Origin of the sequence: Pseudoalteromonas sp. Ld19, from assembly GCF_045064135.1 — a bacterium.
Lineage (GTDB): Bacteria > Pseudomonadota > Gammaproteobacteria > Enterobacterales > Alteromonadaceae > Pseudoalteromonas > Pseudoalteromonas aliena.
Window position 1 is genome coordinate 1 of sequence record NZ_JBISHA010000015.1, and the last position, 198,451, is coordinate 198,451.

167 protein-coding genes, 4 tRNA genes, 1 rRNA gene and 1 pseudogene are annotated in these 198,451 nt (G+C 39.2%); 97 read left to right on the top strand and 76 right to left on the bottom strand.

All coding sequences use genetic code 11. From position 1 onward, the window contains the following. Positions 1-422: 422 nt before the first annotated feature. Positions 423-959: a gamma carbonic anhydrase family protein gene (locus ACJJVZ_RS03470; protein ID WP_405598185.1), complete on the top strand. Its 537-nt coding sequence runs from the start codon at positions 423-425 to the stop codon at positions 957-959. Here the strand turns inward: ACJJVZ_RS03470 and ACJJVZ_RS03475 are convergent. Together ACJJVZ_RS03475 and aroE are read right to left on the bottom strand one after the other, a co-directional pair. Then, complete coding sequence (locus tag ACJJVZ_RS03475) at positions 942-1,202, bottom strand: DUF1488 domain-containing protein (protein ID WP_138586179.1); 261 nt, start codon at positions 1,200-1,202, stop codon at positions 942-944. The two genes, ACJJVZ_RS03470 and ACJJVZ_RS03475, sit on opposite strands and share 18 nt — an antisense overlap. Further along, the gene (gene aroE, locus ACJJVZ_RS03480) at positions 1,199-2,023 is read right to left on the bottom strand and encodes a shikimate dehydrogenase (RefSeq protein WP_405598188.1); all 825 of its coding nucleotides are present in this window, start codon (positions 2,021-2,023) and stop codon (positions 1,199-1,201) included. Before aroE ends, ACJJVZ_RS03475 begins: the two co-directional genes overlap by 4 nt. Positions 2,024-2,076: 53 nt before the next feature. Between aroE and ACJJVZ_RS03485 the strand changes: the two genes are divergently transcribed. Both ACJJVZ_RS03485 and ACJJVZ_RS03490 read left to right on the top strand, forming a co-directional pair. After that, entirely contained in the window at positions 2,077-2,514 is a 438-nt protein-coding gene (locus ACJJVZ_RS03485) for a group II truncated hemoglobin (RefSeq protein WP_405598191.1), read from the top strand. Between the two features lie 105 nt (positions 2,515-2,619). Beyond that, positions 2,620-4,221, top strand: coding sequence for a methyl-accepting chemotaxis protein (locus ACJJVZ_RS03490; RefSeq protein WP_405598194.1), 1,602 nt, complete (start codon positions 2,620-2,622; stop codon positions 4,219-4,221). A 116-nt stretch (positions 4,222-4,337) separates the two neighbouring features. On the opposite strand, the gene hemF is transcribed toward ACJJVZ_RS03490, so the two are convergent. The 6 genes from hemF to ACJJVZ_RS03520 all read right to left on the bottom strand — a co-directional run bounded on the left by hemF (position 4,338) and on the right by ACJJVZ_RS03520 (position 9,288). Then, a complete protein-coding gene (hemF, locus tag ACJJVZ_RS03495; RefSeq protein WP_405598197.1) occupies positions 4,338-5,288 on the bottom strand; it encodes an oxygen-dependent coproporphyrinogen oxidase in 951 nt (316 codons plus the stop codon). A gap of 1 nt (position 5,289) precedes the next feature. Further along, complete coding sequence (locus ACJJVZ_RS03500) at positions 5,290-5,853, bottom strand: L-threonylcarbamoyladenylate synthase (protein ID WP_138586669.1); 564 nt, start codon at positions 5,851-5,853, stop codon at positions 5,290-5,292. A 25-nt stretch (positions 5,854-5,878) separates the two neighbouring features. Beyond that, the gene (locus tag ACJJVZ_RS03505) at positions 5,879-6,454 is read right to left on the bottom strand and encodes a type I DNA topoisomerase (RefSeq protein ID WP_193154667.1); all 576 of its coding nucleotides are present in this window, start codon (positions 6,452-6,454) and stop codon (positions 5,879-5,881) included. 114 nt (positions 6,455-6,568) lie between these two features. Further along, positions 6,569-7,042 carry a DUF494 family protein gene (locus tag ACJJVZ_RS03510; RefSeq protein ID WP_405598202.1) on the bottom strand — a complete coding sequence of 158 codons (474 nt, stop codon included), beginning with the start codon at positions 7,040-7,042 and terminating at the stop codon, positions 6,569-6,571. A 1-nt stretch (position 7,043) separates the two neighbouring features. Further along, positions 7,044-8,135, bottom strand: coding sequence for a DNA-processing protein DprA (gene dprA, locus ACJJVZ_RS03515; RefSeq protein WP_405598205.1), 1,092 nt, complete (start codon positions 8,133-8,135; stop codon positions 7,044-7,046). 31 nt (positions 8,136-8,166) lie between these two features. Then, complete coding sequence (locus ACJJVZ_RS03520) at positions 8,167-9,288, bottom strand: LysM peptidoglycan-binding domain-containing protein (RefSeq protein WP_273048133.1); 1,122 nt, start codon at positions 9,286-9,288, stop codon at positions 8,167-8,169. Between the two features lie 118 nt (positions 9,289-9,406). Between ACJJVZ_RS03520 and def the strand changes: the two genes are divergently transcribed. The 5 genes from def (at position 9,407) to ACJJVZ_RS03545 (ending at position 16,429) form a co-directional block, all read left to right on the top strand. Next, positions 9,407-9,913: a peptide deformylase gene (gene def / locus ACJJVZ_RS03525; RefSeq protein WP_138586672.1), complete on the top strand. Its 507-nt coding sequence runs from the start codon at positions 9,407-9,409 to the stop codon at positions 9,911-9,913. Positions 9,914-9,934: 21 nt separating this feature from the next. Next, positions 9,935-10,888: a methionyl-tRNA formyltransferase gene (gene fmt, locus ACJJVZ_RS03530; protein WP_405598210.1), complete on the top strand. Its 954-nt coding sequence runs from the start codon at positions 9,935-9,937 to the stop codon at positions 10,886-10,888. Beyond that, positions 10,881-12,179, top strand: coding sequence for a 16S rRNA (cytosine(967)-C(5))-methyltransferase RsmB (gene rsmB / locus ACJJVZ_RS03535; protein WP_405598213.1), 1,299 nt, complete (start codon positions 10,881-10,883; stop codon positions 12,177-12,179). The genes fmt and rsmB overlap by 8 nt, the downstream gene beginning before the upstream one ends. 79 nt (positions 12,180-12,258) lie before the next feature. Further along, complete coding sequence (gene trkA, locus ACJJVZ_RS03540; protein ID WP_077536518.1) at positions 12,259-13,635, top strand: Trk system potassium transporter TrkA; 1,377 nt, start codon at positions 12,259-12,261, stop codon at positions 13,633-13,635. A 643-nt stretch (positions 13,636-14,278) separates the two neighbouring features. Further along, positions 14,279-16,429, top strand: coding sequence for a TonB-dependent siderophore receptor (locus ACJJVZ_RS03545; RefSeq protein WP_405598216.1), 2,151 nt, complete (start codon positions 14,279-14,281; stop codon positions 16,427-16,429). A gap of 354 nt (positions 16,430-16,783) precedes the next feature. Here ACJJVZ_RS03545 and ACJJVZ_RS03550 read toward each other — a convergent pair whose 3' ends face one another. From ACJJVZ_RS03550 to ACJJVZ_RS03590, 9 genes are all read right to left on the bottom strand, one after another. Then, complete coding sequence (locus ACJJVZ_RS03550) at positions 16,784-16,999, bottom strand: calmodulin (protein WP_138584846.1); 216 nt, start codon at positions 16,997-16,999, stop codon at positions 16,784-16,786. 77 nt (positions 17,000-17,076) lie between these two features. Next, positions 17,077-17,289 (bottom strand): calmodulin, encoded by a 213-nt coding sequence (locus ACJJVZ_RS03555; protein ID WP_182701894.1) that lies wholly within the window; start codon positions 17,287-17,289, stop codon positions 17,077-17,079. Positions 17,290-17,433: 144 nt separating this feature from the next. Continuing rightward, positions 17,434-17,646, bottom strand: coding sequence for an EF-hand domain-containing protein (locus tag ACJJVZ_RS03560; protein ID WP_138584847.1), 213 nt, complete (start codon positions 17,644-17,646; stop codon positions 17,434-17,436). A gap of 63 nt (positions 17,647-17,709) precedes the next feature. After that, complete coding sequence (locus tag ACJJVZ_RS03565; protein WP_182701895.1) at positions 17,710-17,922, bottom strand: EF-hand domain-containing protein; 213 nt, start codon at positions 17,920-17,922, stop codon at positions 17,710-17,712. A gap of 457 nt (positions 17,923-18,379) precedes the next feature. After that, a complete protein-coding gene (locus ACJJVZ_RS03570; protein ID WP_405598222.1) occupies positions 18,380-19,045 on the bottom strand; it encodes a flagellar brake protein in 666 nt (221 codons plus the stop codon). 33 nt (positions 19,046-19,078) lie between these two features. After that, entirely contained in the window at positions 19,079-20,530 is a 1,452-nt protein-coding gene (locus tag ACJJVZ_RS03575) for a TrkH family potassium uptake protein (protein WP_138584848.1), read from the bottom strand. A gap of 95 nt (positions 20,531-20,625) precedes the next feature. Then, positions 20,626-21,240, bottom strand: coding sequence for a YigZ family protein (locus ACJJVZ_RS03580; protein ID WP_273049405.1), 615 nt, complete (start codon positions 21,238-21,240; stop codon positions 20,626-20,628). A 73-nt stretch (positions 21,241-21,313) separates the two neighbouring features. Then, the gene (gene pepQ / locus ACJJVZ_RS03585; protein ID WP_182701898.1) at positions 21,314-22,636 is read right to left on the bottom strand and encodes a Xaa-Pro dipeptidase; all 1,323 of its coding nucleotides are present in this window, start codon (positions 22,634-22,636) and stop codon (positions 21,314-21,316) included. A 114-nt stretch (positions 22,637-22,750) separates the two neighbouring features. Beyond that, positions 22,751-24,637, bottom strand: coding sequence for a transglycosylase SLT domain-containing protein (locus ACJJVZ_RS03590; protein WP_405598227.1), 1,887 nt, complete (start codon positions 24,635-24,637; stop codon positions 22,751-22,753). Between the two features lie 192 nt (positions 24,638-24,829). On the opposite strand from ACJJVZ_RS03590, the gene fadB reads away from it, so the two are divergent. From fadB to tusA, 3 genes are all read left to right on the top strand, one after another. Continuing rightward, positions 24,830-26,989 carry a fatty acid oxidation complex subunit alpha FadB gene (gene fadB / locus ACJJVZ_RS03595; RefSeq protein WP_138584851.1) on the top strand — a complete coding sequence of 720 codons (2,160 nt, stop codon included), beginning with the start codon at positions 24,830-24,832 and terminating at the stop codon, positions 26,987-26,989. A gap of 4 nt (positions 26,990-26,993) precedes the next feature. Further along, positions 26,994-28,163, top strand: a complete 1,170-nt coding sequence (gene fadA / locus ACJJVZ_RS03600) for an acetyl-CoA C-acyltransferase FadA (protein ID WP_004335189.1) — start codon at positions 26,994-26,996, stop codon at positions 28,161-28,163. Between the two features lie 319 nt (positions 28,164-28,482). Next, entirely contained in the window at positions 28,483-28,722 is a 240-nt protein-coding gene (gene tusA, locus ACJJVZ_RS03605) for a sulfurtransferase TusA (protein ID WP_405598232.1), read from the top strand. Between the two features lie 80 nt (positions 28,723-28,802). Here tusA and ACJJVZ_RS03610 read toward each other — a convergent pair whose 3' ends face one another. The 8 genes from ACJJVZ_RS03610 to dnaA form a co-directional block, all read right to left on the bottom strand. Further along, positions 28,803-29,288 (bottom strand): REP-associated tyrosine transposase, encoded by a 486-nt coding sequence (locus ACJJVZ_RS03610; RefSeq protein WP_405598235.1) that lies wholly within the window; start codon positions 29,286-29,288, stop codon positions 28,803-28,805. Between the two features lie 328 nt (positions 29,289-29,616). Next, positions 29,617-30,066, bottom strand: coding sequence for a hypothetical protein (locus ACJJVZ_RS03615; RefSeq protein WP_405598238.1), 450 nt, complete (start codon positions 30,064-30,066; stop codon positions 29,617-29,619). Between the two features lie 74 nt (positions 30,067-30,140). Then, positions 30,141-32,210, bottom strand: coding sequence for a glycine--tRNA ligase subunit beta (gene glyS / locus ACJJVZ_RS03620; RefSeq protein WP_405598241.1), 2,070 nt, complete (start codon positions 32,208-32,210; stop codon positions 30,141-30,143). Positions 32,211-32,212: 2 nt separating this feature from the next. Beyond that, positions 32,213-33,115 carry a glycine--tRNA ligase subunit alpha gene (glyQ, locus tag ACJJVZ_RS03625; RefSeq protein WP_007377648.1) on the bottom strand — a complete coding sequence of 301 codons (903 nt, stop codon included), beginning with the start codon at positions 33,113-33,115 and terminating at the stop codon, positions 32,213-32,215. 142 nt (positions 33,116-33,257) lie between these two features. Next, complete coding sequence (gene gyrB, locus ACJJVZ_RS03630; protein WP_405598244.1) at positions 33,258-35,684, bottom strand: DNA topoisomerase (ATP-hydrolyzing) subunit B; 2,427 nt, start codon at positions 35,682-35,684, stop codon at positions 33,258-33,260. A gap of 12 nt (positions 35,685-35,696) precedes the next feature. After that, the gene (recF, locus tag ACJJVZ_RS03635; protein ID WP_405598247.1) at positions 35,697-36,791 is read right to left on the bottom strand and encodes a DNA replication/repair protein RecF; all 1,095 of its coding nucleotides are present in this window, start codon (positions 36,789-36,791) and stop codon (positions 35,697-35,699) included. 15 nt (positions 36,792-36,806) lie between these two features. After that, positions 36,807-37,910: a DNA polymerase III subunit beta gene (dnaN, locus tag ACJJVZ_RS03640; protein WP_077536534.1), complete on the bottom strand. Its 1,104-nt coding sequence runs from the start codon at positions 37,908-37,910 to the stop codon at positions 36,807-36,809. Between the two features lie 13 nt (positions 37,911-37,923). Beyond that, positions 37,924-39,312: a chromosomal replication initiator protein DnaA gene (dnaA, locus tag ACJJVZ_RS03645; protein WP_077536535.1), complete on the bottom strand. Its 1,389-nt coding sequence runs from the start codon at positions 39,310-39,312 to the stop codon at positions 37,924-37,926. A gap of 517 nt (positions 39,313-39,829) precedes the next feature. On the opposite strand from dnaA, the gene rpmH reads away from it, so the two are divergent. From rpmH to glmU, 20 genes are all read left to right on the top strand, one after another. Next, positions 39,830-39,964 (top strand): 50S ribosomal protein L34, encoded by a 135-nt coding sequence (gene rpmH / locus ACJJVZ_RS03650; RefSeq protein WP_004335215.1) that lies wholly within the window; start codon positions 39,830-39,832, stop codon positions 39,962-39,964. Between the two features lie 7 nt (positions 39,965-39,971). Then, positions 39,972-40,394 (top strand): ribonuclease P protein component, encoded by a 423-nt coding sequence (rnpA, locus tag ACJJVZ_RS03655; protein WP_405598253.1) that lies wholly within the window; start codon positions 39,972-39,974, stop codon positions 40,392-40,394. A gap of 129 nt (positions 40,395-40,523) precedes the next feature. Next, entirely contained in the window at positions 40,524-40,793 is a 270-nt protein-coding gene (gene yidD, locus ACJJVZ_RS03660) for a membrane protein insertion efficiency factor YidD (RefSeq protein WP_077536537.1), read from the top strand. An 8-nt stretch (positions 40,794-40,801) separates the two neighbouring features. After that, positions 40,802-42,436 (top strand): membrane protein insertase YidC, encoded by a 1,635-nt coding sequence (gene yidC / locus ACJJVZ_RS03665; RefSeq protein ID WP_193154691.1) that lies wholly within the window; start codon positions 40,802-40,804, stop codon positions 42,434-42,436. A 167-nt stretch (positions 42,437-42,603) separates the two neighbouring features. Then, entirely contained in the window at positions 42,604-43,968 is a 1,365-nt protein-coding gene (mnmE, locus tag ACJJVZ_RS03670) for a tRNA uridine-5-carboxymethylaminomethyl(34) synthesis GTPase MnmE (protein WP_077538909.1), read from the top strand. Between the two features lie 1,103 nt (positions 43,969-45,071). After that, positions 45,072-45,521 (top strand): FMN-binding protein MioC, encoded by a 450-nt coding sequence (gene mioC / locus ACJJVZ_RS03675; protein ID WP_077536539.1) that lies wholly within the window; start codon positions 45,072-45,074, stop codon positions 45,519-45,521. Between the two features lie 428 nt (positions 45,522-45,949). Then, the gene (gene mnmG / locus ACJJVZ_RS03680; RefSeq protein ID WP_077536540.1) at positions 45,950-47,839 is read left to right on the top strand and encodes a tRNA uridine-5-carboxymethylaminomethyl(34) synthesis enzyme MnmG; all 1,890 of its coding nucleotides are present in this window, start codon (positions 45,950-45,952) and stop codon (positions 47,837-47,839) included. A 15-nt stretch (positions 47,840-47,854) separates the two neighbouring features. After that, entirely contained in the window at positions 47,855-48,475 is a 621-nt protein-coding gene (gene rsmG / locus ACJJVZ_RS03685) for a 16S rRNA (guanine(527)-N(7))-methyltransferase RsmG (RefSeq protein ID WP_077536541.1), read from the top strand. A gap of 14 nt (positions 48,476-48,489) precedes the next feature. Continuing rightward, positions 48,490-49,275 (top strand): ParA family protein, encoded by a 786-nt coding sequence (locus ACJJVZ_RS03690; RefSeq protein ID WP_004335235.1) that lies wholly within the window; start codon positions 48,490-48,492, stop codon positions 49,273-49,275. Positions 49,276-49,294: 19 nt separating this feature from the next. Further along, entirely contained in the window at positions 49,295-50,221 is a 927-nt protein-coding gene (locus ACJJVZ_RS03695; RefSeq protein WP_405598261.1) for a ParB/RepB/Spo0J family partition protein, read from the top strand. Positions 50,222-50,363: 142 nt separating this feature from the next. Continuing rightward, the gene (locus ACJJVZ_RS03700; RefSeq protein ID WP_182701909.1) at positions 50,364-50,744 is read left to right on the top strand and encodes an ATP synthase subunit I; all 381 of its coding nucleotides are present in this window, start codon (positions 50,364-50,366) and stop codon (positions 50,742-50,744) included. A gap of 15 nt (positions 50,745-50,759) precedes the next feature. Further along, the gene (gene atpB, locus ACJJVZ_RS03705; protein WP_077536545.1) at positions 50,760-51,617 is read left to right on the top strand and encodes a F0F1 ATP synthase subunit A; all 858 of its coding nucleotides are present in this window, start codon (positions 50,760-50,762) and stop codon (positions 51,615-51,617) included. A gap of 61 nt (positions 51,618-51,678) precedes the next feature. Then, positions 51,679-51,921 (top strand): F0F1 ATP synthase subunit C, encoded by a 243-nt coding sequence (atpE, locus tag ACJJVZ_RS03710; protein ID WP_008112128.1) that lies wholly within the window; start codon positions 51,679-51,681, stop codon positions 51,919-51,921. 41 nt (positions 51,922-51,962) lie between these two features. Then, positions 51,963-52,433 (top strand): F0F1 ATP synthase subunit B, encoded by a 471-nt coding sequence (gene atpF, locus ACJJVZ_RS03715; RefSeq protein ID WP_077536546.1) that lies wholly within the window; start codon positions 51,963-51,965, stop codon positions 52,431-52,433. Between the two features lie 16 nt (positions 52,434-52,449). Next, a complete protein-coding gene (gene atpH, locus ACJJVZ_RS03720) occupies positions 52,450-52,983 on the top strand; it encodes a F0F1 ATP synthase subunit delta (RefSeq protein WP_077536547.1) in 534 nt (177 codons plus the stop codon). 14 nt (positions 52,984-52,997) lie between these two features. Beyond that, positions 52,998-54,539, top strand: coding sequence for a F0F1 ATP synthase subunit alpha (gene atpA, locus ACJJVZ_RS03725; RefSeq protein WP_138584863.1), 1,542 nt, complete (start codon positions 52,998-53,000; stop codon positions 54,537-54,539). A 60-nt stretch (positions 54,540-54,599) separates the two neighbouring features. Beyond that, complete coding sequence (gene atpG / locus ACJJVZ_RS03730) at positions 54,600-55,460, top strand: F0F1 ATP synthase subunit gamma (RefSeq protein ID WP_405598268.1); 861 nt, start codon at positions 54,600-54,602, stop codon at positions 55,458-55,460. Between the two features lie 33 nt (positions 55,461-55,493). Further along, positions 55,494-56,879, top strand: coding sequence for a F0F1 ATP synthase subunit beta (atpD, locus tag ACJJVZ_RS03735; protein ID WP_024611288.1), 1,386 nt, complete (start codon positions 55,494-55,496; stop codon positions 56,877-56,879). 13 nt (positions 56,880-56,892) lie between these two features. Then, positions 56,893-57,315, top strand: coding sequence for a F0F1 ATP synthase subunit epsilon (locus ACJJVZ_RS03740; protein WP_077536550.1), 423 nt, complete (start codon positions 56,893-56,895; stop codon positions 57,313-57,315). 315 nt (positions 57,316-57,630) lie between these two features. Then, positions 57,631-58,989, top strand: coding sequence for a bifunctional UDP-N-acetylglucosamine diphosphorylase/glucosamine-1-phosphate N-acetyltransferase GlmU (glmU, locus tag ACJJVZ_RS03745; RefSeq protein ID WP_405598273.1), 1,359 nt, complete (start codon positions 57,631-57,633; stop codon positions 58,987-58,989). Between the two features lie 27 nt (positions 58,990-59,016). On the opposite strand, the gene ACJJVZ_RS03750 is transcribed toward glmU, so the two are convergent. After that, on the bottom strand, positions 59,017-59,859 hold the full coding sequence (locus ACJJVZ_RS03750) for a LytTR family DNA-binding domain-containing protein (protein WP_182701917.1): 843 nt from the start codon (positions 59,857-59,859) through the stop codon (positions 59,017-59,019). A 144-nt stretch (positions 59,860-60,003) separates the two neighbouring features. On the opposite strand from ACJJVZ_RS03750, the gene ACJJVZ_RS03755 reads away from it, so the two are divergent. The 6 genes and pseudogenes from ACJJVZ_RS03755 to creD all read left to right on the top strand — a co-directional run bounded on the left by ACJJVZ_RS03755 (position 60,004) and on the right by creD (position 68,428). Next, the gene (locus tag ACJJVZ_RS03755) at positions 60,004-61,233 is read left to right on the top strand and encodes an acyltransferase family protein (protein WP_405598277.1); all 1,230 of its coding nucleotides are present in this window, start codon (positions 60,004-60,006) and stop codon (positions 61,231-61,233) included. An 83-nt stretch (positions 61,234-61,316) separates the two neighbouring features. Further along, positions 61,317-63,096 (top strand): annotated as a pseudogene (locus ACJJVZ_RS03760) (choice-of-anchor I family protein). Positions 63,097-64,066: 970 nt separating this feature from the next. Then, a 5S ribosomal RNA gene (rrf, locus tag ACJJVZ_RS03765) occupies positions 64,067-64,181 on the top strand. Between the two features lie 713 nt (positions 64,182-64,894). Next, the gene (locus ACJJVZ_RS03770) at positions 64,895-65,575 is read left to right on the top strand and encodes a response regulator (RefSeq protein ID WP_405598280.1); all 681 of its coding nucleotides are present in this window, start codon (positions 64,895-64,897) and stop codon (positions 65,573-65,575) included. Beyond that, positions 65,562-67,043, top strand: coding sequence for a two-component system sensor histidine kinase CreC (gene creC / locus ACJJVZ_RS03775; protein ID WP_405598283.1), 1,482 nt, complete (start codon positions 65,562-65,564; stop codon positions 67,041-67,043). Before ACJJVZ_RS03770 ends, creC begins: the two co-directional genes overlap by 14 nt. Positions 67,044-67,120: 77 nt before the next feature. After that, positions 67,121-68,428 carry a cell envelope integrity protein CreD gene (gene creD, locus ACJJVZ_RS03780; protein WP_405598286.1) on the top strand — a complete coding sequence of 436 codons (1,308 nt, stop codon included), beginning with the start codon at positions 67,121-67,123 and terminating at the stop codon, positions 68,426-68,428. Positions 68,429-68,482: 54 nt separating this feature from the next. Here the strand turns inward: creD and ACJJVZ_RS03785 are convergent, their stop codons facing one another. After that, positions 68,483-69,748 (bottom strand): LysM peptidoglycan-binding domain-containing protein, encoded by a 1,266-nt coding sequence (locus tag ACJJVZ_RS03785; protein ID WP_405598289.1) that lies wholly within the window; start codon positions 69,746-69,748, stop codon positions 68,483-68,485. 214 nt (positions 69,749-69,962) lie between these two features. Between ACJJVZ_RS03785 and ACJJVZ_RS03790 the strand changes: the two genes are divergently transcribed. Further along, on the top strand, positions 69,963-71,543 hold the full coding sequence (locus tag ACJJVZ_RS03790; protein WP_405598292.1) for a hypothetical protein: 1,581 nt from the start codon (positions 69,963-69,965) through the stop codon (positions 71,541-71,543). Positions 71,544-71,603: 60 nt separating this feature from the next. On the opposite strand, the gene ACJJVZ_RS03795 is transcribed toward ACJJVZ_RS03790, so the two are convergent. Next, the gene (locus tag ACJJVZ_RS03795; protein ID WP_405598295.1) at positions 71,604-71,735 is read right to left on the bottom strand and encodes a hypothetical protein; all 132 of its coding nucleotides are present in this window, start codon (positions 71,733-71,735) and stop codon (positions 71,604-71,606) included. 240 nt (positions 71,736-71,975) lie between these two features. Between ACJJVZ_RS03795 and ACJJVZ_RS03800 the strand changes: the two genes are divergently transcribed. Continuing rightward, positions 71,976-72,422, top strand: a complete 447-nt coding sequence (locus tag ACJJVZ_RS03800) for an REP-associated tyrosine transposase (RefSeq protein WP_077536502.1) — start codon at positions 71,976-71,978, stop codon at positions 72,420-72,422. Between the two features lie 272 nt (positions 72,423-72,694). On the opposite strand, the gene ACJJVZ_RS03805 is transcribed toward ACJJVZ_RS03800, so the two are convergent. Together ACJJVZ_RS03805 and ACJJVZ_RS03810 are read right to left on the bottom strand one after the other, a co-directional pair. After that, a complete protein-coding gene (locus ACJJVZ_RS03805; protein WP_405598298.1) occupies positions 72,695-74,014 on the bottom strand; it encodes a sensor histidine kinase in 1,320 nt (439 codons plus the stop codon). Between the two features lie 2 nt (positions 74,015-74,016). Continuing rightward, complete coding sequence (locus ACJJVZ_RS03810; RefSeq protein ID WP_096794025.1) at positions 74,017-75,423, bottom strand: sigma-54 dependent transcriptional regulator; 1,407 nt, start codon at positions 75,421-75,423, stop codon at positions 74,017-74,019. A gap of 225 nt (positions 75,424-75,648) precedes the next feature. On the opposite strand from ACJJVZ_RS03810, the gene ACJJVZ_RS03815 reads away from it, so the two are divergent. From ACJJVZ_RS03815 to ACJJVZ_RS03825, 3 genes are read left to right on the top strand one after another with little or no spacing between them, the layout of a single operon-like run. Next, on the top strand, positions 75,649-76,902 hold the full coding sequence (locus ACJJVZ_RS03815; RefSeq protein ID WP_405598302.1) for an efflux RND transporter periplasmic adaptor subunit: 1,254 nt from the start codon (positions 75,649-75,651) through the stop codon (positions 76,900-76,902). A gap of 11 nt (positions 76,903-76,913) precedes the next feature. Further along, on the top strand, positions 76,914-77,615 hold the full coding sequence (locus ACJJVZ_RS03820; protein ID WP_138585638.1) for an ABC transporter ATP-binding protein: 702 nt from the start codon (positions 76,914-76,916) through the stop codon (positions 77,613-77,615). Position 77,616: 1 nt separating this feature from the next. Next, a complete protein-coding gene (locus ACJJVZ_RS03825; protein ID WP_405598305.1) occupies positions 77,617-80,013 on the top strand; it encodes an FtsX-like permease family protein in 2,397 nt (798 codons plus the stop codon). A 63-nt stretch (positions 80,014-80,076) separates the two neighbouring features. Here ACJJVZ_RS03825 and ACJJVZ_RS03830 read toward each other — a convergent pair whose 3' ends face one another. Both ACJJVZ_RS03830 and ACJJVZ_RS03835 read right to left on the bottom strand, forming a co-directional pair. Then, positions 80,077-82,062, bottom strand: a complete 1,986-nt coding sequence (locus tag ACJJVZ_RS03830; RefSeq protein ID WP_405598308.1) for a hypothetical protein — start codon at positions 82,060-82,062, stop codon at positions 80,077-80,079. A gap of 72 nt (positions 82,063-82,134) precedes the next feature. Beyond that, complete coding sequence (locus ACJJVZ_RS03835) at positions 82,135-83,775, bottom strand: hypothetical protein (protein ID WP_405598311.1); 1,641 nt, start codon at positions 83,773-83,775, stop codon at positions 82,135-82,137. 352 nt (positions 83,776-84,127) lie between these two features. Here ACJJVZ_RS03835 and ACJJVZ_RS03840 point away from each other — a divergent pair, with 352 nt between their 5' ends. Beyond that, positions 84,128-84,592, top strand: coding sequence for a hypothetical protein (locus tag ACJJVZ_RS03840; RefSeq protein ID WP_405598314.1), 465 nt, complete (start codon positions 84,128-84,130; stop codon positions 84,590-84,592). Positions 84,593-84,851: 259 nt separating this feature from the next. Here ACJJVZ_RS03840 and ACJJVZ_RS03845 read toward each other — a convergent pair whose 3' ends face one another. Together ACJJVZ_RS03845 and ACJJVZ_RS03850 are read right to left on the bottom strand one after the other, a co-directional pair. Further along, entirely contained in the window at positions 84,852-86,477 is a 1,626-nt protein-coding gene (locus ACJJVZ_RS03845) for a tetratricopeptide repeat protein (RefSeq protein WP_405599071.1), read from the bottom strand. 77 nt (positions 86,478-86,554) lie between these two features. Then, the gene (locus ACJJVZ_RS03850; protein ID WP_405598317.1) at positions 86,555-87,082 is read right to left on the bottom strand and encodes a sugar O-acetyltransferase; all 528 of its coding nucleotides are present in this window, start codon (positions 87,080-87,082) and stop codon (positions 86,555-86,557) included. A gap of 138 nt (positions 87,083-87,220) precedes the next feature. Here ACJJVZ_RS03850 and ACJJVZ_RS03855 point away from each other — a divergent pair, with 138 nt between their 5' ends. From ACJJVZ_RS03855 to ACJJVZ_RS03870, 4 genes are all read left to right on the top strand, one after another. Beyond that, the gene (locus ACJJVZ_RS03855; RefSeq protein ID WP_096794005.1) at positions 87,221-87,985 is read left to right on the top strand and encodes a DeoR/GlpR family DNA-binding transcription regulator; all 765 of its coding nucleotides are present in this window, start codon (positions 87,221-87,223) and stop codon (positions 87,983-87,985) included. Positions 87,986-88,024: 39 nt separating this feature from the next. Then, positions 88,025-89,845 (top strand): glutamine--fructose-6-phosphate transaminase (isomerizing), encoded by a 1,821-nt coding sequence (glmS, locus tag ACJJVZ_RS03860; RefSeq protein WP_405598320.1) that lies wholly within the window; start codon positions 88,025-88,027, stop codon positions 89,843-89,845. 199 nt (positions 89,846-90,044) lie between these two features. Then, positions 90,045-91,421 carry a P-loop NTPase fold protein gene (locus tag ACJJVZ_RS03865; protein ID WP_405598323.1) on the top strand — a complete coding sequence of 459 codons (1,377 nt, stop codon included), beginning with the start codon at positions 90,045-90,047 and terminating at the stop codon, positions 91,419-91,421. A gap of 189 nt (positions 91,422-91,610) precedes the next feature. Then, on the top strand, positions 91,611-92,912 hold the full coding sequence (locus ACJJVZ_RS03870) for a DEAD/DEAH box helicase (protein WP_405598325.1): 1,302 nt from the start codon (positions 91,611-91,613) through the stop codon (positions 92,910-92,912). Positions 92,913-92,993: 81 nt separating this feature from the next. Here the strand turns inward: ACJJVZ_RS03870 and ACJJVZ_RS03875 are convergent, their stop codons facing one another. From ACJJVZ_RS03875 to ACJJVZ_RS03890, 4 genes are all read right to left on the bottom strand, one after another. After that, on the bottom strand, positions 92,994-95,591 hold the full coding sequence (locus ACJJVZ_RS03875; protein ID WP_405598328.1) for a tetratricopeptide repeat protein: 2,598 nt from the start codon (positions 95,589-95,591) through the stop codon (positions 92,994-92,996). Beyond that, positions 95,578-96,738 carry an ATP-binding protein gene (locus tag ACJJVZ_RS03880; RefSeq protein WP_405598331.1) on the bottom strand — a complete coding sequence of 387 codons (1,161 nt, stop codon included), beginning with the start codon at positions 96,736-96,738 and terminating at the stop codon, positions 95,578-95,580. Before ACJJVZ_RS03880 ends, ACJJVZ_RS03875 begins: the two co-directional genes overlap by 14 nt. Positions 96,739-96,957: 219 nt before the next feature. Beyond that, positions 96,958-98,355 (bottom strand): 5-methyltetrahydrofolate--homocysteine methyltransferase, encoded by a 1,398-nt coding sequence (locus ACJJVZ_RS03885; protein WP_405598334.1) that lies wholly within the window; start codon positions 98,353-98,355, stop codon positions 96,958-96,960. Positions 98,356-98,387: 32 nt separating this feature from the next. Then, entirely contained in the window at positions 98,388-100,802 is a 2,415-nt protein-coding gene (locus ACJJVZ_RS03890) for a TonB-dependent receptor (protein ID WP_405598337.1), read from the bottom strand. 137 nt (positions 100,803-100,939) lie between these two features. Between ACJJVZ_RS03890 and ACJJVZ_RS03895 the strand changes: the two genes are divergently transcribed. The 4 genes from ACJJVZ_RS03895 (at position 100,940) to ACJJVZ_RS03910 (ending at position 104,275) form a co-directional block, all read left to right on the top strand. Then, the gene (locus ACJJVZ_RS03895; protein ID WP_405598340.1) at positions 100,940-101,356 is read left to right on the top strand and encodes a MerC domain-containing protein; all 417 of its coding nucleotides are present in this window, start codon (positions 100,940-100,942) and stop codon (positions 101,354-101,356) included. Between the two features lie 196 nt (positions 101,357-101,552). Next, positions 101,553-102,512 (top strand): hypothetical protein, encoded by a 960-nt coding sequence (locus tag ACJJVZ_RS03900; RefSeq protein ID WP_259399034.1) that lies wholly within the window; start codon positions 101,553-101,555, stop codon positions 102,510-102,512. A gap of 7 nt (positions 102,513-102,519) precedes the next feature. After that, a complete protein-coding gene (locus ACJJVZ_RS03905) occupies positions 102,520-103,416 on the top strand; it encodes an acyl-CoA desaturase (RefSeq protein ID WP_405598343.1) in 897 nt (298 codons plus the stop codon). 7 nt (positions 103,417-103,423) lie between these two features. Then, positions 103,424-104,275 (top strand): alpha/beta hydrolase, encoded by an 852-nt coding sequence (locus ACJJVZ_RS03910; RefSeq protein WP_405599073.1) that lies wholly within the window; start codon positions 103,424-103,426, stop codon positions 104,273-104,275. Positions 104,276-104,541: 266 nt separating this feature from the next. Here ACJJVZ_RS03910 and ACJJVZ_RS03915 read toward each other — a convergent pair whose 3' ends face one another. The 4 genes from ACJJVZ_RS03915 to ACJJVZ_RS03930 all read right to left on the bottom strand — a co-directional run bounded on the left by ACJJVZ_RS03915 (position 104,542) and on the right by ACJJVZ_RS03930 (position 106,025). Beyond that, positions 104,542-104,790 (bottom strand): DUF3297 family protein, encoded by a 249-nt coding sequence (locus ACJJVZ_RS03915; RefSeq protein WP_007377376.1) that lies wholly within the window; start codon positions 104,788-104,790, stop codon positions 104,542-104,544. 231 nt (positions 104,791-105,021) lie between these two features. Then, positions 105,022-105,231: a cold-shock protein gene (locus ACJJVZ_RS03920; protein ID WP_007580429.1), complete on the bottom strand. Its 210-nt coding sequence runs from the start codon at positions 105,229-105,231 to the stop codon at positions 105,022-105,024. 187 nt (positions 105,232-105,418) lie between these two features. Beyond that, entirely contained in the window at positions 105,419-105,628 is a 210-nt protein-coding gene (locus ACJJVZ_RS03925) for a cold-shock protein (RefSeq protein WP_007580429.1), read from the bottom strand. A gap of 187 nt (positions 105,629-105,815) precedes the next feature. Continuing rightward, positions 105,816-106,025, bottom strand: coding sequence for a cold-shock protein (locus tag ACJJVZ_RS03930; RefSeq protein WP_006792548.1), 210 nt, complete (start codon positions 106,023-106,025; stop codon positions 105,816-105,818). Positions 106,026-106,681: 656 nt separating this feature from the next. On the opposite strand from ACJJVZ_RS03930, the gene ACJJVZ_RS03935 reads away from it, so the two are divergent. The 5 genes from ACJJVZ_RS03935 (at position 106,682) to ACJJVZ_RS03955 (ending at position 112,470) form a co-directional block, all read left to right on the top strand. Beyond that, entirely contained in the window at positions 106,682-107,044 is a 363-nt protein-coding gene (locus ACJJVZ_RS03935) for a hypothetical protein (RefSeq protein WP_138586166.1), read from the top strand. Between the two features lie 206 nt (positions 107,045-107,250). Then, on the top strand, positions 107,251-108,840 hold the full coding sequence (locus tag ACJJVZ_RS03940; protein WP_182701174.1) for an alkaline phosphatase: 1,590 nt from the start codon (positions 107,251-107,253) through the stop codon (positions 108,838-108,840). A gap of 11 nt (positions 108,841-108,851) precedes the next feature. Continuing rightward, positions 108,852-110,642, top strand: a complete 1,791-nt coding sequence (locus ACJJVZ_RS03945) for an alkaline phosphatase (RefSeq protein ID WP_405598350.1) — start codon at positions 108,852-108,854, stop codon at positions 110,640-110,642. A gap of 139 nt (positions 110,643-110,781) precedes the next feature. After that, positions 110,782-111,525 carry a hypothetical protein gene (locus tag ACJJVZ_RS03950; RefSeq protein WP_405598353.1) on the top strand — a complete coding sequence of 248 codons (744 nt, stop codon included), beginning with the start codon at positions 110,782-110,784 and terminating at the stop codon, positions 111,523-111,525. Between the two features lie 246 nt (positions 111,526-111,771). Further along, positions 111,772-112,470 carry a hypothetical protein gene (locus ACJJVZ_RS03955; RefSeq protein ID WP_405598356.1) on the top strand — a complete coding sequence of 233 codons (699 nt, stop codon included), beginning with the start codon at positions 111,772-111,774 and terminating at the stop codon, positions 112,468-112,470. 123 nt (positions 112,471-112,593) lie between these two features. Here ACJJVZ_RS03955 and ACJJVZ_RS03960 read toward each other — a convergent pair whose 3' ends face one another. The 7 genes from ACJJVZ_RS03960 to ACJJVZ_RS03990 form a co-directional block, all read right to left on the bottom strand. Next, positions 112,594-114,483, bottom strand: a complete 1,890-nt coding sequence (locus ACJJVZ_RS03960; protein WP_405598359.1) for a monovalent cation:proton antiporter-2 (CPA2) family protein — start codon at positions 114,481-114,483, stop codon at positions 112,594-112,596. Between the two features lie 139 nt (positions 114,484-114,622). Next, complete coding sequence (locus tag ACJJVZ_RS03965; RefSeq protein ID WP_405598362.1) at positions 114,623-115,516, bottom strand: hypothetical protein; 894 nt, start codon at positions 115,514-115,516, stop codon at positions 114,623-114,625. A 200-nt stretch (positions 115,517-115,716) separates the two neighbouring features. Then, entirely contained in the window at positions 115,717-118,248 is a 2,532-nt protein-coding gene (locus ACJJVZ_RS03970; RefSeq protein WP_405598365.1) for a TonB-dependent receptor plug domain-containing protein, read from the bottom strand. Between the two features lie 289 nt (positions 118,249-118,537). Next, on the bottom strand, positions 118,538-119,383 hold the full coding sequence (locus ACJJVZ_RS03975; RefSeq protein ID WP_405598368.1) for a DUF4198 domain-containing protein: 846 nt from the start codon (positions 119,381-119,383) through the stop codon (positions 118,538-118,540). 69 nt (positions 119,384-119,452) lie between these two features. Beyond that, complete coding sequence (locus tag ACJJVZ_RS03980) at positions 119,453-119,962, bottom strand: DUF2271 domain-containing protein (RefSeq protein ID WP_405598370.1); 510 nt, start codon at positions 119,960-119,962, stop codon at positions 119,453-119,455. Next, positions 119,962-120,594 (bottom strand): PepSY-associated TM helix domain-containing protein, encoded by a 633-nt coding sequence (locus ACJJVZ_RS03985; RefSeq protein ID WP_405598373.1) that lies wholly within the window; start codon positions 120,592-120,594, stop codon positions 119,962-119,964. Before ACJJVZ_RS03985 ends, ACJJVZ_RS03980 begins: the two co-directional genes overlap by 1 nt. Positions 120,595-120,710: 116 nt before the next feature. Beyond that, a complete protein-coding gene (locus tag ACJJVZ_RS03990; protein ID WP_405598376.1) occupies positions 120,711-121,106 on the bottom strand; it encodes a YbaN family protein in 396 nt (131 codons plus the stop codon). Between the two features lie 236 nt (positions 121,107-121,342). Here ACJJVZ_RS03990 and ACJJVZ_RS03995 point away from each other — a divergent pair, with 236 nt between their 5' ends. Genes ACJJVZ_RS03995 through ACJJVZ_RS04005 form a run of 3 tightly spaced genes read left to right on the top strand, consistent with a single transcriptional unit; the run spans position 121,343 to position 122,587 of the window. Next, the gene (locus ACJJVZ_RS03995) at positions 121,343-121,906 is read left to right on the top strand and encodes a hypothetical protein (protein ID WP_405598379.1); all 564 of its coding nucleotides are present in this window, start codon (positions 121,343-121,345) and stop codon (positions 121,904-121,906) included. Position 121,907: 1 nt separating this feature from the next. Continuing rightward, the gene (locus ACJJVZ_RS04000) at positions 121,908-122,177 is read left to right on the top strand and encodes a hypothetical protein (protein WP_405598382.1); all 270 of its coding nucleotides are present in this window, start codon (positions 121,908-121,910) and stop codon (positions 122,175-122,177) included. Next, a complete protein-coding gene (locus ACJJVZ_RS04005; protein WP_405598385.1) occupies positions 122,174-122,587 on the top strand; it encodes a hypothetical protein in 414 nt (137 codons plus the stop codon). Before ACJJVZ_RS04000 ends, ACJJVZ_RS04005 begins: the two co-directional genes overlap by 4 nt. Positions 122,588-122,633: 46 nt before the next feature. Here ACJJVZ_RS04005 and ACJJVZ_RS04010 read toward each other — a convergent pair whose 3' ends face one another. Further along, the gene (locus ACJJVZ_RS04010) at positions 122,634-123,950 is read right to left on the bottom strand and encodes a porin (protein ID WP_182701184.1); all 1,317 of its coding nucleotides are present in this window, start codon (positions 123,948-123,950) and stop codon (positions 122,634-122,636) included. Positions 123,951-124,126: 176 nt separating this feature from the next. After that, positions 124,127-124,609 (bottom strand): MarR family winged helix-turn-helix transcriptional regulator, encoded by a 483-nt coding sequence (locus tag ACJJVZ_RS04015; protein ID WP_077536458.1) that lies wholly within the window; start codon positions 124,607-124,609, stop codon positions 124,127-124,129. A gap of 414 nt (positions 124,610-125,023) precedes the next feature. On the opposite strand from ACJJVZ_RS04015, the gene ACJJVZ_RS04020 reads away from it, so the two are divergent. The 4 genes from ACJJVZ_RS04020 (at position 125,024) to ACJJVZ_RS04035 (ending at position 130,917) form a co-directional block, all read left to right on the top strand. Further along, entirely contained in the window at positions 125,024-125,878 is an 855-nt protein-coding gene (locus ACJJVZ_RS04020) for a D-hexose-6-phosphate mutarotase (protein WP_405598389.1), read from the top strand. A 20-nt stretch (positions 125,879-125,898) separates the two neighbouring features. Continuing rightward, entirely contained in the window at positions 125,899-126,432 is a 534-nt protein-coding gene (locus ACJJVZ_RS04025) for a PH domain-containing protein (protein WP_405598392.1), read from the top strand. Then, on the top strand, positions 126,425-127,978 hold the full coding sequence (locus tag ACJJVZ_RS04030; protein ID WP_405598395.1) for a PH domain-containing protein: 1,554 nt from the start codon (positions 126,425-126,427) through the stop codon (positions 127,976-127,978). The genes ACJJVZ_RS04025 and ACJJVZ_RS04030 overlap by 8 nt, the downstream gene beginning before the upstream one ends. A gap of 122 nt (positions 127,979-128,100) precedes the next feature. Further along, positions 128,101-130,917, top strand: a complete 2,817-nt coding sequence (locus ACJJVZ_RS04035; RefSeq protein ID WP_405598398.1) for a TolB family protein — start codon at positions 128,101-128,103, stop codon at positions 130,915-130,917. A gap of 225 nt (positions 130,918-131,142) precedes the next feature. On the opposite strand, the gene ACJJVZ_RS04040 is transcribed toward ACJJVZ_RS04035, so the two are convergent. Further along, on the bottom strand, positions 131,143-132,276 hold the full coding sequence (locus ACJJVZ_RS04040) for a PepSY-associated TM helix domain-containing protein (RefSeq protein WP_405598401.1): 1,134 nt from the start codon (positions 132,274-132,276) through the stop codon (positions 131,143-131,145). A gap of 289 nt (positions 132,277-132,565) precedes the next feature. Between ACJJVZ_RS04040 and ACJJVZ_RS04045 the strand changes: the two genes are divergently transcribed. Both ACJJVZ_RS04045 and ACJJVZ_RS04050 read left to right on the top strand, forming a co-directional pair. Further along, on the top strand, positions 132,566-133,180 hold the full coding sequence (locus ACJJVZ_RS04045; protein ID WP_405599076.1) for a SemiSWEET family transporter: 615 nt from the start codon (positions 132,566-132,568) through the stop codon (positions 133,178-133,180). Positions 133,181-133,453: 273 nt separating this feature from the next. Further along, on the top strand, positions 133,454-134,242 hold the full coding sequence (locus ACJJVZ_RS04050; RefSeq protein WP_405598404.1) for a PhzF family phenazine biosynthesis protein: 789 nt from the start codon (positions 133,454-133,456) through the stop codon (positions 134,240-134,242). A 69-nt stretch (positions 134,243-134,311) separates the two neighbouring features. Here ACJJVZ_RS04050 and ACJJVZ_RS04055 read toward each other — a convergent pair whose 3' ends face one another. Continuing rightward, complete coding sequence (locus ACJJVZ_RS04055) at positions 134,312-136,819, bottom strand: zinc-dependent metalloprotease (RefSeq protein WP_405598407.1); 2,508 nt, start codon at positions 136,817-136,819, stop codon at positions 134,312-134,314. Positions 136,820-137,109: 290 nt separating this feature from the next. Here ACJJVZ_RS04055 and ACJJVZ_RS04060 point away from each other — a divergent pair, with 290 nt between their 5' ends. From ACJJVZ_RS04060 to ACJJVZ_RS04075, 4 genes are all read left to right on the top strand, one after another. Then, entirely contained in the window at positions 137,110-138,288 is a 1,179-nt protein-coding gene (locus ACJJVZ_RS04060; RefSeq protein ID WP_405598410.1) for an efflux RND transporter periplasmic adaptor subunit, read from the top strand. Positions 138,289-138,302: 14 nt separating this feature from the next. After that, positions 138,303-141,458 carry an efflux RND transporter permease subunit gene (locus ACJJVZ_RS04065; RefSeq protein ID WP_405598413.1) on the top strand — a complete coding sequence of 1,052 codons (3,156 nt, stop codon included), beginning with the start codon at positions 138,303-138,305 and terminating at the stop codon, positions 141,456-141,458. A 220-nt stretch (positions 141,459-141,678) separates the two neighbouring features. Then, positions 141,679-142,248 (top strand): chitin-binding protein, encoded by a 570-nt coding sequence (locus tag ACJJVZ_RS04070; protein WP_405598416.1) that lies wholly within the window; start codon positions 141,679-141,681, stop codon positions 142,246-142,248. Between the two features lie 271 nt (positions 142,249-142,519). Beyond that, positions 142,520-144,601, top strand: a complete 2,082-nt coding sequence (locus ACJJVZ_RS04075; protein WP_405598418.1) for a S9 family peptidase — start codon at positions 142,520-142,522, stop codon at positions 144,599-144,601. Between the two features lie 29 nt (positions 144,602-144,630). Here the strand turns inward: ACJJVZ_RS04075 and ACJJVZ_RS04080 are convergent, their stop codons facing one another. Next, complete coding sequence (locus tag ACJJVZ_RS04080) at positions 144,631-145,386, bottom strand: LytR/AlgR family response regulator transcription factor (protein WP_405598421.1); 756 nt, start codon at positions 145,384-145,386, stop codon at positions 144,631-144,633. 238 nt (positions 145,387-145,624) lie between these two features. Here ACJJVZ_RS04080 and ACJJVZ_RS04085 point away from each other — a divergent pair, with 238 nt between their 5' ends. Further along, positions 145,625-148,567: a TonB-dependent receptor domain-containing protein gene (locus tag ACJJVZ_RS04085; protein WP_405598423.1), complete on the top strand. Its 2,943-nt coding sequence runs from the start codon at positions 145,625-145,627 to the stop codon at positions 148,565-148,567. A 233-nt stretch (positions 148,568-148,800) separates the two neighbouring features. On the opposite strand, the gene ACJJVZ_RS04090 is transcribed toward ACJJVZ_RS04085, so the two are convergent. Continuing rightward, complete coding sequence (locus tag ACJJVZ_RS04090) at positions 148,801-149,274, bottom strand: Dps family protein (RefSeq protein ID WP_077536443.1); 474 nt, start codon at positions 149,272-149,274, stop codon at positions 148,801-148,803. A gap of 333 nt (positions 149,275-149,607) precedes the next feature. On the opposite strand from ACJJVZ_RS04090, the gene ACJJVZ_RS04095 reads away from it, so the two are divergent. After that, on the top strand, positions 149,608-149,817 hold the full coding sequence (locus tag ACJJVZ_RS04095; protein ID WP_138585813.1) for a hypothetical protein: 210 nt from the start codon (positions 149,608-149,610) through the stop codon (positions 149,815-149,817). Here ACJJVZ_RS04095 and ACJJVZ_RS04100 read toward each other — a convergent pair. The 3 genes from ACJJVZ_RS04100 to dcm all read right to left on the bottom strand — a co-directional run bounded on the left by ACJJVZ_RS04100 (position 149,814) and on the right by dcm (position 152,440). Further along, the gene (locus ACJJVZ_RS04100; protein ID WP_182701204.1) at positions 149,814-150,416 is read right to left on the bottom strand and encodes an alpha/beta hydrolase; all 603 of its coding nucleotides are present in this window, start codon (positions 150,414-150,416) and stop codon (positions 149,814-149,816) included. The genes ACJJVZ_RS04095 and ACJJVZ_RS04100 overlap by 4 nt on opposite strands. Positions 150,417-150,437: 21 nt before the next feature. Then, entirely contained in the window at positions 150,438-150,974 is a 537-nt protein-coding gene (locus ACJJVZ_RS04105; RefSeq protein WP_077538891.1) for a YaeQ family protein, read from the bottom strand. A 170-nt stretch (positions 150,975-151,144) separates the two neighbouring features. Next, the gene (gene dcm / locus ACJJVZ_RS04110; protein ID WP_138585809.1) at positions 151,145-152,440 is read right to left on the bottom strand and encodes a DNA (cytosine-5-)-methyltransferase; all 1,296 of its coding nucleotides are present in this window, start codon (positions 152,438-152,440) and stop codon (positions 151,145-151,147) included. A 502-nt stretch (positions 152,441-152,942) separates the two neighbouring features. Between dcm and ACJJVZ_RS04115 the strand changes: the two genes are divergently transcribed. The 12 genes from ACJJVZ_RS04115 (at position 152,943) to fusA (ending at position 164,562) form a co-directional block, all read left to right on the top strand. Further along, on the top strand, positions 152,943-154,880 hold the full coding sequence (locus ACJJVZ_RS04115; protein WP_405598427.1) for an ATP-binding protein: 1,938 nt from the start codon (positions 152,943-152,945) through the stop codon (positions 154,878-154,880). 9 nt (positions 154,881-154,889) lie between these two features. Beyond that, positions 154,890-155,498 (top strand): DUF4433 domain-containing protein, encoded by a 609-nt coding sequence (locus ACJJVZ_RS04120; RefSeq protein ID WP_405598429.1) that lies wholly within the window; start codon positions 154,890-154,892, stop codon positions 155,496-155,498. A gap of 7 nt (positions 155,499-155,505) precedes the next feature. Beyond that, positions 155,506-156,573, top strand: coding sequence for a macro domain-containing protein (locus ACJJVZ_RS04125; protein ID WP_405598431.1), 1,068 nt, complete (start codon positions 155,506-155,508; stop codon positions 156,571-156,573). A gap of 289 nt (positions 156,574-156,862) precedes the next feature. Beyond that, positions 156,863-157,393 carry a hypothetical protein gene (locus ACJJVZ_RS04130; RefSeq protein ID WP_405598433.1) on the top strand — a complete coding sequence of 177 codons (531 nt, stop codon included), beginning with the start codon at positions 156,863-156,865 and terminating at the stop codon, positions 157,391-157,393. A 26-nt stretch (positions 157,394-157,419) separates the two neighbouring features. Continuing rightward, complete coding sequence (locus tag ACJJVZ_RS04135) at positions 157,420-157,812, top strand: hypothetical protein (protein WP_405598435.1); 393 nt, start codon at positions 157,420-157,422, stop codon at positions 157,810-157,812. Positions 157,813-157,816: 4 nt separating this feature from the next. Continuing rightward, entirely contained in the window at positions 157,817-158,470 is a 654-nt protein-coding gene (locus ACJJVZ_RS04140) for a hypothetical protein (RefSeq protein WP_405598436.1), read from the top strand. A gap of 73 nt (positions 158,471-158,543) precedes the next feature. Then, positions 158,544-159,473: a viperin family antiviral radical SAM protein gene (locus ACJJVZ_RS04145; protein WP_405598438.1), complete on the top strand. Its 930-nt coding sequence runs from the start codon at positions 158,544-158,546 to the stop codon at positions 159,471-159,473. After that, entirely contained in the window at positions 159,473-159,673 is a 201-nt protein-coding gene (locus tag ACJJVZ_RS04150) for a hypothetical protein (RefSeq protein WP_182678416.1), read from the top strand. Before ACJJVZ_RS04145 ends, ACJJVZ_RS04150 begins: the two co-directional genes overlap by 1 nt. A 54-nt stretch (positions 159,674-159,727) precedes the next feature. After that, entirely contained in the window at positions 159,728-159,871 is a 144-nt protein-coding gene (locus ACJJVZ_RS04155; protein WP_024595148.1) for a hypothetical protein, read from the top strand. 89 nt (positions 159,872-159,960) lie between these two features. Beyond that, positions 159,961-160,539 carry a hypothetical protein gene (locus ACJJVZ_RS04160; RefSeq protein WP_405598441.1) on the top strand — a complete coding sequence of 193 codons (579 nt, stop codon included), beginning with the start codon at positions 159,961-159,963 and terminating at the stop codon, positions 160,537-160,539. A gap of 265 nt (positions 160,540-160,804) precedes the next feature. Beyond that, positions 160,805-161,758, top strand: coding sequence for a ribosome biogenesis GTPase YlqF (ylqF, locus tag ACJJVZ_RS04165; RefSeq protein ID WP_077536439.1), 954 nt, complete (start codon positions 160,805-160,807; stop codon positions 161,756-161,758). Between the two features lie 719 nt (positions 161,759-162,477). Then, on the top strand, positions 162,478-164,562 hold the full coding sequence (gene fusA, locus ACJJVZ_RS04170) for an elongation factor G (RefSeq protein ID WP_182701211.1): 2,085 nt from the start codon (positions 162,478-162,480) through the stop codon (positions 164,560-164,562). Between the two features lie 468 nt (positions 164,563-165,030). Here fusA and mdoH read toward each other — a convergent pair whose 3' ends face one another. The 14 genes from mdoH to ACJJVZ_RS04240 all read right to left on the bottom strand — a co-directional run bounded on the left by mdoH (position 165,031) and on the right by ACJJVZ_RS04240 (position 181,640). Next, positions 165,031-166,992 carry a glucans biosynthesis glucosyltransferase MdoH gene (mdoH, locus tag ACJJVZ_RS04175; protein ID WP_077536438.1) on the bottom strand — a complete coding sequence of 654 codons (1,962 nt, stop codon included), beginning with the start codon at positions 166,990-166,992 and terminating at the stop codon, positions 165,031-165,033. After that, positions 166,964-168,583, bottom strand: a complete 1,620-nt coding sequence (locus ACJJVZ_RS04180; protein WP_405598444.1) for a glucan biosynthesis protein G — start codon at positions 168,581-168,583, stop codon at positions 166,964-166,966. Before ACJJVZ_RS04180 ends, mdoH begins: the two co-directional genes overlap by 29 nt. Before the next feature lie 544 nt (positions 168,584-169,127). After that, positions 169,128-171,779: an ExeM/NucH family extracellular endonuclease gene (locus ACJJVZ_RS04185; protein ID WP_405598446.1), complete on the bottom strand. Its 2,652-nt coding sequence runs from the start codon at positions 171,777-171,779 to the stop codon at positions 169,128-169,130. Between the two features lie 120 nt (positions 171,780-171,899). Continuing rightward, positions 171,900-172,910, bottom strand: coding sequence for a porphobilinogen synthase (gene hemB / locus ACJJVZ_RS04190; RefSeq protein ID WP_182701215.1), 1,011 nt, complete (start codon positions 172,908-172,910; stop codon positions 171,900-171,902). Between the two features lie 12 nt (positions 172,911-172,922). Further along, the gene (locus ACJJVZ_RS04195; protein ID WP_405598449.1) at positions 172,923-174,776 is read right to left on the bottom strand and encodes a diguanylate cyclase; all 1,854 of its coding nucleotides are present in this window, start codon (positions 174,774-174,776) and stop codon (positions 172,923-172,925) included. After that, a complete protein-coding gene (locus ACJJVZ_RS04200; protein ID WP_405598451.1) occupies positions 174,776-175,561 on the bottom strand; it encodes a TatD family hydrolase in 786 nt (261 codons plus the stop codon). The genes ACJJVZ_RS04195 and ACJJVZ_RS04200 overlap by 1 nt, the downstream gene beginning before the upstream one ends. Continuing rightward, positions 175,561-176,064: a hypothetical protein gene (locus tag ACJJVZ_RS04205; protein ID WP_138584378.1), complete on the bottom strand. Its 504-nt coding sequence runs from the start codon at positions 176,062-176,064 to the stop codon at positions 175,561-175,563. Before ACJJVZ_RS04205 ends, ACJJVZ_RS04200 begins: the two co-directional genes overlap by 1 nt. A gap of 1 nt (position 176,065) precedes the next feature. Beyond that, positions 176,066-176,806, bottom strand: coding sequence for a twin-arginine translocase subunit TatC (tatC, locus tag ACJJVZ_RS04210; RefSeq protein WP_077536431.1), 741 nt, complete (start codon positions 176,804-176,806; stop codon positions 176,066-176,068). A gap of 49 nt (positions 176,807-176,855) precedes the next feature. Further along, a complete protein-coding gene (gene tatB / locus ACJJVZ_RS04215) occupies positions 176,856-177,188 on the bottom strand; it encodes a Sec-independent protein translocase protein TatB (protein WP_182701219.1) in 333 nt (110 codons plus the stop codon). Between the two features lie 5 nt (positions 177,189-177,193). Continuing rightward, positions 177,194-177,436 carry a twin-arginine translocase TatA/TatE family subunit gene (gene tatA, locus ACJJVZ_RS04220; protein WP_182701220.1) on the bottom strand — a complete coding sequence of 81 codons (243 nt, stop codon included), beginning with the start codon at positions 177,434-177,436 and terminating at the stop codon, positions 177,194-177,196. Between the two features lie 80 nt (positions 177,437-177,516). Further along, on the bottom strand, positions 177,517-179,118 hold the full coding sequence (gene ubiB / locus ACJJVZ_RS04225; protein WP_077536428.1) for a ubiquinone biosynthesis regulatory protein kinase UbiB: 1,602 nt from the start codon (positions 179,116-179,118) through the stop codon (positions 177,517-177,519). Positions 179,119-179,127: 9 nt separating this feature from the next. Beyond that, positions 179,128-179,802 carry an SCP2 domain-containing protein gene (locus ACJJVZ_RS04230; RefSeq protein ID WP_193156431.1) on the bottom strand — a complete coding sequence of 225 codons (675 nt, stop codon included), beginning with the start codon at positions 179,800-179,802 and terminating at the stop codon, positions 179,128-179,130. A gap of 13 nt (positions 179,803-179,815) precedes the next feature. After that, positions 179,816-180,571 (bottom strand): bifunctional demethylmenaquinone methyltransferase/2-methoxy-6-polyprenyl-1,4-benzoquinol methylase UbiE, encoded by a 756-nt coding sequence (gene ubiE / locus ACJJVZ_RS04235; protein WP_193156432.1) that lies wholly within the window; start codon positions 180,569-180,571, stop codon positions 179,816-179,818. Positions 180,572-180,653: 82 nt separating this feature from the next. Then, a complete protein-coding gene (locus tag ACJJVZ_RS04240) occupies positions 180,654-181,640 on the bottom strand; it encodes a GGDEF domain-containing protein (RefSeq protein WP_405599079.1) in 987 nt (328 codons plus the stop codon). 357 nt (positions 181,641-181,997) lie between these two features. Here ACJJVZ_RS04240 and ACJJVZ_RS04245 point away from each other — a divergent pair, with 357 nt between their 5' ends. From ACJJVZ_RS04245 to ACJJVZ_RS04265, 5 genes are all read left to right on the top strand, one after another. Next, the gene (locus ACJJVZ_RS04245) at positions 181,998-183,776 is read left to right on the top strand and encodes a DUF885 domain-containing protein (RefSeq protein WP_405598456.1); all 1,779 of its coding nucleotides are present in this window, start codon (positions 181,998-182,000) and stop codon (positions 183,774-183,776) included. A gap of 98 nt (positions 183,777-183,874) precedes the next feature. Continuing rightward, positions 183,875-185,356 (top strand): FMN-binding glutamate synthase family protein, encoded by a 1,482-nt coding sequence (locus ACJJVZ_RS04250; protein WP_405598458.1) that lies wholly within the window; start codon positions 183,875-183,877, stop codon positions 185,354-185,356. Between the two features lie 193 nt (positions 185,357-185,549). After that, positions 185,550-186,323, top strand: coding sequence for an amidohydrolase (locus ACJJVZ_RS04255; RefSeq protein WP_193156435.1), 774 nt, complete (start codon positions 185,550-185,552; stop codon positions 186,321-186,323). Between the two features lie 76 nt (positions 186,324-186,399). Next, positions 186,400-187,815 (top strand): mannose-1-phosphate guanylyltransferase/mannose-6-phosphate isomerase, encoded by a 1,416-nt coding sequence (locus tag ACJJVZ_RS04260; RefSeq protein WP_405598460.1) that lies wholly within the window; start codon positions 186,400-186,402, stop codon positions 187,813-187,815. Positions 187,816-187,853: 38 nt separating this feature from the next. Continuing rightward, positions 187,854-188,429 carry a hypothetical protein gene (locus ACJJVZ_RS04265; RefSeq protein ID WP_273050777.1) on the top strand — a complete coding sequence of 192 codons (576 nt, stop codon included), beginning with the start codon at positions 187,854-187,856 and terminating at the stop codon, positions 188,427-188,429. 40 nt (positions 188,430-188,469) lie between these two features. Here ACJJVZ_RS04265 and ACJJVZ_RS04270 read toward each other — a convergent pair whose 3' ends face one another. The 3 genes from ACJJVZ_RS04270 to ACJJVZ_RS04280 form a co-directional block, all read right to left on the bottom strand. Next, positions 188,470-190,626, bottom strand: coding sequence for a response regulator (locus tag ACJJVZ_RS04270; RefSeq protein ID WP_405598462.1), 2,157 nt, complete (start codon positions 190,624-190,626; stop codon positions 188,470-188,472). Positions 190,627-190,719: 93 nt separating this feature from the next. Further along, positions 190,720-191,376, bottom strand: coding sequence for a response regulator transcription factor (locus ACJJVZ_RS04275; RefSeq protein WP_077536419.1), 657 nt, complete (start codon positions 191,374-191,376; stop codon positions 190,720-190,722). A 215-nt stretch (positions 191,377-191,591) separates the two neighbouring features. Beyond that, the gene (locus tag ACJJVZ_RS04280; protein ID WP_182701231.1) at positions 191,592-191,963 is read right to left on the bottom strand and encodes a histidine triad nucleotide-binding protein; all 372 of its coding nucleotides are present in this window, start codon (positions 191,961-191,963) and stop codon (positions 191,592-191,594) included. 91 nt (positions 191,964-192,054) lie between these two features. Here ACJJVZ_RS04280 and ACJJVZ_RS04285 point away from each other — a divergent pair, with 91 nt between their 5' ends. Beyond that, complete coding sequence (locus tag ACJJVZ_RS04285) at positions 192,055-192,654, top strand: DUF2057 domain-containing protein (protein WP_182701232.1); 600 nt, start codon at positions 192,055-192,057, stop codon at positions 192,652-192,654. 217 nt (positions 192,655-192,871) lie between these two features. Here ACJJVZ_RS04285 and ACJJVZ_RS04290 read toward each other — a convergent pair whose 3' ends face one another. Then, positions 192,872-194,713: a M1 family metallopeptidase gene (locus tag ACJJVZ_RS04290; RefSeq protein ID WP_405598465.1), complete on the bottom strand. Its 1,842-nt coding sequence runs from the start codon at positions 194,711-194,713 to the stop codon at positions 192,872-192,874. A 142-nt stretch (positions 194,714-194,855) separates the two neighbouring features. Between ACJJVZ_RS04290 and murB the strand changes: the two genes are divergently transcribed. The 8 genes from murB to ACJJVZ_RS04330 form a co-directional block, all read left to right on the top strand. Continuing rightward, positions 194,856-195,863 carry a UDP-N-acetylmuramate dehydrogenase gene (murB, locus tag ACJJVZ_RS04295; RefSeq protein WP_405598467.1) on the top strand — a complete coding sequence of 336 codons (1,008 nt, stop codon included), beginning with the start codon at positions 194,856-194,858 and terminating at the stop codon, positions 195,861-195,863. Further along, positions 195,863-196,855, top strand: a complete 993-nt coding sequence (gene birA / locus ACJJVZ_RS04300; RefSeq protein ID WP_193156513.1) for a bifunctional biotin--[acetyl-CoA-carboxylase] ligase/biotin operon repressor BirA — start codon at positions 195,863-195,865, stop codon at positions 196,853-196,855. Before murB ends, birA begins: the two co-directional genes overlap by 1 nt. Beyond that, the gene (locus ACJJVZ_RS04305; protein WP_405598470.1) at positions 196,852-197,562 is read left to right on the top strand and encodes a type III pantothenate kinase; all 711 of its coding nucleotides are present in this window, start codon (positions 196,852-196,854) and stop codon (positions 197,560-197,562) included. Before birA ends, ACJJVZ_RS04305 begins: the two co-directional genes overlap by 4 nt. 126 nt (positions 197,563-197,688) lie before the next feature. Beyond that, a tRNA-Thr gene (locus tag ACJJVZ_RS04310) sits at positions 197,689-197,764 on the top strand. A 40-nt stretch (positions 197,765-197,804) separates the two neighbouring features. Next, positions 197,805-197,889: transfer RNA gene (locus ACJJVZ_RS04315), tRNA-Tyr, on the top strand. 44 nt (positions 197,890-197,933) lie between these two features. Further along, positions 197,934-198,008 (top strand) — tRNA-Gly (locus ACJJVZ_RS04320). An 11-nt stretch (positions 198,009-198,019) separates the two neighbouring features. Continuing rightward, positions 198,020-198,095: transfer RNA gene (locus ACJJVZ_RS04325), tRNA-Thr, on the top strand. A gap of 129 nt (positions 198,096-198,224) precedes the next feature. After that, positions 198,225-198,451: GTP-binding protein (locus tag ACJJVZ_RS04330; RefSeq protein WP_405621600.1), on the top strand; the 227-nt coding region annotated here is incomplete at its 3' end.

Sequence of the window (198,451 nt, forward strand, 5' to 3'; positions counted from 1 at the left end):
TGTTAGAACTCAATCTGTACGAGTGCCCACACAGATGATTGCTTTATATTGTTAAAGAACGTTTTGAGTCGCTTTAGCGTCTCAAGGGATGCGAATAATACACCCTTTATTTTTCGAGTCAACACTTAGTTTTAAACTTTCTTTTGGAAGATTTAAAACCTAAGTTTTATTTAACTCTCTGAGTCGTTGCTGCTTTGCTATGCTTCGGCGTTTCCCGTCTCAGTGGGGTCGCATTATAGGGAGAACAGATTTTTACGCAAGCACTTTTTTAAGAAAGCTGTAAATAAAGTGCTGTTCGGTCAGTTACTAACCTAAAGCACCCGAAACTGATAGTTTTATAATCAAATTATGCTTTAGCGGTACTTAAATTAGCGCTACTGTTACACTCATTAATACAAAAACTATTATTTAAAGGTGCAAATATGGCAATCCGTTCTTATAAAGGTGTAACACCTTCGTTTAATGCGTCTGTTTATGTTGATGAGTCATCAGTACTAGTCGGTGATATTACATTAGGCAGTGACTGTAGTGTGTGGCCATTGGTCGCAGCACGAGGTGATGTTAACTATATACGCATTGGTGATCGTACCAATATACAAGATGGCAGTGTATTACATTTATCCCGTGCAACTAAAAGCAACCCTGATGGCTACCCTTTGATTATTGGTGATGATGTGACTGTGGGTCACAAAGTGATGTTGCATGGCTGTCAATTAGGAAACCGCATTTTAGTCGGTATGGGCGCTATTATTATGGATAACGTGGTTGTTGAAGACGATGTTATTATTGGTGGCGGCTCGTTAGTGCCACCAAATAAACGTTTAGAGTCGGGATACTTATATGTAGGAAGTCCAGCTAAACAAGCTCGCCCTCTTACAGAACAAGAACTTGCCTTTTTAAAAGTATCCGCCAATAACTACGTTTTACTTAAAGATGAGTATTTAGCTGAAGCTCAATAAACTGACATCTATTTGACCTGCCGAGTTATAGCTCTCTTCTTCGATGAGTTGCTCGGCACGTTCTTCGTAATCAAAACGGTATTGTTCAAAATACTCTGTTGCATGGCTTTCGTCTGTTAATTTAAGTGTATTTACTGCTATTACACACTCCACCAGCATGCCACTGACTTGTGCAAAAAAGACTAACTGATGATCGGGCTCTCTAAACTCTAGCCTATCTATAAATTGTATTGCCTGATTCATTTAAGCGTTCCTTGTTTAAGCGCATCAACTACGGGGAGTATTTTTGGCATTTTATTACGCCACACATAATATGCTTGAGCAGCCTGACCCACTAACATACCGCTGCCATCTAAAAGCTTAGCGTTAATGTTGTGCTGCGCAACCCAATTCATAAAAATGGTATTTTGTAGTGAATAAAACATGTCATAAGCGACTTCACAATTAGTTATGTGTTTTTTATCGAGTGCTGGCAACTCATCATTCATACTGCTAGACGTAGAGTTTATGATTAGTGAGTAATTGCTTACTGGCAAATCATTAAAACCGAAGCCTGATACAGATCCGTATTGAGCAAACAGCTCTGCGAGTTCTTTTGCTTTTTGTGCGGTGCGATTAACGATTATTATTTCCTGAGGGTTATGCTCTAGTAAAGGTAAAATAACACCTCGGGCAGCCCCACCCGCACCAATAATTAAAATTCGCTTATTAGTAATGGCTACTTTATTAGCGAGTAAATCATTTACAAAACCAACACCATCGGTGTTATCACCTAATAATGTGCCATCATCTCGTTTTTTTAGCGTATTAACGGCCCCGACTATTTTAGCTAATGGCGTAAGCTCACTTGCTATTGCATAGGCTTGCTCTTTAAACGGCATGGTCACATTTGCCCCTTTGCCACCTTGATCAAAAAAAGACAATACTGTTTTTTCAAAACTATCGATAGGTGCTAAAATTGCGCGGTAGTCGATTTGTTCACCCAATGAGGCTGCAAATTGTTTATGTATCGCGGGGGATTTTGAATGTTTAATTGGATTTCCAAAAACCGCATATTTGTCCATTTTAAAGCAACCTCTTTGCAGCTATATACTGCCTATTAACGATGATAAATAATATGATTAAACGACTTTTTTCAAAATCTAAATCGGTATCAGTAACACAAGCACCTACGCCAGAAAAAACACCTTACGAAATAATAGGTGGAGAGACAGGAGCTCGTGCTATTTCTAATAGATTCTACGACATAATGGAGTCAGATGAATACGCTAAACCGTTATATGATATGCATCCTCTGCCATTAGATCGAATTCGCCAAGTATTTTTTGAATTTTTATCAGGTTGGTTAGGTGGACCAGACTTATTTGTTGAAAAACATGGCCATCCAATGCTTCGTAAACGGCACATGCCATTCCCTGTTGATCAAGACCTGCGTGATCAATGGATGCATTGCATGAATAAAGCACTTGATATTGAAATAGATAACCCTTTATTACGAGAAGGCTTGAAGCAATCGTTTGGCCAATTAGCAAGTCATATGATTAATCAACATTAAAACTGAACAACAGTTACTTTAATCTTTTAAGTTTGCGCTATATCAATGCCTCATTCTTCCAAATACAGATAATAACGCTATCTTGTTTGGGAGAGCATTACGCACGTGAAATTAATTCAACATAAAATTTATGCACTGCTAGCACTGACGGGTGTGCTGGTACTTTGTGCAAGCCTGATCAGCAGTTCTAATCAACAGCACACACTTGCTCAGGAAACAATCGCTAGCAATATTAAGTTACTTGCTGATAACTACTTTGATTCCATCAACACCATGATGTTGACTGGCACAATGGCGAATCGTGAAATACTAAGCAGTAAATTACGTAGTCATCCCAACATAGAAGACGCGCACATAATCCGCAGCCCTATTGTAAACAAGCTCTATGGATTAGGCGCTGCTAACCAAACCCCGAGTAATGATGCAGAAATTGCAGCGCTTGAAGGCAAAGAAGATCTTTTTATCGAACAGCAACAAGGTACTCGCTATATGACATACTTAAAGCCGATGCTTGCAAGTAGTGATCATAAAGGGACTAACTGTCTTGGCTGCCATCAAGCACAAGAAGGTGATGTATTAGGTGTAGTAAAAATCAGTTATTCCCTCGCAGATATTGAAACAGCTGTAACTCGTAATACACTTATTAATACAGCCCTGCTATCAACACTCTTTATCACTGCTTTTTTGTTGCTGGGTTTACTTTTTAGAAGAATATTTATTAAACGTCTTAATAATATTGATCGCATGATGCATCTCGCCACCAGCAATAATGATTTAAGTCTCAGAATTGAGGATAACAATAACGATGAGTTAAGCTCTTTAGCAAATAGCTTTAACCAGATGATATCCACTTTTAAAGAAAATATTGCGCAAGTTTCACACTCTTCAAAAGTGCTCATTCATTCTGCCGAAGCCATCTATGCATCAGCCGATGCGACTGAACAAGCAATTTTGAGTCAAAAGCAAGGGACAGACTCTGTTGCCGCTGCAATTAATGAGCTTGAAAGCTCTTCTAACGAAGTTAAAAATACCACTCACTTTGCTTCCGAAAAGTCAGAAAGTAGTAATCTGCTAGCACAACAAAGTTTGCGTGTTGCTGAGCATACTGAGATAAGCATAAATCAACTTGCAGATGATGTTCGCAGCGCAGCCCAACAAGTAAGCCAGCTGCAGGCACAAACTTTAGAAGTAGGAAAAATACTTGAAGTGATCAGTAGCATTGCCGAACAAACAAATCTACTTGCACTTAATGCCGCAATAGAAGCGGCTCGAGCGGGAGAAACAGGTCGAGGTTTTGCCGTTGTCGCCGATGAAGTACGCACTTTAGCAACACGTACCCATGATTCTACTGACGAAATTAAACGCACAATTGACAAACTACAATCAGAAGCGTCGCACACAGTAACAATGATGAGTAACTCATGTGAAGAAGCAGACGATAGAGCGCAACAAGTAAAAAAAGTCGCACAAGCTTTAAAAGATATTTCCTCTCAAATGAGTGAAATCAATCAGCTTAATGTGCAAATAGCGGATGCAACAGAACAACAAAGCTTAGCTGCGGAAGAAATAAACCAAAGTGTGGTAGCCATTAGCGATAATGCGGAGCGATCATTAGTGGATGCCAACGATAATCAAAAAGTAAGTGAAGAACTATTATCACTTGCCCGTTCGCTGGATGAGCAAGTCAGGCGTTTTAAATTAACTTAAAAAACAAGGCGCTAAATAACCTGAACTCTGGATAATAAATCTATCTCGAGCAGCTATTTGCAGCGCTAACTGCGTTGAATTTACTTGCAATAGGCCAGTAGATTAGCGCCTTGTTATTACAATTGCCAGTCTCGAGCAATCAATTGTACAGGCTCACTGCTTAGCCACTCTTGTGGTCGTAAGTAGTACTGATATAAATTAGCTTCTGGACTACCTTGCTCTGGTTTGAAATTATATTCCCAGCGTGCCAGTGGTGGCATAGACATTAATATAGATTCTGTACGTCCACCACTTTGTAAGCCAAATAACGTGCCTCGGTCCCATACTAGGTTAAATTCTACATAGCGTCCGCGACGGTAAAGTTGAAAATCACGTTGTTGCGCTGTGTACTCATCATTTTTACGACGCTCAATAATAGGTAAATAGGCATCTAAAAAGCCATTACCCACAGATTGCATAAACGCAAAACTCTTTTCAAAACCTAGTTCGTTTAAATCGTCAAAAAACAAACCACCTACGCCTCGTGTTTCATCTCTGTGTTTTAAATAAAAATACTCGTCGCACCATGTTTTGTATTTTGGATAAACTTCATCGCCAAATGGCGCACACAGATCGTGAGCAACTTGATGCCAATGTTGTACGTCTTCTAATACGGGGTAAAAAGGAGTGAGGTCAAACCCACCACCAAACCACCATATTGGCTCTTCGCCTTCTTTTTCGGCTATAAAAAAACGTACGTTGGCATGACTGGTTGGCACATGTGGGTTTTTTGGATGAATAACTAACGACACACCGCATGCATGAAAGCTGCGCCCTGCAAGCTCAGGTCTATGCGCTGTTGCAGAGCCTGGCATTGAAGCACCAAATACGTGTGAGTAGTTAACTCCACCTTGCTCTATTACTGTGCCATTTGTGGTTACACGTGTACGGCCACCACCGCCTTCTGCTCGTTGCCAATTATCTTCTATAAATTTAGCACTGCCATCTGCTGCTTCTAAACCTTGGCAAATAGTGTCTTGCAAAGCCATAAAGTATACTTTTACTTGATTTAATAATTCGCTGTGCATATTAACCTCTAAATATTTTTCCAGTCATGGCATCTTTAATTGTGCTTGGTTGAGTATTACCACCTAACGGCTCGTCAACATAAAAACCAACTTGCTCTGCAAATTGCGTTTTAGCTTGCTCAATACTAGTGACCGTTTCTTGACCTGTTAAGTTTGCACTGGTTGATACCAGCGGTTTGCCAAACTCTTGGCACAAACGTTTTACTGTTGGATGGTTTGTTACTCTTACTGCGATAGTATCAAACTGCCCTGTTAACCATTTTGGTGTGTTTTTAGAAGCAGGCATAACCCACGTAATTGCAGCAGGCCAACTCGAAAAAATATCAGCGCGTTTATCCATCGGTATTTTTGCGTCATCTACGTATTTTAATAATTGCCCATAGTTATCAGCAATTAAAATAAGGCCTTTTTCGACTGGTCGCTGCTTAATTGCTAATAGTGCTTCAACGGCTTGTTGATTATCTGGATCGCAACCTAAACCATATACAGCTTCGGTTGGGTATAAAATAACTTCGCCTTGCGTTAAGCATGTTATTGCAGTGGGCGTATTTGAAACGTCTGACAAAATAGTCTCCAGAAATAATTAAACGTTATTCAGTTGAGGCAAGCTTATGCATGCAACTTTTTTGTGGGCATTGCAATAGTGTACCATTTGCCATATTTCTTTCTATGACGATTGGCCAGTTGCATTCAGGACACGAGTGTTCAACCGGTTTATTATTAAGCGTGTATTTACAGCTTGGGTAGCAATCACAAGAATAAAACACTTTACCAAACTTATTACTACGCGCGACTAAGTGACCTTTTTTGCATTTAGGGCAACTTGGTAACACTTCTTCATTTTGTTTTTCTTCGTTTTCGTTAGCAATGTAGTGGCACTGCGGATACCCAGTGCATCCAATAAACATCCCGTAACGACCATTTTTAACCACCAGCGGTTTACTGCATTCAGGGCATGCTGAATCTTCAAGAATTTTTATTTCGTTACTGTCGTGATGTGCCAGCGGTCTAATAAAGTCGCATTTAGGGTAACTTGCGCAACCTAAGAATGGGCCAGACTTACTATTGCGGATCACTAATTCTGAACCACACTGCGGGCATATCTCGTATTCTTTTTCGAGGGCGTGTTTGTTCGCCGAGAAAAGCGAATGGTCGATTTTACTCATGGTGATCCTAAAGGGTTAGTGAATTTTCGCCTAATATACCCAAACCACTTAAAGATACAAGTAATGGTGTGCTTATCCGTTTAAGTAACCTGAGTAATTTACTAAAGGTAATTATTAATGAAGAAGCTCGCTGGGTTCATCAAAAATTAAATCCTCCATTTGTTCATATGCCTTTTCTGAACCGGGGACATTAAATAAAACCATAAGCACAATCCATTTTAAGTCCTCTAAACTTATGTTTAATTTATCAAGTGCGGCTAAGCGATCCATTACCATTTCGCGAGTCACACTATTAATAACCCCTATTTGCTCAATGAACATTAAAAAACTGCGGCATTCAACACTCAGCCTTTGGCATTCGCTTTCAGTAAATATACGCATTGCGTGTTGAGGATTCGTTATAAGATAGGGAGATTCATCGTTGTGTTGTAAATCGGCTAATTGCTCTAGCCAGTCGAGCGCTTTAAATATTTCTGGCTTATTAAAGCCCGCACGTAATAACTCATCGGTTAGCTCATTTTGCTCTGCAAAAATATCCGCTTCACTATGAATGTAATTTTCAAAAAGATACATAAGAATATCAAACATATTACTTCCCTGCGCTTAACTTAATATAACCGTCTAACACTCGCTCTATCTGATCGTCTAACTCTAAGTCGAGCAACCTAGCGAGTACTTTATCTATTGGCCACTGCGCACGACGCACAATATCGTCTACGCTAGTTACTTCAAACCCTATACTATTTAAAACTTCGCATTGAGAATAAACTTGAATAGGCTGATCTTTAGTATATATATCTTCTTGATAAGTGAAACTCACTTCATCAAGAATATCGGTTACATTTTCTACCAATTTAGCACCTTGCTTTATTAAAAAGTGGCTAGCCTGCGCTAACGGATTCTTAATTGATCCAGGTACAGCAAACACCTCCTTATTTTGCTCTAACGCATAACGAACTGTTATTAGTGAACCGCTTTTAATTTCAGCCTCAACAATAAGCACACCTAACGCGAGCCCAGATATAATACGATTACGACGTGGAAAATTATGTGCATGAGCTGCAGTGCCTGGTAAAAATTCACTCACCAACAGGCCGCTTTCTAAAACTTGGTCTGTTAATAGTTTATGACGCTTTGGATAGTAAATATCAACTCCAGTACCGAGCACTGCGATGGTTTTACCAGTACCTGCAAGCGAGCCTTTATGTGCAGCGCCATCTATACCTCTGGCCATACCTGAAGTAACCGTAATACCCGCTAAAGTTAACTCGTATGCAAACTCTGATGCTATTTCAAGCCCAGTAGGTGTGGCATTACGACTCCCTACAATTGCAATTTGTGGAGTAGATAATAACGAGACATCCCCCCTACAAAAGAGTAATAAAGGAGCACTTGCTATCTGCCGGAGATCTTCAGGATAAAGCGCGTCAAAAATACACACTGCAATGATATGATGCTGTGCAATTAATTGCTCATAATGACTTACTTGCTGCCAATTAGTATTAAGTAAGTTACTAGCTTGATTATTAGTTAATCCAAGCTGCAAAAGCTGATCATGAGATAAGTCGAATAACGACTCAAGGGAATGATTTTTAGATAATGCTAAAAGAGTTTTTATACCTAACCCTTTACACATATAAAAGGCAAGCCAGTGGGCTAGCTTGCCAGATGACTGATCCATGCTCTCTCCTAGAGCACCGACTCGCTACTTCTTAATGAATAACTGCAAAATCTCCAACGCGAATTGGGTGCTGGTTTTTAGTAATTAATGCATAGCTAACTTTGTCATACACTTTAAATACTATTAACTCGCCAACTTTTTCTTTTGGCATAGACCACACAGTGCTATTTTCGTCTGGCTCTAACCCTAAAAGCTCACTCGTACTTGATATAAGCCTTTCTAACTTACTTGAATCCTCTGGGTAACGAGGGCCTCGTTGCCCATCAATTACACCAGGCGATTGGCGCTCAATATCTAACACATGACCTGGTTCAATTTGCTGTTCTGCCCCTAAGTTTAGCACTACAATATCCATTGTGCTGAATTCTCTAACATGATTTGCAGAGGCTATCACTTTGCCCTCTAAAGGCTGTTTAGGTCTATGCATATTAAAATATGCGGGTAACGTTTGTCCCTGCATAGCAGGCAATAAAAAATCACCTTGTTTAATTTCTCGCTTAACCGATTCAACCCTCACTGATGAAGGGATTCCATTACTAATATCGCCCCGTCTAAATACACGAGCCATGCCGGCATAACTTGCTCGGTTAGCTAAAATTTCATTTGTATCTGGATCGGTGTAAGCCTCACCTTTGTGGTAAATAGCATAAGCCTGATTAAGCTTTAAATCGCCATTAACATATAAAATGTGATCGAGAGTTTGAGTCTTCGTGTTTTGGTTGGCACCTAATACATAGGGTTTCCCATCTATTTCTTCGTTATTAAGCGCCTGCTCATAAGTTAGATAAGGTTTAATTAATTCTAACGGCAAAGTCGTCACTGCATCTTTACCTTTAGCAGTAATATAACCTTTTGGCGAAAGCTTTTTGTAAGCTTTATTTAACACTAAGCGAGGTGTTCCACCTGCATCATAAACTAAAGTAAGTGCATCCCCAGGATAAATTAGGTGAGGGTTACTAATATGAGTATTCATTTCCCATAACTTTGGCCATAGCCATGAATCGCTCAAATAAATATCAGAAATTCCCCAAAGCGTGTCTCCTTTTTTTACAACATACTGTTTTGGTGCATCTTTTTTTATTTCGAGCACATCAGCAATTGCAGGAAAAGCAGCACTTAATGCAAACATGGCTGCGACTAACGGAGATTTCATTGAGCTTCCTCATATTGTTTTTTCATTATTATTGACCAAAACCTGTTAAAGGTGAACGTGAATGGCTAAAATAAGAGCATACAATACCCTAAATTAAGCACAAGTGAAAAAGGTAACTATGGCTAGGTTAGAAGTTTTAAGATTTCCGGATGAGCGTTTACGTACAATAGCAACAGAAGTTGTGCAAGTTGACGACCAAGTACGCCAAATTGTTAAAGACATGCTGGAAACTATGTATGATGAAAATGGCATCGGACTAGCTGCTACGCAAGTAGACATTCATCAAAGAATTGTTGTGATTGATGTATCAGAAGAGCGAAATGAGCCTCTGGTATTAATTAACCCACAAATCATCAAAAAAGATGGCTCAACCATTAGCGAAGAAGGCTGTTTATCAGTGCCTAATTCGTATGCAAAAGTTGACCGCGCAGAAACAGTAACAGTCTCTGCACTTAACGAAAACGGTGAAGAGTTTGTACTAGATGCAGACGAATTACTGGCTATTTGTATTCAACATGAACTAGATCACCTGCAAGGTAAATTGTTCATTGATTACTTATCACCATTAAAGCGCCAACGTATTCGTAAAAAGCTTGAAAAAGAAGCTAAATTTGCAGAACAGTAATAAGCACCTTAGGAAAACTCAGTGACTCAACCATTACGCATTATATTTGCCGGTACGCCGGACTTTGCCGCACGTCATTTACAAGCGCTGATACAAAGCGAACATAAAATTGTTGGTGTATACAGCCAACCCGACCGCCCTGCTGGTCGAGGTAAAAAACTAAAAGCCAGTGAAGTAAAAGAGCTAGCGCTTGAGCACAACCTCCCTGTTTTTCAGCCACAATCATTAAAAAATGATGAAGCATTAGCAGAACTAACAAGCTTAAATGCCGACATTATGATTGTTGTAGCATATGGCTTAATTTTACCTAAAGCGATATTAGAAGCCCCACGCTTAGGTTGTTTAAATGTGCATGGCTCTATATTACCGCGCTGGCGCGGTGCGGCACCTATTCAACGCGCTATTTGGGCGGGTGACGAGCAAACCGGCGTAACAATAATGCAAATGGATGAAGGCTTAGATACCGGCGATATGTTGCATATTAGTCGCTGCCCTATTAGCACGACAGAAACTAGTGCTAGTTTATATACAAAGCTTGCTGAGCTAGGCCCAGACGCGTTAATTGAAACCATTAACAAACTAGCGAATGGCGAGATCACACCAGAACCTCAAAATGATGAACTTGCTAACTATGCTAAAAAGCTTTCTAAAGAGGAAGCAAATATAGACTGGTCTATGAGTGCGCTGCAAATTGAGCGAAACATTCGCTCTTTTAACCCATGGCCGGTGTGCTTTACTCAAATGGGCGAGCAAACTGTAAAGGTTTACCAAGCGCAGGTTGTGCTGCAATCGGGTAATCCAGGACAAATTTTATCAAGCGATAAAAATGGCGTCGTAGTAGCGTGTGGTGAACATGCTTTGTGTATTACGCAATTACAACCGCAAGGTAAAAAACCAATGGCAATTAACGACTTCTTAAATGGTCGTGGTGACTGGGTTACCCCTGGCACAGTATTAGGCGAAAATAATGAGTAATGCCCAAAACGTACGAGCGCTTGCCGCTGAAACTTTATATAACGTAGTTGATAAAGGCGCTTCGCTTAATCAAGAACTGCCATTTGCTAGCCAAGGCTTGCCACCAAAAGACAAAGCGCTACTGCAACAAATTTGTTATGGCGTTTTACGCTACTTACCTAGCCTTGAAAACTACTGCCAACATTTAGTGGAAGATCCACTAAAAGGTAAGCGCAGAATATTTCAATTTTTATTGTATGTAGGTATTTATCAGCTACAACATATGCGTGTACCGCCACATGCAGCAATTTCAGAAACAGTGAATGCACTGGCTCAATTACGTGCTTTAGGTTTAAAAGGGCTTATTAACGCTATTTTACGTAGTTTTCAACGCCAACAAGTTGAGCTTGAAGAAAAAGCGAAGCTTATTCCGGTATGTTTATACAACCACCCAAATTGGTTTATTAAACAAGTAAAAGAAGCCTACCCTGATAGCTGGGAAGACTTACTTGCAGAAAACCAACAACAAGCACCTATGTGGTTACGTGTAAATCAAGCACAATATAGCACGCAAGAATACAGCGATATGCTAACGGCTAACGATATAGAACACACCTTAAACCCTGACTTTATAGATGGGATTAAACTTGCTAAACCGCGTGATGTATTTTCATTGCCTGAGTTTGATACAGGTGCATGTTCAGTACAAGATGCTGCAGCACAACTTGCAGCACGCTTTTTAGAGCCAAAAGATGGCGACACTATTTTAGATGCCTGTGCAGCACCTGGCGGTAAAACATGTCACATATTAGAGCTTGCTGATGCAGACGTACTTGCTCTCGATAGCGATTCAACTCGCCTTGAACGTGTTAAGCAAAACTTAACGCGTATTGGCTTAGGTGCAGACCTACAATGTGGCGATGCCTCGCAACCGCACACATGGTGGGATGATCAACAGTTTGATCGTATTTTATTAGACGTACCTTGTTCTGCAACTGGCGTTATTCGTCGCCATCCAGATATAAAATGGCTTCGTCGCGCATCAGACATTGTAGATTTAGCTGCACTTCAAGGCGATATATTCAATAGCATTTGGCCACTTTTAAAACCAGGTGGTACATTGGTATATGCTACGTGTTCGGTTCTTCCACAGGAAAACCAACAACAAGTTGCTAAGTTTTTGGCTAATAACGACGACGTAGAGCATATTCCTCTTCATGATAAAGACACTATTACAACACCAGGGCTGCAATTACTGCCTGGCGAAAGTGATGGCTTTTATTATGCGAAATTAGTGAAAAAGTCTAAATAGTTTAGCTTAAATACTTTCGATAATTAGCCATTTTTTAATTAAAATGGCTTTGAATAGCTACTTATAACACTGGTAAATAATGAAAATAATCATACTCGGTGCTGGGCAAGTTGGTGCCACACTAGCTGAAAACTTAGTCGGTGAGCAAAACGAAATAACCGTTGTTGATATAGATGGTAACCGTTTACGTGAACTCCAAGATAAGTACGACTTACAAGGGGTGATGGGACACAGCGCTCATCCTGACGTATTACGTCGTGCTGGTGCAGAAGATGCTGATATGATTATAGCGGTAACCAGTTCAGACGAAGTAAACATGGTTGCATGCCAAGTCGCTTACAGTATTTTTAAAACCCCTACAAAAATTGCCCGAATTCGTTCTGAGCAATATTTAAAATACCGTGAAAAGCTATTTCAAAACGACGATTTACCAATCGATCACTATATTGCACCCGAAGCACTGGTGACCAAATATATTCGCCGCTTAATTGACTATCCTGGTGCATTGCAAGTCTTGCAGTTTGCCGATGGTATGCTCTCATTAGTCGCCGTAAAAGCTTACTATGGTGGTTTGCTAGTAGGCTATGCGTTATCTGCACTTAAAGAGCACATTCCTAATGTAGAAACTCGCGTTGCCGCTATTTATCGCCAAGGTAAAGCAATTAAACCATTGGGTACAACGGTCATTGAAGCCGATGATGAAGTGTTTTTCATTGCCGCGACAAAACATATACGCGCTGTAATGAACGAGCTGCAAAAACTGGAACGCTCTTACAAAAAAATTATGATAGCGGGTGGTGGTAATATTGGCGCAGGCCTTGCTCGCTCACTTGAAAAAAATCACACCGTTAAACTCATTGAACGCAGTAAAGAGCGAGCTGAGCAACTATCTGAAATGCTCGACAACACCGTGGTGTTTTGTGGTGATGCATCTGATCAAGAACTACTCTCAGAAGAGCATATTGAACAAGTTGATGTATTTATTGCCGTAACCAACGACGATGAAGCAAATATTATGTCGGCCATGCTTGCAAAACGTATGGGCGCACAAAAAACCATGGTGCTTATTCAGCGTGGCGCTTACGTTGACTTAGTACAGGGCGGCGAAATAGACATTGCCATCTCTCCACAACAAGCAACGATATCAGCGTTATTAACACACGTACGCCGTGGTGATATCGTTAACGTGTATTCACTACGTAAAGGTGCCGCCGAAGCGATTGAAGCCGTTGCCCATGGTGATGAAAATACATCAAAGGTCGTTGGCCGGGCCATCGCTGATATAAAACTCCCTGCGGGTACCACCATAGGTGCAATAGTGCGTAATGACGATGTGCTTATTGCTCACGACGACACCATTATTTTATCGGGCGATCACGTTATTATGTTTTTAATCGATAAAAAGCACATTAACGTAGTAGAAAAACTGTTTCAGGTTAGCGCAATCTTTTTATAAAAAACCTCCTTTGTTTTCTATACATAGTTTATGTATAGAAAACCACAAAAACAAATACGAATCAATCTCAAAAGCATTTACTTGCAAGCTTAAATCTATTACCCTCACGTTGTTTGATAATCAAACATCAACGATACAAATTGCACTAAGCTTTTTGATGGCCAACAAATAATGCCAATCGGTATAAGTGCGGGAGCTATTTAACAATAAGATAATCGCAATCTAACTAGCTAAATAAAATTTTCACGATGTTAGTATTTGCTTTGATCCGTTAAATTATTTACGGTTTTTATACTGATTGATATGAATTCGAGAAAATTAGAACTTATACCAATCTGCTTAATTAAGCGTTCTATTTTGAGGCAAGAAAATCGTGTCGATAACAAGGGAAAAATTCGTTATTCAGTTGTTCTATATCAGAATTTTTAACGCTGTTAGTGTCAGATTTAATCCCTAAAATTGATTAAGTAATATTGCACATTGGTATTAATGCTGTATTAGTTATTCTGTATAGAAGCACCATTACAGCACTTTTTATCGTTATTGTTAGTCCACTTAAATATTTAAGGTTTAGTTCAATACGTATTTCATTATGTGAAAAGTTAATTTCACATTATTCTTAATACAAATGGATTTTTTCAAAATGATACGCCCTGTTTTAAATAAACCTCTTTCTCTTATCTATTGTAGTGTTATTAGTATTCTTCTTGCTGGAATTTCACCAAACGCAAACGCCGAAACTAAAAAAGACATTGAAAAGCTCACTGTTGTTGGTGAAAAAAATAGTGGCTATAAAACGAACTCAATGAGCTCTGCAACAGGCCTTGACCTATCTCATCTGCAAACCCCACAATCTGTTATTGCCATCACGAGTCAATTAATGGCTGATCAACAGCTCAATAGCGCTATCGAAGCAATTACCAGTGTTACTGGCATCAATGCAAGAGAAGCGGATAACGGTAAGTTTTCGATTTCTGCTCGAGGAATTAGTGTTACCAGTATTTTATACGATGGTATTGCTACAACTTATGACACCCGTTTTAACTATGGTGACAATTTAACTGATACCGCTATTTACGAACGAATTGAAGTCGTCCGTGGTGCAACGGGTTTAATGCTGGGTGCGGGCAACCCATCTGCCGCAATTAACCTAATTCGTAAACGCCCTACTGTTAACAACCAATTAAAAGTAAGCGCCTCTATTGGTTCTTGGCAACAATATAGAGGAGTTGTTGATATCTCCGGTAGCATAAATAACACTGAGAGTGTTCGTGCTCGTGCAGTTGTTGCGTATCAAGAGCAAGAGTCATATCAAGATCGATTTAGTCAAAGTCGTAATACTGTGTACGGTATTGTAGAAGCAGACTTCACCGATAGCACCTTATTTACGATTGCAATTGATCATCAAACAACGGATCCACAAGGAACAATGTCAGGTGGTTTGCCGATTTTTTATAGTGACGGTAGTCGTACATATTACGATCGAGAAACATCTACAGCAGCAAGCTGGGCATCGTCACAAACCGAGGCATTAAATAGCTTTATTAGCTTAGAACACCATTTCAATAATGATTGGCAGCTAAGCGCTAGTTACGTTTATGGTAATAATGACTTACATTATGATGTTATGTGGGCGAAGGGTCACCCTGATCCAAAAACAAATATAGGCATGACGCCCGGTTCGCTTAACTATATTGATGCAAAGCGTATTCAGCGAACTTATGAACTAGAGCTTACGGGTCACTTTGATTGGCTTAATCAAGCACATCAATTAGTCTTTGGCTGGAATAGTCAAAAGCAAACGTTCTCTACACCGTATTTCCCAGCACAACAAAGCGCCGGTGTTATTGGAGATTTTACAGCCCCAAATTACGACTACCCTAAACCAATTTGGCAGCAAAATCCGGCTTATGGTTCATATGGCACAACCAAACAAGATGCGCTCTACTTTGCTTCCCAGCTTAATATAACGAATCAGCTTGCATTCATTTTAGGGAGCCGCTTAAATCGCTGGCAAACCAATCAAGATAATTTTGGTAGTGAGCACGACTTTAAATTAAATAACGAACTCACAAATTATTTAGGTGCCACTTACTCGCTAACTGATAGCTGGGCACTTTATGCCAACTATACCGATATATTCACTCCACAAAGTCGAGTAGATGACAACGGTGATTACCTTGAACCAATTAAAGGCAAAAACTATGAAATAGGTATTAAAGCGTCATTAATTGCTGATCGCGTTGATATCTCTTTGTCAGCATTTGAAATCCAGCAAGATAACTTAGGTGTATACACAGGTGAGAGTATTCCTGAGACCATGCAGGCTATCTATCGACCTATAGATGGCACAGTAACAGAAGGTTATGAATTTGAACTCAACGGGAGCTTAACTGATAATTGGGATCTTTATGTTGGCTACACTCATAGTAAAGGCGAAACCCACGATACAAAACCGCTCAATACCACTAACCCTAAAGATCAATACAAGCTTTTCACTAGCTATAGACTAAGTAGTTATTTAAAAGGTGTTAAAATCGGTGGTGGCTACCGCTGGCAGAGCCGCAGTTATGATGACGTTAAAAACCCAGTACTTGGTAATGTTGAAGTGGAGCAGTCAGCTTATGGAGTAGCCAGTTTAATGGCCAGTTATCAGCTCAATGATCAAATAGCCATTAGCGCTAATATAGATAACCTGTTTGATAAAACTTACTACAATCAAATTGGTTTTTATAACCAGTACCGGTACGGCAGCCCACGTAAATTCTCACTGCGTTTCGATTACAACTTTTAATAGAATGTGGTCAACGGCCCTAGGGGCTGTTGATCTTTCGAGGTTAAATTTGCAGCAGTGTGTTTGGTATTTAAGCAAGGCAGAGCCTATGTAGTGTGGTTATTCCCCATAAATAGGCGATAACGCAGCATAAATGCCAAACATGCGCTGCCCTTGGGTTCTGCCTAGGGGCAATTTACTCTTTGTTGCTCGGTTTTTACTTAGCCCACTAGGTTACAAACCTTACGTCGCGATTAAATCGCCCCTAGATTGAACACATTTTAACCTACAAAGGTCAACAGGCCCTATTATCATCGAAGAAAAAGCAGCTGGTTAGCTGCTTTTATATATCAATTAAGAGTTTTCAGTGGCTCTTTATTGTACTTTAGAAAACTCTTCTTTAGAAATCTCACCATTTCCGTCAGCATCTAAATCATCAAAGATTTTCACAAGTTGAGGATTTACTTTTGCTTCTTCCATACTAATTACGCCATCGCCATTACCATCAAAAGAGGCAAAATCTACTGCCGCATATGCCACTGACGAAGATGCTAGAACCAAAACTGCAAGTGCTGTGTTTAATGTTTTCATAATAATATTCCTAATAAGATGGGAAGTCCTTTTCAAAGATCCCTAATTGTGAAAAATGTTTAATTTAAAAAGGTGAGTTAGTAATTAGCGAACTCTTCTTTGGAAAGCTCACCACTACCATCGGTATCTAGCTCAACAAATTCAGCCATTAAATCAGTATCAACTGCCGCTTCGCTTGGGCTAATCGTGCCGCTACCATCTATATCAAGGCTATTAAAGTCTGATGCTGCAAATGCAACTGAAGAAGACGCTATAGCCATAAGTGCCAACGCTTTATTTAAATGTTTCATAACTTAATCCTTCATATTAAATGTTCTATCAAAAAAATGAGATCTCGAACTTAAACCGTAATTTTTCACTTCCTTGTTATCCTCTTTCGTAAGCTCCCTTGCCTACTTAGGTTGTCTTTGGCAACTCAGGATCAATGCCTTTAATTAAGCTTTAGAAAATTCTTCTTTTGATAACTCACCATTTTGGTCAGTATCAAGCTCTGAGAACATGCTCATTAGCTTTGCATCTACCGATGCCTCAGATTGACTAATTGTGCCACTGCCATCCACATCTAATGTATTAAAGTCGGTTGCTGCAAACGCGGCTGAAGAAGAGGCTATTGCCATAAGTGCTAGTGCTTTATTTAATGTTTTCATAACGTGTATCCTTAAAATTTTTGAGTAATGTCAGGGCGCTTATGCCACCCCGTAGCGTTAAGCTTATGCTTTTGAAAATTCTTCTTTTGATAACTCACCATTTTGGTCTGTATCAAGTTCAGAGAACATGCTCATTAATTTTGCATCTACTGATGCCTCAGCTTGGCTAATGGCCCCACTACCATCAGCATCTAACGTATCGAAATCAGTTGCTGCAAATGCAGCTGAAGAAGATGCTAATGCGATAAGTGCTAAAGTTTTATTAATGCGTTTCATAATATGTATCCTTCAAAGTTATGTTTATGCGATTAAGTAGTTCACTTTAAATCACGTTTTGTTTAGTACACCCAGACTATTACAACTTAGATGCCAACTTTTAAAAGTTATTTATTTTCAATTAGTTGACTAACTTTAGGAGTGAGAAAAGCAAATTGTTCAAGATTTTTTGTTGCTTTTTGGCAACAGAGTTTCAAGCTAAAACAAAAAAATCTTTAAAAACATGAGGTTAAAAAGATTCAAAATACTACAGTTTATAAATTTAGATACTTAAAAGATGATTTAACATTGAAATTTAGCTAAACCTTAGCTGAACTTTTTTTTATAAATACAATTGGAAGGATTTTTTGAAATTTAAATTATTGTTTTATATGGTTTATTATTTTATTTGGTGATGGTTAAATAATTTTTCTGCAAAAAAATAATAAATCACTAGTTTGTTGCATAATAGCGAAACTTAGCTTTCATCAAGTTCAGAGTTAAGTATTGAGGGATCAATAAAGTGCTCTCTCATGAAAGTTCTCATTTCGTCTTCGCTGGCTAATAACTTAATACCGCACTTAGCGCCCGCCGAATAGCCTTTAACGCTGCACACTTCACCTGCAAAGTTTTTACCACTGCTATCGAGCATAACAGTGCATTGCATATCTTTTATATTTTCAAGCGCTTGATCGCTTTTGATATCAAACATAACGCCAGTTAATGAAACGTCTTTGATCACTCCATCAAGCACTCTTTCGTCACTTAACTTAAGTTTAGCTGGCAAGAAAGTAGGGATACGTGCTTGTGAACGCAGATCAAATAACTGCACGTGTTTAGGAAAATTAATAAAAACCAGCCGAGCAGGATGAGAAGTAACCGACATAACTTGTTGACGAAATGCTATAACTTGCCCACCACTACCTTCTATCAACGCTCTTACTACCACCATCACACCGTCACGCAAATAATCACTGGCTGCAAGCAATCGTTTAGAATTGGGGTAATTTAAAATAATAAACTTATCATCAAGCAAACCAACTAATTCAGTTTTAACACGCTTACTACTTGTAGGTGTTAATATTTCTAGGTCGACTAAGCTGCCTACACCTATATGCTTTAGCTTTTCTAAATTTGCTGGCATATCCCTTTCCCAATGATGTATTTACTGACTTTTTTACCCACGCCAAAACGTTGGTGTAAATAGTACCAGTAGAGTAAATATTTCGAGGCGACCAAACACCATTGCAATAGTAAGCAACCATTTAGCGCCATCGGTTATAGCACCATAGTGTGATGCAACGTCACCCAAACCAGGGCCTAAGTTATTTAAACATGCGGCAGTAGCTGAGAACGCCGTTATGTTATCCATACCAGTCCCCATAAGCGCTAACATAATAATAATAAACACTAATGCATAAGCAGAAAAAAATCCCCATACCGCTTCGACGACTTTATCTGGAAGCGCCTTTCGGCCTAACTTTATAGAATATATAGCACGAGGGTGTACTAAACGATTGAGCTCACGCACACCTTGTAAATAGAGTAAAAACACACGAACTACTTTCATACCGCCACCGGTAGAACCCGCACAACCACCAATAAAGCTCGAAAATATAAGTAATATTGGTAAAAACAATGGCCATGTTGAAAAGTTATCGGTAGCAAAGCCCGCTGTAGTACTCATTGATACAGCTTGAAATAAAGCCTGATCTAGCGTTTCATCACCATTAGCGTATATCTCATTTGATGACAGTACCGTAAAACAAATAACCACCAGCGCTAATTGAATACACAAAAATACTTTAAACTCAGGGTCGCGCAAATATACCTGTACATTTCGACTGGCTACCGCTGCGTAGTGCAATGAAAAATTAATGGCTGCAATAATTAAAAAGAACACACAAATAAAGTTAATAACTGGGCTGTTAAAGTGGCCTATCGAGGCATCATAAGTAGAAAACCCACCAATGGCTACGGTTGAAAACGCATGGCAAATAGCATCAAACCAATCCATACCAGCCGCCCAATAAGCAAGCATACACGCAGTAGTAAGTGACACATAAATATACCAAAGATGTTTTGCTGTATCAGCAATACGCGGGGTCATTTTAGAATCTTTTACAGGCCCTGGTATTTCAGCGCGATATAACTGCATTCCACCAACACCAAGCATAGGTAGTATCGCTACAGCGAGTACAATGATCCCCATACCGCCAAACCATTGTAACTGTTGGCGATAAAACAATACGGATTTGGGGAGGTATTCAATCCCCGTCAGTACGGTTGCACCTGTAGTTGTTAAGCCTGAAAATGCCTCAAACACCGCATCTGCAAATGATAGGTTGGGTTCTTGTAAAAATATGAGCGGTAAAGATGCGAATGCACCTAATACCAACCAAAACAGAACTACGATTAAAAATCCTTCGCGGGCTTTTAAATCTCCGTTTTCGTGGCGGTTCGGGTAATAAGCCATTAGGCCAATAACAATACTAAATATAAATGCTAAAACAAATGGAACACCACCACCGTCTTTATAAATTAAAGACACCAGTGCCGGTGGCACCATGGTAATACTAAACAGCGCAACAAGTTGGCCAAGAATTTTTATGATGGTACGAAATTGCATTTAGCTTATCGCTTTTATTATTAGTAAATTCAGGCTAAGTAGTGTCAGCCTGTTCAAATTAAGTGGTATGCATTAAATGCAACTTGTGTAGGTTATTACTCTTTAATAGTTAACTCAACTGCGCCGTGGCTTAAATCAAAAATATCTTTAATTGCTTGTTGTGCTTGGCGGCTATCAATCGTGATCACCCATTCAATATTAGCAGTAAATTGCTTATCAATATTAAGTACTTGGTAGTTGCTCTTTAGCCGCTGCTCAATCGCGCCTTGCATGCTGTATTCACTACTTCCTGTAATTTCAATACTGGGAACTTTAAGCACCGTTTGCAATTTTACTAATGCATTATTTAATGAGCCACCATAAGCACGTACTAATCCACCAGTACCTAGCTTTATACCGCCAAAGTAACGTGTCACTACAGCTGTTATTTCGCCAAGGCCCGAACCCACCAACACATTAAGCATAGGCTTACCCGCAGTGCCATTTGGCTCACCATCGTCCGAAAAACCATAAACATGGCTACCACCTGGATTACCCGCTACGTGCGCCCAGCAATTATGACGAGCGTCTGAATATTTTTCTTCAATACTTTTAATAAATGCTTTTGCGCAGGCTAAATCTGGCGTGTGTGCAATATGCACAATAAAGGTGCTTTTTTTAATTTCTTCTTGATGAAACACATCCGCTGCAGGGTATTTATATTCTGACATACTTTACTTAACCAATATTCAACCAAAAAAATGGGGCCTTATGGCCCCAATTATTCAAACGTAGATAGTATCGTTAAGCTAAGTCTAAATCACGCGTCATATTTTCTAGGCTGTCTTCATGAACGATAATATTATCTTCAATGCGGATACCACCAAACGGTTTAAACGACTCAACCTTTTCCCAGTTAATGAACTGCTTATTATCGGTTTGTGCTAAATCACCAAGCAATGAGTCAATAAAGTATAAACCTGGCTCAATAGTAAACACTTGGTTTTTTTCAATCAGGCGCGTACAACGTAAGAATGGATGTCCTTCTGGCGAAGGTTGGTGAGTACCCTTTTCGTCACTCATAAAGCCACCCATGTCGTGCACTTGTAAGCCTAAGTGATGACCTAAACCATGCGGGAAAAAAGTAGAGGTAATTTTACGCTCAACAATTTCTGCCGCAGGTAGGTTAACAATTTTAAAGTCACTTAATATTTGTGCAATACGGTTATGACACTCAACGTGCAAATCGCCATAAAGCATACCAGGCTTCAAACCTTGACCTAATTCAATTTGCTGTACTGTCATCGCATCCACAAGCTCAGAAAACTCACCCTGCTTTTTAAAATCATAAGTACGGGTAATATCAGCTGCGTAACCATTAAAGTTTGCCCCAGCATCGATTAAAAATGAGTTATGGGTATGTGGTGCTTTTGGATCAAAGTGCGTGTAATGCAAAATAGCGCAGTTTTCGTTAAGTGCAACAATGTTGCCATACGGCATTTCATTTTCACTCTGACGTGTAGCCATTAAGTATGCTTGCTGAATATCAAACTCGCTACCACCATTAAAAAAGGTATCGCGTGCAGCTTTGTGCCCGTCTACTGCAATGCGGTTAGCGTTGCGTAAACATTCAAGCTCGTACTGCGTTTTATAAGCGCGGTGGTAATGAAAATAGTTAAGTACAGGCTCTGGGTTCATAATACTAAAACCAAGTGCTTGCGCTACTTCTATATATTCGCCCATATAAGCGTATTTAGCTTTATCGTATGGCAGTAGCTTTTCAACTTGATCAGGTTGTAGCAGTAGTTCTATATCAAAATACTCAGCCCAAAAATCACGAGGTTCGTCCGGCACTTTATGCCAAAAATCAACAGGACGATAAAATATTAGTTTTGGCTTGTCGTTACCATTTACCACAATCCAGCAATGCGGATTATCAATAACTGGCAGCCATGCTTTAAACTGAGGATTAACTTTAAACGGGTAATACATATCATCTAAAAACTGACGTTTAGCTTGGCCCGAGTGAATAACTAATCCCTCTAACCCTTCGCTTTCACAAATTGTACGAGTACGCTGTTGCAGTGTTGCAATATGTTCGGCGTATAAAACGGCTAATTTATTCATTGTTAATCCATCTGTTAAATTTAACTTGCTCTGAGTCTACCACTTATACCAATTGCATTAAATAAGGGGGCATCTAATCACATTAGATATCCCCCTACTTTAAACATATGTTTACTAACCGCCCATTTTCATTTCTAGTAGCGGCGCTAGTACATTCCCTTCTCGGCCCATTCGAGTATGATAAACCTGTCTATATGCAAATACATTTTTTACATAATCACGAGTTTCACGATATGGAATAAGCTCCACCCATAACTCAGCAGGAATAGCTTCATCAGGTAACCAACGTTTAATACGATGATACCCAGCGTTATAAGAAGCTGTAGCGAGTATTTCGTTGCCATGATTTTTCTTTTTTAAATACTGCAAATAGCTACTGCCTAACCTAATATTTATTTTCGGTTGATATAACCGATTACTCGATACACTACTTTTATTGACGTATTTAGCCGTGCTTGGTAGCAATTGCATCAAGCCACGTGCGTTAGCATGCGAGCGTGCATCAGGTGCAAATGAACTTTCGCGCCTTGCAATCGCAATGCTCCACGCTACGTCAATTTTGCTGCGCTTACTGTAACGTTCAAACACGTCTTGAAATGCAAACGGAAAACGCAGTTCAACATAATCCCATGCTTTTATTTTTGCGAGAGTAAAAATAGCACTATCGTACCAATCTAGCTCTGCCGCCAGCTTTGAAGCGGCGAGCTTTTCGTCATCACTAGAGGTATTGGTTAAATAATTCCACTCTCTTCGGGCTGCAGTAAAACGTTTTAATTCATAAAGCGCTTTTGCTCGCTTAAAACCGGGCGCATTACTCACCTTGTCCAGCAGTTTTTGATCAACCACCAGCGCTTGATTATTTAGCTCTATTGGTAACCCTAAGCGTGCCGCAGCTAAAAACCCGTAATAGTCACGATTAGCGGCCACATTTACAAAAATACTATCAGCCTTTTTTTGCTCACCACGTTGTTCATAGCTATAAGCTAACCAATATTGCTGACCCAAACTTAAATTATCTTTGCCTGTAAAAAATGCCGCTATACCTTCCCAATCTTGGGTTTTAAGCATATTGCCCAGCTGCCATTGAATAAGCTTGCTGTCTAGGCGCTCTTTTGGCACTTTATTTAGCCAAAAGCTGGCTTGGTTATGCCCGCTTGAAGCAAGCGATAATGCAAAGGTGTAATACACATCGGCTTTTGCTTCATCACTGTATTTAAAAATTTTCTCTAGCTTTTCCCACGCTTTTAAAGCGAGTTCTTTATCGCGCCACACTAAACGCTTAACACCATAAAGTGCTATTTGCCCTTCTTTTACTGACTTTTTTTTGTATCGATACAAACCTGCTGAAGCACTCGGGTCACGACGCACCTTTAAATATAAATCAGCTAAGTAACGCTCGCCTTTAGGTAACAGTGTTTTTAAGTAAGGTAATAAACTTTGCTTCCCCCCTTGGGCCGCAAGTGTAATTCGCTGCCAAACTATTTCCTTACTCATATAGCCTTTTTTTCGCCATAACGAGAAAAGGCTATCGCACTCTTCGGGTTGCGATTTTCCAACAGTCCATAAATCGGTTACTTGATTTAATATCGCCTTTTCAGGCGCGCCTAAATCTCGCTGAAAATCTAAGTAAGTACACGTAAGCGCTGTATTAGATGTTTCACGATAATTATTAATGTATGCCGCTTTTTTGTTTTTCCTTTTTAAATACTTTAACCATGCCTCACGCACAGGCCATTCAAGAGGCGTATGCTGATAAATAGTCAAATAGCTTTCTATTTCGGCTTGATACTTAATATTGGGGTGACGCTGCCAATAGGTTTTTTCAACATAAGGTTTTAAAGGGTGATCTAAATTATTAACCGCCGTTTTAAAATTTTGATAGCTGCCATGACGTACTTTTTTTTCGGCATCTACAAATGCGCCATTATCTAGACTCACTTCGGCAGAATGAAGAGGGAAAATAAATGCAGCTGCCGCAAAGTTTAATAAATATTTTTTCATAATGTCCTTTAATAAAAATTAAAGTAGTGAATAAAAACTTTTCAACCACCTTAGCACCAAACCAGCTATATTTTAACCAACCGATTGTAACCGAGTTAAATTTTTCGTTGCATTTTTAATTTAAAGCAAGCACACTGATTGAAATGCAAACTCATCGTACCAGTCTTAGTTCGTCAACTAGGGAGAATAATAATGTTATATAAAAGCGATTCCTTTGAAGTTAGCTTCCTAAAGGAAAACATCGCCGAGTTTAAGTTTTGTGCTACAGGTTCTGTAAACACATTATCTCAAAAAACTCTTTCAGATTGCGCAGCAGCATTAAAAGAACTAGCAGCCAATTCTGATATCAAAGGCATGATTTTTACCAGTGATAAAGAGCACTTTATTATTGGTGCCGACATCTTCGAATTTTTACCTACATTTACTAGACCTGAAGAAGAATTAGTAGTGTGGATCAAAAATGCGACCGATATTTTCGACGCAATCGAAGATTTACCATTCCCAACCCTAAGCGCCATAAACGGCTTGGCACTTGGCGGTGGTTGTGAGTGGGCACTTGCTACCGATTATCGCGTAGCAAGCGAAACAGCTAAAATGGGCCTACCAGAAGTTAAACTAGGCATAATGCCAGGGTTTGGTGGCACAGTGCGCTTACCACGCATCATTGGCGCAGATAACGCAATGATGTGGATTACTTCTGGCGCAGAAAATCGCGCAGCAGATGCCCTGAAAGTAGGCGCATTTGATGCAGTAGTTAGTACTGACAAACTTTTAGAGTCAAGTGTATCAACACTTGAGTTAGCTATTGCTGGCAAGCTAGATTGGCAAGCAAAACGCAACGTAAAACTACAGCCACTTAAATTAAACCGTGTTGAGCAAGGCATGAGCTTTGCAATGGCAGAAGGTATGGTAATGGGTAAAACCAAAGGCCACTATCCTGCACCGGTTATGGCTGTGCGTACTATTAAAGCAGCAGCAAACTGTACTCGCGATGAAGCAATGGCAATCGAAAACGCTAACTTTGCTAAATTAGCACGTACACCAGAGGCTGCGGCACAAACAGGTATATTCCTAGCTGATCAATACATTAAAGGTAAAGCACGTAAATTTGCTAAGCACAGTGATGTAGAAATTAAACAAGCCGCTGTATTAGGTGCAGGTATTATGGGTGGCGGTATTGCATACCAGTCTGCTTATAAAGGCACGCCTATTATAATGAAAGACATCCAGCAAGATGCGCTTGATTTAGGTATGGGTGAAGCGTCTAAACTGTTAGGTGCAAAAGTTAAGCGTGGCCACATGCCAATGGAAAAAATGTTGGCAACACTTAGCAAAATTAAACCAACACTTAACGATTCAGACTTACAAAGCGCCAACATTATTGTTGAAGCCGTTGTAGAAAACCCTAAAGTTAAGCAAGCAGTACTCGCTGATCTTGAAAAGAACATGCCAGAAGGCACTGTACTTACTTCAAACACATCGACTATTTGCATTGATTTACTAGCGCAAGCGCTAGATAAGCCAGAAAACTTCTGTGGCATGCACTTTTTCAATCCAGTGCCAAAAATGCCATTAGTAGAAATTATCCGTGGTGCAAAAACCTCAGATAAAACAATTAATGCAGTAGTTGATTACGCGCTTAAATTAGGTAAATCACCAATTGTTGTTAACGATTGCCCAGGCTTTTTTGTAAACCGTGTTTTATTCCCTTACTTTGCTGGTTTTAGCAAATTAGTGGTTGAAGGCGCTAACTTTGCGAAAGTAGATAAAGTAATGGAGAACGTATTTGGCTGGCCTATGGGTCCAGCTTACCTACTTGATGTTGTAGGTATTGATACAGCGTTCCATTGTACTGGTGTAATGGCTGACGGTTTCCCTGAGCGCATGGCGCGTGCAGATAAAGACCCTGTTACTATTTTTGCTAACGAAAAACGTTTTGGTCAAAAGAACAAAGCAGGTTTTTACAAATACGAAACAGATCGTCGCGGTCGTCTTAAAAAGTCTCATGACGAGACAGCAATTGAGCTATTAAGCCCAATTACAGACGCACCAAAAGAATTTGATAAACAAGAAATCATCGACCGTTGTATGATTCCAATGATCAACGAAGTGCTACTGTGTTTGCAAGAAGGCATTGTTGCCTCGCCGCAAGAAGCAGATATGGCACTCGTTTACGGTGTTGGTTTCCCTCCATTTAGAGGCGGCGCGTTCCGTTACTTAGATCAAACTGGTTTAGCTAACTTTGTTGCAGCAGCAGACAAATACGCTCACCTAGGTGCGATTTACCAAGTATCTGAACAAACTCGCAAGTGGGCCGAAGAAGGTCGTGTTTTCTATAAGGTGGAAGGTTAATATCATGAATAATCCAGTAATTGTAGATTGTATCCGCACACCAATGGGTCGCTCTAAAAGTGGTGTATTCAAACATAAACGTGCTGAAGACTTAAGCGCACATTTAATGAAAGGCTTACTTGATCGCAACCCAGCAGTTGATCCAGCATCAATTGACGATATTTATTGGGGTTGTGTACAGCAAACATTAGAGCAAGGCTTTAACGTAGCACGTAACGCATCATTGCTTGCCGGTATTCCGCACAGCGTTCCTGCTGTTACGGTTAACCGTTTATGTGGCTCTTCAATGCAAGCATTGCATGACGCAGCACGCGCAATAATGACCGGCGCTGGCGACACTTACCTAATTGGTGGTGTTGAGCACATGGGCCACGTACCTATGACTCACGGCAACGACTTTCACCCAGGCTTAGCAACATCAATTGCACAAGCGTCTGGCTCTATGGGCTTAACAGCAGAATACCTTGCAACGCTTCATGGCATTAGCCGTGAGCAGCAAGATGAATTTGCTTACCGTTCACATCAACGTGCACAAGCTGCCACAGTTGAAGGCCGTTTCCGTCGCGAAATTTTAGCAATGGAAGGTCACGCAGCAGATGGTTCGCTTATCTTAGTTGAAGACGACGAAGTAATTCGCCCAGAAACAACAGTAGAAGGTCTATCAAAGCTTCGCCCTGTATTTAATCCTGCATCGGGTACGGTAACAGCCGGTACGTCTTCTGCACTTTCTGACGGCGCATCTGCAATGTTAGTAATGAGCGAAGAAAAAGCTAAAGAACTTGGCTTACCGATTCGTGCACGCATTAAAGCAATGGCAGTCGCTGGTTGCGATCCATCAATTATGGGTTACGGCCCAGTACCAGCAAGTAAAAAAGCACTTGCACAAGCCGGTATTACAATTGATGACCTAGGCGTAGTAGAACTTAACGAAGCCTTTGCAGCACAATCATTACCTGTAATGAAAGATTTAGGGTTAATGGATGTTGTTGACGAAAAAGTGAATTTAAATGGCGGCGCAATCGCATTGGGTCACCCTCTGGGTTGTTCGGGTTCGCGTATTAGCACATCGCTTATTCACTTAATGGAAGACAAAAATGTACGATACGGTTTAGCAACTATGTGTATTGGTTTAGGCCAAGGCATTGCGACTGTATTTGAACGTGTTCAAGACTAAGTATTAGCTTGAACATGTAAAACCATCTTGGTGATTAAAAAGGCGGACTGATTTTATTCAGTTCGCCTTTTTTATTAGCTTCAATTTATGAAAACGACTCTTTATCAAACAAGCATGTAACAGCGTAATTATGTGATCGGGCGTATTATTAAATAAAGCATTTTGAAACGGCTAAAAGCATTAAACAAAATGCTGATCTAGATCTAAGTAAAATAGTTAAATTACACATAAAATTGCGTTAAACTGCCAAACTTATTAATTGCTATACTTAAGCACTCGCGTAAACAGCAACCACTTTATTTAAACAGGCCAATTTATTATGATCTTTGATAACCCCGATCACCAATTAGATGCTATCGGCCTTCGCTGTCCAGAGCCTGTAATGATGGTACGTGCTGCTATTCGAAAAATGAGTGATGGTGAAACACTGTTAATAACCGCTGATGACCCATCAACCACTCGCGATATCCCGAGTTTTTGTACGTTTATGGACCACACGCTGGTAGCTAAAGATGCAGCAGAAGCACCGTATAGGTATGTGGTGAAGAAAGGGTTATAAACTGACGTAGGTTGAGTTGAGTTTTACGAAACCCAACGTATTTTGTAATAATCGAAATAATTTCACTTATTATCACTTCCCTAGTTACTCGGTAATTTTGAATCTTTGACATATCGATGAAAACTCGAAAAAGGCCAATTACTGACTTCAGAAACATATTTATGCTTCACAGGGTTGTAGTGGATATAATTAATATGGTTATTTAAGTCTTCTCCATCTCTAATTTTATGCTCCCAATAACGACGCTGCCAAATCCCACGCTCTCCCTTCGCTATTCGACTTTTATTACAAAATTCTGTTGCTGGAAGCTCTCGAGAAAAGCCTGATTTTATAAGCCGCCAACGCATTGCGTAATTATTATCGCCTTTTGGTAATTGCCAAATAACATGAAGGTGATCGGGCATGATAACGATTGCAATCGTCTTTATTGGATGCTTTTTTGCCACCTTTGAATATACACGACGTAATAACTCTATATTTTCCACAAGCAAAGGCTGAGATCTATCTTCCAAATTTACCGTAAAAAAATAACATGCGCCCGCCTCTAACATACGTTTATAACGCATATTTTTATCCATAAAATAAACAGATAAATAAGAGTATAGATTAGTTTTGTTAATTATAATCAAGGCAAGTTTAAGTCAAACTTATCCACGATGTTGTTGCACGCTTATAGCAACCCCATAAACTTGTGTCTGCCGTAGGTTGGGTTGAGTTTTACGAAACCCAACGTATTTAATAACCACCAAAATAGTTTGGTTCGCCACACATGTTGGGTTTCGCTTCACTCTACCCAACCTACGAAATCCCCTTGGTGTTAATGCTGAATAAACACTACAACGTCCTTGTCACAAATCCATTAATTCACTCGGGCAGCTTTAAAAAATACAGCTATCACTTCTTCGTTATCGTCACTTGTGGCTTGTCGTAGTCACTGTAATCAATGCTTACTATGTACGTGCCTTTTATTGCTGGCGTATAACTAAAGTAGTTATAAATAGTATTACAGTCTGCGATAGCTGGCTGGCCGAGTGTTAGGCTTTGCCCTGCCGGTTGTGCGTCGCTGTAACCACAGTTATAACCTTCACTAAAATCGGCATCGGCTATTTTAAATTCGTACACTTTACCAGGGCTAGAAAATTTAACTTGTGCTTGATAAAGCGCGGGGCCAACTGGCGCAAACTGATACTGGGGTTCTGCATCCCACAATGTAAAGTCGCCTCTTAGATAAATTGTTTTATCTAGCTCTTGCTGTGGCAATACATCGTTAATCGAAATTTGGCTCGTACAGGCAGTAAGTAAACCAGCAAGCGCTAAGATTAAAATTTGTTTCATGGAGATCATCAATGAGTATCCTTTGCATACAGTGAAAACTAAAAAGCCAGCAAAACGCTGGCTTTTTAAATTGCTAATCGGTGTTATTTTTGTAAAACAGAAATATCTGCAATACCTAAAAACAATCCGCTTAACTGGCTTAGCAGCGCAAGACGATTTTGCTTAACAGCTTCATCGTCGGCCATAACCATTACGTTGTCAAAAAAGTTATCAACACTTTGTCGAATACCTGCCAATTGGCTTAATGCTTCTTGGTAGTTTCCATCGGCGTAAAGTGGTGCAAGGTCAGTGGCAAATTTTGCTACTTGTGATGCCAATACTTTTTCAGCGTCGTCGCTTAATAAGCTCTCATCAACACTACCTTGGCTGGTAATGTCATTTTTAGCCAGAATATTACCTACACGCTTATTAGCGGCTGCAAGCGCTTCTGCTGCGTCTAATGTACGGAAATGGCTTACGGCTTTAACACGGCGGTCAAAATCAACAGGCTTAGTCGGACGACGTGCAAGCACGGCTTGAATTACGTCGACTTCAATCCCTTCGTCTTGGTACCAAGCACGGAAGCGCCCTAGCATAAATTCAAATACGTCAGTTGATACATTTAAGTTAGTTAACTTGTCGCCAAACAATGTTTGCGATTTAGCGACTAGGTCTAAAATATCAAGTGGTAGTTCTTTTTCTACCATGATGCGAAGTGCACCAATAGCAGCACGACGAAGCGCAAATGGGTCTTTGTCACCTTTAGGTGCTTGGCCTATACCAAAAATACCCACCAGCGTGTCAAACTTATCAGCAATCGCTACTGCGCAGCTAATTAAATTTGTAGGTAAGTTGTCGCCTGCAAAGCGTGGCATGTACTGCTCGTTTTGCGCTACGGCTACATCTTCGGCTTCACCGTCGTGGCGAGCGTAATGCATTCCCATTACACCTTGTACGTCGGTAAATTCCATGACCATTTCTGTCATTAAGTCAGTTTTACTTAATAAGCCTGCACGCTGTGCTAGGTCTTTATCTGCACCTAATTGCTCAGCAATATAACCTGCAAGCTCACTAATACGCTGAGACTTATCTTTAAGCGTACCAAGTTGCTTTTGGAACAATACGCTATCAAGCGACTCTAGTCGGCTTTCTAGGGTTTTCTTTTTATCTGTTTCAAAGAAGAACTGTGCATCGGCTAAACGCGGGCGCACTACTTTTTCGTTACCAGAAATAACCACACTTGGATCTTTACTTTCGATGTTAGATACAAACAAAAACTTATTTAAAAGTTTGCCGTTTTGATCCAATAACGGAAAGTATTTTTGATCGTCTTTCATGGTATAGATTAACGCTTCGGCTGGCACATCTAAAAATGCTTCTTCAAATGTTGCCGTTAAAGTCACTGGCCACTCTACAAGTGATGTTACTTCTTCTAGTAAATCTTCATCCATAGCAACAATAGCGTTAACTGCTTTTGCAGCGTCTTCTATTTGTGTACGAATTTGCGCTTTACGTTGTTCGTAATCAGCAATAACGTAAGCAGATTTAAGTACGTCAAAAACGTCGTCCGCATGGTTAATGCTAATTTTCTCTGGGTGATGAAAACGATGGCCCTGAAGCTGGTTAGTTATTTGCTTACCAAGAATTTCACCTTCAAGTAACTCATCACCAAACAAAATAGTTACCGTATGCACAGGACGAATAAATTGTGTTTTATTCGCGCCCCAACGCATAGGTTTAGGAATTGGTAATTTAGCCAACGCTTTAGTAATTGCACCTGTCATTAGCGTTTTAGTTTCTTGCCCTGCTACTTTAGCAATGTGTAATAACCATGCGCCTTTGTCTGTTTCGAGTGTTTGTGCGTCTTTTACTTCAATACCACAACCACGTGCCCAACCCATTGCTGCTTTTGTTGGGTTACCGTCACCATCAAATGCGGCTTTAGTTGCTGGACCACGCTTTTCAACTTCTTTGTCTTGTTGCTTAGCTTCAAGCGCTTTTACTTGTAAACCTAAACGACGAGGCGATGCATACCAGCTTACGCCTTGGTGTGCTAATTCTAGTGTTTCTAGCTCTGCAGTTAGGTTTGCAGCAAAGGCTTCTGCTAATTTACGCAGTGCTTTTGGTGGCAACTCTTCTGTGCCAATTTCTACTAATAAATTTTGTGCTGACATACTTACTTATCCTTACACAGCGGGAAACCAAGCGCTTCGCGTTTGTCATAGTAACTTTGTGCACACGCTTTTGATAACGCACGAACGCGTAAAATATAACGTTGGCGTTCGGTTACCGAAATGGCGTGACGTGCGTCTAGTAAGTTAAATGCGTGCGATGCTTTCATTACTTGCTCGTAAGCCGGTAGTGGTAAGTTTGCTTCAATTAACTTTTGGCTTTCTGCTTCACATTTATCAAACTGAGCAAATAAGTCTTCTACGTTTGCGTGTTCAAAATTGTAAGTAGACTGCTCTACTTCATTTTGATGGAACACGTCGCCGTAGGTTACGCGCCCTAGTGGACCGTCTGCCCATACTAAGTCGTAAATACTATCTACGCCTTGAATGTACATAGCTAAACGCTCTAGGCCGTAAGTAATTTCACCTGTTACTGGTGAACACTCAATACCGCCAACTTGCTGAAAGTAGGTAAACTGCGTTACTTCCATGCCGTTTAACCAAATTTCCCATCCTAGGCCCCACGCACCTAACGTAGGTGATTCCCAGTTATCTTCTACAAAGCGAACTTCGTGAGTTAATGTATCGATACCCATAGCCGCTAAAGAGCCTAAGTAAAGCTCTTGGATGTTATCTGGTGATGGCTTTAAAACTACTTGGAATTGGTAGTAGTGCTGTAAGCGATTTGGGTTCTCGCCGTAGCGACCGTCTGTAGGGCGGCGACACGGTTGAACGTATGCGCTAGACATTGGTTCTGGACCAATAGACTTTAAAAATGTTTGCGGGTGAAATGTCCCTGCGCCCACTTCCATATCAAGTGGTTGAATAATGACACAGCCTTGCTGCGCCCAATAATCCTGTAAAGCCAGGATCAAACCTTGAAAGGTTTTTACGTCATATTTTTGCATATTTGGCTTTTTACTATCTAAGAAGTAGCGTGAAAATTACCCTTAGTATACCGTGTGTACACTCAGGTTTTAAGCAGTTTGTGTAATTGAAGAAAATAAAAAAGGAGCCATCAGGCTCCTCTTTTGAAGTAAGTATTATTTTTTACACGTCTAAGTTAACTACACGCAGTGCGTTAGTTTCAATAAACTCACGGCGTGGCTCTACTTGGTCACCCATTAATGTAGCAAATAACTGATCGGCGCCTACGGCATCTTCAATTGTTACTTGTAACATACGGCGTGCATCAGGGTCCATTGTCGTTTCCCAAAGCTGGCTTGGGTTCATTTCACCTAGTCCTTTATAGCGTTGAATATATAAACCACGCTTAGACTCAGCAATCAACCATTCTAAAGCATCCACAAAGTTATCAACAGGAAGTGTTTTCTCTCCGCGTTGAATATATGCGCCTTCAGTAATGATGTTTGCGATGTTAACACCAGTTGCAGCAATACGTTGATAGTCACGTGATGCAATAAAGTCATGACTAAGTACATGTGACTTATCTACACCGTGCTGGCGAATATTCACAACTGGATAGTATAAGTTACGTTCAGTATCATGCTGTGTTGCAGCATTAAAAATAGTTGCATCTTCATCACGAGTAACTAAATCGTCAATTAACTCTTTAGTCCATGCAATTACTTTAGTTTCGTCTGAAAGGTCTTCTTTTTTCAGCTCGGTTTGGTAGATTAAACGCTCCATAACCGTACTTGGGTATTTACGTTTTAAGCGCTCGATTACTTTAACTGTGTTTTGGTAATCGTGAACGATTGTTTCTAGTGCTTCACCTTCGAGTGCCGATGCATCAGTACCTGTATATAAAGCAGCATTGTTAAGCGCAAGTGATGTTAGGTATTCTACTAATGCAGGATCATCTTTAATATAACGCTCTTGCTTGCCTTTTTTCACTTTATAAAGTGGTGGTTGAGCAATGTAAATATAACCGCGCTCAACGATTTCTGGCATTTGACGATAGAAGAATGTTAGTAGTAACGTACGAATGTGAGAACCATCCACGTCCGCATCGGTCATGATAATAATACGATGATAACGTAGTTTTTCAGGATTATATTCGTCACGACCAATACCACAACCTAATGCAGTAATTAGCGTTGCTACTTCTTGCGAAGATAACATTTTGTCAAAACGTGCTTTTTCTACGTTTAAGATTTTACCCTTAAGAGGAAGAATAGCTTGGTTTTTACGGTTACGTCCCTGCTTGGCTGATCCGCCAGCAGAGTCCCCTTCCACTATATATAGTTCAGATTGGGCAGGATCTTTTTCTTGGCAATCAGCCAGCTTACCTGGTAAACCAGCTAAGTCCATTGCACCTTTACGACGTGTCATTTCGCGAGCTTTACGCGCCGCTTCACGCGCACGAGATGCATCAATGATTTTACCAACAACAATTTTGGCATCTACTGGGTTTTCTAATAAAAACTCAGTGAACTTTTCAGCCATTGCTTGCTCAACCGCAGATTTAACTTCGCTTGAAACAAGCTTATCTTTAGTTTGTGATGAGAACTTAGGATCAGGAACTTTAACGCTAACAACAGCAGTTAGACCTTCACGGGCATCATCGCCAGTCGCATTACTGGTTGTTTTGGCCTTTTTATTAAAGCCTTCTTTTTCCATGTAGTTATTAAGTGTACGTGTTAGCGCAGATCTAAAACCGGCTAAGTGAGTACCACCATCACGTTGTGGAATATTATTTGTGAAGCAATAAATATTTTCTTGGTATGCATCATTCCACTGCATTGATACTTCAACGCTAATACCATCTTCTTCACGTTCGTGAGTAAAATGGAATACACCTTTATGGATAGGTGTTTTATTACGGTTTAAGTATTCTACGAATGCTTGAATACCGCCTTCGTATTTAAAGTGATCAGATTTATTTTCTTCACGTTCATCACTTAAAATGATGCTCACACCTGAATTTAGGAATGAAAGCTCGCGTAAACGCTTAGCTAAAATTTCGTAATGAAAATCTAGGTTTGTGAATGTTTCACCACTTGGCCAAAAACGTAATTCTGTACCAGTCGTTTCTGAATCACCAATAACCGCTAAAGGTGCATCTGGAACACCCATAGTGTAAAACTGCTCATGAAGTTTCCCTTCACGACGAACAGTAAGCTTTAACTTTTCAGAAAGTGCATTTACAACAGAAACACCAACACCGTGTAAACCACCTGATACTTTATAAGAGTTATCATCAAACTTACCACCAGCATGAAGTACCGTCATGATAACTTCTGCTGCTGATACGCCTTCTTCTTCATGAATAGAAGTTGGGATACCGCGACCGTTATCTCTTACTGAGACAGAACCGTCTAAGTGAATCGTTACATAAATATCATCACAATGACCAGCTAAGGCTTCATCGATAGAGTTATCGACTACTTCAAACACCATGTGGTGTAAGCCTGTGCCATCATCGGTGTCCCCTATATACATTCCAGGACGCTTTCTTACTGCATCTAATCCTTTAAGTACTTTAATACTCGACGCGCCATAATTATCAGACATGGTTAATCCCACTTATCTTGTTATTAGGTTGCCATGTTTCACGTGGAACATTTGTAGTTCTCGTTGCATGGGTTCCACCACAGCAGAAATACTTTCAGACAAAATTGAAGAGATAAAAATTTGAGAACTGCAGTGAGACAATAACTGTCCGACTTTCTCTTTTGTATCTTCGCCTAACTCTGAAGGTAGATCATCTATTAGCAATATAGATTGCTTATCTGTCTCTGACTCAATTAAGCTATTTTGCGTTACTTTTAACGCATACAGTAATAGCTTCAATTGACCGCGTGAGAACGTATTCTCTACGCTATTGCCAGCGACACTAAAACTAAAATCGGCCTTGTGCGGCCCTTTACTTGTAAACCCTTGGCGAGCATCTCGCTCAAAGTTTTGCTCTAATGCATCTGCAAGAGATTCATTCTCTTTCCAGCCTGCATTAAAGGTCATTTCTAAATCACGTACAAGCGTTAATTCTGCACACATTTTATCAAAAAATTGCTGCTTAAACCTACTTATATACGCCATTCTTAATTTATTTATTTGTTCAGCCAGTCTAACAAATTCTTTGTCCCAAAACTTAATTTGGTCAAAATAATTCTTAGGCTTAGTCTTTAGTAATGCATTACGCTGTTTCAATACTTTATTAAACGATTGCCACAAGTAAAAAAACTCATGTTCCACGTGGAACAAACCCAAATCTAGAAACTTTCTACGCTCTTTAGGTCCACCAAAAAATAAAGAATAACTCTCTGGTGTAATTATTTGAACTGGCATAAGCTGAGCGAGCTCTGACATTTTACGACTTGCCTTACCCTGAATTTTTAAATTCGTTTCGCCTGTTTGGGTTTTACTTATACCAATAGGAATGGATAAATCATGTATTGCTTTACGACCATGAATAACAAACTTTTCTTGCTGGTGCGCAATAATACTTTTGTGTTTTGGAGTACGAAAAGACTTGCCGTGAGAAAGGTAATAAATAGCTTCTAAAAGGCTAGTTTTACCACTGCCATTTTCACCATATATTATGTTAACGCCATTTACTGGTTCTAGCGTCAGTGCCTCAATATTACGAAAATATTTGAGGCTCAAATGACTTAAACTCATTATATATTAATAGTCTTATAAGCGCATAGGCATAACAACGTACATCGCTTCTTCATCGCCTGCACCTTCAATTAGTGCGCTGCTGTTTGAATCGGCTAATGTAAATAATACATCTTCTGTTTTTAATGTATTTAAAACGTCTAATACATAAGAGACGTTAAAACCTATCTCTAAATCGTCGCCTTGGTAACTTACCTCAACAACTTCTTCAGCTTGCTCTTGTTCTGGGTTGTTAGCCGTAATTTTTAATAAACCATTTGATAAGTTTAAACGAACCCCCCTAAACTTTTCGTTCGATAGAATAGATACGCGCTGAAAAGCATTTCGCAGCCATTCACGATTAGCCGTAATTACTTTGTCGCCACCACGCGGTAATACACGACGATAGTCAGGAAAACGTCCATCAACTAATTTACTCGTAAATATAAATTCAAGGTCAATAATGCGAATATGATTAGCGCCAAACTGAATTGTTACTAACTCGTCATCAGCAACCATTAGGCGCATAATTTCTTGCACCCCTTTACGAGGGATAATGAGTTGTCGCTGAGTGTTAAGCGATTGCGTTAATTGTTTTTGCGCTATAGCCAAACGGTGCCCGTCAGTGGCCACTGTTTTTATATCAGTATTATCTACTTCAAACGACATACCATTTAAGTAATAACGTACATCTTGATTCGCCATCGAAAAATGCGTGCTTTCAAGTAACTTTCGAAGCTCTAAACGAGTTAGTTGAAATTCAACTTCTCCGTCCCACTGCTCTAAATTTGGAAAATCATCAGCCGATAAAGTCGTTAATGAAAAGCGACTTTTACCACTAGTCAAAAGTAATTGATGCTCTTGCAAGCTTAAAGTAATGTCTGAACCATCAGGTAGACTTTTACAAATATCGAGTAACTTTTTAGCGGGTAACGTTAGTTTTGTATCAGCAATGTCATCACCTACAAATACGCCCGAAACGAGTTCAATTTCAAGGTCAGTCCCTGTCATTGAAAGCTGTCCGTTTTCTACTACTAACAAAACGTTAGATAAAATTGGTAGCGTGTGTTTACGCTCTATGGCGCCAGACACTTGTACCAATGGCTTTAAAAATTGTTGTCTTGATATTGTTATTTGCATAATAAAGTCAGCCCTAAGATGACAATGTTCTTATTAAATTTTGGTAATCTTCTTTAATTTCGTGGCTTTCGTCACGTAGCGATTTGATCTTACGACAAGCGTGCAATACGGTCGTATGATCGCGTCCACCAAATGCATCACCAATCTCCGGTAAACTGTGATTAGTTAATTCTTTAGACAGTGCCATAGCAACTTGTCGCGGTCTCGCTATAGAGCGACTGCGACGCTTAGACAACAGGTCTGATATACGAATTCGATAGTATTCAGCAACCGTACGTTGAATGTTATCTATGGTAACCAGTTTATCTTGCAAGGCAAGCAAATCACGCAGCGCTTCTTTTACAAAATCGATAGAAATTGGACGACCTGTAAAGTTAGCGTTAGCAATTACACGGTTAAGCGCGCCTTCTAATTCGCGTACATTTGAACGTAATTTTTTAGCGATAAAAAAAGCAACTTCGTGAGGTAAGTTTATTTTACTCTGCTGGGCTTTTTTCATCAAAATAGCAACTCGCGTTTCGAGCTCTGGTGGCTCAATCGCGATAGTTAACCCCCAACCAAAACGTGATTTAAGACGATCTTCAACGCCTTCAATCTCTTTAGGATAACGGTCAGAGGTCAAGATAATTTGCTGGTTGCCTTCAAGTAAGGCATTAAAGGTATGAAAGAACTCTTCTTGAGAGCGTTCTTTGTTAGCAAAAAATTGAATATCGTCAATCATTAATGCATCAACACTTCGGTAATAGCGCTTAAACTCTTCAATCGCATTATTTTGTAGCGCTTTTACCATGTCTTGAACAAAGCGCTCTGAATGCATATAAACAATTTTAGCATCCGGCTTATTAGCCATTATGCCATTACCTACAGCATGCAATAAGTGAGTTTTACCTAAACCAGTACCACCGTATATAAATACAGGGTTAAAAGCAGAACCAGGATTATCTGCAACTTGTGTGGCCGCAGCTTTTGCTAATTGGTTTGATTTACCTTCAACAAAGCTATCAAATGTGTAGTTTTCTTTAATATTCGATTTATAACCTGACTTAGGTGCAGGCTCAACCACCGGCTTTTGCTCTCGAGGCTGTTGCTTTGTTGAAGCCTGCGCACTTGGCGCTAGTTGAGTTTCTACAACAGGTGCAGCCTGTGCATTCAATAAAGGTTTACTTCCCACATCAAAACGTAGCTCTGGTGCTTCAACGCCACAGATCTCAACCAATAATTCGTTAATTCTATTTAGGTACTTTTCTCTCACCCAATCAAGCACAAAGCGATTAGGTGCATAAATCGTCAAGGTATCTTCGGTACTTTCTGCTTGAAGTGGTCTTACCCACATACTGAACTGCTGCGAAGGCAATTCATCTTGCAATACATATAAACAACTTTGCCAAACCGACAGATACACAGTTAAACTCCCAGAGATATAATTTTTATTCCCGCACATCATTAATGATTAAAAATCATGCATTTATTGCGTAAAAATAGCCAAACAAGTGGCCTAAGGCCGCGTATTATGAAGGCACTTTATCCACAAGTAAAAGATTGATTTTTATAAAATTGTTGATATCGCTGTATAAAAACATTAACAGACTGATTTTAATGAGCTTTTATTTAAAAGCCTGAAGATAGATCATAACAAAATAACACGAAGATCGCGAACCAATTTTACGATCCATTTTACTTTTCCCCCGCTTTTATTCACTTTCTATACAGGGGCTGTGGAAAACTTCTTATTTATGATGATCCTAGTTGATCATAATTTTCGATCACCATTAATAGAGTAACTAACACTTAGTGTAGGGTGTAATTATGATTGACTTTAAGTCACTTCATCTATAATATCTCGCGCTCGCAATGGCACCTATGCCAGGATCGCGACCTGTATAGGATGTTTTAACTTTAACCGATCGGATGAGATTGTTATGAAAAGAACTTTTCAACCTAGCGTTTTAAAACGCAAACGTGCACACGGCTTCCGTGCTCGCATGGCAACTGTAAATGGCCGTAAAGTATTAGCACGTCGCCGCGCTAAAGGCCGCAAAGTTCTTTCTGCTTAATTTATAAGTGGAAGACTTTAGCTTTGGCAGGGAGTTACGTCTGTTAACTCCCTCGCATTACTCTCGCATATTTAATGAACCCGCTCGGGCTGCAACTCCTTTCTTTACTCTATTAGCTAAAACGAATGACCAAGATAAACCTAGGTTAGGTCTTACTGTTGCTAAAAAACGTGTAAAAAAGGCATGCCAACGAAACCGTATTAAACGTCTCGCTCGCGAAAGTTTTCGTTTAAATCAACACAGCATCGATAATATTGATATTGTGCTTATGGTCAAAAATGGTATTGACGATCAGTCTAATGAAGAATTAACCAAGCAACTTACTAAATTATGGCGAAAAATTAACGAACGCTGTAAACCAGGTGCACCTAAACCGCCACCTTTTAAGAAACGCCCTAACAAATCAGCTAAATCTAATAAACAAGCCTAATTGCAATAGAATTGCAGGGTTAATTAATGTATCTTTAGCTCACCTTTTAATCATGCATTTAAAATTTCTAATTGAGTCTTTAAATACATGATATCTATCTCACTAAACTTAAGTAGGGGCATAAACATCATGAGGTTACTTAAACCACTTGTTGCTTTACCAACTTTTTGTTTAGTGTTATTTATCCGCGGTTATCAAAAGTGGATTAGCCCGCTGTTAGGTCCGCATTGTCGTTTTAATCCAACCTGTTCTAGTTACGCTATTCAAGCAATTAAATTGCATGGATCGGTAAAAGGGAGTTGGTTAGCTTTGAAGCGCATATTAAAATGCCATCCTTTACATTCAGGCGGAGATGACCCCGTCCCTGAAAAATATATTAACCACCAACACGAGAAATAAGAGCTGTTATGGAATCGCAACGCACGTTTTTATTAATTGGCCTAATGCTAGTGTCGTTTTTATTGTTCCAAGAATGGGACAATGATTACAACAAGCCTAAAGTCGATCCAAGTGCCACAACACAAACACTAAAAGCAAATTCACCAGAGTCAGATGATTATATTCCTTCATCATCAGATTCAGAATTACCTACTTCAGCAACTTTAGCTAAACGTTCAGTTATTGAAATTACAACTGACGTTTTTAAAGTTAAAATTGACACCAAAGGCGGTGACATTGTTGAAACAGACCTTCTTCAATACGAAGATACCAAAGGAAGTAACACGCCTTATATGTTGCTTGGTGAGTTTGATGGTAATCAATACTTTTCACAAAGTGGCTTAATTGGCTTAAATGGCCCTGACGCATCAGCGAATGGTCGCCCTACTTACAGTACCGAACAAAAATCATATACCTTAACAGGTGATGAGCTCCGTGTTCCACTTCAGTTTACTGATAGTAATGGTGTTAACTTTACTAAAACCTATGTATTCAAAAAAGGTCAATACGATGTTGGTCTAGAATATAAAATTAACAACACCACCAGCGCACCGCTTCAAGTGCAGCTATACACTCAAATTAAGCGCACAGTACAAGAAAAAGGCAGCATGGTTGATCAAAACTATTTAGGCGCTGCATACGGTACTGATGAAGAAAAATACGAAAAGTATAGCTTTTCAGATATGGCTGATAAAAACCTAAACAAAAACACCCAAGGTGGTTATGTTGCGTTTATCCAGCATTACTTTGTAAGTGCTTGGGTGCCAATGCAGGATCAATCAAATACACTTTATAGTTTAATTACAAAAAGTAATGCCGCTATTATTGGTGCTAAAGATGAAGCTGTTAATATTCAAGCAGGTAGTGAGCAAACACTAACTGCTATTTATTATATGGGTCCGAAAGAATCAGATATTCTTGAAGCGATTCACCCAGACCTAGATTTAACTGTAGATTACGGTTGGTTATTTTTTATCTCGCAGCCTTTATTTGTATTGCTAAAATGGTTACACAGCATTTTGGGTAACTGGGGTGTAGCTATTATTGCCATCACTATTATCGTTAAATCGTTAATGTATCCACTTACCAAAGCGCAATATACTTCGATGGCAAAAATGCGTGCCCTACAGCCTAAAATGGCAGCCCTTAAAGAAAAGTTTGGTGATGACCGTCAAAAGTTCGGCCAAGCAACTATGGAAATGTACAAAAAAGAAAAAGTGAACCCTATGGGTGGCTGTTTCCCTATTTTGCTACAAATGCCAATTTTCTTAGCCTTGTTCTACGTATTCTTAGAGTCTACTGAACTTCGCCATGCTGAATTTATTTTTTGGTTAACAGATCTTTCTGCGAAAGACCCATACTACGTACTACCCATCTTATTTGGTTTGAGTATGTTTGTGACGCAAAAACTACAACCTATGACGGTGACAGATCCAATGCAGCAAAAAATGATGACCTTTATGCCGGTTATCTTCTCTGTATTTTTCTTATGGTTCCCATCGGGTTTGGTTCTTTACTGGTTAGTGTCTAACCTTATTTCTATCGTCCAGATGTTAATTATCTATCGTGGCATGGAAAAGAAAGGAATTAAAGTAAGAGGCTAATTGCCTATACCCAAACCACATCAAGATGGTTTGGGTATATTACTTATTATAAAGGCGACTTCGGTCGCCTTTTTTATTGCCTGTTTTTCAGCGCTGCTATTCGCTACAAATAAATCGATAGGTTACAATACGGTCATAAAATTACTCATCGTTGGCAAATTAATAGCATGATCAATCAAGATACAATTGCAGCACAAGCAACTGCCCCCGGACGTGGTGGTGTTGGTATTATTCGCGTTTCAGGTAGCCTTGCTAAAAGTGTTGCCGAAAAAGTGGTAGGTAAAATACCTAAAGTTCGCTACGCCGATTATGTGCCATTTAAAAGCCTTACTGGCGAACAGCTTGATCAAGGTATTGCCATTTACTTTGCAGGCCCTAACTCATTTACTGGCGAAGACGTACTTGAATTACAAGGCCACGGCGGTCCTGTAGTACTGGATATGTTACTTAAAGAAATTAGTAAAATAGACGGCGTTCGTTTAGCAAAGCCAGGTGAGTTTTCTGAGCGTGCATTTATGAACGACAAGCTTGATTTAACACAAGCAGAAGCCATCGCCGACTTAATTAATGCCACGAGCGAACAAGCCGCTAAAAGCGCCCTACAGTCGCTGCAAGGTGAATTTTCTAAGCATATAGAAACACTCGTTGAAAAAGTAATTCACTTACGTATGTACGTAGAAGCGGCAATTGATTTTCCTGATGAAGAAATTGATTTTTTATCTGACGGTAAAGTATCTGGTGATTTAGATGCCATTATAAATCAGCTCAATACCGTAACCAATCAAGCTAAACAAGGCAGCATCATGCGCGAAGGTATGCGTGTTGTAATTGCAGGTCGCCCTAATGCGGGTAAATCAAGCCTACTCAATGCCCTAGCTGGTCGTGAAGCCGCAATCGTAACAGAAATAGCCGGTACCACTCGCGACGTACTACGAGAGCATATACATATAGATGGTATGCCACTGCATATTATAGATACCGCAGGCCTACGCGAAAGCCCCGATCGCGTAGAGCAAATAGGTATTGAACGTGCTTGGGATGAAATAAACCAAGCCGATCGGGTTTTATTTATGCTTGATGGCACAGATACGATAGATACTGACCCACACAAAATTTGGCCTGAATTTATGGCAAAATTACCAGAAGGTATGGGCGTTACGGTCATCAGAAATAAAGCTGATTTGTCGGGCGACATAGTCGGTATGGAGCAAGAGCAGCAATACCCAGTCATCAGCTTAAGTGCCAAAAATGCTGACGGTATTGAACTCGTTCGCGAGCATTTAAAGGCCTGTATAGGTTTTCAGGGCGCAACTGAAGGTGGCTTTATGGCGCGCCGCCGTCATCTAGATGCACTAGAAAGTGCTGCGTATCATTTAGATACAGGTAAAACGCAATTAGAAATGCACATTGCCGGTGAAATACTGGCTGAAGAACTGCGTTTAACACAGCAGTATTTAAATGAAATTACAGGTGAATTTACCTCAGACGACCTACTTGGCAAAATATTTAGCTCGTTTTGTATTGGTAAATAAACACCTTATTACAAACATATTCTTATTATAAAGAGCACTCAGGTGCTCTTTTTTATATAAAAAATACTGCTCTAAAATATGCTATTTATAGGTCTAATAACTGAGAATTACTGCCAATAAAATCATATTCAAAGTCACCTTTATTACATGCTAAGAGAGGTCAGATTACGTAGGTTAAACAACAAGGAGTACACTTTGGAGGCATTATTAGCGCAACTTACATCTATTATTAATACATAACTGATACACTTTTCAAATCAGAACACGCTTTAAAAGCGTTATGCTTCATGCAAAAGATAGTTATAAATTGCCTTTTTATACTGACTTTAGTTAGCCAAAACACTCTGTAACATACCTCACACACATAAAAATGATGTTTTTTACTCAATTAAAAAGCTAAAAAACACAGGTTAATAGTGTAAAAAGCTTACTTTTTAAACTATATAATTTGATGATCACTATCATTATTTAAATAAAACAACTCAACAGTTAAGTCCACTAAACCTTTGATCTACTAATTCATCAACTAAATATTTTAAAATAACGGCTCTAAACCTACATTAAATTAAAAATATCCAGATCACTTATCCACAAAGCCAGCTTTTTTGCTCAAATAAATACCAAAACGAGGTAAATCAGCCGTAAAAACCTCGCGATCAATTAAAACTTTCCTGTTTATAAGCTTATTTTTTATTAATTTCATTAGATCTGCTCTATTAGATCATTTTTTAAAATTATTTTTGATCTGTATTTGAGGTTATCAACAGGCTTTATATCCACATTATGATCAACATGTATTTTCGATCGAAAAATTTGCAATTCAGTTTTTGACTAATAAGTAATATCAATAGCTTAGCGAATATAAAACAACCTAAAAATCACTTTAAACATAGCTTCCCCCAACCTTATCAACAACTTGATAAGAAGATTACATTTAAAGATAATTTGTTAATCTATTAATTATCAATAAGTTAAAGGCTCCCTAAAAAAGCAGTGTAAAATTACTACAAAAATAGTTATACAAAGTAACACTCTTAACTTTACTGTTATACTCACTCGGTTATCATAGGCAACAATTAAAACTAATGTGATCACTAATATTCATGAGTTCAGTAAATCTTATTGTTGGCAGCCAAATGGGATCAGCCGAGTATGTTGCAGAGCAATTAAACGATGAACTTAATAATCGAGGTATTACGAGTCAACTGCATGATCAACCTGAGTTTAATAATATTGATCAGCAAAATACTATTTGGCTAATCTGTACATCAACGTATGGTGCGGGTGATTACCCTGAAAACCTTATTAGTTTTGTGGAAGATCTGACACAAGCAAATGATTTATCTCATTTAAAATATTCAGTAATCGCTTTGGGCGACACCAGTTATGACACTTATAACCTTGCTGGACGTAATATAGATGCATTATTAACTCAAAAAGGGGCTATGAAAGTAGCAGAGCGTTTAGAGCTTAATATTCTTGATGAACCACTACCAGAAGATACTGCATTAGCATGGATAGACTCTTGGATAGCTCAAACAGGCTTAAAATAGATAGATCAAGTGAAAAGTTATATATAAAGTTACCCACAATTTACTAATGATTTAATAGATTTTGTGGATAAAGATTGAATAAACTGCTTTTTAAAGCATGCTTATCCATTGGATAAGATCTAACTGATTCAGCCCTGTGCATAAAGTGCCTTTTTGATCAGAGCTTATTTGCTGGATGATCCGATCATATTAACACCTTTAGATCCGATCTAATTTCATGTTTTAAATGAAGATCTAAACCTTATCAACAGAAAAGCCGATCAGTAGTAGTAATAGTAATTAAAGATCTCTTTAAAAGATCCTTTATATTATTAGAGATCACATACTTAGATCTTGCCCACTGTTTAATCATTTATCTTCTGCTAATTTCTAGGTAGAATACGCTCCCTTTTGAAGTTTACCGGTTTGATTTAAGTAGGATCCCATTAATGATTTTTCACGAAAATTTTGACGTTATCGTAGTAGGTGGTGGACATGCTGGCACTGAAGCCGCATTAGCAGCTGCCCGAATGGGGATGAATACCCTGCTACTGACTCACAATATGGATACCCTTGGTCAAATGTCTTGTAATCCAGCAATTGGTGGGATAGGCAAAGGTCATTTGGTAAAAGAAATTGACGCGCTTGGTGGTGCAATGGCACAAGCTATTGACAAAGGCGGGATCCAATTTCGTACACTGAATTCTTCAAAAGGACCTGCTGTTCGTGCAACTCGAGCACAAGCAGATCGCGCTTTGTACAAAGCGGCAATTCAAACAACATTACAAAACCAAGATAACCTTAAAATTTTTCAACAATCATGTGATGATCTTATTGTTGAAAACGATCGTGTCACTGGCGTAGTAACTCAAATGGGTTTACGTTTTAGTGCACCGAGTGTGGTGCTAACCGTAGGTACTTTTTTAGGTGGCCAAATACACATAGGTTTAGAAAATTACAAAGGTGGCCGTGCTGGCGATCCTCCATCAATTGCATTGGCTGAACGTTTACGCGAGCATCCTTTTAGAGTGGATCGTTTAAAAACAGGTACGCCGCCGCGTATTGATGCCCGTACTGTTGATTTTACAAAAATGGAAGCACAGCCTGGTGATACACCAACACCTGTATTTTCATTTATGGGTAAACAATCAGATCACCCACAACAAATACCGTGTTACATCACTTACACAAACGAAAAAACACATGATGTAATTCGTAAAAATTTACATCGTTCACCAATGTACTCAGGTGTTATTGAAGGGATTGGCCCACGCTACTGCCCATCAATTGAAGATAAAATTGTTCGTTTTGCAGATAAAGACAAACATCAAATTTTTGTTGAGCCAGAAGGCTTAACCTCTTATGAGCTATACCCTAACGGTATTTCAACAAGTTTACCGTTTGACGTGCAATTAGAAATAGTGCAATCAATTACAGGTTTTGAAAACGCACATATTTGTCGTCCTGGTTACGCTATTGAATACGATTACTTTGATCCACGCGATTTAAAACAGTCTTTAGAAACTAAATTTATTGAAGGCTTATTTTTTGCGGGTCAAATTAACGGTACTACCGGTTATGAAGAAGCCGGTGCACAAGGTTTAATTGCAGGTATGAATGCGGCGCTAAAAGTGCAAGGTAAAGATTCTTGGACTCCACGCCGTGATGAAGCTTACGTAGGTGTTTTAATCGATGATTTGGCAACGCTGGGTACGAAAGAACCGTACCGTATGTTTACAAGCCGTGCCGAATATCGTTTATTACTTCGTGAAGATAATGCTGATATTCGTTTAACTGAAAAAGGCCGTGAGCTAGGCTTGGTTAATGATGAACGCTGGCAAGCATTTAACGAAAAAATAGAAGTGATCGAAAAAGAGAAACAGCGTATTAAAGATACATGGATCCACAAAGATCATAATGTTATTGATCAAGTTAATGCATTACTAAAAACACCGCTTACTCGTGAAGCTAGTTTAGAAGAATTACTTCGCCGTCCTGAGATCCGCTATAACGATCTTATGGCTATTGATGGATTAGGATCTGAATTTACAAACAAAGCCGCACTTGAACAAGTTGAGATCCACACTAAGTACGCCGGTTACATTGCGCGTCAACAAGATGAGATCAATAAACAACTTCGTCATGAGCAAACAATTTTACCAAAAGAGTTTGATTATAAAACCGTATCTGGTTTATCAAATGAGGTAGTTGCAAAGCTTGTTGAGTCGCGTCCTGACACTATTGGTCAAGCATCGCGTATTTCTGGTATCACCCCAGCGGCGATTTCGCTATTATTAGTGTATCTGAAGAAGCAAGGCTTATTACGCAAATCTGCGTAACAGTAAGGGTACATAGTGTTACAGCAACAATTAACTACATTGTTAGCGCAAACTGATATTGCGCTAACAGAAAAACAACAGCAACAGCTAGTTCGTTACGTCGAGTTACTGAATAAGTGGAACAAAGCTTATAATTTAACCTCAGTACGCTTACCAGAAGAAATGATGATTAAGCATATTATGGATAGCTTAGTTGTTGCGCCTCATTTACCCGGTCATCATTATATTGATGTTGGAACAGGACCTGGTTTACCGGGTATCGTATTAGCGATTGCATTACCGGATACACATTTTGTGTTATTAGATAGCTTGGGCAAACGTGTACGATTTTTAATGCATGTTAAACATGAACTTGGACTCGATAACGTCACCCCTGTGCAGTCAAGAGTTGAAGAATATCAACCAAGTGTTAAATTAGATGGCGTACTCAGTCGTGCATTTGCTTCATTACAAGATATGGTTGACTGGTGTTCGCACTTAATTGATCATTCGGGTAAATTTATAGCCCTTAAGGGTGTATTCCCTAGCGAAGAGCTAGAGTCATTACCCGCTGGCGTTAAGTTTGAGCAAAAAATTGCATTAGAAGTACCTAAGTTAGATGCACAACGACATTTAATTATTCTTTCTAAAGACTAGGGATCAGAGACACCGTGGCAAAAGTCATCGCATTAGCAAATCAAAAAGGTGGAGTGGGTAAAACTACAACCGCTGTTAATCTCGCTGCGTCTATGGCTGCAACGAAACGTAAAGTGCTGTTAATTGATCTCGATCCGCAAGGTAATGCGACTATGGGTAGTGGCGTGGATAAGTATGGCGATGTGCCAACTATTTACGATTTGCTAATTGAAGATAAACCTATAGAAGACGTAATCATCAAAGAAACGTCGGGCGAATATCATATGATTGCTGCAAATGGTGACGTAACCGCTGCAGAAGTTAAGCTTATGGAATTATTTGCTCGTGAAGTGCGTTTGCGTAACGCGCTTGAAAAAATTCAGGATCAGTACGAATTTATTTTTATCGACTGTCCCCCTTCTCTAAATATGCTAACGGTTAACGCCATGGCAGCAGCCGATTCTATTTTAGTACCTATGCAGTGTGAGTATTATGCGCTCGAAGGACTAACAGCATTAATGGATACGATTACGCAACTTGCTAAGTTAGTGAATCCTAGCTTACAAATTGAAGGCATACTTCGTACTATGTATGATCCACGCAATCGTTTAGCAAATGATGTATCAGAACAATTAAAACAACATTTTGGCGATAAAGTATATCGCACGGTGATCCCACGTAATGTTCGCTTAGCGGAAGCCCCAAGTTTTGGTACTCCTGCTATGTATTATGACCGGGCATCAAGTGGCGCTAAAGCCTATTTAGCACTTGCTGGTGAAATGCTGCGCAGAAAAGAAAAAACAGCGTCCGTTGTCGCCTAACATTGAGGTAAAAAATAACATGTCTGCTAAAAAACGAGGTTTAGGCCGAGGACTCGACGCACTTTTAAGTTCGTCAAAGCCTGCACCAATCGAAAGCAAGGAACAAGACACATCAAATGTGACCGAAGCTGTGCAAAATGCAGCTGGACCTAATAACAGTGAATTACAAAAACTCCCTATTGAGTTTTTACACTCAGGTAAATATCAACCTCGTAAAGACATGTCTGAAGAAGCGTTAGAAGAGCTTGCTAGTTCTATTCGCTCACAAGGGATAATTCAACCAATAGTTGTACGCCCTGTTGCCCACAATAGTTTTGAAATCATAGCGGGTGAGCGTCGTTGGCGCGCAGCGCAAATAGCAAAGCTTGAAACGGTACCTTGTATTATTAAAGATGTACCAGATGAAGCAGCCGTTGCTATTGCACTGATAGAAAATATTCAGCGTGAAGACCTAAATGCAATGGAGGAAGCCGTTGCGTTAAATCGCTTACTTAATGAATTTGAATTAACACATCAGCAAGTAGCTGATGCCGTTGGTAAATCACGCACCACAGTCACTAATTTATTACGCTTAAATAATTTAAACGGTGATGTGAAAATTTTGTTAGAGCATGGTGATATTGAAATGGGTCATGCGCGTTGCTTATTAGCCCTTGAGGGTGAAGCACAATCGGATGCTGCTCGTTTAGCCGTAGCTAAAGCGCTCACTGTTCGTGAAACAGAAAAGCTAGTACGCTCAATTTTAGAGCCGATACCAGCTAAAGAAGTCATTGAAAAAGATCTAGATGTTAAGCAGTTAGAGCAACAACTCGCTGAAAACCTTGGTGCCAAAGTAGAAATTAACTACAACAAAAAAGGCAAAGGTAAACTGGTTATTTCATATACAAATTTAGATGAGTTAGACGGCATTTTAAACCGTATCAATCACGACAATACCCACCATTAATTTATTACATGTCTGAAAAGAGACATTTGTAGCTATTTTGTGTTACAAACCGTCTACTCAAGTTGCAAAACTGGCAGGATTAAGTATAATTTCGCCAGTTTTAACACCCTAACAATTAGAACGCCATAAAGGTTAACTAACAGTGACTAATAAGTTAGCAAGTCCATATCGACTTGCCGCATTAAAGTTAATTTGTCTTCAGGGGGTTGTAGCATTAATTGCTGCTGTAATTATTTTTTTTAGTTCGGGAGTCAATGCCGCACTTTCATCACTCGCTGGTGGCGCTGTAGCAGTACTTCCACATTTTGTATTTGCGCTCTATGCATTCAGATATATGGGAGCAAGTAGAGCAGATCAAGCGTATGCTTCGTTAAAACGCGGCAACGGATTAAAATTTATGCTAACAATCGTATTGTTTGCGCTAGTACTAAAGCATTTTCCGGTGATTTTATTACCTTTTTTTAGTAGTTATGTACTGGCGTTATTTACTGGATTGTTTGCACCCGTTTTTTTTAAACATTAACTTTTGGGATATAACATGGCAGCAGAAGAAGTTACTCTATCTGGCCATATCCAGCACCATTTGACCAATGCTAAGATGTGCTCGACCGATACAGGTCTCGCCTTCAATAAAGCATGTACGGACAGTGGATTCTGGACATGGCATATAGATACCCTCGCGTGGTCAATCGGTTTAGGTCTTATATTTTTATGGATCTTCCGTAGTGCCGCTAAAAAATCAACACTAGGTGTACCTGGAAAATTTCAATGTTTTATTGAAATGGTCGTAGAGTTTGTTGGCGACAACGTACGCGATACTTTCCATGGTAAAAGCAAGCTTATTGCACCATTGGCATTAACGATATTCGTTTGGATATTTTTAATGAACTTGATGGATTTAATCCCAGTTGATTTCTTACCTGCACTTGCTGGCTTTGTTGGTGAGACTGCATTTGGTATGGATTCACACGACGTGTACATGAAAGTTGTACCTACTACAGATATCAATCTGACTGCAGCGCTAGCGCTAGGTGTATTTATTTTAATGATTGGTTACTCTATTAAAATAAAAGGCATTGGCGGTTTTATTAAAGAGTTAACGCTTCACCCGTTTAGCTCAAATAATATGGCACTACAAATCCTTTTAATCCCATTTAACTTATTACTTGAACTGATTGCGCTGGTTTCTAAACCGTTTTCATTAGCGCTACGTTTGTTTGGTAACTTATATGCGGGTGAATTGATTTTCATATTGATCGGCGCTATTGGATTTATGCAATTACCATTGCATTTTGTTTGGGCTGTATTCCATATTTTAGTTATTGTATTGCAAGCATTCGTATTTATGATGCTAACAATCGTATACCTAAGCATGGCAAGTTCAGATAACCACTAATTACTAGATTTACAATTTTACTTTTACTTTTAACTTTACAATTGAAACTTTGGAGAAATAAATGGAAGCTTTAGAATTATTAAACGGCTTAAAATACATCGCAGTAGCTTTACTAATCGGTTTTGGTGCAATCGGCACAGCAATCGGTTTTGGTAACATGGGCGGTAAATTCCTTGAAGCATGTGCACGTCAACCTGAGCTTGCACCTTCGCTACAAGTTAAGATGTTTATTCTTGCTGGTCTAATCGATGCTGTAGCAATGATTGGTGTTGGTATCGCTATGGTATTGTTGTTCGTACTTTAATTTTATTTTTTGAACAGCTTACTATTTAAGGAGGAGCGGTTGTGAATTTAAACGCCACTCTTATCGGTGAATTGATTGCGTTTACGGTGTTCGTATTATTTTGTATGAAATACGTATGGCCACCACTAAACGGTGCAATTGAAGCTCGCCAGAAAAAAATCGAAGATGGTTTAGCTGCCTCTGATAGAGCCGAAAAAGACTTAGAACTTGCGCAAAAGAAAGCTGCTGAACAGCTTAAAGATGCAAAAGCTCAAGCGGCTGATATCATTGATCAAGCTAAAAAGCGTGCAGTGCTAATTGTTGACGAAGAAACAGTTCGTGGACAGCAAGAGCGTGAAAATATCATTGCTCAAGGGCACTCTGAAGTTGAGTCTGAGCGTAATCGTGTAACAGAAGAGCTACGTAAGCAAGTAGCAACTCTTGCAGTGATTGGCGCAGAACGTATTTTAGAGCGTGAAATTAATCAAGCCGCACATAGTGACATCGTTGAAAAACTTGTCGCTGAGCTGTAATTAGGAGGGTATGAGCATGTCTGAATTGACTACTATCGCTCGCCCATACGCTAAAGCGGCTTTTGAACTTGCCGTTGAAAAAGGCACTATAGAAAGTTGGAATGACATGTTGTTCTTTGCTGGCCACGTTGCCGGTGATGAACAAGCATCAGCCATTCTATCTGGATTGCCTACTGCTCATGCACAAGCTGAATTATTTATCAGCATTTGTGCAGAGCAGCTCAACGAACAAGGTCAAAACCTAGTTAAGGTGATGGCTGAAAATGGACGTTTGATAGCACTACCTGCAGTTGCACAGTTATTTGCTGAATTTAAAGCAGAATACGACAAAGAAATCGAAGTAGACGTGATTTCGGCAACACCTCTTGCTGCAACGCAGCAGGAGTCATTGGTAGCGGCACTTGAAAAACGTTTCGCACGCAAAGTTAAGCTGAATTGTAGTGAAGACGCTACAGTTGTTGGCGGCCTTATTATTAAGGCGGGTGACACTGTAATCGACGGCTCTTTACGCGGTAAATTAAATCGCTTAGCCACAACACTACAATCGTAATTGGGAAAAAGAGCATGCAACTTAATTCCACTGAAATTTCAGAACTAATCAAACAACGTATTGAGAAGTTCGAAGTTGTAAGTGAAGCTCGTAACGAAGGTACTATTGTATCTGTTACTGACGGTATCATCCGCATCCACGGTCTAGCTGACTGTATGCAAGGTGAAATGATTGAGCTTCCAGGCAGCCGTTATGCTATCGCACTAAACCTTGAGCGCGACTCAATTGGTGCAGTAGTAATGGGTCCTTACGCTGACCTTACTGAAGGCGTAAAAGTATATACAACTGGTCGTATCTTAGAAGTTCCTGTTGGCCCTGGTCTACTTGGTCGTGTTGTAAACACACTAGGTGCACCAATCGATGGTAAAGGCGCTTTAGATAACGACGGGTTTGAACCTGTAGAAAAAATTGCACCAGGTGTAATCGAGCGTAAATCTGTAGATGAGCCAGTTCAAACTGGTTATAAATCTATTGATGCGATGATTCCAGTTGGTCGTGGTCAACGTGAACTTATCATTGGGGATCGCCAAACAGGTAAAACTGCACTAGCAATCGATGCAATCATCAATCAAAAAGACACAGGCGTTAAGTGTGTGTACGTAGCGATTGGTCAAAAAGCATCTACTATTGCTAACGTAGTACGTAAATTAGAAGAGCATGGTGCACTAGCAAATACTATCGTAGTTGTTGCATCTGCTTCTGAATCTGCGGCACTTCAGTACTTAGCACCGTTCGCGGGCTGTACTATGGGTGAATACTTCCGTGACCGTGGTGAAAACGCGTTAATCGTATATGATGATTTGTCTAAGCAAGCAGTTGCTTATCGTCAAATTTCATTACTACTTAAGCGTCCACCAGGCCGTGAAGCATACCCAGGTGACGTATTCTACCTTCACTCTCGTCTTTTAGAGCGTGCATCGCGTGTAAACGCTGAGTACGTTGAAAAGTTCACCAATGGTGAAGTGAAAGGTAAAACAGGTTCATTGACGGCATTGCCAATCATTGAAACTCAAGGCGGCGACGTTTCTGCGTTCGTACCGACTAACGTTATCTCTATCACCGATGGTCAGATTTTCTTAGAAACTGACTTATTCAACTCAGGTATCCGTCCGGCAGTAAATGCTGGTATCTCGGTATCGCGTGTTGGTGGTGCTGCACAAACTAAAATCGTTAAGAAACTAGGTGGCGGTATTCGTCTAGCCCTAGCTCAGTACCGTGAATTAGCTGCGTTCTCGCAGTTCGCGTCTGACCTTGATGATGCAACTCGTGCTCAACTTGAGCATGGTGAGCGTGTAACAGAGCTAATGAAGCAGAAGCAGTACGCGCCAATGTCTGTTGCTGAAATGTCTTTGTCGCTATTTGCTGCTGAAAAAGGCTTCCTTCAAGATATCGAAATCGCGAAAATCGGTGACTTTGAAGAGGCTTTACTTTCTTATGCAACTAGCACATACGCAGAGCTTGTGGCTCAAATCAATGAAACAGGTAACTTAAATGCCGAGATCGAAGCGCAGCTTAAAGAACTTCTAGAGAAGTTCAAGTCTACGCAAACTTGGTAATTTAGTTATTAATGGTGCGCTTTAGTTTTCTAAAGCACACCTTGATTCGGAGAGAGAGTCATGGCCAGCGGAAAAGAGATTAAAAGCAAGATCGGGAGTATTAAAAATACTCAAAAGATCACTAGCGCAATGGAAATGGTTGCTGCGTCTAAAATGAAAAGGGCGCAAGAACGCGTTGCTTCAAGCCGTCCATACGCTGACAAATTACGTGAAGTAATTGGTCGTGTTGCTCAAGCAAATCTTGATTTTACTCACCCGTTCTTGAAAGAACGTGAAGTAAAACGAGTTGGTTATATTGTTATCTCTACAGACCGTGGTCTGTGTGGCGGCTTAAACTCAAACGAGTTTAAGCAAGTTGCACTTGATGTTAAAGCGTGGAAAGAAAAAGGTGTTAATGCTGAATTTGCTACTTTAGGTAGTAAAGCAGCTGGCTTCTTTCAACGTTTTGGTGGTCAACTACTCGCTAAAAAAGCGGGCCTAGGAGATAAACCTTCAGTACAAGACGTAATTGGTCCTGTAAAAGTTATGCTTGATGCATTTTCTGAAGGCAAAATAGACCGTTTATTCTTGGTATATAACAAGTTCGTTAATACCATGAAGCAAGAGCCAATTATAGATCAGTTACTCCCTTTGCCAAAAGCTGAAGAAGAAGTATCTGCCCACACATGGGATTACTTATATGAGCCAAACCCAGAGGCTATTTTAGAGTCTTTGTTAGTACGCTTTATTGAGTCTCAAGCATACCAAGGTGTGGTAGAAAATGCTGCCTCTGAACAGGCTGCTCGTATGGTTGCAATGAAAGCTGCAACTGATAACGCAGGTGACCTTATGGATGAGCTACAGCTTGTTTATAACAAGGCTCGCCAAGCAGCAATCACACAAGAAATTAGTGAGATTTGTTCTGGCTCAGCAGCAGTTTAATGCTTCGGGTAAAGATTAACGAGAGGAATAGACATGAGTTTAGGTAAGGTCGTCCAAATTATCGGCGCCGTTGTGGATATTGAATTTCCACAAGATAGCGTGCCAGCGGTATATCACGCACTAAGAGTAACAGATGGCGACTTAGCAGGCTTGACTTTAGAAGTCCAGCAGCAGCTAGGTGGCGGTGTAGTGCGTACTATCGCTATGGGTACTACAGATGGTTTACGTCGTAGTGCTTTAGTTATGAATACAGGTGAATCGATTCAAGTTCCAGTTGGTAAAGCAACGCTTGGTCGTATCATGAACGTACTTGGTGAGCCAATTGATGAAGCGGGTCCAATCGGCGAAGAAGACCGTATGTCTATTCACCGTGCAGCGCCTTCATACGAAGAGCAATCAAGTTCAGTTGAACTTTTAGAAACTGGTATCAAGGTTATCGACCTTGTATGTCCATTTGCTAAAGGTGGTAAAGTTGGTTTATTCGGTGGTGCCGGTGTTGGTAAAACTGTAAACATGATGGAACTTATCCGTAACATCGCAATCGAGCACAGCGGCTACTCAGTATTCGCAGGTGTTGGTGAGCGTACACGTGAGGGTAACGATTTCTACCATGAGATGAACGATTCAAACGTACTTGATAAAGTATCGCTTGTATACGGTCAGATGAACGAGCCTCCAGGTAACCGTTTACGCGTAGCGTTAACAGGTCTTACTATGGCTGAAAAGTTCCGTGACGAAGGTCGCGATGTACTTTTCTTCGTAGATAATATCTACCGTTACACACTTGCTGGTACAGAAGTATCTGCACTACTTGGTCGTATGCCATCAGCGGTAGGTTACCAGCCTACACTTGCTGAAGAAATGGGTGTGCTTCAAGAGCGTATCGCTTCAACTAAGACGGGTTCAATTACATCAATCCAAGCGGTATACGTACCTGCGGATGATTTAACCGATCCATCTCCAGCAACGACCTTTGCTCACTTAGATGCAACTGTAGTACTTTCACGTGATATCGCATCACTTGGTATTTACCCAGCGGTAGATCCACTTGATTCATCTTCACGTCAACTTGACCCACAAGTAATTGGTCAAGAGCACTACGATACAGCACGTGGCGTTCAAACAGTTCTTCAGCGTTACAAAGAACTTAAAGACATCATTGCAATCCTAGGTATGGACGAGCTTTCTGACGAAGATAAGCAACTTGTATCTCGTGCGCGTAAAATCCAACGTTTCCTATCTCAGCCGTTCTTCGTGGCAGAGGTGTTTACAGGCGCGTCGGGTAAATACGTATCACTAAAAGATACAATTGCTGGCTTTAAAGGTATTTTAAACGGCGAGTTTGATGACCTTCCAGAGCAAGCGTTCTACATGGTTGGCTCTATCGAAGAAGCTCAAGAAAAAGCCAAAGGCATGTAAATAGGAGGGTAGTATGACAGCTATGACTGTACATCTTGACGTAGTAAGCGCTGAGCAGAGTTTATTTTCTGGTCTTGTTGAATCGATTCAAGTATCTGGTAGTGAAGGCGAGCTAGGTGTAAACCTAGGCCACGCTCCATTACTAACTGCCCTTAAACCTGGTATGGTACGTTTAGTTAAGCAATTTGGTCACGAAGACGTGATGTATGTTGCTGGCGGTACGTTAGAGGTTCAACCTAATCGCATTACGATTCTTGCAGATACTGCAGTTCGTGGTGAAGATTTAGATGAAGACTCTGCGCAAAAAGCTAAACGTGAAGCTGAAGAGCAAATGACAAAAACGTCTGCAACAGAGTTGGATTATCAACATGCAGCCGTACAGCTTGCAGAAGCAATTGCGCAGTTACGCGTAATTCAGCAGTTACGTCACAAGTAAGCCTATCCGGTTTGTTAAAAGCCCACTTTATGTGGGCTTTTTTGTGCCTGTAATTTAGGCATTTAATAGGACTCTTTTATAAATGTTAAATAATAGACCTATCTTTCTAATATCTATGCTTTATCACTTATATCCTTATCTAATCCCCGTTACAATATGGCAATAATAAAGCTATTTGTAGTTTCAGCTTAGATTCAGTGTGCGGTGTTAGTTTACACGCTGAGTATGTGCACATGATGTGACTTACGTAATCTTTTTTGAATTTACACGCGCTTACTCATTTCGATAAAACAACGAAAAAAGGAAATTGTTTTAATGGCTCTAACAACTGTTATTCTTGCTGCGGGTAAAGGTACTCGCATGCGTTCTGCTCTACCTAAAGTTTTGCACAACGTTGCAGGTAAACCAATGGTGCAGCACGTTATTGATAATGCGATGGCATTAGGTGCAACAACTACAAACTTAGTTTACGGACACGGCGGCGAACTATTACAACAACAACTTGCCGATAACAATGTAAATTGGGTACTCCAAGCTGAACAACTTGGTACTGGCCACGCAGTAGCGCAAGCCAACTCTCATATTAATGATGAAGACACGGTATTAATTTTATACGGTGATGTTCCTTTAACCAAACAATCAACACTAGAGCGTTTATTAGCAGCCACCCCTAAAAATGGTTTAGCGGTATTAACAGTCAACTTAGTTAATCCTAATGGCTACGGTCGAATGCTGCGTGCCGGTGGTAAGTTGGTCGGTATTGTTGAGCAAAAAGATGCAAGCCCAGAGCAGTTACTTATTACCGAAGTAAATACAGGCATTATGGCTGTTAACGGTAAGCTATTAAAAACATGGTTAGGTAACTTATCTAACAATAATGCACAAGGCGAGTACTACTTAACAGATATCGTTGCAATGGCTCACAGTGAAGGCGTAGAAATTACTTCAGCTCAGCCAGACCATGCAATGGAAGTTGAGGGCGCAAATAACCGCGTACAACTTGCTGGTCTTGAGCGTGCTTACCAAGCATGGCAAGCGCAAGAGCTAATGTTAAATGGTGCTACACTTGCTGATCCTGCGCGTATTGATGTGCGTGGAACAGTTACCACCGGTGAAGATGTACTTATCGACGTAAACGTTGTTTTTGAAGGTACAGTCACGCTTGGTAATAACGTACAAATAGGTCCTAATTGTGTCCTTAAAAATTGTAGTATTGGCGATAACGTTGTTATTAAAGCGAATACCCTTATTGAAGATGCTACAGTTGCAGATAAATGCACGCTGGGTCCTTATGCTCGCCTTCGCCCTGGCGCTGTAATGGAAGAAGACTCACACATTGGTAACTTTGTAGAGATGAAAAAAACCCGACTAGGCAAAGGCTCTAAAGCAAATCATTTAAGCTATTTGGGTGATGCTGATATTGGAGAAAAAGTGAATATTGGCGCGGGCACTATTACCTGCAACTATGATGGTGTTAATAAGTCAAAAACTATTATTGGTGATAACGCCTTTATTGGTTCTAATTCATCACTCGTTGCCCCAGTAAATATAGGTGCAACTGCAACAATTGGTGCAGGCTCTGTGATCACCAGTACCGTTGAAGATGATCAATTAGCAATAGCACGCTCTAAACAGCGTAACTTAACGGGTTGGAAACGCCCAGTTAAAAAATAACAATAGAGGCTACTTAGGTAGCCTTTTTTATTTTAGTTGAAGTTTAAATTGCTCTTTATAGCGTCTAGACAAGTTAAGTACTTTACCTGTTGTTAGTTTTATTTCACTGTCGCCACTGGGGAGTGGTGTAATGGACTCCACTTTATCGAGTTTTACACCATGGCTGCGGTGAATTCTACAAAACCCCTGTACTTCAAGTTGTTTGCTCAATGCTGTAAGCGTTGCTCTTAACGGATATATACGTGAGCCTATATGTAGATTTACATAATTACCCGACGATTCAAGCCAATCAACATCCTCTATTTTTATAATGAATTCCTTCCCGAGCTTTTTAACCAATAAACGATTTATGGTCGGTGTTGTTTGCTGCTCACTTTCTTCAATTGAAGAGGCTTCACCTAGTAACTGCTGCACCACATATTGATATACTTTAATAAGTACGATAAAAAACACAAAGCTTATAGCGTCTTTCTGGTATTCATAAATAAGCTCAAACCAGCTAAGTCCAAAGTTATAAGACCCATCATTCAACAAATATATGAATTTACGAACCCCTACCATAATACCAACGTGTAACACGCTAAATATAACAGAGGCACCAAAGTACATACCTAATGAGGCCGTAATATTTTGCCAATTAAAAGGTAAGTATCTTAAAAACCAAATTAAAATAGGGAATATAAGCAAAGTACTCAAGGCACTTGAATACTCCCAAACAAATGGCTCCCACATTAAAAAAGTTAAAGCCCCTTCTCTTTGGGCTTCCATTATTTGGGTTGTAGCGTTTACTGTATTATTAATTAATACGTAAGCACACAGTAATACTGATGCGTAAATGCTTTGAAAACGTTGAAAGTGCTGTAGGTTCATAAATGTATGCTTATTTCTGATGTGGCACGCTTATCCCTGTATACCACCTTTTATCACTATTGCTTGTAATATAAGCACTTATAGATAGTTTTAGCGAGAGCTTTAGGTATGAATAACGCATAACATACATAAAGTAGTAAAAGCATGAGCACTCAAGTACAACAACCTTCATTAATTAATTTGCGTAAATATTATCTTGATTGGCTTAGGGTAATTGCATTTGCGTCGCTAATTTTTTATCACATTGGCATGTTGTATAGCGAAAACTGGGGATTTCATTTTAAAAGTAATTATACATCACAGTATGTTGAATATTTAATGTTGGTGTTTTCACCTTGGCGCATGTTGCTCATTTGGTTTATATCGGGCGTAGCACTGCGTTTTATGATTGATAAAGTAAGCAGCTTTAAGTTTTGGTTACATTTCACTTTATACCGCTCTGTTTTTTTACTCTTACCCTTGCTGGTGGGATTATGGCTAATAGTGCCTTTACAGCTGTTTGCAGAAATGTCACAGCAAGGTGTTATTAATATTAGCTATTGGCAATTTTATTTAGCTTTTATAGAGACTAATAATACGCTGTTTATTAATTATCAGCCTGGAGTGTGGCCGAATGTGGATGTAAATCACTTATGGTATTTGCGCTCGTTGTGGCAGTTTATGTTGATCATTATTGTTTTAACTCTTTTTGCACGCTTGCCTTTTATTACGCCTTTAAAAGCCTTTGTTAAAGGGGGGGTGCCATTTGGGCTTTTAATTATCTTGCTCACTATTACCATACTATTTACAAGCCATTACTTAACTGGCGATTCACTCAGAGAAACTAATGGCTTTATGCTACTACTCGCTGGATATATACTTGCTAAAAACACTTATTTTTGGAACTGCTTGAATAAAAATTTGGTATTACTGGCTTTGAGTTTTTCGGTTTTGTTAGTACTTATAATATTAAGCTATCAAAAGGCGTTTACTCTCCCTCATTTTATTTTAAGCGGTAGCTACAATATTCAACGTATAGTAGGTGTGTTTTTTGTACTAGCGCTCGCTCACCGATTTTTAAATTTTAATACCTACTATTTAAAGCAGCTCAATGTATGGGTGTTTCCCTTTTATTTATTGCATCAAAGCATATTGATTATTTTGTGTTTTTTACTGCAACCCTTAAGTTTAGGGCCTGTTGCTGAACCATTCATTATTATTACAGGGACTTGGTCTTTTTGCGGTGTCATAACATGGAGTATTACACGTATTGATGTATTTAGACCTTTGCTAGGGGTTGCAATTAAACGAGAGTATTCCTCGACTGTAAAAACGATTGGCTATACGGCCGCTTTAATTTTAATAACTCCGCTAGCGTATAAGCTAATTACTTAGGCTAAGAGGCTGTATTAAAACTGCCATAATCTTGTCATGCCTGTGTGTTGATATTTAGCAAATACAATACTAAGGAAAATTACATGTTTAAAAAATCAATTATTGCGCTGTCACTTATATTTGTTCTTACTGGTTGCTCACTTGATGGTGACGATGGTCAAAACGGTTCTCAAGGATTACAGGGAGAACAAGGCGCAGGTGGAACTAATGGGTTAAATGGTATAAATGCCAATTCAGCATTAAATATTAACCTTGTGGGTAGAGGTGTATTAAATGCACAAAGCCCAGAAGGTGCACTGAAATAGTTGCATATCAAGCATCTAAAAAATGGATTTACGCTATTAACAGTTCAGGTGATGATGCTGTTGTTAATATTTTACCCGCCGACACCTTTGATACTGCCGCACTTGTTAAAGATAACGAAGGGGTTATAAACGCCACTAACTTAACCTCGGTCATTACGCTACCTTTAAACGACAACACCCAAGGCGATGCAAACAGCATTGCTATTGATGAAAACAATAATTTACTAGCGGTTGCAATGGCTGCTGAAAGCACGGGTGATGCAGGTCAAATTGCTTTTTACGATATAAGCGGCGAATCACCTGTCTTTATTAAAAATGTTACAGTCGGATTTTTACCAGATATGGTGACGTTCACCCACGATGGCGCAAAGGCAGTGGTTGCTAACGAAGGTGAACCAAGTGGCGATTACAGCGTAGATCCTGAAGGTTCTATTAGTATTATCGATATAACAAATAATGTAATAGCCGATACAGCAATAAATATTGATTTTAAAGCCTATAACAACAAACAAACCGAACTAGAAGCGCAAGGGGTCGTTTTTGCAAACCCAAATGGTCGTACTATTAACGGTAATCTAATAAATACCACAGTAGCTATGGATTTAGAGCCCGAGTACGTTAGCATTTCTAAAGATAACAAATATGCTTATGTATCTATTCAAGAAAACAATGCACTTGCAATAGTTAACCTACAAGACAACAGTCTTGAGCTAAAGGGCTTAGGCTTTAAAGATTGGTCAAGCTTACAACTTGATGCCTCAGATAAAGATGGCGGCGTTAATTTTAAATCATACCCAGGGCTCTATGGTATGTACCAGCCCGATACTATCTCAAGCTTTAGTTGGAAAGGCGCTAACTTTATAGTCACTGCCAACGAAGGTGACGCAAGAGAATACTTTTTTGATACAACGGATGAAGCAGACTGTATAGCAAAGGGCGGACTTGATTACGATGAAGATGATGGCTGCTTAGCTTATATAGATGAAAGCCGTGTTGAAGACTTAAATCTTGCTGCTAATTTTGATTACTTAAATAACGACGATGATGATATTGGTCGCTTAAAAGTAACAACAATAAAAGGCGATACCAGTAACGACGGACAATACGAATCGCTTTACGGCTATGGCGCACGTTCTTTTACTATTTGGGATAGCAATGGGCTGGTGGTTTTTGATTCAGGTGACGATATAGCACGTATAACAGCATCTGTGCATGGTGAATCAAAGATGAAAACAAAGGTGACACACGTTCAGATGATAAAGGCGCAGAGCCTGAAGCGCTGACTATTGGTAAAATGGACGATCGTACATTTGCTTTTATTGGATTAGAACGTATGGGCGGTATTATGGCTTACGACATTACTAATCCATACAATGTTCAATTTGAAGACTACTTCTATAATAGAGGCTTAATTAGAGAAGCGAATATTACAGGCGATTTAGCACCTGAAGGAATGGTATTCGTTTCAGCAGAGCAAAGTGCAACAGGAAATCCACTCTTAATCGTTGGAAATGAAATATCAGGCTCTATTGCCGTATGGGAAATAGCATCTAAATAAATCTTTAATTTTAAATAAAGCTGTGTGTTGTTTGTTTAACATACAGCTTAGTTTAAACCTTACTAATACATCATCAATTGATACATAAGTTGTGAATGTTTTTTAAACGAAAAGTATCCTGCAGCCCTTTATTTGTATAGCTTTCATACTAAATTCATTTAATTGTCAAAAAGCTGAAATAAAACATTGACCCCCGCTCGAATCTCCCTATAATGCGACCCCACTGAGACGGGAAACGCCGAAGCATAGCAAGGCAGCAACGACTCAGAGAGTTAAATAAAACTTCGGTTTTAAATCTTCCAAAAGAAAGTTTAAAACTAAGTGTTGACTCGAAAAATAAAGGGTGTATTATTCGCATCCCTAGCGAGATAAAGTTTAACTTTAACCGCAACGTTCTTTAACAATATAAAGCAATCATCTGTGTGGGCACTCGTACAGATTGAGTTCTAACAGCCAAGCTTAGTTCGCTAAGTAAGGCAAACAAATTAGAGTCTCAATTGAAAACTGAGTGACCAACAGAAGTAACTTATTTATAAGTTACTTCGGCACAGTCAATTCAATATCGAAAGATATTAAAATAAATTCAGAATTCATTGAGCTGTCGAAAGACATAAAACTTTTTAATTGAAGAGTTTGATCATGGCTCAGATTGAACGCTGGCGGCAGGGCCGTTGAAGACTACAACGTTGATAGGCAAGATGTGGAAGTGGTGTGAGCCATTAAGCTAACTTGTACTAATTACCCGTGAGGCTTAACCATACAACGCCAAACGCGTTTTATGTGATAGTGAAACAAGCGAAGAAGTTAATATGACTAAAGTAGATATTACTTAGAAAGACTTAAAAAATATTATCAGATATTTTCCAAATTCAAGAGGTGACTCTTAGCGCGTAGCGTTAACATTGAGGCACCTTGCGCAAAGAAAATGGGAGCACTACGTGCTTGTTATTAATTCTTTGCACCATATTTGCTTGGTGACAATAGCGCTTTGGACCCACCTGATCCCATGCCGAACTCAGTAGTGAAACGAAACAGCGCCGATGATAGTGTAGCATTTGCTATGTGAAAGTAGGACATTACCAGGCTTCAAATTGTAGAAAGCCCGAATCTAACGATTCGGGCTTTTTTACGTCTGCAGAAAAGTGAATGTGGGTGAATAGCGGACAATAAACGATGTAGCATTTCACTGTGGCTCTCCACCGCTGTAGGCACTACGACATTCTACTGCGTAGCGCACCGACCTCAAATTGTAGAGAGCCCGAATCTAACGATTCGGGCTTTTTACATTTACGAAAGATGAAAAATCAAGTCACCATACCTGCTAAGTAATGACCTAATTAGTATTAATAACTTGAACTCCTGATAATAAATCTATCTTAAGCAGCTATTTTTAGGGCTAACTACGTTGAATTTACTAGTAATAGATAACTCGCTATTGACGCGTAAATTCGCCTTGTTTTGACTGAAGTTTCTAGCTAGAGAAAAATAAATTATAATATCATTACAGTCCAATATGTTAGTAAACCTCTTAACCAGAGTTTAAGTTAAATGGATCGTTTCTAGCCTCTTGTTATTAGCTTTATTTAAGCTAAAAGTTAACTAATTCAATGAGTAGCATAAATTATTATTCAATTATCTTTATTGACTGAACTATAACGAACTATAACGAACTATAACGAACTATAACGAACTATAACGAACTATAACGAACTATAACGAACTGTAACTGTTATGCTAGCTAACACTAGGCGGCATGATTTAGCCTATCAATATAATTAGGTTATTAAAGGAAGGATATATGTCTTGTGTACAAGTTGTAATTATCGAGGATGAGAGGGCAATCGCTGATACGTTAATTCATACACTCGAGATGGATGGTTTTAAAGTTGCTTGGTTTTCAACAGCTGGTACAGGGCTTGATTATATAAAAGCTTTCCGTACAGATTTACTCATATTAGACGTTGGTTTACCGGATGCTAACGGTTTTGAGTTATGTAAGCAGATCCGTGAGTTTTCGTCATTGCCAATTATTTTTTTAACGGCTCGCAATGATGAAATAGATCGTGTAGTTGGTTTAGAGATAGGTGCTGATGATTATGTTACTAAGCCATTTAGTCCTAGAGAAATGCTTGCTCGTGTTAAGCTTCGTTTAAAACCATATCGTATATCAGAGAAACCATCGGGCTTATTGCAAAGCAAACCTGTCCTTTATAGTAAGAACTATGACTATTACTTCGAAGATCATTCACTTGGCCTTACTGCCTTAGAGTTTAAGCTTCTAGGTAAACTTGTTTCGCAACCACGGCAGATATTTTCACGCGAGCAATTGTTATCATCTGCTCAGTTATGTCAAGAAAGCATGTATGCGCGTAACGTTGATAGCCACATTAAAGCTATCAGGAATAAGTTACGTACAGTAGGTGCTGATGAGTTGATTCAGACAAAACGTGGGTTTGGGTATTATTATGAACCCATTTAAACAATTTACTATTGGGCTATCTAGATTTAAAGGTTGGCCTAAAATACCACTCGGATTTAGATTATTTCTACTTTATTTTGTACTCGTTATATTAACCACTTACTTGGTTAGCTCTACTGTAATGCGTGAAATAAAGCCTACTGTACGCCAAGTAAGTGAAGAAACGTTGGTTGATATGGCCAATTTACTAGCTGTTATGGCGCGAGATGATCTTGCTAATGGTACGTTGTTGCAAAGCGGTTTTGTTAAACAAGTTAATTCATACGGTATGCGACAGCCTAATGCAGAAATTTGGGGAGTTAATAAGCCGGCTATTAATCACCGTATTTATATTACTGACTCTGTAGGGGTTGTAATTATTGATTCTTGGCAGCGAGATGTTGGAAAAGATTTTTCGCGTTGGAATGATGTTTATCTGACTCTACGAGGAGAATATGGAGCACGATCTACTGCTTTAGATGCAAACGATCCTCTCTCGACGGTAATGCATGTAGCTGCACCGATTATCTATAATGAAAAAATAATAGGCACAGTCACTGTGGCTAAAGCTAATCGTTCGGTGCAGCCATTTATTAATATGTCTAAATATCGTGTATTGAGTTGGCTTGCGGTGATGAGCATATTGGCATTAATTGTAGGCGCTTTGATCGCTTGGCGGATCAATGGAGCATTGTTTAAACTTGCTAATTATGCAGATAAAATGGGACGTGGTGAAAAGGCAAGTAAACCCACTTTTAGAATATTTTATGAGTATGGGTTACTTAGTGAGGCACTAGAAAATATGCGCCGTCAACTAGATGGTAAAAGCTATGTAGAAAATTATGTACAAACATTAACACATGAATTAAAAAGTCCTTTATCAGCAATTAAAGGCGCTAGTGAAATCTTGCAAACTCCTTTAAGTAATGAAAAACAGCAATTATTTGTTAACAATATTGAGTCTGAATCAGCGCGAATGCAGATGTTAATAGATAAGTTATTAGCGTTAACTAAGCTTGAGCAACTTCCTGAACTTGAAAAACGACAAATCATTGTTATTGCTCCCTTGCTTGAGGCGATAAGGGATTCTTTTATAGCGAGGATAACCACTAAAAATGTATTGGTAACGATTCAATGTGACTCTTCTATACAGCTAATAGGTGATCGGTTTTTAATACAGCAGACCCTTTATAATATTATTGATAATGCGCTCGACTTTTTATTTGATGGAGGTCAAATAACAATCAATGTCAAACAGTACAAACGCACTGTAAATATTAAAATTAGCAACACAGGCCCTTGCATCCCTGATTATGCATTATCGCGTATTACAGAGCGTTTTTATTCATTACCTCGTGCTAGCGGCAATAAAAGTACAGGGCTGGGTTTAAACTTTGCAGAGCAAGTAGTTAAGTTACACAAAGGACAGTTGATAGTAAGTAATAGTGAGGGCGGTGTAGTAGTTGAAATAATAATAGCAACTCCATAATAGCTCCACTTAATCACCATAAGAGCTCCATTTAGCTTAGTTACTATATAACTAATTAATACATGGAGTGAATATCGATGAAACAAAAAATAGAAACGAAGCTGGTGATTATTATAGGCTTAATTGTCCTGTTACTTATCCCTATTTTTATGATCCAGAGTTTGATAGATGAACGGGCTGAACTGCAAGATCAAGTTCAAGCAGATATTGCAAAAAGCAGTAGCGCTGAGCAGCAAATTATTGGCCCTTTTATTCATGCTGAATATATTGAAACCAGTATGTTAGACGGTAAAACAACAGAGCGCTTAGCTAGTATTTTATTGCTACCTGAAACGCTCAATATAGACAGCAAGTTATCGACGTTCGAAAAGTACCGGGGTATCTATAAAGCGCTTTTATATCGCTCAAAAAATCAATTTGAGGGGGTATTTGACACAACTTCACTGGCACAGTTAGCTGATAAAAAAGTACAGCGACTTAACCTTGTTATGGCCATTGCAGATATTAGAGGGATTGGCCAAGGTACTCAAATCAAAGTTAATGATCGTACTTACAAATTATTTCCTGGTACGCAAATAGCGCAACTCCCTGAAGGTGTGCGTATTGAACTTGATTATGAAAGTATTATGGAAGTTTCTACTTTACCCTATAAAATTGACTTAAATTTACAAGGTATGCGTAAACTTGCTTTAGCGCCTGTTGGTAAAGAAACCTCGTTAAATATGCAAGCTGATTGGCCTCACCCAAGCTTTGTCGGCGATTATCTGCCAATCGAATCGAGTATTTCACAGCAAGGTTTTTCTGCTAGCTGGCAAACTAATTATTTTGCTACCAATCTTCATGAGTTATTTAATTACTGTTTATTTCAAAATGAATGCACGCAGTTTAAGCAGCGTAGCATGGGTGTTAATTTAGTTGATGGCGTAAATCAGTACCTTAAAAACTATCGAGCAAGTAATTATGCTTTACTAGTAATTGTACTCGTATTTGCAAGTTTCTTTTTACTTGAAGTGTTGCGCGGTGAGCCTGTTCATCCGGTGCAATATGGCTTTGTAGGGCTTGCATTAGCTGTTTTTTACTTGCTATTGACTTCGTTAAGTGAGCATTTAGGGTTTAACGTGGCGTATCTTTTATCAGCACTTTCTTCTGCTTTTTTACTGAGTATTTATGTTGCTGGTATGCTCAAAAATAGCAAGCATGGAGGCTTTTTCTTACTGGGGGTTTTATTTTTATATAGCCTATTGTTTGGGTTATTAAGTGCAGAGGATTATGCGTTATTGATGGGGAGTGTATTGGTATTTGCGGTACTTAGTTTGATTATGATACTAACTCGAACTGTAAACTGGTACAGCACAAAGTCGCAAGTAGATAACGAGGTTACTTAAGTAGCCTTAGCTAAAATAATAAAAGGGCTGATCATTTTATCAGCCCTTTTATAGTTAACTATTGGATAAGAATACAGTAAGTTTTTTACCTATTTTTAAATGCTCACTTGAAAGGTTATTCCATTGTTTTAGTTTATTAATACTGACTTTGTAATACTTAGCGATTTTCCATAAGCTTTCGCCTGATTTAACTTTATGCTCGATTTCTTGATCTGCAAGTATAGGGAGTATCAGCTTTTTTCCTGCGCGAATACGATTGCTTTTTAGATTGTTAAAGGCCTTTAACTGATTAACTGTTATTGCATGGCGTTTAGCTATGACACTGAGGCTGTCGCCAGATTGAATAGTGTAGTGTTGCCATTGACTGTAATCATTACTTTTTTGATTTGCGAGCATTGCTTTAAACTCTATTTGCTCATCGGCAAGAACAACGATATGAGGCGCATCAATAACTGCTGGAAAGCGGATCACACCGTAATTTAATGACTCGAGTTGTTGCCACTTCTCTTTGTTATCTATGATAACGGATCCCGAAACTGGTATTACCGCAATGGTATTTTTATTTGCTATCGCAGGAAATGCCATTTTTTGGCTTTTGAGTAGTTGGGCTGCAGCAAGTAACTTAGGGACATATTGACTTGTTTGTTTAGGTAGTTTCAAGCTGAAGAAATCGGTTGGCTTACCCTGCCTTTTATTATTTTTAATTGCTCTTAAAACGCGGCCTTCGCCTAAATTATAAGCCGCAATAGCATGATACCAATCGCCATCGAAACGTTTGTATAAATACTCCATGAAATCCAATGCTGCACGGGTACTGTCTATCACGTCTTGTCTACCGTCATACCAAGGTGAAATTTTTACTTTAAAATATTTAGCAATAGAGGGCGTTAGCTGCCAAAGACCAGACGCATGTTTATGAGAATAGGCGCTTGCATCAAAATCGCTTTCAATAAGTGGCATTAATGCCAGCTCTATTGGTAAATCTCGTTTTTCTATTTCAGTCACTATATGATAAAGATAAGGTGTAGCGCGACGGCTAATTTCATCCATATAATTAGGGTGAGATAAGTACCAAGCAATACGCTTGTTCACAGTGGGGTGACTTGAATTAGTAAAACTTAGCTGCGCGCGAATACGTTGCCAAACATCGTCCAGCTCTTTAGGATTTAAAGGCGCGATTTGTTCAATTGCTTTACTTTGTTGATTAACAACAGGATTAGCTTTAATAATTGTATTAGGGGCTGGTTGCTCTGGTGTTGTCTCACAGCCAGATAAAATAAAAATCAGTGGCAAAATGCCGATATATCGATTTAAAAACACGTAAAAACTACTCCGTAATATAAATGCAGCTAGCTAAAAGCCGTTTAGCTTAACATAGGGAATGTTATAAACAGCGCTATAATCACCCGTTTAAACTATTTTACAGGTGAGTATTTTAGATGGTATGTATTGTTAAACTCAGTTAAATTAATAGGGTTACAATAAGTTATCGATTTAGTATTGGCCAAACGGGCTTGTTTTTTAGGGATGATGGATGCGTTTAATCTTACTTTTTTTATTTTTATCGACTTTGCTGAACGTAAATATTGTCGCAGCCACACAAGTCACACCTCCAGTAAATATAGCTCCTTCGTTGCCTAATACGCAAAATAACCATGATTTGGTATACCAGCAATTATTTAGTATGCACAGCCAACTTGCTAGTTTGGATGAAAAACTACAACAACAAAAAACACTCGGTAATGATGTTAAAGCCCTAGAAGCAGCGCAGCAAGAGTTAAAAGTGCAGTTAGCCAGTCTCCAGACTAAATTAGATGCGCAGGACAAGTTACATTCGGATCGGACAAACCTTTTTAATGAACGAGCAGCAGATATGAAAGACTCATTCAATTGGTGGTTTTTCACATTAACAGTTCTTTTAGCTGGAGGTGGTTACATAGTCTACAGACAGAGTAAAAAAGAAGCTGAAGATGTAGCGAGCGTGCAGATGAAAAAATTTATTATGGAAAATTCAGGTCAAATTTTAGAAGCTGCGCAGACTTCTCTGCAAGAACAATTGGGCGAGGCTAATGCATCGGTTGAATACTTAAAGAAATATATCGATGAAGCCCATCAGATTATCGAAGAAAAAAAGAAAGAAGTGGAAGCCGCAGCAGAGGATGTACAAAAATCTATAGCAGAGAAAAAAGAACCAAACCCTGAGTCATTAAGAATATTAGAAAATAGCACGAAGAAAATAAGCAAAGAGCATACAACTGCGCGTGAATATTTAAACCTAGCAAGTGTTAGCTATGGGAAAAAGAATTATAAAGAGGCTCTAAAATATCTAAATTTAGCTATTAATACTTTAAAAGATAGTGAAAAGCAAACTCAACTTCATGCACAGCTGTTATGGAATAAAGCTAATGCCTATTCTATGTTGCAAGATGTAAATGCTGAACTTAAAGCTTATGATGAGTTAATTCAAAACTTTAAAAGTATACATAATGAGGGGAGTTGGAAATTTGTAGCAAAAGCAATGCTCAACCAAGGTGTTGCTTATCGTAAGCAGGGAAGGTTGGAAGATGCTCTCAACAGTAACACAAGCTTGATTGAGAATTACAAAGACTCGTTGAATGAAGAGGTTCAAATTCAGGTTGCTGGAGCTATTTGTAACCAGAGTGCTATATATGGCCTGAACAAAGATTTCCCCACAGCTCTAAAATTGCATTCAATGTTGCTTGAAACATTTCATAACTCAGAAAATGGTGAGATTAAAAAAATCATAGCTAATTCAAAAGCAAATATAGCTGAACTGGCTTTACTTTATGAAGCGCCAGAACACGTCCTTACTCGTGTTACAGACGCTGAAGAGTTGATAACTGACCAACAGGTTTTAGCTGTAATGCAGTTTATTCGCTTTTTGCTTGACGATAAAACGATTGAAGAGGTTTTTGCTGCCTTAGCCGCAATCCCAGCGGAAATGGAATTAGAGTGGGGCTTTAGAGAGATTAAAAATTACTTAACCGATAATTTTGAAGGCGAAAAGTTGCAACAGATTCAGGCTGTTGTGAGCTTTTTTGAGCAACATAAAGATATTGAAAAGTTAAGAATTGAGTTAGGGTTAAAAAGTTAGTTTTTGATTTTAATATCTTAATTTGTCGCCATAAATGACGACCTACATGTAGGACGTGCTTTAGTGCGTAAAGAAGTTTGCTGTAGGGTTGCTACTTTGTGTTGACGCCATAAATGACGACCTACATGTAGGACGTGCTTTAGCGCTTAAAGAAGTTTGCTGTAGTGTTAAGCTACTTTGAATTGTCGCCATAAATGACGACCTACATGTAGGGCGTGCTTTAGCGCGTAAAGAAGTTTGCTGTAGGATTGCTACTTTGTGTTGACGCCATAAATGACGACCTACATGTAGGACGTGCTTTAGCGCGTAAAGAAGTTTACTGTAGGGTTGCTACTTTGTATTGTCATCATAAATGACGACCTACAGCAGGCATCCTTGGGATAACTGAGCTACCTTTTTAAATGAAACTTTGTTTAGAAGAGGGAGTTTTGGATGAGTTGGAGTGATTTAAAAAAAGGGCGAGTATCAATTCAGTCCGGCGAATATTTTATTACTATCACGTGCCAGAATAGGCAGAACATATTTAGTGACTATGAGCTTGCCAATACTTTTTGCAAATGTATTGCTGATAATGAATTTAGTCACCAGTGCCGCTGGTTAACATGGGTTCTTATGCCTGATCACTTTCATGGTTTATTACAGCTTAAAGGGGCTAAGTTAGGCAATGTGGTTGGTCATTTAAAAGGGCTATCATCTTGGCGAGTAAATAAGGTTCGTGGTTTTCGTCAAAGTGTGTGGCAGCCTGCGTATTATGATCATGCTTTACGAGAAGAAGAAAATAGAATTGAAATAGCAAGGTACATTGCAGCGAACCCTTTAAGGCGTAGCATAGTTAACAAGCTTGGTGATTACCCTTTTTGGAATTCAGTATATTTGTAGGTATTTGTCGCCATAAATGACGACCTACACGTAGGACGTGCTTTCGCACGTAAAGTAGTTTGCTGTAGGGTTAAGCTACTTTGTATTGTCGCCATAAATGACGACCTACACGTAGAACGTGCTTTAGCGCGTAAAGTGGTTTGCTGTAGGGTTGCTACTTTGTGTTGTCGCCATAAATGACGACCTACAGTGGACGTGCTTTAGCGCGTAAAGTAGCTTGCTAGAGTGTTGCTACTTTATGTTGTTGCTGTGAACGACGATCTACTGATTACTCACCCAAACACACATCTAAAGCATGCACCTTGTGGTTTTTGTACATAAACCAAATCACCGCCGTGGTTGAGCATAATTTGCCGCGACAAGCTCAAACCAATACCCGAACCTTGTTGTTTGGTAGTAAAAAAGGGCACGAACACCATATCAATAACATGTTCAGCAATACCAGGTCCGTTATCACTGACTTCAATGTAAAGCTGTTGTGCGTGATTTTGTGCGAGGGTGAGTTGAATCGTTGGTGTTTTATTAGGATTTTGCGCGTTATGTTGTTGGCTTGTAGCGAGTACTTCAAGTGCATTTTTAACTAAGTTAACCAGTACTTGTTCTATTTGGCTGTTGTCGAGCATCACTAATTGTTGGGTATTAATATTAAGCTCAAAAGTAGTGCCTTGGCTAAGTGCTTGCTGCTGATGTAATGCAACTATTTGTGTGAGCACACTAGCTAAATTATAAGGCGCTAATTTAGGTGTAGGTAAGCTACTTACTTGACGAAAGCGTGCTATAAAATCACCTAAATGCTCAGTGCGAGACGCAAGTGTAGTGAGTGCGAGTTGTAAGTCTTGCTTATCTTCAAGCTCATCAAAGCACAGCGTTTGCGGTAATAAAGTGGTGCACGTGTTAGCGAGTGATGAAAGTGGCGTTATAGAATTCGCTATTTCGTGAGTTAGCACTTTAGTTAAGCGCTTATAGGCCTGCTGCTCTTTTAACTGCAATTGGTCGTGAATAGACTGTATGCTGACAACGCGGCGAACTTTACCTTGAATTTCGGCGATACTGAGTGCAATTGATAATGTATCTTGTTGTTCACCTGTTTGCCAATGCAGGGTATTACGTACGTTTTGATCGGCTTTTAAAAGAAGATCACCCACAGCGCCTAATTCACTCAAGTGCTTAACGTTTTTACCTAAAAGCTTACTTACAGCGGGGTTTGATTCAATCACTTGGCCACTGTTATCAGACACCAACACAGCCAAATCGACATGAATGAGTAATGCTTGTAAAAATTGAGCTTGTTGCTCGGCATTAAAGCGTGCGGTTTGCATTTGTGCTTTTACTTGATCGAACTGCTGGCGCATTGGGTGATACTGGCTAAGACCCAGCGTACTATCGCCATTAGCGAGTGCGCGAATAACTATTTCAGCTTGTTTTTGTTGGCGAGTAAATAGTGTGAAAATATGGGCGCTCAAGGCAATACTAACCAAGACGACTAACAATAATGTTGCCGAGAAACCCTTATTAATAAGTAAGTAGCACAGTAATGCACTACAGCTGCTTAATGCGACTAGGTTAAATCCGAGGGAAAAATAAGGTCGCATCTTTATAATCCATACTTTTCAAGGCGGCGATACATAGCACCGCGCGTTAAACCAAGCGCTTTGGCAGCGTGGCTCACATTGCCTTGGTGGTGAGTAAGGGCTGCACGAACAGTTCGTTGTTCAAGTGCCTCTAAATCAAAAGTATCGTATGCATTATTATTTTCGATTGGGTTATTAGTGCTATTGACGTTACTTGTAGTATTACCAACCACTGAACTCACATCAAGATTTTCGCCTTCACTTAATATTACCGCGCGCTCTATGGCGTGGGCTAGCTCACGCACATTGCCCGGCCATGAGTATTGGCAAAGTGATGTCATATCATCTGCTGCAATGGTTAAGTCGCGTTTGTATTTTTGTGAAAAATGATTTAGGTAATAATCTACTAGTAATGGAATGTCATCACTGCGCTCACGTAAGGGAGGTAATCTGATTTCAACAGTATTAATACGATACAGTAAGTCTTGACGAAAGCGACCTTCAGCGACCGCTTGCTCAAGATTATCGTTAGTGGCACAAATGAGGCGAATATCAATATCAATTGTTTTACTGCCGCCGATCGGAGTTACTTGGCGGTTTTGCAATGCGGCGAGTAATTTAGCTTGGTGTTCTAGCGGAAGGTTACCTAGCTCATCTAAAAATAAACTGCCGCCTTGGGCAAGTTCAAATTTACCAATTCGATCAGCTTTAGCGTCAGTAAACGCGCCTTTTTTATGGCCGAATAGCTCACTTTCAAACAGGTTTTGCGCCACTGCGCCCATATCTACACTCATAAAGGTGTGTTCGCTACGCATACTTGCTTGATGAATTGCGTGAGCGGTGAGCTCTTTTCCTGTGCCACTTTCGCCAGTGATTAATATATTTGCGTCGGTTTTTGCGGCTTTTTCAATGGTATTAAATACTTGCTGCATTGCTGCGCTTTGCCCTAAAAATTTAAACGAAGGCGTATTTAGTGCTTGGTTTAGGCCGTGCTTTTGGCGAGTAAGTTTACCAACTTGTTGCTTGTCTTTTGCGTGCGAGAACGCAGCAGCAACTGCGCCAAGTAATTGCTCATTTTGCCAAGGTTTAGCAATAAAATCAGAGGCACCCGCTTTAATGGCATCCACCGCAAGCTGAATATCACTGTAAGCGGTCATCAGTAGCACCACTATATTGGCGTCTTGCTCAATGATTTTTTTGAGCCAATAAAACCCTTCTTTGCCGCTAATCGAATCTTGGCTAAAGTTCATATCCAATAAAATCACGTCAATGGGCTGATCGCTTTCTCGTTGCTTGCTAATAATGCCAGCAATATCAAAGGGGTTATCAGTAGTTTTTACGCTTTGATAATGTTGCTTTAATAGCAAGCGTGCTGCAATGAGAATATCGGGATTGTCGTCAACAATTAAAACTGAGCCTGTGTGTTTCATGATTTTTATTTTTATAGAGTTTTATTTAGCCTAAAACAAAAAAGGAACAGTGTCCATAAATGGACGTTTATTAAAATAAAAAGTGTTCTATAAACGGACACTTAAAGTATTTATCTGTATAAGTAATTATTCAAGCTGTTGTAATTAAAGAATAATTAAAGTTGGCATACGCTTTGTAATAGCAATAGGTAATTAGTTAAATTAAACCTGTATTAAGGCGGCAACATGGATAAGAAAATAGAACGCTCATTTACTCAAAAGTATTTTAAAAAATTCATCTTTGCAACGATGGCCTTAGGTGTTGCGGCGGCTGCGTATGGCTTTACGCAAACTAGCGATACAGGTCGTAGCCAAAATGTTGAGCTTGGCAGCCTTACGGTTAGCACAGTTAAACAAGGTGCATTTAAAGATGCGTTGAGCTTACGCGGTCAAGTGGTGCCAAAAACCAGTATTTATCTTGATACTATCGCCGGTGGCCAAGTTGAGGAGCGTTTGGTAGAGCAAGGCGAATTTGTAGAAGCAGGCCAACCCTTGGTGCGCTTGAGTAATACTAACTTGCAACTTGATGTTATGGGCCGTGAGGCTCAAGTAACAGAGCAGCTTAATTTTTTACGTAATACGCAAATGAATATGGAAACCAGTCGCTTAAACTTACGCCGAGACTTATTAGAAATAGAGTTAAAGATTACGCATTTAACACGCCGTTTAAAACAAACTAAACCATTAGTTAAAAGTGGGGTGTTGGCGCAAGATAAATTAGCCGAACTTGAGGAAGATTTAAGTTATTACCATGCTCGCAAGGAGCTAACGCTTGAGCGTCAAAAGCAAGAAAAATCAATACGTGAAGTGCAAGTTGCACAGCTGTCAGACAGCGCTAAAATGCTCGAGAAAAACCTTCAATTTGCTCGTCGAAACCTCGATAACTTATTAGTAAAAGCACCGGTATCAGGTTATTTAAGTGAGCTTGATGTAGAAATTGGCGAATCAAAAAGCAGCGGCGCACGACTCGGACAAATCGATATTCCCAACGAGTATAAATTAGTGGTACGTCTTGATGAGTTTTACTTAAATCAGGTGCAGCGCGATATGGCTGTGATGATTGAACTTGATGATGACGCTATTACTGCCAAAGTGAGCAAAATCGATAGCCGCGTACAGCAGTCTCAATTTCAAATCGAAGTGGACTTACCCAGTAACACTAAAAGTATTAAGCGTGGCCAAAGCATCGACCTTGAGTTAATGCTTGGCAACAATAAAAACGATGCCTTATTACTTAATCGAGGCGCATTTTTCACAAACTCGGGTGGTAATTGGGTTTACGTAATTGAGCAAGGTAACAATAAAGCACTGCGCCGTGATATTCGTTTAGGTAAAAAAAATCAACATTATTTTGAAGTGCTTGAAGGGCTAAAAGCAGGAGATCAAGTGATCATCTCAAGCTACAGCAACTTCGAAAAAGCACAACAACTACAATTTTAAGGATAACAATAATGATTAAACTAACTAATTTAAGTCGTGTATTTCGTACTCAAGATGTTGAAACAACTGCACTAAGCAATATTACTCTAACCGTAAAAGAAGGTGATTTTTTAGCAATTATGGGCCCATCTGGCTGTGGTAAATCAACCTTATTATCTATTTTAGGCATGTTAGATTCGCCAACGAGTGGAAGCTTTGAGTTTGCAGGTGCTGACATTGCAGGTTATAGCGAAAAACAATTAGCAGAGTTACGTAAAGCTTCAATTGGTTTTGTATTTCAGAGCTTTAACTTAATTGATGAATTGACAGTTTATCAAAATGTAGAGCTGCCTTTGCAATATCAAAAAATTTCAAAAAGTGAGCGTAAAGAGCGTGTTGAAACCATTTTAAAGCGAGTGGGTATTGATCATCGAGGCGATCATTTACCGCAGCAGCTATCGGGTGGTCAGCAGCAGCGTGTAGCAGTAGCGCGAGCTTTGGTGATTAACCCTAAGCTAATTTTAGCCGATGAGCCAACGGGTAATTTAGACTCAAAAAATGGTGATGAAGTAATGGCAATGCTCCGCGAATTAAATAAAGAAGGCACCACGGTAATTATGGTTACGCACTCTGATAAAGAGGGTAATTACGCAGATCGTCTAGTACGCCTACTTGATGGCCAAGTGATGCTTGATAAAGCAAATAACGTACAACAAACGATGGAGGTTGCATAGCATGTTTATAAGTTACTTTATTACAGCGCTGCGTTCGTTCAAACAGCAAAAACAACATTTTATTTTAAATGTATTAGGTCTAAGTATTGGCTTAGCTTCAGCTATTTTAGTGGCGTTGTTCGCACAAAATGAGCTGTCTTACGATAGTCAGCAGCCACATGCTGAACGTGTTTACCGCGTAGGCCAAGACTTCTCGAAGTTGGGCTTATTTGTGATCCCAATCTTCAATTATTCACAAGGAGCGAAGGCAGTCGAGTATAGCCAAGTGGAAGAAGTCTTTGGTTTGACTATGGTGTCGATGACTAGAGAGGCGATGGTTGACGTACAGTATCGCGATCAGGGTTTTAAGCTCAGCGATTTATATGGAGCAACTCCAAATATTGAGAATTTTATCAATATGAACACATTGGCTGGCGATTTAAAAAATGCTATGAGTACACCTGGTAGCCTAGCATTGAGTGAGTCTGAAGCACTGCGTATTTTTGGTTCTGTGAATGTTATTGGTAATACGCTACAGCACGAACAAGGGCAATATACTGTACGGGCGGTGTTTGCGGATTTACCAAGCAATACTCACTTTGCATTTAAAAACCTAGTGTATGTAAAACATGACCCGAGCAACCTTATGATGAATAGTAGCTACGTTTATATGCGTTTAGCGCCACAGGCCGATCCAATCGCACTTGCGGATACACTTTCTAATCAATACTTTAATGGGCAAATGGCGGGGCAAATTGCCATTGAATTTCACCCACTATTAGACTTACATTTAATAGCCAAATCACCATTTGAAATGAAAGCGGGTGGCGCAAAGCAAGTCGTAATGATTTGTGCGGGTTTGAGTGTGTTGCTTATTTTAATTGCGGGCTTTAACTTTATCAATATGACGGTGGCGCAGTCCACAAGGCGTGCTAAAGAAGTTGGGGTGCGTAAAGCGCTTGGCGCAAGTAAAGGGCAGTTAGTAACGCAATTTTTAGCTGAGTCTATGTTGGTTGCGTTATTGTCGATGATTACTGCATGTGTATTAGTAGAGCTGTTATTACCGAGCTTTAATCAGTTAGTCGATCGTGAGCTAGTCGTAATTTATTTTTCAGCCTTTGGTTTGGGTATTATGAGCGTGGTGATTGCTGTAGGCATACTTGCCGGTTTGTACCCTGCATTGTTTATCTCATCATTTAGCGCTAAACGAGTATTAAGTGGCGATTTACAACGAGGCAGTACAGCTACTTGGGTGCGTAAAAGTTTATTAACCCTACAAGCTTCATTGGCAATAGGCCTGATCATTGCCTCGATTACGTTATTAAACCAATTATCTCACTTACAAAGTCTTCCTTTGGGCTATCAAACACAGCAACGCTTAGTGGTTTCAGAGTTGCCTGTGCAATCGGTATTTACGCAGCAGCCTAGCGCACTCATTAATCGCTTGACGGCTATTGATGGCGTAGAGCAAGCAACGATTATTGATACCCGTTTAACCGTTTCAATTAATAATACATTACAGCCAACTTGGCCCAATGGAGAATCATCAGGTGGAATAACCCCTGTGATAGGTTCTGGTTTTGATGTCGTAAAAGGGCTAGGCCTTACGCTCATTGCTGGTAGAGACTTTAGCCGTGAGTTTTCCTCAGACTGGGCGACGCGAGCAAACGGAGTTACAACGGTGGGTACAATTATTACAGAAACCGTTGCCAAGCAGGCTGGTTATAGCAATGTGGCTGATATTGTTGGACAAACAATTAAAGACACAGGGCGTAATGTGGATATGCGGGTTGTCGGTGTTGTAAAAGATGTAAAAATTGGTAATGCACAAGATGCAAATTCTAACATTATGTTTTTATGTGGCTTTAACTATTTAGCACCGGTATCTGAAGTGATTTTAACAGTTAATTTGCATAAGCTCCCAGCTATAAAGCAAGAAGTGATCGCAGCCTTGGCTGAGGTGTCTAATATTTATGAGCCAAAAATAAACCTACTAGCTGAAAACTATAAAGCGGTTTTAAAAGCTGATGAGCGTGTTTCTTTTATAGTACTTATTTTTACGGGCCTTGCGGTATTCTTAACCTGCTTAGGTACATTTGGTTTAGCTTCGTTTGCCACAATTCGTCGCCAAAAAGAAGTGGCGGTACGCAAAGTACTTGGCGCATCACGTATTAGTATTATGAACCTACTGGCAAAAGAGTTTTTAATTTTAGTGTTGGTGAGTGTAGCCATTGCATACCCATTAACCTATTGGCTGGTGGGCGATTGGCTCGCTAATTTTAATGAGCGTGTTGATCAAGCGCTGTGGGTTTATTTAATTGCAGCCCTTAGTGTTGCAGTAATTACTTGGCTCACGGTTGCAAGCCTTGCATTTAAAGCTGCAAGCACACGGCCATCGCTTACTTTACGTTATGAGTAAATAAAGCTCAGTGAATTAAAAAAGGGTTGGTGAATACACTAACCCTTTTTTGTATCGTAAAGTTTATTGATACGAAATGTAATACCCTGGTACATGTGCTTGGGTATACAAGTGCCCGTCAATGTATGAATCTTGTATTAAAGTTCCAATATTTGCAGCGTTAATACGTATACGAGCCACCATTTCATGGACCGCTTCAGCTGTAAAAGCTTCTTCGACAGGAGGGTCGCCAACAAAATTAGTAAACCACGGAAACCAGCTATTATCATTGCCACTTACGCTTTGATCGGGATGGTAACTTCCTCCTTGCCAGCGATCAAATTTCAGGCTTTCTAAACTAAATAGGCCAAAGTTTGCTTGCGTCATACATGCATCAGCGGCTTGGTATTCAGGGTAGCCAGAACTAGCAGCAAACTGATTGCACACATTGTGTGGGAGGTTGCTGGTATTTGCTGCAGAATATTCTACAGCTCTAAACATAACAGGACGAGAAGAGCTACCTGCGGGGAAAATAATATTTGCCGCGACAGGTGAATGCCAACGTTGATGATACATCGCAATTGATAGGCCTAAGTCTTCTTTGTTTATTGCAACGTTATCTGCATGTGTCCATGAGCCGCCAGGGTCAACAGGAGTGCCGCTATTATCGAATATTATTCCATGTTGGTTTGCCTCCAGTTGGTTAAGTAGGTTTGGCGTTGTATTGTCGACAACCGTTACTGGGATCATGCTACTAGCTGCACTAGGTGTATAATTTATAGCTGGGTTGTTTAATGCTTTCCAGCATAATAAGCCATAACCATAACCGTTATTTATCATTGGGCAGTTTGTCATATTTGCAGATGACTGGTTGCTTTGATAAGTGTGATTAACCGATGCAGCAGCGGCTTCACCTGTGCCTACCAATACTCCCCACGACTGAAGTGTTATTTGTGCATACGGTAGTTCACTTTCAGGCAAATAGAGTGTGGTGCTAGATATTAAGTTAAGCGCTAAATCGAACTCATAGAGTACTACCGGGCGCATTTTACTTTGTTTTTGCTTGGGGTATTGGGCTATCACGGTTTGCTTTGCAGGTGGGGTTTGATATTGCTCATTTACTTGGGCTAACAAATAAACACGATGCTTTGATATATAGCTATTTAGCAATTTTTTTATATGCCAAGTTGATAGTTTGCGAGATTTTAAAATGCTAGCGTGGTTATCGGTTAATTGCAGTGTATTGCCTTGCTGCAAAACCCATGTGTGCCCACTTAAACCAATTACTTTTGTTTGCTCAAAAATATATTGGTTTTGTTGATCATGACTCTGTGTATTTATAAGTGCTTTGCCATTTATTTGATAGCTTGAAAACGACACTTCCTCGTTGTGATACTGATGTAAGGGCGCCGAATATTGACCAAATAAAGCGGTTAATTCAATTCTAATAGTGTTATCTAATTCTTTAACAACCCACTGATCTTGCGCCTGCTGGTGGAAAGTTATTGGAGTGTATTGACCCTCCTTATCTACGCTGAATGCCTGCCATGTTGTTTCACACTTTGATATACATAACTTAGATGAGCGAATAAGCGCTTGTTGATTTTCTGAGGTGAAAGAATCTTGTTCGTCTTCAAATTTAAATTGAAGTGGAGTGCCTCTTTCAGTGATCTTAAAAGAAAAAAGAATACGCCGCTGGTTACCGCTAACATGCAACGTATTGTGATTACTTTGGCCTAACTTAAGCTTTGAGTAAGTGTTTGAAGTGTGTGTTTTATCGGCGTTACCTAAAAAAGCGGAGCCATTATTATGTTGATGGCTTTGATCGCCTTCTTGGAGTTCTAAAAATTGTAAACGTTGAACACACGCTTCTTCTTTACAAGTTTGTAGTTGTATTTTGCGTTGCTGATACGCAAAATTAAACCAAGGTGTTTGAGCTAAATAGCTCTCTTGGTTTGCATAAAATAGTACGGGTAGTGTGCTTGTATCAAATTGTTTTGCTATAGCAACACAATGCATACTTGCTGTTATTGTAAGTGCAGTGATAAAAAGTGTAAGTAGTTTTTTCATGATGATTCCTTTGCTTTAAACATACAAAAGAGGGTAGGAAACACCTACCCTTTATAAGTTCGATTGCAGTGCTTAATATACAACCCCTTGCTGCTGCGAAGCATTAACACCCTGATTGAGCTGAATAGATAGCCAATTTTCTACATCACTACGAAGAGAAGCGGTGTTATCAGGACCTGACTGGCTGGCATAAAACCATAAACCGGTAGGCATGGGGGCGGTAACATTTGTGCCACAAGTAAAGTGGTTAGCGGCATACATTACAGCGCCAGAGCTACCAAACTCAAAATGACTATCAGAATAACCGCCATAACCTCGTGCTTTAACGTGGGCTTCTGAGTCGAGCGTGAAGTGGTAAACTTCGTTGGGTTGCAACAAAAATGGACTTACGTCAGATGAATCAAATCGAGCTCGCATTGTCGAATTTACGCTCGCTTCGTTACCCGAACGGGTAATTATGCCTGCAATATTAGTAATTAAATCACTGGCAAGTTGTGCATCGAGTAAGCTACCCGCATTGTCATTTACTATTGCAGCAGTAATACCTAAAGCTGCTTTTATAGTGCCCAGCACTGAGTTAATATCCCATCCAGTGTTAAAGCTCATTGCTGCACCACCGGCTTTATTAAACAATACAATCTCAGGGGCAGAACCAGGTAAATCAACGGCAAACTTTGCACCATCGGCAGAGTGTGCATTAGTGGCTTTTGACCAAATTTGCTTTGCGGTCCCTTTTACATGGAAACGCGAGGCATAAGTGCCTCTAACTTCTAAGTTTCCTGAACATGAATTACTTTGATTACAATCAAAACCCGCTTTATCGGCACACAGCATTTTTACCGAAAACTCAGTAGAGTTATGACTTATTGTGTTGTCGTAGCCATACGCTTTATGTTTTGACCAACGCTCACCATCGCCTGAATGAAATGCGCCATAAGCAGTACTGGTAAAGTTAAGTCCATGTTTAGACATTCCTTTATTGTCACTAGACGTTTCAGGTGCAGGTGATGATGGGGTTGAAGGGTAATTTGTTACCACGGTACCAGAGCCTGTATTTGGCACTACCATTTGGCAGGCACAGGCTGACTTTGGACCACCCTTTGCATCTTTATTTAATAACTCTTTAATTTCATTATAAGTAGTTGGATCCATTTCCTTGTTATAGCTTAAAACAGAGAGCCCTTTTTTCTTAGGCGCTGCGTAATTTTCAAACCACGCTTCAAATAATCGTGGATTGTTTATTTCGACAAACTCAGCTAACGAGAGCATTTTTTGCATTGTTAACCATTGTTTAAAAAGAGCCGGCTTATATTGTATAAGGTAGCGTGTAAGATAATAGCTGTCCTCTGGTGAGTGATCAGCAAGCACCGTAGACCATAAATCAAGCGCATTTACGTCTATCTCTTTTATTTGGCTTAAGATTTCTTCGGCCCGATAAGTTGCTGTTAGTTTTTCAATATAATGATTGAGTACCGCTTCTTCATCGTTTTCAGCCATAAAATCAAGCAAAGAAAGCGAGTCAGTAGACCACGCTGAAATAGTCTGCCAAGTTTGTTTGCTAACTTGAGCAGGTGCCATTGCACCATAATCATTTTCTAAAGCGGTAGTACGGTGGTTGGTATTTTCAACAGTACCTGCAAATGCAGTGGTACTTATGATTGCCATATATACAAGAGAACCTAAAGCAAGTGGTGTCATTAATGTACGTTTCATTTTTATTCCTCCATAAATAATAAATAAGCACAAATAATGTGCCCTTTTATATTGCTTGTTTATTTTCATCACGAAAGGAATTAGCAGGGTCAGCAGGGGGCGAGTTAGGTAAAAGTGAGAAAAGTAAGGGGGTGTAAACATGCTGGGCATTATTTTTTGAATTGAATAAATTTATATATATTTAAATACAATAACTTAAAAATAAATTTACCCGTTTTTACCCAATTGCCCCATGATTTTAAGTGTGATTTACCTCTCTTTGATGCACACTTTTTGAGTTGGTTTTGTATTTAATAGGTATGTAAATACAGCATCAACAATAGGATTAAGTAAATAAATGGAGGTAAATATAATGAAATATACAATTTTAATATCAAGTCTGTTACTAACAACCTTTGCGCATGCTCATAGTGCAAAAATACTGCAAGAAGAACTTCAAGTTAACGCGCAAAACTGCCCTAAAAAGCAAACAATATTGCTCGCTTCGATGAAAATATCGACAGGAACGTTTTCATTTTTAAAAAGTGATACAAGTAGTGGGTGTACGGAAAAAAGACTTTCTGCATCAGGTCGAGAAAGCCCAATGTTAGATTGTGGTCAGTTTGATGATTGGCGCTTAGCTTACGATATGGGAAACAATATGTGTGAGTCGTTACACTCAAATATGATGCGTTTTGATAATACATTAAACCCAGATATGCAAATATTTACTCGCTTTGAAGGCCCTTACGAATTTAAAGGGGACGAGCACCATCAAAAATTTAAAGCTAGCATGGGCGTTACATTAGCGTGTTATATCTGTGATACAGCAAAATAGTTAAACCGTAGCACGAGGTGATATAAGTGATACCTTGTGCTTTTTAATTCTAATTCTGATTCAGGTTAAGTAACCTGAACTCTGGATAATAAATCTATCTCTAGCAGCTATTTTCAGCGCTAACTGCGTTGAATTTACTTGCAATAGGCCAGCTATTGACGCGTAAATTCGCCTTGTTTTCACTGAAAATCTTTGGCTAGAGAAAATAAATTTAAATATCACCATGATTCAATATGTTAGTAAATCTCTTAACCAGAGTTCAGGTTAAATAGTGAGGTGAGGCTTTAGCAAGTATTTCAAGCTTTTGTATTTGTTGCTTTAGTTTATGTATATCTTCATGTTCTTCGTTGCAGTGGTTAATAACATAATGTGCGGTTTTTATTATATTATGCCAGCGAGGTTTTTTAGGCAGTGTTTTAATCGCTAAATAACGCTCTAAGGTTCGCACCCGCAGCCGACCATCATCAATGTTTACTTTCCACATTTTACTTTCTTCTGCTAGCTCAATTCTTGTTTTTGAGCTTGTTTGTTCCCAAATACTCAGCGATAGCGTCATGACTTCTACAATTAATTGGCGAGTGTCTTGCTCTGTGTCGATAGCTTCGTTGGGGGCGGCGTTGTTCACTGTATTTAGAGGTTTTCTTGTTTGTGCTAAATATTTATAGCTGAGCAACACGCCTACTATAAAGGCACTAAATACCGCTAATATATTATAAAGAGCTAAATAGTTATGTTGTGGCTTATTTGGGAGAATATCGGCTTGCTTCAAGCGTAGCTGGTATAGATTGGCCGTATCAGCTCGATTTTGGCGTAACATTGTATTGTAATCTTCAAGCGTACTTAGCGCATCACGGTATTGTTTTGATTGTTGTTGTGATTGAGCGAGTGCGATGTAAAATAACTCTGTTAGTTGGCTGTTTTGATTGTGGTTTTTAGCTAACCCTTGTTTTAATAACACTTGTGCTTCAGTGTCATTACCTTCTAGTTGTTTTAGTTTTGCTTCTATTAATAGCGCCCGTTGGTCGACTTTGTCATTTTGAATAAGGCTACGGGTACGTTTTTGTGTTGCGAGCCATTTTTGTGCCTCATTAAGTTTATTTTGAGCTAAAGCGATTTCAGCGAGTAGTAAGTAGGCACGTGAAGCTTGAGTATGCGCACCACTATTATTTAACTGCGTGAGCGTTGTGTTTATAAGGTTTATCGCTTTATCAAACTGTAACTTTTTAAAAAACACTTCAGCTAAGCTTATCAGCGTATGGTTTGCCTTTGTTTGATTGCCAAGTTGTGTATGCAGTAAATGTGCTTGTCGAAATGACACGATAGCATCATCTAATTGATTAATATCTCGCGATATATTACCTAAATTATTTAAAGTAACGGCTTGGCGTTTTAAGTCGTTTAATTGCTTAGCAATGTCGTAACTGTTTAAAAATAAAGTTAAAGCGGTGTCTAAATCTCCAAGCGCTTGATATACATTAGCAAGATCATTCGATGTTTGACCTTCATAACTTAAGTTTTTTAACTGCGTAGCAAGCTTTTGTGTTTTATGAAAATAAGTAAGAGATTGAATATAACCTCTTTGCCTGTATGCATTAATACCGAGTTGTCGTGTTACATGATATTGCTGTGAAATACTTAAACTTTGGCTAAGTAGTTGCTCAAGCTCTGAGTTTGCTAAGGCTAAATCACCAGCTTGTCTATACAGTACAGCTAATTCTAATTTAGCCTCAAATGATGCAGTTGAGTGTGGCTTGAGTTTATTGATTTTTTGCTTGCAGGTTAAAATATCACTCGTTATATCAACCGATTTATTTTGCTCACAAACACTCGCCGATATCGGATAAGAAAAAAGTAAAAATATAATAAAAACAATATTTAGAAACATCACTAAGTACGAGTTGCATTTTTGTTAGACTAAAAATAACACAGTATTAACTTTTCGTCATAAAGATTGTATGACTATTAAATGTTACGTATTTTTTGTGCTGGATTTCCTGCAACCACGGTATTAGCGGTTACGTCTTTGGTGACTACCGAGCCGGCACCAATCACGCTATTATCATTAATGTTTACACCAGCCAAAATAATAGCTCCGGCGCCAATCCATACGTTATTACCTATAGTTATTGGTGCTGCAAAGTTTTCTTTCTGCAGTCTTTGTTTGGGCTCAACTGCATGAGATACCGCTAGTAGCTGTACATTAGGGCCAATTAAGGAGTCACTGCCAATCGATATTGCACCTTCACTAATTGGTGCATCTAATACAGTGCAATTAATGTTTATAAAAGTACGATCGCCAATAGTAATTTGATTGCCGTAATCGCAGTGAAAGCCCGCTTCAATTATAACGCCCTCACCACATTCCAAAAATAACTCTCTAATACGTTTTAAGTTGCCTTTGCTCGGACTTTTATTAAATAGGCGGCAGGTGTCGCCAGTTTGTTTGCGCAGCGCTAAATATTCTTTGTTTAAACTAGTAAATACTTGCATGTGGTTTCTTTTAAAATAAAGCTTATGGCATTCTACCTTTATTATTATTTGATTAAAGCTGCTTTAATTTCATTCATTCACTTGTCATTTAACTTATTTCGTTTAAAATCTAATAACTTTCGAAACGAAACTTAATTTATGACTAAACGAAACACACAGCAACGTCGTCACAATATCTTGGTTCAGGTTAATGAGCTAGGAGAAGTCGTGGTTGAAAAGTTAGCACAGCAGTTTCAAACCTCCGAAGTAACCATTCGAAAAGATTTAACCGCGCTTGAAAAAAGTGGCTTATTGCTGCGCCGCTACGGTGGTGCTATTGCGCTACCAAAAGAGATTGTTAGCGATGAAATAGATTCTAAGCGCAAAGTCGCAATAGCAAAAGCTGCAGCAAAGCTTATAAAAGATCATAACCGCATTATTATAGATAGCGGGCGCACTACTGCTGCGATGATCCCTGAGCTTGCAAATAAGCGCGGGCTCGTTGTTATGACTAATGCCATTAAAGTGGCTAGTCGTTTGTTAGCACTCGAAAACGAACCAACACTTTTGATGACCGGTGGAACATGGGACCCGCATTCTGAGTCATTTCAGGGGCAAGTTGCCGAAAATGTATTATGCTCTTACGACTTCGATCAGCTATTTATTGGTGCTGATGGCATAGATGTAAAACGTGGCACAACCACTTTTAATGAGTTGGTGGGCTTGAGTCAAGTAATGGCAAAAGCTGCTCGTGAAGTAATCGTAATGGTTGAATCTGACAAAATTGGCCGAAAAATACCAAATTTAGAATTACCGTGGAAAATAGTAACCACATTAATAACCGACAACGGCTTAGCTGACGATAAACGCAAAGCAATTGAGGCGTGTGGTGTAAAACTAATTTGCGCAGAGATCATACAATAGCTACTCAGTAGCAAGTATTTAAAAATTAATGGAGACACTATGTGTGGAATAGTTGGGGCAGTTGCAGAACGCCCAGTAAATAAAATTTTAGTTGAAGGCCTTAAACGCCTTGAATACCGTGGTTACGACTCCGCAGGCGTAGCCTTGCTTGATGGCAATACACTTAATACCGTAAAAGCAGTCGGTAAAGTAGTTAACGTAGAAGCGGCTCTTGAACAAGCCGGTGTTAGCGGTCATACAGGTATTGCACATACTCGCTGGGCAACACACGGTAGCGTTACAGAAGCCAATGCACATCCACATGTTTCAAATAGCCAGCTTGCACTTGTGCACAATGGTATTATTGAAAACCATGCAAGCTTACGGGCTGTGCTTAAAGGCGACGGCTATGAATTTTTATCAGACACCGATACCGAAGTTATGGTGCATTTAATTCATCAATTACGCCAACAACACACTACATTGTTAGCCTCTGTTCAAGCTGCTGTAAAACAGTTTGAAGGCGCTTTTGGTACCGTTGTATTTGATAAAGACAACGACAACGAAATTATTGTAGCGCGCTCAGGTAGCCCACTTGTTATTGGTTTGGGCCTTGGTGAAAACTTTATTGCGTCTGATCAACTTGCATTATTACCTGTTACTCGCAGCTTCATCTTTTTAGAAGAAGGCGACGTAGCGCGTATTACCCGCGACACAGTCGAAATTTTTGATGCAAACGGTAACGCCGTTGAGCGTGAAGTGATTGAATCAAACATTACGCAAGATGCATCAGGCAAAGGCGATTACCGCCATTACATGCTAAAAGAAATTTACGAGCAGCCACTTGCTGTACGTAATACCCTTGAAGGACGTTTAAACGACGACCGCGTAGCAATTGATGCCTTTGGCGACAGCGCTCAGCAAATATTTAAAGATGTAAAACATGTGCAAATTATTGCCTGTGGTACGTCTTACCATTCAGGTATGGTTGCACGTTACTGGCTTGAGCAATTTGCTGGTGTTAGCTGTAATGTAGAAATAGCTTCTGAATTTAGATACCGTCAGTCGTTTGTACACGAAAACAGCCTACTTGTTACTATTTCTCAATCGGGCGAAACAGCCGATACGCTAGCTGCATTACGCCTAGCTAAACAGCAAGGTTACATGGCCTCAATGACCATTTGTAACGTACCTGGCTCATCGCTTGTACGCGAATCAGACCTTGCCTTTATGACTAAAGCGGGCGCTGAAATTGGCGTGGCATCTACTAAAGCATTTACTACGCAATTAGTTGGTTTGTTAATGCTTACTGCGTCTATCGCGCAAGAAAAAGGTCTTGATCAAAGCGCAATTGTAAATGCAATTAAAGTACTCCCCGCTAAGCTTGAAGAAACATTACTACTCGCTGATGGCATTGCAGATCTTGCAGAAGAGTTTGCCGACAAGCACCACTCACTGTTTTTAGGCCGTGGCTCGCAATACCCAATTGCAATGGAAGGTGCGCTTAAGCTTAAAGAGATTTCGTACATTCATGCAGAAGCTTACGCCGCTGGCGAGCTAAAACATGGGCCACTCGCGCTTATAGATGCCGACATGCCAATTATTGTTGTCGCACCTAATAACGAATTGCTAGAAAAGCTTAAATCAAACGTAGAAGAAGTACGCGCACGTGGCGGTATTATTTACGTATTCGCAGATAAAGATTCAGCCTTTGCATCAGATGACACAATGCGTGTAATCAACGTAAACCACACTGACGACATTATTGCGCCAATTGTTTATACCTTGCCATTACAGTTACTGTCGTACTACGTAGCAGTAATTAAAGGCACTGACGTAGACCAACCTCGTAACTTAGCTAAATCGGTTACTGTTGAATAAAATCAATAAGTTATTGTTTGTTAGTTAAAACTAAAAAGGCGCTCAATGCGCCTTTTTTTGTGAATAATTTAAGCCGTGTTTTATTACTGCAAGGTACTTAAATTAAATAACAGTGAAAATAACTTCGTTTGAATACAATGTTTCGTAATCAATGTCTTCATGGCAATATAGCTATAAACAAAATCAGGGAAGATAAATAATGGAACCATGGAATGACGATAAGTTAAATAGAATTGAAGATGCAAAATATCTAACTTCTTACTTACTCAATCGATTTACAGTAAAGAAAGAGGAACCTTTTGTATTAAATATTGATGCTGAATGGGGATTTGGTAAAACCTATTTTCTTACAAATTGGCGAAGTGATTTAAAGTCACAAGGCTGCGAAGTTGTTTATTTTAATGCTTGGGAGAAGGATTTTACAGATAACCCTTTGCTTGGTTTTATTTCTGCGATCGATAAAGAGTTAAAACCTTTTTTTAGTAAAAAGGCCAACGCAAGCCAAAAAAATAAATGGAATAAATTCAAGCTTGCTGCCGCTCCATTACTTTTATCTTTTATAGCAAAAAAATTGACGGGCTATTCTCTAGATCAAATAAACGAATTAATCGAGAGTGATGGTGAGGAAAGTAAAGCATCCGATATAGATAAAAAAGCTACAAATAGATTAGTTGAAGGTCTAACTACTCAAGCAACAAATATTGCGTTAGAACATCAAGAAAGCATAGAAAATAGTATTATTACTTTTAAGACTAATTTAGGGGAGATCGCGAAAAAGGCAGGTAAGGATATAAAACCAATTTTTATATTCGTAGATGAGTTAGACAGATGTAGACCTAGTTATGCCATTGAACTACTCGAGACAATTAAACATTTATTCCAAATACCGTGCGTTTACTTTGTTGTTGCTACTGCATCTGAGCAATTAAGTCATTCAATCAAGGCTATTTATGGTAATAATTTTGAATCTAAAAAATACCTAAATAGATTTTTCGATCAAATTTATCATCTACCACCACCAAATCGCTTGTCTTACTCAGAGTACTTATGGAAAACAGAGCTTGTTAATGATGATAAGTTAATTGCTGTGCATAAAAGTGGTAATGCTTATTTGTTGGCTCAAACAGCTCTTTTATGTGATGCGGGTTTACGAGATATTGAACAAGCCATAAAGATTTTACAAGCAATTCAGCTAACAACTGAAGAAAGGCTATATACGTTACCGTTAGTATTTTTAGCTATCCTAAAAATAAGTAAGCCAGAATTATATAAAATTACGATACCAATGTGGAAAGATAAATTTCATACTAACTCCAGTCAAGATTGGAATATTTTTATTGAAAAAATGAGTAACCCTGAATCAAACTTGGACTCAAATAAAGCCTATGAAGGTAAAATTATTAGCATTATAAGTAAGTTACTAGGAAAAACCGGAATAAAATCTTCAGAAATTCAACAATGTTCAGCGGAGCTTGGCGACATGATCCTATATGACTTTAGCTTTAACCAAAATCGACAGTTTTCGATATTACATTACCCTGAGTTAGTTGAGCGTGCAGGTCGTTTTATATCTTAAAGAAAGGGGGAAAACTCCCTTTTCGTATTAATGAGCAAAAATAATCAGAGCTAAAGTATACTTAGAGCTTGTAGCTCGAATCGCGCAGCTGTTACCTATGAAAACATTTAAATCACTAACCCCTACTTAATAAGCGCTAAATACGCTAAAATTGCAGGCTACTTTTTTAGCAATAAGCTCGTAATAAATATGACCTCAGCCACAAGCCCTCGCACTTTTTCCGAACTTGGCCTTATTCCAGAGCTATTAGCTCGTTTAACCGATTTGGAATATACCCAGCCTACACCTATTCAAGCTAAGGCTATACCTAGTGTGCTTGCGGGCAGTGATCTAATTGCAGGGGCAAATACTGGCTCAGGTAAAACAGCAACGTTTGCGTTGCCTATGTTGCAAAAGGCTTTCCTAGAGCAAGGCGCTAAAAGTACTGCAAGCAAAGGTAACTTTGTAACAGGGCTTATTTTAGTGCCGACTCGTGAGCTTGCTACACAAGTGGCCGATAGTGTTAAGTCGTATTCTGCAAACTTCAATGGCGCGATTAAAACGGTGGCGGTGTTTGGTGGTGTGTCGGTTAATACACAAATGCAGGCTCTACGCGGCGGCGCCGATATTATTGTGGCAACACCTGGTCGCTTACTTGATTTAATCTCAAGCAACGCTATTAAGCTTGATAAAGTAACTACCCTAGTGCTTGATGAAGCCGACCGTATGCTAAGCCTTGGCTTTACCGAAGAACTTGCTGAGCTTCTAGCGTTAATGCCTGCTAAAAAACAAACTATGTTGTTTTCAGCGACCTTTCCTGAGCAAGTAACACAATTAACGCAAGAGCTGCTAAATAATCCAGTTGAAATACAAGTACAAAACAAAGAAGAGAGCACACTTGTACAACGCGTGTTTACGGTAAATAAAGGCGAAAAAACCACTGTTTTAGCGCATTTAATTAAAACCCATAAATGGCGCCAAGCGCTGATTTTTGTGAACGCCAAAAAAGATTGTGAGCACTTAGCCAGCAAACTTGAAAAGCGCGGTGTTAATGCGCAAGTATTCCACGGCGATAAAGGCCAAAGTGAGCGAACTCGTGTAATAGAAAAATTTAAAGCGGGCGAAATCGAAGTACTTATTGCAACCGATATTGCAGCTCGTGGTTTAGATATTGAAAAGCTGCCAGTGGTAATAAACTTCAACTTACCGCGCAGCCCTGCTGATTACATGCACCGTATTGGCCGAAGTGGCCGTGCCGGTGAAGTCGGTTTAGCGTTATCACTAATTGATTACGAAGACTTTCATCACTTTAAAATCATCGAGAAGAAAAACAAACTACGTTTAGAGCGTGAAGAAGTGGCAGGTTTTGCTGTAAACCAAGCAAACCTTGATGCCGCTCAGGCGCTTAAAAACGAAAAGCCAATGGCAAAACCTGAAGGCACAGGTAAGAAAAAGAACAAAAATAAAACCGATGATATAGATGATGTATGGAGCGGCTGGCGCCGTAAGTAGAACTACTTTTTAATGGCGATATAAAACGAAAAAGACGCGTCGGCGTCTTTTTCATTGAGATTGTATAACTAAGAACAATACTTAATCCAGAGCGTATTTTTCCTCAAACTTAGCCACTTGCTGTAAAATCTCATCAACACTTTCTTGTAACTCACCACCCATTTTAGTGAGTTCATAGGGGAATTCATCCTGCATCAATGTCATTAAGGCATACCAAACAGGTTTGCATTTATCTTTTAAGGCGTGTTCAGGCAGCTCTACAAGCTCTTTCGTTTTATAAAGTTGTTTTTTGGCCATAAGCAAGGTTAAGTAGAGCGTAATGTCATAATCATTGTGTTCGCCATCCATATTTAACCATTGTAAAAATAACTTACCGCTTTGTGATAAATGTTCAGTCCAAAGCAAAATAACGGCGTAGGCGTAAGTATTAGAAAAGTTAGGGTCCTGTTCATAATCAGTTCTAACTAATTGTAATGCCTTACTTAAATCATGATTTTGTTCGAAGTATAGCCAAACTAAACATTCCTGAGCACTAGATATACCTGCATTAATGGCTTTTAAGTAATAGCTTTCAGATTTATCAAATAATCCTTGAATATAATATATCTGACCAAGGTTAAGTAATGCTCTGTTGTCATTATTTTTGAGTGCCTTTAAATAGTAACTCTCAGCTATATTAAATTGGTCTTGTTCGAAATATACATTGCCTAAGTTAATTAAGACGGAATAATTTCCTTTTTCATACGCTTTTTGGTAATGGTCTTTTGCTTTTTCAAATAGTCCTTGCTGGCAATATAGAGCCCCTAAATCTAGAAATGCATTGTTATCTCCAAATTTTATTGCTAGTTGATAGTAATTTTCAGCCTTTTCAAACTGAGCTTGCTTAGCGTATAAGTGGCCTAAATAGAATAGTGCGTTATTGTCACTACTATCACTGGCTTTTAAATAATAAGTTTCAGCTTTAGCGATCTGGTTTTGGTCGTAATATAAGTGGCCTAAATGGATAAATGATTTAGTTACCTCACTTTCAGCAGCTTTAAGGTAGTACTTTTCAGCCTCTTTAAAACACTTTCCCTCATGGTACAGCATCCCTAAACTAAGAAGTGCATCACTACCTCCGCGTTTGAGTGACTGTAAAAAATAGTATTCGGCCTCTTCAAAGCTTTCGTTTGTGCGGTACAGAAGACCTATGCAAAATAAAATTTTAGCGCTATTTTTTTGTGAATTAATGAGTAGTCTTATTGCTACATCAATCTCATTTTCATCAGCTAATTGAAGGGCTTCTGTTATAATTTCTCTATCTGACGCTGAAAGGTCATTTACAAAACGAGAGTTTTTTGAGGTTAAATAGGCTTTGGTGCTTTCCTTCATTTCATGCTCAGTGTTTATATCTAAGCCAGCGTAGCTGAGCGCTTCACACATGTGGTAAGCGCAAGACTCTTGTATTGTACCGCCACGAATTGCGGACATAAAATCTTTAGCTCTACGTTCAAGATCCGCAGGGTTGCACCAGGATGTTAAAAAGTTAACTAACCACTCGACTTTTTGACGATCTTTTTTACGGCCAAAGCGCATTAAATACCAAATATTAAAAAAGCGTTCTTCAATTTTATAAATTTTATTTTTACCAATGGAAATCGATTCTACGATGCCGTATTTAGTTTCTAATTGCTTAAGCTGGGCCGATACAGTTTTACTTTCTAATCGAGTTTTCTTTGCAATTTCTTTAGTGCTGATGCCATCCCAATTCATCGCTATAGTGTGCGTTATATCTTGCAAAGTATCAGGTAGGTCGTCCATACGGTGCTTATATAAAGGGGTCGCATCATCGAGTATTTTTAATAAGTCATCAAATGCATTGCCGCCATCATCTACAAAAATATCAAATAGCATCACCATTGTTCTTGGTACACCACCGGTTAAGCGGCGTAAAGTTTCGATGCGCTCGGGGGTACTTTTAATGATGTGAGCTATTTTTTTCTTTTGTTTTTCATCGCCCATACTGGCAAGAAAATCAAAACACTCCTGCTTGTTTAAACCGGTAAGTTTAATAATTTTGAAAAATTCGTAAAACGGTTTTCCGTAGTCAAAATGCTGCTCGAGCATTTTTGTTGAACCGCCAATGATTTTGAGAGTTGGCGATGTGAGGAGAATTTCTCTGAGTCTGCGTTGCTCTTTTTCTTTTAGTTTGCCTAGTAGCTCGTCAATGTTGTCTATCAACAGTAATAGTTTTTTATTTTTCGCTTTTACTGCTTTTTCTAAGTATGAAAAGCTTTTTAGTTCGTAATCGGCCTCGTCAAAATGGCTTTCCATATCATCATGTATGGTAGCAAAGTCATCTTCAGCTGTGCATTGTAAGTAATCAGCAATTTCTTCCCATAAGCGACTGAGCGAACGAATTTGATATTGTTCTTCTGAGAATTTTATAGGGATTAAAAGATCAGCTAGCGTTGGCTCAGCTTGAGCTGCGAGTTTTATTTTTCTTAATAGGGTTGTTTTACCCTGACCTCGCTGGCCGACAATTATAAAGTGTTGGCTAGGAACTGTGTAATCACTGTTTTTAATGTCATCAAAAATGTCGTCAAAATCATGATTTCGCACAACAAACTTAGCTAAAAATTCTGTTTCATCAATTTCATCAGGCGTGTATTTATAGCGTGAGTAATTAGTTTGCGACATTTTTGTTCCACCACATTCTTAAGATCGGAGAGTTAAATTGATAGGTTTTATTGTTGTCGTTGTTGTTAATGTAGCCATCGTATATTAATGAGTGCAGGCAATCTTTTGCTTCATTGCCGTCTAAGTTATGTTTACTGGCAATATTCATGATATCGAGCAAGTTAGTCTCTTTTTGGTTCGAGATAGCGTTCAGTACTTCTTTACTAAATAAATACTCATTTTTACCTAATGCGGTTTTTAGTTTACTTTGCCAGCTCTCAAAGTGATTGCGATTATCTAGTGCATTATGAATTGCTTGATCAATAACAGTTTGGTCAAGTTTTTGCTCTCTGCGGTATATTTTTTTAATTTCTTGCGTAATGAGTTGGATATAAAACGGGATCAGCCAGTGTATGGTTGTAAGTAAATAATCAATATCTGTTTGATTGATTTTAATCTCTGCACTTTGAAACAGTGCTATTGTAAACTTCTCTGCTTCGGGGGGAGTTAAAGGCGGGACTTTTATATTGTTTAAATCGTTGATGTGTTTAATAGCGTCAATTTTGGATACTACGCTTTCTAGACCTATTGAACCTGCGTAGATAAAAGTCACTTTTTGTGAAAACTTTTGATCTTGCCTTAACTCTCTATGGGCTTTGAGTAGGCTTATTGCGTTTTTAGGTTCTTCGTACTTTATTATGTTTTCAATGGTTTGAGCAAACTCATCAATCATAATAATGAGCTTTTTATCATGATCTAAATCTTTAATTAATCTGTGAAAAGCCTGCTTGTGATCTAGCATTTTGCCATCACCAAACTCAACGCCGTCCATCGTTATTGAAGCTATTTTTATGCTTTTAATTTTATCCCAGAAGTTTTTAGTTTTTGTTTTCAGGCTGGCAATGAAGTCTTCTTCCATTAGTGCATTAAAAACTTTTGACCAAAATTCTGCCTCGGAATCAGCAGACTCTGTATCAATATAAATGGGGATATAATTTGCTTTAGGTTCATCAACTATTTTATACATTATTGATGTTTTACCTACACGGCGAGGGGCGCAAAGGAGAATATGGCTACCGTTGTCTATTGCTTCCCATATGTCCTCTAGTTCATAGGGTCTATTCCAAAAGTTCGCACTTCTCGCAGCTTGACCAACAATGTTTTTCATACGCACCTCATGACAAATTATATTTTGTTAGATTAGTTGGCAAATTATTTTTTGTCAAACGTTATGGCAAATTATAATTTGTTATTTTTTAAATTAGAGGAATCGTTTTTAAACGTATATTTGAGAAGATATAAAAAACCCGTGATTAGAAATCTAATTACGGGTTTTGTCATTTTGTGGCTTTAGCCCAAAACTCTAACTGGTCAATACACTATAAATCTAGTGTTCGTGAGCGTGCTCTTCCTCTTGTGCTATACCTAACCAAGTGATAGCCGCTGGTGGGAATGTAAGTTCTAGTTCACCTTCAATTTCTAAATCTTCAAGGTGTACTTGCACAACGTGCTGAGCAATTGGGTCTGCAACGTAAGCAAAGTGACCATTTTGCGCTACTGTCATACTAAACTTCATACCCTCAGGCATGGTTGTTACGTCTTGTTCAGTGATATCAACTTGACCTGCTAGTTCCCAGTGCGTGTGACCGTCGTGCGCATGTGCTTCAAGTACGTTTAAAAAGCCTAGACTGTCGAGTACTAAAAAGTGTTCACCACTGGCTGAAAAAGAATAAGATACGGCACTTGCGCCATCGGCTAGTTGCCATTCTAGCGCTTCCATTTCAGCGTCGCTTGGGTTGATACTTAACAGTACAGCAGCGCTGCCGCCATGACCCGAAGCTATACCAATAAAGGTATCGCTTTTTTCGTGGCCGTATAATCGACCAATTCGTAGATCGCCTACCGTAGCAATATTAGCTACTTTTTCTGCTTCGTAGTCATCACCTTGCTGGTGGGCAAGTAATACACCGTCACTACAACCAAATGCGATGGTGTCGTGGTTTTGTGCTGCACCGTGTAAATCAGGGCAAGTAAGTTCAAGTGTTTGCTCTAGTTCGTATTCGCCATCGTGAAAATGATAAACACCGACTTGATCAGGCAGGATCTTAGCGTTTGATGTACTCTGTGCATCATCGCGACGAATTGTTGATAATACGTGCTCGCCGCGAGGCTCTGCCACACCGTGCATATTTATATTGTAGCTAATGCTTGGTAATGCCGCTGTTGCGTTTGTAATATCGTTGTCGGTTAGCACCGCTACTGAGGCGGTTGTGCCTGAGTCTGCATCACCATCATAAAATATGGCTAACTTACCATCGTGATTAACGAGGTGGGTAGGGCGGCTGCCGCTGGTTAGTTCATAACTGCTAAGTACAGGGCTTTGTTCGTAGTCATGTAGGTGTGCACCGTGATCTTCACGCCATAAGCCACCATCAATAAAGCCAAGGTAATCTTGGCTGCGACTTGCAATAAGTGCATAACGAAAATCAGGAGACACTGACAGCGTATTTGAATCATGTGTTAGGGTGAATGTTTCAAGCAGTTTATTGTCGTCTAAGTCAAAAAAGCTGGCTGCGTTGCTATCAGCGGCAAGTACAGCGAGTCTTCCTAATGAGTCGATTGTATAGCCATCGCCGTGGTCGCCACCATCACCGTGATCATGGCCGTCATCAGGCACTGCAATGGGATCTTTTTCAACAATGTTGGTTTCTGCATCGCCGCAGGCTGTAATTAATGTACTGCTAATTGCAAGTGCAATAAGTTTTAGTTTGAATAGTTTGGTCATGTTGTTTTCCTTTAATTTATAATTTTTATGGCTTAGAAATAGCCACGAATGCCTAATGCAAAGCTACGGCCTGGGCGTGGCGCAATATTCTTTAAGAATGAGCTATGCACACGGGCTTCTGTGTTCGTTAAATTTGTGCCTCGTAGGTACAAAGAAAGGTCTTGATTGAGTACCGATAAATCATAAGAAATACTGGCATTGACCAAGGTGTAACCATCGGTAGCTGTTTCTTCAGGAGCGGTACGGTCTTGCTCTTGGTAGCGAGTGGCATGAATGTGAGCACTGAGTTTTTCGGTTTGGTAGCTAAACTCTGTACCGAAGCGCAGTGGTGGCGTACGCGGTAGATTGCCACCTGAGTCAAGGCGAGCGCGCACGTAATCTGAAAATAGCTCAAGCTTGAACTCGTCGGTTAACTGCCATGCAACTTGCGCTTCAAAACCGTGTAAAGTTACATCGTCCGTCTTAAATAAATAAACAGGTAATTCAGATGAATGATCATGCTCGTCACCGTGATCATGGTCATCCTCGTGGTCGTGGCCACTTTCAGCGTATAAGCCTGTTTCAACTTGATAATAATAGTTGTCTACTTGGTTATAGAAGGCATTAAAAATGAAGCCTATATCGCCTTGGGTTTTACGAAAGGTTAGGTCAATATTATTGGCGGTTTCTAAATCAATGGTGTGATCAGATAAGCCTAAATGGCCGTCTTCATGAATATCAAACAATGCGCCGACTTCATAGGTTGCAGTACCAATATGAGGGCCGAACGACAATAACTCAGAGGCTGATGGCGCACGCTCTGAGCGCGACAATGACAAGCCTAAATTATAGCTAGGAGCAAAGTCCCATACTACGCCAGCAGATAAGCTAACAGGGGTAAATTCATGCTTTGCGTCAAATACGCGAGTTGCGTTGCTGTGTTCATCATGGCCGTGATCATGGTCGTCATGTCCACCTACGTCATCGTGCGCGTGGGCATCAATACTAGGTAGTAATACGTTATCTGCATCGATAGTTACGCGTTCGGCGCGGCCACCTAATTGCACTAAAAAATCACCAAAGTGTCTTTCTTCCATTAGTGCAATGGCATAGCTTTGTGTTTGTGAAGGAGGGGTAAACGCTTCTGAGCCTTGTGCTTCAACATCACTTTGTTTGTAATGAAAGCTAATGCCGCCATTCCACTCATTAAATTGACTATGCAAAATGTCTACGCGTAATTCGTTGGTTTCATTTTTAAATGTGGTACCAACTGAGCCATGTTCAATTTCTGCGTGCTCGTAATCTGTAAAACCTGCACGTAGGTTGATTTTATTAAGCCATTTACTATCTAGGTTGTATTCACCTAATAGTTGTACTTTAGTTTGTTCTAAATCGGCAAATACGCTTTCTTCTTCATCACTGTGCTCGTCTTCACCACCGTGAGAGTGACCCGGAATGCCGTATTGACGATTAAATTGCTCGATGGCTAAACCAATAAAGCCTTGATCGAATAAATAGCTGGCGCCAACAGTAAAGCCGTCAGACTCTTCGTTGCTGTTTTTTACAACATAATCACTATGGTGTTCTGCATGGTCATGATCGTCATGTGCTAATTCAGCAGCGACGGGTATTTCATAGTCATTCGCTTCTCGCCAAAATGCATCAGCATAAAAAGCAAACGAATCAGTGCCTGTGGTGGCATTAAAAGAAGCAACGGTTTGGTCATCAACCGAGTTGTGCTCTACATTCCATTCACCACGAGTTGAACTGTCTGTTGGTACGCGATTATCTACCACATTGACTACCCCGCCAATTGCACCACTGCCGTAAAATAACGTTGCAGGGCCGCGTAATACCTCTATTTGTTGTGCGGTAGAAGCCTCCGATGCTACCGAGTGATCGGGACCAACGCGCGAAACATCACTTACATCAAGGCCATTTTGAGCGATCAGTACGCGAGGTCCACTTAAGCCACGAATAATAGGAGTACTGGCGACTTTGGCGTGAAAATTAGTATTAACACCTGGTAGTCTTTCCAAGCTGTCACCGAGTGTTGCGGCTTGTTCGCGTCTTAATTTTTCACCGGATAAAACACTCACCGGAGAGGCAGATTCCATTGCTGACATATGAATTGGGGTTGCTTCAATATCAATAACTTCAATTGGTGAGCGCTCTAAATTAAAAGCAACCGATTGGCTATCACTGGTATTGAGGGTGATATCGCGATGAAGATGGGCATAACCTGGGGCAACAACGTGAAGTTCTTTTAAACCGCCTTTTAAACCCGTTATTACAAACTTGCCGTTTGCATCCGCTATAACTTTTATGTCTGATCCTTCAACTTCTACTGTTGCGTTGCTAATAGCTTTACCTTGCTTGTTTAGCACAATACCTTCAATGGATTTTGCAAGCACACTTGCGGGTAATAAAGCTGCTATCAACACAGCTAATTGAGATTTTCGTTTCATTCTTGCCTCTTGCGATATGTTATAATGTATCAATTGTGCTTTAAATGTTATAATGTAGCAAGTGTAATTAACGGTTGTGGTTTAAAGGCTTATTTAAAAGTGAAATTTTTTGCAGGTATTTATTAGTGGAGGAAGAAATGAAATCTAGTCAAAGTGTAATGGATCGCCTAGCGATAGGGCTTTCGTTAATATGCACCGTGCATTGTTTTGCAACACCCGTTATTTTGGTGTTTTTACCAAGTTTGGCAGCACTGCAGTTAGATAATGAGCAATTTCATATATGGATATTAATGGCGGTGTTGCCCACAAGTTTACTTGCGTTAAGTCTAGGCTGTAAAAAACATAAACAGTTTAGTTATATGGTTTTTGGGATTGTGGGTTTATGTTTAATGTTACTTGCTATTTTTATAGAGCATGAAGGTGCAGAAAAGGCGCTAACTTTAATTGGCTCAACGTTTATAGCCATAGCGCATTGGTTTAACTACCGCCAGTGTCTTAAAAAAGAAGATGGGGATTGCCCGTGCTCTGGTGATACATCGGAGCAGGTTACATAAAAAAGACGCCTTCGCGTCTTTTTTTTGCATTTTATACCTTGCCTTAGGTGTGTTATTAGGTTTTTATATACGGCTCAAAACCGAACGTCTAATAACTTTTTTGTTGGGCGTAAAATGCCGCATATGGATCATGTGTATTTAGTTAACTGGCTAAATGTTGCGTATTCATACTCAAACAAGCTACGTAGGATACGTAATGTCAGAAAAGCCACCTTTCCCGTCAGTACCTCAATCGATAAGTAAGCGCCGCCGTAATATATCAATACTGCTATTAATAGGCGCTAGCTCATTACTTATACGTACGCTAATGTCTTATAACTTTGATAGAACCGCATTATTATATGTTGGCATACCGTTTTTTGTCTCAATCGCTTTACTGTACATAATTAAAAAGCCTGAACAACCCACCTTAAACCGATATTACGGAAATTTAGTTTTGTGGTCGCTTATTGTGATGCTTGGCACGTCTGTTGTTTTATTTGAGGGCTTTGTTTGTGTAATTATGTTTATGCCAATCTACTTTGGCATATTGTTGCTTATGTATTTATTTCAGCTACTAACCTGTTATTTACGAAGTAAAAAGAAGGGCACACATTATGCCCATATATTACCGGCTGTTATTTTTTTAAGTGCATTTGAAGGAGTAGTGCCAAGTGCCAGTTTTGAACGAGAGTATTCGATAACTAAAGAGTTGGTTATAAATGCGACCCCTGAAGAAATCCAACAAAAACTTATCAAACCTATGCAGTTAGATATTGAGCGTAATTGGCTGTTAAGTTTATTCCCTATGCCAAGCAATATAGAAGCGGGTACTTTATCCGCTGGTGATGTGCATCATATTGATTTTACTTATCATCGTTGGTTTGTAACAAACACACACAAAGGGCATATGAAACTAGAGTTAACCCAAGTCGAAAACGATTATATTCGCACTACATTTTTAGAAGACACGAGCTACATAGGTAACTATTTAAAACTAAAAGGAACCGAAATCCGCTTTATTAAAACTAAAAATGGAAATACTAAAGTAGCGCTGACTATTTATTATCATCGATTTTTAGATCCCGCTTGGTATTTTGGTCCAATTCAAGAATACGCTATTGGGCAAACGGCAGATATGCTTTTGAATGAGCTATTTGTTCCAGAAACAGCTTAGGATGGCTATGTACACAAACGAGCGGATCTTAACAAATAAACAAAGCTGCGCCAAAGCTGGGCATGTTGTTTTATCCCCAGTAAAAGTGTTGTGGGTAGGTGGGATGATATTAATTGCCATTATAGGTGGCTGGTATACGTTTTCACTTACCGTTTTATTTGTTTTTATTATAACGACTAGTGTTATTTTATGCTTTGGGCACTCTCTTGGGATGCATCGTAGACTGATACATAAAAGCTACCAATGTCCCGCGTGGCTTGAATACCTTTTTGTTCATTTAGGTGTAATAGTTGGTTTAGCTGGGCCTGTAGGCATGATTAAAACCCATGATATGCGCGATTGGGCACAGCGACAGCAGTATTGCCACGACTACTTTGGGCATCAGCAGCCTATGTGGAAAGATTTTTTCTGGCAAATTTTTTGCGATATTAAGCTTACTTACCCACCGACTTTTAATATTGAAACATGTGTTACACAAAACAATGCTTATAGATGTATGGAGAAGACATGGATGCTGCAACAGCTACCTTTGGCACTATTGCTATTTTGGTTGGGAGGCATGCCTTGGGTTGTATGGGGAATATGCGTGAGAGTCAGTATTTCTATTATAGGTCACTGGCTGATTGGGTATTTTGCACATAACCATGGACAAAGAAATTGGCATGTAAATCATGCGCATATACAAGGTTATAACGTCCCCTTTGCAGCGCTGCTAACAATGGGAGAAAGTTATCATAATAACCACCATGCATTTCCTGGTTCGGCTAACTTTGCTTTAGAAAAAGGCCAGTTAGATGTTGGCTGGCTAGTACTTAAAAAAATGGAGACACTAGGCTTGGTTTGGGATTTAGTATTACCAAAGCACCTCCCCAAGCGCGATGAATTACAAAGGATAAATCTTTAGTATGAAAATGAATTTACTACCAAAGTGGTTGTTATTTTTTTGCGCAGTTATGTGTTTTAAATTAAGTGCCAATACGCCATACGAAATCCCCAGAAGTAATGTTTTAGAGCTTACCGAGCCTTCAACTAAGCGCGTTTATCCTATTTATATTCAGCTTCCAACATCATATACAAAACAGCCTGATAAAACGTATCCGGTTATTTATGTAACCGATGCACCGTATACCTTTCCCATCGTTGCTGGGGCTACACGGTTCCCTATGAATAGCGGCAAAATGCAGCAGGCTATTATTGTGGCTATTGGTTATGAAAAAGGCTCTGTTGGCTCCAATAGCCGAATTAGAGATTACACGCCTACCTTTGCAAAAGATTGGAAAAAGCAAACGGGTAATGCCAAAGGGCATGCTGAGTTTTTACAAAGTACAGTGTTTCCCTTTATCGAAAAAAACTATCGGGCCAGTAACTTACAAAGAACCTACATAGGTAACTCGCTAGGCGGCTTATTTGGTGCAACTATTTTACTTTTAACGCCTGATTTATTTAGTAATTATATTATTGGCAGCCCATCGGTTTGGTTTGATAATAATGCACTATTAGCGTTAAAAGCGCATAAGCCAAAATTGCCTATAAAGGTGTATATATCTGTTGGTGCAAAGGAAACACCAGCCTTTGGTGAGGGGCAAAATATGGTTGAAGGCGCAGCGCAGCTGGTGCAAAAAATTAATGCGCTTAAAAGTGACAATATAGAATTAAAAAGTGTTGATATTGAAGGGGCTAGTCATGCAACCGCATTTCCAACAACAGCAATCCAAGGCTTAGATTGGGTGCTAGGTAAAGCGAAAAATAATACAATTAAATGATTCTTAACAAGCACAAAAAAAGCGACTACCCAATATGGTGTCGCTTTTTTAGTAAATAACCTGAACTCAGGTTAAGAGATTTACTAACATATTGAACCATAATGATATTTAAATTTATTTTTCTCTAGCTAGAGATTCTCAGTGAAAACAAGGCGAATTTACGCGTCAATAGCTAGCCTATTGCAAGTAAATTCAACGCAGTTAGCGCTGATAATAGCTGCTCGAGATAGATTTATTATCCAGAGTTCAGGTTAAGTAGTATTAGCTTACTTATAAAAGGCTTCAACAGTGCCTTTTCTGGTAAGTAAAAGCGGCTGTCCGCGACGATCAAGGCCTTTTGGAGATGCAAATTTTATCCAACCTTCGCTGATGCAGTATTCTTCAACATCAAAACGCTCTTTGCCGTTGAACGTGATACCAATATCGTGTTCAAAAACGTCTTCCACATGATGTGGGCTGCGTGGATTAATAGAAAGGCGATCTGGTAAAGCAGGTTTTGCGGTAGTGTCGTTCATGGTCATATTCTATGTTGAATGAAGTATGCGCTATTGTAGGCAATACAAAGCTTTCGCTCAAGAGAGATAGTAGTAAATGTGTTTAAAAATGTACTAATTAATGAGTTGTGTATACAAATGAGATTGCGCTTGGAAAATATTTACAGAGGAGGTTTTGAAGATATTTGACTAAATAATTATAAAGGTAAAAATATTAATGGGTTATCTCTAACCCACTAAATTGTTTAGCAATTAGATGCTAACAATGTTTTCAGCTTGTGGACCTTTTTGACCTTGAGTAACAGTAAACTGCACACGTTGGCCTTCAGCAAGAGTTTTAAAACCGTCGCCAGAGATTGCGCTGAAATGTGCGAACACGTCTGCGCCAGATTCTTGCTCGATAAAACCAAAACCTTTAGCTTCGTTAAACCATTTTACTGAACCAGTAGTTGTATTAGACATAATGTGTATCCTAAAAAATTAATATAAGTGTGCCTGAAAAGAGGCGATTGAGCCGGAAAAAATAGTTAACTTGAGGATATCGTGTAGGATTATTACTAAAACAACTCGGTACTAACAAATAAAACAAAACTTCTTTCAAACTAGTATTCAAAATGGGTTATCTCTAACCCACTAAATTGTTTAGCAATTAGATGCTAACAATGTTTTCAGCTTGTGGACCTTTTTGACCTTGAGTAACAGTAAACTGTACACGTTGGCCTTCAGCTAAAGTTTTGAAACCGTCGCCAGAGATTGCGCTGAAATGTGCGAACACGTCTGCACCAGATTCTTGCTCGATAAAACCAAAACCTTTAGCTTCGTTAAACCATTTTACTGAACCAGTAGTTGTATTAGACATAATGTGTATCCTAAAAAATTAATATAAGTGTGCCTGAAAAGAGGCGATTGAGCCGGAAAAAATAGTTAACTTGAGGATATCGTGTAGGATTATTACTAAAACAACTCGGTACTAACAAATAAAACAAAACTTCTTTCAAACTAGTATTCAAAATGGGTTATCTCTAACCCACTAAATTGTTTAGCAATTAGATGCTAACAATGTTTTCAGCTTGTGGACCTTTTTGACCTTGAGTAACAGTAAACTGTACACGTTGGCCTTCAGCTAAAGTTTTGAAACCGTCGCCAGAGATTGCGCTGAAATGTGCGAAAACATCAGGACCAGACTCTTGCTCGATGAAACCAAAACCTTTTGCTTCGTTGAAAAATTTAACTGTACCAGTTGTAGTATTAGACATAATAGTATCCTAAGAATTAATAAAAGTGCGCCTTAAATTAGGCAATTTAACAGGAAGAAAACATACATTTAACTGAGGATAACGCGAAGGATTATTACTAATATCAACGTGGTACTTACAAATAAATAGGGTTTTCTGTCAACCCGATGCGAGGCAGGATAACAGTAAGGTTAGACATAAAACAAGCTTTATCTGACATTTCATTTTATTTAACCCGTGGCTAAGGGGATTGATTTTTGATTGTAAAGTATTTTTATATACGAGTAAGTAAATATAAAACCCTTAATTATTAAGTGATTAGCTGTTTAAAGCTTAATGTTTAATATTGATTTTTGATAGTTAGTTACTGATTATTAAATTTATTCAAGGCAGCTTACTTTTAGAATAATACAGGGCTTTTACGATGTATTAACTCTTATTAGGAGGTGGCAGAGAGGCTTCACGCTACTTACATCAGAGTTCAGATTACTTAAATGCAACTTCAATCATGGCTAATGCCGCGTTAGAGGATAGGATGATCACATTAGGTTATTTAGTAAAGTGGTTCTTTTGTATGTTTTTATATGTTTTTGTGTTTTTTTTGTAAATAAATTGTACTAATTTAGATTTGTGTTCTACTTTGATTCGTACCTACTTTGGTTTAATTAAGGATAAGAATGAAAACTACATTAATTTCTATGGGTATTGTTTTAGCTTCTATATTTTCTGCGCAAGCGAGTGCAGATCAAATGGAGTGTTATGTAGATACTCAAGCATATGATCAATTTACTCCAAATCATTGTTCTGCGTTAATTTATGGTAAAAATAAAGCAACAGCAGTATTTAGAGTTATAGGTAATGGTTCTGCTATTGATAGTGTTGTTTGGTCAAATGCAGCATCGTCTTGTGGTGTATCGGGTACATCATGCTCATTTTCGATAAGATCGTTCAGAGGCTATAAAGCAGAGGCGACGGTACTATATACAGATGGTACTTGGAGCAAAGTTTCTGCAACCGCTTCGTTTGAAGATGGTCGTTAATTAAAAAAATAAAATTTAATTGAATTGATAAGCGCAACGTGTAAACGTTGCGCTTTTTTGTGCCTGACTTATTTTTGTAAAATTTTAGTCATTGTTTCTTCATCAAAATTACCTTTATTAGTCATATCTGTTTCCTATAGTGCGGCGGTTGATCTTTTTTGTGGTCACACATATTAAAAATAACCACTAAACAATGGGAATTACGGATGAAAATTAAAAAAGTCGCTACGGCAATCGCGCTAACATTTGCGTTTAGCGCAGTTAGTCATGCCGATGTACTACCGCAAAGCCAAAAAGACAGCAGCTGGTATAGCGCTGCGCAAACAAAACTAACAACAAAAACAACACAAGCGCAGGCTACAAAAACGACCAAAGCTAAAAACGTTATTTTATTTGTTGGCGACGGTATGGGTATATCAACACTTACTGCGGCGCGCATTTTACAAGGTCAGCGTAATAACCAATTTGGTGAAGAAGGCTATTTAAGCTTTGAGAGCTTTCCGTACTCAGCACAAGTTAAAACATATAATGTTGATGCACAAACGCCTGATTCTGCCGGCACAATGACAGCAATGATCTCAGGTGTTAAAACTGATGTTGGCGTAATTGGTGTAGATGAAGATATTGAACGCGGTGTGTGTTCAACAGTGGCAGGTAATGAGCTTCTTACAGCGACTGAACTGGCTGAAATTAAAGGTCTTGCAACAGGGGTCATTTCTACAGCGCGAATTACTCATGCAACGCCCGCTGCAACGTATGCTAAATCGGCAGACCGCAATTGGGAAGATGTTTCAGATATGCCAGAAGATGCAGTAACGACTGGTTGTGAAGACATCGCATCGCAACTGGTTAATTTTGAAAAGAATTTAGAAGCACGTTTTGTTGGAACGGATGTAGATGGTCTTGATTTTGTAATGGGTGGCGGTCGTCGTCATTTTTTACCAAAAGATGCAGCGGCTAACTCAACGGATGCCGCAAGTACAATTGAGGGCGATCGTACTGACGAGCGCAACTTAGTGACTGAGTGGCAAACACAATACCCTGATGCAACTTATGTAATGGATCAAACAGGCTTTGATGCCATTGCCGATGATGCTACCAAAGTATTTGGTTTATTTAACGAATCCCACATGCAGTATGAAGCAGACCGCGCAAACGATGTAGCGGGTGAACCTTCACTTACCGACATGACTACAAAAGCGATTGAAGTACTTGGTAAAAACGAAAAAGGTTTTTTCTTAACCGTTGAGTCGGGCCGTATTGACCACGCACACCACGCAGGAAATGCTTATAACGCATTAAACGATACCATTGAGTTTGCAAAAGCCGTGCAAGCTGCGGTAGATAACACCAATCCAGAAGAAACCCTTATTTTAGTGACCGCCGATCATAGCCATGTATTTACGATTGCTGGTTACCCTAAGCGTGGTAACCCAATTTTAGGTCAAGTTGTTGCGGTTGGAAAAACAACACCGAGCTTAGCAAAAGATGACATGCCATATACAACGGTTGGTTATGCAAATGGCTTAGGTTTTAGAAATTTAGGCGATGAAACAAATGCTGATGCAAGCTATGCAAGTGCCGCTGTTGCAGGACGTGTTGAGTTAAATGGTGTTGATACAACCACACCTGGTTTTCATCAAGAAACAACCGTGCCACTTAGTTCTGAAACACACGCAGGTGAAGATATTTCTTTACATGCTAAAGGCCCAGGTGCCCAACTTGCTCAAGGTGTAATTGAGCAAAACGTAGTGTTTCATTTAATTAATCAAGCTCTTGAACTAACTCAGCAATAATGGCGGGTAACATGAACAAATTAACAGTACTTTCTTTAGCAGTAATGGTTGCCCTTGCGGGTTGCTCAAGTGATAACGATAAAAACGAAAATAACATTATCGCAGTCGACAATAAAATTGCCGTGGGCTCTGAACAATGTGTTAACGGTGGTGTAGAAACACAATCAGGTGTAGATACAGACAAAAACGGTAAACTAGATAGCGGCGAAGTAACAGCAACTAATTTAGTGTGTAATGCACCAGCCACTTCGCTAACCAGCGAGCAGTTAGAATCACTGACGAGTAATGTGTGGTTTAGCGATGCACAAACAAAACTTGAAACAACGCAGGCAGCAAACGCTGCAATTGCGACTGAATCAGGTAAAGCTAAAAATGTTATTTTATTTGTTGGCGATGGTATGGGTATTTCTACTGTAACCGCTGCGCGTATTTTAGCAGGGCAGCTAGAGGGCGAAATGGGTGAAGAGCATCAACTTAGTTTCGAAACTATGCCTTTTTCTGGTTTTGTAAAAACATATAACGTAGATGCGCAAACGCCCGACTCGGCAGGTACTATGACCGCAATGGCATCGGGTGTTAAAACCGACGCAGGCGTTATTGGTATTGATGAAGCGGTTGAACGTGGTAATTGTGCATCAGGCAAAGGGCACGAACTAGTTACCTCATTAGAGCTTGCTGAAATTGCAGGCAAAGCAACGGGGATTATTTCTACAGCGCGTATTACTCACGCAACACCAGCTGCAACGTATGCTAAATCGGCAGAGCGTAACTGGGAAGATATTTCAGATATGCCAGCAAGTGCTGCAACGTGTGAAGATATTGCATCGCAATTAGTTAACTTTGAAGCCAACCTAGAAGCGCGCTTTAGTGGTGTTGATGTCGACGGTATTGATGTTGTTATGGGTGGTGGCCGTCGTCACTTTTTACCAAAAGATGCCGCGTTTAATTCAGCCGATGCAGTAAGTGCTGTTGAAGGGGATCGTACAGATAATCGCGATTTAACCGCAGAGTGGAAAACGAAATATCCAAATGGCACCTACGTAATGGATCAAACGGGCTTTGATGCAATTAGCGATGATGCAACTAAAGTGTTTGGTTTATTTAACGAATCTCACATGCAGTACGAAGCTGACCGTGCAAATGACGTTGCTGGCGAGCCGTCTTTATCACAAATGACCAAAAAAGCGATTAATGTGCTTGATAACAACGAGCAAGGCTTTTTCTTAACCGTTGAATCGGGCCGTATTGACCACGCACACCATGCGGGTAATGCTTATAATGCACTTAACGACACAATTGAGCTTGCTAAAGCCGTTAAAGTCGCGATGCAAAACACTAATCCAGAAGAAACACTCATTGTTGTAACTGCCGATCACAGCCATGTATTTACCATTGCAGGCTACCCTAAGCGCGGTAATCCAATTTTAGGTAAAGTGGTCGGTGTAGGAAAAACAGAGCCAAGCCTTGCAGCGGATGATATGCCTTACACAACCGTAGGCTACACAAATGGTTTGGGTTACAGAGATTTAGGTAATGAAACCGATGCCGATGCTTCTTACTTAGCAGCCGCAGTAACAGGCCGCGTTGATTTAACTAATGTTGATACAACAACGCCAGGCTTTCACCAAGAGTCGCTAGTACCACTTAGCTCAGAAACTCATGCGGGTGAAGATGTGGGTGTTTACGCTATGGGGCCAGGTGCTCATCTAGTAACAGGCACAAACGAGCAAAGCTTTTTATTCCATGTAATGGATTTTGCAGCTGATTTTGTAAAAGCTGCCGATGCAAAAGTAGCGCAATAAATACCGGCTAGTTATAAATTTAGTTAAAAATATCTAAATAAAGAAACCCGTACACAGTGCGGGTTTTTTGTCATTAAACTGACATTTTTAGTGGTTATGTTATTGCCATAAACTTGAAATATAAATAAGAGATAGCTCAATGAAAAAAGCGTTATTACTAATTTCCACGCTTGTAAGTACAAGTAGCTTAGCCTCGCAGTGCGATATCAACCCAACTATATTAAAAGCAAATTACAGTGTAACCAATACAGTCACTCATTCTGTAAAAAGTACCGCAGCGGCGAATAGCAAGCCTGTCAGCCAGTCGCTTAACCTTTGGCGAAACCAGCAACAAGTTGCCCATGAAAATGATGTAATGACCGAGCTTTGGCAGCACCTAGCCAATAATCAAATACGACCAATACGTTACTTTAATGCTCAGCAACGCGGTATTGAATATCAACCATCTGAGGTGCGCGGCGTACAAAACTGGAGTGCTAAAACTCAGCTGGTGGATAACCACCTAATCAAAAAAATGACCCTAGTAAGCACACAAGGCACAGGCTGTGATGAAGTAAAAAACTATACCTTGAGCGAAAATGGCAACGATTTTACACTCGCCTTTTTTACGCATTCAAAATTAGTAAAAACATTTAGTACGAGTAATAAAAAAAGCCAAACAACGACCTTACTTAGTCTTATTAATGTAAGCACTGATGAGTCATTAATTAGTGCTCAATTTGCACAGTGGGATCGCTTTCAAACCACCGACTACGCCGACATTGGCGATAACGAAGGCGACCCATTTTTAGCTAAAATGATAAACCTAGGTTTTATTGAGCACAGCGCAACAGGTTTTTATAATCAGCAGGGCGAGGCTATTCAAGGCGGGCATCACCACTAGGTTTTAAAGCTTTTAAATGTTGTAGTTCATAGCTGAAATAATGACAGGCGGCTATGAGCTACAAATAGGTATTCAAAAGTAGATTTATTTAAGCCATTCCCACCCAAGTAATACTACACACGATCAGCCACATAATATTTATAGCTGGTAATAATTTACACTATTTGATATTAATAGAAATTCACACAATAGGGACATTTTGGTGAAGTTTCGTTTGATAAAGCTGTTAGCCTACCGTGGTATTTTATGACAACAGACTCTAAGAAAAATATAGAAAAAGCTTATGCTTCAAAGCTATCTGAATTGCTAAGGCAAAAATGGCAAATCGATGGTGCTCCAAATGAGGCTTGTTGGCCTGATTTATTGATTGGTAGTAATGGAGTAGATTTTGGTTTAGAGGTAAGAGAAATCTATTCAGATGAAATGAGGAAAGGTTCACCTAAGCGAGCTACAGAGTCTAGAAATATTCAAAGAATAAAATTAATATGTAAAAAATATTATGAAATTTCGAGCATACCAATAAAAGTTAATTTTCTTGGGAATATTGAAAGTAGTAAACTGTTTATTAATTGCTTAGTTACTGCTACAAAAGAGTTGAAGGACTTCGAACAGGTGAGGTTAGAACCGGATAGAGGTTCGGTGGTATTTGTTACAAAACTGCCGGTTTCATGTGTTAATTATAGTCATTGGACTTATGTTTCAGATAAAGTTGGTTGGGTATCAGAACTTGACCAAAAAACAATCGAATCAAAAATATTAGAAAAAGCAGCTAAGTTACCGAAGTATTCTGAAAACATTAACGATGTACGATTACTTCTTGTGCATAATTCACTATTCAACTCTGGCAAGTTCAATATCCCGAAAGATAATACTTTGCAAACACTGGGATTTAAAAAAATATATATTCTTTCATACCCTGATAAAGTGTACGTGATCGGCGATTGAGAAGTGTTTTCAATGGAAAAATAGTTAGTTATGGTTTCACGTAGCTAAACTTTGACAAACTATTTTTTACTCTTCTTGAAGCGCTACTGCTTGCCACTAAATGCAAAAATAAACCGCCTAAATCTACTCAAGATGAGCATCATCAGGCTTTTTAGGTTCACTCGCGACTTCTGTTAAGCCGTCTTCGCAATCACCGCTGTCGCAGGTATTTAAATCACTTTGTGCTTGTTTATCTTGTTGTAGCACTTGCTTTAAATCTTCCATACGTTGGCGCACGGCTACGCCGTAGCTGGCGTCGTCGCCCCACAGCTCGGCAAGTTGCAGTACTGCAGCGCGGTCGTGGTCTCTAAATAGCTTACCAGCACGTTCAGCATCTTGCTTAGTGTTACCTAGTAACTCCAGTGCTTCTACGGCAAGGTTAATAGCTGAGTCGACGGTTTCGCGATTAAACGCATCTACTTTTAAATTAAGTAACTGATACGCATGGCGGCGGTCGATTGCGCGAGCAACAATTTTTAACTGCGGGTAGTTTTTATGCGCGAGCTTAATTATCTCAATAGTTTTATCGGGGTTATCGATTGCGATTACCAGCATTTGCGCGGTGTGCGCGCCTGCGGCTTCAAGGAGTTCTTGGCGTGCGGCATCGCCATAAAATACGGTATTGCCAAAACGGCGTAGTAATTCTATTTGGCTAGGGCTGTGATCAAGTACGGTAATTTCGTAGCCTTGCGCGTGCAGTAAACGCCCCATAATTTGGCCAAAACGTCCGTAGCCCGCAATAATTACGTGCTTAGCGGTGCTAATTTGCTCTGGCTTATCAAACTCAGGCAGAGCACTGCTGCTGCGTTTTTGTATTTGCTCATAAACCATGAGTAATAACGGCGCTATTAGCATTGATACCGCCACAACTAAGGTAACAAGGCTGGTTTGCTCGGGCGTTAAAATACTGAGCGTAGTGGTTACGCTTAACAGTACAAAGGCAAACTCACCCCCTTGGGCAAGCGCTAAGGCAAATAATAACTGCTGTTTGCTGTTAATTTTAAAGGTAACGGCAAGGGCAAATAAAATGCAGGCTTTAACTATAATTAATAAAACCACTAAGCCTATAACAGTACTAAACTCGTTAAATAGCAGTTCAAAGTTAATAGATGCGCCAACAGTTATAAAAAACAACCCTAACAGTAAGCCTTTAAAGGGCTCTATATCGGCTTCTAATTCGTGTCTAAACTCACTCTCAGCAAGTACCACACCCGCTAAAAAAGTACCCAAAGCAGGCGATAAACCAATACTTTGCATAACCAGCGCAATAGCGACCACTAAAAACAGTGCGAAAATAGTAAATATTTCGCGCATGTGTGTTTGGGCAATGTATCTAAATAACGGCGCCGATACATACTTACCGCCGGCAATAATAGCGGCAATAACCGCAACCGATACACAAACTTGTTGCCATACCGGCCAGCTTGCAATAATCGAATCGCCGATTTCTTTTGTGCTAGTTTGCGGGGCAAATGCAAGCAGTGGCAGCAAGGCTAAAATAGGGATAATGGCGATGTCTTGAAACAGCAATACCGAAAACGCGTTTTGTCCGGCTTCTTGCTTTAGCCAGCCTTTTTCTTCAAGGCTTTGCAGTACAATAGCGGTAGAGGAGAGCGCGAGCATTAAACCAATGGCGAGTGCGGTTTGCCAATGCATAGCAAAAAACCAATAACAAAATGCAAATATAGCCGCTGCTGATAATACAACCTGTAAGCCGCCAAGCCCTAAAATAGAGTGGCGTAGTGTCCATAAACGCGAAGGTTGTAGCTCAAGGCCCACTAAAAATAGCATCATTACTACGCCAAATTCAGCGAAATGCATTACATCGGTTTGATCGCCCACAACACCCAGCGCATAAGGGCCAATGAGTATGCCGGCAATTAAATAACCTAATACTGAGCCAAGTCCGACTCGTTTTGCAATAGGGACAGCGACTATGGCTGCTGCTAAGTAAATTAAAGCAATTTCTAACACGCGTTTATCCTAAGTTAATTTATGCTCAAAGTGCTTGAGCATAAATAGAATGACTTAGGTTCTTGTAAAATACAATAATTTATAGAGTTGAAAGTAGCTATTTGAGATCGATTTAATGCTTAAGCTTAAATGTTTAGTATTAATCGTCGAGCTTTACTGGCCCAGTAATATTATCAATACTTACATCGCCAGAACCTGCTTCGATAATAGTTAGCCCTTTGGCATGATTAACGCGAATATCACCAGAACCGTCTTCAATAGTGACACTGGCATCAACATGTTCAATGATTATATCGCCAGAGTTGTCATCTACATTGACTGCGCCACTTACATTATTAATAGCCAAGTCACCTGAGCCATCTTCAACGGTTAAAGTGCCGCCTATATTGCTCACGTGCATTTCGCCCGATCCATCGTCAATAACTGCATTGTCACTTACATTGCTAATATGAATGCTGCCAGAGCCGTCGGTTAATTCTAAATTACCTGCGATATTTTGAAAGTTGACTTCACCTGAGCCATCGTCAACAGTTAGGTTTTTAGCGCTGTTAATGGTTAAATCTCCAGAGCCGTCTTTTACATCAATATTGCTTTGCATCGCGGTGATAGTTATATCGCCGGATCCATCATCAATGTCTAAATTTAGTGTGCTTGGCACAGTAACCACTAAATTAATACTTGGCGATTGGCCACTGTAAAAGCTAATCCCATTACGGCTTTTATTTTGGGCAACAAGCTTTGCTTGTTTACCATCTTGCTCTAGCGTTAGCTCATATTCATCGTTAATGTCGGCTGTGTAAATAGTGGCATCAACACTTATGCTGCTGGCCGTTTTTGAGCCTTTTATTTCAAGGCTACCTGCGCCGCTCAAAACATTTAAATACTCAAGGTTGTTGCTTGGCAGTGTAAGTTGTTGCGTCTGTTTTACCGATGCAACGCTTGGCGATATGTGAAATACACAGCCGCTTAATAATAAAATACCGCTAATAAGTGAAAGTGGTTTTGTAATATTTAATACGCTTGATGAGCTCATGGTTATTCCTTTGATATTTATTGTTTGTATTTGTATAAACAATATAGAGCAAAAATGGGGCCTAAATTTAAGTGTTTGTTTTATAGTGAATTTAATTTTTTGTTGAAAATAAAAATACTAATTAGTGGTTAAAATTACTAACTATTAATAAAAAGGATGCATAAAGCATCCTTTTTATTATTCAACTTTGCTTTGTTTTTTTAAAAGCTGTAAGTGATATTACCGTATAAAAAGCGGCCATCTAAGCTGTATGGTGCATACGGTGTGTACGGGAATATTTGACTAAAGGTTGAGTAACCAATGTTGTCGATAGTCGCTTGTGGGTACTGATCGAACAAGTTATTGGCACCAACTGCAAACTTCCACTCATCATTAGGGCGATAAGCAACTTCAAGATCGGTTATCCATTTAGCGTCTAGGTATTCATCGCGATCGCTGGTTGTGGAAATATCAGCAACTTCACCATAGCGTGTAGCCCGTAATGTGGTTTGCCATTCGTTAAAGCTCCAAACCGCCGATAAGTTTAACTTGTTATCGGGTGTTCCTTCTTCAAAGCGGCCCACTTCACGGCGTGCAAATACAACGTAGTCATCACCTAGCGAATTAAGTTGCTCTGGATTGTCATCAACGTGGGTTACTTCGGTGTCGTTAAAGTTAGCGGCTGCGTTTAAGCGTACGTCGCCTAAGTTATCTAGCTCTAGCAAGTAAGTTGCAACGATATCTACACCTTGCGTACGAGAGTCAATGGCGTTAGTGAAATAGCGCACGCTTTCGGTGTTTAGCTCACCCGCGTTAGCTAAAATTTCTTGCACAGCAGAGCCTGTTAAGTTTTCAGACAAAACAATACGGTCATCAATATCAATGCGATATGCATCAACGGTTAAGCTAAAATTACCTTGGGTGTATACAAAGCCAGCGGTGACGTTTACTGAATCTTCTGCGTCTAGCTTTTTAGCACCTAGTGCTTGTGCAGCTGGCGCGTCACTTGGAAACAAACCGACTTCAAATGCTTGGTTGTTTTCAAGTACAGTCGAAATTTGACGGTATGAGCTTTGTGCTAATGAGGGCGCACGAAAGCCAGTGCTTATAGCACCACGTAAAGATAAACGGTCGGTAATGCTGTAACGCGTTGCTAGTTTTGATGTAAACGTATTGCCAAAGTCGCTGTAATCTTCATAACGGCTTGCTAAAACGACATTCCACTTTTCAGTTAAGTAAGTATCAAGCTCAACAAAGAGCGCGACATTGTGGCGGCTTTCGTCAGTGACGCTTTCTGGGCCAAAGCCAGAAAGTACTTGTGCGCCACCGGCAGCAATTGGATTGCCATTACCATCAAGAGCAGTAATGTAAGAGGCTTCTTCACCTTGTTCTATTTTGTAGCTTTCGTGGCGATATTCAGCACCTAGGGTAAAAAACACGTCGTCAGGCAGGCCTAAATCAAGCGTAGTGCTGGCATCACCATTAACAATAAATTGGTCATAAACGAGCGCGCCGTTATCAAACTCGGTAGGGCTGTTTGCGCCTAAAGAGGTGTTTAAGCTATTTACTACACCCAAAGAAAAGTCGTTCCGGCCATAGTTAGTACTGACATCCCATGTCCAGTCGCCTGACTCGCCTTGCAAACCAAGCGCAAGTGAATAATCTTCTACGTCTGTTTCAATTTGTGGTAAAAAGCCATCAGGGTAAAGAGCTAACACGTTACGGCTGTCTTTTGCGCGACGGTAAAAGCCACCCGAATTACCTTCACGTTTTGAGTAACTACCAAATGAATAAAGGTTTAAGCCATTATCTAAGTCATAACCCATATTGTAAAATAAGGCGTAGTCTTCAAGGTCGGCTTTACCAAAACGGTGGTTGTAACGATCAATAGTCAATTCACGTGGGTCTAAACTGCCATCATCAAGGCGACTATATTGCTCGCGCGGGTCAAAACCAGAGCGCTGAGTTGGGCTGTTATCACGATACTCAATTGATACGTTTACAAAGCCGTTATCTAATAACGAAAAGCCAGAATTGGCACTAATAGTACGAGTACTGCCATCGTTTACTTTACGGTCATCACCAGTATTAAAAGCCAAGTCGCCGTTTGCATCTGCATACGCACTTTGAAGGTTTGCAGCCCCTGCCATTTGGGTATCGTATTGTCCGTAAGTAACACTTACACTTCCGCCTTCAGTGGCATCTTTAAGGATTATATTAATAACACCCGCAATGGCATCTGAACCATACTGTGCAGCAGCGCCGTCGCGTAAAACTTCTACACGTTTAATTGCTGATGTTGGGATCATATTTAAGTCTACAGCTGTTGAGCCACGACCTACTACGCCCCCTAAGTTTAAAAGCGCACCAGAGTGGCGACGTTTGCCATTAATAAGCACTAAGGTGTGATCAGGCGCTAAACCACGTAACACGGCTGGGCGAGCATGATCTGTACCATCAGCAATCGTTGCACTTGGGTAGTTAAAGCTAGGTACTTGGTTTGCAAGTACTTGACTGATTTCAAGTTGACCTGTGCTTGCCATATCGCCGCTGGTAATAATATCAACAGGTACTGAACTTTCGGCAATACTGCGTAAGCTACGGCGCGTTCCTGTTACTGAAATTACTTCGATATTTTCTTCTGCTTGGTTATTTTGCTCTGCGGCAGCAGCTATAGAATAAGGCGTGCTAAGTGCAGTAGTAATAGCCAAGCTAAGTGCTAATTTATTGGCAGATAAACGCTTAAAAGTCATTAATGTTCCTTAAGAACGTCGTTGTTTTGGTGAGTTTGAAAAGGAGCGAATCATATAGAAGCGCTCAACTACGTGCAAAGATAAAAACCATCTATGTTATTCACGTTTTTAATAAGTAAGGCCACTGTTTACGTACGTTACAGACGATTAGATCGTTACTGTTGTAATCTTGTGGCGAATGGAGGCGAAATCAATAAAACTAATAGAAATTGAGAATAAAAAACGCAGGGCAATAAAAAGCCAAGTTAAAAAACTTGGCTTAAAAAATTTTAAAACAAGGGTTAAAAAATTACTCTGGAGCTACTTCAAGCGTTGTAAATAAGGCATAACGACCTGAGTCTACACCTTCTTCATTTACGGTAACCTTGTTAGATGTTTCGATTAGGTATAGGCCTGGCTCTTTCCACGTAATTGTAAACATACCGTCTTTATCGGTCGTTACTTTTACTTCGCCACGGTCGTTACGGTAGCGTGTGTCGCCTTTTAAAATACTTACTTCAATGCCTTCACCGGCAGATTTACCATCTTGTAGTAACTGAAAACGAGCTTGTTCACCGACAAATAAATCGTTTGGATGGGTTGGGCCGCTTAGCTCTAAACCTAAACCTAGTTGAGCTGGCTTAGAAGTACCGTTGTGGCTTACAAATGTATCTACCGTCGAGATTGATTTAACCGTTGTTATGTCGGTCGCATCTTTTGGTAAGTTGGCATCTGCTTTTTTAGCAAATACACGGTGGCGCTTACCTGCGGCATCTTTATAAAAGGTCATTAGCGTTGGCTTTTGCGTCATCGCAATGTGGTAAGTACCCTGTTCAGTTAAGCTAATTGCGGCTGAGCTTTTACGTTTTAAGTAATAAGCACGGATTGTGCCGGTGACAGGCTCACCGTTTGGCATAAGTGCCATTAGTAATGTATCGTCCCATTGAGCGCCTTTTTCTTTTGGCTTAAATGCTTTATCGGGTGCAAAAATTTCGTTTGAAACACTTGCATCAATCATCACATAATGCGCTTTATCGCCAGAAAGTGAAGTGTGTGAAGGTAGCAACCAGCGCGCGTGTGCATTTGCTGACGTTGACACTAAAGCAGATAGGCTCAATGCGCCGATTAATGCAGTTTTTAATAAATTAGTTTTCATTATTTTTCCTTTGCTTAAATTCGAGTAATAAATAGCTGCTCGAGATAGATTTATTATCCTGAGTTCAGGTTACTTAGTGCTTACAGTGACGAAGCTTTTTGAAAACTCGTTTTTACCGTCAATAGTGAGCGTTCCTGATTGAGTTAAATCGAGCTCAACACGGGTGTAATCTCTGCCGCCTTCTTCGCGTACAACTTCAATATTTAGTAAGTATTTACCTGGTTTTACGGTGTTACCGTCCAAATCATTACCTTGCCAATTAATGGCGTAAGTACCAGCTCGTTTGGTTGCGCCGCTAATGCCGTCAAAGTTGATGTTACTTTTACCAGCTTTGCGCCACCACTGGCGTAAGTCTTTAAACCATTCTGCTTTTTGCACCCAAAGAGCGAGCGTAGTAACGTGCTTGCGCTCTGGTGTTTCGAGCCAAACAGCAACGTATGGGCGGTGATATGGTTGTACTCCTAAGTCGGGAAGTGTTAATTCAATCTCGAGTTGTGGTGTTTGCGCATGCACAGTTGTTTGAAAAAGCGCAGCTACTAGCAGTAATGCAGCACTTATAAATAATTTAAATTTAACCATTAAGACACTCCTTTAATTTGTGGTACCCAGCATAAATAAATAACCAAAGGCGTTGCGATGCCTAAAACGGTTATCCATATTCCAGCTAAGCGTTTTTTTCTGTTTTGAAATAAAATAATCATGCCGGTGATAGCAAATAGAATCATTAGTACGGCTGATATATCAATAACCCAGCTCCACACTTCACCACTGTGTCGGCCTTTATGTAAGTCGCCAATAAGGCTTAAAAAGCCACCTGTTTGGTAATCAAGGTTTAGCTCACCAGTTGTAAAATCTAATTCTGCGTAGGCAAACCCAGCAGGTAATGGGTAGTCGAGCATGACAAGTGCATCTTCTTTTTCCCATTCAATACTTTTTACTTTTGTAAGTGCATATTGCTCGGCTAAGTAGGCTTCTATTTCTGGGTAAATCGTTGGCAGCGTGTCTCGTTGCGCATTCGCTTTATTAACAAGAGCTGCTGGGATCATTGCCGTTACTTGGCCGTTATTTTTATCGCCTTTAAGCCAATCAACATGGTTGAGCACAATGCCGCTAACGCAAAATAAAATAAGCAAAAAAAATAAAGCTGTAGAAATATAAATATGTAGTGCGCGGCTTGTGCTATATAAAGCCCGCTTATTAATAAACGCCATAAATCTTTAATATTATAAAATTTTCAACATGATAATGATTTGCATTACCTATTACAAATTTACTTACCAAACTTTACATTAGATTTTACAAGTGGAGGGTATTGGTAGGTATGCGTTTAGTGCTTAGGTGGGGTAGAAGGTCTTAAAATAAGGTAAATCATTACCGATATTTCTATTACTGCAACGAGGTAAATAATCCAAATAGGGGCGGCTGAGTACAGTAAAAATATAAAGCCAATTAACATGCCGATCGCGGCATAACATTTAGCTTTAACGGGAACCACTTTGTGAGCTTGCCACTGTTGTAGGGTTTCACCGTAGCGAGGATGGTTTAATAGCCAGTGTTCAAGCGCGGGGGATGAGCGAGTAAAGCAAGTAAGCGCTAAAATGAAGAATATAGTTGTGGGCATCACAGGCAAAAAAATACCTATAATCCCAAGTGCGACAAGCATTAATCCAAGCGCTTTTAGCCATAGATTTTTATAACAAATAAATACTGATTTTATATTCACCTAGGCTCTTTTAGTTATTGCTGATACTTTGGATTGTAGGCCAAATACTACCTAGTTAAAAGAATAACCCTAAGAGCTGTAAGTGAGAAATACACTTTTTCTAAGTTGATTTTGATATTCTTAGTTAGTATTATTCTGGCAACAGGAACAAATATTAACAAGGAAGAAGATGAAATCACCATATGTAACAAAGCAATATAAAACTGATCCGGTTGGCTTTTTAATTAATGTTTTAGATGCTAAGAAAAGAGATTAGAAACGTAGAGGGCATATTACCTATATTAACGGCTTTAATTACTTATAGGCAACTAAGTCGCCATAGGCAGTCACAGGTAAACGCAGCTATATTATTAATAAAAAATGGCCCTGTAAAGGCTCATTTATATGGATTAGTAGGACAGCTTGCGTTCAATCCAAAGTGGTTTAGTTGGAGTTTAAATGACGAAGAGTTAAGAGCTTTCTTCGATACAAACAAAGCCGTAGCTGACGCAACGAGCAAGCTAGGGCTGATGGTGCTGGGTAAAACTGGCGTGGCAATTGCGGAAGGGTTATTACAAATTAAAGACGTTGGCGTTAAAGCAGCAGTTAAAGAAACAGTTGTTAAGGCTTCAAAAGCTACTTTAGGTAGAGATATAGCTAAGCAATTTACAAACAATCCTAAAACACTTGCAGGTAGTTCTTATGCTGCAGCTTATGTAGTCTTAATATCATCATTTTTATACTTCTGTTCAAGTAAAAATGAAGATGCTGCAAGAAAAGAGCTTGTTTTAAGAGGATTGATTAAGCTGGAAGATCTCTAATATGATTGCTAAAGCTGCGTTGATGTTACTCACATTATTTAGTTTGCATATATATACTCGTGCCCAGATGCATCCAAAGAAAGTTGAAAAAGCATCCAATATGAGTTTGGCTAGAAGAGCATTTATATTTTCAGCTCTATTAGCTTCTTTCACCACAAGCATTGTGTGGGCTGCTGGCGACTCAATTAGTATAGGCTTATTTATAGTGCTACTCGGTGTGTTTTGGAGTAGCTCGCATAGCTTACTCAAAGCTTGGCGAGATACAGAATGAAATTAAAAATACTTATTACCGTTTCAGCATTAATTTTTAGCAAAGATTCTTTTAGCGCTGATTTATATTTCAATGTAGGCAAAGCGACCCCCTACCTTAGTATTTGCTCGCTTAAAAATGATCTGTATGAGAGTGGTACCGTAGTTGATTTTACTAATGAGGTATTAAGTAAAATCTATCATGCTTCTGATGAACCTAAAAAGAAAATAGTTGCTGAAGGCGCTGATGAATTTCTTTTGCAGCTAGAATATCAATCTGCGCTGGGTGTTACTAAAGAAGATGAGCTTTACTCTTTGCCAAGGTGTGAACGCCATGCGGTTACCGTATTAAAGCAAATGTGTTCAGATAAAACGTCTGAATTTATTCCATCAAAGCCCACATGTGAAAAAGCAAAACAGTACTTCAAATAAAAAGGCTGCAATCGCAGCCTTTTTAAATTCTGAGTTGAGAGTAAAGTTAGAAATAATAACCTAAGTTAATATTGAAGCGACGTTCTGTGTCGCCATCCCCGATCATTGTACCGCCAATAAATGGCTGATTACGTGCTTGAACATAATCAAAGTATGTAAAAAAGGCACCAGCCGATACACTTACACCAGTTATATTCATCCATGTATCTGCGCTATCGTCTGACTTGTTGTAGATGGTGCTGTAGTCGTTATAAAATTGTAGAGCACTTATAGGCCCCCATTCTACCGAGTAGTTGTAGGCAACGTTAACACTAGACATAGTCGCTTTACTTGCAACTGTATCGAAGTAAGCATAGGCCGCAACTGAAATACGATCGCTTTGGTCATCCAAATCATAGTCATATTCACCATGCTGTAGTTGAATATTCCAATTATTAATTTGGCTATCAAGATGCATTGCCCATGCACCATAACTACCAGCACGGTCTACACCGTCATGTAAGCCACCACTGAGTAATGAAATACCAAGATCTGTTGTTATGTTTTTACTGTGCTCAATTTGATATGTTGCACGGCCAGCAAAGGTATTGTACTCACCAAGCTCATTAGCGGGTTCTGCGTAAGTTCCTTCGCTTGCGCTGCGACTACCTACAATGTCATAAGAATAACGATGGCTTTTATCTGATGCTGAGCCGTCAACACCGCCTAGCTCGTCGTTTTTGAAAAAGCCTAAATCTAGCTTCCAATTATTTTTAAGCTTACGTTTTACTACAACACCTAAATCAAAGTCGTCTTCTAGGCCGATGTAATAGTTACTGCTGAAAAAATAGTTATGAGAATTATAAGGGCCGTTACCAAATGGAACTTGCGTAATACCTGCTTGTGCTTCCCAGTCATCCGCAAACTCATAGCCTAAGTAAGCATATTTAACGACAGTCATATAATCAAAAAAGCGGATTTCACCATTAACTGAAATATCGTTAATTTTCCCAGATACATTTAAGCGGAAAATATCAAAATCAAAATCGCCATTACGATCTTCATTGTCTTCATCGTATGAAGTTACACTGTAGTTGGCACGAATAGCCCCACCAATTTTAATGCCTTCGTCTTTTTTCTCGGTTTTTGCTACTGCAAGCGTTGTGGTGTCGGCTTTTTTACTGATCTCAGCAACCTGTTGCTCATGTTTTTTATTAATTATCTGCTGCTTTGATTTTTCTTCAATTAACTGATTTTCAAGCAACTGCATTTGTTGTTTTAATTGCTTTAGTTGATTTTGAAGTGTGTCGAGATCTGTTGCATAAGAAGTGCTTGTTAAGCCACTTAACACAAGTGCTAGTGTTAATTTTGAGAGTTTAGTCATAATAGCTGCCCAGATGTTGGTTAATACTAATCTGCATAAGTGTTTGAATAAATTAAAAAATTAAATCATCCCTGTAATTAAGCCGGTTGGTATAAAAAATAAAAAGTTCAAGGCGTACAAAAACGCCTCACGGTTAAAATAGGTACTCACTTTATTCAGTTTTTATTTATTATTGTTTATTCTTTTGGGGCTTGAGTAAGTGCACCTACTTCTAGTAGGGGAGATGCATCTAGTTTATCTGCATCCATCATTGCCGCTACACGCTGCATTGATGAGAGTAAAAGACTCTGTTCCCATTCAGCAAGTGCAGAAAACTTTTCAATAAAGTGTTCTTGTAATGGCTGAGGTGCTTTTTCAAGTAACTCTTTTCCCTTTTCGGTGAGGTATAAGCTCACTCGTCGTTTATCCATTTGACTGCGTACGCGTGTTACTAAATCTCTACTTTCGATTCTATCGAGAATATTGGTGACGGTTGCTGGGCTTAAATTTACATTTTGAGCAATTCGGCTAGCTGTTATGCCATCTGTTTGAGAAACTTCTTGCATTATAAGAAGCTGTGGCCCAGTTAAGCCTGCTGTTTTGTTAAGTTGCTTAGAATGCAGATCAATTGCACGGATCACTTTACGTAAAGAAACTAATAACTCGTTATATTTTTTCATTTGCTTGTCTCGTCGAAAGAGCAGTGGTTTACCGTAATCGCGAAATGTTACACATCAAATAAATTGAATTCAAATTATATATTGTATTAAAGCTCTATTTTATTGGTTTTTATTTGTTTGAGCTGTAATTAATATTAACGTAGTTTATCTATATATAATTAAGATTTTAGCAGTGTGTTAGCTAATATTTGCGCACACTACGTACGTTAGTATTTATTCGCAAGTTTTAATGGTTAGACTTTAGTATCATATAATAGCCTGCACGAAGCTGAAATATTCAACAGTAATGAATAAAGTAATCGTTATGGCATTTAGCGTAATCAATAATTGACTTACGTAGCTTATACTTTAAGTATACTTTATTGTGTATACCAGCATTAAAAATCTTTAGTTTCAGTATTATAGGATAAAGGCATGAAATTATCACCATCAGTTAGCATAGAGCACACCGAAAGCGGCCTTGAATTTATTAATGTGGTTAGTAGTTTATGCAGTGCAAAAATATTTTTGCAGGGTGGTCAAATTACTGAATTTACACCTAGAGGAAAGCAACCTTTGCTTTGGGTGTCAAGCCACGAAGCCTATAAAGAGGGGGTTAGTATGCGTGGTGGCATACCCATTTGCTGGCCGTGGTTTGGTACACATAACAATGAGGATTGGCCAGCACATGGTTTTACGCGTACAAGTTTATGGCAAGCTGATGAAGTGAACGAAAGCGATCACGAAATTATCATAGGCCTAAAATTGCCAATGAAGTTAGTAAATACAACGTATTGGCCCCATCACTCAGCATTAAAAGTTGAATTTGTATTGAGTGATAAATTACAGGTGCGTTTAACCACTACCAATCTTGGCAATACATCATTTAGCTTTAGCCAAGCATTACATGCTTATTTTCCAACATCTGATGTTAGTAATACTCATATTGATGGTTTACAAGGTTCGCAATATATTGAGTTTGGCAAAGGACCATTTACGCAAAACGATGTGGTTAATATTGCACGAGAAACCGATATGATTTATACCCAAGCGCCTTCTTTGCAGGTAATTAACACGCCCGAGGGTGTGATACATGTGAGTCGCGAAAATTCACATTCATGTGTGCTTTGGAATCCGTGGATAGAAAAGTCAAAGCGTTTATCTCATTTTGCTGATGACGAATACCAAACGATGTTGTGTCTAGAAGCAGCCAATGTACTCGAAGATGCAGTCGTACTTGAATCAAAACAAAGCCATACACTAGTAACCACTATTAGCTGGGCTAATTAATTATAGCGATAGGAAAAATTGTGTTTAACAATCAACAAATAATGGATTTACCAGAGCATAGTGTCATTAATTTTAAACCTTTGGCCGATAAAGCTGTGCTGCATAACCAGCTCAACTGGCTCGTATTTTACATTCCACTAATAGCGGTGCTTGTTGCGCTTTGCTATTTTAATGAAACATTTGCTAATAATGCACAAACGTACTTGTTGATTGGAATGCCAATTTTAATCGTTATATCTATGGTGTATAACGTTGTGAGTATAAAGCAACAAGGCGTTGCGATACGTACTCATGATATAACGTTTAGAAAGGGAGTTATTTGGCAGCAAATAACTATCTTGCCGCTTGCTAGAGTGCAACATATTGAAATTCATCGCGGCCCCATTGAGCGCAAGCTCGATCTAGCAAGTTTAAAACTATACAGTGCTGGTGGGATGAGCGCCGATTTACAAATTAGTGGATTAACACATACTGATTGCAAAAATATCCGTCAGTTTGTGCAAGATTATCGTCAAGATGAAAGCTCCATACAGGCAGCGACTACCGATGAGTGATTTAAACCCTTCCCCTGTAGATGCTACGAAAACAGTAATGTGGCAAAAGGTATCACCTTGGGCGCTTGTTTACTTTGTTGTGCACTTTGGTATGCGGTTTATTCGAGATGGCATATTTAATTTATTACCAATCATGATTGTATTTGTCACTCAGGTTGAAAATAAATTATTTTGGGGGCAAATAGCCGGTGCTCTTGCCATTGTTGCCTTGTTGGTTTATTCCTTTTTATATTATAGAAGTTTTCGGTACAGTCTTACAGACGATAACGAAATATTACTTAATAAAGGTGTTTTTAAAAAAGAGCGCTTAACACTTAAATTTGCACGAGTACAAAATGTAAATATTGCAGAGCCGTTTTACTTCACACCGGTAAAGCTCGTTAACTGTATTTTTGATGCGGCAGGTAGTGTGTCACAGGAGGTCATATTACCAGGCATAACGAAAGAATATGCCTTGCAAATGCGTAAACAAATATTTGCTTTTAAAGCGCAGCAGCAACCAGAAATTAATACACCACAGCAAAGCGATGAAGTGGTCACTGAAAACAGTCTTTTTATTACTAACAAAGAAATAGCTAAGTTTGGTTTAATGTCGAATATGGCGATTTTAGCCCTCGCAGCGATTGCACCCTTTATAAATATAGCTATCGACTTTTTAGAAAAGAAACTTATTGTTAAAATGGAAGGCTTTTATCAGCAAGAGCTTGGCATTATAGCAAATGCGACATTGCTTGCGATAATAACACTGATTGTATTGTTAGTGTTTTTAGCCATTTTCTTGTCTGTGGGTATGTCGCTCATTCGTTTTTATAACTTTGAACTTTACTTTAAAGGGCAAAAATTTAAACGTATTGCAGGTTTGCTAGAGCGCCATCAATTATCTATGAGCTTAGATAAAGTACAATCTATAGTTATAAAACAAAATTTAGTGGCGAGGTTGTTAAAGCGTTTTACAGTTGATTTTTTACAAGCAAGTGGCGGTGGTGTAATTGCAGGAGCTGCCGCTAAAAAAAATAAACAAACACTTGTTCTACCAGTATTGAGCGCTGAGCAAGTAGATAGTGTATGCCAATGGATTTACCCATGGTTCAATAGTAAAAAGCTTATATTCAAGCGTCCTGAACGAGCATTGCTTTATAAAAATTTAATAGTGTATGCGTTATTACCAAGCGTACTAGCGGCTATTTTTTGTTTTAGCATGAGCGTTAACGTGTGGATTAGTGTGGGTGTTTTTGCTGCTTTTTCCACCTTAGTTGTTTTATCGTACCAGCGTTATGGTTACTATTTGCATGAAGATAACGGACGCTTTTATATGGTGGTACGCAAAGGCCTCATTGGCGTTCATTACCGTGTGTTTGAGCTTTATAAAGCGCAGAGTGCACATACAGTAAGTACATACTTAATGCGTAAATCTAGTTTAAAAAGCCTGTATATACAACTAGCTTCGGGGAGTGTATTCGTTCCTTATATTAAACAGCACGATGCTAATTTTATAGTTGATTTTACAATTAAACAGGTTGAATCAAATACTCGTAGCTGGATGTAAATTACCCTAATTAAACATGTGTAAATACACATTTGCACATGCTTTATTACACTTTCTTACTGCCCATGAAAGACATTTAATAATACCCTAGATGGTATTAAGGAATTATTTTAGGGACGCTCATGAAAAAAACACTTATCGCATCTGCCTTATTGCTAGCTGCACCGAGCTTTGCAGCTGATTGGCAAACTATTCATACCGAAAATTTTAATATTCATTACAGTATTGAGCATGTAGATTTTGCTAAATCGACCGCATCAGAGCTTGAAATAGTACGCACCAAAGTGCTTGAACAACAAAACCGAGCACTTGATAAAATAGTTGATGTGGTGGTATTTGATCCCCTAAATGCAGCAAACGGCTTTGCTTTGCCAACGTCAAATAACCCTGTAATGGCACTTTTTACTACGCCACCGCAATCCGATACGGTTATATCAAATAGCTCAGGCTGGCAGCAGTTACTTGTACTGCATGAGTATATTCACTTAGTGCATTTAGCACAGCCTACCCGTAATGACTGGCAGCAAAAAGTACGTGGCATATGGGATTTATACGACTTAACCTACAGCGATACGCCACGCTGGGTAGCCGAAGGTTACGCCACACTGATTGAATCTAAAATGACGGGTCGTGGACGTTTATTTGATAACTATTCAGAGTCGATATTACGGGAGTTTGCTCAACAAGGCGCATTGCCAACCTATGAGCAATTAAATGGCGATGAAGGGTTTATGGGCGGCTCAATGGCTTATTTAATGGGTAGTCGCTTTTTAAATTGGTTAGAAAAAAACTATTCAGAGCAAACGCTTGATAGTGTTTGGACGCGAATGCAGGGCGTAAAAATACGTGATTTTGATGAAGCATTTAGCGGCGTGTTTGGGCAAAACGCAGCCAAGTTATACCGTCGGTTTATAGCTGAATATACTTATAAAGTAATGCAAATCGAGCAGGTGGAGCAACCACTTAATAGTGAACTTTGGCTTGAGCTTGATTTATATGCAAGTAATCCCGCACTTTCAAATGATGGCAGTAAACTTGCCATAGTTGAGCGTGACAAAAAGAGGAATACCAAGCTTATAATTTATAGCACGCAAGACAATATTAAAGCGCAAGAAGAATTTACCAAAGCGCAAAAAAAGCTACTCGACAATGACGCCCAAGATATTCCCGATACAGCGCCAAATGTTTTTAAACGCGAACAAAAACAAGTGCTTAATCAAATAAATCGAGCTGGTATTGCCAATCCCCAATGGGCAAATAACACAACGTTATATTTTAATGCGTATAGCAACGAAGAGTCGGGTATTTATAACAAAGTGTCTGACATATTTAGCTATAACACTGAAACCGGCAATATTGAACAGCTTACCGAACTTGCTGGTATACGTCGATTTAGCGTAACCCGCGATGGTGAAACCTTGTATGGCGAGCAAATAAGAGATGGCTACTCTGAATTAGTGAAGGTTGATCTAAATACACAAGCTATCACACCATTATTTACAAAAAGCCTTGAGACAACTTACGATTATCCAATCCTCAATCTTGATGAGACTAAATTAGCTTATTTATCAACGTCATTAAATGAAAATTGGCAGTTGTATATACAAGATTTAAACAGTAAACAACAGCTGTCAGTGCCTATGCCAAACGGGTATCAATATTTAAGCCAACCAAACTTTAGCCAAAATGGAGAATCACTTTATTTTATTGCGGGCTTAAATAGCGCTACTGATATTTATAACTATCACATAGCGAGTAAAACACTCACCAAGTTAACCCAAGGGCAGGAGGCAGTTGCTCACCCAATAGAAATGATTGATGGCTCGTTGCTTTATTTCTCAATTACCGCCGATGGGCCAAACATAAAAACATTGCCAAAAACTATGAGTAGCAATGTCGTTACTGAGTTTGCAGCTAACAAACAAGCACCGCTTTTGCTAGTAAATAAGCACACACTTCCAAAAGCCGAAATATATACGCACGAAACAACAGGGCAAACTAATTACAATATTCTCGACCAACACGCGACCCTTGCGCTTGGCTCTCAGTATTATTCTGCTTCAACAAGTGTGTTGGATTTAAGTATTAAAAGTAGTGACTTACTTAAGCAGCTCGACTTACAAGCGGGGTATGGCAGTGATTTAAACGATGGTGCGCTGCATGGTGGTTATGTGCAGGCAAAATATAACGCGCTCGATGTGAAATTTAAGCTGGCATTGTTTGACTACAATTTAAATACATCGCGTCAGTATCAGGAAAGTTCAAACGTTGATATTGATGCGCGAGGCGGTTTTGCAGCAATAAGTTACCCATTTAAATTTGGGCAATTAAACGTAACGCCTGAGCTTGCCTACAATTATACTGATTATAAACAAAGCTATAAAAAATGGACTCGTTTTGGGGTTACTCAACACTGGCAATATGATCGTCAAGACTTTGCAATTGGCCAGAGTATTAATGCGAGTTGGTACGATGGCGGTAGTAAAAGTAGTAATTGGCAAGGGTACGATTTATTTGCAAAAGTATTTGGAAAGGCGTTTAGTATTCCCCTTTATGCAAATTTTGAACAAAAGCAACGAGGTGATAACAGTCTTGCGTTAGGTGGCTTTGGTTCAAACCTCATTAATCAGCAACAAAGTAGTGAATATATACTTTCATCTGATCTGCCTTTTTACAGCGCAACCGCTGAGCGTTATCAAGGTTATGGTGGTGGGTTTAGCTTTAAAGAAGGCATGCCGTGGCTTTATTACAAGCAACATCAGCTTGATGGTGGTGTATACGCGCAAAGCTATGGATTAAAATACCAAGGCGATTTTAGTTTTGGAATGGGGCCTGCAGGTGTAAACGACTTAACCTTTAATATGGGACTGTCGCGAGTAGAAGGCGACAGTTTTGAAGATGAAATGCGCGCTTGGCTGAGTTTCTATTATTCGTTATAACACTTAATAAGCTAAGTTATACCAATTTTATTAAAAACATGATCATTCTATCGTATTAAATAACTCACTAACTACGTTAAAAATTATTTGTATAGAACAACTATGTATCATAATTTTAGCCTTGTTATTGAGCTATTTTCTTATCGCTATAATAGATCACTAATTTAATGCAATTGGTATTACTTATCGGTTTGTAAGGATAGTAACTTAGCTTGAAAATTTTAATCAAGCGTTCACTGTACCGCGCTTATTTGAGCGATTTGCCTGTGACTGTTTTTTACGTTTTCGACGTGTGAACCATAAATAAAACCCCGTACCTGCTAGCCACACCGGACTTAAGCCTATAACGCACCACAAAATTTTACTGATCAGCCCAGCAAAGTATCCAAAGTGCAGCTTTCTAAAGCTATCTATTACTTGCCAGCCAGCACCAACTTTACGAATGTCCCAATTGGCTATGTGCTCACCCGTTAATTTGTTATAGGTAACGGTATTTGCGTATTCGCTTGCGAGTGGATTGGCGGTGCTTACTTCGCCAAATACAGTGATGTTTTCATCTGGCTGTAGTGGCATGACTAAAAATGTACCATTAAATGTAGGTATTTGTTTTTTACTGTCGTCAAGTATATGTTGGAACGAAATGTCGCTACTGTATAGGTTTTTGGTCAGTGCGAAGTGCTCTTCTTCGGCGTGCTCAATGACTTCGTGATACCACACTGCTCCGTTAAAGTAACCACCCGTAATGGCTAAAATGATGATAATAGGCGAGCCTATAACGCCAGTCATTTTATGAATATCACTAAGCACTATTTGTAGTGTTGCACGCCAGCGTACGCTAAATAGACGCTGCCAAAATTTGCGATAAATAATGAGGCCAGTAATGCCTAATACTAATAAAAATAGAGCAAAAAAGAATCCCAGTACAGTCCCAGTTTGCCCAGGTAAACTTTTGAAGTCGTTAAGTAAAAACGTGTAGTGTAGCTCTAGAAACCAATCGGTAAAATAGTGTCTAGTGCCGACAGGCTCTGACAATATATCACCAGTATATTGATTCAAATGAAACTTATACCATTGCTCAGTACCGCGTTTCACTAAATAAACTCGATCTGCTGTATCGCCGTTAAATATTTCCCAGCTGCCTATTACATACTCAGGGTACGCATTTTCTGTATTCGAGATTAATTTATCGATTGGCATGCGTTCAGGTAATGCTTTTACAACAAAATGACTGTTTGGCATCAGCAAGCCATCTATTTCACTTTTAAAAACTAATACACTGCCTGTAATGCTAATAACAATCAGTGGAATGATTGCAATAAGAGCAATCCAACTGTGTATTTTAAAAAGAGTTTTTCTCATAGATGATTTTGTATGCAGTTATTTATTGTTTACGCATGATAACAACTATCATTTTTATTTAAAAGCTTGTGGGGTGACTTTCCTAAAAACAAACAAACTGTAGAGGTAATTCTACGATTTTTGTATACCCAGCTTGCCACTATTTAAAATAAATATTTGCGATTTAGTTGAGTTAAGCTGACTTCGCTCTACAATGCCGCGCTTATAGTAAAAGCCTTTTAAAACAGATGTTTAATAAATGTTTTTATTTCTATTTTTAATTAACAGTTATGTAACGAGCGAGGTTGTTTTGGCGCATTATTTGCCTATTTTATCTTCATTTATTTTGGTTTTTAGTTTTTTACCCTTATTGACAAAAATTCGAAAAAATCGCAGTGTCTCAGGTTTGTCACTATTAATGATGGCATTTGGCTTGGCGCAAAGCCTTTACTTTATAACTTATAATATTTACTTTGAGCGTTTTTATATTGCTCTACCATTTATTGTAACAGGTGCGCTAAGCGGGCTTATTTTGTACTTTTTTGCGCGTTTTAACGCAGCTAAGCGAGAACGTACGCAGCTTGTGATTATGATTGCTTTTTCATTGCTGCCTTTTTCTCTACTACTAAATTCAACCCTTGATACTGCAATGGTATTAAACGCTTTAACATATGTGGGGCTTGTGATGAGTTCGGTACGTGTTATGCCGCAAACTTATAAAACACTGCGTACGGGTAATGTAAGCAATTTAAGCGCTCGCTACTTTAGTTTGCAGTTTATTGCTGGTATTTGCGGCTTAGTTGTTGAGCTTTCAAATGCTGCTCCAAGCACTGCGCACTTACTCATGTTTATTATGCTGTTACTTACCAATGCTGTGCAATTTGGTTGTATGCAATATTATAGAATGCGACCTGCAATGGCTTAAAGCCAAAATAAAAGTGCTAATTTAATCTGAACTCTGGTTAAGAGGTTTACTAACAGATTTAACTATAATGATATTTAAATTTATTTTTCTCTAGCCAGAGATTTTCAGTGAAAACAAGGCGAATTTACGCGTCAATAGCTAGCCTATTGCAAGTAAATTCAACGTAGTTAGCGCTGATAATAGCTGCTGGAGATAGATTTATTACCCAGAGTTTAGATTAATTTAGTTAAGCTGTGGTAGTTTTAAGCTCTTAATCATTATAAAGTTTCAACAATGCAATTAACTATTCATCAAATTGATGCGTTTACGAATGAGTTATTTAAAGGGAACTACGCGGCAGTGATCCCATTGGAATCGTGGTTAAGTGACGATCTAATGCTAAAAATTGGTGCTGAGAATAACGTATCTGAAACGGCTTTTACTTGTCAGCAAGATGATGGAAGTTTTGTTATTCGCTGGTTTTCTCCATTAATGGAAATAGACTTTTGTGGCCATGCCACACTCGCTGCGGCGTATGTTTTATGTGAAGAGCATAATGTATCGAAAATCCGCTTTATTGCCGATGCAGTAGGCGAGCTAATCGTTAATAAAAATGTTGACGGCAGCTTTGCAATGACCTTTCCGAAGCAAGTACCGAGTGAGGCTGATAATATACCTAAAGAGTTATTTGCTGGCTTGTCTATACAACCTTTTAAGGTGTTAAAAAATCAACAGGCTTATTTTGTGGTGTATAAAAATGAGCAAGATGTCATTAACCTTAAAACAGACTCTAATTTACTCAAAACCTTATACCCGTTAGACGTGGTGGCGACAGCTAAAAGTACAGAATATGATTTTATATCACGTTATTTTTGGCCTGCAAGCGGTGGCGATGAAGATTATGTAACGGGTTCAATCCATACTGGTCTTGCACCTTATTGGGCGCAGCAATTGGGTAAAACTACGTTAAGCGCTTATCAGGCTTCAAGCAGAGGCGGGCATTTACTATGTGAAGTGGGTGATACGACCGTCACTTTAACGGGACATGCCGTAAGGTATTTAAAAGGCACTATTTATATTTAGTTTTTATTTTTTGTCATAAAAAAGGCCACGTTAAACATGGCCTTGGTTTACTCAATTATTCGAGATATTTTACGCTTCTAATGCTTTTGCAATTAAGCGGTCAATATATTTTTTATGTGCTTTAGTCGCTGTATCTGATCCCCACGCAACACTGGTATCGGCTATTTGAGTAAGCTGATATAACGCAGCGGTTTTAGCTAGGTTATCAAATTTACTTGCTTTACCAAGGCCTGCAATCGCGATTAGCTGATTAACATACTCAATTTGTAAGTTGTGGCTAATAGAGTTTGCGTCTTTGCTTTTCACAAAGATGCTGGTTGTTAAATCTTGCATAAACTGAGTTAGGCTATATTCATTACCGTATAGAGCGGTGTCAGAAATACGCAGTAATACCGCTGGGTGTAATAGCTGTGCAAGTACAGATTTCTGCATACCTAAAATCATTTGGTGTGCTTTAGGGTCCTCATTTTTACCGTAGTGATTAAAGCCACGACGTTGTAGTTGTAGGTAGCTGTATAGAGGTTGCATGTTTTGTAGCACGTCAGGGGCAAATACAAACTTGGCTAGTATATCCATCGCTTGTGTTTGGCGCTCAAGCGATACTGGCGTAAATGGTTTATCTGCATTTGCATCACCCACTACAGCGCGCTCAACATACACACCGCCAATCTGGCGAGAAACAACACCTGCTTGAGCTCGGTATTGACCAAATAAGCTATTAGCAGAGGTAACAAGCTGTTGGTAAGACTCACCTTTAACTGTTGCTTTATCTTTTAGCTCAGTAAATAGTTTATTAATTAGCGCCATACGATCTGCGCCATAAGCTGCAGGATTTGACGACAAATCACCAATCATTACACGTGGATCAATATGGCGACCTGGTGCGCGCATATCGTCGGCATCGTTACCAAAGGCAAGAGCGTGCTCACTTGAACGCGCAAGTATTTTATCAAGCCGAGCTTGCTCAGCAGCTTCATCTGTAAGTGCTACGCTGTAGCCGTAGTTAATTGCCCAATCATCGTAAGGACCTGGTTTTGTTTGAAAAATATCACCTTGCTGCATACCAATTGGGGCAATGTTAGCGGGTGCATAATCCATAACAGAACCGGTTACTATGCCTTGGGTTTTGTTTTTATCGTGTACTTCTTTTTCATCCCACAAGATAGATGATTTCATGTTGTGGTTAAGGCCTAAAGTATGACCAACCTCGTGAAGTACCAATTGTGTTAAACCTTGGCGAAGCATTTCTTTGTCTGCAATTTTGTCGCCGCTTGCAAGGCCTTTGGCAAGCATTAGATTTTGTTGAATCTCATGCCCAAGAGAGCAATTTAGCTCGCCGGTATGTGTTGTTTCACCGTGGCTCATTGTCCCTTGGGTGAAAAGTGTGTCATAAATCCAGCGGTTTTTCATAAATACAAACTCAAGCATAATATCTGAGCCAAGTATTTCGCCTGTTAATGGGTTAGCAAGTGCTGGTCCGTATCCGCCAAATGGCGGCTTAGGTGACGAAGTCCAACGTAGTACGTTGTAGTTAATATCGCCCGCATCCCAATCTGCATCGTCTGGTTGTACTTTTACTTCTAAGGCATTTTTAAAACCGGCTTTTTCAAAAGAAGTATTCCACGTTAAAACAGCGTCACGAATGGTATCGCGCCATTCAATAGGTGTGGTGTTTTCTATCCACCAAGTAATTGGTTTTACTGGCTCTGAAAGTGCTGCACCTGCGTCTTTCTTTTGTAAATCCCAGCGCTTTATAATATCTTCATAAGGTGCCCAATCGGTAGACGTCATTTGATCGAATTGGTTGGTAAAATAACCAATGCGCGCATCATCCATACGTGGCACGTAGTTGTTGTTAGGTAGAGAAACAAATGAGTGCTGCACTTTTACCGATACACTACGTGGATCGCTTACTGCATTTGAGCCACGTACCGTTGGAGTAGGGTTAGTAAATACGTAATCAACAACCACGTCTAAGTTATTAGGGTATGGACGCTGTTTAATAATGCGTGACTTTTTATCGTCTAGCTTGCCTACTTTAAAGCGCTTTTTAGCGTTTTTATCAGCTGGGTTTGGCGTAGGCGATACTTTGTGAAGTGCTTCGCTTAAAAATAGCTTATTTACATTAAATGCTATTTTTCCATCTTCTTCTTTTTCTATTTTAATACTCGCAAGTACCGCTTCACTAATGTTGGCATCGCTTGCTTTAGAAATAGCACTGTTTTCATCAAACTTATATCGAGGTGTTTTGCTAATGATATCAATGCGGTCAAAGTACTTTCTAAATTCAATTAGCTTAGTTTCACGGTATGCACCACGGTAGTGGCCTGCGTCAGTAACTCCATCAACGGTATGCGCAAAATACACAAATGGTGTGTTGAGTTGCGACTCGTTAATTACCATTAGGTGTTTACCGGTTTGTTCGTCTTGATAAAGGTTAAATACACCCGCGAATTCGGTTTGTCCTTTGATCATTTCGCTAAGTGTTTTTGGTTCTTTGTCTTCTTTCTTTTCGGCAGCAAATGCATGGCCGCTAAGCGCTAAACTAAGCGCAAGAGTAATAGTGGTTAATTTCATTATTTGATCTTTTTAATGTTTGTTAATTTAATTGGACTGTACGTAAATTAATTTCATTTAGCACATCTTCGCGATGAAATTTATATGATTACGGTTAGTGCTTTGATTTATAGGTATAAAACTTTGTAACAAAATATAACAAATGAGTTGAATGACAGGTTTATCATTTATCAAAGGCATAAATAGTAATGCTTTGTATGTATTTGCAACAGTTACTTACAAATGTCACCTTAATGTTTTGTTTACCTCTGATATTATGGTGCTAATAGAACTTTAGGGATAAATAGAATATGCAAACAAATTCACTTAAATGGGTCTTCCCGTTCGTAGCACTTGCGATAGGGGTCGTTGGTTTCATGGGCATAAATGCCCTTGCACAAGAATCAGAAAAAAAAGAAATCGTTGATACTCGCCCAACAGTGCAGGTTGAGGCTGTTGCTGCAAATGATCATCAAGTTATTATTAACAGTTATGGTGAAGTAAAGCCGCTTGAAAATACACAGCTTTCGGCGCAAGTGTCGGGTGAAGTGTTAAGTTGGCATCCTAATTTTATAGCTGGTGGCGTTGTTGCGCGCGGTGAAACGCTATTTACCATCGAGAAAGATAACTACGAAGCGGCAGTACTTGTTGCTGAGGCTGATCTTGCTCGCGCACAAGCAGGTTTAATTGAAGAGCAAGCTCAAGCGCAAGTAGCCGAAGACGAAGCAAAGCGTTTTCCTAGTAAAGCACGAACTGATTTATTCTTACGTAAACCTCAAGTACTCAGTGCGCAGGCATCCGTTAAGTCGGCACAAGCTGCATTAAAACGCGCGCAACGTGATTTAGATAATTGTGACGTGACAGCCCCTTACGATGCGTTGGTTATCAGCCGCAATGTTGGTGTTGGTCAATATGTAACAATGGGTTCGCAAGTTGCTGAGCTAAACAATATTGAAACCGCTGAAGTCATTATTCCTATAGCAGGTTTTGATAGCATATTTTTACCAGAGCGCATAAAAGGCATTACCGCAACGGTTATTCAAAAAGGGTTAAATAGCTTTACTCGAGAAGGCGTGATTGACCGTGATTTAGGCATTATTGATAACGCAACACGTATGAGTAGCTTAGTGGTGCGTATTGAAGACCCATATGGGCTTAAAACTAAACAACCAGCCATTAAGTTTGGCAGCTACGTACAGGTGAACTTTGCTGGTGCGATGCTAAATAATATTTACCGCTTACCGCAAGAGTTAGTAAATAATCAAACAGTGTGGATTGTTAATAAAGAACAACAGCTTGAGCCGCGCAAAGTCACAGTTATTCGTGAAGAGGGTGAATATTTTTATATTAGCGATGGTTTGCAAAAAGATGATCAGTTAGTGATCACTTTGCCAGAATACCCGCAAAAAGGCATGGCTGTAAAAATTGCAGGCCTTCAAGATACTAAAAAAACAGAGGTACTTGAAAGTGCCTCCACTGAACAATTATAAAGGTAGACTGAGTTATGAGTAACACTGAACTACCAAATACAGCGCCAAAGGCTGAAAAACAAACCGGTATTATTGCTTATTTTGCCAATAACTCCGTTGCTGCCAACCTAATGATGATTTTTATTGTGGTGATGGGGATTATTAGCTTTCTTAATCTTCAGCGTCAAATGTTCCCAAATATAGAAATTAATTACATTAATATTGAAGCCAATTACCCAGGCGCTTCACCACAAGAAATTGAAGAAAGCATACTTATAAAAATTGAAGAGTCGCTAAAAGATGTGACCGAAATTAAAAAAGGTGTGTACAGGGCATTTAGAAATGGCGGTAGAGCAAGTCTTGAAATTAATACCGATGTAGAGCTTACCGATATACTCGATAAAGTTAAATTACGGGTTGATGGTATAGCGACATTTCCTGCTGGTATGGAGCCGGTCACCATAAGTCAGGTGGAGTTTAAGCAAGATGTAATAGGTATGACGCTTGTTGCTGACCTACCACTTACTGAGCTTAAGCCGATCGCTAATCAGATTGAAGATGAGCTATTACAGCTTTCAAATGTATCTTTGGTGGTAAATGATGTTCCTCTTGATGAAATAGCTATCGAGATAGAACCCGATACGCTGCGTCAATATAACCTAACTCTTAGTGATGTAATGAATGCAGTGCGTCGTTACTCAGCTAACTTTTCGGCAGGGCAGTTAAAAACCGATGCGGGTGTTATTTCTGTACGAGTCGAAAATCAGTTTTACTCAGGTGAAGAATTTAGGCAAATACCGGTAAAAATAGGGGCTAATGGCGCTAAAGTGTTACTGCAAGATATTGCCGTGATTAAAGATCAGTTCACTGAAGGTGAGCGTTACTTTAAATTTAATGGTGAAAATGCAGTTTATATATCGGTAAAAGCGACCGAAGAGCAAAGTATTATCCCAGTTGCTGATTCAGTAAAAGCATTTATAGAATTAAAAAATAAAGAGCTACCACTGGGGGTTCGTTTAGAGCCATTAATGGATATGACGTACTACTTAAATGCTCGCTTAGACATGATGGTTACAAACCTTATTCAGGGTGCTGTTTTGGTTGCAATTATGCTATCAATCTTTTTACGCTTTAAGTTGGCATTATGGGTAATGATTGGTTTACCAGTGTGCTTTTTGGGCGCAATGATGATGATGCCACTGTTTGGTGTAACCATTAATATTTTATCACTTTTTGCTTTTATTATGGTGCTAGGGATTGTGGTGGACGATGCCATTGTCATAGGTGAGAGTGCCTACACCGAAATAGAGAAAAAAGGCGGCGGTGTTGTGAATGTGGTTAATGGCGCAAAACGCGTAGCAACCCCCGCAACTTTTGGTGTACTAACTACCATTGCAGTATTTGCTCCATTTACGTTATCTACAGGTCCAGAAAGTGCCTTCTTTTATGGTATAGCTGTGGTGGTAATGCTGTGTTTAGTATTTAGTTTGATTGAATCAAAGTTGATATTGCCTGCCCATATTGCCCACACTCATTTTTCACCAATAAAAGAGGGGGGCTGGCGCGAACGGTTTAATGCGCGATTTTTTGGTTTTGTAAATGGCCCATATAAGCGCTTTGTTGTTCGTTGTGTTGAATGGCGTTGGTCAGTATTATTTTCATTTATCGCCCTATTGATCGTAACCTTTGCTTTAATCTCATCAAATCAAGTTCGTACTGGGTTTATGCCAAAAATCCCGCATGACTACCCACAAATAAATCTAGAAATGAATGACAATGTATCAGACATACAAACAATAAACGCTATTCGTGAAATAGAGGCGATGGTGATTGCGATTGATGAAGATACTGAACGCAAATATGGTCAAAAACTCATAAGAGATATTTTAGTCTATAACCAAGGGCGCACCGAAGCCCAAGTGCTTGTGCCACTCGTTGATGAGAGAGTACGACCTTATAACGCGTTTGAATTATCACGCCGCTGGCGCGAAGCCATGCCTGATATTGCCGGTGTTAAATCATTAACCATTTATGATGATGTAAACGGAGGAGGCAGTGATGGCGAATTTGGTTATTTATTATATGGCTCAGATATTGATACATTGAATGATGCTGGTCGCCGCTTTATAGAATTGCTGCAACAGCAGGAGGGCCTGTTTGATATTAGCTCAACAATAGACCCTGCCAGTAAAGAAGTGCAAATGAGTTTAAAACCGGTCGCTTACGATCTGGGTTTAGACTTAGCTTCAATTGCTAATCAAGTTGGGGCAAGCTTTTACGGTGGTGAGGCTCAACGTGTTATTCGAAACGGCGAAGAGGTGCGTGTAATGGTACGTTACCCTAAACTGACTCGAGAGGCATTTTCGTCGCTTAAACATGCGGTTGTTACTACCCCGCAGGGCCGTGAAGTACTACTTGGTGATGTAGTTGAACTCACTGAAACACCGGGAATTAGTTATATTCGCCGCGAAGGGGGTTACCGCACTGTGTATGTTTATGGCAACATAGATGAAGAAGTGATTGAACCAAACGAAGTTGTTGAGCAAATTAAAGAAAAATTACTACCACAACTCAAAGAAGAGTACCCAAGTGTTAAGTCGGAACTTGGTGGCGCCATTGAAGAACAACAAGATCAAGCTAATCAGCAAAAGATGTTTTTCTTCGGCGGTATGATTTTGGTGTACATCTTATTAGCAGTACCTCTTAAGAGTTATGCGCAACCACTTATTGTTATGTCGGTTATTCCATTTAGCTTAACGGGAGCAATATGGGGGCATTACTGGTTTGGTTTGGATATAACTTTAATGTCTGGCTTTGGTATTATTGCCGCAGCTGGGGTGGTTATAAACGACTCTCTCGTTATGACTGATTATGTGAATCAAGCCCGCAAAACAGGTGTCAGTATCAAAAATGCTGTAATAGATGCCGGTTGTGCTCGATTCAGACCGATATTACTTACTTCAATTACTACATTTGCAGGTGTATTGCCCATTATGTTTGAAACAAGCTTACAAGCTAAGTTTGTTATACCTATGGCTGTAGCTCTTGGCTTTGCAGTGATGTTTGCCACCTTAATCACTCTTATATTAGTGCCATGCTTATATATAATATTGAGCGATATAGGTGAAATGTTTAAGCGCTTCTTTAGAATGATTTTCAAAAAGACGACGATTAAAAACTCTATGTCTTGAATGCAAAAGATACACATCAAAAAGCCAGCTCAATGAGTTGGCTTTTTTGTATGCTCTAACAATGATATTACTTATAAAAAGTAAGTATTAGTGATGAGATAAAAGCTTAAGTTTACTATTAATATGGTATGAACCATCGTATAACTTGTTTTTAGTGTATTTTTTGTGTATCCATATAGCCATAGATTCAATTTTGGTTTTTTAAGGTGTTGCTGTGTTTATGCATACGTCGTTGGCTTGTGGAAAGTGGTCGACAATAGGTTGCTTAAGTCATCATACCCAATTATTTATTGGTGATGTGGTGAGTGTAACCTTTTATGACATGCAAGGAGAGCTAGTTAGTTTGTCGTTCGATTATAAAATTACCACACTTGAGCAAGGTGAATCTCATGCATGGCCACGTTTAGTTGCTGAGTACATTAACGTGCATATTCCACTTGTAAGCGCAGGGCAAATGACAGAGCAAGGGCTCGTTGTTGGTTATCGCCATAATGAGATTTTTGCGTTGCAAAGCAGTGGCATTTGTAAAGCTAGTGTCGACTTTCACTGCATTGCAAAATGTGATGAGCGTAAAGTTAAAACTTCCGATGCTTACGATTACATTTACCCAGAAAATAGCGATATTTACAATGCGGGTACAAACGTATTGCAGCCCAAAACGGGAAAAATTTACCAGTGCAAGCCATGGCCATTTAATGAGTTTTGCCGTGCCAGTGGTGATGAAAAATTAATGTTTGAACCAGGGGTCGGTAAAAGCTGGGCGATGGCTTGGTTACAAATCTCGGACTAATAATCGTCCCTAGAAAGAACCCAAAGGGCAGCGCATGTTTGGCATCTATGCTGCGTTATTGCCTATTTAGGGGGAACAACCACACATCATAGGCTCTGCCTTGCCTAAATACCAAACAGTCTGCTGCAAATTTAACCTCGAAAGATAAGCAGGCCCTAGCTAAGCTTAATATTTATACTTAACATAGTTATTTTTAAGTTGGCCCAGTGGGTAGGCTTTTTTATTTTTATGATAAACTGCGAATATTGTTATTTTTTAATTGGCCTTATTTGTGTCTCGCCCTAACTTACCTTTAAATTTATTACCCAACGCCCCTATTGCTAAAAAACAAGCTCACAAACTCAATACTCATAATAAATCACGCACTGACAATTATTATTGGATGCGCGATGATGAGCGTCAAAGCAAAGCAGTACTTGAACATTTAAAGGCTGAAAATACTTATTGTGATGAGCAGTTAGCACCCATGAAGCCATTACAAAATACGCTATTTGAAGAGTTAAAAGCACGTATTGTTAAAGATGATAATACGGTTCCAGTTAAAGATGGCAAATATTGGTACCACTCAGAAGTGCGCGGAGATGATGAATATTCTCGCCATTATCGTAGCACCAGTATGAGCGCAGACGATAAACAGCTTTTATTAGACGTAAACAAAATAGCCGCAGGGTATGAATTTTTTGAATTAGGCGAAGTTGCACTGAGTTCATGTGAGCAACTTATGGCATATTCAGAAGATACTGAAGGCCGTCGTATTTATGTGGTGCGCTTTAAAAACCTTGAAACAGGTGAAATGCTAACTGATGTACTTGAAAATACCGAAGGGCAAATTGTTTGGGCTAACGATAATAAAACTGTTTTTTATGTAAAAAAAGATCTCCAAACATTACTAGGCTATCAAGTATTTAGGCATCAACTGGGCAGCGATCAAAGCCAAGATGTTTTGGTGTATGAAGAGCAAGATAGCAGCTTTTTTATGGGACTTGGTAAAAGTCGTGACGAAAGTCTTATTATTATTGACTTGGCTACCACCGAAACAAATGATACTTGGGTGCTTGATGCCAATAAACCAAATGGCGAATTTAAAGCATTAATGCCACGCGAGGAAGGGCACGAGTTTGATGTAGATAAACTAGATGACACATTCTATATTGTGACTAACTGGCAGGCTAAAAACTTTAGATTAATGACGGCAACAAGCCAAACCATTGCCGATAAAACACAATGGTTAGAGCATACTGCTCATAGAGATGATGTACTGCTCGAAGGTGTTGAGCTATTTAATGACTATTTAGTGTTGAGTGAACGCGAACAAGGACAAGCACGGTTCGTAGTGGTTGATCAACACAACAACCGCATGGCGTTAGATTTTGCTGATCCTTGTTACTACGCCGCTGTTGCAATGAACCCAGAGCCTAATGTGCAAACCGCACGTATTTATTATTCAAGTCTTACCATGCCTGGTTCGTTATATGATGTTGATTTAAAAACGGGTTTTAAAACATTACTAAAACAGCAAAAGGTAGTCGGTGATTTTAATGCTGATGATTACCAATCTGAACGATTAACAATTACTGCCCGTGATGGGACAAAAGTGCCCGCGTCGATTGTGTATCGTAAGGAGTGCTTTAACAAAGATGGTACTAACCCGTTGTTTCAATATGGATATGGAGCGTATGGCTATACTATTGATCCGAGCTTTTCTAGTACATCATTAAGTTTACTCGACCGTGGCTTTGTTTATGTTATTGCACATGTTCGTGGATCTGAAATGCTCGGGCGAGAGTGGTATGAACACGGTAAAAAAGAGCATAAACAAAATAGCTTTAATGACTTTATCGATGTAACGAAAGCACTCGTTGCTCAAGGTTATTGTGATAGCAGCAAAGTGTTTGCTTCAGGCGGAAGTGCAGGTGGTTTACTTATGGGAGCCGTAGTCAATCAAGCACCAGAGTTATATTGTGGTGTAGGTTGTCATGTTCCATTTTTAGATGTACTCACTACCATGCTTGATGAAAGCATTCCACTTACCACTAATGAATATGACGAGTGGGGAAACCCAAACGATCCTTGTTTTTATGACGTGATAGAAGCCTACTCACCATACGACAATATTAGTGCGCAAAACTACCCGAATATGCTGGTAACTACCGGACTGCACGATTCACAAGTACAATATTGGGAGCCTATGAAATGGGTTGCCAAAATGCGTGAACTTAAAATAGACAACAATATTTTGGTGTTTAAAACCGACATGGATGCTGGTCATGGTGGCGCATCAGGTCGTTTTAAAAGCTTAGAAGAAAAAGCCCTCGAAATGGCCTTTTTTATTACGCTTGTCAATAAACCGTAAGTACATAACAGCTGATATTAATGAGCCTTCTATTGAAGGGGGCTTATTATACTGTCTAAACATCCTTTATAACGCCTTGATAAATTTAAACACATATCGTTTTTTAGCCTCACTTTATAGTCACCGCTGTCTGTTGGCATAAGTTCGCAAATGGCTTGTTTTCTAACTAAAGTAGAGCGATGAATACGTATAAATCCTTCGGGTTCTAGTTGTTGTTCGATATTTTTCATCGTTTCGCGATGTAAAATAGGCGTACTACCTTGAGTAAAGTGCAATTCCACATAATTACCTGCACCATTGATCCAAATAATATCTTTTATATCAATCAACCTTACCTTACCGACATCTTTAACCACAATATGCGACGAAGATTGCTTTTCGTATTGGATACTTTGTTGGTATTGGCGCTCAACGGCACTTGCAATTGGGCAAAGGTGAACAATTTTATCAAAGCATTTTTCTATTCTGGGAGCTGTTGAATCTACAGTTAAAAAGTCTACAGCGCCTACTTCAAATGCAAAACTAGCAAACTGGCCTGATTGCCCAATAATGATTAGCTTCATTTTTTTTGCTAATTCGGCTAAGTGTACAATTTGGGTTGGATCAGAGAGGCTTGTTAACTCGTAAAAAAGCACATTATATTTCGTCGTATCTATTTGATCTAATCGCTTATCTGCAGCAAGAGATTGAGACTTAAAATGACGGTGATCTTGCATTTGTTTTGTTAGAAATGTTGCAAACGTGGCATTACTAACCAGTGTTTGTGCATGAAAAGAAGCATCCATTATTTTATATCCCGTAGTGTAGATAATAATTAAGACCGTGTTTAGAGAGAAAAGTGTTAAAAAAAACACAATATTTTTATAAAATTATTGTGATATATGCATTTAACCCATCAATCTTGCAGTTCACACCAATATAAACGCCTGTTAAAACACACTTATAGAGACTTGATATTAATCCTTTTAATGTGGCCCGTGAAGTAACTATTTAGTTACAAAAATAACAATTCAGGGGAATTACATGACATTAACTAACAAGGTTCGCACGCGATTATTTAAGAAATCGTCGTTAACTATTGCGCTAAGCAGTGCAATACTTGCAGGATTTTCATTTCAAGGTGTAGCTGCAGAAGATGATGAAATTACCAAAATAGAACGTGTACAAGTTACCGGTTCTCGTATTCGTTCAGCCGAGGCTATGTCTTCTGCGCCAATTCAGGTTGTAGATAGTGCAGCAATCGATGCATCAGGCTCTCTTAATATTCAAAACCTATTATTAGATAACCCTGCGTTCGGTTCACCAGCTATTAGCCGGACTAATTCTAACTTCAACACAGCAAGTGCTGGTGTGGCTACCGTTGATTTACGCAATTTAGGCTCAGAAAGAACATTAGTGCTTGTTAATGGTCGCCGTTATGTATCGGGTTTACCAGGTAGCTCAGCAGTAGATTTAAATACCATTCCTAGCCAATTTATCGAACGAGTTGAAATTATGACTGGCGGCGCATCATCAGTTTATGGCTCTGATGCAGTGGCAGGTGTGGTTAACTTTGTTTTAAAAGATGACTTTGAAGGTATTGAATTTGAAGGTCAATTTGGTGAGTCCAAAGAAGGCGATGACCAATCTCGACAATTCTCTTTCACGTCGGGTTTAACCAGTAGTGATGGCAAGGGTCATGCAATGTTTCACTTAGGTTATTCTGATCAGGGTGCTGTTTACTCTCGTGATCGTGACCGTTCTGCTGTGGATCAATTCTCGCAAATATTTTTTGAAGATGATCCTGCTGCAAATCCAAATGCTATTTTTGATACCGTACGTCCTTTTTTCTCGTCATTTCCACCTCAAGGTCGATTTGATGCAGGAGACACTCGCTTTACATTCGATCAAGATAACAATCTACAAAATTCGTTTAGCACCAATGGTGGCGATGGCGTTGCTGCAAATGGCTTTAACCGAAGTGGGGTTCGTACAATTGCAATTCCAACCGAGCGTTATTTATTTGCATCCAACGGCAGTTATGAACTTAATGATAAGCACAGCTTTTTTTATGAAGGTACGTATGCGTCGAGTACAACTCGTTCAGAGCTAGAGCCATTCCCATTTGCATCTGATGATATTTACGCTAATGGGCGTGTTCCTATTGAATTTGAAGTAAATGGAGAGCTACTACGCAGTGCGTTTGTACCTGACGATATTTATAATGCAGCAACAGATACAGATGGCGACGGTAGCCGAGATATTTTCTTTGCAAAGCGTTTAAGCGATATTGGTAACCGTGGGGCACGTGCAGAGCGTGATACATTCCGTATTGCATTAGGTTTTCAAGGTGAAATAAACGACAACTGGTTTTACGATACTTACTACGTGTATGGCAAAACAAAAGAGTCACAAGTATCTGGTGGTTTAGTTAACGTACAAAGCTTTCGACGAGGTTTAGAAGCTGTTAACGATCGTTTTGACCTCGATGGCGATGGTATAACTAACGAAGCAATCTGTATTGACGCAACAGCTCGAGGCTTTAACTGTGCACCAGTTAATATTTTTGGTTTTAATTCACTATCGCAAAGTGCAATTGATTTTGTAAGTGCACCAAGCTCTCTTTCTACTTCTGTAGAACAAGAAATTATTGGTGGTAATATCTCAGGTGATTTATTTGAGTTACCTGCAGGAACCGTGGGTATCGCAGCTGGCTTTGAATATCGTGAAGAATTTTCTCGTAGTGAGTTTGATGCATTACAACAAGCAGGCCTTAATGCGGGTAATGCAATTCCGGCAACAGAAGGCTCATTTGATGTAACTGAGTATTATATTGAAACAAATATTCCAGTACTCGACTCAGTGACTATGAATGCAGCAGTTCGTTTGTCAGATTATTCTACAGTAGGTAATACAGAAAGTTGGAATGTAGGTTTAGATTGGGAAGTGACAGATAGTTTACGTTTACGTGCGACTCGTGCGCGCTCAACTCGTGCGCCTAATATTGATGAATTGTTTTCTCCACCGTCACAAACATTTCCAAGTGGCTTAAACGATCCTTGCTTAGGAATTACAAGTAGTGGGGGTGGTACATCAGGCGATTCATGTCGTGCAGATGTAGGTGTTGCCAGTAATATTGCTACCAATGGTGCATTTACGCTTAACCAATCTGATTTACAAGGTATCAGTGGCTTTAACCGTGGTAATACAGATCTTAAAGAAGAAGTAGGTAACTCAGTGACAGTGGGTGTGGTTTTTACACCTGAAAACTTAATATCGGGTTTAGATATCACGCTTGACTACTTTGATATAGAAATTGATGATGCAATAGTTTCAACACCTCGCCAGTTTATTCTTGAGCAATGCTATGGTGGAGGTGATGATAGTTTCTGTAACTTTATTACACGCCGTGGCGCTCCATCGGGTAATAATAGCGCAGGTTCGCTAGAGTTTATTGATAGCGGTGTATCAAACAGCGGTGGTTTGGGTACTGAAGGTGTCGATTTAACACTAACGTACGCCACAAATATAGGCCCAGGTGCATTCAAAACTCGCCTTGCATACACTTATCTAATTGATGGTTACAGTATTCCGTTACCTGGTGCAGATAAAGATGTATTTGCTGGTGAAGTTGGCGCGTCTGAGCATAAAGCAAACTGGAACTTAGGTTATAAAATTAATGATTTTGACTTTAACTGGAGCATGACATTTACAGGAAGTGCTGATTTTGATGATCAATTTTTAAGTGGTTTGGGGATTCCAGCTGGCTCAGTTGGTGTTGGTTCTGTCACGTATCATGATGTGCAAGCAAGCTATCATATTAGTGATTCAATGGAGTTATATGCAGGAGCTAATAACTTATTTGATAAAGAGCCACCACGTATTGTTTCTGGTATAAGTGGTTCAGATACAGGCACTGAAACCGACGCTGGTACATATGACCCAATTGGTCAAACTGTATACATTGGTTTTAGAAGTAAGTTCTAATCAGTAATAACGATATTAGCTTTTAATATTGTTATTGATATATGTAAAGCCTCAGTAATCACTGAGGCTTTTTGCAATACACTGCTTTATTGTCCACTTAAACCAAAAACAACGCCACTGGTAACAGGGGCGTTGTTTCGCTTTGGGGTGAGGTTAATATAGTAACCGAATCGCTTGATTGTTCACGATTTATCCCTAATTAAGCCCTCAATGAGGGCTTTTATTTTTTTGACTTAATCTAAATATGCTTTAAGCATCCAAACGAGTTTTTCTTGCTCTGAGATATAATCGCTCATTAACGAAGCAGTCCCTTCGTCTTCAGCGTCACTTGCTTGGTTCAATATTTCGCGCTGCATTTTAATTAGCGTGCTGTAACCAGCTAGTAAGTTTTCTACAGCAGTAACTCCATCGCTAATACCTTTTGCTTCTTTAATTTTGCTTACTTCTAAGTAATCAGAAAATGCATGAAGAGGCTCGCCATCTAGCGTTAATATGCGCTCAGCTACTTCGTCTACTTTTAAAAGTAAAAGGTTATAAATTTCTTCAAACTTAATGTGTAGTTCAAAAAAGTTACGGCCTTTAATGTTCCAATGAAAACCGCGCGCATTCATGTACTGAATTTGGTAGCTGCTTAATAACGTATTGAGTGACTTTACAATATCATCACTTTTTGCGCTGTTTAGACCAATTGCGTTTACCTGTGACATAACTGACTCCTTTAATAACCGTTTGTTTGTGAACTTGTGATAAGTATTGCGTACCAGCTTAAATTAGTAAAATCGTTTATGTTTATCAACTTTATAGTTTTAAACTATCAGTAACCAGTAATGCTTATATTCACCCTTACCTAATAGAAATGGGTCGGATTAATTAAAATACCACCCCTTACAAGAAAATAAACATTTGCGCTGTGTAAATTATGATCTAAAACAAGTTTTGTATGGGCATAGCATAAAGGTATTTTATTGTTTGATTTAGGTCAAAAAGCACTCGTTTTAATAGCGCATACTAATTTTGTAGCAATTATTAGGAGAGATAACATGCACGCAAAAACAGTTAAGCAAAATAAAGCAGAGTTGATTGTAGTTGGTATAGCGTTGGTGGCATTTGTATTGGGGCTAGTTGCTCATTTAGCAGGAGCTAGTATTGCCAATTCAGCTTTTTTTGGTTACATCGCAGCGCCAATACCCCTGATATTGGGTATTATATTTTTAATAAGTTATAAAATTGCAGAAGCCGCAGAAGATTAATTCTCACTTAAGCATTTTAAAATGTAGTCGACCACTTCGCGTGAGTAAATCATACTGGTATGGCTTAAATGGAACACTTTATGTTCAGCCATACCTTTGAGCTTAGTTTCATCAAGCAATACAGTACCATCTGATTTACTGCCTTTAACTATAAGAGGCATTAAACCAATGGGTAAGTCACCTGCAATACTAAAAAGCTTCGCTTTAAACGGCCAGTTACCATTTTGTGTAAGCAAAAATTCAACGCTATTTTTTAAAAAAGACTCAAACCCTTTTTGCTTCATTTTTTGTGCAATATGGCTACCTTGATGGGGCGTGCCTAAAGTAACTACTTTTGTAATGTGTTGGCTTGCATCTGAATTAGCTTCTAGGTATGCACGAGCGACTAATCCGCCCATTGAGTGACATACGAGTGCAGAAGGTTCACCTGCAATAAATTCATCAATTTGAGCAAAAATAGCATCGCGGTTTGGATCAAGCGTATTGTAAGTAAGGTTTAATACCTTAACACCAGATTCTTCTAAACGAGAGCACAGTGGGCGCATAACAAAGCCAGACATATATAAGCCATGTAAAACAATAACGTGTTTAATCTTCATACGCCCTCAAAAAATCATTAGTTACATTAACTGCTGTGGTTTTATTTCAATATTAGTATTATCTGTGTTTACCCATACTTCACCATCTTGAATGGTAATTGCAAGCTTAATACTGCGATCAACCAAAGCAGCAAGCGCTTGTGTCGTTGCGTAATCAAGGCTAAAAATACTTAGGTTTTTAAATTCGTACAACTTAGGTTGATGTTTTTGCCACCAAATTGCCTGATTGTTTTCACCATAAGTATAAAGCACCACTTTTTTAGATTTATTACAGGCTTTTTTAAGGCGTTTTTCATCAGGTAAACCCAACTCAATCCACAACTCTATTTCTTCGCTGTAATTTACATGCCAAAGTTCAGGCTCATCATCTGCACTTAACCCTTTGGTAAATTCTAAACCATCACAGCTATTGAGTGCAAAAGCGAGTAAGCGAATCATCAATCGTTGATCGGTTTCTGAAGGGTGTTGAGCCAAGGTTAAACTAAAGTCTTGGTAAACGTGGCGGTCCATATCGCTAAGCGATAATTGCACTTTCATAATGGTGGATTTAAGAGCCATAACAACTAATCTAAAAAAATTTGCGCCAGTATAGCGCATTAATACCCAAACCACCTCAAGATAACAATCCAGCGTTTTATTGGGTTAAAAAAGTAAATTTACGCATTAATAGTGAGCCTATCGTAAGTCAACTTAACGGGCGAACATTGACATGAAGCGTGCTCATATAGCTAAACTTGGTCTCTACCTTTAAGTAGCGCTTTAACTACTTGTTTTGCTAGCGCATCAACAACTTTCATACATACAGAATTACCAAACTGTTTATAAATTTGGCCCTGAGATACGGCGTCAATAATGTATTCTTCTGGGAATCCTTGTAATCTGGCACATTCTCGAGGTGTTAGCTTTCGAGGGCGTTTACCAAGTTCTGATTGATCAATTAAAATTTCAGAGCCATCTTTGTAGTAACGGGCACTTATTGTGTTTGTATATTGGCTTTGCGCGTTAAATATCGAATAGCCAAAGCCGTTACCTCTTGCTTCGTGATTTTTTCTTCTGCGTTGATGGCCCACCCATATTTTTTCAGATATCGTGAATTTATCATCACTAGAGGTTATTTTTCTGAAATCTTCTAAAATGTCACCCACTTTTGTTGGTGTTTTAGGTGCGATTGGCCAATTAAACAGTTCATCAAAATTACAGTCTTTAAAGTGGTTTTTATTAAACCCGACTATGAATACACGCTCTCTGTTTTGAGGAACGCCAAAATCACCTGCCCTAAGTACTTTATAATCAACCCAATAATTTAACTTCTCTGATAGCGCATGTCTTGTCTCTTCACTTAAAGGCACATCATCCGGAATTTCTAAATCAAAGTTACCCCTTAAAATATCTAAAATGGTATTTAAGGTACGGCCTTTGTCATGACCTTGTAGCTGTTTTACATTCTCAAGTACAAAAACTTTAGGTTTTTTTTCTGTGAGGATTCTTTGAATTTCAAAAAACATGGTTCCACGCGTATCGCTAAAACCTTGTTTTAGCCCTGCTTGAGAAAAAGCTTGGCACGGGAAGCCACCTAAAAGTATGTCATGATCAGGGATGTCTGAGGCAGCTACTTTGGTGATATCGCCATTTGGCATTTCACCATAATTAGTTAGATATGTTTTTTGGGCAAACTTATCCCACTCAGAGGTAAATACACAGTGTCCACCGAGCTTTTGGAAAGGCAATCTGATCCCTCCAATCCCTGCAAATAAATCTATAAATGTAAATTCAGACTCAGATAAGGCTTTCTGCTTAAATGGTGCATTATCTAAATGAGACTTTAACTGCGATTCTAGGTTGAGTATATCTACTAGCTTTTTTGCTGTTGGTTTATGTTCACCAGTTTCCCACCCTCTAACTGTACGCTCACCCGTAGAAGCCATACCAAGTAAGTTCGCAAATTCAGTACGTCCTAACCCTAAGCCTTCTCGTATGCTTCTAATTTTTTTTGCTATATCTTTATTTATTAAAGCTGTTTGCATAGTACAGTTTAACTTATCCGGTTTTAGTCCGAGGAGAGTAGCACTACATAAATAGCCAAGCAATACGTATAGAGCACTTGAAAGCTTAGTGATAAATATAAGACACTAGAAGACATAGCATGGGTTGGTGTTATGTAATAAGGTAGTTTAGCTAATATTTTACTTCTTGCATTTAGTCATATTACGTTGACTCTATATAGTACCATCTAGTCTAAAAGAGTAAAAAATTTAGAGAGTTGCCCCCAAATTGCCTAAACCAATCTTAACAGACTTTTTTTGATAATTTAAAGATGTTAACCCTCTGCGGCACCAAGCGATGTAACACTTTTATGCTTGTTGTTAGCTTCCTTGGCTGGCAAGATACAAAAATAATAAGTTGCACACGTGGGGGAAAGAGCTCTTCGCGTAATGTTTTACTTAAATATAAGCCCCATACAGACCAAGTCTGTTTGATAGGGAGTATGGGTATATTAAATGAATATTACTAAAAGGACTTTATTATATGAATTATCCAGTAACCTATGAAGATGATTTTTTACTTCGAGAAATAGGTTCTATAGCCACTAAAGCCGATGTCGCTATTACTGAATTAATCGCAAATGCGCATGATGCTGGAGCATCAAAGGTTAATATTGTATTTCCAGATAAACTTGGTAGCTTAGTCACTGTAGAGGACAACGGTATAGGAATGACTAACGAGGAGTTTGAACTGCGTTGGTTGAAGCTAAGATACGATAGACGTAAACATCAAGGCTCATTTGTTGAAATTCCAAGTGGCAACAAACTTTTAAGTAAAAGGTTAGCTTTTGGGCGAAACGGTATAGGTCGTCATGCTGGCCTTTGCTTTAGTGACTCTTATACCGTTGAGACATGGAAAGCAGCTAGAAAAAATAAGTATGTTTTGTCTTTATCCTCAGGAGCACAACCAATTGAAGTTAGTTCTCATTATGAGGAAGAAGCAACTGGGCACGGCACTAAGGTAAGTGTGGTAGCAGAGCGTCATTTGATTAACTTTGATGAACTAAAAGAAATAATATCTGCTCGCTTTTTATTTAATCCCGAGTTTAAAGTATATATCAATGATAGTTTGATAACATTATCTGAGCACCCAGGACTTATTAGAGAAACAGAAATAAGCCCTGTTGGAAACATTAAATTAAAGCTTTCGCTTGTAGATTCATCTTCTGTATCTAAAAGCGCTAACCAACATGGTGTAGCTTTTTGGCTAGGAGGGCGGCTTTTAGGTTCTCCAAGTTGGTCTATTCAAGGACAACAAGTCTTCGATGGCCGTAAAACTTTCGCTAAGCGTTACACCTTAATCGCTCAATCAGATGATCTTTTGGATTACGTTGAAGCTGACTGGTCTGGATTTAAAAACGATTTCTCGACTATAGAGTTGATCACTGAGCAAATATCTTCATTCGTCAAAGCTTGTTATTTTGATTTATCTAAAACGGAAGTCGATACCGCAAAAAGGCAGGTATTTAGTAATCATAAGTCTGATTTAAGAGAGCTTCCTAAACTTGCTCAAAAAGAGCTGTATGACTTTGTAGATTCAATTTTATCTGAAAACCCTGATATCAAAATAGAATTATTAGAATTAGCTTTTAAAGCGGCAATCAACCTAGAAAAGTCTAGAGCAGGTATATCATTGCTTCATAAGCTCACAAACATAAATACTTCAGATGTAGAAGCGCTAGATCAATTTCTTGAAGATTGGAATGTGAGCGATGCCATGGTGATTCTTGCTGAAATTGATGCTCGAATTAAAGTGATTGAAGCCATTCAACGTTTGAGTGATGACCACACAGTAGATGAATTGCATACGTTGCACCCTCTGATCGAAAGAGCTCGGTGGGTTTTTGGTCCTGAATTTGATACTCCTGAGTATGCGAGCAATAAAGGTCTAAGAAAAACAATGGAAATTGTTTTTAAGAAAAGCTTCAAAAAAGAACAGTTTTTAAATTCAGCTAAGAGACCAGATATTGTTGTCGGTGAGAGCTCATCAGTTAGCTTAGTAGGCCTTGAGCAATTTGTAGGTGAGTTGAAGAAAACTCAAAAAGTGCTGCTTATTGAATTAAAAAAAGGTGGCTTTCAGATTGGTAGAGATGAAACTGACCAAGCTAAGCGTTATGTTGAAGATATTTGGCATGCTGGAGTTGATTCTTCACAGCCATATATAAAAGCCTATGTTGTAGGTGATTCTATTTGCCCCAAAGCTAGTAAATTTCAAAAAATAGGAGCTTCTGAATCGCAGCAGTTTGGAGAGGTGCATGCTATTACATTTAATGAAATGGTTCGTACTGCTGAGGCAAGATTATTTTTGCTAAAAGAAAACATTGAAAACAGGTATGAAAATATAGAGAAAAATGAGCTTCTTAATGAGCTGTTAGGTGAACCTGAACAAAGCAAGCTAGATTTCGCCTTAGGGCAGAATTAAGGTACTAAAATGACTGTTAAAGTTTCACATATAACACATATTGATAACTTGGCTAGTATTTTAAGGCAAGGTTGTCTATGGTCTGACGATAAACGTATTGAGCTTGGTTTAGTTAACCAAAATATTGGTTATAGCCATATTAAACAGCGTCGCTTAGTGCATCCTGTGAAAGTGGCTGCTGGTGGTACGATTGGTCAGTATGTCCCATTTAATTTTTGTCCGCGTTCTGTAATGCTGTATGTAATCCATCGAGGGCATAATGATTTTTGCGGTGGACAAGGTAAGGTCTTACACTTAATTAGTGATACAGAAACTGTGCGCTTGGGTAATCAGCATTGCTTTTTTACTGATATTCATGCTGACTTAGAATATGCAGAGCAAATTGATGATTTTACGCGTATTAATGAGTTAGATATAAAACGAATCATTAATGAAAACTATTGGCAGGATTTTAAAGAAGAAAAACAAGCTGAGTTTTTAGCGTTTGAATCTGTACAATGGGCAGCTATTCTCCAAATAGGCGTAAAAACACAAGATGTGGCTGATGAAGTGAGTGCTTTACTTCAAAATGCGCAACATAAACCTGAGGTCGTAGTTAGGCCGCAGTGGTACTACTGAGGTTAAGATGATTACTTATCAAACGGGCAATATATTACATGATCAAGCTGATGCTATTATCAATACAGTTAACACTGTAGGGATAATGGGTAAAGGGCTTGCTTTGCAGTTTAAAAAGGCCTTTCCAGATAATTTTAAGGTATACAAAAAAGCCTGTGACGATAAAGAGCTGGTAACAGGTGAAGTGTTAATTGTTGAGCTTAACTCTATTAATGCACCATTTTACATTATTAACTTCCCCACTAAAGCGCATTGGAAAGGTAAGTCTAAGCTTGAATATATAGAGCAAGGGCTTAACAGCTTAAAAGCTGAGGTAAAACGATTAGGCCTTAAATCAGTTGCTTTACCAGCACTGGGAAGCGGCTTAGGTGGCTTAGATTGGAATGATGTTAATTCACTAATACAGCGTTCTTTAAATGAATTGCCAGACGTTGAATGGCGTGTATACCCGCCACAAAATGCACCAAGTGCCAAGGCTATGCCTAATAAAACTAAAAGGCCTGAAATGACGCTAGGCAGAGCCGCAGTGCTGGGCTTGATAGAACGTTATACCTCTACAGGGTTTGGCTATCGCTTATCGCTACTAGAAGTGCAAAAGCTGGTTTATTTTTTAACTGCTGCCGGTGAGCCTTTAAATAAAGTGGTATTTCAAAAACATCATTATGGCCCTTATGCTGATGTGCTTCGCCATGTACTAGACAAGATGGAAGGTCATTTTATTACCGGTTATGCAGATGGCATAAACAAGCCAGATACGCCTATAGAGCTTAAAGATGATGCTGCTATCGAAGCACTGAATTATTTGCAAGAATGCCCAGATACAAAACAACGATTTGATAAAGTAGCTAGGCTAATAGAAGGCTTTGAGTCGCAAAACGGTATGGAGTTACTTTCAACTGTGCATTGGGTTGCAACGAATGAGTTAGAAGGCAATAACATTACTGATGAAGAGCTTATTAATACAGTACATAGCTGGAATGCTAGAAAGTCGGAAATGAAGCCCACCCATATCCTTGCTGCTTGGAATAAGCTAAAACAAGAAGACTGGTTGAACTTAAAAGCACAAACAGCTTAAAACTATTTTAAAGGGAAGCGCGATGCTTCCCTTTTGTGCCGTGCTTTGGCTAGGCTTTGAATATCAGATTAACTTACTTAGGTTACCCTTCGAAATACTTACTGAAAATTGAAATAGGCCCTGAGTGTTTAGACGAATTTGCACTTAATAATGTTAGTTACCATGTTTGGTCTTACTAGAAAGGGCTGTTTTCTGATTAAATTGTTACTTGTGGCTTAGCCTAATCTGAGTCAATAAGTAGTCATAGTTTTTTAAAATAACTATCTTTAATATAAATTCAAGGATGAAAATGAAGTCTGTTTTTAATACTGTTGATATTTTATTTGGGCATTTTGCTCGTGGTTTTATAATTGTTTTTCTTTATTTGGCCTTAAGCTTAATCGCTGCTTTTAACTTGATATCTATTCCTCTTTATTTTTTTGAGTATGATGCCGGCTTATCTGATTTAGATCTGAGTGAAGTCGGACTTTTCATTATATTTGCAGCCTCAGTATGGCGGTTTTTCGCGCGTTGTTTTGCTTTGAACTGGACTAAATGGAAAGCACTTAAACGCTTTGTATTTGTTATTGCTTTTGCTGAGCTATTTCTTTCGTTATTTTTTACATTCTATTTAATAATTGAATTAATCGACCAAGGTGTACTTGGGGTGGCTATATTAGATAAATATGCTGATATTCAAACCTTTCTTTCTATTTTTATTACAATTATTGCAATTTATGCGAGTACGCCTTTGCCCAATTTTTTTAAAAATAAAGATGATGCAGCCAGCAACTTGCCTGACAATGAATCAAATAATGATCAACCAGAAGCGATGAGCTAAGTTTACAAATGTTTGGAAGTAGAACAATGGAAAAATTAATTTTAAGTTTAGTTACCTTAGCGCTTTTTTTTAGTACGGCCCGCCTTGAGGCAAAAGAGCAAGTATTCCAACCGGATGACTCTGTATTTTTGCAATCATCTTGCACAGAGGTGATTGAGATATTTGACCGAAAACAAGAGCCTGGGAAGTATGCTGCTCTTCATACTTCTGTATCAGAGGCTATGCGTGCTGGCTACTGTATAGGCGTATTACAACAATATATTAAGAGCTCACCGTCGTGTAAAAAAAGATATGGATATTATAAAAAGAGTAATTGGTTCGACTTAGCACAAACAATTGCGAATATGTCATTTAGTGCAGAGCAATTAGAAGGACTTAAAGCGAGTCACCTACTTGAAGCGGCTTACTGTAATGGCTAGTGGTATGACAGTTCCTGATGCTATTCGCTTCTTATTTGGGATCGATGTTGCCAAAGAAAGTACATATTTAAAAGACAAAGCAAATTCTCTTGTCCGTAATAAGCTTATTAAAGTTGAAACTGAGCTAAAGATTCAAAGATCAACAAAGCGTTTGGCAGATGGGCAGCTAGATGTGCTATTTAATGCTTTACTTCTTAATGCAATTTTTCATGATCCTAAAGACGTAAAAAAAATATTTGAAGATAAGAGCTTTAGACACCGTTGTGCTGTAATAGTTAAGCAGTTGTTTGGCGGAAATAATTCATTATTGGGTATTGCTCTGAGTAAAACAACTGCTGCTGAATTTGCGAATGCGCTTGCTAGTGATTATGACTTGCGCAAAAAGAGATTACCTAACCCGTTTGCCGTAATGCCTCAGCTAGCTTTAGGGAAAAATCTCAGTTTATTACATGCATTACTTGCGCAATCTGCCCTTACCAGCTCAACGGATAACTTGCTTTTAGCTTATTTGAATAACGATATAGACAAAGCGTTAGCATTATCAAGCCAATTAGATACAAATAATCATAGTGTTAAGCAATTAATAGAACATATAACATCTCGACACAAGGAAGCAGAGGAGTTTGATGATTTATTAGAGTATTTCCAAAAAATGTAATTATTAAAAATAATGTTTGTTAGTGCATTGCACTAAGTGAATCTATAGCCATCAGCAATAGATGGAGATTTACATGACAAATATTAAAGAGCTTGTTATTAACTTTCACATGACCGAAGCGTGTAATTACCGTTGTGGTTATTGTTACGCTAAGTGGCAAGATAATACGTCAGCAACAGAGTTACATCATTCTTCAGAGAGTATTCAAGATTTACTGCTAATGCTAGCTGAGTACTTTTTTTCGAATAATAAAATACGACAAGAATTAGGTTATCAATCGGTAAGGATAAATTTTGCTGGTGGAGAACCGGTGATGTTAGGGGCTCGCTTTGTTAGCGCTTTATTATTTGCAAAGAGTATAGGCTTTAATGCGTCACTTATTACTAACGGACATTTTTTGTCACCAGCAATGTTAAGGCGTATTGCCCCTCATTTAGATATGCTTGGTTTAAGTTTTGATACTGCAGATTATTTAATTGCTCAAAGCATTGGTCGAATAGATCGTAAAGGTGAGTGGTTTTCCCCGCAAAAAGCATTAACTGTTACAGCGCTATATCGCCAGTTAAATCCTCAAGATAAGTTGAAAGTAAATACTGTAGTTAATGCATTCAACTTCCGCGAGAATTTGAATGAAACAATTGCATTATTGCAACCCGACAAGTGGAAGCTCTTACGTGCACTACCTGTCTATAGTGACCAGTTAACTATCTCGCAAGAAAAATATGATTCTTATGTTCAAAAGCATAAAGAGCACAGTAATGTTATTGCAATTGAAGATAAGTGCGATATGTGGCAATCATATTTGATGATAAATCCAGAAGGTAACTTTTACCAAAACTCGTCATCGTGTCAGGGGTTAACGCTTAGTCCTTCAATATTGGATATAGGGGTTTCTAAGGCTTTGAATCATGTGAATTTTAACGTTAAAGCATTCGCAATCCGATACCCTTCGAGCTTTCCGCAAGTTATTAAAGAGAATTTGATAACACTGGGAGAGCAATAATGAAAAAATATAGTAATGATAAAAACATCAACACGTTGGTTTGTAAGTTATTGAAGAAAAAAGGTTGGTCTTTAAAGCGTGGGCGTCATCCAAGGCTGATTGCGCCATCAGGTATCAAAATAACAGTTCCAAGCACGCCAAGTGACTTTAGAGCATATAGAAACTTTAAAATGGATATTCGACGATTGAAGGAGTTTTAGCGAACGCTGAAGCTCCATAAGTCGAATCACAATTAACTTTTTAAGGAGACATATATGTCTAACAATAATGATCATAAATCAAACCAAGGAAACAGCAATAAAGGCACTTCTGGAGTCAATGTTCCATACCAAAGAGCACAAGATAATCGAAGTAATCAGTTAAATCCGAACAACCCTAACTATAACGGTAAAAAATAGTTAAATAATTTTATTTAAGCTAAGCGCAGCGAAAGCTGCGCTTAGCTTTATATTACGTAGATACTTTATATAAATTGTAGGTAAGAGATTTGAATTATAAAAAAAGAATTGAAGACGCGGTGCTTAGAACTCAAGAGTTACAGCTAAAATTGCCTTCAAGTCCAGTACCGTTTAGTAAAAAAATTAGTGAAGATAAAAAACAAGAAATTTTAAATCACTGTTTTGAAATTCTACAATTTCACGGGTTCAACTCGTCCCAGGACTTGGCAAGTAAATGTACCGATGTCCATCTAATGCTTCAGTATTTTTTGAAGACAAACTTGAATATAACTACCTATATCACAATCGGAGACCGGTATTGGCATGATTATATTTATTGTGAAATGTCGTATGAAAGTATAGAAAAAGAACTAAATAACCCACAGATAAATGAGCCAATAAAAGCACATGTCTGGCTAACGTTAACAGATGGAACAATACTTGATTGTACTGGAGAAGCGCATGCTGATTTAGTATTTAATCGAGGTAACTTTCCACTGCATGAGTGTATACACTTATTTGCTCCTAATGAAAAAGAAGATCCAATTGAGGGGTATTATAGACCTTATTTGATGGGGACTGATTTCCTGGAAAAAACGGGTGTTTGCAAAATACTTATACCATCGTAAATTTTTATTGAAATAGAAATAACTGACTGGCTTAATCAGCCCACAACAAGCACGTGAGAAAGGGAATAACATGCCTATAGAAAGGTATATAAAGAGTGTGGACTAAATTGATATTTAGTTATTCATATATTTTCATAAGAATCCAAGTGCAATTTTGTAGTAGACTAACTCCCATAAACGAAAAGTACAAAAGCATAGTTTTACTTTTAGTACCCACATTAGTACCCATAGGCTGCGGCCTTTAATTAAAGGTCATATAAATCAAATGAGTAGAGCAGGTATACAGTGGTTCCCTGGGCACATGAATAAAGCCCGCAATGAAATTAAAGAAATAATGCCGCAAATGGATGTGATTATTGAAGTGCTTGATGCGCGGATTCCCTACAGTAGCGAAAACCCGATGGTGGCAACCTTGCGTGAAGGTAAGCCGGTCATCAAAATTTTGAACAAAGCTGATTTAGCTGATCCTAAAATGACGCAGATCTGGAAAGACTATTTTGAGCAAGAAAACGGTGTTAAAGCGATTTCTTTTGGTCATGATAAAGCAGCTGAAGTACATCGTATCAATGAGCTGTGTAAAAAGTTAGTGCCGCATAAAGTGGGTGCCGATAAACAGATTAAAGCCATGATAATGGGTATTCCTAACGTGGGTAAATCTACGCTAATTAATGTACTGGCTGGACGTATAGTTGCAAAAACAGGTAATGAACCTGCGGTAACTAAAGCGCAGCAACGTATTAAGCTTGAAGACGGTATTATGCTTTACGATACGCCTGGTATGCTTTGGCCAAAAGTAGAAAACGAAAACTCAGGTTATCGCTTAGGCGCTACAGGTGCCATTCGTGATACCGCACTTGAGTATGAAGAAGTAGCAAGTTATACCGCTGAATATTTATTACGTGCATATCCTGAGCTTTTAAAAGCGCGCTATAAAATCGCTGAGCTTCCTGAGAATGATTGGGAATTTGTTGAAATGGCAGGTAAAAAGCGTGGTTGTATTCGTGGTGGAAACCAAATCGACACGTATAAAATGTCTGAAATCCTAATTAACGAACTGCGCGACGGTATTATTGGCCGTATTACTATGGAAACTCCGCAAATGCGTGAGGAAGAAGAAGTAATGGTTGCTGGTTTACGTGCGGCAGCAGAGGCTAAAAAACAAGCTAAAGAAGAAGAGAAACTCCAACGCCGAGCACGAGCGCGTAAAAATCGTCGTTAATTGATTTAGTTTTAAATTACAGACATAAAAAAAGCCCGTAAGGGCTTTTTTAGTTTCATATCTACCGTCACCGATATGAGCAATGTAGCAAGTAAAATAGTAGGGCGGTTACTTATTATCAACATCAAGGGGCGTTGCGGTTCATAACAAGTAACCATAGCTGTTAACGTGCGCCACACGTTGTTTCAGGGTCGAGAAACAAATCAATTCATTCCGTTACAAGCCAGTATGTTTGCCGTCTTGTTGATAGTGATTATCAGTTAGATTCAATTAACTGTCAACATCTAAATGCAAATAATTCTTATTATCTATTTGTTTGTTTTATAAGCTGATGTTAAACATAAAAAAATTGCGACTATTTGGTTTTTCTTAGTGTTGGGTGACATAGGCTGTGATTAAATTGCTCTTAGTTTAAACAAGTATTAGTTTTCAAAGATTAGTAATTTCTGAATATCGATTAAAATTTTAGCTGTTTAAGCTATGGTAGTGTGTTGTTACAAAATAACGAAATAACTTTATGTACCTAAAGTTAGGGCGACAAAAAATAGTGTTTTCATTATGTTACATGTGATTTTTAACTTAAAATGCAAAATAGATCTTGCGCATAAAAAAAATATCTTGAATTGATTGCATTTTAAGCGGCTTGCATGGTGATGTTCGCTTTAAGTGATGTTATACTCCTGCCGAATAATTTATCGACTTTATTAAGAGTAAAATTAATGGCAGATTTATCGAAGTACAGAAACATTGGTATTTTCGCGCACGTAGATGCGGGTAAAACCACGACTACTGAGCGTATCCTAAAGCTTACTGGTCAAATCCATAAAACAGGTGAGGTTCATGATGGTGAATCTACTACTGACTTCATGGAACAAGAAGCTGAGCGCGGTATTACTATCCAGTCTGCGGCAGTAAGCTGTTTCTGGAAAGATCACCGCTTTAACGTTATCGATACACCAGGACACGTTGACTTCACAGTTGAAGTTTACCGTTCACTTAAAGTACTTGATGGCGGTGTTGGTGTTTTCTGTGGTTCTGGTGGTGTTGAACCACAATCAGAAACTAACTGGCGTTATGCTAATGACTCAGAAGTTGCACGTATTATCTTCGTTAACAAATTAGACCGTATGGGTGCTGATTTTTACCGTGTAACTGAGCAAGTACGTAAAGTACTTGGTGCTGTACCACTAATCATGACTCTACCAATTGGTATTGAAGATGAGTTTATTGGTGTTGTAGACGTTTTAACTAAAAAAGCATATGTTTGGGATGACACTGGTCTTCCTGAAAACTACGAAATCACAGATGTTCCTGCAGACATGGTAGAAAAAACTGACGAGTATTATGAAATGCTTGTTGAAACTGCCCTTGAGCAAGACGATGAACTACTTGAAGCTTACATGGAAGGTGAAGCACCTTCTGTAGAAGATATCAAACGTTGTATCCGTAAAGGTACTCGTGACCTTGCTTTCTTCCCTACATACTGTGGTTCTGCGTTTAAGAACAAAGGTATGCAGCTTATTCTTGATGCTGTTATTGACTACTTACCGTCTCCTACAGAAGTTGATCCTCAACCTCTTATGGATGAAGAAGGTAACGAAAATGGCGAATTTGCAATCGTATCTGCAGATGAACCTTTCAAAGCGTTAGCATTCAAAATAATGGATGACCGTTTTGGTGCATTAACATTCGTACGTATTTACTCAGGTAAACTAAACAAGGGTGACACTATCCTTAACGCGTTTACTGGTAAAACTGAACGTGTTGGCCGTATGGTTGAGATGCAAGCAGATGACCGTAACGAATTAACTAGCGCACAAGCTGGTGACATCATTGCTATCGTAGGCATGAAAAACGTGCAAACTGGTCATACTTTATGTGATCCTAAGCACCCAGTAACACTTGAGCCAATGGTATTCCCAACTCCAGTAATCTCGATTGCTGTACAGCCTAAAGATAAAGGCGGTAATGAGAAAATGGGTGTTGCTATCGGTAAAATGGTTGCAGAAGATCCATCTTTCCAAGTTGAGACTGATGAAGATTCAGGCGAAACTATCCTTAAAGGTATGGGTGAGCTTCACTTAGATATCAAAGTAGATATCCTTAAGCGTACTTACGGCGTAGACCTTATTGTTGGTCAACCACAAGTTGCTTACCGTGAAACTATCACTCGTGAAATCGAAGATAGCTACACGCATAAGAAACAATCTGGTGGTTCTGGTCAGTTTGGTAAAATCGACTACCGCATCAAGCCAGGTGAAGTTGCTTCAGGCTTTACGTTTAAATCATCAGTTGTTGGTGGTAACGTACCTAAAGAATTCTGGCCTGCAGTTGAGAAAGGCTTTAAGTCAATGATGGGCGAAGGTGTTTTAGCTGGCTTCCCTGTACTTGACGTTGAAGTTGAACTTTTCGACGGTGGTTTCCATGCCGTGGATTCATCTGCAATCGCGTTCGAAATCGCTGCTAAAGGCGCTTTCCGTCAATCGATCCCTAAAGCGGGCGCACAACTTCTTGAGCCAATCATGAAAGTTGACGTGTTCACTCCAGAAGATCACGTTGGTGATGTTATTGGTGACCTTAACCGTCGTCGTGGCATGATGAAAGACCAAGAAGCTGGTTTAACAGGCATCCGTATTAAAGCAGATGTTCCGTTATCAGAAATGTTCGGTTACATCGGTACACTACGTACAATGACATCGGGTCGTGGTCAGTTCTCTATGGAGTTCTCACACTACGCTGCATGTCCAGCTAACGTAGCTGAAACTGTAATCGCTGCAGAAAAAGAGAAGAAAGCTGCTAAGTAATTAGCACTTTAACTCTTTAAAAAAACCCGCACATGTTGCGGGTTTTTTATTGTCTGTAATTAATAGTGATTTTATTAATACTAATTCACAATAATACTTAACCTGAACTCTGGTTAAGAGATTTACTGACACATTGAATTATGGTGATATTTAAATTTATTTTCTCTAGCCAGAGGTTTTCAGTGAAAACAAGGCGAATTTACGCGTCAATAGCTGCTCGAGATAGATTTATTATCCAGAGTTCAGGTTACTTAATCAATTTGAAGGATTAAATTTGGCGCTAACTGCGCTAAAAGTTTCTGCTATTGAGTCACTAAATAACGAAATGTTTGCCTTGTTATCGAGGCCATTTTTTTACCTCAAAATAGCTCTCTTAATTAATCGAATTGGTGTTATTTTATCGTGCATTAAAAAAGGAGCAATACGTTGCTCCTTTTTTGTTTATTGGGTAGTGTTAGTTAAACAGTGCTAGTTAAACTTTTTTATTACCTTTGCTTTTAGCGCTTTCATCTTTAGTTTACGCGGCTTGCTAAAGCACTGAATAGGCATTGTTACCAAGTGCTCTTTTGGCAGCACAGGCACAATTGCTGGGTATTGGCCTTCTTTCGGAACTGAGATTTCTTTCAGGTGTACCTTCAGCGCTGCTAGTGTTGAATCGTTATCTACTTCACTAGGGCAAATAAATATACCTATTTTTCTAAGGAATACGCCTAGTTTGATACTGCTTGAATAGCGCACAATCGGAGCCGCCAATACCAAGCCTAGTAAAATAGGTGAGAGCCACCAAAAGAATACGGGAGTGAAGTAATAAGCAGTGCTGCCCCATACTATAGCCACAATGGTTGAAAATAACGTATAACTAAACGCTTCTTTCCATGGAACCATTCGACCTTCGCGTGGCTGGGCATCCCACTTCACTTTTTTTCCTAAAAATACGCAAACAACAAAGTAGGCATGAAATACCATCATAAGCGGCGCAACGATAATTGCGAATATAGTTTCTATTAAAGAGCCTAATATAAGCTTAATAGAACCACCAAAACGCTTTTTCCTGTGTATAAGAGTTACGATCACACCCATTAGTTTAGGGAGTAACAATATGATAATGGTTAAATATAATAACGAATCTATTAAGTCGGTTTTTGCGATTTGCCACGTAGGAAATAATTGGTATGCACGATTAAAGTACACATCACTATTTAGCGCACGAGTGACTGCATCTATGGTGCTTAGCGCTAACATCGATAACCAAATTAATGATGAAATATAAGCGGTTGCGCCCAACAGAAAGTGAAATTTACTCATTAGCTTTAACTTTGGCGAAGACAATAAGCCAAGATGCTGAATATTGCCTTGTACCCAACGTCTGTCGCGTACAGCATAATCTAAAATGTTACTTGGAACTTCTTCATAACTTCCTTCAATGTCTGATAGGAGCAATACGTCCCAATTAGCACTGTGTAACAAAGACGCTTCAACAAAGTCATGACTGAGTATTTCACCACCAAATGGGGCGTTACCTTTTAAAGTAGGTAAGCCACAGCAGGCAATAAATGCATCAACTCTAATTATTGCGTTATGGCCCCAGTAATTTGCTTTATCGGTTTGCCAAAACGCAGAGCCTGTCGCCAGCATTGGGCTGTAAAGCACGGAGGCAAATTGTAAAAATCGCCCAAAAAAGGTGTCTTGGCGAACGGGGATCGGAATTGTTTGAATAAGACCGACGTTAGGGTTGTTTAACATACTAGTAGTGAGCTCTAGCATGCATTTTCCGGTCATTACGCTATCAGCATCAAGTACAATCATATGGTCGTACTGGCTTCCCCAGCGCTCACAAAAGTCGGTTAGGTTACCAACTTTGCGGTGTTTGTTATTTTCGCGACGGCGATAGAATACGTGTTTTGCTGTATCACCTAAGCGTTCACACAATGCATGCCATGCACTTAGTTCGTTTTTAGCTATTTGTGGATCTTGCGTATCGCTTAGCAAATAAAAGTCAAAATGATTAAGTTGCCCCGTCTCCTTTAGCGATTGTAAGCTTACTTCAAAGCCAGCAATAACACGATGAGTATCCTCGTTATAAATTGGCATCACAACGGCTGTTCTTTGCTGCGCTAGCGCTTGGCTATTAGGCTCAATTGGCTTCACACGCCTAAGAGTGAGTGGATCAATGCGTAAAAGCTGTAATATAAAGCCAATTGTACCACTGCAAAATGCGGTTACAATCCACGCAAACGTAATTGAAAATAAAGCCAGTAGTGCATATTCGAGTAAAGTCATCCCGTTGGAATTTAAAATTTCGAACATGATTGACATACCGTAACCCGATATACCAATAGCAGCGATGGCAAATAACCATACGCGAAGTGTTTTAAAAGGCATTGATGTTCCTTGGTTTTGCTTACTTGATGTCATTTGGATACCAAACATAACTCCATACCTCACTAATTTCTTTATCACGTAGTTTTAGCGATAAACGCATATCTACTGGCTTACCGTCCTGTGGTGCAATTTTAAAAGCCACACGCCAGCCAAAAGTATCTGGTAGTTTTTGTACCGTTACATCGCTTACTTCGCCAGTTGTTAGTTGAATGTCGGCTATTACGTTTAGCTTTTCAGATAATTGATTAAGCTCGGGTCCTGAAAAATCGACAGTGAATTGACGATGACTTTTTGGCGGTGGATTGTCTTCGCCTGGTAGTGCTGCACTACCAATTCGAGTACGAACGACGCGTGCTTTTTCATGTTGATTTAATTGAGCGTTAAACGTTGTCATTTTATAGCTGAGCTTTAATGAATCACCCGCCTTAAATGATTTTTCAGGCACCCAATAACTTACTATATTGTCGTTAGTTTCGGTATCTGTAGGTATTTCTACCAGCTCTACTCGGCCATTGCCCCATTCACCTTCAGGTTCAATCCAAAGGCTAGGGCGGTCGTGGTAATGGGCTTCGGTATCAAAATAGTTATTAAAGTCTCGATCGCGTTGGGCTAAACCAAAGCCTTTAGGGTTGTTGTATGAAAAAGAAGTCACACTGAGTTGGGCTGGGTTATTAAGAGGGCGCCATATCCATTTGTTATCTTGAGACTGTGTTAATAAGCCGTCAGAGTCGTGAACTTCAGGGCGGTAGTCATCAAAAAACTTAGTGCTGTTTTCACCGTGATAAAACATGCTTGTTAGAGGTGCTACACCCAGTTTTTTAACGTCTTTACGTGCAAATATTTGCATATCAACTTTTACAGCTGTGTTAGTGCTAGGGTCTATATCAAATCGATATGCGCCAGATACTGATGGGCTATCAAGTAATGCAAACATAACAATATTTGTTTGCTGTGGTTTTGGCTTAACTAACCAAAACTCTTTAAACACAGGAAATTCTTCGCCTGAGGCTTCTGCGGTATCAATAGCTAAACCGCGAGCGGATAACCCGTAAACTTGATTGGGGCCGACAACACGAAAGTATGAAGCGCCCTGAAATACCATGACCTCATCTTTGTACTCATTGGTATTTAGAGGGTAATGGAGTCTAAAACCGGCATGGCCTAATTGCATGTTAGCGACGCTTTTATCTATTTCGTCTTTTAAAGGCGCTGCTGTTGAGTCGTACTGATAAAAATTAGTGCTAAAAGGTAAGCGGTTGCGCTTAGAATCACCATCAACGGTATTTATAGTTACAGGTGTTTTATATAAAAAACCTGGGTGAAATAGCTGTACTTCATATAGACTTTCGTCTTTCCATACCGATTTATCTTTTTTAAAGCGAATAGATCGATAGTCTTGGTAATCAATATTATTGAGTGCATCAAGCTCAATATTTTTAGGCGCAATGTATTCTTCAGCGGCTAGCTTTTTTGCACGTGCGCTTATTACATCAAATAAACTGCTTTGTGGAATTGCAGCATCAACAGTTGCAGCAAATGCTTGATGAGTGTTTCCCAAAGTCGAAAACATAATAAGTAGACCCAAAAGTGGCTTTGAGCATAGTGGCCAGGTTGGTATTAAATGGGTTAATTGTTTCATTTTCGTTCCTTTATAAAAACAACTTATTTTTATGGTTAGGTTGATATTGATATTGATTTACCTGCTTTAAACTGACTAGATCTACAACTGAATGCAAAAACCTTCTATATCAATAGTTAATACCAAACTGCATAGATCTTTGAGCAATTTAACGAATTAAATTGCACTCTAACGTCGTTAAAATTTTTTATTTAGAACAACTAGATAAAAATTTTTTTGCCTAGTTCTAGCGTAATTTTCTTAACGTTAAATAGACCCCAGATATAAGCAGATTGGTATAACCTAATCTAGAATGAGTTAGGTATACCACTTGGATAAAATTTAATTTGGTTTCGTGTAATGATTTATTGGTTAAGTAGATGATTGTGAAATCGTATGAGGATATTACGGGCTGTTTACTGAAGCTTGTCTGAATTACATTTGTATATGGATAGAAAAATAATTTATGGGGGGCGATATATAATATCAATCTATAGAAGTCGACTATGAGTAGTTCAAAGTATTTACTAATAAGCCTTAGTAAATACTTTGAACCGAGTGTCAGCTAGTCTGCGTATTTTGTAGCTTTGTAGCTTAATTTAACGTTCCAGAACGGTGCCAGTCCATTTATACGAACTTTCCACTTACCGCCTTTTGGATTGGTAAATGTGCAGCTTTCAGTGTTTCCTCTATTTATTGAAGCACAATCATTTCTAAAGTAAGTTGGCTTTTTGTTGTGTCGCGCAAATAAGTTGGCGTCGCCCCAACCACCATTAAGGTTGATTGTAAGCTCGTCGTATCCTTCTGGGATTTCAACGGTATAGCTCTTCCACCAGAACCAGCCGCTAATATTATTAATTTCACCTGTTATTACCTCAGGCTCAGGAGTAGTAACAGAGGTAGAGCGAATATCAATAATTACAGGGTCATGATCTGACGCGCGATAAGCACTTTCTGAGTAAAGACTAGATTGTTGAGCATCACTTTTAAATTCAACATTATAATCAAGCGAAATTGGCTCATCAGCATTAATATGCCAGTCTTTAGCCGATACAACTTTACTAAGTAATGATGCACTTGCTACAGCATGGTCAAGGCTACCAGCACGACCAGAAAAGCTATAAGAATAGCCAAGCGTATTGCCATCTAGTTCAGTAATGACATTTTTATAACCTTTATCTGCAAACGCACGTATAGGGTCTTCCATCGCATAAGCATTCATGTCGCCGACTAAAATAATATCTTCGTCGTCGATACCGGTCGGTTTGCTGTTTAGCCAATCAGCGTATGCATTAGCGCCTTGCGTACGTATTTCATTCCAACAAGCTTGGCCATCATTTTGATCTTCGTTAGCACCGCTGGCACTGCCGCAACCACCTTTAGATTTTAAGTGTGCTACAGCTACTGTAAATACTTCGTCGGTTGCTAAAGATTTAAAGCTTTGTGCAATCGGAGCGCGATTACTAAAATCAAACGGCGTATCAGTTGTTATAGCGGCGGTACCGACCTCTTCTACTTTATTGGTTCGGTAAATCAATGCGGTAGTAATTGCATCTGTGCCAATTTTATCAAGATTAAAGTTAACAAATGCGTACTGATTGGCCGTATCAGCGTCGTTCAACGCATTTACTAAGCTCGCAATAGCGCTAAATTCACCAAAGCCATCATTTTCTATTTCCATCAAGCCAACAACATCGGCCTGCATTGCACTAATCGCGCTGACAATTTTAGCTTCTTGGCGAATAAACTCTGCTTCTGAATCTGCCCCGCGACTAGTAGGAAAGCCTTGGCCTTCACCGTCGCCATTAAAGTAATTAAGCACATTAAAGCTTGCTACACGTAGATCTGCTTCAGCACTTAGCTCTGGTGCATCTTTACGCGCATTTGTTGCAATAAACTGAGGTGTTACAGTTGGATGAATACGATAAAGATTAAAGCTATAAGCCAGCGCACCGGTAACGGTATTTACCGTGTCACCAGTACGTAATGTATTTTCTGCCGATAAACCCGGCGCAGGGTAGGCGGTAGGATCTAGGTTTTGAGCCGTTGAACCGTCATCAATTAAGATTTTTTTAGTTAAATTTGCGGCTTCAATTGCATTGGCTGCTTCACCCGGTAATGCGATTTGCGTACCTTGGTATAAGCGCTCTGTTGCAACTTCTACTTCACCATATCGCCCAAGAGCATAGTTATTGGTAACCACCAATGGTTGTTCTAATGTTACTAGCATGCCTTCAAATGGTTCTAAATCATCGGCATTGGCTAAAGGTAAAGTGATTTTTGTCGCAGCTACTGTTAAACCAGTATCACAAACAGACACTTGGCTTACGCTGCCAATTTGTGTTGCATTGAAATACTCTTCGACAGTACCTTGCACGCGAACATGGTCTCCAACACTTACGTCAGTATTTGCAAAGTATACAAATACACCTTCGGAAGTTAGCGGGTTAGCATCTATATCATCAGCAAGTGAGCTTACAAAAAAGCCTTTTAATTGACCGTCACCTTGGAAGTCTGCGGTTACAACACCTTCTAGTTCAACAAGAGTACCCATAAGTGGGCTTGTAGTACCATTGCCTTGAATGACATTAATTTGTGTTTTATCTGCCCCACACACTAATGGTTCAAGCGGTTCTGGCTCTGGTTCTACAGGGGTTGTGCTACCAAAAACACCTAGGCCATCAAAGTCATCTTGGCTGAACTGAATCCATTCTTCACTTGGATCAAAGGTCGAATCGGGTAAAGTACGACCAATTAATATACTCTCTTTGCGACGAAGTGTTTTATTTTGTGTTTTTACTCCGCCTCCAGACCAAAATGAACCTGGATCAACACCGCGTTGACCAAAGCTATCAATAACAGTCGCGCCTTGAATAAGTACTAATGCATCATCACCATTAAAATTAGCAACGGCACTACTAATGTTGGCCTTGTTTTTAAGTGCAGTTGCAGAGGATGCATTGGCGATAACATAAGTGCTGTTAGCTGCAAGGTTGCCGGTTAAGCTGATTTTATTACTTACCGTTGTTTTACCATTTGAATATAAGCTGAGCGTATAACCATCAAGTGAAATTTCGCTTGATGATGTATTATAAAGCTCTATTGCTTTGTTGTTACTGCTACCTTCAATGTACTCAGATATTACTAGATTAGCAGAGGCAGGTGCGCTTAGGCTTGCGATGACGAGTGCCAACGGCGTTATTTTTGTTTTAAACATATTTAGTTTTCCCGTGTATTAATATCCCAAATGGGACACCAGTTTAGGGAAAAAAAGTGACAGAAATAATACTTTAATGTTAATAAATGTAAATAAGGCGGTTTCCCGCCTTTTTATTATTTATTTTTTAGCTAGATACTGTGCAGCTTGCTTTGCAAAGTAAGTCAAAATACCGTCAGCTCCAGCACGTTTGAATGCAAGTAAAGACTCCATTATGGTTGCTTCTTCAGCGAGCCAGCCGTTATCAATCGCGGCTTTATGCATGGCATATTCTCCGCTCACTTGGTATGCAAAAGTAGGCACACCAAACTCATCTTTAACGCGGCGTACAATATCTAAATAAGGCATACCTGGCTTAACCATAACCATGTCTGCACCTTCTTGTAAGTCTAGAGCTACTTCACGAATGGCTTCGTCGGAGTTAGCAGGATCCATTTGGTAGGTTTTTTTATCGGCTCCTTTAAGGTTACCTGCCGAGCCAACAGCATCTCTAAACGGCCCATAGTAGCTTGACGCGTATTTTGCTGAATAAGCCATAATACGAGTATGAATAAACCCATCTGCCTCAAGTGCTTCGCGAATAGCTGCAATACGACCGTCCATCATATCTGAAGGAGCAATAACATCGGCCCCAGCTTCGGCATGGGATAGTGCTTGTTTAACTAAAATCTCAGTGGTTACGTCATTCATTACGTAACCTGTGTCATCAATAATGCCGTCCTGACCATGTGTTGTAAATGGATCAAGCGCTACATCGGTGATCACACCTAACTCTGGGAACGCTTCTTTTAATGCGCGAACGGTGCGTTGTGCCAAACCATCATCGTTGTATGCTTCTTCGGCCATAAGCGATTTTTTATCTGCTGGCGTAACCGGAAAAATTGCAACCGCAGGTACGCCAAGCTCAACCAGCTCTTTAGCTTCTATTAGTAATAAATCAATAGATAAGCGTTCTATGCCTGGCATTGATTCAATTGCTTCACGACGATTTTTGCCCTCTAGCACAAATACCGGGTAAATAAGATCATTAACACTAAGTTGGTTTTCGGCCATTAGGCGGCGCGAAAAATCACTACGGCGCATTCTGCGCATGCGAGTGTACGGAAAAAGGTCGAGTCCTGATTGGGCCATATTAATATGCTCCTACTGTGGGATTGGAAAGGTAACTACTTGATCGCGGCCGTTTTGTTTAGCGTAATAAAGCGCTTTATCGGCGCATTCAGTAAAAATTTCAGGTTTGTTAATATCATCGGCAACACAGGTATAAATACCTGCGCTAATTGTAAATTTAATTTCAGTACTCGCAACCGTTACGGCACTTTTTGCGATTGCTTTGCGCATTTGCTCTGCAATATCAAATGCTCCATTTTGTGGTGTGTTTGGTAAAAGCACTACAAACTCTTCACCGCCATAACGTGCGACCTCATCAAGTGGGCGTTTTAAATTGTTCTTAATAATACCAGACACTGCTTTAATTACTTGATCGCCAGTTAAATGCCCGTATGTATCATTGACTAATTTAAAGTGATCGATATCAAGCATAATTATACTCAACGGGGTTTGTTCACGGCGAGAGCGACGCAATTCCATTATTAATTTTTTATCAAAGAATCGACGATTTTTTACACCGGTTAAAGCATCTTCAGTATTGAGTTGTTCAAGCTCTCTATTTTTTTCTTCAAGTTCTCTTAAGGTTACTTGTAGTTCAAAGGTGCGTTCATCAACTTGTGCTTCAAGTTCTTGGCTTGCTTCTTCTTGTAAGGCAAGGCGCTCTTTTAGTAACGCATCTTGAGCTGCACTCTCAGCAATTAAGGTTTGTTGCGTTACTACCTGTTTGTCGTGTTCTAAAATAGATTGTTTCATTGCCGCGTAACACAGGCTAAAAGCACAACCTAAAAAGCAAATAAAAACAAACGTAAGGCTACTTCGATTAAACGCATATAAGTCAAAAACAACAACGCTAAAGTACAGCATAACCACTAAAAATGAGCTGAGTGAAAATAGCAGTGCTTTACTTGGTTTAGAAGGGTTAGTTCGTATACATATTAGTGTAGTCAAAAGGTAAAGGCTTAATACAATAGGCGTAATAGCTAAACAAAGAAGCGTAGCCATTGAGCTTGGTAGCAACCAAATAAATAACAGTAAAATCGCAAATAAACTGCTTGTTATATTTTGTGTATGCAATAAAAAAGAGGATTTAAGTTGGCAAATTTGTTGCTGCAAAGGTAAAAACAATAATGTAATTATCATAATTAAAATAGGAATTATTATTTGCTGGATTGCGGGAAAGTTAGGATGAAAGTAGCGCACACCAAACCCACAAAAATATGAAAGCAGTAAGCCCAAGGTAAGCGTTATTATACTCACGTAAGCAAAGTAGGGCTTCTTTGAAAAACCATACAAAACAAGACAACTTAAGGCCAACGAAAAAACAAAACCAATAATCAAACCGTATATTAGATTAATTTTACTTTTATGGGCTAAATAGGCATCTTGTTGCCATAAAGTAAGCGGTATACGCAATCCTCCATCGTTAGTCACTTTGAGTATAACAGTCGTTATGCTATTTGCGGGCAACGTTAACTTAACTAATAATGATTCACTTTTTATAGGGCGCTCGGCGAGTTTAAACGTATCACCAACTTGGCTATGGGAAAGTAGTTCTGAATTATATAAGTGAAATACCTGAGCTTCATTTAATAACGGATTATCAAGTGAGAGCAAAGGAGCTACATCGTAGTTTAATGTATTTTTCAATGTAAAATAAAGCCATACAGGTCGTTTTTCAAAACCTAAGTTAAGTGGTTTATTTGTTATTTTTTGCCATTTTTTAAAATCGCTTTGTGTTGCGTTTAATAGCGATGTGGGGGCAAAAGAGTAGTGTAAACTATTGATGTTTTGTTGCTTGAAATCTTGGTTTATTATTATAGGGTTTGCAAAAGAAAAAAATGCGCAAAGTAACATTAATAGGCTAAATAATGCTTTTGCGTATGCCATTAACGTGTCTCTAGACTAAAAAGTTGATAGAAGTTTTCTGTAGTTTGCTTTGCTATTATCTTTTCATCTATTTGGTAAAGTTGAGCCAGTGTTTGGCAAATATAAGGTAGTAATGAAGGTTCATTTTTACGTGATTTGGGCTTAGGTTTAACTGTGCGTGGAATTAAAAATGGTGCATCAGTTTCAATTAACAACCGCTCTATTGGAATGCTTGGTATTAGCTTTTGCAGTTCTATACCGCGCCTTTCGTCGCACACCCAGCCCGTAATACCTATATAAAGCCCTAAATCTAAATAGCTTTGCAATGCATTAGCATCGCCGGTAAAACAGTGTAATATTCCTCGCACGTTAAACTCTTTGAGAATAGCAAGCATATCTTCAAAAGCATCACGTTCATGTAAATAAACAGGCAAGTTTAAACTTTCAGCAAGCGCAAGTTGGCGCCTAAAGACGCTGCGTTGAGTATCTCTAGGTGAAAAGTCACGGTTATAATCTAATCCACATTCACCAATCGCAATAACATGATTGTGGCTTGCGAGGCTGGTTAGCTGATTTTCTAGTTCTTCGGTCGCTGATTTTGCATCGTGAGGGTGTATACCCGCTGTAGAATATTGTTGAAACTTTATAGCAAGTTCAAGCGATTGCTCGCTACTAGCTATATCACAGCCAATAATTAGCATATGACGAACACCAGCATCTTTTGCGCGATGCACAATATCGTAATGCTGATTATCAAATTGATGGTTGGTTAAATTAACCCCAGAATCAATTAAGGTATATAGCATTATTTAGTTCGTTTAACGCGAATAGAGCGGTTTTGACCATCTTTTTTTAATAAAAATGAGTTAAATACGCCACGACTGATTACAATAGTATCTGCTGTTTTTAAACGCATACTATCTGAACCAATTTGACGCCATTGTTGGCCGTTATCTAGCGTAATAATCAGCTCGCCATAAGCCGCTTCTTCAATACTACTCACCGCTGCTGTGATTTCATCGTCATTTTCTTTCGCAATCTCTTTATGCTCTAAACCAAAATCGCCATTTTTTGTTTTTGTAGTATTTGCAATGGCAACTACTGAAGCTGGTGAGGTATTTTGTAGAGATTGTGTAGCTGCTGCTGGTTTGCTCAATGGCTTACCAGCCATAACATTGTCGTAGCAAAGTAAACGGTTAAAATCATTTTCAATAAATGTACACGCTTGAAGTGCCTGCAGGTTAATTTCATCAGCATGTGCTACAGGGATACTTAGTAAAGCTAATAATGGTAGTAGTTGTTTTTTCATTTTATTCCTCAGATTCTTGTTGTGGTTTAACGGTATAAAATTTCGCTAGAATTAAACCTAGTTCAAACAAAATCAGCATGGGTATCGCTAATAAGGTTTGTGATAACACATCGGGCGGCGTTAAAAACATAGCCAATACAAAAACGCCTACAATAATATAAGGGCGCTTTTCTTTTAAGCTTTGCGTTGTTGTTGCGCCGCTCCAGCATAAAAGCATAATGGCTACCGGTATTTCAAAGGCAATGCCAAACGCAAAAAATAATTTCAATACAAAACTCAAGTAGCTACTTATATCGGGCGCAAGAGTCATCATCTCAGGGCCTGTACTTGTAAAAAAGCCTAAAATAATAGGTAACACTGCGAAGTAGCAAAATGCAATGCCACTATAAAATAAAATAATACTAGAGGCGAGTATGGGCATGAGCATACGTTTTTCGTGCTGGTATAAACCAGGTGCTATAAATCCCCAAATTTGATGCAGTATCCACGGAATAGATCCAAATAAAGCCACAAATAATGTCAGTTTAAAGGGAGCAAAAAACGGTGCTGTTACATCGGTTGCAATCATCGTCGCGGTACTTGGTAAGTGCGAAACCAATGGTGCTGCGACAAATGTATAGATATCGTTTGAAAAATACGCAATGGCAATAAAAATAGCTAAAATACTTAATAGCGATTTAATGAGCCGGTCGCGCAACTCAATTAAATGAGCAACAAACCCTGATTTTACTTCCTCAGCCATTACTTCTTATACCATATAAATAAGTTGACCAAATTGAGAGTGGTTAGTTTCACTTTTTTTCATCAACTTGGTGGTTATTGGGTTTTTCTATGTGATCTTTTTTATAGCTGTGGGTTACTGATTGTGCGGCCTGCTGTAGCTCACTTAACGAACTTTGTAGTTCAGGGCTTAGATCTTTTAAATTTTGTTGCTCAGCTTTTTTAAGATTTTCGTGTAATTCGTGCACACGCAATTCTTCACTTACTTCGGCTTTCACTGAGTTTGCTAAAGATTTAGCTGTTTTTATCCAGCGACTCACCGTTCTAATAGCGACAGGTAAACGCTCGGGGCCTAATACGACTAAGCCAACAATTAAAACAATAACAAGCTCCCACATACCCATGCTAATTAAGCCTTATTATTATCTTTGGTTTTGTCAGTGTTGGTAGGCTCAGTAGGTGTTGCGTTTTCTGATTTTTGAATTTGCTCAGCCATATCTTTATCTACGTCTTTATCATCAGATATAGCTTTTTTAAACCCTTTAACTGCACCGCCTAAATCACTACCCATGCCGCGTAATTTCTTTGTGCCAAAAAGTACAACGATTATCGCTAAAACAATCAGTAATTGCCAAATACCCATATTGCCCATGGTTTTCTCCAATATATAAAACGGTTAAATGTATATTTTAAATACTAATTATACGCCGACTAGCGTAAATAGCACTTAGTTTATTCGCTGCGCCATGCTGCTATAAAACCTACTATTGAGCAAGAAATTGCAATACTTGCAGCAACTAAATCATGCTGTAAATAACAAAGCGCCGACATGATCATCGTCGCACTCGCAAACAAACTTAACACTAACGGTTTATGGGATGCCTTTTGAATATGCATTTGAGCTTGAGGTGTTCGTTTTAAATTTTGATAAATTAAATCAGGTAATTCAGGCATTTTTTCTGCCCAAAAAGGTAAATTAGCATACATCTTTTTTAGTACTGATAACGGACCAACTTGCTGCTTTACCCAATCTTCTAAAAAGGGCTTAGCTGTTTTCCATAAATCTAGCTGTGGATAAAGTTGGCGGCCTAAACCTTCAACATACAGTAGTGTTTTTTGCAGTAAGACTAATTGCGGTTGTACCTGCATATTAAAACGGCGAGCAGTATTGAATAAATTAACAAGTACATGACCAAACGAAATTTCGGCTAAAGGCTTATTAAATATAGGCTCGCAGACAGTACGAATTGCAAATTCAAATTCTTCAATGCTGGTGTCGGCTGGCACCCAGCCTGAATCGACATGCAGCTGTGCAACTTGGCGATAATCTCGATTAAAAAAGGCGATAAAGTTTTCAGCTAAATAGCGTTTGTCTTCTTTATTCAGTGTGCCAACAATGCCGCAGTCGATGCCAATATATTTTGGGTTTTCAGGATGCTCACGAGATACAAAAATATTGCCAGGATGCATGTCAGCATGAAAAAAACTGTCTCTAAATACTTGTGTAAAAAACACCTCTACGCCACGTTCCGCAAGTAATTTCATATTAGTGTTTTGTGCTAATAATGCATCGGTATCTGATACGGGAATACCGTAAATGCGCTCCATCACCAATATATTATGACGACTGTAATCACTATACACAGCAGGGATATAAAGCGAGTCAGAGTCTTCAAAGTTACGCTTAAGCTGAATACCATTAGCTCCTTCGCGCATTAAGTCGAGCTCATCGAGCAGCGTTTTCTTATATTCTTTAACAACCTCTACTGGGCGTAGACGTTTTGACTCATTGTGTACTGTGGCAAGTACCTTGGCGAGCTTTTCCATTAACGCTAAATCGGCATTAATTTGCTCATGAATATTAGGTCGGATAACTTTAATGACGACATCTTGTGCAATGCTTTGATCGTCAATTAATTTAGCTGTATGTACTTGTGCTATTGATGCTGAGGCCAGTGGTGTTTGCGAAAACTCACTAAATAACTCGCTAATATCATTTATACCAAGGGATTTTTCTATAATTTTTTGTGCAAGTTCACCTTCAAAAGGTTGTACTTGATCTTGTAAAAATGCGAGCTCTAGAGCGATATCGTGCGGTAGTAAATCGCGCCGAGTAGAAAGCATTTGACCAAATTTAATCCACACAGGCCCAAGTTCTTGTAATGCTAAGCGTAAACGCAAACCTGCTGGTTTTTCTTTATGTTGATTGCGCAACCAAAATAAGCTGCCTCGTGCAATTTTGGCAAACCAAGGCGTTTTATGTTTAGGAACTAACTCATCCAACCCGTAGCTAAGCAGTGTTTTAGTGATGTAATACAATCGTGCAGTCGACACAAAAAATCCTTAGCGAGTTTTAATGTTTAGGAGGGCGTTTATACGCTGTTCAACAACAGCAACTTGACTTTTAAGTACTCGGTTTTGTTGTTTAAATTGCTCAAGTTCTAATGGATGAATCGTAATAGCAAGCTCATCTTGACATAAACTGGTAAGTGTAGTGCTTAACTGTTTTTTTACTTTACTGCCTTGCTGCTTAAGCGAGGTTAATTGTAAATACAGTTGCTGGGCTGGCGCATCGCCAATATGCTTTGATAGCTGTTCTGGCCAATCAATATCTAAACTAGAGAATGCATTACTGTAGGTTTGAGCAATATGTAAATCGCCTTGCAAATCGAGTTTGTCTTGGCGTATAAGCTGCGTAAGCATCGCTGGATTTTTGAGTGCAATGAGCGTATCAATATCAGCGCTAATCATACAATCAGCATTGTCGCTGTTTTGCGCCGAATATAAATGCAGTTTATCATCAGCGAAAACAAGTTGAATTGTTTGTTGCCAATCTCTCACTTCAATAACTAAGCGCTGTTGCTTAACAGCGTTTAGTTTTGGCAAAAGCTGTGGGTCGAGTTTGAGTGCTTGATTCAGTACGCGCTCAATAAGCGAAAGTACAAAGTTTGGTAGCATAAAAAAAGTAGATGTATCAAGTGCATCATTATTTTTTTCAGTTGCTTGTTCAAGCACCATATCACTCTCTGCCTTAGTATTTAAAACCACGGTGAAGTGCAACAATACCACCTGTTAGGTTTTGATAAGTTGTTTGTTCAAAGCCAGCTTCATCCATCATTGTCTTTAACGTATCTTGGTCTGGGTGCATACGAATAGATTCAGCTAAATATTTGTACGACTCGCTGTCATTAGCCACTAGTTTGCCCATTGTTGGCAATAAATTGAATGAGTAAAAATCGTAGGCTTTACTGAGTATTTCATGCTCAGGTTTTGAAAACTCGAGGACCAACAAACGGCCACCCGGCTTTAAAATTCGGTACATAGAACGAAGAGCTTTGTCTTTATCGGTTACATTACGTAAACCAAAAGCGATAGTGATCACATCAAAGCTGTTATCTGGGAATGGCAGCATTTCAGCATTCATTTGCACGTAGTCGATATTGCCTACTAAACCAAGGTTATGCAGTTTCTCACGACCAACTTTTAGCATAGAAGAGTTAATATCGCCTAAAACAACTTGGCCGGTTTCACCCACTAGTTGGCTAAATTTAGCCGTTAAATCGCCTGTACCACCAGCTAAATCAAGAACATGATGGCCTTTACGTACACCAGAGCTCGCAATGGTTTGGCGTTTCCATAAGCGATGCACACCAAAAGACATCAGATCGTTCATCACGTCATATTTTGCTGCTACTGAGTGGAATACATCTGCAACCAATGATGCTTTATCGTCTTCAGCTACTGTTTTATAGCCAAAATGCGTGGTCTTTTCTGGTGTCTCGTTCATGATTAATCCTATCGTGGCAATAGAGCTTAGTGTACTTTATTGTGCTGTATGGGTGCAATTTGAATATGATCTACCAGGTGATTTAATGCCCAGCTGTAAAACAGCTTTGTCCAAGTGAACGGGCTTTAAAGGCTGCTTGAGATGCTTTTTTTGCAAGTTGATTAAAGTTGTCTACCAAATCATGTTGTGCAATGCCTAACGATAAATTAATAGCTGGGAATTTAATGCCGCTTTTTGAGCTTACAAAACGTAACTTCTCTACCCCATTACGTACCTTTTCGGCGATTAATGTCGCTGTTTCAGGATCGATATCAGTAAGTAATACGGTAAATTGATCTTTTGCTGTTCGACCCGCTAAGCCACTTTGAAATACATATTTTTGTACTTGTTTAGCTACTTTATTTAAAATAACCTCACTGATCATGTCACCATAATTATCGGTAAAGTAGTCAAGGTTATCTATTTGTATTGCAATGGCGCAAATAGATTTTTCTTGATTAGTCCATAGTTGCGTTTGCTGTGTTAAGTAGTGGCGTTTATAAAGCCCTGTTTGACTATCAACAATATGCTCTTTGCGAAGTTGGGTAAGCTGTTTTTGGGTTTTATTATGTAACTGTTTAGCCTTACTCAATTCTTGTTGAAACTTTTTTTGCTGCTTAAGCAAAGCGTTTGTCTGCTCGCTGAGAGTTTTTAGTGCAAGGCGGCTTTGCTCTACATTATTTTCATCAAAACTATGTACGCATTCATTTACGTGGTCAGCAAAACGAACAATTTGCTTTTCTGTATTGTGTGCACTTAACGAGAGGGAATTTATTACAACATCAACATTTTGAATTATTGATGCTTGTTTTGTATGCCCTAAATTTAAAAATTCAAAGTATAAATGCTCGATTAAAATACTATCTATGCATTCATCTTCAGCAATCTTACGATCTACTTCATTATTCAGCGCACTATTTATTTGGCTAATATAGGTATAAACAACCTGAAAATTAAGTGGTGTAGGGGGTAGAGCATAACGCTCTAAAAACATACACACTTTAGTCATTTTTTCTTGTGCTACAGCCATGGAGTCATGGAACATCATTTGTAAATACCAACTAAGTACATGCAAGTGCCAATTAAAATAACTCAATCCTTGAGGTGGTTTTGCATCCAAGCTTTTATTCTTTTTTACTACAGTAATCGTTATGGTTACTATTTAAAAGTAAAAACGGATACTTAGGAACTTAAATATTCATTTTGGCAACTTGATAGCTGATTTTACCATCAATTTTAGCTTTTTTAAGCTAAAAATTAATCAGCTAAAGGCAATTGGCTAATGGGCGTGAGTTATATTGTAATACTGAACTTGGTCTCATTTACTTGCTATTTATTTGACCTTCGATATTTTTGTAAAATATATTATATCCTGAAGTTAATTATAATGAACCATTCTGTACTGCGACCACTACGCCAATCTTTTTTTTGTGGGGTGCTTTTATGCACGCTAAGTGCGTGCCAAATAACAACGTTCAATGCCGACCAACAGTTTACAAAAGTAGCGGGAAATATTGTTGATTACAGGCAAAGCATCAGCCCATACAGTAATTTAGATGGGGTGGATGGTTATTTGTTAGCAAATTTGTCACCCGAGTTTTTAGCACGAGAATATAACAACAAAATACAGTTACTTGCTGAACTAGATGTCATAAACGTTGAAAAATTAAGTGATGAGAATCAAATAAATTTCAGTATTATTAGAGCGCAAATACAAAATAGCGTTGATGAATATGTATTTAATGCACACTATATGCCGCTTACATCCGAGTATGGTTTCCATTCGGGCTTATCGTACATCGTAAATAGCTCGCAGTATAAAACGCAGCAAAATTATCAAACTTATTTAGCACAATTAGTGCAAGTGCCTCGTTTTTTTGAACAAAATATCTATTGGATGAAAAAAGGTCTCGAGACGGGTCTTACTCAGCCCCAAGCTGTATTAAAAGGTTATGAAGAGTCAATTAGCGCCTACATAGTCGATGATGTGACGACGTCTGAGTTTTATAAACCCTTTTTAACGAATACAGCAGGTTTAAGCGACAGTGAATTTAAAGCGCTACAGAAAAAAGCTGAAGCCATTATAAAAGAAAAGGTTATACAGTCTTATAAACACTATTTAGCATTTTTTACGCAGCAGTACCGACCAGGCGCACGCACAAGTATTGGTATATCAGAAACACCCAACGGTGAAGCTTTTTATAAAAATAGAGCTAAGCACTACACTACGACTCAAATGACACCGAAAGAGATTCATGAGCTAGGCCTACAAGAGGTCGCTCGTATTCGTAGTGACATGGAAGATGTCATAAAAGAAGTGGGTTTTAAAGGCACGTTTGCTGAATTTATTCACTTTTTACGTACGGATCCACAGTTTTATGCCACCACAGCAGAGCAGCTTTTAAAAGAGGCCGCTTACATTGCAAAAAAAATGGATGCTCAGCTTCCTAAGTTATTCAATACTTTGCCACGTAAACCTTATGGGGTAGCGCCAGTACCAGCAAACATTGCGCCTAAATACACAACAGGTCGCTATTTTGGTTCCAATCGAGACGATGAGGCTGGTTATTATTGGGTTAACACTTATGCACTCGACAAGCGACCTTTATATGTTTTAGAAGCGCTTACTTTACATGAGGCGGTACCTGGGCATCATTTACAAATCTCACTCAATGCAGAACTAGAAAACTTACCGAGCTATCGTCGCGATGCTTATTTATCAGCATTTGGTGAGGGCTGGGGGCTTTACTCTGAATATTTAGGGATCGAAGCTGGTTTTTATCAAAATCCCTATAGTCAATTTGGGCGTTTAACGTATGAAATGTGGCGAGCTGCACGTTTAGTCGTTGACACCGGAATGCATATGTATGGCTGGAGCAAAGAGCGGGCAATGAGTTTTATGAGCGAAAACACTGCGCTTTCGCTACATAATGTAGAAACCGAAACAGACCGCTATATTTCGTGGCCTGCACAAGCGCTATCTTATAAAATTGGTGAATTAACAATTAAGGGTTTACGGGCTGAGGCAGAACAAGCACTAGGGAAAAACTTTGACATACGTGAGTTTCATAATCAAGTTTTACGCCATGGTTCAGTGCCATTATCAGTACTGGAGACACAGGTGCGTTTGTATATAAAAGCTGAGTTGGCAAAGCAACAGAGTTAACCACAAAACGGTTAAAGTCTTGAACAAATAAAAGTGTTATGTCATTTTGGTGGGCATAGCACTTTTTTATTTTAGAAACAGCCATCAAGGGGCCTTCGATGAGCAATTTTATAATGTTTAGTATTGATGTATTTGCGAGTATGTTTATTGTTTTTTTAGGGTTATTAGTGTTAACAGTCATTATTTTTTATATTCGTGATGTGACACAAACTAAGCATGCGATCAGGCGTAATTACCCTGTAATTGGTCGCTTTCGATACTTTTTTGAGCGCCAAGGTGAGTTTTTTAGACAGTATTTTTTTGCTCAAGACCGAGAAGAAATGCCATTTAACCGTGCAGAACGCAGTTGGGTTTATCGTGCTGCAAAAGATGTTGATCGCACCGCTGCATTTGGCTCTACACAAAGCTTAGAAGTAACAGGCACCGTCATGTTTATGAACTGTGCATTCCCCACGCTTGACGAAGAAGCGCTCGATCCTAGTAATGTGACTTTAGGGCCTTATTGCAAGAAGCCTTACACCACAAATTCACTCTTTAATGTTTCGGGTATGAGCTTTGGTGCACTTTCAAAACCTGCTGTACGTGCTTTATCAAAAGGGGCAAAGCTAGCAGGTTGTTGGATGAACACAGGCGAAGGTGGCTTGAGCCCTTATCATTTAGAAGGTGGAGCTGATTTAGTCTTTCAAATTGGTACCGCTAAATACGGTGTGCGCGATGAACACGGAAACTTAAGTACTGAAAAACTCAAAGAAGTAGCCGCTCATGAACAAGTAAAAATGTTTGAGTTAAAAATGAGTCAAGGGGCTAAACCAGGAAAAGGCGGTATGTTACCTAGGCGAAAAGTTAACGCCGAAATAGCAAATATCAGAGGCATACCAGAAGGGCAAGACTCTATCAGCCCTAACGGTCATCCCGAAATTAAAAACCCAGGCGATATTCTCGATATGATTGCTATGGTGCGTAACGCGACTGGAAAGCCAGCAGGTTTTAAAGCGGTTATTGGTGCTTACGGGTGGTTAGAAACTTTGTTTGCTGAAATTAATCACCGAGGTATAGAGTCAGCACCTGACTTTATTACCATTGATAGTGCTGATGGAGGGACTGGCGCAGCTCCGCAACCTCTTATGGATTCGGTGGGTTTACCACTGCGTGAAAGTTTACCGTTAGTTGTCAGTATGCTTAAAAAACACGGGCTTCGAGATCGTATTAAAATTATTGCTTCAGGCAAACTAATAGTCCCTTCAAAGGTTGCTTGGGCACTAGCACTTGGCGCTGATTTTGTAGTATCAGCACGGGGTCATATGTTTGCTCTTGGCTGTATTCAGGCTATGCAGTGTAATAAAGATACCTGTCCTACGGGGATCACTACGCATAATGAGCGGTTGCAACGAGGTTTAAATGTGGCCGATAAAGCGCAGCGAGTAGCTAACTATAATAAGTATGTTCATTATGGTGCAGGACTCATTGCACACTCTTGTGGTGTTAGTAGTGCTCGCGAATTAAAGCGTGAGCATGTACGTATAGTGCAAGAAAGCGGCCTTTCAGAACCGCTAGATAAAATGTACGAAAACTATAAGTGAGTTAGATAAAAAGGTGATTGAAACCATTAGAAGCAGAGCATCACTGAGTCTTGTTGATGTTATTGATTTGAACCATTTAACGAATACTAAAGTTATTCTGCTTATGGAGACACGCCCTAAGGTAACTCATTGGAAGTTTTGCTCAAAGGTCATTTCCTTACCGGTAAATATTTAATAAAGGTTTTCTATCGCTATGTCACATTTAACGTTAGTACTACTACAAAGCTCGCTACATTGGCTTGACAAAGATGCTAACTTAGCCATTTTTGATAAACAGCTCGACGCTATTACTAAACGGCCAGATCTCATTTTATTACCCGAAACATTTTCGACTGGCTTTGCTATAAACCTAGACTGTGCAGAACCCGAAAATGGCAAAGTACTTATGTGGCTAAAAGCGCAAGCACATAAGCATAATGCGGTTGTGGCAGGGTCGGTATTGGTTGTGCAAGGTGATAAAAAAGCGAATCGATTTTATTGGGTTAAACCCAGTGGAGATGTAAGTTATTACGATAAACGCCATTTATTTCGCCTAGGTAATGAAGGCGATTTTGTTGTCGCTGGGCAAGCGCGTAAAGTTTTTGAAATCAACGGTTTTAAATTATTGCCTCAGGTGTGTTACGACTTACGCTTTCCGGTATTTCAACGTAATAACAACGACTACGATGTAATGATAAACGTAGCAAATTGGCCTGCTGTGCGTCGCCATATTTGGGATACGTTACTCATGGCGCGTGCAATAGAGAACTTGTGCTACGTAGTGGGCGTGAATCGCGTGGGTGAAGACGGTAATGGTATTGCACATAACGGTGGTACAGCTGTATACGATTTTAAAGGCGGTACACTCGCAAAAGCGCAGGATAACACCGAGCAGCTAGTTACTATCACGCTTGAAAAAACGCCACTAGATGAATTTAAAGCAGCGTTTCCTGCCTATTTAGACGCAGACCCTTTTACATTAATGTAGGGGGCGTTAATTTAGCGTCGAGCCAATAAAGTGTTAAAATAGTTGCAGATATTTTCTGGTGGCGGCAAATTTCCGTATGAATACTTTAATCACTCCTGTAATTTTAGCTGGTGGCATAGGCTCTCGCTTATGGCCGCTTTCTCGCCAAGCAATGCCTAAGCAGTTTTTACCGCTGCTTAGTGAAAATACGTCATTACTGCAAAGCACGCTTGCACGTGTTTCTGGTAATCAGTTTAGTAACGCTATTTTAGTGTGTAACGAGCAGCACCGATTTATTGCCGCTGAACAAAGTGAGCAAGCAAACCCACAAGTAATATTGTTAGAGCCACAGGGTAAAAATACCGCGCCGGCGATTGCTCTTGCAGCGCATTACGCACTGCAAAATGGTATTACAGGACCGATGTTAGTGATGCCGGCCGATCATCATATTGAAGATTTTAATAAACTAATAAAGCAATTAAAGAGTGCTTCAGAGCTGGCTATTCAAGGTAAAATTGTGACATTTGCAATCACGCCAACAGAGCCCCACACAGGTTATGGTTATATAAAACAGGGCGCAGCCATTACAAATACAGGTTGTTTCGATGTTGCCCAATTTAAAGAAAAACCTAACTTAGATACAGCAACTCGCTATTTAGCTCAAGGTGGTTATAGCTGGAATAGCGGCATGTTTTTATTTACCCCAACAGTCTATTTGAAAGAGTTAGCACGTTTTGCGCCAAAAATAGCAACTAGCGTGGAGCAAGCAGCCAAATTTACTAAAGATTTAGGTTTTACACGGCCATATAAAAGTGCGCTTGAAAGCTGCCCTAATGACTCTATCGATTACGCTATTTTAGAGCGTAGTAACAATGTGGTCGTCATGCCTGTTGATTTAAAGTGGAGTGATGTTGGTAGCTTTTCATCCCTTGACAGGCTTACAAAAAAGGATGAAAACGGTAATAGTTTGAATGCTAATTACATGGCTCAAAAAAGTACTAATAACTTAGTTATTAATGAGGCTGAGCACATAATAGCTACGCTTGGGGTAAGTGATTTAGCAATTATTCATACTCATGACGCCACGTTAATCGCAAACCAACATGAGCTGGACTCTCTGCCTTTGTTACTTAAGCAAATTGCTACAACACAGGCTGATAAACTTAACCATCATCAAGTGGTTTTTCGCCCATGGGGGAATTACCGTACTTTGGTTGAAGGCACTGGCCTTAAAGTTAAAAAAATTACTGTTAATAGTGGAGCTAAACTGTCGACGCAGCGCCATCAGTATCGGGCTGAACATTGGGTTGTGGTTTCGGGTATTGCAGATGTATGTATTAACAAGCAAGCCTATACATTAACGCATGACCAGTCGTGTTATATCGCTGCACAGCAAATCCATAGCTTGGCTAATAATCAAAAAGAGCTGTTAATTGTCATAGAAGTGCAAACGGGTACAGTGCTTGATGAAAACGATATAGAGCGATTTGATGACAAATATGGCAGAGATTAAAAAACCAAAGTTATGTCAAAAAGAGCGTTTTGATATCTATGAGTAAAGTAATTTATAAAATCACGCCAGATGTTAATCATTACAGAGTCATTTTTCCTGATGATGAAACTTTATGTGAATCTGAGTTATGGAAACCTGATACTTCTACAAAAGAGTCTACACTGATAAATTTTAGTGCCCATTATAATAATGAAAAAGAGACACCCCTAGGTGATTTCACTGCAATTAATTTACAAGGCCTTGCTATAAGGGATCATGTTGCAAATGAGTTAGCTGAACTTTTCGAAGATTCTGGCGAGCTACTTCCTTTCTATGTCGGTAATGACAATTGGTACTTTTACAACATCACTCGAAAATTAGAGGGTATGTTGAATGTTGAAATGAGTACTTTTATGCTACCCAGTTTAAATATTGGGTTACAAAAAGCGGTGTTCAAAAAAGAAAAGTTACCGAAGCATAGCTGTATATTTAAAATGCCAGAGGATCGCTTTGAAGGTACATATGTTTTTGATTCTCGTATAAATGATAAAGATATTTCTTTAAACCTCTTTTGTGCCTTGCGAGCACATGGTTTCACAGGTCTTAACTTTGAAGAGATAGCGAGATTTGATTAACGCAAAGTGCAATATAAAAAATCTTAACGCTTTTTTAATTTCACTCTAACTGCCCGCGTACAAACTTTAAATATTCCTCTAAGCTTTTTTGCCATAGTTCTAGCGCTTCGTTAAGTGAATTGTTGAGAGGTTTTTTATCGAGTAAACGGCGCTCTATTTTTTTAAGCTCAATGCCATAGCGATTAAAACCAAGTTGCAGAGCGGTACTTGCTTGGCGATGTAAAAGTTTAATGCATTGCTCTGGTTGCTGAGCGATCAAATTTTGGCAGCGAATAAGTTTATTACGTGCCGAAAGCACAAATTCATTATAAATCGACGACACCTCATCTTCACTAAATGAACTTGTTAGTGTTTCGGCGGCTGTTTTGTCGTATAGCGTATCTATTAATTCAACGGTAATGTTAGCTGTTTGATTTGATTGAGAGTCACTAAGTGCTTGGCGAAGCTTTTGATGCTTAATTGGTTTGCCGACTATATCTTTTATCCCTAATTCTAAATACTCTTTAACTTCGTCAGGACTAAGGCTGGCAGTAAAAGCAAGTACTGGGGTTCGCTGATTTTTGTGATCAATGCGTTTTAGGCGTTTTAGTACTTCTTGACCGGTTAAGTCAGGTAAGTTCATATCAAGTAGTACTACGTCAAAGTGATGAGCTTGCATAAGCTCTATTGCGCTTTTCCCGTCTTTTGCTAGCTTAATTTTATGTTCGTCGTCGGCCATAAACTCTATAGCAATTTTTTGGTTTAAATCTAAATCTTCTACAAGCAATATATCAAGGCCTGTTAAGTAATCTTTAGTTTGATGACGCTGCTCAACTAAACTCAGTTCGCCCAAAGTAAACGTTACGGTAAAGCTAAATACACTGCCTGTACCGAGCTGGCTATCAATTTCTAATCGGCTGCTTAGTTTTTCAAGTAAGCGACTGGTTATTGCTAAGCCAAGACCGGTGCCGCCTTTTTCTTTTCCGGCGCTGCTTTGCACATAAGGTTCAGTTAAGTAGGCTATTTCTTCGCTTTCAATACCAGGCCCAGAGTCTTTCACGCTAATTTTTAGTGTGTGCTCAAGCTGTTTTTCTAAAACTAAATCAACTTGAATTTTGACGCATCCGTGGTCAGTAAATTTAATGGCATTACCGACTAAATTAATAATAATTTGCCTAAGTTTTTGCTGATCGCAATAGTAGCAGGCCTGTTCGGGAATATTACATGTTAATTCAAATGTAAGCTGTTTTTGTTCGGCAAGAGGACTCAGTAATAAACACAGATTGTTAAGCCAAGTTTTAAATTCTATGTCTTCTTCGTAAAGGGCTTCGTCACTTTGATCTAAGCTTGCATAATCAAGCACTTTGTCGACTAGTAGGTTAAGTGACTCGGCAGAATTTATAATCGCCTCGCAATAGGCTTTATTGCGGGTATCGCTGGTTTGGTTCATGACCAGCTGGGCACTGCCTAAAATACCGTTAAGGGGAGTGCGTATTTCGTGACTTATGGTCGATAAAAAGAGTCCGCGTATTTCTAGATCTTTTTGTGCTTTATCGGCTAATTTATTGAGGTGTTGCTCTCGACGTTCGTTACATAATAGCGCCATTCCCGCAGCATAAAACATAGGCGCAATAACACCATTTAAAAATAGCAACGAACTAAACCAGCCGCTTGTGAGTAAGCTTTGTTCTTCAATGTTGTCCATAAATAATGACCGCCCAATAAAGCCAAATGCAACAAGGCTTAAAATGATAATGTATAAAATACTGCCGTTAGGGTAGGGTTTACGGGCAAACTTAATAAAAATAAACAGTAAGAATCCGGCTTCTGCTATGTGCTGAATGTCTGATGCAACGACTCGCTCATGCAAAGATGGATCAAAAAAGGTGTAATAGCCCAGTATTAACATACTAAAAGCGGTAACAGAGCAAAAAAGCTTGAAACCAAGTCCTTGGTAGTTCAAAAATTGGCTCAGTGATAAACAATGTACAATTGAGGCTGCGAACATCATGCTACTGGAAATGCTAATAATCGCTAGATTGTGCGTGTTGCCTATTATAGTAAAACCAATAATAGAGCTTAATAATAAAACAGGGTAAAAAATATAGAGTAATGTGCCAGGAATTTGCTTATTTGTGCGCCAAGTTAAAAAGTTGAGCAAGGTCATTACAATCATAATAGCTATGCTGGCAAAATAAAGAGTAAAAGAGTCGAGCATCAAAGTTCCAGCAGATTGGTATAATTTTAAATGTTATCAGCACATACAAAAACAGACACTTAAGGTGTCTGTTTTTAATAAAACGAAATGTTTTTAACGAATTTCGTCTGGTATGTTTTGCTGTGCCCAAGATAACAACTCAATACGGTTACGGCATTTTGTTTTTCTAAATGCGCTGTATAAGTGTGTTTTTACTGTGTGTGGGCTAATGCTAAGTTCTTCAGCAATTTCTTTATTTTTAGAACCATTACTCATTAACGAAATAATTGCTTTTTCTCGCTTAGTGAGTTTAACGGGCTCTATATCACCTTCGGTAAGCTTATGAAGCGCGTCTTTATTAAACTGCAACATACGGTTTAATGCATTACACATTATGTCGCGACGATACCAAAGCTGATCTTCCATTAGTAGGCGAATACCTTTCATTAATACATCCGCGTTATCGGTCGTATAAAATACGCCGCGAATACCACTTAATAAGGCGCGGTTCGCTAGCTCTGGGTTTTCATCTAAGTTAAATAATATGATATCGCATTTGATACGTAGGTTGACTAGCTGTTCTTTTAACTTCCCCCATGCATCTTTGCTTGATGTTTCAATAAACAGTAATCGAGTTCCTTCAGGTATATCTAAAATATTAGTACCTGTGGTTACGTCAAGGCCTTGTGTTTTTAACAAAGGTTCTAAAACGTTAATGCCAATAGTGTTAATTGGCTCTTTATCTAATAGCAAAAAGGCAGAGCTGCTCATGTTTTTTATACTCTTATATGAAGCTGACTGATTAAGTTTATCACGATTCCCACACCTTTAGTATTAGAAATATGGTGTTTTACTTAAAAACAAGTACGATTTTACGGTTATTTAAACACAAAATGTTGCAAATAAGTAATTTTTATTCACTTTGTGACAGCGATTTTTATAACACTTGTAATTTCATTCTGAATAAAATACCAAATATGCTTATTTTATATAATCACTTTTTTAGTATCTTGGTATGGAGGCCAGCCCATTTCTTTGCCTGCGAGCATGTGTAAGTGTATGTGGTATACAGTTTGCCCACCATGTTCATTGCAATTCATAACAACGCGGTAGCCGTCGTCAGCAAAGTTGTTTTGCTTGGCTAGTTTTGCGGCAACAGTGTACAAATTACCAACTAAGTGTGAGTTTTCATTATTTATATCATTTATAGTGGCAATTTCTTGCTTGGGAATAATTAATACATGAAATGGCGCTTGAGGATTAATATCTTTAAACGCAAGTGTGTCATCGTCTTCGTAAATGATATCAGCAGGAATTTCACGATTTATTATTTTAGTGAAAATAGTCTCTTGGCTCATATTTGTTCCTAATTAAGTGTTGCGAAGTTTAAACTCACTAATGACAAACTTTCAAAGCAGTGTCAAACTGAAATTAAATAAAGGAGCTAATATGCGTAAATTAATGTTTTTAAGCAGTGCAGTTGCATTGTTGTTTAGTGTATCGAGTGTGGCAGAGAATATTCATTTTCCTGAAGAGTTTGTGCCATTACAAGTAGGTGAGCGCATTATTGAAAGCTCATTATTTAGCCGTGTTGATGATTTAGAGCTTGCGCCAGGAACCTATCAGTTAAGGCTAAAATACACTGATTTATATGAGGATGATTACGATACGCACGAAGTTGTTGAGTCGGAGCCATTTTGGGTTGATGTGACGATAGAGGCAGGTAAAAATTATACGTTAGTATTTAATCGTGCTAGCAATGCGATATCAGCAAAAGCATTTGCACAAGCACCAGAGGTAAGCCTAAAAACAAAAGATAACCCACTAGCGGTACCGCTTGAGACAATCTCTAACAGTGAGTTGGCGAGTGCGATGCCAGCTAAGTTGGCTGCTGCGCATCAAACCAGCCGATTAAAACCTCAAGTGATTAAGCCAATAGCGCCGATTAACGGAAAAGGCATGCCAAGTGCGGCCGATATGCTTGATTTTTGGTGGCAACAAGCAACACCAGCTCAGCAAAAAGCATTTTTAGAAAAAGTAACAAAATAAAGTTATTAAAAAAGGGCCAAATTGGCCCTTTTTAGTTTGTTGGTAATACCAATTACATTAATTAGTGATCTATTATAGTGATAAGAAAATAGCTCAATAACAAGGCTAAAATTATGATACATAGTTGTTCTATATAAATAATTTTTAACGTCGTTAGTGAGTTATTTAATACGCTAGAATGATCATGTTTTTAATAAAATTGGTATAACACTATTATTTATTCAAATAATGCGTCAATGGTGCCTTGTGCAAGCGGGTGATAACCCGGACGTGCTTTTAAGTACACGCTTTGCGCCCAATCTTTTTTACCGTTAGTGATCAGTGATTTATACAAAGGTACAATTAACTTGCGACGGCCTATGCCAGATAAGTGCGCATCAAGTGCAGGGTAAATTGGTTGATAGCCATTACCTACAGCAAGCATAAACCATGCAAATGCACGCTCAGCATTGGTTGATTGCGTTAAGTTAAACGCATTATCTAGCTCTTTCATATGATCTTGGCTTAAATCACGTGGTAAGTTATTTAAAAAGTGTAACCATTCATGGACAGACCAATCAGTAGTTGGTAATTGAGCAGCCGTTGTGTCGCCTTTTAACCATGCTGCTGTTGCAGTGTCTACTTTATCAAATGCATCAGAAGTAGGATTTGGCGCATCATTTGGTAAGCCTGGTTCAAAAATCCACTCATTTACTTTGTCCATGCTTACAACGCCCGGATACTTTTCAATTAAGTTCGCTTTTATATAAGTTACAAATTGCGCAGTTGTCAGTGATTTAAACGAAAACTCTTTAAAATATGCTTTTACAAATGGGTCAAACTTGTCACGACCATATTTGTTTTCTAGGTAGATTAAAAATAACTGACCTTTAGTGTAAGGCACTGAGCTAAACGCATCGTCTGGATCGCGGCCGTTTAGTTTTAAATTAAGGCGTGTATCTGGCGCATCAATCGTTTTAAGCTGAGCGCGAAGGCCTGCAGAATCTAATGCTTGTTCCATAACAGCGCGGTCACGGCCAAACACTTCTTCCATAATGCGGTTTTCAACGTATGAGGTAAAACCTTCGTTTAACCATAAATCTTCCCACGTTGCGTTAGTGACTAAGTTTCCAGACCAAGAATGCGCTAGTTCGTGCGCAATTAAGTTAACTAAGCTTTTGTCGCCTGCCACTACGGTAGGTGTAATAAACGATAAACGTGGGTTTTCCATGCCACCAAACGGAAAACTAGGCGGTAGCATGAGTAAGTCGTAACGGCCCCAAGCATATTCTCCGTACATCGCATTGGTTTTGTCTATCATCGCTTGAGTGTCGTCAAACTCAGCAACTGAGGCTTCTAAAATGGTCGGCTCTGCAAAAATACCAGTTTGATGTGACATGGCTTTAAATTCTAAGTTACCCGCGCCAATAGCAATTAGATAAGGTGAAATAGCTTGCGGCATAGCAAAGTGGTAATCGCCATCTTTATAAAGTGCGTCTTTATTGTCGGCACTCATTACAGCGCGAATGTCTTTTGGTGTATGAATACGGGCAGAGTACGTTACACGCATTGCTGGCGTATCTTGTACAGGGATCCAACTACGTGCATGAATCGCTTGCGATTGGCTGTACATAAATGGGTGCGTTTTACTTGCCGTTTGCTCTGGTGTTAACCATTGCAGACCAGATGCTTCTGGGCGGCTGTTATAGTAAATACGGGCTATTTTAGCTTGGCTTTTAAACTTAATAGTAAGTTTTGAGCCTTTCACATCGTCACGTTTAGCTAAATCGAATTTAGCTTTGTGCCAGTTACCGCTTTGGTCTTGGTACATTACTTTATCAATGTCTAAGTCACGGGTATCAAGTACGAGTGTTTTGCTGTTGCTGTTGTTCCACTGAAGAGTGTGCTCAACAAAACCTTCTAACTGCTTGTCGGCAAAATCGACATCTAAATCAAGGCTTAAGTGAGTCGTAATAACATCATCAAGATTGGCGTATGAGTTTTGATCAATCGCATTAGCCATTGCTTGCGAACACATACCGGCCATAGCGAGGCTTAAAAAAAGAGGTTTAATTTTCATAATTACCCTAAACACAAATAAAAAGTGCTGGTTTTATATCATGATTGAGTAAGAGGGTTGAGCAATTTTTACATTCTGATGCGCAATTTGCGACGATGGGGTAAACTATCACGATTAGTTACCGGTATATTTAGAGAGCTTTGTGGCGCACGCATTACAACATTTACATACATTTGCATTAAAGAATCAATGCCAAAGTTTTGTTGAAATAACTCATCTTGATCAACTAAAAACACAAAGCTTTACGCTACCTTTTTGCTTATTAGGTGAAGGCAGTAATACTGTATTTTTGAACGATTATCTTGGTAGCGTTATTAAAATGGCGACCAAAGGCATTAAAATTAATGAACGCGAGAACGATTATTTAATTTGTGTTGCAGCAGGCGAAAATTGGCACCAATTAGTGAGTCATTTATTAGATAAAAACATCCCAGGGCTTGAAAACTTAGCACTTATTCCTGGTACTGTTGGTGCATCACCAGTACAGAATATTGGTGCATATGGTGTAGAGCTCGCCAAGTTTATAGAATCAGTTGAGTATTTTGATATAGCTAATAAAGCGATGATGACGTTAACTAACGAGCAGTGTCAATTTGGCTATCGCGATTCTATTTTTAAACATGCGTTAAAAAATAAAGCGGTTATTACACAGGTGTATTTTGCCATACCTAAAAAATGGCAACCAGTTTTAAGTTATGGCCCGTTACAGCAACTAGCTACTATTACGCCTCGTGCAGTGTTCGATCAAGTAATACAAACGCGCAATAGCAAATTGCCAAACCCTTACATTTTACCGAATGCCGGCAGCTTTTTTAAAAATCCTATAATAACCAACCAACAGCTGGCTGATCTATTAAAGTCGTTTGCAGATTTACCTCATTATAAATACGGGCAAAACCATCATAAGGTAGCGGCAGGTTGGTTAATTGACCAAGTCGGTTTAAAAGGGCATAGAGTAGCGGGTATTGAGGTGCATAAGCAGCAGGCCTTGGTACTAGTTAATCATGGAAATAGTGAAGGAAGTGACCTCATAACGATGATTAGACATATCCAACATACCGTGTTTGCTAAATATAACATAGTGCTAGAGCACGAAGTGCGCTTAATTAATAAAGATAGCGAATGCCAAATATATGGAGAGCCTGCATAGTGAAAGCACCTGATGGTAATAAACTCGCCATTTTAAATGCCTTAAATCAAGGTGGCTTCGTATCTGGCCAAGCGCTGGGTGAACAGTTAGGTATCAGTCGTGCAGCAATAAGTAAGCATGTGCAAAGTTTACAAGATATGGGTTTAGATATTTTTAAAGTAACAGGTAAAGGGTATCGCTTAAATAACTACGCAGGGCTTTTAAATCAATCAAAAATACAACAACATTACATGGCATTAGGTGCACAAACAGCGAGTGTAGAAGTGCACCCTATAATTGACTCAACTAATAGTGAGTTAATGCGCCGCATACAAAGTAAAACAGAGCTTGAGTCAGGTACTGTAATTGTTGCTGAAATGCAGCAAGCAGGACGAGGGCGTCGTGGGCGTGTATGGCAATCGCCATTTGGTGCCAATTTGTATTATAGCTATTTTTGGCGATTAGATGATGGTATTCAAGCTGCAATGGGGGTATCTATTGCTGTTGGCTTAGCTGTATATGATGCTATTAAAGCGCTTTATAGTATTGAAGCAGAACTGAAGTGGCCAAATGATATTTACTTGAATAAGCAAAAGTTAGCTGGCGTATTGGTTGAACTTGATGGGCAGCCACAAGGGCCGTGTCAGCTCGTAATAGGTATAGGTATAAACCTACAAATGCCACAGAGCTTTAGCCAACATATAGATCAAGCATGGACCGATTTAAGTCAACATGCTCAGCAGCTCGATAAAAACCAACTGGTGGCATCACTTACCTATTATTTAGAGCAGCGCTTGGTTCAATACCGTCAAACTGGCTTACATGCTATGTATGAGCAATGGAATTCGCTTAATGCATTTGCAGGTGAGTGCGTTGAGCTAAATACAGGTCATAGAAGCTGGCGTGGAATATGTGAGGGCATCGATCCACAAGGAGGCATACGGATTCGACAAGATGGCGAAGTGAAAAGCTATTACGGGGGCGAAGTCTCCCTTAGAAAGGCGCAAATATGAAATTACTGATAGATGTGGGTAATACATCGTTAAAAGCTGTACTTTGGCATCGCGAACAATCACAGTCAGCAGATATAAATAACCTACCTTGGTTAAAAATCACCGAAGTGATTTATGCCTGTGTAGGGCGCAGTGATTTACTAAACGATATTCTCACGCAAGCGGCAAGTAATAGTATTAATTGTTTTGAAGCCAAGGTAAGCAAAAAACTTGGAGATCTTGTATGCGCTTACGAGCATGTGGGTAATTTAGGTATAGATAGATGGCTGGCATTAATCGCGGGATTTAAACTATACCCTAACAAAGCATTTATAGTTGTTGATGCGGGCACTGCAACCACAATTGATGTACTCAATTGTGAAGGGCTGCATTTAGGTGGTTGGATTTTACCTGGGCTTGATTTAATGACCTCATCGCTTACGCAAAACACCCAAGGTGTTTTTGATGATGGTAAAGCTCCATTTACCAATGAACTGGGTAAAAATACGCCTAATGGTTTAAAAAATGGTGCTTTAGTGGCAACCATAGGGGCAATTGAACAAGCCAAGCTACATTTAGATTCCCAAAAAGCAGACCAAGCAGTGCAGATTATTTTTGCTGGGGGCTATGGTTCGCTATTACAACAGCAATTTGAAGGAAGTATTTTTGATTCATTGCTCGTAATGAAGGGATTAAATTATTGGTATGAACTAAGAAAAACAGCATAAAAAAGCACAAAAAATGTGTTTTCGCATGAATATTGAGCATTTAAACTAAAAAATTACACTTTTTTTGATTTTATAGTTGCATCCCAATAAACCTTACTCTAATATCTCGCCCCGTACTAAAGCAGTGCCGACTTAGCTCAGCTGGTAGAGCAACTGACTTGTAATCAGTAGGTCAACCGTTCGACTCGGTTAGTCGGCACCACTTTCCTTTTACCGGAAGTGAATTAGTAGAGAATTATCGTGGAGGGGTTCCCGAGCGGCCAAAGGGATCAGACTGTAAATCTGACGGCTCAGCCTTCGCTGGTTCGAATCCAGCTCCCTCCACCACTTTATTCTTGACGGTTAGAGGTAGTTTAAGAACAGATTTTTATGCGGGCATCGTATAATGGCTATTACCTCAGCCTTCCAAGCTGATGATGCGGGTTCGATTCCCGCTGCCCGCTCCAGTTCTTGTGTTGCTGATATAGCTCAGTTGGTAGAGCGCACCCTTGGTAAGGGTGAGGTCGGCAGTTCGACTCTGCCTATCAGCACCAGTCCTAAGAATCTCCTTGATTACTTCCTTTATCTGTCAGAAAATACTATTTGAAAAAGATTAACTTAATCTACCTCTGGTGGATTATTTTCATATGTAATTTAGATACACAAAACTGATAGGTTCCGTCATGGCAAAAGAAAAGTTTGAACGCGTAAAACCGCACGTAAACGTTGGTACAATCGGCCACGTTGACCACGGTAAAACTACACTAACTGCAGCAATCACTAACGTACTTGCAAAAGTATACGGCGGTGTTGCTAAAGATTTCGCATCAATCGATAACGCTCCAGAAGAGCGCGAGCGTGGTATCACAATCTCAACTTCACACGTTGAGTACGATACACCAACTCGTCA

Bases quoted from the DNA above. Each gene is read 5' to 3' on its own strand.
- ACJJVZ_RS03545 (WP_405598216.1), top strand. From the start codon at position 14,279: ATGATACGCCCTGTTTTAAATAAACCTCTTTCTCTTATCTATTGTAGT.
- ACJJVZ_RS04180 (WP_405598444.1), bottom strand. From the start codon at position 168,583: ATGAAACAATTAACCCATTTAATACCAACCTGGCCACTATGCTCAAAG.
- ACJJVZ_RS03900 (WP_259399034.1), top strand. From the start codon at position 101,553: ATGTCAGAAAAGCCACCTTTCCCGTCAGTACCTCAATCGATAAGTAAG.
- mnmG (WP_077536540.1), top strand. From the start codon at position 45,950: ATGATTTTTCACGAAAATTTTGACGTTATCGTAGTAGGTGGTGGACAT.
- ACJJVZ_RS03850 (WP_405598317.1), bottom strand. From the start codon at position 87,082: ATGCAAGTATTTACTAGTTTAAACAAAGAATATTTAGCGCTGCGCAAA.
- ACJJVZ_RS04280 (WP_182701231.1), bottom strand. From the start codon at position 191,963: ATGAGCCAAGAGACTATTTTCACTAAAATAATAAATCGTGAAATTCCT.
- ACJJVZ_RS03940 (WP_182701174.1), top strand. From the start codon at position 107,251: ATGAAAATTAAAAAAGTCGCTACGGCAATCGCGCTAACATTTGCGTTT.
- ACJJVZ_RS03550 (WP_138584846.1), bottom strand. From the start codon at position 16,999: ATGAAAACATTAAACACAGCACTTGCAGTTTTGGTTCTAGCATCTTCG.
- pepQ (WP_182701898.1), bottom strand. From the start codon at position 22,636: ATGAATAAATTAGCCGTTTTATACGCCGAACATATTGCAACACTGCAA.
- ACJJVZ_RS04270 (WP_405598462.1), bottom strand. From the start codon at position 190,626: ATGCTCGACTCTTTTACTCTTTATTTTGCCAGCATAGCTATTATGATT.
- creD (WP_405598286.1), top strand. From the start codon at position 67,121: ATGAAACAAAAAATAGAAACGAAGCTGGTGATTATTATAGGCTTAATT.
- ACJJVZ_RS03820 (WP_138585638.1), top strand. From the start codon at position 76,914: ATGATTAAACTAACTAATTTAAGTCGTGTATTTCGTACTCAAGATGTT.
- ACJJVZ_RS03965 (WP_405598362.1), bottom strand. From the start codon at position 115,516: ATGAGCTCATCAAGCGTATTAAATATTACAAAACCACTTTCACTTATT.
- yidD (WP_077536537.1), top strand. From the start codon at position 40,524: ATGAGGTTACTTAAACCACTTGTTGCTTTACCAACTTTTTGTTTAGTG.
- atpE (WP_008112128.1), top strand. From the start codon at position 51,679: ATGGAAGCTTTAGAATTATTAAACGGCTTAAAATACATCGCAGTAGCT.
- ACJJVZ_RS03930 (WP_006792548.1), bottom strand. From the start codon at position 106,025: ATGTCTAATACTACAACTGGTACAGTTAAATTTTTCAACGAAGCAAAA.
- ACJJVZ_RS04265 (WP_273050777.1), top strand. From the start codon at position 187,854: ATGAGTAAAGTAATTTATAAAATCACGCCAGATGTTAATCATTACAGA.
- ACJJVZ_RS04105 (WP_077538891.1), bottom strand. From the start codon at position 150,974: ATGGCTCTTAAATCCACCATTATGAAAGTGCAATTATCGCTTAGCGAT.
- ACJJVZ_RS04260 (WP_405598460.1), top strand. From the start codon at position 186,400: ATGAATACTTTAATCACTCCTGTAATTTTAGCTGGTGGCATAGGCTCT.
- def (WP_138586672.1), top strand. From the start codon at position 9,407: ATGGCTAGGTTAGAAGTTTTAAGATTTCCGGATGAGCGTTTACGTACA.
- ACJJVZ_RS04020 (WP_405598389.1), top strand. From the start codon at position 125,024: ATGAAATTATCACCATCAGTTAGCATAGAGCACACCGAAAGCGGCCTT.
- ACJJVZ_RS04060 (WP_405598410.1), top strand. From the start codon at position 137,110: ATGCAAACAAATTCACTTAAATGGGTCTTCCCGTTCGTAGCACTTGCG.
- fadB (WP_138584851.1), top strand. From the start codon at position 24,830: ATGTTATATAAAAGCGATTCCTTTGAAGTTAGCTTCCTAAAGGAAAAC.
- ACJJVZ_RS03565 (WP_182701895.1), bottom strand. From the start codon at position 17,922: ATGAAACGCATTAATAAAACTTTAGCACTTATCGCATTAGCATCTTCT.
- ACJJVZ_RS04000 (WP_405598382.1), top strand. From the start codon at position 121,908: ATGATTGCTAAAGCTGCGTTGATGTTACTCACATTATTTAGTTTGCAT.
- ACJJVZ_RS03555 (WP_182701894.1), bottom strand. From the start codon at position 17,289: ATGAAACATTTAAATAAAGCGTTGGCACTTATGGCTATAGCGTCTTCT.
- ACJJVZ_RS03970 (WP_405598365.1), bottom strand. From the start codon at position 118,248: ATGACTTTTAAGCGTTTATCTGCCAATAAATTAGCACTTAGCTTGGCT.
- atpA (WP_138584863.1), top strand. From the start codon at position 52,998: ATGCAACTTAATTCCACTGAAATTTCAGAACTAATCAAACAACGTATT.
- ACJJVZ_RS04065 (WP_405598413.1), top strand. From the start codon at position 138,303: ATGAGTAACACTGAACTACCAAATACAGCGCCAAAGGCTGAAAAACAA.
- ubiE (WP_193156432.1), bottom strand. From the start codon at position 180,571: ATGAACGAGACACCAGAAAAGACCACGCATTTTGGCTATAAAACAGTA.
- atpG (WP_405598268.1), top strand. From the start codon at position 54,600: ATGGCCAGCGGAAAAGAGATTAAAAGCAAGATCGGGAGTATTAAAAAT.
- ACJJVZ_RS03945 (WP_405598350.1), top strand. From the start codon at position 108,852: ATGAACAAATTAACAGTACTTTCTTTAGCAGTAATGGTTGCCCTTGCG.
- ACJJVZ_RS03880 (WP_405598331.1), bottom strand. From the start codon at position 96,738: ATGAAAAACATTGTTGGTCAAGCTGCGAGAAGTGCGAACTTTTGGAAT.
- ACJJVZ_RS03840 (WP_405598314.1), top strand. From the start codon at position 84,128: ATGAAATATACAATTTTAATATCAAGTCTGTTACTAACAACCTTTGCG.
- atpH (WP_077536547.1), top strand. From the start codon at position 52,450: ATGTCTGAATTGACTACTATCGCTCGCCCATACGCTAAAGCGGCTTTT.
- atpB (WP_077536545.1), top strand. From the start codon at position 50,760: ATGGCAGCAGAAGAAGTTACTCTATCTGGCCATATCCAGCACCATTTG.
- ACJJVZ_RS04150 (WP_182678416.1), top strand. From the start codon at position 159,473: ATGAAAAAATATAGTAATGATAAAAACATCAACACGTTGGTTTGTAAG.
- aroE (WP_405598188.1), bottom strand. From the start codon at position 2,023: ATGGACAAATATGCGGTTTTTGGAAATCCAATTAAACATTCAAAATCC.
- ACJJVZ_RS04115 (WP_405598427.1), top strand. From the start codon at position 152,943: ATGAATTATCCAGTAACCTATGAAGATGATTTTTTACTTCGAGAAATA.
- glyS (WP_405598241.1), bottom strand. From the start codon at position 32,210: ATGTCAGCACAAAATTTATTAGTAGAAATTGGCACAGAAGAGTTGCCA.
- hemF (WP_405598197.1), bottom strand. From the start codon at position 5,288: ATGCACAGCGAATTATTAAATCAAGTAAAAGTATACTTTATGGCTTTG.
- glyQ (WP_007377648.1), bottom strand. From the start codon at position 33,115: ATGCAAAAATATGACGTAAAAACCTTTCAAGGTTTGATCCTGGCTTTA.
- ylqF (WP_077536439.1), top strand. From the start codon at position 160,805: ATGAGTAGAGCAGGTATACAGTGGTTCCCTGGGCACATGAATAAAGCC.
- ACJJVZ_RS03890 (WP_405598337.1), bottom strand. From the start codon at position 100,802: ATGAAACGAAAATCTCAATTAGCTGTGTTGATAGCAGCTTTATTACCC.
- rpmH (WP_004335215.1), top strand. From the start codon at position 39,830: ATGAAAAGAACTTTTCAACCTAGCGTTTTAAAACGCAAACGTGCACAC.
- ACJJVZ_RS03755 (WP_405598277.1), top strand. From the start codon at position 60,004: ATGAGCACTCAAGTACAACAACCTTCATTAATTAATTTGCGTAAATAT.
- ACJJVZ_RS03510 (WP_405598202.1), bottom strand. From the start codon at position 7,042: ATGTTTGATATTCTTATGTATCTTTTTGAAAATTACATTCATAGTGAA.
- ACJJVZ_RS04245 (WP_405598456.1), top strand. From the start codon at position 181,998: ATGAACCATTCTGTACTGCGACCACTACGCCAATCTTTTTTTTGTGGG.
- creC (WP_405598283.1), top strand. From the start codon at position 65,562: ATGAACCCATTTAAACAATTTACTATTGGGCTATCTAGATTTAAAGGT.
- ACJJVZ_RS04010 (WP_182701184.1), bottom strand. From the start codon at position 123,950: ATGACTAAACTCTCAAAATTAACACTAGCACTTGTGTTAAGTGGCTTA.
- ACJJVZ_RS04255 (WP_193156435.1), top strand. From the start codon at position 185,550: ATGTCACATTTAACGTTAGTACTACTACAAAGCTCGCTACATTGGCTT.
- ACJJVZ_RS04135 (WP_405598435.1), top strand. From the start codon at position 157,420: ATGGAAAAATTAATTTTAAGTTTAGTTACCTTAGCGCTTTTTTTTAGT.
- ACJJVZ_RS03580 (WP_273049405.1), bottom strand. From the start codon at position 21,240: ATGTCAGAATATAAATACCCTGCAGCGGATGTGTTTCATCAAGAAGAA.
- dprA (WP_405598205.1), bottom strand. From the start codon at position 8,135: ATGGATCAGTCATCTGGCAAGCTAGCCCACTGGCTTGCCTTTTATATG.
- ACJJVZ_RS03985 (WP_405598373.1), bottom strand. From the start codon at position 120,594: ATGGCGTTTATTAATAAGCGGGCTTTATATAGCACAAGCCGCGCACTA.
- yidC (WP_193154691.1), top strand. From the start codon at position 40,802: ATGGAATCGCAACGCACGTTTTTATTAATTGGCCTAATGCTAGTGTCG.
- atpD (WP_024611288.1), top strand. From the start codon at position 55,494: ATGAGTTTAGGTAAGGTCGTCCAAATTATCGGCGCCGTTGTGGATATT.
- dcm (WP_138585809.1), bottom strand. From the start codon at position 152,440: ATGCAAACAGCTTTAATAAATAAAGATATAGCAAAAAAAATTAGAAGC.
- ACJJVZ_RS03895 (WP_405598340.1), top strand. From the start codon at position 100,940: ATGAAATCTAGTCAAAGTGTAATGGATCGCCTAGCGATAGGGCTTTCG.
- ACJJVZ_RS03905 (WP_405598343.1), top strand. From the start codon at position 102,520: ATGTACACAAACGAGCGGATCTTAACAAATAAACAAAGCTGCGCCAAA.
- ACJJVZ_RS03770 (WP_405598280.1), top strand. From the start codon at position 64,895: ATGTCTTGTGTACAAGTTGTAATTATCGAGGATGAGAGGGCAATCGCT.
- ACJJVZ_RS04055 (WP_405598407.1), bottom strand. From the start codon at position 136,819: ATGAAATTAACCACTATTACTCTTGCGCTTAGTTTAGCGCTTAGCGGC.
- ACJJVZ_RS04015 (WP_077536458.1), bottom strand. From the start codon at position 124,609: ATGAAAAAATATAACGAGTTATTAGTTTCTTTACGTAAAGTGATCCGT.
- ACJJVZ_RS03830 (WP_405598308.1), bottom strand. From the start codon at position 82,062: ATGAAAAAACTACTTACACTTTTTATCACTGCACTTACAATAACAGCA.
- ACJJVZ_RS04185 (WP_405598446.1), bottom strand. From the start codon at position 171,779: ATGTTTAAAACAAAAATAACGCCGTTGGCACTCGTCATCGCAAGCCTA.
- glmS (WP_405598320.1), top strand. From the start codon at position 88,025: ATGTGTGGAATAGTTGGGGCAGTTGCAGAACGCCCAGTAAATAAAATT.
- ACJJVZ_RS04090 (WP_077536443.1), bottom strand. From the start codon at position 149,274: ATGTCACAGGTAAACGCAATTGGTCTAAACAGCGCAAAAAGTGATGAT.
- ACJJVZ_RS04230 (WP_193156431.1), bottom strand. From the start codon at position 179,802: ATGGTGCTTGAACAAGCAACTGAAAAAAATAATGATGCACTTGATACA.
- ACJJVZ_RS04085 (WP_405598423.1), top strand. From the start codon at position 145,625: ATGACATTAACTAACAAGGTTCGCACGCGATTATTTAAGAAATCGTCG.
- hemB (WP_182701215.1), bottom strand. From the start codon at position 172,910: ATGGCCCAATCAGGACTCGACCTTTTTCCGTACACTCGCATGCGCAGA.
- ACJJVZ_RS03590 (WP_405598227.1), bottom strand. From the start codon at position 24,637: ATGAAAAAATATTTATTAAACTTTGCGGCAGCTGCATTTATTTTCCCT.
- ACJJVZ_RS04250 (WP_405598458.1), top strand. From the start codon at position 183,875: ATGAGCAATTTTATAATGTTTAGTATTGATGTATTTGCGAGTATGTTT.
- ACJJVZ_RS03505 (WP_193154667.1), bottom strand. From the start codon at position 6,454: ATGAGTAAAATCGACCATTCGCTTTTCTCGGCGAACAAACACGCCCTC.
- ACJJVZ_RS03870 (WP_405598325.1), top strand. From the start codon at position 91,611: ATGACCTCAGCCACAAGCCCTCGCACTTTTTCCGAACTTGGCCTTATT.
- recF (WP_405598247.1), bottom strand. From the start codon at position 36,791: ATGAGTTTAAGTCATTTGAGCCTCAAATATTTTCGTAATATTGAGGCA.
- ACJJVZ_RS03865 (WP_405598323.1), top strand. From the start codon at position 90,045: ATGGAACCATGGAATGACGATAAGTTAAATAGAATTGAAGATGCAAAA.
- mnmE (WP_077538909.1), top strand. From the start codon at position 42,604: ATGATCAATCAAGATACAATTGCAGCACAAGCAACTGCCCCCGGACGT.
- ACJJVZ_RS04035 (WP_405598398.1), top strand. From the start codon at position 128,101: ATGAAAAAAACACTTATCGCATCTGCCTTATTGCTAGCTGCACCGAGC.
- ACJJVZ_RS03910 (WP_405599073.1), top strand. From the start codon at position 103,424: ATGAATTTACTACCAAAGTGGTTGTTATTTTTTTGCGCAGTTATGTGT.
- ACJJVZ_RS03920 (WP_007580429.1), bottom strand. From the start codon at position 105,231: ATGTCTAATACAACTACTGGTTCAGTAAAATGGTTTAACGAAGCTAAA.
- ACJJVZ_RS04125 (WP_405598431.1), top strand. From the start codon at position 155,506: ATGATTACTTATCAAACGGGCAATATATTACATGATCAAGCTGATGCT.
- ACJJVZ_RS03790 (WP_405598292.1), top strand. From the start codon at position 69,963: ATGCGTTTAATCTTACTTTTTTTATTTTTATCGACTTTGCTGAACGTA.
- ACJJVZ_RS03995 (WP_405598379.1), top strand. From the start codon at position 121,343: ATGCTAAGAAAAGAGATTAGAAACGTAGAGGGCATATTACCTATATTA.
- ACJJVZ_RS04200 (WP_405598451.1), bottom strand. From the start codon at position 175,561: ATGCTATATACCTTAATTGATTCTGGGGTTAATTTAACCAACCATCAA.
- ACJJVZ_RS04155 (WP_024595148.1), top strand. From the start codon at position 159,728: ATGTCTAACAATAATGATCATAAATCAAACCAAGGAAACAGCAATAAA.
- ACJJVZ_RS03975 (WP_405598368.1), bottom strand. From the start codon at position 119,383: ATGAAAACTAATTTATTAAAAACTGCATTAATCGGCGCATTGAGCCTA.
- ACJJVZ_RS03885 (WP_405598334.1), bottom strand. From the start codon at position 98,355: ATGACCAAACTATTCAAACTAAAACTTATTGCACTTGCAATTAGCAGT.
- ACJJVZ_RS03950 (WP_405598353.1), top strand. From the start codon at position 110,782: ATGAAAAAAGCGTTATTACTAATTTCCACGCTTGTAAGTACAAGTAGC.
- ACJJVZ_RS03570 (WP_405598222.1), bottom strand. From the start codon at position 19,045: ATGCCAGCAAATTTAGAAAAGCTAAAGCATATAGGTGTAGGCAGCTTA.
- mdoH (WP_077536438.1), bottom strand. From the start codon at position 166,992: ATGTTTGGTATCCAAATGACATCAAGTAAGCAAAACCAAGGAACATCA.
- ACJJVZ_RS03695 (WP_405598261.1), top strand. From the start codon at position 49,295: ATGTCTGCTAAAAAACGAGGTTTAGGCCGAGGACTCGACGCACTTTTA.
- ACJJVZ_RS03955 (WP_405598356.1), top strand. From the start codon at position 111,772: ATGACAACAGACTCTAAGAAAAATATAGAAAAAGCTTATGCTTCAAAG.
- ACJJVZ_RS04040 (WP_405598401.1), bottom strand. From the start codon at position 132,276: ATGAGAAAAACTCTTTTTAAAATACACAGTTGGATTGCTCTTATTGCA.
- ACJJVZ_RS03915 (WP_007377376.1), bottom strand. From the start codon at position 104,790: ATGAACGACACTACCGCAAAACCTGCTTTACCAGATCGCCTTTCTATT.
- ACJJVZ_RS04130 (WP_405598433.1), top strand. From the start codon at position 156,863: ATGAAGTCTGTTTTTAATACTGTTGATATTTTATTTGGGCATTTTGCT.
- dnaN (WP_077536534.1), bottom strand. From the start codon at position 37,910: ATGCAAATAACAATATCAAGACAACAATTTTTAAAGCCATTGGTACAA.
- ACJJVZ_RS03615 (WP_405598238.1), bottom strand. From the start codon at position 30,066: ATGATCTCCATGAAACAAATTTTAATCTTAGCGCTTGCTGGTTTACTT.
- ACJJVZ_RS03795 (WP_405598295.1), bottom strand. From the start codon at position 71,735: ATGGCGACAATTCAAAGTAGCTTAACACTACAGCAAACTTCTTTAAGC.
- ACJJVZ_RS03750 (WP_182701917.1), bottom strand. From the start codon at position 59,859: ATGAACCTACAGCACTTTCAACGTTTTCAAAGCATTTACGCATCAGTA.
- ACJJVZ_RS04285 (WP_182701232.1), top strand. From the start codon at position 192,055: ATGCGTAAATTAATGTTTTTAAGCAGTGCAGTTGCATTGTTGTTTAGT.
- glmU (WP_405598273.1), top strand. From the start codon at position 57,631: ATGGCTCTAACAACTGTTATTCTTGCTGCGGGTAAAGGTACTCGCATG.
- gyrB (WP_405598244.1), bottom strand. From the start codon at position 35,684: ATGTCTGATAATTATGGCGCGTCGAGTATTAAAGTACTTAAAGGATTA.
- ACJJVZ_RS03815 (WP_405598302.1), top strand. From the start codon at position 75,649: ATGGATAAGAAAATAGAACGCTCATTTACTCAAAAGTATTTTAAAAAA.
- ACJJVZ_RS03805 (WP_405598298.1), bottom strand. From the start codon at position 74,014: ATGCGACCTTATTTTTCCCTCGGATTTAACCTAGTCGCATTAAGCAGC.
- ACJJVZ_RS04305 (WP_405598470.1), top strand. From the start codon at position 196,852: ATGAAATTACTGATAGATGTGGGTAATACATCGTTAAAAGCTGTACTT.
- ACJJVZ_RS04195 (WP_405598449.1), bottom strand. From the start codon at position 174,776: ATGGCATACGCAAAAGCATTATTTAGCCTATTAATGTTACTTTGCGCA.
- tusA (WP_405598232.1), top strand. From the start codon at position 28,483: ATGATCTTTGATAACCCCGATCACCAATTAGATGCTATCGGCCTTCGC.
- ACJJVZ_RS03575 (WP_138584848.1), bottom strand. From the start codon at position 20,530: ATGCAATTTCGTACCATCATAAAAATTCTTGGCCAACTTGTTGCGCTG.
- mioC (WP_077536539.1), top strand. From the start codon at position 45,072: ATGAGTTCAGTAAATCTTATTGTTGGCAGCCAAATGGGATCAGCCGAG.
- ACJJVZ_RS04120 (WP_405598429.1), top strand. From the start codon at position 154,890: ATGACTGTTAAAGTTTCACATATAACACATATTGATAACTTGGCTAGT.
- ACJJVZ_RS04080 (WP_405598421.1), bottom strand. From the start codon at position 145,386: ATGGATGCTTCTTTTCATGCACAAACACTGGTTAGTAATGCCACGTTT.
- ACJJVZ_RS03855 (WP_096794005.1), top strand. From the start codon at position 87,221: ATGACTAAACGAAACACACAGCAACGTCGTCACAATATCTTGGTTCAG.
- ACJJVZ_RS04240 (WP_405599079.1), bottom strand. From the start codon at position 181,640: ATGGCTGTAGCACAAGAAAAAATGACTAAAGTGTGTATGTTTTTAGAG.
- ACJJVZ_RS04005 (WP_405598385.1), top strand. From the start codon at position 122,174: ATGAAATTAAAAATACTTATTACCGTTTCAGCATTAATTTTTAGCAAA.
- fusA (WP_182701211.1), top strand. From the start codon at position 162,478: ATGGCAGATTTATCGAAGTACAGAAACATTGGTATTTTCGCGCACGTA.
- ACJJVZ_RS03935 (WP_138586166.1), top strand. From the start codon at position 106,682: ATGAAAACTACATTAATTTCTATGGGTATTGTTTTAGCTTCTATATTT.
- ACJJVZ_RS04095 (WP_138585813.1), top strand. From the start codon at position 149,608: ATGCACGCAAAAACAGTTAAGCAAAATAAAGCAGAGTTGATTGTAGTT.
- ACJJVZ_RS04140 (WP_405598436.1), top strand. From the start codon at position 157,817: ATGACAGTTCCTGATGCTATTCGCTTCTTATTTGGGATCGATGTTGCC.
- tatB (WP_182701219.1), bottom strand. From the start codon at position 177,188: ATGGGTATGTGGGAGCTTGTTATTGTTTTAATTGTTGGCTTAGTCGTA.
- ACJJVZ_RS03800 (WP_077536502.1), top strand. From the start codon at position 71,976: ATGAGTTGGAGTGATTTAAAAAAAGGGCGAGTATCAATTCAGTCCGGC.
- tatC (WP_077536431.1), bottom strand. From the start codon at position 176,806: ATGGCTGAGGAAGTAAAATCAGGGTTTGTTGCTCATTTAATTGAGTTG.
- ACJJVZ_RS03980 (WP_405598370.1), bottom strand. From the start codon at position 119,962: ATGGTTAAATTTAAATTATTTATAAGTGCTGCATTACTGCTAGTAGCT.
- ACJJVZ_RS03845 (WP_405599071.1), bottom strand. From the start codon at position 86,477: ATGTTTCTAAATATTGTTTTTATTATATTTTTACTTTTTTCTTATCCG.
- ACJJVZ_RS03560 (WP_138584847.1), bottom strand. From the start codon at position 17,646: ATGAAAACATTAAATAAAGCACTAGCACTTATGGCAATAGCCTCTTCT.
- ACJJVZ_RS03875 (WP_405598328.1), bottom strand. From the start codon at position 95,591: ATGTCGCAAACTAATTACTCACGCTATAAATACACGCCTGATGAAATT.
- ACJJVZ_RS03835 (WP_405598311.1), bottom strand. From the start codon at position 83,775: ATGAAACGTACATTAATGACACCACTTGCTTTAGGTTCTCTTGTATAT.
- ACJJVZ_RS03475 (WP_138586179.1), bottom strand. From the start codon at position 1,202: ATGAATCAGGCAATACAATTTATAGATAGGCTAGAGTTTAGAGAGCCC.
- ACJJVZ_RS04100 (WP_182701204.1), bottom strand. From the start codon at position 150,416: ATGAAGATTAAACACGTTATTGTTTTACATGGCTTATATATGTCTGGC.
- ACJJVZ_RS04070 (WP_405598416.1), top strand. From the start codon at position 141,679: ATGCATACGTCGTTGGCTTGTGGAAAGTGGTCGACAATAGGTTGCTTA.
- fadA (WP_004335189.1), top strand. From the start codon at position 26,994: ATGAATAATCCAGTAATTGTAGATTGTATCCGCACACCAATGGGTCGC.
- ACJJVZ_RS04050 (WP_405598404.1), top strand. From the start codon at position 133,454: ATGCAATTAACTATTCATCAAATTGATGCGTTTACGAATGAGTTATTT.
- ACJJVZ_RS04290 (WP_405598465.1), bottom strand. From the start codon at position 194,713: ATGAAAATTAAACCTCTTTTTTTAAGCCTCGCTATGGCCGGTATGTGT.
- ACJJVZ_RS03810 (WP_096794025.1), bottom strand. From the start codon at position 75,423: ATGAAACACACAGGCTCAGTTTTAATTGTTGACGACAATCCCGATATT.
- ACJJVZ_RS03825 (WP_405598305.1), top strand. From the start codon at position 77,617: ATGTTTATAAGTTACTTTATTACAGCGCTGCGTTCGTTCAAACAGCAA.
- tatA (WP_182701220.1), bottom strand. From the start codon at position 177,436: ATGGGCAATATGGGTATTTGGCAATTACTGATTGTTTTAGCGATAATC.
- ACJJVZ_RS03470 (WP_405598185.1), top strand. From the start codon at position 423: ATGGCAATCCGTTCTTATAAAGGTGTAACACCTTCGTTTAATGCGTCT.
- ACJJVZ_RS04205 (WP_138584378.1), bottom strand. From the start codon at position 176,064: ATGAAAAAACAACTACTACCATTATTAGCTTTACTAAGTATCCCTGTA.
- ACJJVZ_RS03740 (WP_077536550.1), top strand. From the start codon at position 56,893: ATGACAGCTATGACTGTACATCTTGACGTAGTAAGCGCTGAGCAGAGT.
- rsmB (WP_405598213.1), top strand. From the start codon at position 10,881: ATGAGTAATGCCCAAAACGTACGAGCGCTTGCCGCTGAAACTTTATAT.
- ACJJVZ_RS04145 (WP_405598438.1), top strand. From the start codon at position 158,544: ATGACAAATATTAAAGAGCTTGTTATTAACTTTCACATGACCGAAGCG.
- trkA (WP_077536518.1), top strand. From the start codon at position 12,259: ATGAAAATAATCATACTCGGTGCTGGGCAAGTTGGTGCCACACTAGCT.
- ACJJVZ_RS03485 (WP_405598191.1), top strand. From the start codon at position 2,077: ATGATTAAACGACTTTTTTCAAAATCTAAATCGGTATCAGTAACACAA.
- ACJJVZ_RS04275 (WP_077536419.1), bottom strand. From the start codon at position 191,376: ATGAGCAGCTCTGCCTTTTTGCTATTAGATAAAGAGCCAATTAACACT.
- ACJJVZ_RS03925 (WP_007580429.1), bottom strand. From the start codon at position 105,628: ATGTCTAATACAACTACTGGTTCAGTAAAATGGTTTAACGAAGCTAAA.
- ACJJVZ_RS04030 (WP_405598395.1), top strand. From the start codon at position 126,425: ATGAGTGATTTAAACCCTTCCCCTGTAGATGCTACGAAAACAGTAATG.
- ACJJVZ_RS03610 (WP_405598235.1), bottom strand. From the start codon at position 29,288: ATGCGTTATAAACGTATGTTAGAGGCGGGCGCATGTTATTTTTTTACG.
- ACJJVZ_RS03520 (WP_273048133.1), bottom strand. From the start codon at position 9,288: ATGAAATCTCCGTTAGTCGCAGCCATGTTTGCATTAAGTGCTGCTTTT.